At 35.9% G+C, this 230686-nt stretch carries 213 protein-coding genes, 2 pseudogenes, 1 riboswitch and 1 other annotated feature (2 of these 217 running past the window's edge); of the genes and pseudogenes, 39 read left to right on the forward strand and 176 right to left on the reverse strand.

What is annotated here, in order from left to right; genetic code table 11:
• From BCR21_RS04640 to BCR21_RS04735, 20 genes are all read right to left on the reverse strand, one after another.
• Positions 1-680, reverse strand: partial view of a WxL domain-containing protein gene (locus BCR21_RS04640; protein WP_069645324.1) — the 5' portion only. Its footprint begins 43 nt before the window's first position; only the first 680 of its 723 coding nucleotides appear in the window; it begins with the start codon at positions 678-680; the stop codon falls past the left edge of the window.
• Positions 681-800: 120 nt separating this feature from the next.
• On the reverse strand, positions 801-1535 hold the full coding sequence (locus BCR21_RS04645) for a WxL domain-containing protein (RefSeq protein ID WP_069645325.1): 735 nt from the start codon (positions 1533-1535) through the stop codon (positions 801-803).
• A gap of 15 nt (positions 1536-1550) precedes the next feature.
• Positions 1551-1907 carry a hypothetical protein gene (locus BCR21_RS04650; protein WP_069645326.1) on the reverse strand — a complete coding sequence of 119 codons (357 nt, stop codon included), beginning with the start codon at positions 1905-1907 and terminating at the stop codon, positions 1551-1553.
• Between the two features lie 12 nt (positions 1908-1919).
• On the reverse strand, positions 1920-5762 hold the full coding sequence (locus tag BCR21_RS04655) for a SpaA isopeptide-forming pilin-related protein (RefSeq protein ID WP_069645327.1): 3843 nt from the start codon (positions 5760-5762) through the stop codon (positions 1920-1922).
• A 175-nt stretch (positions 5763-5937) separates the two neighbouring features.
• Entirely contained in the window at positions 5938-6540 is a 603-nt protein-coding gene (locus tag BCR21_RS04660; RefSeq protein WP_167351764.1) for a transposase, read from the reverse strand.
• Between the two features lie 335 nt (positions 6541-6875).
• Positions 6876-7547 carry a winged helix-turn-helix domain-containing protein gene (locus BCR21_RS04665; RefSeq protein WP_069645329.1) on the reverse strand — a complete coding sequence of 224 codons (672 nt, stop codon included), beginning with the start codon at positions 7545-7547 and terminating at the stop codon, positions 6876-6878.
• Between the two features lie 954 nt (positions 7548-8501).
• Positions 8502-8630, reverse strand: a complete 129-nt coding sequence (locus BCR21_RS17255; RefSeq protein WP_010760640.1) for a hypothetical protein — start codon at positions 8628-8630, stop codon at positions 8502-8504.
• A complete protein-coding gene (gene rlmD, locus BCR21_RS04675) occupies positions 8630-10003 on the reverse strand; it encodes a 23S rRNA (uracil(1939)-C(5))-methyltransferase RlmD (RefSeq protein WP_069645330.1) in 1374 nt (457 codons plus the stop codon). Before rlmD (BCR21_RS04675) ends, BCR21_RS17255 begins: the two co-directional genes overlap by 1 nt.
• Positions 10004-10112: 109 nt before the next feature.
• Complete coding sequence (locus BCR21_RS17175) at positions 10113-10754, reverse strand: deoxynucleoside kinase (protein ID WP_069645331.1); 642 nt, start codon at positions 10752-10754, stop codon at positions 10113-10115.
• A 15-nt stretch (positions 10755-10769) separates the two neighbouring features.
• Positions 10770-11459 carry a nicotinamide riboside transporter PnuC gene (pnuC, locus tag BCR21_RS17180; protein ID WP_069645565.1) on the reverse strand — a complete coding sequence of 230 codons (690 nt, stop codon included), beginning with the start codon at positions 11457-11459 and terminating at the stop codon, positions 10770-10772.
• Between the two features lie 267 nt (positions 11460-11726).
• On the reverse strand, positions 11727-12776 hold the full coding sequence (locus tag BCR21_RS04690) for a diacylglycerol kinase (RefSeq protein ID WP_069645566.1): 1050 nt from the start codon (positions 12774-12776) through the stop codon (positions 11727-11729).
• Positions 12777-12792: 16 nt separating this feature from the next.
• On the reverse strand, positions 12793-14223 hold the full coding sequence (gene gatB, locus BCR21_RS04695; protein ID WP_069645332.1) for an Asp-tRNA(Asn)/Glu-tRNA(Gln) amidotransferase subunit GatB: 1431 nt from the start codon (positions 14221-14223) through the stop codon (positions 12793-12795).
• Positions 14223-15692 carry an Asp-tRNA(Asn)/Glu-tRNA(Gln) amidotransferase subunit GatA gene (gatA, locus tag BCR21_RS04700; protein ID WP_069645333.1) on the reverse strand — a complete coding sequence of 490 codons (1470 nt, stop codon included), beginning with the start codon at positions 15690-15692 and terminating at the stop codon, positions 14223-14225. The genes gatB and gatA overlap by 1 nt, the downstream gene beginning before the upstream one ends.
• The gene (gene gatC / locus BCR21_RS04705) at positions 15692-15997 is read right to left on the reverse strand and encodes an Asp-tRNA(Asn)/Glu-tRNA(Gln) amidotransferase subunit GatC (RefSeq protein ID WP_069645334.1); all 306 of its coding nucleotides are present in this window, start codon (positions 15995-15997) and stop codon (positions 15692-15694) included. The genes gatA and gatC overlap by 1 nt, the downstream gene beginning before the upstream one ends.
• 199 nt (positions 15998-16196) lie before the next feature.
• Positions 16197-18242, reverse strand: a complete 2046-nt coding sequence (gene ligA, locus BCR21_RS04710) for an NAD-dependent DNA ligase LigA (RefSeq protein ID WP_069645335.1) — start codon at positions 18240-18242, stop codon at positions 16197-16199.
• A 208-nt stretch (positions 18243-18450) separates the two neighbouring features.
• Positions 18451-20694, reverse strand: coding sequence for a DNA helicase PcrA (gene pcrA / locus BCR21_RS04715; protein WP_167351765.1), 2244 nt, complete (start codon positions 20692-20694; stop codon positions 18451-18453).
• 936 nt (positions 20695-21630) lie between these two features.
• Entirely contained in the window at positions 21631-23049 is a 1419-nt protein-coding gene (locus BCR21_RS04720) for a 6-phospho-beta-glucosidase (protein ID WP_069645336.1), read from the reverse strand.
• 15 nt (positions 23050-23064) lie between these two features.
• Positions 23065-24345, reverse strand: coding sequence for a PTS sugar transporter subunit IIC (locus BCR21_RS04725; protein ID WP_069645337.1), 1281 nt, complete (start codon positions 24343-24345; stop codon positions 23065-23067).
• Positions 24346-24380: 35 nt separating this feature from the next.
• Positions 24381-25403, reverse strand: a complete 1023-nt coding sequence (locus BCR21_RS04730; protein ID WP_069645338.1) for a Gfo/Idh/MocA family oxidoreductase — start codon at positions 25401-25403, stop codon at positions 24381-24383.
• Positions 25400-26740, reverse strand: coding sequence for a 6-phospho-beta-glucosidase (locus tag BCR21_RS04735; protein ID WP_069645339.1), 1341 nt, complete (start codon positions 26738-26740; stop codon positions 25400-25402). Before BCR21_RS04735 ends, BCR21_RS04730 begins: the two co-directional genes overlap by 4 nt.
• Positions 26741-26913: 173 nt before the next feature.
• Between BCR21_RS04735 and BCR21_RS04740 the strand changes: the two genes are divergently transcribed.
• On the forward strand, positions 26914-27657 hold the full coding sequence (locus BCR21_RS04740; RefSeq protein WP_069645340.1) for a MurR/RpiR family transcriptional regulator: 744 nt from the start codon (positions 26914-26916) through the stop codon (positions 27655-27657).
• A 236-nt stretch (positions 27658-27893) separates the two neighbouring features.
• Here the strand turns inward: BCR21_RS04740 and BCR21_RS17185 are convergent.
• Positions 27894-28199: pseudogene (locus BCR21_RS17185) on the reverse strand (IS3 family transposase); the annotation flags it as partial.
• A gap of 765 nt (positions 28200-28964) precedes the next feature.
• Positions 28965-30458: an alpha-amylase gene (locus tag BCR21_RS04745; protein ID WP_069645341.1), complete on the reverse strand. Its 1494-nt coding sequence runs from the start codon at positions 30456-30458 to the stop codon at positions 28965-28967.
• A gap of 185 nt (positions 30459-30643) precedes the next feature.
• Here BCR21_RS04745 and BCR21_RS04750 point away from each other — a divergent pair, with 185 nt between their 5' ends.
• From BCR21_RS04750 to BCR21_RS04765, 4 genes are all read left to right on the forward strand, one after another.
• Complete coding sequence (locus tag BCR21_RS04750; RefSeq protein WP_069645342.1) at positions 30644-31396, forward strand: DeoR/GlpR family DNA-binding transcription regulator; 753 nt, start codon at positions 30644-30646, stop codon at positions 31394-31396.
• Positions 31393-32307, forward strand: coding sequence for a 1-phosphofructokinase (gene pfkB / locus BCR21_RS04755; RefSeq protein ID WP_069645343.1), 915 nt, complete (start codon positions 31393-31395; stop codon positions 32305-32307). Before BCR21_RS04750 ends, pfkB begins: the two co-directional genes overlap by 4 nt.
• Before the next feature lie 22 nt (positions 32308-32329).
• Complete coding sequence (locus tag BCR21_RS04760; protein ID WP_069645344.1) at positions 32330-34252, forward strand: PTS fructose transporter subunit IIABC; 1923 nt, start codon at positions 32330-32332, stop codon at positions 34250-34252.
• 248 nt (positions 34253-34500) lie between these two features.
• The gene (locus tag BCR21_RS04765; RefSeq protein ID WP_069645568.1) at positions 34501-35247 is read left to right on the forward strand and encodes an SDR family NAD(P)-dependent oxidoreductase; all 747 of its coding nucleotides are present in this window, start codon (positions 34501-34503) and stop codon (positions 35245-35247) included.
• A 101-nt stretch (positions 35248-35348) separates the two neighbouring features.
• On the opposite strand, the gene BCR21_RS04770 is transcribed toward BCR21_RS04765, so the two are convergent.
• From BCR21_RS04770 to BCR21_RS04795, 6 genes are all read right to left on the reverse strand, one after another.
• Positions 35349-36680 (reverse strand): hypothetical protein, encoded by a 1332-nt coding sequence (locus BCR21_RS04770; protein ID WP_069645345.1) that lies wholly within the window; start codon positions 36678-36680, stop codon positions 35349-35351.
• A gap of 164 nt (positions 36681-36844) precedes the next feature.
• Positions 36845-38083 (reverse strand): MFS transporter, encoded by a 1239-nt coding sequence (locus tag BCR21_RS04775; RefSeq protein WP_069645346.1) that lies wholly within the window; start codon positions 38081-38083, stop codon positions 36845-36847.
• Positions 38084-38216: 133 nt separating this feature from the next.
• Positions 38217-39584: an allantoinase AllB gene (allB, locus tag BCR21_RS04780; RefSeq protein WP_069645347.1), complete on the reverse strand. Its 1368-nt coding sequence runs from the start codon at positions 39582-39584 to the stop codon at positions 38217-38219.
• 51 nt (positions 39585-39635) lie between these two features.
• Positions 39636-41096 (reverse strand): allantoin permease, encoded by a 1461-nt coding sequence (allW, locus tag BCR21_RS04785; RefSeq protein WP_069645348.1) that lies wholly within the window; start codon positions 41094-41096, stop codon positions 39636-39638.
• A 165-nt stretch (positions 41097-41261) separates the two neighbouring features.
• Positions 41262-42545 (reverse strand): MFS transporter, encoded by a 1284-nt coding sequence (locus BCR21_RS04790; protein WP_069645349.1) that lies wholly within the window; start codon positions 42543-42545, stop codon positions 41262-41264.
• 211 nt (positions 42546-42756) lie between these two features.
• Positions 42757-43965, reverse strand: a complete 1209-nt coding sequence (locus BCR21_RS04795) for a pyridoxal-phosphate-dependent aminotransferase family protein (RefSeq protein WP_069645350.1) — start codon at positions 43963-43965, stop codon at positions 42757-42759.
• 520 nt (positions 43966-44485) lie between these two features.
• Here BCR21_RS04795 and BCR21_RS04800 point away from each other — a divergent pair.
• Positions 44486-46126 carry a PucR family transcriptional regulator gene (locus tag BCR21_RS04800; protein ID WP_069645351.1) on the forward strand — a complete coding sequence of 547 codons (1641 nt, stop codon included), beginning with the start codon at positions 44486-44488 and terminating at the stop codon, positions 46124-46126.
• A gap of 57 nt (positions 46127-46183) precedes the next feature.
• On the opposite strand, the gene arcC is transcribed toward BCR21_RS04800, so the two are convergent.
• The 8 genes from arcC to allC form a co-directional block, all read right to left on the reverse strand.
• Entirely contained in the window at positions 46184-47122 is a 939-nt protein-coding gene (gene arcC, locus BCR21_RS04805; RefSeq protein WP_069645352.1) for a carbamate kinase, read from the reverse strand.
• A gap of 12 nt (positions 47123-47134) precedes the next feature.
• Entirely contained in the window at positions 47135-47983 is an 849-nt protein-coding gene (locus tag BCR21_RS04810) for an oxamate carbamoyltransferase subunit AllH family protein (protein WP_069645353.1), read from the reverse strand.
• A gap of 12 nt (positions 47984-47995) precedes the next feature.
• A complete protein-coding gene (locus BCR21_RS04815; RefSeq protein ID WP_069645354.1) occupies positions 47996-49264 on the reverse strand; it encodes a YlbE family protein in 1269 nt (422 codons plus the stop codon).
• Positions 49265-49400: 136 nt separating this feature from the next.
• Positions 49401-51158, reverse strand: coding sequence for an acyl-CoA synthetase FdrA (gene fdrA / locus BCR21_RS04820; protein WP_069645355.1), 1758 nt, complete (start codon positions 51156-51158; stop codon positions 49401-49403).
• 211 nt (positions 51159-51369) lie between these two features.
• On the reverse strand, positions 51370-52419 hold the full coding sequence (gene allD / locus BCR21_RS04825) for an ureidoglycolate dehydrogenase (protein ID WP_069645356.1): 1050 nt from the start codon (positions 52417-52419) through the stop codon (positions 51370-51372).
• 87 nt (positions 52420-52506) lie between these two features.
• Positions 52507-53574 (reverse strand): ureidoglycolate dehydrogenase, encoded by a 1068-nt coding sequence (allD, locus tag BCR21_RS04830; RefSeq protein WP_069645357.1) that lies wholly within the window; start codon positions 53572-53574, stop codon positions 52507-52509.
• Between the two features lie 20 nt (positions 53575-53594).
• On the reverse strand, positions 53595-54380 hold the full coding sequence (gene allE, locus BCR21_RS04835; RefSeq protein WP_069645358.1) for a (S)-ureidoglycine aminohydrolase: 786 nt from the start codon (positions 54378-54380) through the stop codon (positions 53595-53597).
• 21 nt (positions 54381-54401) lie between these two features.
• Positions 54402-55628 carry an allantoate deiminase gene (gene allC, locus BCR21_RS04840; RefSeq protein WP_069645359.1) on the reverse strand — a complete coding sequence of 409 codons (1227 nt, stop codon included), beginning with the start codon at positions 55626-55628 and terminating at the stop codon, positions 54402-54404.
• A 319-nt stretch (positions 55629-55947) separates the two neighbouring features.
• Here allC and BCR21_RS04845 point away from each other — a divergent pair, with 319 nt between their 5' ends.
• Positions 55948-56811 carry an alpha/beta hydrolase gene (locus tag BCR21_RS04845; RefSeq protein WP_069645360.1) on the forward strand — a complete coding sequence of 288 codons (864 nt, stop codon included), beginning with the start codon at positions 55948-55950 and terminating at the stop codon, positions 56809-56811.
• Between the two features lie 83 nt (positions 56812-56894).
• Here the strand turns inward: BCR21_RS04845 and tig are convergent, their stop codons facing one another.
• The 4 genes from tig to BCR21_RS04865 all read right to left on the reverse strand — a co-directional run bounded on the left by tig (position 56895) and on the right by BCR21_RS04865 (position 59401).
• Positions 56895-58178 carry a trigger factor gene (gene tig, locus BCR21_RS04850; protein WP_069645361.1) on the reverse strand — a complete coding sequence of 428 codons (1284 nt, stop codon included), beginning with the start codon at positions 58176-58178 and terminating at the stop codon, positions 56895-56897.
• Positions 58179-58402: 224 nt separating this feature from the next.
• Positions 58403-58588 (reverse strand): hypothetical protein, encoded by a 186-nt coding sequence (locus BCR21_RS16590; protein WP_069645362.1) that lies wholly within the window; start codon positions 58586-58588, stop codon positions 58403-58405.
• A gap of 146 nt (positions 58589-58734) precedes the next feature.
• Entirely contained in the window at positions 58735-59040 is a 306-nt protein-coding gene (locus BCR21_RS17190; protein WP_069645363.1) for a hypothetical protein, read from the reverse strand.
• 103 nt (positions 59041-59143) lie between these two features.
• Positions 59144-59401 carry an AbrB/MazE/SpoVT family DNA-binding domain-containing protein gene (locus BCR21_RS04865; protein WP_069645364.1) on the reverse strand — a complete coding sequence of 86 codons (258 nt, stop codon included), beginning with the start codon at positions 59399-59401 and terminating at the stop codon, positions 59144-59146.
• A 129-nt stretch (positions 59402-59530) separates the two neighbouring features.
• Here BCR21_RS04865 and BCR21_RS04870 point away from each other — a divergent pair, with 129 nt between their 5' ends.
• Positions 59531-60436, forward strand: coding sequence for a helix-turn-helix transcriptional regulator (locus tag BCR21_RS04870; RefSeq protein WP_069645365.1), 906 nt, complete (start codon positions 59531-59533; stop codon positions 60434-60436).
• A 67-nt stretch (positions 60437-60503) separates the two neighbouring features.
• A complete protein-coding gene (locus BCR21_RS04875; protein ID WP_069645366.1) occupies positions 60504-61049 on the forward strand; it encodes a ClbS/DfsB family four-helix bundle protein in 546 nt (181 codons plus the stop codon).
• 146 nt (positions 61050-61195) lie between these two features.
• Here BCR21_RS04875 and BCR21_RS04880 read toward each other — a convergent pair whose 3' ends face one another.
• Positions 61196-61651 carry a hypothetical protein gene (locus tag BCR21_RS04880; protein WP_069645367.1) on the reverse strand — a complete coding sequence of 152 codons (456 nt, stop codon included), beginning with the start codon at positions 61649-61651 and terminating at the stop codon, positions 61196-61198.
• 199 nt (positions 61652-61850) lie between these two features.
• Here BCR21_RS04880 and BCR21_RS04885 point away from each other — a divergent pair, with 199 nt between their 5' ends.
• From BCR21_RS04885 to BCR21_RS04900, 4 genes are all read left to right on the forward strand, one after another.
• Positions 61851-62228 (forward strand): hypothetical protein, encoded by a 378-nt coding sequence (locus tag BCR21_RS04885; protein WP_240488062.1) that lies wholly within the window; start codon positions 61851-61853, stop codon positions 62226-62228.
• Positions 62229-62346: 118 nt separating this feature from the next.
• Entirely contained in the window at positions 62347-63291 is a 945-nt protein-coding gene (locus BCR21_RS04890; protein ID WP_069645368.1) for a hypothetical protein, read from the forward strand.
• Entirely contained in the window at positions 63275-64552 is a 1278-nt protein-coding gene (locus BCR21_RS04895) for a hypothetical protein (protein ID WP_069645369.1), read from the forward strand. Before BCR21_RS04890 ends, BCR21_RS04895 begins: the two co-directional genes overlap by 17 nt.
• A gap of 15 nt (positions 64553-64567) precedes the next feature.
• Complete coding sequence (locus tag BCR21_RS04900) at positions 64568-65209, forward strand: ABC transporter ATP-binding protein (RefSeq protein ID WP_069645370.1); 642 nt, start codon at positions 64568-64570, stop codon at positions 65207-65209.
• A gap of 77 nt (positions 65210-65286) precedes the next feature.
• Here BCR21_RS04900 and BCR21_RS04905 read toward each other — a convergent pair whose 3' ends face one another.
• The 13 genes from BCR21_RS04905 to BCR21_RS04960 form a co-directional block, all read right to left on the reverse strand.
• Positions 65287-66642, reverse strand: coding sequence for an MFS transporter (locus BCR21_RS04905; RefSeq protein ID WP_069645371.1), 1356 nt, complete (start codon positions 66640-66642; stop codon positions 65287-65289).
• Between the two features lie 20 nt (positions 66643-66662).
• Positions 66663-68246 (reverse strand): alpha-L-rhamnosidase-related protein, encoded by a 1584-nt coding sequence (locus BCR21_RS04910; protein ID WP_069645372.1) that lies wholly within the window; start codon positions 68244-68246, stop codon positions 66663-66665.
• A 67-nt stretch (positions 68247-68313) separates the two neighbouring features.
• On the reverse strand, positions 68314-69609 hold the full coding sequence (locus BCR21_RS04915) for an MFS transporter (protein ID WP_069645373.1): 1296 nt from the start codon (positions 69607-69609) through the stop codon (positions 68314-68316).
• Between the two features lie 188 nt (positions 69610-69797).
• Positions 69798-70781 carry an AraC family transcriptional regulator gene (locus BCR21_RS04920; RefSeq protein WP_069645374.1) on the reverse strand — a complete coding sequence of 328 codons (984 nt, stop codon included), beginning with the start codon at positions 70779-70781 and terminating at the stop codon, positions 69798-69800.
• A gap of 3 nt (positions 70782-70784) precedes the next feature.
• The gene (locus BCR21_RS04925; protein ID WP_069645375.1) at positions 70785-71204 is read right to left on the reverse strand and encodes a GNAT family N-acetyltransferase; all 420 of its coding nucleotides are present in this window, start codon (positions 71202-71204) and stop codon (positions 70785-70787) included.
• 197 nt (positions 71205-71401) lie between these two features.
• On the reverse strand, positions 71402-72373 hold the full coding sequence (locus tag BCR21_RS04930; RefSeq protein ID WP_069645376.1) for a DUF1002 domain-containing protein: 972 nt from the start codon (positions 72371-72373) through the stop codon (positions 71402-71404).
• A gap of 225 nt (positions 72374-72598) precedes the next feature.
• Entirely contained in the window at positions 72599-73837 is a 1239-nt protein-coding gene (locus tag BCR21_RS04935) for a dicarboxylate/amino acid:cation symporter (protein WP_069645377.1), read from the reverse strand.
• Positions 73838-73854: 17 nt separating this feature from the next.
• The gene (locus BCR21_RS17260; RefSeq protein WP_205684822.1) at positions 73855-74139 is read right to left on the reverse strand and encodes an aspartate/glutamate racemase family protein; all 285 of its coding nucleotides are present in this window, start codon (positions 74137-74139) and stop codon (positions 73855-73857) included.
• A gap of 32 nt (positions 74140-74171) precedes the next feature.
• The gene (locus tag BCR21_RS17265) at positions 74172-74576 is read right to left on the reverse strand and encodes an aspartate/glutamate racemase family protein (protein ID WP_205684823.1); all 405 of its coding nucleotides are present in this window, start codon (positions 74574-74576) and stop codon (positions 74172-74174) included.
• A 14-nt stretch (positions 74577-74590) separates the two neighbouring features.
• Positions 74591-75511: an ABC transporter substrate-binding protein gene (locus BCR21_RS04945; protein ID WP_069645378.1), complete on the reverse strand. Its 921-nt coding sequence runs from the start codon at positions 75509-75511 to the stop codon at positions 74591-74593.
• Between the two features lie 666 nt (positions 75512-76177).
• Positions 76178-77905, reverse strand: a complete 1728-nt coding sequence (gene ptsP, locus BCR21_RS04950) for a phosphoenolpyruvate--protein phosphotransferase (protein WP_069645379.1) — start codon at positions 77903-77905, stop codon at positions 76178-76180.
• Complete coding sequence (locus BCR21_RS04955) at positions 77905-78171, reverse strand: phosphocarrier protein HPr (protein ID WP_010760596.1); 267 nt, start codon at positions 78169-78171, stop codon at positions 77905-77907. Before BCR21_RS04955 ends, ptsP begins: the two co-directional genes overlap by 1 nt.
• Positions 78172-78344: 173 nt before the next feature.
• Positions 78345-78536 carry a hypothetical protein gene (locus BCR21_RS04960; protein ID WP_069645380.1) on the reverse strand — a complete coding sequence of 64 codons (192 nt, stop codon included), beginning with the start codon at positions 78534-78536 and terminating at the stop codon, positions 78345-78347.
• Between the two features lie 330 nt (positions 78537-78866).
• On the opposite strand from BCR21_RS04960, the gene BCR21_RS04965 reads away from it, so the two are divergent.
• Positions 78867-81122, forward strand: a complete 2256-nt coding sequence (locus BCR21_RS04965; RefSeq protein ID WP_069645381.1) for an ATP-dependent Clp protease ATP-binding subunit — start codon at positions 78867-78869, stop codon at positions 81120-81122.
• A 203-nt stretch (positions 81123-81325) separates the two neighbouring features.
• A complete protein-coding gene (locus tag BCR21_RS04970; RefSeq protein ID WP_069645382.1) occupies positions 81326-81640 on the forward strand; it encodes a DUF1827 family protein in 315 nt (104 codons plus the stop codon).
• Between the two features lie 56 nt (positions 81641-81696).
• Here the strand turns inward: BCR21_RS04970 and BCR21_RS04975 are convergent, their stop codons facing one another.
• Both BCR21_RS04975 and BCR21_RS04980 read right to left on the reverse strand, forming a co-directional pair.
• Positions 81697-82356, reverse strand: a complete 660-nt coding sequence (locus tag BCR21_RS04975; protein ID WP_069645383.1) for a CatB-related O-acetyltransferase — start codon at positions 82354-82356, stop codon at positions 81697-81699.
• A gap of 208 nt (positions 82357-82564) precedes the next feature.
• Positions 82565-84142 carry a peptide chain release factor 3 gene (locus tag BCR21_RS04980; protein WP_069645384.1) on the reverse strand — a complete coding sequence of 526 codons (1578 nt, stop codon included), beginning with the start codon at positions 84140-84142 and terminating at the stop codon, positions 82565-82567.
• A 521-nt stretch (positions 84143-84663) separates the two neighbouring features.
• On the opposite strand from BCR21_RS04980, the gene BCR21_RS04985 reads away from it, so the two are divergent.
• Positions 84664-86154 carry a helix-turn-helix domain-containing protein gene (locus tag BCR21_RS04985; RefSeq protein WP_069645385.1) on the forward strand — a complete coding sequence of 497 codons (1491 nt, stop codon included), beginning with the start codon at positions 84664-84666 and terminating at the stop codon, positions 86152-86154.
• Between the two features lie 179 nt (positions 86155-86333).
• Here BCR21_RS04985 and BCR21_RS04990 read toward each other — a convergent pair whose 3' ends face one another.
• From BCR21_RS04990 to BCR21_RS05000, 3 genes are all read right to left on the reverse strand, one after another.
• Positions 86334-87710 carry a hemolysin family protein gene (locus BCR21_RS04990; RefSeq protein WP_069645386.1) on the reverse strand — a complete coding sequence of 459 codons (1377 nt, stop codon included), beginning with the start codon at positions 87708-87710 and terminating at the stop codon, positions 86334-86336.
• A 166-nt stretch (positions 87711-87876) separates the two neighbouring features.
• Entirely contained in the window at positions 87877-89013 is a 1137-nt protein-coding gene (locus BCR21_RS04995; RefSeq protein WP_069645387.1) for an AI-2E family transporter, read from the reverse strand.
• Positions 89014-89223: 210 nt separating this feature from the next.
• Positions 89224-89412, reverse strand: coding sequence for a hypothetical protein (locus BCR21_RS05000; RefSeq protein WP_069645388.1), 189 nt, complete (start codon positions 89410-89412; stop codon positions 89224-89226).
• Between the two features lie 146 nt (positions 89413-89558).
• On the opposite strand from BCR21_RS05000, the gene BCR21_RS05005 reads away from it, so the two are divergent.
• Entirely contained in the window at positions 89559-89996 is a 438-nt protein-coding gene (locus BCR21_RS05005; RefSeq protein WP_069645389.1) for a GNAT family N-acetyltransferase, read from the forward strand.
• A 69-nt stretch (positions 89997-90065) separates the two neighbouring features.
• On the opposite strand, the gene bph is transcribed toward BCR21_RS05005, so the two are convergent.
• The 3 genes from bph to recX all read right to left on the reverse strand — a co-directional run bounded on the left by bph (position 90066) and on the right by recX (position 92774).
• Complete coding sequence (gene bph / locus BCR21_RS05010; RefSeq protein ID WP_010773241.1) at positions 90066-90599, reverse strand: biofilm phosphatase Bph; 534 nt, start codon at positions 90597-90599, stop codon at positions 90066-90068.
• Between the two features lie 185 nt (positions 90600-90784).
• Positions 90785-91984 (reverse strand): A/G-specific adenine glycosylase, encoded by a 1200-nt coding sequence (gene mutY, locus BCR21_RS05015; protein WP_069645390.1) that lies wholly within the window; start codon positions 91982-91984, stop codon positions 90785-90787.
• Positions 91974-92774 (reverse strand): recombination regulator RecX, encoded by an 801-nt coding sequence (gene recX, locus BCR21_RS05020; RefSeq protein ID WP_069645391.1) that lies wholly within the window; start codon positions 92772-92774, stop codon positions 91974-91976. Before recX ends, mutY begins: the two co-directional genes overlap by 11 nt.
• A 137-nt stretch (positions 92775-92911) precedes the next feature.
• On the opposite strand from recX, the gene rlmD (BCR21_RS05025) reads away from it, so the two are divergent.
• The gene (gene rlmD, locus BCR21_RS05025) at positions 92912-94282 is read left to right on the forward strand and encodes a 23S rRNA (uracil(1939)-C(5))-methyltransferase RlmD (RefSeq protein WP_069645392.1); all 1371 of its coding nucleotides are present in this window, start codon (positions 92912-92914) and stop codon (positions 94280-94282) included.
• A gap of 65 nt (positions 94283-94347) precedes the next feature.
• On the opposite strand, the gene BCR21_RS05030 is transcribed toward rlmD (BCR21_RS05025), so the two are convergent.
• From BCR21_RS05030 to BCR21_RS05045, 4 genes are read right to left on the reverse strand one after another with little or no spacing between them, the layout of a single operon-like run.
• Entirely contained in the window at positions 94348-95772 is a 1425-nt protein-coding gene (locus tag BCR21_RS05030; protein WP_069645393.1) for a glycoside hydrolase family 1 protein, read from the reverse strand.
• An 18-nt stretch (positions 95773-95790) separates the two neighbouring features.
• The gene (locus BCR21_RS05035; protein WP_069645394.1) at positions 95791-96135 is read right to left on the reverse strand and encodes a PTS lactose/cellobiose transporter subunit IIA; all 345 of its coding nucleotides are present in this window, start codon (positions 96133-96135) and stop codon (positions 95791-95793) included.
• Positions 96136-96139: 4 nt separating this feature from the next.
• Entirely contained in the window at positions 96140-97393 is a 1254-nt protein-coding gene (locus BCR21_RS05040; protein ID WP_069645395.1) for a PTS sugar transporter subunit IIC, read from the reverse strand.
• Positions 97394-97415: 22 nt separating this feature from the next.
• Positions 97416-97736 (reverse strand): PTS sugar transporter subunit IIB, encoded by a 321-nt coding sequence (locus tag BCR21_RS05045; RefSeq protein WP_069645396.1) that lies wholly within the window; start codon positions 97734-97736, stop codon positions 97416-97418.
• A 201-nt stretch (positions 97737-97937) separates the two neighbouring features.
• On the opposite strand from BCR21_RS05045, the gene BCR21_RS05050 reads away from it, so the two are divergent.
• Entirely contained in the window at positions 97938-99836 is a 1899-nt protein-coding gene (locus BCR21_RS05050) for a BglG family transcription antiterminator (RefSeq protein ID WP_069645397.1), read from the forward strand.
• An 86-nt stretch (positions 99837-99922) separates the two neighbouring features.
• On the opposite strand, the gene BCR21_RS05055 is transcribed toward BCR21_RS05050, so the two are convergent.
• The 7 genes from BCR21_RS05055 to BCR21_RS05085 all read right to left on the reverse strand — a co-directional run bounded on the left by BCR21_RS05055 (position 99923) and on the right by BCR21_RS05085 (position 103744).
• Positions 99923-100165, reverse strand: a complete 243-nt coding sequence (locus tag BCR21_RS05055) for a GlsB/YeaQ/YmgE family stress response membrane protein (protein WP_010765775.1) — start codon at positions 100163-100165, stop codon at positions 99923-99925.
• Between the two features lie 126 nt (positions 100166-100291).
• Entirely contained in the window at positions 100292-100555 is a 264-nt protein-coding gene (locus BCR21_RS05060; protein ID WP_069645398.1) for a hypothetical protein, read from the reverse strand.
• A 160-nt stretch (positions 100556-100715) separates the two neighbouring features.
• Complete coding sequence (gene rplL, locus BCR21_RS05065) at positions 100716-101081, reverse strand: 50S ribosomal protein L7/L12 (protein ID WP_025872833.1); 366 nt, start codon at positions 101079-101081, stop codon at positions 100716-100718.
• 61 nt (positions 101082-101142) lie between these two features.
• Positions 101143-101643: a 50S ribosomal protein L10 gene (gene rplJ / locus BCR21_RS05070; RefSeq protein ID WP_025872835.1), complete on the reverse strand. Its 501-nt coding sequence runs from the start codon at positions 101641-101643 to the stop codon at positions 101143-101145.
• A 142-nt stretch (positions 101644-101785) separates the two neighbouring features.
• Positions 101786-101912, reverse strand: a sequence feature (ribosomal protein L10 leader region).
• Between the two features lie 65 nt (positions 101913-101977).
• Positions 101978-102667: a 50S ribosomal protein L1 gene (gene rplA / locus BCR21_RS05075; protein WP_069640995.1), complete on the reverse strand. Its 690-nt coding sequence runs from the start codon at positions 102665-102667 to the stop codon at positions 101978-101980.
• Between the two features lie 111 nt (positions 102668-102778).
• Positions 102779-103201, reverse strand: a complete 423-nt coding sequence (gene rplK, locus BCR21_RS05080) for a 50S ribosomal protein L11 (protein ID WP_069645399.1) — start codon at positions 103199-103201, stop codon at positions 102779-102781.
• Positions 103202-103435: 234 nt separating this feature from the next.
• Positions 103436-103744 (reverse strand): hypothetical protein, encoded by a 309-nt coding sequence (locus BCR21_RS05085; protein WP_069645400.1) that lies wholly within the window; start codon positions 103742-103744, stop codon positions 103436-103438.
• Between the two features lie 221 nt (positions 103745-103965).
• On the opposite strand from BCR21_RS05085, the gene sdaAB reads away from it, so the two are divergent.
• Entirely contained in the window at positions 103966-104634 is a 669-nt protein-coding gene (sdaAB, locus tag BCR21_RS05090; RefSeq protein ID WP_069645401.1) for an L-serine ammonia-lyase, iron-sulfur-dependent subunit beta, read from the forward strand.
• Positions 104635-104659: 25 nt separating this feature from the next.
• Entirely contained in the window at positions 104660-105547 is an 888-nt protein-coding gene (gene sdaAA / locus BCR21_RS05095) for an L-serine ammonia-lyase, iron-sulfur-dependent, subunit alpha (RefSeq protein ID WP_069645402.1), read from the forward strand.
• Between the two features lie 120 nt (positions 105548-105667).
• Here sdaAA and rbsK read toward each other — a convergent pair whose 3' ends face one another.
• The 9 genes from rbsK to rpmG (BCR21_RS05140) form a co-directional block, all read right to left on the reverse strand.
• Positions 105668-106567 carry a ribokinase gene (gene rbsK, locus BCR21_RS05100; protein ID WP_084013226.1) on the reverse strand — a complete coding sequence of 300 codons (900 nt, stop codon included), beginning with the start codon at positions 106565-106567 and terminating at the stop codon, positions 105668-105670.
• A 16-nt stretch (positions 106568-106583) separates the two neighbouring features.
• The gene (locus tag BCR21_RS05105; protein ID WP_069645403.1) at positions 106584-107051 is read right to left on the reverse strand and encodes a GNAT family N-acetyltransferase; all 468 of its coding nucleotides are present in this window, start codon (positions 107049-107051) and stop codon (positions 106584-106586) included.
• A gap of 42 nt (positions 107052-107093) precedes the next feature.
• Positions 107094-108467, reverse strand: a complete 1374-nt coding sequence (gene dcuC, locus BCR21_RS05110; protein ID WP_069645404.1) for a C4-dicarboxylate transporter DcuC — start codon at positions 108465-108467, stop codon at positions 107094-107096.
• A 15-nt stretch (positions 108468-108482) separates the two neighbouring features.
• Positions 108483-109403, reverse strand: coding sequence for a ribonucleoside hydrolase RihC (gene rihC, locus BCR21_RS05115; protein WP_069645405.1), 921 nt, complete (start codon positions 109401-109403; stop codon positions 108483-108485).
• A 143-nt stretch (positions 109404-109546) separates the two neighbouring features.
• Positions 109547-110563, reverse strand: a complete 1017-nt coding sequence (locus BCR21_RS05120; RefSeq protein WP_069645406.1) for a LacI family DNA-binding transcriptional regulator — start codon at positions 110561-110563, stop codon at positions 109547-109549.
• Between the two features lie 36 nt (positions 110564-110599).
• Positions 110600-111460 (reverse strand): alpha/beta fold hydrolase, encoded by an 861-nt coding sequence (locus tag BCR21_RS05125; protein ID WP_069645407.1) that lies wholly within the window; start codon positions 111458-111460, stop codon positions 110600-110602.
• An 88-nt stretch (positions 111461-111548) separates the two neighbouring features.
• Positions 111549-112094: a transcription termination/antitermination protein NusG gene (gene nusG / locus BCR21_RS05130; RefSeq protein WP_010760566.1), complete on the reverse strand. Its 546-nt coding sequence runs from the start codon at positions 112092-112094 to the stop codon at positions 111549-111551.
• 173 nt (positions 112095-112267) lie between these two features.
• The gene (secE, locus tag BCR21_RS05135) at positions 112268-112438 is read right to left on the reverse strand and encodes a preprotein translocase subunit SecE (RefSeq protein WP_069645408.1); all 171 of its coding nucleotides are present in this window, start codon (positions 112436-112438) and stop codon (positions 112268-112270) included.
• A 17-nt stretch (positions 112439-112455) separates the two neighbouring features.
• A complete protein-coding gene (gene rpmG, locus BCR21_RS05140; protein WP_010760564.1) occupies positions 112456-112608 on the reverse strand; it encodes a 50S ribosomal protein L33 in 153 nt (50 codons plus the stop codon).
• A 148-nt stretch (positions 112609-112756) separates the two neighbouring features.
• Here rpmG (BCR21_RS05140) and cbpA point away from each other — a divergent pair, with 148 nt between their 5' ends.
• Entirely contained in the window at positions 112757-113401 is a 645-nt protein-coding gene (gene cbpA, locus BCR21_RS05145) for a cyclic di-AMP binding protein CbpA (protein WP_069645409.1), read from the forward strand.
• Between the two features lie 43 nt (positions 113402-113444).
• Here cbpA and murB read toward each other — a convergent pair whose 3' ends face one another.
• Both murB and BCR21_RS05155 read right to left on the reverse strand, forming a co-directional pair.
• Positions 113445-114347: a UDP-N-acetylmuramate dehydrogenase gene (gene murB, locus BCR21_RS05150; protein WP_069645410.1), complete on the reverse strand. Its 903-nt coding sequence runs from the start codon at positions 114345-114347 to the stop codon at positions 113445-113447.
• Positions 114348-114418: 71 nt separating this feature from the next.
• Entirely contained in the window at positions 114419-115333 is a 915-nt protein-coding gene (locus BCR21_RS05155; RefSeq protein ID WP_069645411.1) for a Gfo/Idh/MocA family protein, read from the reverse strand.
• Between the two features lie 173 nt (positions 115334-115506).
• On the opposite strand from BCR21_RS05155, the gene BCR21_RS05160 reads away from it, so the two are divergent.
• Positions 115507-116265, forward strand: coding sequence for an exodeoxyribonuclease III (locus tag BCR21_RS05160; protein ID WP_069645412.1), 759 nt, complete (start codon positions 115507-115509; stop codon positions 116263-116265).
• Positions 116266-116391: 126 nt separating this feature from the next.
• Positions 116392-116925: a 3'-5' exonuclease gene (locus BCR21_RS05165; RefSeq protein ID WP_069645413.1), complete on the forward strand. Its 534-nt coding sequence runs from the start codon at positions 116392-116394 to the stop codon at positions 116923-116925.
• 45 nt (positions 116926-116970) lie between these two features.
• Here BCR21_RS05165 and BCR21_RS05170 read toward each other — a convergent pair whose 3' ends face one another.
• A complete protein-coding gene (locus tag BCR21_RS05170) occupies positions 116971-118659 on the reverse strand; it encodes an FAD-dependent oxidoreductase (protein WP_069645414.1) in 1689 nt (562 codons plus the stop codon).
• A 96-nt stretch (positions 118660-118755) separates the two neighbouring features.
• Complete coding sequence (gene ahpC, locus BCR21_RS05175) at positions 118756-119319, reverse strand: alkyl hydroperoxide reductase subunit C (RefSeq protein WP_069645415.1); 564 nt, start codon at positions 119317-119319, stop codon at positions 118756-118758.
• 299 nt (positions 119320-119618) lie between these two features.
• Here ahpC and BCR21_RS05180 point away from each other — a divergent pair, with 299 nt between their 5' ends.
• Positions 119619-120311, forward strand: coding sequence for an aspartate/glutamate racemase family protein (locus BCR21_RS05180; RefSeq protein WP_069645416.1), 693 nt, complete (start codon positions 119619-119621; stop codon positions 120309-120311).
• 101 nt (positions 120312-120412) lie between these two features.
• On the opposite strand, the gene BCR21_RS05185 is transcribed toward BCR21_RS05180, so the two are convergent.
• The 18 genes from BCR21_RS05185 to BCR21_RS05270 all read right to left on the reverse strand — a co-directional run bounded on the left by BCR21_RS05185 (position 120413) and on the right by BCR21_RS05270 (position 141028).
• Positions 120413-121258, reverse strand: a complete 846-nt coding sequence (locus tag BCR21_RS05185) for an alpha/beta hydrolase (RefSeq protein WP_084013227.1) — start codon at positions 121256-121258, stop codon at positions 120413-120415.
• Positions 121259-121341: 83 nt separating this feature from the next.
• Positions 121342-121968 (reverse strand): endonuclease III domain-containing protein, encoded by a 627-nt coding sequence (locus tag BCR21_RS05190; protein WP_069645417.1) that lies wholly within the window; start codon positions 121966-121968, stop codon positions 121342-121344.
• Positions 121969-122044: 76 nt separating this feature from the next.
• Entirely contained in the window at positions 122045-122725 is a 681-nt protein-coding gene (locus BCR21_RS05195; protein ID WP_069645418.1) for an O-methyltransferase, read from the reverse strand.
• An 87-nt stretch (positions 122726-122812) separates the two neighbouring features.
• A complete protein-coding gene (locus tag BCR21_RS05200) occupies positions 122813-123175 on the reverse strand; it encodes a DUF1048 domain-containing protein (protein WP_069645419.1) in 363 nt (120 codons plus the stop codon).
• Entirely contained in the window at positions 123165-123500 is a 336-nt protein-coding gene (locus tag BCR21_RS05205) for a PadR family transcriptional regulator (protein WP_069645420.1), read from the reverse strand. Before BCR21_RS05205 ends, BCR21_RS05200 begins: the two co-directional genes overlap by 11 nt.
• Positions 123501-123701: 201 nt before the next feature.
• A complete protein-coding gene (locus tag BCR21_RS05210) occupies positions 123702-124706 on the reverse strand; it encodes a lipoate--protein ligase (RefSeq protein WP_069645421.1) in 1005 nt (334 codons plus the stop codon).
• 13 nt (positions 124707-124719) lie between these two features.
• Positions 124720-125460, reverse strand: coding sequence for an MBL fold metallo-hydrolase (locus tag BCR21_RS05215; protein WP_069645422.1), 741 nt, complete (start codon positions 125458-125460; stop codon positions 124720-124722).
• A 175-nt stretch (positions 125461-125635) separates the two neighbouring features.
• Positions 125636-125860, reverse strand: a complete 225-nt coding sequence (locus BCR21_RS05220; RefSeq protein ID WP_069645423.1) for an LPXTG cell wall anchor domain-containing protein — start codon at positions 125858-125860, stop codon at positions 125636-125638.
• 331 nt (positions 125861-126191) lie between these two features.
• Positions 126192-126989, reverse strand: coding sequence for a DUF975 family protein (locus BCR21_RS05225; RefSeq protein ID WP_069645424.1), 798 nt, complete (start codon positions 126987-126989; stop codon positions 126192-126194).
• Positions 126990-127009: 20 nt separating this feature from the next.
• Positions 127010-128092, reverse strand: a complete 1083-nt coding sequence (locus BCR21_RS05230; RefSeq protein WP_069645425.1) for a M42 family metallopeptidase — start codon at positions 128090-128092, stop codon at positions 127010-127012.
• A gap of 897 nt (positions 128093-128989) precedes the next feature.
• A complete protein-coding gene (locus BCR21_RS05235) occupies positions 128990-133327 on the reverse strand; it encodes a SpaA isopeptide-forming pilin-related protein (protein ID WP_069645426.1) in 4338 nt (1445 codons plus the stop codon).
• A 155-nt stretch (positions 133328-133482) separates the two neighbouring features.
• Positions 133483-134754: a D-alanyl-lipoteichoic acid biosynthesis protein DltD gene (dltD, locus tag BCR21_RS05240; RefSeq protein WP_205684825.1), complete on the reverse strand. Its 1272-nt coding sequence runs from the start codon at positions 134752-134754 to the stop codon at positions 133483-133485.
• Entirely contained in the window at positions 134754-134990 is a 237-nt protein-coding gene (gene dltC / locus BCR21_RS05245; protein ID WP_069645427.1) for a D-alanine--poly(phosphoribitol) ligase subunit DltC, read from the reverse strand. The genes dltD and dltC overlap by 1 nt, the downstream gene beginning before the upstream one ends.
• A 47-nt stretch (positions 134991-135037) precedes the next feature.
• The gene (gene dltB, locus BCR21_RS05250) at positions 135038-136243 is read right to left on the reverse strand and encodes a D-alanyl-lipoteichoic acid biosynthesis protein DltB (protein WP_069645428.1); all 1206 of its coding nucleotides are present in this window, start codon (positions 136241-136243) and stop codon (positions 135038-135040) included.
• A complete protein-coding gene (dltA, locus tag BCR21_RS05255) occupies positions 136240-137757 on the reverse strand; it encodes a D-alanine--poly(phosphoribitol) ligase subunit DltA (RefSeq protein WP_069645429.1) in 1518 nt (505 codons plus the stop codon). Before dltA ends, dltB begins: the two co-directional genes overlap by 4 nt.
• Before the next feature lie 14 nt (positions 137758-137771).
• Positions 137772-137921 carry a teichoic acid D-Ala incorporation-associated protein DltX gene (locus tag BCR21_RS05260; RefSeq protein ID WP_069645430.1) on the reverse strand — a complete coding sequence of 50 codons (150 nt, stop codon included), beginning with the start codon at positions 137919-137921 and terminating at the stop codon, positions 137772-137774.
• 265 nt (positions 137922-138186) lie between these two features.
• On the reverse strand, positions 138187-140271 hold the full coding sequence (locus BCR21_RS05265; protein WP_069645431.1) for an ABC transporter permease: 2085 nt from the start codon (positions 140269-140271) through the stop codon (positions 138187-138189).
• Positions 140261-141028, reverse strand: a complete 768-nt coding sequence (locus BCR21_RS05270; RefSeq protein ID WP_069645432.1) for an ABC transporter ATP-binding protein — start codon at positions 141026-141028, stop codon at positions 140261-140263. Before BCR21_RS05270 ends, BCR21_RS05265 begins: the two co-directional genes overlap by 11 nt.
• Positions 141029-141338: 310 nt before the next feature.
• Between BCR21_RS05270 and nrdD the strand changes: the two genes are divergently transcribed.
• The 3 genes from nrdD to BCR21_RS05285 all read left to right on the forward strand — a co-directional run bounded on the left by nrdD (position 141339) and on the right by BCR21_RS05285 (position 145430).
• Positions 141339-143531: an anaerobic ribonucleoside-triphosphate reductase gene (gene nrdD / locus BCR21_RS05275; RefSeq protein ID WP_069645433.1), complete on the forward strand. Its 2193-nt coding sequence runs from the start codon at positions 141339-141341 to the stop codon at positions 143529-143531.
• Positions 143532-143856: 325 nt separating this feature from the next.
• On the forward strand, positions 143857-144459 hold the full coding sequence (gene nrdG, locus BCR21_RS05280) for an anaerobic ribonucleoside-triphosphate reductase activating protein (protein ID WP_069645434.1): 603 nt from the start codon (positions 143857-143859) through the stop codon (positions 144457-144459).
• Between the two features lie 182 nt (positions 144460-144641).
• A complete protein-coding gene (locus BCR21_RS05285) occupies positions 144642-145430 on the forward strand; it encodes an SDR family oxidoreductase (protein ID WP_069645435.1) in 789 nt (262 codons plus the stop codon).
• A 384-nt stretch (positions 145431-145814) separates the two neighbouring features.
• Here BCR21_RS05285 and BCR21_RS05290 read toward each other — a convergent pair whose 3' ends face one another.
• Positions 145815-148838, reverse strand: coding sequence for a M6 family metalloprotease domain-containing protein (locus BCR21_RS05290; RefSeq protein WP_069645436.1), 3024 nt, complete (start codon positions 148836-148838; stop codon positions 145815-145817).
• 384 nt (positions 148839-149222) lie between these two features.
• On the opposite strand from BCR21_RS05290, the pseudogene tnpA reads away from it, so the two are divergent.
• A pseudogene (gene tnpA / locus BCR21_RS05295) lies at positions 149223-149703 on the forward strand (IS200/IS605 family transposase).
• Between the two features lie 100 nt (positions 149704-149803).
• On the opposite strand, the gene BCR21_RS05300 reads toward tnpA, so the two are convergent.
• The 11 genes from BCR21_RS05300 to tmk form a co-directional block, all read right to left on the reverse strand.
• Positions 149804-151210 (reverse strand): cryptochrome/photolyase family protein, encoded by a 1407-nt coding sequence (locus BCR21_RS05300; RefSeq protein ID WP_069645438.1) that lies wholly within the window; start codon positions 151208-151210, stop codon positions 149804-149806.
• 112 nt (positions 151211-151322) lie between these two features.
• Positions 151323-152471 carry a DNA polymerase IV gene (gene dinB, locus BCR21_RS05305; protein WP_069645439.1) on the reverse strand — a complete coding sequence of 383 codons (1149 nt, stop codon included), beginning with the start codon at positions 152469-152471 and terminating at the stop codon, positions 151323-151325.
• Between the two features lie 45 nt (positions 152472-152516).
• On the reverse strand, positions 152517-153494 hold the full coding sequence (locus BCR21_RS05310; RefSeq protein WP_069645440.1) for an HD domain-containing protein: 978 nt from the start codon (positions 153492-153494) through the stop codon (positions 152517-152519).
• Between the two features lie 130 nt (positions 153495-153624).
• Complete coding sequence (locus tag BCR21_RS05315; RefSeq protein WP_069645441.1) at positions 153625-153966, reverse strand: P-II family nitrogen regulator; 342 nt, start codon at positions 153964-153966, stop codon at positions 153625-153627.
• A gap of 11 nt (positions 153967-153977) precedes the next feature.
• Entirely contained in the window at positions 153978-155195 is a 1218-nt protein-coding gene (locus BCR21_RS05320; RefSeq protein ID WP_069645442.1) for an ammonium transporter, read from the reverse strand.
• A 259-nt stretch (positions 155196-155454) separates the two neighbouring features.
• Entirely contained in the window at positions 155455-156321 is an 867-nt protein-coding gene (gene rsmI, locus BCR21_RS05325; RefSeq protein ID WP_069645443.1) for a 16S rRNA (cytidine(1402)-2'-O)-methyltransferase, read from the reverse strand.
• Positions 156322-156405: 84 nt separating this feature from the next.
• Entirely contained in the window at positions 156406-156753 is a 348-nt protein-coding gene (locus tag BCR21_RS05330) for a DNA replication initiation control protein YabA (protein WP_010773302.1), read from the reverse strand.
• Entirely contained in the window at positions 156746-157585 is an 840-nt protein-coding gene (locus BCR21_RS05335; protein ID WP_069645444.1) for a PSP1 domain-containing protein, read from the reverse strand. The genes BCR21_RS05330 and BCR21_RS05335 overlap by 8 nt, the downstream gene beginning before the upstream one ends.
• 14 nt (positions 157586-157599) lie before the next feature.
• Complete coding sequence (holB, locus tag BCR21_RS05340) at positions 157600-158550, reverse strand: DNA polymerase III subunit delta' (protein WP_069645445.1); 951 nt, start codon at positions 158548-158550, stop codon at positions 157600-157602.
• A gap of 1 nt (position 158551) precedes the next feature.
• Positions 158552-158881: a cyclic-di-AMP receptor gene (locus BCR21_RS05345; RefSeq protein ID WP_069645446.1), complete on the reverse strand. Its 330-nt coding sequence runs from the start codon at positions 158879-158881 to the stop codon at positions 158552-158554.
• Positions 158882-158895: 14 nt separating this feature from the next.
• Complete coding sequence (gene tmk / locus BCR21_RS05350) at positions 158896-159540, reverse strand: dTMP kinase (protein WP_069645447.1); 645 nt, start codon at positions 159538-159540, stop codon at positions 158896-158898.
• A gap of 193 nt (positions 159541-159733) precedes the next feature.
• On the opposite strand from tmk, the gene BCR21_RS05355 reads away from it, so the two are divergent.
• Positions 159734-160408, forward strand: a complete 675-nt coding sequence (locus tag BCR21_RS05355) for an O-methyltransferase (RefSeq protein ID WP_240488071.1) — start codon at positions 159734-159736, stop codon at positions 160406-160408.
• 171 nt (positions 160409-160579) lie between these two features.
• Here the strand turns inward: BCR21_RS05355 and recR are convergent, their stop codons facing one another.
• On the reverse strand, positions 160580-161176 hold the full coding sequence (recR, locus tag BCR21_RS05360) for a recombination mediator RecR (protein WP_069645449.1): 597 nt from the start codon (positions 161174-161176) through the stop codon (positions 160580-160582).
• Between the two features lie 512 nt (positions 161177-161688).
• Here recR and BCR21_RS17390 point away from each other — a divergent pair.
• Positions 161689-162900 (forward strand): LPXTG cell wall anchor domain-containing protein, encoded by a 1212-nt coding sequence (locus BCR21_RS17390; protein ID WP_069645450.1) that lies wholly within the window; start codon positions 161689-161691, stop codon positions 162898-162900.
• Between the two features lie 113 nt (positions 162901-163013).
• On the opposite strand, the gene BCR21_RS05370 is transcribed toward BCR21_RS17390, so the two are convergent.
• The 6 genes from BCR21_RS05370 to BCR21_RS05395 all read right to left on the reverse strand — a co-directional run bounded on the left by BCR21_RS05370 (position 163014) and on the right by BCR21_RS05395 (position 169189).
• Complete coding sequence (locus BCR21_RS05370; protein ID WP_084013228.1) at positions 163014-163838, reverse strand: PrsW family glutamic-type intramembrane protease; 825 nt, start codon at positions 163836-163838, stop codon at positions 163014-163016.
• 110 nt (positions 163839-163948) lie between these two features.
• Positions 163949-164263 carry a YbaB/EbfC family nucleoid-associated protein gene (locus BCR21_RS05375; protein ID WP_069645451.1) on the reverse strand — a complete coding sequence of 105 codons (315 nt, stop codon included), beginning with the start codon at positions 164261-164263 and terminating at the stop codon, positions 163949-163951.
• Positions 164264-164278: 15 nt separating this feature from the next.
• Entirely contained in the window at positions 164279-166033 is a 1755-nt protein-coding gene (gene dnaX, locus BCR21_RS05380) for a DNA polymerase III subunit gamma/tau (protein ID WP_069645452.1), read from the reverse strand.
• A 230-nt stretch (positions 166034-166263) separates the two neighbouring features.
• Complete coding sequence (locus BCR21_RS05385; protein WP_069645453.1) at positions 166264-167121, reverse strand: PhzF family phenazine biosynthesis protein; 858 nt, start codon at positions 167119-167121, stop codon at positions 166264-166266.
• Positions 167122-167297: 176 nt separating this feature from the next.
• The gene (locus BCR21_RS05390; protein ID WP_069645454.1) at positions 167298-167576 is read right to left on the reverse strand and encodes a YiaA/YiaB family inner membrane protein; all 279 of its coding nucleotides are present in this window, start codon (positions 167574-167576) and stop codon (positions 167298-167300) included.
• 119 nt (positions 167577-167695) lie between these two features.
• Complete coding sequence (locus BCR21_RS05395) at positions 167696-169189, reverse strand: AcpB/EbpR/MafR family transcriptional regulator (RefSeq protein WP_069645455.1); 1494 nt, start codon at positions 169187-169189, stop codon at positions 167696-167698.
• A 240-nt stretch (positions 169190-169429) separates the two neighbouring features.
• On the opposite strand from BCR21_RS05395, the gene BCR21_RS05400 reads away from it, so the two are divergent.
• Positions 169430-170446 (forward strand): immunoglobulin-like domain-containing protein, encoded by a 1017-nt coding sequence (locus BCR21_RS05400; protein WP_069645456.1) that lies wholly within the window; start codon positions 169430-169432, stop codon positions 170444-170446.
• 23 nt (positions 170447-170469) lie between these two features.
• Here the strand turns inward: BCR21_RS05400 and BCR21_RS05405 are convergent, their stop codons facing one another.
• The 4 genes from BCR21_RS05405 to BCR21_RS05420 form a co-directional block, all read right to left on the reverse strand.
• Positions 170470-171456 carry a LacI family DNA-binding transcriptional regulator gene (locus BCR21_RS05405; protein ID WP_069645457.1) on the reverse strand — a complete coding sequence of 329 codons (987 nt, stop codon included), beginning with the start codon at positions 171454-171456 and terminating at the stop codon, positions 170470-170472.
• A gap of 18 nt (positions 171457-171474) precedes the next feature.
• The gene (galT, locus tag BCR21_RS05410; RefSeq protein ID WP_069645458.1) at positions 171475-172956 is read right to left on the reverse strand and encodes a UDP-glucose--hexose-1-phosphate uridylyltransferase; all 1482 of its coding nucleotides are present in this window, start codon (positions 172954-172956) and stop codon (positions 171475-171477) included.
• Positions 172957-173008: 52 nt separating this feature from the next.
• Positions 173009-173995, reverse strand: coding sequence for a UDP-glucose 4-epimerase GalE (galE, locus tag BCR21_RS05415; RefSeq protein ID WP_069645459.1), 987 nt, complete (start codon positions 173993-173995; stop codon positions 173009-173011).
• Positions 173996-174057: 62 nt separating this feature from the next.
• Positions 174058-175218: a galactokinase gene (locus BCR21_RS05420; RefSeq protein WP_069645460.1), complete on the reverse strand. Its 1161-nt coding sequence runs from the start codon at positions 175216-175218 to the stop codon at positions 174058-174060.
• A 246-nt stretch (positions 175219-175464) separates the two neighbouring features.
• On the opposite strand from BCR21_RS05420, the gene BCR21_RS05425 reads away from it, so the two are divergent.
• Positions 175465-175632: a DUF3042 family protein gene (locus tag BCR21_RS05425; RefSeq protein ID WP_010760505.1), complete on the forward strand. Its 168-nt coding sequence runs from the start codon at positions 175465-175467 to the stop codon at positions 175630-175632.
• 158 nt (positions 175633-175790) lie between these two features.
• Here the strand turns inward: BCR21_RS05425 and BCR21_RS05430 are convergent, their stop codons facing one another.
• The 8 genes from BCR21_RS05430 to BCR21_RS05465 form a co-directional block, all read right to left on the reverse strand.
• Positions 175791-177653: an FAD/NAD(P)-binding protein gene (locus BCR21_RS05430; RefSeq protein WP_069645461.1), complete on the reverse strand. Its 1863-nt coding sequence runs from the start codon at positions 177651-177653 to the stop codon at positions 175791-175793.
• A gap of 31 nt (positions 177654-177684) precedes the next feature.
• Positions 177685-178047: a DUF488 domain-containing protein gene (locus BCR21_RS05435; protein ID WP_069645462.1), complete on the reverse strand. Its 363-nt coding sequence runs from the start codon at positions 178045-178047 to the stop codon at positions 177685-177687.
• Between the two features lie 134 nt (positions 178048-178181).
• Complete coding sequence (locus BCR21_RS05440; RefSeq protein ID WP_010760502.1) at positions 178182-178580, reverse strand: rhodanese-like domain-containing protein; 399 nt, start codon at positions 178578-178580, stop codon at positions 178182-178184.
• Positions 178581-178595: 15 nt separating this feature from the next.
• A complete protein-coding gene (locus tag BCR21_RS05445) occupies positions 178596-179567 on the reverse strand; it encodes an ROK family glucokinase (protein WP_069645463.1) in 972 nt (323 codons plus the stop codon).
• On the reverse strand, positions 179568-179786 hold the full coding sequence (locus BCR21_RS05450; RefSeq protein WP_010760500.1) for a YqgQ family protein: 219 nt from the start codon (positions 179784-179786) through the stop codon (positions 179568-179570).
• A 16-nt stretch (positions 179787-179802) separates the two neighbouring features.
• Positions 179803-180513: a rhomboid family intramembrane serine protease gene (locus tag BCR21_RS05455; RefSeq protein ID WP_069645464.1), complete on the reverse strand. Its 711-nt coding sequence runs from the start codon at positions 180511-180513 to the stop codon at positions 179803-179805.
• 9 nt (positions 180514-180522) lie between these two features.
• Positions 180523-181062, reverse strand: a complete 540-nt coding sequence (locus tag BCR21_RS05460) for a 5-formyltetrahydrofolate cyclo-ligase (protein ID WP_069645465.1) — start codon at positions 181060-181062, stop codon at positions 180523-180525.
• 103 nt (positions 181063-181165) lie between these two features.
• Positions 181166-182098 (reverse strand): alpha/beta fold hydrolase, encoded by a 933-nt coding sequence (locus BCR21_RS05465; protein WP_069645466.1) that lies wholly within the window; start codon positions 182096-182098, stop codon positions 181166-181168.
• Positions 182099-182215: 117 nt separating this feature from the next.
• Here BCR21_RS05465 and BCR21_RS05470 point away from each other — a divergent pair, with 117 nt between their 5' ends.
• Positions 182216-182752 (forward strand): shikimate kinase, encoded by a 537-nt coding sequence (locus tag BCR21_RS05470; RefSeq protein WP_069645467.1) that lies wholly within the window; start codon positions 182216-182218, stop codon positions 182750-182752.
• 167 nt (positions 182753-182919) lie between these two features.
• On the opposite strand, the gene BCR21_RS05475 is transcribed toward BCR21_RS05470, so the two are convergent.
• From BCR21_RS05475 to BCR21_RS05500, 6 genes are all read right to left on the reverse strand, one after another.
• Positions 182920-183639 (reverse strand): MIP/aquaporin family protein, encoded by a 720-nt coding sequence (locus BCR21_RS05475; protein ID WP_069645468.1) that lies wholly within the window; start codon positions 183637-183639, stop codon positions 182920-182922.
• Position 183640: 1 nt separating this feature from the next.
• Entirely contained in the window at positions 183641-185476 is a 1836-nt protein-coding gene (gene glpO, locus BCR21_RS05480; RefSeq protein WP_069645469.1) for a type 1 glycerol-3-phosphate oxidase, read from the reverse strand.
• Between the two features lie 16 nt (positions 185477-185492).
• Positions 185493-187001 (reverse strand): glycerol kinase GlpK, encoded by a 1509-nt coding sequence (gene glpK, locus BCR21_RS05485; protein WP_069645470.1) that lies wholly within the window; start codon positions 186999-187001, stop codon positions 185493-185495.
• Between the two features lie 195 nt (positions 187002-187196).
• Positions 187197-188669, reverse strand: coding sequence for a helix-turn-helix domain-containing protein (locus BCR21_RS05490; protein WP_069645471.1), 1473 nt, complete (start codon positions 188667-188669; stop codon positions 187197-187199).
• Positions 188659-189984: an FAD-dependent oxidoreductase gene (locus BCR21_RS05495; RefSeq protein WP_240488072.1), complete on the reverse strand. Its 1326-nt coding sequence runs from the start codon at positions 189982-189984 to the stop codon at positions 188659-188661. Before BCR21_RS05495 ends, BCR21_RS05490 begins: the two co-directional genes overlap by 11 nt.
• Before the next feature lie 156 nt (positions 189985-190140).
• Complete coding sequence (locus BCR21_RS05500) at positions 190141-191058, reverse strand: LCP family protein (RefSeq protein ID WP_069645473.1); 918 nt, start codon at positions 191056-191058, stop codon at positions 190141-190143.
• A gap of 196 nt (positions 191059-191254) precedes the next feature.
• A riboswitch (M-box (ykoK) riboswitch) is annotated at positions 191255-191423 on the reverse strand.
• A 266-nt stretch (positions 191424-191689) separates the two neighbouring features.
• Here BCR21_RS05500 and BCR21_RS05505 point away from each other — a divergent pair.
• Positions 191690-192187, forward strand: a complete 498-nt coding sequence (locus tag BCR21_RS05505) for a DUF4303 domain-containing protein (RefSeq protein WP_069645474.1) — start codon at positions 191690-191692, stop codon at positions 192185-192187.
• Between the two features lie 192 nt (positions 192188-192379).
• On the opposite strand, the gene BCR21_RS05510 is transcribed toward BCR21_RS05505, so the two are convergent.
• Positions 192380-192772, reverse strand: coding sequence for a DUF4809 family protein (locus BCR21_RS05510; RefSeq protein ID WP_069645475.1), 393 nt, complete (start codon positions 192770-192772; stop codon positions 192380-192382).
• A gap of 194 nt (positions 192773-192966) precedes the next feature.
• Between BCR21_RS05510 and BCR21_RS05515 the strand changes: the two genes are divergently transcribed.
• Positions 192967-193794 carry a YusW family protein gene (locus BCR21_RS05515; RefSeq protein WP_069645476.1) on the forward strand — a complete coding sequence of 276 codons (828 nt, stop codon included), beginning with the start codon at positions 192967-192969 and terminating at the stop codon, positions 193792-193794.
• A 54-nt stretch (positions 193795-193848) separates the two neighbouring features.
• On the opposite strand, the gene BCR21_RS05520 is transcribed toward BCR21_RS05515, so the two are convergent.
• The 3 genes from BCR21_RS05520 to BCR21_RS05530 all read right to left on the reverse strand — a co-directional run bounded on the left by BCR21_RS05520 (position 193849) and on the right by BCR21_RS05530 (position 197817).
• The gene (locus tag BCR21_RS05520; protein ID WP_069645477.1) at positions 193849-194898 is read right to left on the reverse strand and encodes a WxLIP family cell surface protein; all 1050 of its coding nucleotides are present in this window, start codon (positions 194896-194898) and stop codon (positions 193849-193851) included.
• A gap of 82 nt (positions 194899-194980) precedes the next feature.
• Positions 194981-195583 carry a WxL domain-containing protein gene (locus BCR21_RS05525; protein ID WP_069645478.1) on the reverse strand — a complete coding sequence of 201 codons (603 nt, stop codon included), beginning with the start codon at positions 195581-195583 and terminating at the stop codon, positions 194981-194983.
• 35 nt (positions 195584-195618) lie between these two features.
• On the reverse strand, positions 195619-197817 hold the full coding sequence (locus BCR21_RS05530; protein ID WP_069645479.1) for an adhesive domain-containing protein: 2199 nt from the start codon (positions 197815-197817) through the stop codon (positions 195619-195621).
• Positions 197818-198273: 456 nt separating this feature from the next.
• Between BCR21_RS05530 and BCR21_RS05535 the strand changes: the two genes are divergently transcribed.
• Entirely contained in the window at positions 198274-198813 is a 540-nt protein-coding gene (locus BCR21_RS05535; protein ID WP_069645480.1) for a DUF924 family protein, read from the forward strand.
• A gap of 95 nt (positions 198814-198908) precedes the next feature.
• On the opposite strand, the gene BCR21_RS05540 is transcribed toward BCR21_RS05535, so the two are convergent.
• The 10 genes from BCR21_RS05540 to BCR21_RS05585 all read right to left on the reverse strand — a co-directional run bounded on the left by BCR21_RS05540 (position 198909) and on the right by BCR21_RS05585 (position 210085).
• On the reverse strand, positions 198909-199670 hold the full coding sequence (locus BCR21_RS05540; RefSeq protein ID WP_069645481.1) for an alpha/beta fold hydrolase: 762 nt from the start codon (positions 199668-199670) through the stop codon (positions 198909-198911).
• 115 nt (positions 199671-199785) lie between these two features.
• Positions 199786-200706: a hypothetical protein gene (locus BCR21_RS05545; protein WP_069645482.1), complete on the reverse strand. Its 921-nt coding sequence runs from the start codon at positions 200704-200706 to the stop codon at positions 199786-199788.
• Between the two features lie 238 nt (positions 200707-200944).
• Positions 200945-201094, reverse strand: coding sequence for a 50S ribosomal protein L33 (rpmG, locus tag BCR21_RS05550; protein WP_002296119.1), 150 nt, complete (start codon positions 201092-201094; stop codon positions 200945-200947).
• Between the two features lie 127 nt (positions 201095-201221).
• Positions 201222-203339, reverse strand: coding sequence for a penicillin-binding transpeptidase domain-containing protein (locus BCR21_RS05555; RefSeq protein WP_069645483.1), 2118 nt, complete (start codon positions 203337-203339; stop codon positions 201222-201224).
• A 153-nt stretch (positions 203340-203492) separates the two neighbouring features.
• Positions 203493-205433 (reverse strand): threonine--tRNA ligase, encoded by a 1941-nt coding sequence (gene thrS / locus BCR21_RS05560; RefSeq protein ID WP_069645484.1) that lies wholly within the window; start codon positions 205431-205433, stop codon positions 203493-203495.
• Between the two features lie 485 nt (positions 205434-205918).
• On the reverse strand, positions 205919-206098 hold the full coding sequence (locus BCR21_RS05565) for a 2-hydroxymuconate tautomerase (protein ID WP_069645485.1): 180 nt from the start codon (positions 206096-206098) through the stop codon (positions 205919-205921).
• A gap of 59 nt (positions 206099-206157) precedes the next feature.
• A complete protein-coding gene (locus BCR21_RS05570) occupies positions 206158-206751 on the reverse strand; it encodes a class I SAM-dependent methyltransferase (protein ID WP_069645486.1) in 594 nt (197 codons plus the stop codon).
• A gap of 34 nt (positions 206752-206785) precedes the next feature.
• Complete coding sequence (locus tag BCR21_RS05575; RefSeq protein ID WP_069645487.1) at positions 206786-207280, reverse strand: NUDIX hydrolase; 495 nt, start codon at positions 207278-207280, stop codon at positions 206786-206788.
• Positions 207281-207337: 57 nt separating this feature from the next.
• Positions 207338-208810, reverse strand: coding sequence for a L,D-transpeptidase family protein (locus BCR21_RS05580; RefSeq protein WP_069645488.1), 1473 nt, complete (start codon positions 208808-208810; stop codon positions 207338-207340).
• Positions 208811-209233: 423 nt separating this feature from the next.
• A complete protein-coding gene (locus BCR21_RS05585; RefSeq protein WP_069645489.1) occupies positions 209234-210085 on the reverse strand; it encodes an aminoglycoside 6-adenylyltransferase in 852 nt (283 codons plus the stop codon).
• A 159-nt stretch (positions 210086-210244) separates the two neighbouring features.
• Between BCR21_RS05585 and BCR21_RS05590 the strand changes: the two genes are divergently transcribed.
• Entirely contained in the window at positions 210245-210826 is a 582-nt protein-coding gene (locus BCR21_RS05590; protein WP_069645490.1) for a YdcF family protein, read from the forward strand.
• Positions 210827-210876: 50 nt separating this feature from the next.
• Here the strand turns inward: BCR21_RS05590 and BCR21_RS05595 are convergent, their stop codons facing one another.
• The 13 genes from BCR21_RS05595 to BCR21_RS05655 form a co-directional block, all read right to left on the reverse strand.
• Positions 210877-211944, reverse strand: coding sequence for a WxLIP family cell surface protein (locus BCR21_RS05595; RefSeq protein ID WP_069645491.1), 1068 nt, complete (start codon positions 211942-211944; stop codon positions 210877-210879).
• A 128-nt stretch (positions 211945-212072) separates the two neighbouring features.
• Positions 212073-212810, reverse strand: coding sequence for a WxL domain-containing protein (locus tag BCR21_RS05600; RefSeq protein ID WP_069645492.1), 738 nt, complete (start codon positions 212808-212810; stop codon positions 212073-212075).
• A 62-nt stretch (positions 212811-212872) separates the two neighbouring features.
• The gene (locus BCR21_RS05605; protein ID WP_069645493.1) at positions 212873-215077 is read right to left on the reverse strand and encodes a hypothetical protein; all 2205 of its coding nucleotides are present in this window, start codon (positions 215075-215077) and stop codon (positions 212873-212875) included.
• 524 nt (positions 215078-215601) lie between these two features.
• A complete protein-coding gene (locus BCR21_RS05610; RefSeq protein ID WP_069645494.1) occupies positions 215602-216648 on the reverse strand; it encodes a type I restriction endonuclease in 1047 nt (348 codons plus the stop codon).
• A gap of 152 nt (positions 216649-216800) precedes the next feature.
• Positions 216801-217520 carry a YebC/PmpR family DNA-binding transcriptional regulator gene (locus tag BCR21_RS05615; protein ID WP_010760465.1) on the reverse strand — a complete coding sequence of 240 codons (720 nt, stop codon included), beginning with the start codon at positions 217518-217520 and terminating at the stop codon, positions 216801-216803.
• Positions 217521-217613: 93 nt separating this feature from the next.
• Positions 217614-218783 (reverse strand): nucleotidyltransferase, encoded by a 1170-nt coding sequence (locus BCR21_RS05620; RefSeq protein ID WP_069645495.1) that lies wholly within the window; start codon positions 218781-218783, stop codon positions 217614-217616.
• A gap of 126 nt (positions 218784-218909) precedes the next feature.
• The gene (locus BCR21_RS05625) at positions 218910-219647 is read right to left on the reverse strand and encodes a class I SAM-dependent DNA methyltransferase (protein ID WP_069645496.1); all 738 of its coding nucleotides are present in this window, start codon (positions 219645-219647) and stop codon (positions 218910-218912) included.
• A gap of 1 nt (position 219648) precedes the next feature.
• Entirely contained in the window at positions 219649-219987 is a 339-nt protein-coding gene (rsfS, locus tag BCR21_RS05630) for a ribosome silencing factor (RefSeq protein WP_069645497.1), read from the reverse strand.
• A 309-nt stretch (positions 219988-220296) separates the two neighbouring features.
• On the reverse strand, positions 220297-220899 hold the full coding sequence (gene yqeK, locus BCR21_RS05635; protein ID WP_069645498.1) for a bis(5'-nucleosyl)-tetraphosphatase (symmetrical) YqeK: 603 nt from the start codon (positions 220897-220899) through the stop codon (positions 220297-220299).
• Complete coding sequence (locus BCR21_RS05640) at positions 220889-221533, reverse strand: nicotinate-nucleotide adenylyltransferase (protein WP_069645499.1); 645 nt, start codon at positions 221531-221533, stop codon at positions 220889-220891. Before BCR21_RS05640 ends, yqeK begins: the two co-directional genes overlap by 11 nt.
• 18 nt (positions 221534-221551) lie before the next feature.
• Positions 221552-221863: a ribosome assembly RNA-binding protein YhbY gene (gene yhbY / locus BCR21_RS05645; protein ID WP_069645500.1), complete on the reverse strand. Its 312-nt coding sequence runs from the start codon at positions 221861-221863 to the stop codon at positions 221552-221554.
• A 31-nt stretch (positions 221864-221894) separates the two neighbouring features.
• A complete protein-coding gene (gene yqeH, locus BCR21_RS05650; RefSeq protein ID WP_069645501.1) occupies positions 221895-223010 on the reverse strand; it encodes a ribosome biogenesis GTPase YqeH in 1116 nt (371 codons plus the stop codon).
• Positions 223007-223534 (reverse strand): YqeG family HAD IIIA-type phosphatase, encoded by a 528-nt coding sequence (locus tag BCR21_RS05655; protein ID WP_069645502.1) that lies wholly within the window; start codon positions 223532-223534, stop codon positions 223007-223009. The genes yqeH and BCR21_RS05655 overlap by 4 nt, the downstream gene beginning before the upstream one ends.
• Before the next feature lie 225 nt (positions 223535-223759).
• On the opposite strand from BCR21_RS05655, the gene BCR21_RS05660 reads away from it, so the two are divergent.
• Positions 223760-224152 carry a VOC family protein gene (locus tag BCR21_RS05660; RefSeq protein ID WP_069645503.1) on the forward strand — a complete coding sequence of 131 codons (393 nt, stop codon included), beginning with the start codon at positions 223760-223762 and terminating at the stop codon, positions 224150-224152.
• Positions 224153-224211: 59 nt separating this feature from the next.
• Here the strand turns inward: BCR21_RS05660 and BCR21_RS05665 are convergent, their stop codons facing one another.
• The 8 genes in view from BCR21_RS05665 to fabD are tightly spaced (at most 26 nt apart) and all read right to left on the reverse strand, a layout consistent with a single transcriptional unit that may run on beyond the window.
• Positions 224212-224997, reverse strand: coding sequence for an acetyl-CoA carboxylase carboxyl transferase subunit alpha (locus tag BCR21_RS05665; RefSeq protein ID WP_069645504.1), 786 nt, complete (start codon positions 224995-224997; stop codon positions 224212-224214).
• 1 nt (position 224998) lies between these two features.
• Positions 224999-225865: an acetyl-CoA carboxylase, carboxyltransferase subunit beta gene (gene accD, locus BCR21_RS05670; RefSeq protein WP_069645505.1), complete on the reverse strand. Its 867-nt coding sequence runs from the start codon at positions 225863-225865 to the stop codon at positions 224999-225001.
• 14 nt (positions 225866-225879) lie between these two features.
• Positions 225880-227250, reverse strand: a complete 1371-nt coding sequence (locus BCR21_RS05675) for an acetyl-CoA carboxylase biotin carboxylase subunit (RefSeq protein WP_069645506.1) — start codon at positions 227248-227250, stop codon at positions 225880-225882.
• 7 nt (positions 227251-227257) lie between these two features.
• Positions 227258-227677 carry a 3-hydroxyacyl-ACP dehydratase FabZ gene (fabZ, locus tag BCR21_RS05680; protein WP_010760451.1) on the reverse strand — a complete coding sequence of 140 codons (420 nt, stop codon included), beginning with the start codon at positions 227675-227677 and terminating at the stop codon, positions 227258-227260.
• A 2-nt stretch (positions 227678-227679) separates the two neighbouring features.
• On the reverse strand, positions 227680-228174 hold the full coding sequence (gene accB, locus BCR21_RS05685) for an acetyl-CoA carboxylase biotin carboxyl carrier protein (RefSeq protein ID WP_069645507.1): 495 nt from the start codon (positions 228172-228174) through the stop codon (positions 227680-227682).
• Between the two features lies 1 nt (position 228175).
• Positions 228176-229411: a beta-ketoacyl-ACP synthase II gene (gene fabF / locus BCR21_RS05690; protein WP_069645508.1), complete on the reverse strand. Its 1236-nt coding sequence runs from the start codon at positions 229409-229411 to the stop codon at positions 228176-228178.
• Between the two features lie 26 nt (positions 229412-229437).
• Positions 229438-230175: a 3-oxoacyl-[acyl-carrier-protein] reductase gene (gene fabG, locus BCR21_RS05695; protein WP_069645509.1), complete on the reverse strand. Its 738-nt coding sequence runs from the start codon at positions 230173-230175 to the stop codon at positions 229438-229440.
• A gap of 3 nt (positions 230176-230178) precedes the next feature.
• Positions 230179-230686 carry the 3' portion of an ACP S-malonyltransferase gene (fabD, locus tag BCR21_RS05700; RefSeq protein ID WP_069645510.1) on the reverse strand. It continues 422 nt past the right edge of the window, so 508 of the gene's 930 nt are visible here — the last part of the coding sequence; its start codon lies beyond the right edge, outside the window — the gene reads right to left on this strand; the stop codon is at positions 230179-230181.

The following is a 230686-nucleotide window of genomic DNA, read 5'->3' on the forward strand; positions in this document are numbered from 1 at the left end:
CTAGTATTCTTGATATTCAATCCTGCAGGTATATCTAGTTGAACACCCGTATACGTATTGTTGGCAACAGATGCAGCTGAGCCAAACGAAAATTTATTGATTGAACGAGTTGTACTGCTTGTTAATGATCCTAATGTAACAGCGTTACCTGGGATTAATTGAGCAGTAGTAATTGCTGCTGTAGCTGAATCACCAGATACATTTTCGGCAACTACATCATTTAATTGCATTTGCATTCCAGAATCCATCACAGTATTTTGTCCATCTTGAGAAATGAAATTTTGTGCCTCTAAAGATAAACTCCATTGTGCCACATTATCAGAGTTACCCACCGATGCGCCTAAAGGTGAAGTAAAGGTGCCTCCCCCATTTAAATCCCATGAACGCGGAACTGCATTGTATTTTGCATCTAGACCTGTGTATGTTTGCGTACCAAATCTGAAATTCAATGCATAAATCAAGCTCAAATCACTATCACCTGCTCCTGGTTCTTCTGGTGGAACAACTGTAGTTGGTGGCACTGTCTCACCAGGAGGTTCGATTGGCCATTCTGTATTAAATGTTACATTTCCTTGTCTATTTAATGTCATTGGACTTGTGTAAGCAAATGTTGTTTGAGCTCCTAAAATAATTGCTCCAATACTTAAAAGTCCTGCCCCGATAATTTTTTTTGTATGCATTTTTTTCTCCTTTGATATGATTTATTTTTTTTAAGCATATTTTTTTCAGCCGGCTGTTAATATGCTTAATATTTATCTAAATTGTTCAATGAACAATCGATAACATTGAAAATACAATTTTTATAATGTATCTGCTAAAGTCCAAGTGATATTGGCTAAATATTTAGCATTGTCTAACTCTAATGAACCTGGAATATCAAGTTGAACACCTTTATAATTTTCTGCAGTCACATTCCCTGGCATTCCGAACATAAACGAGTTTCTTGAAGTTCCTGTAATCTCTGTATTATTATATGTTCCAATCGTTTGAGCTTGACCAGGTGTTAACGGCAACGTTTGATTTGCTACAACGGCAGATCCGCCATTTTCTGTATTATTTGTTTTATTCACATCATTCAAGGTCATTAACATTCCTGGAATTGGTTTATTTGTGCCATTTTGTGCCATAAACTGACCAGCAGTCACTTTTAAATTCCATTGTGACACATTTGAAGAATTGCGAATTTGAACAAATTGCGGACGGACAACAGATATGCCATCTACTGTTCCGGTTAATGGTTGAGCATAATATTTTGCAGCGGCTCCTGTATAATCGTGTGTACCAAAATCAAATGTTGGATAGTAAATCAAAGCTAAATCTTTATCTCCCACAACCGGCGGAACAACTGGTGGAACGATTGTTCCACCGCCTCCTTCAGTTGGTGGATCAACAATCCCACCACCGTCAGTGTCAACCTTAAGCGTTATCTGACCATCAGTAGTTGCATTCAAGGTCTGTGCCTGATTTATTTGCGCATCTAAGATAAATACACTCATGCTTACTATGCCAAATATGAGTAGCTTTCCTGCTTTCATTACTTTTTCTCCTTTTTAAATGCGTTTATTTCGTTTATTTTGATACCAAATAACACTAGTACTTAACAAAATCAGCAACCCAATAACACTCAAACCCGATTTAATGACCGTACTCATTTTCGGCAAAGATAAATCTTTCCCGCTTATTCCTGTTTGTTGTCCATGAGTTACGTTTGGTTTTCCCCCATTATTGGTCCCTCCGTCTTTAATACTGCTATCACTATCGGTTGTACCAGTTTTACCTTTAATGCGTAAAACAATGCCACCTTGAGATTCAGCATTAACAGCACTTGCATCAACTTGCTTCGCTCCTAACACTCCAAGGCTAAAAACCATGAATAATAGCGAAACAAAAAACCATCTCTTCTTCATTGATTTTCCTCCTTAAAGTGTGTCATTTAAGCTAAACAAAATCTCAGCGTTATATCCACCATTATTGATCGTTCTGGACTGTTCTGGGGTAATCTTTAAGAAAAATCCTGCATCATTAGCCCAAGTGATCATGTTATTAAATTTTGCTGGATTTGGTCCACTGTTGTACAGTTCCACAGCCTGACCTTTAATCATCTGCTGAGTGGAGCTTGCACTTGTTTGTTTAAACATTAGAACATTTGATAAGATAGATTTATCTTGGGTAAAGTCTTTGGTCACAGTAGCAGTAATTGCCCATCTCTGACGCAGATTATCTCTACGGCTATCATCAACTTGAATCCCCCAGTTTGGATCGCTTCGATTCATCTGAAGTTCTGTCTGCACAGGTACTGTAGCCGTACCAAAATCTAAATTATCTTTAACATCCCAAATGAAATCGCCGGTTGGCAACTCCTGATTCACGACATAAATCGTTAATTTTTTTGTGCTAGAATTATAGTTCAATGTTAAGCCTTCACCAGTGATTACTTGGTCTCTATTTATTGTGTAGTAAGTCCCGTTATAATAGACTCCTTGAGCAAAAACACCGAACTCGGCTGTTGGCTGTCCATTTTTCCAAGTATTATAGTCTTCATTAACTGTTTGTACTTGTTTTAACTGATAAAAATTCTGTGTAGATATCGTATTTTGGGGAAATGTGACTACACTTGGATTTATTGCGTTGACTACTGAAGAGTTACTCCAGCTGCCTCCTTTAGCTAACAGTTCAAATGGTTTGGCTCCCGTTTGAAAAGGCATTGCCTCTCCATTTTGATTGCGAACGATTACTTCCAACGAAATCGGTTCAATTCTGGGTGTAATTGACACTGGAACCTGTACATTTTTTGTATAAGTTATCCCTTCGTAAGTTGCTGTAATTTTCACTGTATAGGTAAAATTTCCGACTGTACTAGTATCTAGTTTACTCGGTGAAAGATACGAAACGTTATAACGCACAGATATAGGTGGTCCGGGAATAGCTCCTCCTCCGCTTACTACTGTAAGTGTTACCCCTCTAACCCAGCTATTCAATTCCGTTTGAGTTAATGTCGGCGTACTACCTTGTACGAATGTTTTCGTTCCATTTGGTAAACCTGTTAATTGATAAACTGCGGGTCCTGTAATTGTCACCGGTACCGTTACGTTTGTAGTATAGGTTTTCCCACCAGAAGTTGTTTGAACTCTAACTTGATAATTTTTAGTTGTTCCTGCCGCTGAAGCACTTGTATTAACTGTTGTCGGTGAAACTAATGTCACTGAATAATTAGAAGAAGCGACTGGTGACGAAGTGCTTCCTTCGTTCAAGTAAACATTTGTAACCCATGTTTTTAATTCAGCGCTACTTGGCTGAGCAGTTCCTTGTGGATAGGTTTGACTAATAGGTGAAGCACTCAACGTTAATGTTGGACTCGGAATCAATTGATTACTTAATGTGTATATCTGAGTCCCTGTTGAAGTCTCTGTTAAGACTTTTGATGACGTAATAAAAGCAGGATCATCCTGGCTAGTTGGCTGTTTATAGCCATTTGGCGCTTCTATTTCACGGAATCGAAACGCTCTATCGTTTCCTTGGCTACCCCAATATTTAATCGCATTTATATAAGAATCATTTAGGGTGATTTGACCTTGTGAATCCGTTTTCCACTGACTTGGTTCCCCACCTGCTGTAAAGTGTTTCCAAGTGTTTTGTCCCGTAAAACTTTCCAGTTGAAAGGTAGCCCCTGCCAAGGGTTTTCCACCATCACCTGTTTTATTCAAGACAATTTTAAGTGGACTAACAGCAAGTTTTTTATTAGTCAAAGAAACAGTCGTAGCTTGATTTTTTGTTATTTTAAATTCTGTTGCAAATGCTGCCGCACTTGTTGTTGACTCTGAACCCGATCCTGGAAATGCTGGTGGTTGTTCATAGCCATTTGGTGCAGTAATCTCACGGAAACGATATTTCGTATTAACTGAACTTCCCTGATTACTCAAGAGTAGGTTTAACAGTGTTTGGTCTGTAATAACGATTTGACCAGACCCATTTGTTGTATACTCAGCCGCCCAATTCTTCCAATTTCCATCTGTACCTAAGCCTTGGATAACAAATTTCGCTCCTGAAAGTGCTGCACCAGTGCTAGCATCTGTTTTATTCAACGTCAATTTCATATCAGCTGTCGGCTGAACAAAATTGATGTGTGCCGTTTTATTAATTGGATTTGTTTCCAGTTGATATCTAGAACCTTTATAGGTTATACGAACCGTATAAAGAAAATTGCCAGCAGTACTGCTATTCCAAGTATTTCCCAGTGTAATATCGTAATCATTAGGTGACAACAATTCTAACGGTTGACCATTTTGATAAATACGAACCTGATTATCATACCAGCTTTTTATCGTAGCATTACTTGGTTGGCTAGTTCCGACATTAAATGTTTGATTTGGTGTAAAATTGGTTACTAAAGTATAGGACGATTGAACGATCGCTCGTTTATTTGTTAAAGTGAAGAGCTGTTCGCCCTGAGTATTACTGGTGATTACTTTTTCAGCCGTGATAAACTGGTTTGAACCATTTGGTGTCTGATATCCGCTAGGTGCTTGTGTTTCCACAAATCGAAATGATTGATTATTACCATCTCCACCATATTGTGAAACAGCATCCAAGACTGATTGTGGTAATGTAAACTCACCATTGCTGCCTGAGACATAGTCATTTGTTACACCTGGTACTTCAAACCCATCCCAATTACCATTCGACCGTTTCGTTTGGAATTGGAAATGTGCACCCGCAAGAGCTGCACCACCTTCTCCAGTTTTTCTTAACTTGATGGTCATCGGTATTTTGGGTATTTTTTTGTTTGTCAATGTGAATAATTGTTCACCATCACTATCTTTTGAGAGCACTTTTTCAGCTGTAATAAATTGACTTGAACCATCTGGAGTCATATAGCCATCAGGTGCTTTAGTTTCAACAAAACGAAAGGCCTGATTTTCTCCGTTATTTCCTAACGCTTCCACAGCATTTAAAACTGCTTGGGGTAGTGTTAGGGTTCCATCGCTGCCTGTCACGTAGTCATTTGATTCATTCAATACATTAAATGCAGCCCATCTGCCTTGTGAATTCTTACTTTGAAACTGGAAATGAGCATTTGCAAGTGCAGCTCCACTTTCATCTGTTTTCTTAAGCTTGATAGATAATGGGTTACTTTTTTGATACACAGCCGCCATCGTAAAGGTCATTGCAGTGAATTCTAACCCTTGATAATACTCTGGTGCAACCGCTGGTATACCATTCCACATCACTTTTGCATTTCCAGAAAGGGTATCTCTTGTAAACCAAGTAAAATAAGAATAACCATTTTCAAAGGTAGTCCATTTCCATTTACCTACACCATACGTTTGGTTTAGCATTGCAGTTAGTCTACTTTGTAAGGTACTGTAGCTAGGTAGCGCTTGCCCAATTGAGTATGCTTCACTTGATGTATTGGAGACAAATGCCAGTGACCAGCCCTTTGGGACGATAGCCGGGCTGACATAAGTGTAAGCGCCTTTGTTATCAACTGTTGCCCACGTTAGATTAACTACAGGGAATCTAGGCTGTATTTGTAGTAATTCTGTGCTCTTTTGAAGAGATATGTCTGATGTCAGATTATTCAAAGTACCCTGATTTTTTATCTGTGTTTCAGCTGATTGATCAACTCTCTCATTTTCTTTTGCACTAATTTTTCCATTTGCAAGTAAAAAACTAAATAGTATTAAGAAGACCAAACCAAGTGCACCAAACAATCGTGCATTTTTTTTGAGGTGTAAGCCTTCTTGCTTTTTCTTCACATTCATTCCTCCCTCCTTTAAATCCTACTGACTTTTTAGTGTTTATTCCCCCTTCAATCATAGATTTAATCGTCTTTACTTGAGCTTCTGTAATTTTAGTCTCACAGATTCCTTTCACTATATCTTTATACCAAGTCAAAGGCTGATCCCCGGCACTCCAACGGGTATAGCAGTTTATGTATTAAACTTTTTTTAATTGTTGTGTTATACAAACTACTTGCTGTATATGAGACAAATGCATCTCTTCTTTACTCAATCTGATTAGCTGTAGTGTTCGACCATACCCTTTACATTTATAAGAAAGTTTTTCGATGAAATTTAGCCAGAAAGAATCGCATAAAAAGCGAGCTTCACCATAGTTAGGTACCACTATAAATTGATATTTTTTTACCAGTTGAGTTGTTAGTTTATGCAAGTAATCTTCTCTTTTTTGATACAATTTATTTTGTAGCCTAATGACCTTCTGCCTTTGTTTTTGATAATTTTTAGCTTGATTTAAGTTAACTTGTTTCATTGTGCAATAGTCTTTTAGTTTTTCTTGGCGTGCCATTTCATATTTCAAGCGTCTAGTATATTGATACTCAAGTTTTTCTTTGTCAATATAAACCCCATTTGATAAATAAAAGCTCCCCGATTTCGTTCGGGTGATTATTACTGAGGAATGATTTTCAACTAAATGCCTTTCTTTTTGGCAATATAAAACTGAAAGAGAATAGTTATCCATCTCTTCTCTTATGATTGAGATTCTGATTACTTTTCCTGTTATTTTTTGCGCAGGTTTCATTTTGACCAATCCAGTTTTCCTGATATAAATACAATTGTCTCGAACACTAATTTTTTTCTGGACTGGTTTGTATGAGAGCTTCTGTCTGCAGTTGTCCTCTTTGCTCAAGGTACGCCATAAACTAGACGATTCGTTAAACATTTCTTTAAGGCTTTCTTTTTGCATATGATTAGGGTATAGCTTGAAACGATAAGATCTATATATCATCGTTTCTGTCACCTCTCTAGCTTCATTTTATTATATGAATACAGCTGTTTATTGATTTTACGTTTAGTTTTCCTCTATACCTATTTGATTATGTTAAGCATAGTAAGGAAAGCAAAACTTTTTTCACATTAGCCAGGCATCATACTAAACATATAGCCTTTCCCATGGATATTTCTGATCTTTCCTGGACAAGAACCTGCTGATTCTAGCTTATCTCTTAAATGAAAAACAAGGTTAACGATTCTGTTTTTTTCTACTGCATCTATATTTCCCCAAATTCTTTTACTGATCTTGTCATAGTCAAGCGTTCGATTATTAAACTCGACAAATAGACCCATTAATTGAAATTCTAAATTTGTTAACTCTACTACTTTCCCATCTGAAAATTCAATGTTTCGATTTGCTTGATTAAGATTTATACCGCCTACTTGATGGTTATCTTTTTCAACATTGAAAAAATTGTGAATGGTCCAATAAATTTCTTCCTCTGTTTGATGTTCTATATCAACAATAATACTGGCTCCTAATTGCAACAAAAATAACCTGTTTTCCGAAGTAAGCGAATTTGATTGTACACAAATAAAACAATTTGAATTTTTACGAATAGTTAAAATCCATTGGCAAACATGGATCATATTCGTTTGTTCATTGTCTACAATCACAATACCATCAAAATCGGAAAATCGATTGTGGTTATCTGACACTTTACAAAATTTAAACTGGACATCACTTTCTTTGAAATAGTTTTGCTGCTGCGATTTAAATTCCCCAGATAATTGAATAAGACCGATTGTTGTCATGTTTTTTCTTCCCTTCTACGGTTTTATAGTATTAATTTCTTAATTAAAAATAGCTTTTGAGTGACATATTATTCCATCTTTACCTACACTAGAAAATCGATCCTAATGTTACAAGAATGATTAGATGTCTAGATGAATTTGATGAAACAGATAGTAATTTATCTATTTCATTTATAATCAAATTTAAATTTCAGTTGCATCTTTTTAATCTTGTTTGCATAATACCATGCTAAATGGAAAATAGCACATAATAGTTTAACGTTTTTTGTTTACTTTTTTAAATTTTTTTGTTATTTTATTCAAATAAGTATTTGTATTTTTCCCATTATATTCTTCTGTAAAATATATGTAATATTGGCTCTAACTTTATTATCAAACGCTTCCAACTAACCCCAAAAAATTTTAAAAAAGTTTATTCCTCAAATAAATATCGTACATATATTTATAAAAAAAGTAACACAGATTAAATTTTTTTTTTTTTATCAAAATAGAGAAAGTTCCTTGACTCTTTTGATAAAAAATTCCAGAAGTCACATACAACGTACTGTATAAGTGATTTCACGTTCATAGATTGCTATAGGCAAACAGCTAAAAAATGGAATCTTATTATGATTTTTTCTATTTTAATTTTTTTAATGTAGGAAGTGAATCTTTAGTAAAGGATGTGTATTTGGAATCTAAAATAAAATTTCAATTTAGTGTTTACATCGTAATTGATATGAATTTGAGGATAATTTGGTCAACCAATTCTCATCACCCTTCGCTTTTATGTATTTTAATTCTTTGTGAATTCATATACATTTTATGCTGACCAACTTTTTATATTACACAAATAAAAAAACAGCAGTCTCTTTAGAAAGATTCCTGCTGCTTCAACTATACTATTTTGATTTTTGGTTTGTTATCAAGTACTTTTAAGGTTTAGCCTCTTGAACGACTACATGTTCAACTTGTCTATTTATTATAAATTTTAGGACCTTTACGCATGTTTCTACGGTCATTTTTTGGCTTCTCCATTTTTTCAGAGCGGCCTCCACCTTGTTTTTTCTTGATCAATTCAAGCATTTTTTTCTTTGTATCCATTACTGCACCGCCTTTGTTAACAGAGTAACTGACTCGATATGAGTCGTTTGCGGGAAGTTATCCACTGGTTGGACTTCTTTTACTTCAAAGCCGCCTTCAACGAGTAATGCAAGATCTCGTGCCAATGTTGCTGGATTACAGCTAACATATACAATACGTTCAGGTTTTGTTTCGATCAATGTTTCTACTAAACTTGCTTCTAAGCCTTTACGTGGCGGGTCAACGATCACAACATCAGGTTTGATGTCATTTTCGATCATTCTTGGTAATGCTTCTTCCGCTAAGCCAGCTGTGAATGTTGCATTCGTAATATTGTTTAGTTTTGCATTGCTTTCAGCATTTTTCGCTGCTTCTTCGATTACTTCAACACCATAAACGTGTTTCGCATCTTTTGCTAATGTTAAACCGATTGTACCGATCCCACAATAAGCATCTACAACGATTTCTTCACCAGTCAATGCTGCGTATTCTTTCACTTTGTTATACATTACTTCTGTTTGCTGCGGATTTACTTGGTAGAATGAACGAGAAGAGATTTCAAATTTCAAATCAAAAATCGTATCGATCATTTTGTCTTCTCCATGTAAAAGAATCGTCTCATCTCCAAAAATCACGTTTGTCTTTTTAGAATTGACATTTTGCACGATGCTGACAACTTCAGGCAACGCTTCTAAAATATCAGGAATGATTTTACTTGTTGGGAATAATTTTGGTGTTCTAGTGATTAAGACTACCATCATTTCCCCAGTGTGATAACCACGACGAACGACGATATGGCGCAAGTTACCAGTATTATCTGATTCGTTGTATGGCTTGATGCTATAACGTCTCATGATATCACGGATTTTGATAACTGCCTCATCGATTTTAGGATCTTGAATATAGAAATGTTCTAATGGAATTAGATCATGACTATTTTTTCTGAAGAAACCAGTTTGCAGTTTGTCTTCGATTTTTCTTACTGGGATTTGTGCTTTATTACGGTATCCCCAAGGATTGTTCATCCCTAGTGCATCCAATACTGGAACATCTGGCAATTTCGCTACACGTTGCATCACGTTTTTCACTTGGTCTGTTTTGAAAGTTAATTGTGCACCATAAGCTAAATGCTGTAATGGACTGATCCCAACTTTAGTAAAGTTTGCATCTTTAACTGGTACACGGTCTTCGCTTGATTTTAAGATAGTCAAAACTTTTCCGTAGCCGAAACTTTTGCCGACCTTCAAGACTTTGATTTCGACTTTTTCACCTGGCAAAGCATTTTCTATAAAAAGTGGATAGCCGTCAACTTTGGCAACACCCATTCCTTCATGTGTCAGATCAATAATATCAACTTCGATTGTTTCATTTTTGTTCACTGGAAAATTATTCATAAGTCGCTCCTTCTTTAATGCGCTTCTCTCATTCTAATGAAAAAATGCTAGAAAAGCAATAGAGAGATTGTTTCTACTGTTAAAAGAAGTAAAAAATCATTCTTTCTATTTAATCGATTTCCGCTAGTTTATTTTCAATTAGCTGAACCACTTGTTTTTTTGCTTCTTTACTTTCGATAAAATCGTACTTATCCCCATCAATTTGGATTTTTGGACTCTCATTATATTCTTCAAACCATTTTTCATAACGGCTATTTAATTCTTTATAATAATCATACAAAGCTGGATCTTGTTCTACTTGCTCATAAGGTCGTCCTCGTCTTTGAATGCGTTCCAACATTTTAGGGAAGGATATTTTAATATGCACTAGTAAATCTGGACGCTTTTTATTTGCCGCAAAAGGTAGTTCTTGCAGCATATTTTCTAATAAAGAATCATACACTTTCACTTCAGTCTCATTTGCTCTTCCTAAATCAGCATTTAAATGGAACAATAAAGAATCTTCATAGATAGAGCGATCCAATACATTGTTTTCATGAGAAAGTGCTTGTTTAATACTATCAAATCGTTTATTTAAAAAATAAATTTGTAGTAAAAATGCATATTTTTTAGGATCTGCATAAAATAAGGGCAACACTTCATTATCATCAACTGATTCATAAAATGCGTCCGACCCCAAATGTTCTGAAATAATTTCTGTTAAACTAGATTTTCCTGCACCAATTGTGCCTGCTAAAACGATCACTGCCATCAAACTCCCTACCTATTAATCATTATTTTTTTTAATTTTTAACCAATGTATCATGCCATAAATAGAATTGATCGTATACATACAGTACATCACGAACAACGCATAATCGCCACCTGCATGTGTGCCTGCTCTAAACCATAACATTATAGAAAATACATTACCTAATAACCAAAAAACGAATTGCGACTGATATCTTTTGATCATCAGTAGCATTGCTGTTGCTGATACACTGAATGTGATGGCATCTAGCATTTGCTGAGCATCATTGACGAATCCTAAAATAGAATAAGCAACAACACCGATTCCCAGCCAAACGAACCCTGCATAGAGCCATTGAATACCTTTCAAGGTTTTTACCTCTGTCACATTACCAGATCCATCTTCGCTGACTTTTAACCAGGTATACAGCCCTGTAATATCCATTACAATATAAAAACTCTGAAGTAGAACTTCAGCGTATATCCGTGTTTTAAACCCGAAATATCCTATGATTAGTGCACTTATAAAACCGAATATATAATTGCTGGCTTTTCCCTGGGCAATTAAGTTCACACAGATAATACCTGATAAACCACCTACTAATGTAACCCAACTAGATGGATTAATGGTGAATGCGACTAATTGCACAAAAATCATCATAAATAAAAAGAGATAATTCTTTCTATCCCAGCTTTTAAAATCATTTATAATAAAATTGAACCCCATATCAAACAAACCTTTCATTTCTCCTATTTATCATGTTCTGCAGAGATGACGACTCATTTAATTTACCGCTGTTTCAATCACAAGTCAATGAGAATTCTTATCAAAAAATTGATTATGAGATATTTTTTATACAACATATTGTGTTTTTTAATTTCAACAATCTATATATTGTATATAAATTGTTTTTTCATTCTCCACTTAAATCTAGCAAAACAAAAAAAGAATCTAAGACAAATTTGCCTTAGACACTTTTTTTATTTTGAAAGATTAACCAATTTTCCCATTATTATCAATGTCTTCCTCAGTCAAACGTTCAACTTCTTTTACAAACTCTTTACTTGTTTCAAGATACTCATCTTCCTCTTCATCGTAATCCTCTAAGACAGAGCCCATGATCGCATTAGACGGAATTGCATCTGCATTGGCAAACATTTCAATATGTTGGTGTAAATTCGTAAATTCCATTGGTGCATCACCGCCATACTCTCCATCTAAGTTAATCATCATACGACTATCCGGTTCAAGCGTTTCAGCATGTAAATGACTTGTTTTTGTATAGATTAATCGATTATCTTCAACGTGTTTACCACCGTTGAGCATCAATGCTGCCAAGTGTAAAATTTCAAACACATTAGCAGTTTTTACGATAATCAATGAAAATTTCCCATCATCAAGCTTTGCATCAGGGGCAATTTTTTCAAAACCACCAACTGAGTTGGTCAGCCCTAAGAAAAACATTGAAGCATTGCCTTCATAAACACCCTCATCATACTCCATCCGCATTTTGACTGGTTTCACCCGAGGCAACATTTCTGCGCCTTTTGCTAAATAAGCCAAGTAACCGAAAATACTTTTAAGTTCTGACGGAACTTCATAGGTTAGCTCAGTTAAATGACCACCAGCCGCAATATTGATAAAATAACTATCTTTTGCTTTACCAATATCCATTTTGACGGTTTGATTTTTTTTGATGACTTCAGCGGCTTTAACAATATTGTCTCTAGGAATTTTTAAGGCTCTTGCGTAATCATTGGTTGTTCCAGCAGGAATGATCGCCATAGACGGTCGTTTTTCTAGAGGAGCAATGCCATTAACGACTTCATTGATCGTTCCGTCGCCGCCTGCCGCAACAATTAGGTCGAAACCCAATTCTGCAACTCGGCGTGCTTCATTCTTCGCGGAATTTTCATCTGGAGTTGTGGCAAAAGCACTTGCTTCATATCCGCATTCTTCCAAAACAGAAAGAATATCAGCTAGATTTTTTTTGACTAGCTCTTTACCTGAAGTTGGATTATAAATCACTCTTGCTTTTTTCATAATCATCTGCTGCTTTCTAGCGTTTTGCCAATTCTTCTTGTAACAATTTATTCACAATGCCTGGGTTGGCTTGGCCTTTCGTTGCTTTCATGATTTGACCCACTAAAAAGCCAACTGCACGGTCTTTGCCGTTTTTAAAATCATCTACTGATTGTTGGTTATTATCTAATACCTCATTGATGATCGGTAACAATTGTGATGGATCAGATAATTGAACTAAGCCTTTTGCTTCAACGACTTCTTTCGCATTACCACCATTTTCAATCAATTCTTTAAAGACTTTTTTAGCGATTTTAGAACTGATCGTACCATCTTCGATCAATGTGATCATTCCTGCTAAATTAGCAGGCGTTAATTTAGTATCTGGTAACTCGATTTTTTCACTATTTAAATAAGCTGAAACTTCACCCATCAACCAATTAGATACTTGTTTTGCATCTGCACCTTCATTTAATGCTGCTTCAAAGAAATCTGACATTTCTTTTGTTAATGTCAGAACCATTGCATCATATTCTGGCAAACCTAGTTCTTTGATATAACGAGCACGTCGAGATGCCGGCATTTCTGGTAAGCTGTGACGAACTTGTTCAATCCACTCATCATCGATTGCAAAACGGGGAACATCAGGTTCTGGGAAGTAACGGTAGTCACTTGAGCCTTCTTTAACACGCATCAATAATGTTTTGTTTGTTGTTTCATCAAAACGGCGTGTTTCTTGTTGGATTTCTCCACCAGATAATAACACTTTTGCTTGACGTTTTTCTTCAAAAGCAAGACCTTTTTTCACAAAACTCATTGAGTTCAAGTTTTTAAGCTCTGCTTTTGTTCCAAATTCTTCTTGACCATACGGACGTAATGAAATATTGGCATCACAACGCATTGAGCCTTCTTCCATCTTCACATCTGAAACGCCTGTAAATAAGATGATCGAACGGATTGCTTCTAAATAAGCATAAGCTTCTTCTGGCGAACGCATATCCGCTTCTGAAACGATCTCGATCAAAGGCGTACCTTGACGGTTTAAATCGACATAAGAATATCCACCATCACCATGGATATTTTTCCCAGCATCTTCTTCTAAATGCACACGTTCGATACGGATGCGTTTTGTTTTGCCTTCGACTTCAATATCGATCCAACCATCATGACCGATCGGTTGATCGAATTGAGAAATTTGGTAGGCTTTGGGATTATCTGGATAGAAATAGTTTTTACGGTCAAAATGCGTATCTTTTGAGATTTCACAATTTAACGCAAGCGCTGCTTTCATTCCAAATTCAAGTGCTTGTTTATTCATGACAGGTAATACGCCTGGGTACCCCCAGTCGATCACGTTTGTATTGCTATTCGGTTCTGCTCCAAAGTGAGCTGGTGCAGGTGAAAAGATTTTAGAATTTGTTTTTAATTCTACGTGGACCTCAAGTCCGATGACAGTTTCAAAATTCATTAGTCATTCCCCCCTAAGATCACAGGTTTTTTCGTATGGAAATCAGTTGCTTGTTCAAACGCATACGCCGCTTTATACATCGTACTTTCATCGAAAGCTTTACCAATGATTTGTAAGCCGACTGGTAACCCTTCTGAGAATCCTGCTGGTATTGACATACCTGGTAATCCAGCTAAGTTGACTGGAATCGTTAATAAATCATTCATATACATTGTAATTGGATCATTGATATTTTCACCTAAACCAAAAGCAACAGTCGGTGAAGAGGGACCAATGATGATATCATATTTTTCAAAGACATTATCAAAGTCTTGTTTGATCAAGGTTCTAACTTGGCCAGCTTTTTTAAAGTGTGCATCATAATGCCCCGCGCTTAATGAGAATGTCCCAAGCATAATACGACGTTTCACTTCTAAACCAAATCCTTCAGAACGAGAATTTACATACACATCTTCAAGATTTTTGACGTTTTCAGAACGGTAGCCATAACGAATACCATCGAAACGTTGTAAGTTTGAGCTTGCTTCAGATGAAGCAATGATATAATACACAGCCACACCATATTTAGAATGTGGTAAGCTAACTTCTTCTACAGTTGCGCCTAACGCTTTAAATGTTTCTGCCGCTTTAAGCACAGCTTCACGAACACCAGCATCAACACCTTCACCTAGATATTCTTTAGGTAAAGCGACTTTCATGCCTTTGATGTCTCCTGTTAAACCAGCGGTAAAATCAGGAACTGAAATGCCAGCAGAAGTACCATCTTTTTCATCATAGCCACTGATTGCATTTAAAGCCAACGCGTTATCTTTAACATTTCTTGTCAATGGACCAATTTGATCTAAACTAGATGAAAATGCGATCAATCCAAAACGAGAAACACGTCCATAAGTTGGTTTCATACCAACGATTCCGTTAAATGATGCAGGTTGACGAATACTGCCACCTGTATCAGTTCCTAAAGAAACAGGTACTTGACCCGCTGCTACAGCTGCGGCTGAACCACCAGAAGAACCTCCAGGAACCTTAGTATGATCCCAAGCATTTTTTGTTTTCTTGAAGTACGATGTTTCTGTACTTCCACCCATCGCAAATTCGTCCATGTTCAATTTCCCAACAGGAATCATGTCTGCTTGATAGACTTTATCCATAACGGTTGCATCATAAATAGGATTGAAGTTGTGCAACATTTTTGAAGCTGCTGTCGTTAAAATATCTTTAGTTACGATATTATCTTTGATCCCAATTGGAATACCTGCTAAAGGATTTGATTCAGTAATGCCTTTAAGATCGATTGCTTTTGCTAATTCTAAGGCTTTTTCATCAGTAATTGTAATAAATGAATCCACATCTTTTTCTGTCTCATTGATGCGGTTCAAGGTTGCATGTGTTAAATCAGTTGCAGTGATTTCTTTTGAAACAAGTAAATCATGCAATTCTGTTAATGACTTATCGTATAATTTTTCCATTATGCGCCAGCCTCCCCATTGTCGATAATTGCTGGCACTTTGATGTAGCCATTCTCTGATTCTGGTACGTTTTTCATTAACTCATTACGATCCATACCAGGCGTTGCTACGTCTTCTCTCATTACATTGATCGATTGCGCAACGTTAGAGGTAAATGGAACACCCTCTGTATCTACTTCTTCTAATAATTCCACCATGTCGATGATTTTGCCTAATTGATCAGTAAAGTCTTTTAACTCCTCATTGGAAAAAGACAGTTTGGACAATTTGGCTACATGTTTTGCTTGTTCTTCACTGATTGCCATGGATACCCTTCTTTCCTTTAGAAAAACTCACTCAAGAGTTCACTAGTTCATTTTTATACTGTTAAACGACGTTTTGCGTTAAAAAACAGCTTTTTTCTTATTCTATCATAAAATTCTAAGAATTTTTGAAAGAGATGGCAGAAAATAGCCTGAAAATGTAAAAAATAGCACCGAATATTCGATTTGCTTCATTTTTAAGCTATTCGTCTACTTCTTTTGTGTAGCTATTATCTATTGCTGTGACCATTTGCTGTTCATCCCACACCTCGACACCAAGGTCTTGTGCCTTTGTCAATTTACTCCCAGCTTCTTCACCTGCAACAACAATATCTGTTTTTTTCGAAACACTACCGGTTACTTTTCCGCCTAGATTTTCGATTTTTTCTTTTGCTTCTTCTCTATTGTAATGTGTAAGTTTTCCAGTTAAAACAACTGTTTTATCCTTGAATGGCGATTCCACAGCCTCTAATTGAGATGTGCGAATCCCTTTATACTCAAAATTCACACCAGCTTTGGTCAGTTCATCCATCAATTCGTGTACTTCTTCATTTTCAAAATAAGTCACTAAACTATCCGCGATGATCTCACCCATCGAATCTAATGCCACGACTTCTTCTTTGCTTGCTGTGCTGATTGCTCGTAGATCTCCAAAATGTTCTGCTAAAACTTTGGCTGCTTTAGAACCTACATGACGAATCCCTAACCCAAAAATCAAGCGTTCAACAGAATTATCACGACTTGCAGCAATAGCTTGATAGATATTATTGGCAGATTTTTCTTTGATTTTTTCTAACGTCATCAATTGCTCTTGTGTTAAAAAATAGAGATCAGCTACATCAGCGACTAGCTCTTTATCATACATTTGCTCTAATACGCGCGGGCCTAAACCATCGATGTTCATTGCGTTTCTAGAGACAAAATGATTTAATCCTTCTTTGATCTGAGCAGGACATTTTGGATTGATACAACGCAAAGCAACTTCTTCATCCAGATGAACTAATTCACTATTACAAACTGGACAATGGGTTGGAATTTCATAAGGTTGACTATTTTCATCCCGTTTTTCCGTCAATACTTGCGCCACTTCTGGAATAATATCGCCAGCTTTGTAAATAATCACCGTATCATTCAAACGAATATCTTTCATCGCAATGAAATCAGCGTTATGCAAACTTGCACGGCTAACAGTCGTACCTGCTACACGAACGGGCTGCATCACAGCTGTCGGCGTTACGACACCTGTACGGCCAATCGTCCATTCGATTTCTTCCACAATTGTTTGTGCTTCTTCTGGTGGAAATTTATACGCAATTGCCCAACGAGGTGCTTTGACAGTGAAACCTAATTCGTCTTGAATCGTGAATTCATTGGTCTTGATCACAATTCCATCGATTTCATAAGGTAATTCTGAGCGTTTTTCATGGTATTCTTCTATATATGCCCAAACTTCATCAATCGTTTGACATAGTTTTTTTTCAGGATTGGTTCTAAAACCAATTTCTGATAATTCATTTAGTGCATCGTACTGCGTTTGTGCCGTCATTGGTCCAAAATCAGCCACCGTGTATAAAAACGTGCTGAGATTTCTTTTGGCAACCATACTTGTATCTAATTGACGCAAACTGCCAGCTGCCGCATTTCTTGGATTCGCAAAGACATCTTGTCCTGCTTCTTCTCGTTCTTTATTCAAGTTAACAAATGATTGTTTTGGCATATAACATTCGCCGCGGACTTCAACTGAAATTGGCTTTTTCAGCTCTAAAGGAATCGATTTAACTGTTTTTAAATTTTCCGTGATATTTTCACCAACAGTTCCATCACCACGAGTTGCACCTTGAATAAATTTACCATTTTCATATTTTAACGAAATAGCTAATCCATCGATTTTTAGCTCACAGCAATAACTGACAGGTTTTCCAGCTAATTTTTGGACACGTTCATCAAAATCGTAAATATCTTCTTTACTAAAACCATCATTTAAACTATACATCTGCACTTCATGTGTGACTTTTTCAAAGCCTTGTAAAATCTTCCCACCAACTCGTTGCGTTGGTGAATCAGAAGTGATCAAATCTGGATATTCGGTTTCTATGTCTGATAATTCTTTATACAAGCGATCATACACATAGTCTTCTACGGTCGGTTTGTCAGCAACGTAATATTCATGGGAATACTGATTTAATTGAGCTCGTAGTTCTTTTGCTTTGTCTGTTGCTTCGGCTAATGTTAACGGCGCTTGTGCCATGAATAATCCCTCCTAATATTAAAAAGTGGAGCAAATCGGTTAATCCTGTAGAAAATTAGCTACTTAGCATTGAAACGTTCTTTGTTTCACTGCTAAGTTATCTATTTTCATAAGGATTGATTTATCGCTTAAAAGCGTAGTGGGCTCGTCCAGCTTTGACAGAAAAATAGGAAAATATGAGGGTGCGTTTTTTTGCCACAATCAGATTTCATATTTTTTCAATCGGAGCAAATGCTGCTAATAAGCGCTTGATGCCTTTTTCTGGGAAAGCAACATCTAATTCTAGATCCTTAGCAGTTCCGCCGACACGAACGACTGTACCTGTTCCCCACGCTTTATGTCTGACTTTATCTCCTGCTTGCCACGCCATTGATTCCCCACCACTAGCAACTTTATCCGTTATTGGCTGTTTAGTCGGCTGCGCATAAGCAGGTTTAAACACTTTAGGTTCAAAGGTTCTAGCAGGTGCTTTTGGTGATGCGATCGAACCTTGTAAATCTAATAATTCTTCATCAATTTCATCTAAGAAACGACTTGGACGATTGTATTGTGTTCTTCCATATAAAGTTCTAGAAAAAGCATTGGTGATAAATAAAATTTCCTCTGCTCGAGTAATTCCTACATAGGCTAAACGGCGCTCTTCTTCTAATTCACTTTCTTCTAACATCGCACGAGATAGTGGGAAGACTCCTTCTTCCATTCCAATCAAAAAGACAACTGGAAATTCAAGTCCTTTGGCCGCATGTAGTGTCATCAGCGTCACTTGGGATGTACTTTCTTCTAAATTATCTAGGTCCGAAACAAGCGCTAAATCATTTAGAAACACTGCTAATTTTTCATCTGGCGCATCTGCCTCTTCTTCACTTTGACGTTCATAACGTTTATCAAATTCTTGTGTAACCGTTAAAAACTCATCCAAGTTTTCTAAGCGGGCTTGAGATTCTAAATTATTTTGTCTGACTAATTCTTCACGGTAACCGCTACGTTCTAGAACTTCTTTCACTAATTCGGTAATCGTCAAATAAGGAATCATCTGTGTCAAATCTTGAATCATCATTCCAAAGCTACCTAACTCTTTACCCGCCTTACCTGAAATATTTGCTAGATCCACATTTTGTGACGCTTCTAGTAATGACCAATTATGCATCTGAGAAAAACTTCTTAATTTCTCGACAGAGCTTTTTCCGATCCCTCGTTTTGGTTCATTGACTACTCGCTCGAAACTAAGTGAGTCCATTGGATTGGAAATGATATTTAAATAACCTAAAATGTCTTTGATTTCTTTACGATCATAGAATTTGTGACCGCCGACCATCGTATAAGGAATATTGGATTTAAGCAACATTTCTTCCATTACCCGAGATTGGGCATTCGTCCGATATAAAACCGCAAAATCACCATAGATACGGTCTTTTTCACGTATTTCTTTTTGGATCTGTCCTACGATAAACTGCGTTTCATCTCGCTCGTTATCACCGCGATAATAAACGATTTTTTCTCCGTCAGTATTTTCTGTCCATAATTGCTTGTCTCGACGATTGCTATTGTTTTTGATTACATTATTGGCTGCATCTAGAATTTTTTTAGTAGAACGATAATTTTGTTCTAGCATGATTACAGAAGCATCAGGATAATCTTTTTCAAAATCTAAGATATTCTGCATATCTGCTCCACGCCAACCATAGATACTTTGATCAGCATCACCCACGACACATAAATTTTTGAAACGTGCCGCCAACATATTGACTAAAGTGTACTGAGCATGGTTGGTATCTTGGTACTCATCTACATGAATATAATGGAATTTATTTTGATAGTATGTCAATGAGTCTGGATGCTCATTAAATAAACGAATCGTATTCATGATCAAGTCATCAAAGTCCATACACTGATTATTTCTTAATTCTTTTTGATACATCTTATAGCACTTTGCGACAACTTCTTCATAAGGTGTCCCTTGTAATTCCTCGACTTTTTTTGGCGTCTGCAACTCATTTTTAGCGTTACTGATCGTGCCTAGAATCGAGCGAGGATCGTATTTCTTTATATCGATGTTGAGTTCATTCAAAATCCGTTTCATCAACGTTCGCTGTTCAGAAGTATCAATGATCGTAAAATTACGATTATAGCCGATATGATCGACATCACGACGTAAAATTCGTACGCACATTGAGTGAAATGTCGAAACCCAAACATCATTTCCGCCAACTTCTAATAATTTTCCAACTCGCTCTCTCATTTCTTTTGCGGCTTTATTGGTAAATGTGATCGCTAAAATATTCCATGGGTTGACATCTTTTTCTTCAATTAAATAGGCAATACGGTGAGTTAAAACTCTTGTCTTCCCACTACCTGCGCCCGCCATAACTAATAAAGGCCCTTCAGTATGTAGAACGGCTTCTTTTTGTCTCGGATTCATACCTTGGATCAAGGCGTTTTCTTGTGCCATCATCAACGTCCTCTCTCTTTTTCAATCTTATACATTATACCAAAAAAAACACAAAAGCTGAACAGATTGAACAAACCTTGCGTAATAACATACAAAAAAGTTTAATCGTACTTCTCACAATGGATTTTTAGATCATTATGCACAGCTAAATCCGTCAAACTAGATTATAAAAGTAAAATTCTTTAATAGCGATCAAAAATAATAATTACACAAAATAGTTAAATAATATAAGCTTGGGACTTGAATTACGTTCCGTTTCTAATTTTAAGTTTTTAAACAGTTCTTCTATCTTTAAACTATTCGAGTTCAATAACAAAAAAGTTTTTTTCGAGGAGGGACATTACAACTTGCTGAACAAGCTAGAAAAAAGATAAGCAGTTAGAATGATTAAAAACAAACTGCGCAAATAAACAATATTTAACTATCTAATAATATGTACCTACATCCATTAATTTAAGCAATAGATAGTCACTTTGTATACTGATCGACAATTAAAATGATCGGTTAATTTTTAGAAAAAGATAATTTAACGGACTAACCACATGAAATAAAAACACACTAAAAGACGAGAGATTGAAAAGAGCCAATCGAAGTGTTCTCTATCACTGATATATAAATGCTTAAGTATCTCTAGCGCAAGTTATTAGTACCAGTAGTTTAACGTCATTTTTATTCCATCAGCATTTAGTCTACGGTCAATTTATTGCTGATAGTAATTACTCTTGATTAACCCAAAAAGCACCCGTATCATTTGATATAGGTGCTTTTTACAGTATCTTTACTCAAAAATGGAAACAAAAGAGTCCCATTTTTATTAAATAATCTTATCGCAGCCAACGAAAAATAATAATATTCGTAGAACTTCAATTATCTCAATTCCACTTTGTTTGGGCTTAGTATTCATAGAATAAGGACGAGACAACATTTATTATCAGCGATCTATAAAATATTTTCTCCGTTACTCGCAATCACTTGCTGGTACCAATCAAACGATTTTTTCTTTCTACGTTCCAAGGTTCCATTTCCTTCATCATCTTTATCTACATAAATCAACCCATAACGCTTTTTCATCTCACCTGTTGTGAATGAAACAACATCAATACAGCCCCAGACAGTGTAACCAATCACTTCAACACCATCAATTTCAATTGCTTTTTTCATTTCACTAATATGTGCAGCTAGATACTCAATTCGATCATCATCTTGAATGACTTCTTCTGATAGATCATCAACCGCACCAAACCCATTTTCCACTATAAAAATCGGCAACTCGTATCTTTCATAAAGTGTATTCAGAGTGTATCTCAAGCCCACAGGATCGATAGGCCAATCCCAATCTGTTGATTTAATATACGGATTAGGTGTACTGCCAATAAAACCCGCACCTGTTGTATCTTCTTTTTGAGTACTGTCTACTGCATGAGAAACATAATAACTAATACCGATAAAGTCAACCGTTCCTTCTTTTAAGTCGCTAAGGTCTTCTTCAGTTATTTCTACATGTATTCCTTTGGCTTCCCATTCTTTCAAAATATAATTTGGATAATGACCTCGAACAGAAACATCGCCACAAATCGTACGAGAATGCATGACTCGATTCGCAACCAGCAAATCTTCTGGCCGACAACTATATGGGTAAACTGGACTCCATGCTATCATACAGCCAACTTGTAATGACGGGTAGTTTAGTTTAACAAATTTTTTGACTCTAGCGCTCGCTACTAACTCATGATGGAGCGCTTGGTACATGATTTCTTGTCTATTATCTTCTGGTTCAAATAAAAGACCTGAGTTCGTATATGGAAATAGAAATGACTTTGTATTCATTTGATTATTGATTTCATTGAATGTTAGCCAATGATTGATTTTTGCATGGTATCGGTTGATAACCGTTTTAGCATAGTGAACAAATAAATCAATCAATTTACGGTTTTTAAATCCGCCATATGCTGTAACTAAATGATATGGCATTTCAAAATGGCTAAGGGTTACTACTGGCTGAATATTATACTTCAACAATTCATCAAAAATGGTATCATAATACGCCAAACCTTTTTCGTTTGGCTCTTTTTCATCTCCATTAGGAAAAATTCGTGACCACGCAATCGACATCCGAAATGTTTTAAAACCTAGTTCAGCAAATAGTGCAATATCTTCTTTATACAAGTGATAATGATCGATACCAGAATGATTTGGATAATAGATATCCTCTTGAATTGACGACGTAATTTCTCTAGCCCTACTATGAGATCCAGCTGTTAGTACATCACAGACACTAACTCCCTTCCCATCCTGATCCCAAGCACCTTCTATTTGATGCGCTGCAACTGCTCCGCCCCAAAGAAACGTTTCTTTCATCACCAACCAACTTTCTTAGCCAATTTCGGCTACTGCTATTTTTTCTGTTTCCATCTCTTTTTGAACCTGTGTTTCTTCTTTAGCTAGTTCTTGTTTTTCACAAATTTTGAAGAATGGGTAATAGATAGCCACGCTCAGTAGTAATGATGCAACGCCCCAAATGACAGCTGGAATATTTCCTCCTGTTGCTAAGTAAGCATTCACTAAAGGTGGTGTCGTCCATGGCGGATTAAACGCAATTCGCCCAATGATATTCGTTACGGTTAAAATATAAGTCCCGATACAAAGAAGCAACGGTGTAATTATAAAGGGAATCATCATGATTGGATTCATCACAATCGGGAAACCAAAAATGATAGGTTCATTGATACAAAAAATTGCTGATGGTAATGCCATTTTCCCCAATGATTTATATGACTTACTTTTGGACATCAGCATATTGATAACCAAGCCTAATGTTGAACCGGTTCCTCCATAACATAAAAATGTAATATAAAACCCACCAACAAAAATATTGGGTAATGGCTCCCCTCTTGAGAAAGCTTCTGTATTCGCTGCAAATAATGCTAGAAAAATTGGATCTCCAATACTGCCCATTACGTTACTTCCGTGAATTCCCGCACACCATAATAACAAAATCATAAATGTGTACAGCAACATTCCTGGCAAGGTATTTAATCCTGTTGCTAATGGTGAAAACATCCATTGAACAAAGCTGTTTACATCAAATTCCAACAACACACGAATAATCCAAGCCAAACCGATAATCGCTGCTCCTGGTAATAAACTAGCAAAACTTTTAGAGACTGCAGGCGGAACACCATCTGGCATCCGAATGATTAAATTCTTTTTAATAAAGAAATTAATAATCAAGACTGTCCCAATTGCCGTAACAATTCCGGTAAATAATCCGGAAGCACCTAATGTTGCTATATCAATACTCCAATCTTTGGACGCTTGCAGCATTAAAAAGGATGACATCGCTAAAACGACTGAATTGATTGGATCAATCCCATATGTTTCAGAAAGATAATAAGCAATCCCTGCACAACCTACTAATCCCAAAATACCAAATGTAAAACCAATCGGCACCCCTAATTTGATGCCAAAACTACCTAAAAATTCAGTCCAACCACTAAATGGAAGGTTAGCAATAATCAAAAAAGCACTCCCAATGATCGTCAATGGCATTGTCACAGCGATACCATTTCGGATTCCAACCAAGAACCGATTCTCACTAACTTTTAGAACACCAGGCATAACTTTGTCTTGAAACACATCAATAAACTTGTCCATTTTACACTCTCCTAACTCTATTTTTCTATTTAAAGCTAATAACCAAACGAAGCCCCACTCATTATCTCCATTGTGACCCGAATTTCTTCTTCACTGACAATACTTGGTGCATCATGGAAAATCATTTCAACTACTCCATCATAAAAACAACCATAATCACCTGTCTCAGAAGCTATCGCTTTTTCTATCCAGTCACCATTAGCATTTTTATAGGTAATAACGCCATATTCTTTAGGAGTGTCCAAACCAAAGCCGGCTTCTCCAGGATAAATCCCTAATTTCAAATCATTTTCTTGTTGATCGGGACTATATTTTTCATAAATACCTGTCGTGCCTAACAATCTATAACGCGGACCTAATTTTGCCACAACTTGACTGGATTTCAGAATCACTTTCAATGCGCCGTAAATGAGTTGCACATCGTAGTAATCATCCACTGTACTTTCATCATTTTGAACATTTCTCAAGTCATAATAAACATTATCTGGCTTTCCAAATAAAGAAACTATTTGGTCAACAGCATGTACACCCAATCCGTAAAAACTACCATCAAGAATTGTTCCTTTACGTTCCTCTGTATTCGGTCGATAATAATCAATATGTGCTTCCAGTTCAATCAATTTTCCTATATAGTTTCTTTCAATCACTTTCTTCAAGGTTAAAAAATCACTGTCAAAGCGTCTATTTTGATAGGGTAGCACATGGACATTGCTTTCCTTTGCCAATTGAATCAACGTTTGTGTTTGCTCCATTGTTTCACAGAATGGTTTTTCTATAATTACATTCTTTTTGGCTTCTAGACAAGTTTTTGCAAGAGAAAAGTGAGATTTTGGTGGTGTACAGAGTGTAATTACAGCAACCTCTTCATCCGCTAGAACATCAGCTAAATCTGTTACTCCTGTGATATTTAGCTTGCTTAATTCTTCTAAATCTTCTTTTGATAAGGCTAAATCGCAGACATATTTCACTTGGATATTTTCTCTTAGTTTAATATATGGAAGATGGTATCTTTTAGCACTTTTTCCGTAGCCGACAATCGCCATTACTAATTTTTTCATTGAATGACCTCCTTTATTTTCAATTGAGTCAAATCAAATTGGGGTAGATACTCTTCATTTGCTATTAACATCTCATCTAAAATCTCCTTTGCTTTAGTATCAGAAGAAACTAATGGATTGATCGTCATAGCAACTAAGGCTTTTTGATAATCTCCTGTCACAGCTGCTTCACAGGCTACTTTTTCAAAAGCTTTCATTTGTTGGATCAAACCATTTAGTGCATCTGGTAATTTCCCAGTTGTTAGCGGAATTGGACCAGCTTTAGTAATCAGACAATTGACTTCAACGACATCTGATAATGCTAAATTATCAATAGCTCTCATATTTCGGGTATTGACCGTTTGAACATCCCGCTTGTCTGTGTGTAGCGATAAAATCAAATCACAAGCACATTCGCTATACCCTGCTCCGCCTCTTTGAGACAATATCCCCGGTACGTCATCAAGATCACTATCCGCATAAACTGAAAACAACTCTTTTTCCAACCTTTTTGCAACTACTGCTCGTGAGCCTTCGTTATTTGCCGCCTGTTGTTCAGCTTTTATAACCTCATCTGTTTTCCAGTAATATTGTAAATAGCTCATCGGAATTGCTTGAATTCCGGTCAGAAAATCAGCATCCCAGTTTGAAACCCCTGGATTGTCGATTTTGACTTCTCCACGAACCAGCTGATCCACAACAAAAGCTGTCACCTCTTGCCCATCTAACAAAATACGTTTAGCAAAAACCAAATGATTCAATCCTACAAACTCAGCGAAAACCCGTTTTCTATCAACTCCTAATGCATCAGCAATTGCATGCTCTATATTTAACGGACCGTTACAAATACTAATCATTTTTTCCCAGTTCGTATGATTCAATACTGCTTCTGCCAACATTCCAGCTGGATTGGCAAAATTAATCAGCCAGGCATCCGGGCATAATGCTTCCATTTCTGTACAAATATCGATCATCACAGGAATTGTCCGAAATGCATTCAATAACTCTCCGGGTCCATTTGTTTCTTGTCCCACAAAACGATATTTTAATGGTATATTTTCATCTTTTACTCTTGACGACAATTGGCCTGCTCGAATCTGCGTTAATACAAAATCAGCATCTTTTAAAGCTTCTCTTCGATTTAAAGTTGACATTAGTTTTATTGGATAGCCAGATTTATCAATGATTTTTTGACAAAGCTTTGCAATGATCTCTAATTTTTCTGCTCCCTCTTCTACATCAACCAACCATAACTCATCAATTGGCATTTCATCATATCTAGTGATAAACCCTTTAACTAATTCTGGTGTATATCCTGATCCTCCACCAATCGTTACGATTTTTAACTTCTTATCCATCCTCTGCACCTCTACGATCTAAATTTTTACTGTTATTTTCCTAGTTCATTGATGAAGTATAGCACCTGCGTTTAGTATTTATAATAGTTCTTTACAGTTTAGGTATGTAAGCGCTATAATAATAATTGTATCAAGAAAAATACACACTGTATTATCTAGAAAGGATGAATATTGTGCTATTTTTAGAAAAAACACCCGTTTTATCCCCGCTTGACTATGATATCTATAACTATATCGTTGATCATATGGACAAAGTCGTCTATATGAGAATAAGAGAGCTCGCAGAAAATACACATACAAGCGTTGCTACAATTCAACGATTTTGCACTAAATTTGAATGTGAAGGCTTTTCAGAATTCAGAATTCGCCTTCGTTTGTTTTTAAATGAAGAAAAAAAGCAGTCGGAAACGATTATGATCGATACTTCCAGCCATGTTAATTTCTTATCTCGTGTAAATGAACAGCAATTTCAGGATAAAATTAAAGAAGCGATATCCATTATTATGAATAAGGAGCTAATTCTCTTTTTAGGAGTAGGTTCGTCTAATGTCATGGCAGAATACGGTGCCTTATATTTTTCTTCTGTTTTCCAAATGGCCCTACGAATTGAAGATCCTATTACTAATCCTAGAAATTATCTATCCAAGCAATTGTTGGAAAACTCATGTGTAATTGCCCTTTCCGTTTCAGGTGAAACAAAAGAAATCATTCATTACCTCAGTAGCTATAGTTTTAAAGATACGCCTATCATTTCAATTACAAACACTGCTAATTCAACGATTGCAAAATTATCTAGCGTAAATATCCCTTACTATGTCTCAGAAGAAAGATTGTGGGAACAAGACATCACCTCACAATTACCTCCGTTATTTATTATTGAATACCTTGCAAAGTCACTGCATAACATGAAAAAATGACGTAGCAACAGTTTGCGTTATGTCCACTTAATTCAACAAAGGCAGACTCAAAAAAATGTGTCCTAGTATCACCTCCAAATCAATTATTCCAAATATGATAAAAAACTGTATAAGTAGATGATGAATCATTGTAGTGACAACGAAAAATTAGACTTTTACGGAGTGGAGAAATCCACTCCTTTTTTATGCAATTAAACAGATTGTTATGCAGTCTTTAGAAAGCTGATTGGACTAAGATAAGGGCAATCTATCATAATCTGGATAGCTTCGTCCAAGCTGGTTATTGCAGCTAATGGGTTTGGTTTTTCTGAGATTCGATAGAAGAAAATCTCACTATTATACATGTCCAAGAATGGCTCTAAGCAAAGTTTTTTCCAATGAATGATCCCTTAAGTATCTAATTCAAAATACTTGAATTCTGTGGTGTCTGTCGTAATTTTTTGATGACAAACACTCATGTAGAAGAGACGATGGATGAGATTCTTAGCGATTATGCCGACTTTTCCACGATAAAAACTATAACGACCAGATTTATTGGTCTGGATTGTTTCGGTCAAACCGTCGCATTTAACTCGAGATGAACAGAATATTCCTGATTTTATCGTCTAGGAAGGAGACCTTCTAACCAAATTTCAGGTAATTATTGATCTATTTTTGTATTTGGCTGTTTGTCTTAAGGGCATACTTTTTTGATAAATAAGGTGTTCAGCTTTTCCATTCAGATATTCTTGGGCGATTTTTAACTTGAATTCAAAATTATATTTAGCCATAAAAATACCGACCTCAAACATTAGATTTTTAGTCTAACTTTTTGGGGTCGGTTCATTATTAAACAAATAATAGCTTTTTTCATATTCAACTAAGATTTGTCTATCATACTTGATAATTGTTTTTACTCGTTTCATTTGGATATTTCCAGCAAATTAATATTATCTAAATGTGCTTGTTTGGAAATAAGCACCAACCAAATTGTTTGCCAGATTCCTATTGTTCTCTTGTATCAAATAGCCCTAGATTCTTTCTTCCAATATTGTTTTCTTCGTGGAATTCGCTCATCCTCACTCATATCAAACACATAAAGCCTCAAAATATCTTCATGAAAATTCAGTTAGTTCGTGATACCGAAAAAAATGGATGCCTCCTATATGCAGACCTACGAGAAAAACATTTAAAAAAATTTTCGTAAAGTAGTAATGAAATAAAGCCGATAAAACCACAAGAATATACATCATTAAATTTATTTTCTCTGCAGATGTCACGCTCTCTTTCGCAGCTCACGTACTCAAATAATGAACGACTTTCTTCGGCTATTCATCAATCCTCGACTCATCAATTACGTTAGTTAATTTTTCTACAATTTCTTCATTTACATAAACTGAAACTTCTCCACCATTCACTGGAAATATCCCGCCACCTGTTTCGTCCAAGGTTATTTTTGCGTCATTATTTCCCAAAATATCTACAAATGTTTTTCCAGCGTGCACTGCACTGATCGTCATTTTCTTTTCGCCAGCTTGAGCATTGGTCATTACAACTGCATAGCCTGATTCTCCTCTGTCAAAATTGCCTGTTCTGATCCAACCAACCACATTAGGGTCATCAAAATAATCCATTTCACTGCCGTAAGCTAGCTGTTCACGAATTTTTAATAGTAATTCTAAATCTTTTCCCACAGCATCCACACCTTGAGAAGGTATTCCAAATAAATCTCCCCAAAAGACAACTGGTGTCCCGGCTTTTCGCAACAAAATCAATGTGTAAGCATGCACTTTAAACCAACCATTCACCCACGACTCCAAGCTCTGTCCTTTTTGTGTATCATGATTATCAACAAACGTGACCGCCCATTCTGAGCGCTCTTTCGCCAATGTCTCTTCAAAAATATTCCGCATATCATAGCGACCATCAGAGTTTGCCGCCTCATAAAAATGATAATGCAAAGGAACATCAAATAAAGAAATCAGGGCACCAGAGCTATCGATATAATTCGTCAATTTCTCAAGTTCACCATTCCAATATTCACCAACTACAAATAAATCCTTACCTTTTTCTTTCCTTCTATTTAATAACCAATCCACAAAATAATTAAACTGAATATGTTTTACAGCATCTAAACGATAACCGTCAACATCCGTCAATTCTTGATACCACTGGCCCCACTTATTTAATTGTTCAACGGTTTCGGGATACTCCATATCTAAGTTACAGCCCATTAAATAGTCATAATTACCATTTTCATTATCAACTTCTTCCTCCCAACCTTTCCCGTCAAAGTTGAAAATCCCATGATCTTGCCTACGATCATCAAAATCAACACCAGAAAAATTTTTCCAAGTCCAACTATAATCATTATATTTATGATTTCTTCCTGGAAAAGTGAATTTCGTCCACGCTGAAATTTCCTCTTCTCCGCTAAGTGCTATGTTGCGATTATCCGATCGGTATTTTATAGCCGAAACATTTTCTTCCTCATCTGCTCCCATAAAATGGTCAAATACAATATCGCCATAAACTTCTATTCCAACCTCTTTTAACGCTTTGATACATTCCAAATACTCCTTTTTCGTCCCATATTTAGTTGGAATCGTTCCTTTTTGTTCAAATTCTCCTAAATCGTATAAATCATAGGGTGCATAACCAACATCTTCCAAACCATTTGCTCCTTTATAGGCTGGTGGAAGCCAAACACCGCTAATCCCTTTTTTATGTAATTCTTCTGCTAATCCAGTCAAGCGTTGCCAGTGCTTACCATCAGCTGGTAAATACCATTCAAATCCTTGTAATATTGTACGATTATCCATACTTATCCCTCCGATTTTCCCTATCCTCATTAAGCCAAAGAACAAACATCTTTGTCAAATGATAGAATTCTGCTCCATTAACGCTTTAGATGATCGTTTTATTTCGAAATTGATCGTTTATGACCGTTTTAGATTGCATCAGTAAATTAAATGTGCTATTATAGTCAATGAAAAGAGGTGTGAAAATGCTTACAGAAGAAAGACATCAAGCAATTTTACGTTTATTAGATCAACAATCTGTTGTTAAGTCACAAGAATTATCTATCCTTCTTAATGCTTCTGAATCAACGATACGTCGTGATTTACAAGAATTAGAGGACGCAGAATTATTAGAACGGGTTCACGGCGGTGCAAAACGAATTTTAAATTTAGGCTTTGAACAAGACATGATCGAAAAATCAGTCAAAAACACGCAAGAAAAACAAATAATCGCTTCTTTAGCCGCTCAATTTGTTCATGATGGCGACGTTATTTATCTGGATGCAGGATCAACCACTTTAGAAATGCTGCCATTTTTAGCAGGAAAAAATATCACTGTTGTTACAAATTCAGTCCATCATGCAGCGAAACTTGGTGATTTAAACATCAATACCATTATTCTTGGCGGCTCGCTAAAGCTATCAACAAAAGCAATCACTGGTTCAACAGGAATGGAGCAGCTCAGTCACTTTCGCTTCAATAAAGTTTTTATGGGCATGAATGGCGCTCATCTTGAATTTGGTTTAACAACACCAGATCCTGAAGAGGCGGCTTTAAAACGTTTGGCTATTGCACATGCAGAAGAAGCCTATGTCCTGATCGACCAAACGAAACTAAATAAAGTAACATTTACCAAAGTAACCGAACTTGATGATGTAATCATTCTCACCAATCAATGTTCACCAGAGTTACTTGAACAATTCCAGAAAAAAACAACGATCAAGGAGGCAATTCAATGATCTACACAGTGACATTAAATCCGTCAATTGACTATATCGTTCATGTAAAAGGACTTAAATTAGGCGACTTGAACCGAATGACCAACGACTTTAAGTTACCTGGCGGAAAAGGTATCAACGTTTCTAGAATCTTAAAAAGGATCCAAGCTGAATCAACAGCTCTTGGTTTTCTAGGTGGTTTTACAGGAAATTTCATTTCTGACTGGTTGAAAAAAGAACAAATTCACACGAAATTTACAACAGTTCAAGAAGATACTCGAATCAATATCAAATTAAAATCTGAATCTGAAACTGAAATCAACGGTCTAGGACCTGCTATCAGCAACGAAGAAATGCAAGAGCTGAAACAAGCATTAAGTATGATTTCAGCTGGTGATATTGTCGTTTTATCTGGGAGTACACCAGCAACACTTCGAAAAGGTTTTTATGAAGAGCTGATTCAAATCATCAAAGATAAAGAGGCTGAATTTGTCATTGATACCACGGGCAAAGATTTACTAAACGCTCTACCGCAAAAGCCTTTACTTATCAAACCAAACAACCATGAACTGGCTGAATTGTTTGATGTAGAATTTCAAACTATGAAGGATATCTTGCCATTTGGAGAACGTTTATTAGAAGACGGTGCACAACATGTGATTATTTCAATGGCAGGCGATGGCGCCTTATTATTCACTAAAGAAGGTATCTATCGTTCAAATGTGTTAAAACGACCGTTGAAAAACTCTGTTGGCGCTGGAGATTCAATGATTGCAGGATTCGTAGGAACATTTGCTAAAAATAACGATCCGATCGACGCTTTTAAATGGGGCGTTGCATGTGGCAGTGCTACTGCTTTTTCTGATGATTTAGCATCTGTTGATTTAATCAATGAACTGATTTCAGAAGTAAAAATTGAAAAAATCAAGTAACTTGAGGAAAGAGGGAAAAATAATGAACATCAAAGACTTACTAGTCAAAGACGTGATGATCATGGATTTGCAAGCAACTGATAAAAAAGGTGCAATCGATGAAATGGTCCAAAAAATGTATGATGGTGGTAGAATTTCTGATATTGAAACATATAAAGAAGGAATCTTAGCCCGTGAAGCACAAACATCAACCGGCTTAGGTGACGGAATTGCGATGCCCCATGCCAAGAACAGTGCTGTAAAAGAAGCCACTGTTTTATTTGCTAAAAGTAACAAAGGCGTTGATTATGAAGCATTAGATGGACAACCAACTTATTTATTCTTTATGATTGCGGCTCCAGAAGGCGCTAATGACACTCACTTACAAGCTTTAGCTGCCCTATCTCGCCTATTGATCGATCCAGATTTTGTAGCGAAATTAAAAGAAACAAAAACGCCAGAAGACGTTCAAAACCTGTTTCAATCTGCTGAAGAAGCCAAAGAAGCACAAGAGAAACAAGAACAATTGGAAGAAGCAGCTAAAAACACTCAAGATGCAAATCGCAAATTCGTCGTTGCCGTTACAGCTTGTCCAACCGGCATCGCTCATACTTATATGGCCGAAGATGCTTTAAAGAAAAAAGCCAAAGAAATGGGTATTGACATCAAAGTCGAAACAAATGGTTCTGAAGGAATCAAAAATCGCTTAACAGCGGAAGATATTGCGCGTGCTGATGGCGTGATCGTTGCCGCTGATAAAAAAGTTGAAATGAATCGTTTTGACGGAAAAGAATTAGTAAACCGTCCAGTGAGTGATGGGATTCGTAAAACAGAAGAATTGATTACTCTAGCAACAAGCGGTACAGCTCCAACTTTCCACAGTTCAGAATCAGATTCAAATGAAGAAGATGGATCTGCCGATGGTTCAGTTGGTTCAAGAATCTATAAAGATTTGATGAATGGTGTTTCGCACATGCTTCCATTTGTTATCGGTGGTGGGATCGCCATTGCTCTTTCCTTTATGATCGACCAATTTATCGGTGTTCCTCAAGATCAATTAAGTATGCTTGGTAATTATAATGAAGCAGCTTCTTGGTTCAATCAAATCGGTGGTGCTGCATTTGGCTTTATGTTACCCGTTTTAGCTGGATTTATCGCTTCCAGTATTGCTGACCGACCAGGTTTAATCGTAGGTTTTGCTGCTGGAGCGTTAGCCAATACAGGTGGCGCAGGTTTCCTAGGTGCTTTAGTCGGCGGGTTCTTAGCAGGATATGTCATTATTTTCTTGAAGAAACTCTTCAAAGGTTTACCTAAATCACTTGATGGTATCAAAACGATTTTATTTTATCCTGTTTTTGGTTTACTGATTACAGGTGGTTTGATGCTTTTGGTCAATGTTCCAATGAAAGTTATCAATGATGGTTTAAACAATTTCTTATTAAGTTTAGATGGAACAAATGCGGCACTTTTAGGTGCCTTGCTTGGTGGTATGATGGCGATTGACTTAGGTGGCCCAATCAACAAAGCAGCTTATGTGTTCGGTACAGCTTCGATTGCTGCAACCGTTACAGAAGGCGGCAGTATCATTATGGCATCAGTGATGGCCGGCGGGATGGTTCCTCCATTAGCTATTTTTATCGCAACATTGATCTTTAAAAATAAATTTACGAAGGACCAAAAAGATGCTGGTTTAACCAACTTAGTAATGGGCTTATCGTTTGTAACTGAGGGTGCGATTCCTTTTGCTGCAGCAGATCCATTACGTGTTATTCCAAGTTTCGTCGTCGGTTCAGCATTAGCTGGAGGTTTAGTCGGCGGTTTTGGCATTCGTCTGTTGGCTCCTCACGGTGGTATCTTCGTAGCTTTATTATTAAGCCACCCAATCTTATATCTATTGTTTATTGCAATTGGCGCAGTCGTTTCTGCTGTCATTTTAGGGATTGTGAAAAAACCAGTTGCTCAATAAACTCCATTAAATAATCTTGCCTCAAATAATGTCGATTTCGATCACATCATTTGAGGCTTTTTATTTGATTAAAAACTTATTATTTTTAGTTTATATCATTAGCTTTAATAAAATTTCTATATTAAACTTATAAATAAGTTATTTCCATTCTTTACAGGTTAAAAATTTCTTTACTAACAACGGTCCCATTTTTAGAATAATCGGAAAGGATAACTATAATGTTTTTTCATTATAGCGGTTTTTTTATTATGAATAGATTATTAGGTAAAGTAATGTTGATTACGGAAGGACAAAGTAGTATTGGTATTGCAACTGCTAAATCTGCTGCCAAAGAAGGAGCAATTGTTGTTTGTACAGGTAAGCGTTTAGATAAACTCTCAGCTGTTGTTTCAGAGATAACGCAAATTGGAGGCACTGCAATTGCTTTTCAACACGATGTAAGCTCTAGTAATAGTTGGCAAAAAGTACTTTCTGATACAATAAGTAAATATGGAAAAATCGATATTTTAGTCAACAACGCTGGTATTTCTTCTCCGAAAATACTTTTAGATTTGTCGGTGGAAGATTGGGAAAAAATTCAAGCCATCGATATAAATAGTTTTGCATATGGCTTAAATAAAGTGATTCCGCTAATGATGAAAAATGGCGGTGGATCGATTATCAATATTTCATCATTGGAAGGATTAGTAAATTTACCAGATAACAATCCTTATGTCGCAGCAAAAGATGTTTTTCGCTCACTTTCACTCGATGCTGCCTTTACATACGCAAAACACAATATTCGAGTAAACTCAATCTGTCCAGGTATTATTGATACACCTATGATCGAAACTACTTTTCCAACTATCAGACCGGCTTATAAAAAATCTGTTCAATTTCCTTATTTAGGAAAACCAGATGATATCGCAAATAGTGTTATTTATCTAGCTTGTGATGAAGCTAGTTTTGTAACGGGCGCTGAATTAGTGATTGATGGAGACAGCATTCCTATGTAGTAACAATTCTATTAGACGAGTAGTCACTTGTTCACCATCGTTTGTTTGAATTTTAAAGGGCTGTAGCATAACTCTCGGAGTTATGCTACAGCCCTTTTCTTTTAATCACTAACATCCATCGTTTGATTGATCGTTTCTAAATAACTCGAATCTAAAAATACAACACGCAAATGATTTTTCGCTTTTTTCAAGTCAAAACGTGTAGATGCTTCTTTTTGTTTTAAATTGCTAATGTTCACATCAAACAATTTATCCCATAATGCCTCTAACGGAATTTGTTTGATTGACTCTTTTGGTAGATAAAAACGCAAGACAGAGACAAAATCATCATATTTTTTATCCAAAACATCAATTTCCAAAAACTGCCGTATATAAAACTCATACGCTGACAGACCATCGTCAATGGCCATTTCTGGATTCAATACACGAAAATTCATCATTTTCTGGCTCTTCTCATCGATCCACGGAAAATAGGCTTGTGCGTTTAATATCCCCTTTGTACGGTTTACTCTATAATCTTGATGAAGCAGATCATAACTTCTAGTGACAAAATAGGTTGCGTTTTTCTTTTCAACAGGCTGGTAGTAATTATTTTGATATTGAACTGTTTGTGTAACCTCTTCAACGAAGGCATATTCAATATAAGGAGCACGTAAAACACCCGTTCCATTATTCCAAGCCAATTGATCATAGCCCATCTGATCTCTGAACAAGCGCTGATATTTTTGATTAATAGGCAAATCCCAATTAAACGGGTCTTTGAATAAGGTTACTTTGATTACTTGATTCTCCAATTCTTCTACAGACTGGACCTGTTGGACTTCTAAAAAAATCGGTTTGGGAATAATTTGACAGTACAAATTTGAATAATACATTTTCCAACAAGAAGTCAAACACAGACCTTTAAAATAAACATCATAGCCTGCCAATTGATTACAATCAACGATTACTGCTTTTTTACTATCATATCGTTTGGGTAGTTTAGTGATTTCACTTTCCGTTTCAAATGTCCTTTTTTCAATATCCTCAACATTATTATATAAATATTCATCTAATGGCCGAATATACCCGTAGATGCCATTTCTAACCATTCTGGTTTCGCAATAGTCTTCGATCATTGTTTGATGGTCTAGATAAATAGCGCCATCTAGAATCGTCCGTTCATGAAGTGTTAACTTAGAAATATGGAGTTGAAATTCTCCGCCTTGACCGTTCACCTTGATCCATAAATTCTCTTTTTCTGTAAGTTGTTGAATTTGCTGAATAATGGTTTGTAAATCAAATCGCTGTGCTTCTTCTTCACCAAAACGATAACTTTCGGGAATTGTCACAATGCGCAAAAAGCTTAACCAATCAAAAACATCCTCTTTCAATTCTTCTAAAGAAAAATCAGCCCGAGCGACTACCATATATATTTTCTCAGTTTTTTCCATTTGCTCCACCTCATTCCTTTAGATAAGTATAACGAAAATAAAGACAGACTTCATCTAATATACTTCTAGAATCGTAAAGTTGCTTTTAAACAGCAAAAAAACATCTTTTTTCTTTCGATTTAGAAAAACTGGAAAGAAGTAAGATGTCTTTTTTATATGTGCTATCAATAGACGACTTTATTTTTATCTACAATAAAACGGTTGATCAAATAAAACAAAAGTGTCCCAATTCCTATAATGAGAATCGCTAAATAAAATGCATAAAGTTTTGATCCTGTGATATCAGAAATTTTCCCAGTTAACGATGGAACGATGACTGATGCTGACATACCAAAGAAATTAAATACGCCATACATGGTTGCAACGCTGCCTCTAGGTGCTGATTCACCTAACCAAGAAATAATGATTGGTTCAACGGCTAATTTCCCAAAGAATCCGTAAGCCATAATACCAATGACTAAAATCGTTTGATTCGTTGTTGTTACTGTGATAAACAATACGCTAGCTGCTAGTATTTCAAGCAAGATAATCAATTGAACTTTTTTTCTTGGAATACCATCAGCAATCCGGCTAAAAATCAGAGCCCCAGGGATGGCGGTAAAAAATACCAATGAGGAAGCGAGTCCTACTGAGGTTCCAGAAAAACCTTTTTCTGTTTCTAAAAAATTGGGTAGCCAGGTATCGATCAAATAGTAGGTATACAAGGTTGAAAAATATAATATATACGCCGAAATCATGCGTGGTTTAAAAAGCGCTTTGATTGACATTTGTTTTTTTACATCTATTTGTGTACTGATTCCCTTTTTTGGTTTTTCTAACCGTATAAAATGTAAAAACATAACCACCGATAATAGAATCAACACAATTGTTGCAAAGATCAGGGCTTGCCAAGGCAATACGCCCGTTCCAACTAGGTAACTAGAAGAAATCAAGCCTAAGCCACTCCCTATCGCAGTTCCGCTGTTTACAATAGCAGTTGATAAGCTTCTTTTAGATACTGGCACATATTCTGCAGTCAATGAATAAGCCACTCCATAGTAGGTTCCACAACCCAGTCCAGCTAAAATACTTCCGATAAAAACAATTCCAATATTTTGTGCTAAGCCTACAATCAATGCCCCTAGACCGAATAATAAAAAGCCTGGGATCAGAATTTGTTTTTTTCCTAATTTATCTACTAAAAGTCCTGAAGGTATTTGCATGCAAACATAGCCTAAAAAATAGAAACTTGAAATATGACCAAGCTGAGCATCTGTCGCACCACCAAAATAATCACTAATAATCGGATAAATAGGTGTCAAAACGGTTCGATAAATCCAAATAACGATCCAACCAATCGTTAATATATAAATAATCTGTTTCCAGTATGGCGTATGGCCATTGAGTTTTCTTTGTTCATCCATTTTTCACGCACCCCTTTATCAGGCTAAATCACTAAATGAGTCTTTTCCTATTTTTTGTCACAAAAAGAAGGAGGATCAGACAATAAAAACAGTTATTTTCATGTCTGATTCCTCTTTTACTCTATTAACTTAGTTATTTTTTGATAAAGGCACCAACAAAATCAGTTGAAACTCCCTCTTCTTTCGTATAGATCACGTGACCTCTTAAAACAGTTTGTACAACTTGTGCACCAATTTCGCGTCCAATATAAGGACTGATTTTATTGCGATATTCTAAATCTTCGGCTTTTAATGTATAAGGTGCATTTGGTTTGATCAAAACAAAGTCAGCATCTTTGCCAATACTGATTCGACCTTTTTGATCCAAATCATAACGATCAGCAGGATTCGTGGCAATAATATCTGCAAATTGTTTCAGTGACATTCCTCTTTTTTGAACGCCTTCATCAAAAAGAACATCGACATTATTTTGCACTCCAGAAATTCCACCCCACGCTTCAAAAGCATTTTCTTTATCTTTTAAATCTGGTGTACATGGAGAATGGTCAGAAGTCACAAAATCAATTTCTCCTGATAACACTTTATCCCACATACCATTTTGATTTTCTTTATCACGAATTGGCGGTGAACATTTCACCACTGGACCGATTGCATCAAGTTCATCTGTATCAAAGTAAAGATAATGCGTACAGGTCTCACATGTTACATCAACGCCAGCTTGTCTTGCCTTCGTCACTTCTTCTACCCCTTCTGGACAGGCAATATGACAAATATGGATGCGACAGCCCGTTTCTTTGGCAAATAAGATTGCTCTTCGAATCGGTTCCACTTCAGTGAAAACTGGACGACTTGCAACATAAGCTTTTAATGTTGTTTCCCCATTTTTATAGGCAATTTCTCCTAATTTATCTGTAATTGCAGCATTTTCCGCATGAATTGCCAGAACCTTACCCGTTTTAGCAACTTGTTTCATTCCTTCGTAAAGAGAATAGTCATCGACATTCATGAAATCACCATCAATGCTGCGGTCTCCACAAGTCGCCATGAAACATTTATACGCTGCAACGCCACCATCATCTAACTCTTGAATACCACCAGTAAGATTGAAAGGTACCAAACCACCAAACGAGCCAACATCTGATTTCAATTTGCCTTTTCCAGCAGTATATTTTATTTCCAATGATTCACCATCGACGGTTGCAGGTACTTGGTTTAAAGGCATCTCCATAAATGATGTGACTCCGCCTTTAGCACATGAAGCTGTTCCAGTGATATAACCTTCCCATTGATCACGATAACCGCCTCCTGGATCAGTAATGTGCACGTGTGCATCCACCATACCTGGACTAACAACTAAACCTTCTGCATCAATAATTTTATCTGCCTCACCAAGATCATTTCCAATAGCAACAATCAATCCATCTTTTACTGCAACATCTGTCTTAACTTCTCCCGACTCCAAAATAACTAAACCATTTTTGATTACTAAATCATGTGACATTTGCTTTCCTCCTAAATTTAAAAGCTGAATGAGTTTTTCTCAAGAAGCTTATTATTTTTTATCAAAGAATTTTCTTAATACTAAATATAAAACAAAAGCAGAAACAAAACCAGAAATCCAAGAAATATCAGAAATCACTTTTAAAGCAGGAATGAAATTTCCACTTAAACAAATAACTAACGCCACAATAGTAGCAACGTAAGCAGGTTTATTCAATCCTTTGTATATATTATGACTATTGTCAGCTTTTGGATCCATATACAACTGATTCAAGTCGATTTTTTGTCTCTGAACAAAATAATAATTCGCAATCATTGTTCCCGCAACTGGTCCCAAAACTGCACCTATTGTATTCAAGAAAATAAAAATACTATCTGCATTTTCCATTAATTTCCATGGCATGATCAGAAAACTAATCACACTGGCAAGCAAAACGCCTTTTTTATAATCGACCTTTTTAGGAAATAATGCACATAACTGATATGCAGCTGGAATAATATTTCCCGTTGCATTTGTAGAAACAGTTGTTAATAAAAATACGAGCATCGCAACAATAATTGCCAATGAATTATCCCAACGATCAACAATGTTTAAAATATTCCATTCTTGGATTCCATAACGAATAGAACCACCAATTAAAATCACAACACTTGAAAAGGCAAATATTCCATAGCCAACTAAAAAGCTAGCAGTTTGACCAATCGTTTGGTCTCTAGTAGATTTCGCATTTTGAGTAAAATCTGACACGCTTGCACCAGGTGCTGCCCAGACCGCTAACACTGAATTAATGATCATGAAATAGACAAACACTGGTGAAATATTATGTGCTGCTCCTGCGACATCATAAGATAGAATCGGTCCTAAACCTCCTCCAGCTCCAATCGCCCAGATAGCCATACCACCAAATACAATATAAATTAGCGGACTTAAAATAGCAGTAAACTTATTAAGAATTTTTCCACCGCCAAAACCGATCAGCATGTTCACTGCCCAAAAAATCGTAAAGGCGATCAAGCCTGGAATAGAAATCCCCAAGATCATCGTATCTCCGCCAAGCATTAAAAATCCCGGCCAAATCTTACCAATCAAGATCAACAACGCTAATGAACCTGTATAATTCTGCAATCCAAACCAAGCGATTGCAGCGACACACCCTCTAAGAAACCCTGGTAATTTCGCACCAATATCTCCATAAGTTGAGCGTAGATGAATTGCAAAAGGTATGCCATATTTTGATCCTGCTCGACCGTTATAGGTCATAAACAACGCAACTGCCATTGCACTTATCACCAAAGCCAACATGATATTAATTGGTGAAAGTCCTAAAAACAAAAATCCTCCGACTGCCGTGTAATTGGGAATATTATGAACCGAGCCCATCCATAACGTAAAATAGTTCATTTTCCCCATCATCCTTTTGGACAAAGGTTTTGGAAGTAGATCTTCATTATAGCCACGTTCTCGATAACGTTGAAGCTCTTCTTCCGTGATTTGATAATCTTGGTTTTCCATTATTTCGCCTCCTTCTAAGCGCTTACATGTTTCTGTATTCCAAATAATATTATATATTTCTATATTACTTTTGACCAGAAAAATATGATGTGTTTAATTTCTATCAACTATATTTAGTTTCAGAAGCTAAACACATCATTATTTATTTCTTGTAATTACAACTACTTATTCAGCAGTTGCTTTCTTTTTGTTCAAGTTTGCTAATAAGAATAACGCAGTTCCAACGACTAGTAAGATAACTGAAATGTAAAAGCCCATTTCTTTTGAACCGGTCGCATCAGAGATTGAACCTGTCAATGTTGGTGCGATAACGGATGACATCATTCCGAAGAAGTTAAATACGCCAAGTGTTGTACCAATACCGACTTTAGGAGCATTTTCCCCAAGCCATGAAATAATGATCGGCTCTACAGCTAGTTTTCCTAGGAAGCCGTATAAAATCAGACCTATTAATAATAATGTTGAGTTTGTTGCTTGTACAGTCAACAATAGCATTGCTGCTGCTAAAAATTCTAAAATAACGATAAATTGTACTTTTTTGTGCATGAATTTATCAGCTAAACGGCTGAAGAACAAAGCACCTGGAATCGAAGCAAATGCTACAAGAGACGCAGAAAATCCAATCGCTGCCCCTTCAAATCCACGTTCAGTTCCCAAGAAGTTTGGTAACCAAGTAACCGTCATATAATACGCATAACAAGTAGCAAAGTATAAAATATAAGCAAATAACATTTTTGGTGAGAATAATTTTTTGATTGAAACATGTTCTTTTTCAACAACAGGCGCTTCTGGTGCAGCAGCCGCTGCTTCTGCTGCCTCTGCCGCTTCAGATTGTGCTAAAAATTCAGCATCTTCTTTATTATTACGAATAATTGCAACAAATGCCACTAACATCACAGCAATCAATGCTACAGAGATATACATCATTGTTTGCCATGGGAATTTTAATTGAACAACTAAGAAACTAGATAAAATCAAACCTAAACCTGAACCAACAGCAGATCCACTATTTACAATTGCAGTAGAGAAACTTCTTTTTTCGCGTGGAATATTTTGAGATGTTAGTGAATATGCTGATCCATAAAAAGAGCCACAACCTAGACCTGCTAAAACACTACCAACATAAATCATTTGAATATTCGTTGCTTGAGAAATCAATAAAGCGGCTAATCCAAAAACGATAAAGCCTGGAATCAATACTTTTTTCTTCCCAATTTTATCTACTAAGAAACCTGCTGGAATCTGCATTGCTACATATCCAAAGAAGTAACACGTAGAAATAAAACCTAACGCTGTATCTGTGATATTTCCACCAAGTGACTCATTAATTTGCGGGTATGCAGGTGATAAAGCTGAACGATATACCCAGATCGTTACCCAGCCAGCACATAACAAAATAACAATTTTTTTCCAATAATCCATTCCTGAACTCTTACTTTTTACATCCATATCTTTTCCTCCATATGTTATTTTTTCAAATGTGTGGTAGCCAAAATGTTTGTGCAATTTTGGTTTCAAACATTCAAACAAACAACTTCCTATTCGTTCTAATTGTAAGCGGTAGCAAACTTTCGTGCATTATAATTTTTCACAAACTTGTTAAAAAGTTTGTGCAAAACGAACAATCACTTGTTCTTTCACACAAACAATTTAATTTTTTCTATTTTTTATAGATTGCTAATGCTGCTTTCACAGCTTCACCTTTATTAATATCTGCACCATAATAATTAAGAGCTCCTTCTAATGCCGATAAAACGTGAAGAACATTAGATTTTCTACTGCTGTATCCCATATTTCCGATACGCCATACTTTTCCTTGAAGTGCACCAAAAGATGAAGCAATTTCTACACCAAACTCATCTAGCATAAGCGAACGAACTGCTTCGCCATCAATTCCTTTAGGAATCATGATCGGCGTAACGGTTGGCATTTTAGTCGTCAAATCTCCATAAAAACCTAAGCCCATCGCTTTTATACCAGCAACAATTGCTTGATCATTTTGGGCATGTCGAGCATAGACATTGTCCATGCCTTCTTTGATCATCATTCTAAGGCCTTCATGCAGTCCGTAGATCATGCTTGTCGCTTCAGTATGATGATTGATTCGCTCTTCACTCCAATAGCGCTGTAACTGGCTTAAATCAAGATAATTACTGCTGATATGATTTGCATTGCGAATATCTTTACTTAATCCTAATTCCTTTTGGTAACGACTAGTAAGAACTTTTTCCACTCGGTCATTATAAGTAATCAAAGATAAGCCTGAAGGAACACTCACACATTTTTGCGTTCCAGCAATTGCGATGTCAACTCCCCACGCATCCACTTCAAGAGGTACACCGCCATATGTTGCAACCATATCTACAACAAAGAAAATATCATTTTCTTTACAGTGTTGACCAATTTTTTCCATTGATTGCATTTGCCCATTAGCTGTTTCACCGTGGACCATGGCAACAATTTTCGGTTGAAATTTTTTGATTTCTTCAATTACTGTTTCTTGTTCAAATGGTGCATCCCATTCTTTTTCAAGATAATGAATCTCTGCTTTAGCACGTTCACATATTTCTCCTAAAAGATACGCAAACCGTCCATATACAGGAATCAACACTTTATCACCTGGTTCGATCAATGCAATCAATGCCGCTTCTAAACCAGAACGAGATGTTCCATCTACTGCAAATGCTTGCTCATTTTTTGTGCCGAAAGGAATCTTGATCATTTCTTTCACTTCATCCATAATTTGTAAAAAGGCTGGATCGAATTGACCTAAAATAGAAGCAGACATCGCTCTTAATGCTACAGGATGAGCCTCAACTGGCCCTGGTGTCATGATTGTTCTGCTTGGTACTGATATTTCTGAAAACATAACTATTTCCTCTTTTCCGTTTTAATTTCATCCTACCCTTATATTCAAAAAAGTCATTGTCACTTTTGAATAAAAAAATAGAATTTTCAGTTATTATGTACAAAACTTTCTTGAATCTGCATGCGCTATCATTTAGAATAGAGATATGCTGAGAAATACAACTACATTATGCGTTACTAATTTATCATTAAAGATTTATCACAAATAAATATTTTTACCATGTACTACCTAGCTTATCAGAAAAGAATAAATTAAGCATGTGGAAAAATACGCTATTTTCATATTTTGTATTTTTCTGTAGGAACTGGATGATCTCGCTACGCTTTTGCTTTGAAGCATATCATGAAATAGTTTTAATATTGATTGGTACGTTGTCACCATATGCTTTCTAGCATTTCAGGCTAGTATCTCAGAAAAAAGATAAAAATTGATTGCGGCAAAAACGTACCCTCAATTTTTCTTATTTTTCTGTCAAATCTGAACGAACCTGTTCTGCTTTTTAATATTAGGAGGAAATCCATTGACTACTTTAGAAGATTTATTAAAAATACCAAGATTTTCCGATCTAAAATTATTAACGAATCCTACAAAAGCCAACACAATTGTTGAAAGTATCGAAATTTCTGAAACACCTGATGTGGCCAATTTTATCCCAAAAAAGATTTTTCTTTTAACAACTGCGATGGTTTATAAAGATAATCAAAAAGAACTGATCACTTTGATCGATTCTCTAAAAGAACAAGAAGCCGCTGGAATCGGTATAAAAGTCGGACGTTTCATCGAAACCATTGATCCAGAGGTCGTCGCTTATGCCAATAAAATCGACTTTCCTGTTGTTCAAGTGTCTAGCACTCAACCTTTGGGTGCTGTATTGCACCAACTATTAAATTATTTATGGGATACTAAAACAGAACAATTAAGCTACGCCTTAGATATTCAAAAGCGCTTCTCTGATTTACTGATTCATGATGTGAGTATCGCACGATTTATCGCTGACTTTGGTAAAATGATCAATACTCCTGTGATTTTATTAAGTCCTTATCGTAAAGTAATCGCCCATTCAAAACACTTTACTCAGACTTCAAAACCGGCTGAGTATTATGTTGAACAACTTATTAATAAATACGATAATTGGAATGAAGATAGTCATGCCTCATTTATGATCAATGATCTAAATCAAGAGCCATTGCAGATTGCAGGTTTTTCAGTTACTGTGAATAGCTATTTCCCACATTATTTATTGATTTTAAATCCCCAGCAAGTTCCTTATCCGATGTCTGAGTTTGCAGTTGAACAGGCCTGTTTAGTTTTGTCATTTATGTTGTATAAAAATCAAAAAGTTCAGGAATCTCTAGACTTTCTTAAAAGTGATTTTTTAGGTCAATTAGTAGAGTATCAGCAAACACCCCATCAATCTAAACGAGATTGGCTGGATCTAGGCGCAAATTACGGCTTAAAGAAAAGTACACAGTATCAAGTCATCTACGCCGTTTGCAGTCAAACAACAACAACAGCAACGAAAATTAAATATCAACAAGAAGAAAGTGATGTGGCTTTTCAATGGCTATTAGAAACTTTGCCACCTAGAATCAAGCATATCAGTATTTTTAAAGTAAAAAACACAAACCACTTGGCCATTTTGATTCAAAGCAGAGTAGAAGACTTAGAAAGAATTTTAAGTGAATTATCTTTGGAATTATCTGAAAAACTTCCTATCACGTTGACTTTTGCTTTGGGAAATTTATATGAAACGATTGAACAAATCGCAAACTCCTTCATTGAAGCAAAAACAGCCTACGAAGAAATGTTAACAATGACTAACAATGTGCTTACTCATCACTATCATCCTAAAGGAATGAAAAGTTTATTCGAAAAAATGAGTCTGGAAGATATTCATTATTTCTGTGAATCGACGCTAAAAGAACTTGCCTATCCTGTTGAAGATTCATTTATTGAACTTCGTAAGACATTACAATGTTATTTAAGTTTTCAATGTGAAATTTCAAAAACAGCCAAAGAAATGTACTTACATCGTAATACGATTAAATACAGAATCGATCACTGTGCTAAGTTACTTGGAAAAAGTATTCAAGATCCAACTAATAGTTTGAATTTACGTTTAGCCTTAGAGTTATCAGAACGATCAAATCAGCATCAATAAATAAAATAGAAGTTGGAAGAAACACGGACCGTTTCTCTCAACTTCTATTTTTAATGTTTATCCTGTGATTCTTGTCCCTGCTCTACCTAGTAAAGCTTGATCAGCTTCTTCTAAAGAACAAATGATCGCTGTTTTTCCTTGTGCCGCAAACCCAATAGCCGCTTCCATTTTTGGTCCCATGCTACCATCAGCAAAATGACCTTCGTCCATATATTGTTGTGCTTGTTTTACAGAAATTGTTTCTAATTTTTCTTGATTTTCTTTACCGTAGTTGATATAAACATTACTTACATCTGTCAACATCATGAAGACATTTGCATCAATTTGTTCCGCTAATTTTTTACCTGTGCGGTCTTTATCGATAACTGCTTCGATTCCTTTTAACAGACCATTTTGATCACGAACGACGGGGATTCCGCCACCTCCGCCTGCAATAACGATCGTATTACGGTTTAATAAATTAACGATCGCATCTACACCGTGGATCGCTTTTGGTTGTGGAGAAGGGACAACGCGGCGGTAACCACGACCAGCATCTTCCATCATCACCCAATTCTTTTCTTGCTCCATTTGCTTCGCTTCTTCTTCTGTATAAAAAATTCCGATTGGTTTGTTTGGATTGTTGAACGCTTCATCTTCAGCTGAAACTTCGGTTTGAGTTAATAACGTAATAACGTTACTCGTCAAGCCTTTTGTCTCCAATGAATTTTTCAAGCTTTGTTCTAACATGTACCCAATAAAACCTTGTGACTCCGCATTACATACATCTAAAGGAAACGGTGGAACCACATCTTTTGCTTCTTCATTTTGTCTTAGAATATTGCCTACTTGCGGACCATTCCCGTGAGTTAAAACGATTTCATAATCGATTTCTTCTATTTTTGCAACCAGTTCCGCGCTGACTTTAACATTATCTAACTGTACCTCAAGTGTTGCTTTTTGGTTTGGTTTTAAAATTGCATTGCCTCCCAATGCAATCACGACACGATTTGCCATAAAAATCCTCCTTCATTTAGTACCTAGTGATTTGATTGTAGTTAATAAGCCTGCCAGTAAATCAACACCAGATGTGTGTCCTACCGAAATGACGCCATTAACTATTTTTTTAATTTTTTCTTCACTGCTGTTTGTCGTCAATGCTTCGATTAATTTAAGAACAGGTTCACTAAAACGCCCTGATAGTGCGCATAACAAATAATGCTTGCTGATATCTGTTGTCACAGACCGCTCTGCTAACAGTTCAGTAAGTAGTAAATTTGTTAAGATCGAACTTTCTTTATCCAATAGAAACCTTGCAGCCAGATGTCCAACAATCATGTCATCTCCTGACGGTGTTAATCCCATACCTCGACCTAAAAGAAAATTCAAACCTGATTTTTGTTGTGACTGATCTTCAGAACAAAGCGAAATAATCGCTTCTTTAAAAGGATTCATCCCTTCCAAAAACTGAGCTAAAGAATGCTGACTCCCTGTTTTTTTTGCGAGTGAGTCTGAATATGAAAATAATTTTTTTTGACTTATTTCCATTAAGTTTCTCGTTGCTGTACCTACTAACGACGAATACGGTTTCCCATGTATCAGTAATAGATGGTTTCTAGAAAAATGCAAACACTTTTGTTCCCATTTAATTTGTTCTCCAATTTCGATTGATGATAACACTTGTGAAAAATCATTGGCTTGTAAGTAAATACCATTCGGCATAAAAGGGTAGTTAGTGGTCGTCACGACCACTAACTGTTGTTTCCTCTCATCTTGAATATTAAAACTATTCTTATATTTGCTATGGACCTGCCATTTTTGTTCTTCAAAGTGATCTGCTAAAAGAAACTGATCAATAAAACAAGCATTAACAAACAATATCTTCACCTTTTATTCTGTAAAACCTAATTTTTTTGCATAGGCCAAAACTGCTTTTTCAAAGCAATCGATCGGTGGCGTTACTGTACCTGCTCCGATTTGACCTAAACCTGCTTTTTTATTTGCGATCCCTGTATTGATCACAGGAAGGATTCCTGTTTCTACAACTTTTCTCGCATCGATTCCTAAACAAATTCCTTTAAAGTCCCAAGTTGGAACTGGGAAATTAGGATTCGTGTCAATACAAATTTCTGTCATTTCATTACTTGTATTCAACGCATCATAGAAACCACCTGAACCAACGAAACGAGTTACAGCTGGCGCTGCGATCATTGCCATACCGCCAACGCCAAATGTTTCAGTGATTGCACTATCACCCATATCTGGTGCAGCATCGGCTTCACTAAAGCCTGAGAAGTATAATCCTTGAGGTGTATTAACAGGACCTGTGAACCACTCATCACCCATTCCTGCAATACGAATACCGAACTCATAACCATTTCTACACATTGCAGTTACGATCGTTCCTTCTTGAATTTGTCTTGCGCCATCCATTACAGCTTTCGCTGAAGCCATCATGATATTTAAGAAGAATTGATCTGTATCCGCTAAGAATTGAACAACTTCTTCACGTTTCGTTTGGTCGATTTCAGTTAAACCAACAATAATTGGTGCCATTTCTTTTAAGAAAGCAAGTGATGCAGCAATATTACGCTGGTGGAATTCGTCTCCCATTGCAATTGCTTTAGCAACTAATACATTGATATTTAAACCGTCTTCTTTCGTTTTCAAGGCAGCGCTTAAAACAGGTGCTAAAGTATCTCTCATCCATCTTAAACGATTGATTACTTCATCTGAATAAGCACCAAAACGTAATACTGCACCAATTCCTTCATTCATCGTACAGAAAGCACGATTACCATCTGTTTTGTTTTCAACAACTAAAACGGCCATATTCGCTGATGTGATTCCACCCATTGGTCCAACTGCATTCACATGGTGACATGGAATTAGTTTTACTTCGCCAGATTCTAGCATTTTTCTTGCTTCTTCTTCAGTTTCGCACCATTCTTCAAATAATGCAGCACCGACACAAGCCCCTTGGATCGGATCAACCATTTTATCATAAGTGATTGGAGGTCCTGCATGTAATAGGACTTTTCCATCATTTAATTCTTCAATTACTGTTTTTGCTGGGACTACATCTAATAAGAAAGGAGAACCAGCAACGATTTTTGCTGCTACCGCTTGGTTTGCTTCATCGATTGTTTTATATGACATTTTGATTTTCCTCCGTTAAAAGCTGAATGAGCTGGATCAGCTCCGACTGAAAAATAGGAAAAATAGAATGTGGTGCTTTTTACCACAATCTATTTTTATCTATTTTCTGAGGAGCTAGCTCAGTAAGCTGGATAATTTATTTAGCTAATGCTACTTTATTTAAGAACTGTAATGCTTTTTGCAATGTGATATTTCCGCCTGCAACTGGTTGCCAATCATATTGAACCACTTTACCACCATGATTGATGATTGCTTCTGAGAAACTACGTAAGCCAACATTGATAAATCCTTGATTTGTCAATAATGCTAACATTGCTTCCGTTGGTTCAATCGCAACTGGGGTCACTGCCGGTGCAGCTTCGATTGCTTTATCAGTTTGAGTCAATGGATGATCTAAAATAGCCAAGGCTAAACGAACTGCTTGTGCGTTACTATCGCAAAGGATCACACCAGCCTCTTTCATGATTGCTTCTTGCTCATGAATATTTTGCGGATCTTCGTCTGTTCCTACAATCGTACCAATCACAAATAACTCTCTACCATCAGCTGCCGCTTGGGCTTTGATTTCTTTGATTGTTGGTGCTAGTTCTTGCGCCATGTTGGCATGAGAACCATAACCTAATACAACATCTAAAAGAATGATTGCTGTTTCAGGATCTTTGCCAGCTTCTTCTAACATTTCTTTGCGTTTTGTTGGATCGATCATTGGATGAGGTTTTCCTTGCGTGTAAACATCATCTCCTAAATCAATGATTTCATGTCCCTGGTTTTGTAAGATAAAGCCTTCTGGTGCATGTTCGTCACCTGTTAATGCTAAACCTTCTTTGATCAACATTGCGGCTTCATAAGCCAGAGTTCCGCCAGAGTATAAACCTTTAACATATTTTTGCTCCGGTTTGAAAGAATGAGCAGGAACTGTTAAGGTTTCTTTCACTGCTGTGACCGCTTCTTTATTTAATAATTGAACAGCCGTTTGAGCTGCTTCTTCTAATGTATACGCACGATAAAGATTTTCTTCATGAGATGTTGGTTTTTCACCTAGGAAAATCGTTACAGCAGGTTTTGAGATACTTCTTAAAAGATTTAAGACTTCATCACGAACTTCTGGTGCAGGTGGTTTAGAAATAACAACAACCACTTCTGTATTAGGGTCTTTCTCCAATGTCATGATGCTGTCTTTTAATGTAATTCCACCAATTTCAGCTTTTAAGTCACGTCCACCAGTACCGATTGCATTCGTTACGCCGCCGCCTAATTTGTGGATAATCGTAGTGACTTCTTGAATACCTGTTCCAGAAGCACCAACAACACCGATTTTCCCTTTACGCACAGCATTTGTAAATGCTACAGGAATACCATTGATAATACCAGTACCACAGTCAGGACCCATTAAAAGAAGTCCTGCATCATGTGCTTTTTCTTTTAGACGTTTTTCATCTTCAATTGCGACATTATCACTAAAACAGAAGACATGTTTTCCTTCATCTAATGCTTTTTCAATTTCAAGTGCTGCATGTGTACCAGGAATAGAGAAAACGACTACGCCAGCATCTTTACCGAGCTCAAATGCTTTATCCCAAGTTTTTACGACCTCTTCACCTGATGTGTCGCCGCCACCTTTTGTTTGTTCTTCTAAAAATACATCGATTTCTGTTAATACTTGCTCAATTAATGAGTCATCTTCAATATCTAATACGATGACCATATCGTTTGAAGAAGCTTTTTCTAGTTCATCTGTATATAAACCACCTGTTTTGAAAATATCTTTATTGGCAGGTGTTCCCATCATAACTGAAACATTATGAACGCCATCGATGGTATTTAATTTGTTTGTTAATAACATCAATACGATAGAATCTTGATAGCTATTCGCTTTAATTATTGTATGCAGCATTGAAATTCCTCCGTTTGTTTAAAAGTGTAGTGGGCTCGTTCAGCTCTGACAGAAAATAGGAAAATATGTTTGTGACACCTTTCGTCACAGGCAGATCTTATCTTTTTTCCGAAAATCTTCAATCCTTGGAGCTTCAGCTCTTAGTAATTGATGCGATCGAAGCAGAGCATAGTGCTAGCCCACGTAGCTAGATAATTTATTTTACAGAATATTATTCTGCAAACTTATTTTTATGATCATAACGATCGTAATGAATATCATCACTTACTAAATATTCGTAGATATCATCCACGATTTCAATTCCATTTTCTTCATAATTTTTTTCACGTGCACGTCCCCGTTCTCCAGGATAATTGACTTCTGTAAAACCAGGACTAGGGCTAATTTCTTTCAGCTCATCCAACATCGTTGAGATATTCTTTTTGAACGTATCTAAACCAATGAAAAAATCTGGATTGATCACGATATGAAGCTGACCTAATTCACGACCTTTAGATAAATCATGATACATGGAAGAAACGTGTTTGCCAAATGGCACGCCTAGTAAAATACCAGATAAGATATCTACCATCATCATTAAGCCATAGCCTTTAGGTCCGGCAATCGGCAACAGCGCATTAACAGCTGTAGAATCCGTTGTAGGATTTCCCTGCGCATCTACCGCCCAAGTAGCTGGAATGGCTTCTTTTTTAGAGCGGGCATGAAGAATCTTGCCCCAGGCCTGAACCGTTGTCGCCATATCGAACGTGATGACACGCTCGTCATTACTAGGTGCAGCAAAGGCAATTGGATTTGTTCCAAAGTAAGGTTCACTTCCTCCAAATGGTACAACCATTGGGTCAGATTGGCAAACAGAAAGTGCTACCATATCTTGTTCTGCTGCTCTTTCTACATAATAAGCAAGCGCTCCGCTATGAGAGATATTGCGGACTCCAACAACAGCCACTCCATTTTTCTTTGCCATTTCAATAGCTAGATCCATTGCTTTTTCTGCTGCAACAAAACCAGAACCATTATCGCCTTCAAACATACCACAGCTAGGTGCTGTTTGATTAAACGAAAAAGTAGGATTATTCGTTATTCCACCTTTTGCTATTCTTTCTGAATAATATTCTACACGCATCGCACCATGAGAATGAATTCCTCGTGCATCTGCAAATGTCAAAACATCACTCACGATTCCTGCATGTTCTTCTGACAATCCAGCTTTTTGAATTTTGTCTTTGATTAGTTGATGTAAATCCGCTTTTTTTACTCTCATTTTAAAACGCCTCCCTTTATTTAAGTGTTTGCTAAACCCACTTACATATAATGAACAACCTTCAATTTTTCAACATTTAAGTTAGATTTATTTCTTCTCACCAAAAGCATTTGTATTTTCATAGCGATCATAGTGAAGTGTATCGCTCTTTAAATAATCATAAATATCTTCTACGATATCAATACCCTCTGCCATTGATTTTTCATAGTTGATTTGATTGATTTCACCAGGATAATAGACTTGCTCAAATCCATCTGCTGCCGGAATCTCATGTAACTCTTCCACCATACCGTTCACTGATTCTTTGAACATCTCTAAGTCTGTGAAACGTTTTGGATCGATCAAAATGTACATTTGACCAACATTACGTCCTTTGCTTATATCGTCATACATAGAAGAAACGTGTTTGCCAAATGGTAATCCTAAAAGCATGCCAGATAAGATGTCTACCATCATCATCAAGCCGTAGCCCTTTGGTCCAGCAATTGGTAATAGTCCATTGACCTTATGAGGATCAGTTGTTGGTTTGCCGTCTTTATCCACTGCCCAAGTATCTGGGATTTCTTTATTTTTAGAACGAGCATCCAAAACTTTTCCCCAAGCTTGAACCGTAGTTGCCATGTCAAAAACGACTGGCTCGTGGCCTTTTCTTGGTGCTGCAAAGGCAATTGGATTTGTACCAAAATAGTTTTCTTTTCCACCAAATGGTACAACCATCGGATCCGATTGACACATTGCAATTGCGATCAAATCATGCTGAGCTGCTTTTTTCACATAGTAAGATAGCGCTCCGCTATGGCTGATTTTGGAAATCCCGACTGCTGCAACACCCGATTTTTTTGCCATATCAATGGCATAGCCAAGTCCAACATCCGCAACAAATTGACCTGCACCATTTTTACCGTGAACGATGCCCGAACTTGGTCCAGTTTCTTCAAATTCGATTTCGGGATCAAGCGTCACGCCGCCTTTATCGATTTGTTCCGCATAATACTCTACTCTAACGGCTCCATGTGAGTGGATGCCGCATGCATCTGCAAATACCAAATGTGTCGCCACTTCATCTGCATGTTCTGGTTTTAAACCAGCAGTTGTCAATTTTTTTTCGATCAAATCATGCAATTCTTCTGGTTTCACTACAACAGTTTCATTCATCCTTAAACTTCCTCTTCAAATTAAATTTCTGGATCTCGATTGCAATCTTTTGAATAAACGTACATTAAAGGCTCATCACGTCCTACAGCGTAAGCTGCTTGTTGCACATATGAACTCATAAAGATGTAATCGCCTTTTTCGACTGGCATCCATTCGTTATCCAAGTTATACATTCCTTGTCCAGAAAGTAGGTAAGCGCCGTGTTCTTGATAATGCGTTTCAATATAACCATGACTTGCTCCTGGTTCAAATGAAAGGATGTGGAAGTTCATATCAAAACCTAAATCTTTTGGTAAAAAATCCCATAAAAGAACATCTTTCATGCCTTCATATTCAATTGGTTCCATATCATTGACATTACCGACTACTTTATGTGCTTCATAGCCTTCTAATGGTTGATAACGTTTTTTGTATAAGAAAATTTCAGTATCCGCATCTTGCCCATTTTCCAAATACATTAATGTGCTAGCAGTAAGATAAGCATATCCACCTTTTGTTAATTCATGCGTCTCCGTACCATCATTGACTTTTAAAACACCATCGATCACATAAACAAGCGTTTCAACGCCTTCTCCACCAAAACCTCGTTGGTTTTTACCATCTTTGTGCATCGTGATAATATAATCAACAAAATTCGCACCTAATTGTTTAGAACCCAAAATTGAGCAATCACAATTTTCAAAACCTGGAATTACATTATTTACTAACCCATCATGAGGAATCAATGCGTAATTATTTTTTTTGATCACGGCTCTAGATGATAATAAACCATCTAGATAACCTGTTTGATTATTTTTATAGCCCATTTTTATTTTTCCTACTTTCTTTTATTTATAAGCTAATTCGTATAATGTGCTAGCTAAAACTTTGACACCGTTGACTAAATCATCGATATCTGTTGCTTCGGCTGGATTATGGCTGATACCATTGATACTTGGTACAAAAATCATCGCTGTTGGGAAATTTGGTGCGATGATTTGAGAATCATGTCCAGCTCCACTATGCATGACTTTGTATTTCATATTTTCAGCAATAGCAGCTGTTTCGATGGCTGTTACGATCTCTTCATTCATTGGAACTGGTGCTTCGTCCATCCATAAATCGATATCGATTTCTAAACCATGTTTCGCTGCAATATCTCTCATCAATTGTTCAATTTCTTGTGTAAATGCGTGAAGCTCATCGTTATCTGTATGGCGGCAATCCATTGTAAATAACACTTCTCCTGGAACAACGTTAACTGTATTAGGTTTTGGTTCTACTTTACCAAATGTTAACACAAGAGGATCGCCAACTTCTAATGCACGATCGATGGCTTCAGAACAAATTTTAGCAAAACCATAAACGGCATCTTTACGATAGCCCATCGGAGTAGTTCCCGCATGGTTTGCTTCACCTTTTAAGACAATCGTATAACGTCTTTGTCCAGCGATATTATTTACAACACCAATTTGTAATTGTTCTTTTTCTAGTACTGTTCCTTGTTCGATGTGGATTTCTACAAACGCTTTGATATCATCTCTCGCAGCTTTATTTTCATCTCTAAAGTCAAAACCATGACGTTGCATTTCTTCAACGAATTTCAAGCCTTCAAAGTCAGCGATTTCAATAACATCTTCTTTTTTCGCTTCACCGACAAAGTTCTTACTACCCCAGAATACTGTAGGGAAACGGCTACCTTCTTCTTCTGCCATTGAGATAACTTCTAATGAACGTTTTGGTTTGCCGTGTGTTTCAAGTAAATACTGAATTGCAACATATGCTGCAATGACACCAAATTGACCATCTAAGTTTCCCCCGTTAACAACAGTATCAATGTGAGAACCAGATAAAATTGTTTCTTCTGGATGGTCAGTTCCTTCTAATCTACCAAAGAGGTTACCGATCTCATCAAATGAAGCGGTCATGCCGATTGTTTCTAATTTTTCTTTTACAGATTTTTGCGCTTCCAACCAAGAATCAGAATACAATAAACGTGTCATCCCACCGGTTGGGTCGTTGCCAATACTTGATAAGTGATCGATATTTTCTTGTAAAACTTTTTTTAAGTCCATTTGATACATCTCCCTCTTTTATTATCATAATCATTGTAAGCGGTTGCCCGTTTTCATACACTATCCACATTTCACAAATTAACTCCTATCTTTGTGCGCATTAAACATAATAGCTGGTAGTATTTGAGTTAAAATAGAAATAAGTTAGTGAAATTATTTATATTCATAGGCTAATCTTTGAAAAAAAGATAGAATAGTAGTATGACTTAAAAGAGCCAAATTCATATTTTTCTGCCAAGCTTGAAAGGAACATTGCTTGTTGATATTGAAAAGTACACAATGTTCCATTATTACCTATTTAAGATTAGGAGGACTTTTTATGATAAAACAAACATTTCTTTATAATAATCTGGATGATTTAGATTTATCCATGACCTTTTACTCAAATCAAAATGATTCTTCTACTAAAGCCACACTCATCTACTTTCATGGCGGCGGACTTCTCTATGGAACTAGAGATGATTTACCAGAAACTTATTGCGAGCTCTTAACCAAAAATGGTTATAACTTGTTGACTGTTGATTATCCATTGGCACCTGAAGTCAAACTTCCTACTATTGTCACTTGCTTAAAAGAAGCAATTGATTGGTTCTTGAAAAATTACAAAACGATTTTGGGTCTAGAAAATTCAAATTACTTCCTTTTTGGCCGTTCTGCTGGTGGTTTTCTTACCTATTTATTATCTGCCCGTCATCGTTTCGAGGAGCAAAAAGGGCTGATCAGTTTTTATGGTTATTATGATTTGACTGATCCGACTTTCAGCCAGCCTAGCGGTTATTACAATCAATTTCCTAAGATTGCACCTTTAGCTGCTCAAGGGTTGATCCAATCTAGACCTATCACTGAAGTCTCTATTAATGAGCGCTTTTCACTTTATTTATCTGGTCGCCAATTTGGTAATTGGTTGAGTTATCTAGTCAATACGCCAAGTGAAAAAGAAGATTTTAGTCTAACCGAAACAGAACTTACTGAGCTTCCGCCTACATTTCTAGCTCATAGCTCAGCTGATCAAGATGTGCCAGTTGAAGCATCACGCATTGCCAGCAATAAAATCCTAAATGTTACGTATGAAGAAGTTGAAAATCTCCCTCATGATTTTGATGGTGATATAACTAAAAGTGAAGGGCTTCAAGTTTATCAAGCTCTGATTGCATGGCTTGATAAAACATTAACCTCTACTTGATTTTAACATAATCATGCTCTTCTATATAATATAGTAAAAAAAGACATTCCGGATTACTCAGGAATGTCTTTTAAAATTGCTTTTTATTTTTCAGTTGCAGTTTCAGTAATCACTTCTACTGCACGTTTCATGCGGATATCATGTTTTAACATGTCTTCTGTTAAGACTTTTTTAACTTGATCGATCGGCATATTGTATTGTTCAGATAACTCTTTGATTTCATTGTCCATATCTTCTTGAGATACTTCAATGTTTTCAGCTTTAGCGATTTCTTCGATCACAAGATTTGTTTTCGTACGAACTTCTGCTTCTGCTTCGAATTGTTTGTGCAAGTCAGCTTCTGTTGTTCCAGTTAATTGATAGTACATATCTGGAGCGATTCCTTGACGTTGCATGTTGTTTAAGAATTCATCCATTGAACGGTGAACTTCGTCATGTACCATTACATGTGGAAGATCAACGATTTCTGCATTATCAACAGCTTGACGGATCGCAGCTTCGTCTTTTGCTTCTGTTGCAGCAGTTTCTTTCGCTTCTGTTAATTCTTTACGGTATTTTTCTTTTAATTCGTCTAATGATTCTACTGAATCGTCAACGTCTTTTGCAAATTCATCATCTAAAGTTGGTAATTCTTTTGCTTTCACTTCGTGAACTTTCACTTGGAAAACAGCTTCTTTACCAGCTAAATCTTCTGCTTGGTAATCTTCTGGGAATGTTACTTTTACTTCAACATCTTCTCCAGCTTTTTTACCAACTAATTGTTCTTCAAAGCCAGGGATGAAAGAGTTAGAACCTAATTCAAGAGAATAGTTTTCACCTTTTCCGCCTTCAAAAGCTTCTCCGTCTTTGAATCCTTCAAAGTCGATTACGACAGTATCGCCATCAACAGCTGCTTCGTCTTCTTTGATTACTAGTTCAGCTTGCGCTTCTAATTCACGTTGGATGCGTGCATCTACGTCTTCGTCTGTTACTTCACGGTCTTGTTTTTCAACTGTTAAGTTTTTGTATTCGCCTAATTTAACTTCAGGTTTTACAGTCACTTCAGCCGTCACAACCCAATCTTCACCTTTATTCATGCTTTCAACATCAATTTTAGGTTGAGCTACAGGGTCGATTCCAGCTTCTTTAACAGCTGCTTCGTATACTTCTGGTAAAACTGCGTTCAAAGCATCTTCATACAATGCTTCTTCGCCGTACATACGGTTGAATACCTGACGTGACACTTTTCCTTTACGGAATCCTGGAACGTTAAGATTTTTTTTGACTTTATCGAATGCTTGTTTCAAGCCTTTTTCAATTAGAGTTTGATCAACTGAAAAAGTTAACACACCATCATTGGTGCCTTTTTTTTCAAATTTCGCAGACATTTGTTTCCCTCCGAATAACTTAATTTTATACATGAATTTATGCTATGCATACCTTTAAATAGTACACTATAGCTTGGTAAATGTAAACATTTTAGGTGAGAAGAATGTGAAGAAAATAAAGTTTTCTGTGATCTGCTTTGAAATTTATTATTTCAGCTACATAAAATAGCTCGCTTAGTTGTTAAATTAACGAAAGAGCTTCTTTCCCTCCATTACAACCATTATTAATTAAACAACGTATCATGTAGTTTTTTAGCATAGCCATCCGTCATATTACAGACAAAATCAACTGCCATCTTCAAGCGGTAATACTCTTTATCTGATTCTGAACAACCTTCTGTTTCTCTCTTGTACAACTCTTCTGCGCTTCTAGGTAAGTTGTTGAATAATCGTTCTTCATATTTGTTCATCGGTTCTTTATCATATTTCAAGACAACAGGGACAAATTCATCTAATAGTCGATTGATAATGTTAAACCCCAGAACTTCTTGATCTAATATAGTCTTTGTCTGAAAAATGTGTTCATAAGAGAATTCTTTTAACGCATGAAAACATTTTACTTCATCACACTCTTCATTTTTTCAGCAAAATCATTTAGAAGCTTCTCTATTCCAGGTTTTTCATCAATAGTCAAGAATGGTTGCTTATCACTTTGATATCCTCCTATAGAGTCACTTACAATAGGACTTTCAGCCTCAATCTCTTGTATATCTACTATTGGCTCAGTAACATCTGCTTCCGTTTCAAGAAATATAGCAGCCTGATTCTCTTCTTGAAGGTTGCTTTCTTGTTTACCATTGCATAATAAATCTGAAAATGATCGTTGGTCACCATTTAAACTATATAATATAAAAAAGCTCACCCAGTTCAAAAACTAAATGTATTAAAAACTATACTATTTATTTTGATTGTTGAAACATTTTTTTTAACCGAGAAACAACTCCTTCTACAAGTTAAATACTTTCTCATTTCTCAACCAATTTTTTAAAGACTTGATCATACTTATTCATAAAAAAGTCTATATCATCAGACAATCTATTAGGAACATTTTCTAATTTGATCGCTAAAGATTTTTCTAATGTGACTTGTCCATCACGAATAATAAAATCTAGTCTATCACCTTCATTTAGAGACAATACTTGGATTACTTCTTTAGGCAAAGATGTGATATATATACTGCCATTCTTTCTTATTTGTTTAGATTTTCTTATTGTTTCAGTCATTTTTAGTTCCTTCCTGATCTTATTTATCAACGTTACACTCTTCCAACTTTCTCAACTTCAAAAAAATATTTTTCTCTCATGATATAATAACCTTAAATTAGATACTCTAAAACAAGAAGGTGATAAATCATGAAACTAAACAGAATGTTTGAAATCGTCTATCTTCTACTCGAAAGAAAAAAGATTACAGCCAACGAGTTAGCTAGCTATTTTGAAGTCTCAAAAAGAACGATCCTACGTGATATAGAAGCCTTGTCTATCGCAGGTATTCCAATCTATACTTCTAAAGGTAAAGGCGGAGGTATTTCACTACTTGATAATTATGTACTAAACAAAACCATTATTTCAACAGATGAACAAGATCAAATTCTCTTTGCCCTTCAAAGTTTAGCTACGACGCAGCATTTAGATTCTGCAGACATTTTATCAAAGCTACAAGCACTATTTAGAAAAACAGACACTAACTGGATTGAAGTAGATTTTTCTCGTTGGGGCAAAACCGATCCAGACAATAAAAAATTTGAATTTTTGAAAAACGCTGTTCTTTCAGAAAAAGTTATTTCTTTTACTTATGCGAACTCTTATGGATCGACGAGTTTAAAAACAGTTTACCCATTAAAATTACTCTTTAAATCTAAAGCTTGGTATCTTCAAGCCTATTGTACAATAAATCAAAATTATAGAACATATAAAATCAATAGAATGATTCATATGAAAATACTCGATGAATTTTTTTCTAGGAAAAATTTTACAGTTCCAACGCTTGAAGAAGAAACTAGCTCAGCTCTGTTGCACTTAACACTTTTATTCTCAAAAGAGAGTGCTTTTAGAGTATATGATGAGTTTAATGTAAGTGATAGTCAAAAAAACAAAGATGGATCCCTTCTTGTGGATACACAATTACCAGAAGACGATTGGTTATACTCCTTTCTCCTATCTCTAGGCGCTTCAGTTAAAGTTATTTCACCGTCACATGTGAAAAAAAAGTTACTCACTCATATTGAAGCAATGAAGAAAAATTATTTAGATATATAAGGTGACAGATAGTTGTCACCTTATATATGATACTATGAGGGTACAAACACAAAGGAGCGTGAGCACCATGTCAAGACCTACAACAAAAATAGATTTGATCACAACAGCAGACGAACAGTTTTCAACATTATGGCAACTTATTGATTCTATGGATGATAAAAAGCAGAATGCCGTATTTGTATTTAATGAAGAGTTTTTAAAAAAAAGAAAAGAAGCCCATTGGCAACGGGATCAGAATTTGCGAGATGTCTTGATCCATTTATATGAATGGCATCAGTTGCTCTTAAACTGGGTAACATCTAATCAAAAAGGAGAAGCAAAACCATTCATACCTGCTCCATATAATTGGAGAACTTATGGTAAACTCAATGAAGAGTTTATCGAAAAACACCAAAATACATCCTTAAATGAAGCAAAGCAACTCCTTAAAAATAGCCATACTGATGTTTTAAAAATGATTGAAGCTTTTACGAGTGAAGAGTTATTTGCAAAAAATACTCTTCCTTGGACTGGAACTTCTACCCTAGGAAGTTATTGTGTTTCTGCAACTTCTAGTCACTATGAATGGGCGATAAAAAAAATTAGAAAGCATATCAAATCGCCAGAAAAATAATTGTACAAAAAATATACTAGGATTAAAGGGCAGAGTCATCCGTCGATGCGTTTCCCCTTAAATCTTAGTATATTTTAAAATAACCCCATCCTGTTGTATGCTCATTTTCTTTTGATTGAAGGCACAACTTTCAAAACCTCATCTACCTAAAAAACTGCTTGATCACTCGTAAAATGAAACTTCCCCATCGTGGTATAAATAATTAACTTTGTACTAGTTGACCGCCCACCATATTGTGTTCTATGCGAACTAACCTGTGCTTTTATATTGGTAATTTGTCCTTTTTTAATAAGTATTTCTTCTTTATTTATCCAAAGCTTTATGAAACTTTGACCAGATAAAATTCTAACTCTCTTAGAAAATAATTTTTTATACAGCCTTTCAAACAACGAACTAAAAACAAACCAACTTACTAAAAAACTTATTACAAACGCAACTGGTTCGTATTCTGTATCTAAGAAACGATTTGTTGTACTACTTGTTGCAATAACGATTAACATAAAGCAACTAACTATGAAAAGAACAAACACCGTCTTTTTCACAATACTGTACTTAAAAAAATTAAAATCAGCTTCTAAAAGAAGTCTCATTCGTTTACCCATTTAAAATTCTCCTTCTTCTTATATAGTATAAAAAATTTGCGTGAAATCTAGATAAATTCAATAATGATGGCATAAATTGCTTCATCACTTAATTGAGAAAAAAGACAGAATATTCAAAAACCAGTTGACACCAAACTCTTTTTTATAATATTATTCTTGTATAAAATAAGAAAAGATGTTTTTATCGTGAAAAATTTATTTGTCGTTTGTTGTTGTTACGATTGGTCTTACTTTTATTCCTATATCTACGAATGCTGAAGAAATCGGTGGTTGGTCAGAAGAAGACGGTAACTATTTAAACCCACATGTAATCCTAACTCGTGCTGCTGTTAATCATAGAGGCAAAAGAGAAAACACAGTCATCTCCGGAAACACTGCATACAGAGCTCATGGCTGGACAACCTGGAAAGGGGTTTACCACTATACTACTGCTCGAATGGAAAAACACCGTGGCGGGACTGTTTTAACCACTTCCAATCGAAAATATGGTTGGAACGGAACTGAAGCTGCTTCACCTTGGTACAGAATTTCAAACGGTGAAGATACAGCTGCTGCAAGAACTTATTATGGAAGATAAAATTCTCATCGCTACAATTTAGATATCACCAAAAAGCTATTGATGTTAGGATAGTTATTTTCCCTAACACAATAGCTTTTACTATAATTAGTATTAACTAGTAAACGTGAGGTGGCCAATGAAAAAACAACGATTCTTAATCTCAAATTTATTGATCCTCTGCACTTATTTATTGCTTATATTTGTCAACGAATATCAAAGACAGCAGGATAAATTATTTTTTGAGAGCAATGATTTGTATTCAAAAGATCATCTATTTGTAAAAGAGACATTCCAAACAATAGTTGAAGACAAATTCAAAGCCTCAGCCGATCTTAGCGTGTTTATTCCTCTAGAAAGTAAAAATAATGACGAAGTACGAGGATACTTTTCAAAAAATTATTCTGAGCAATATTTTCCGATAAAAAATGGCTCTTTTTTCTCAACATCTAATTCTAAAGAAGCTTTAATTGGGAAAGATGTTGCTACTATTTCAGAAAATAATTGCACATATTATCAGTACAACAACGAAAAATATAAAGTTATTGGCTATTTAGGTCTTACGAACCCTAGTTTTTTAGATAATTCTGTATTAATCAACGATTCCTCTCTTTTCAGCATGCCAACCACTTACCTAGCTATTGATGGTAGAAAAATTAATACTATTTACCAAGATACATTTGGGAAAAATGATTCCTATCAAAAGAATATGGGATTAGATAGAAAAGTAAATAGTGATTATTTTTCTCCTCTTATTTATTCCCTGACACTATTTATAATAATTATGAGTACAGTTTTAATTGCTTATCTTATTTTTACTGATTTAAAAAAAGAAAATTGTATTAAGTATATCTTAGGTACATCTACATTTACAAAATATAAATCGAATTTGTTTTATTTACTGTCTACTTGCATCATTCCTGTATTTTTTTGTTTACTGATTTTACCTTTGTTTAAAATCATTTCCATTCAGTATTTCTTTATTTTCAAATTTCTTTTTATTCATCTGTTATTGATGTGTTTTAGCTTCACATGCTTCTTCATCAAAGACGAAAGGAGCAATTTAAATGGAGTTATTCTATAATTTCAAAAAAAATGGTTTTCTTATTTTATTAAAAACTACTATTCTTGCTGTCTTTTTCATGCTCATCTATCTATTTTTGTTATTTACTGTAAATATGAATCTAGAACTAAACAGTAATCTTGATGAGGCTTCCAATAAAGAACTATATACATTAACCGATACACTAACTGAACCTGATGCTTTTTATAACTTCAGGCAATCAAAAGAATTATTATCTACTGTGAAATCATTCTATGAAAAGCTAAATACAAACAAAAACATAGATTTTATTTCCTCCTTTGATCAGCCTCTACAAATAGAAAACTTTAAAGGAACAATAGAATTCAATGAAGCATATGGGACTGATACAGAGATCATTGGTAATTATATTGATCCAATGACTAAAAAAGAAGTTTTTGATGCCAAATCCTTTCAAGTCAGTAAAAATTTCTTTGATTACTATAATCTTGAAACTGAAAATGAGGCTTTATTTCCTTGGAATGACATAAACATAGATAATCATACATTACCGGTATTGTTAGGTTCAAATTATAAAAAGAGTTACAGTTTGGGTGAAACCATTAAAGGAAGTTTCTATTTAAAGCCATTTGATTTTAAAATAATTGGTTTCTTAAAGGAAAATACCTCTGTGTTTTATAAAAATGATTTGAACAAATACTTAGATGACTATATTATTGTTCCTTATCCTGAAAAATTAGGAAATGTATCTAATGAAAATAAGGAATTTGTTGGTATGCTCTATTTTGCCATGCTAAATGGAGATATCAGCGTAAAACAAAACAAAGGCCTAGACTACTTGACTAAACAGCTCTCAAGCATAGCAAAAGAAACTGGATTTTATGACTACACTTTACTTGGAGTACCAACCTTTACTCTGCAATACAATAGAATGTATGAATTAATCAATTACAATAAAACATTATTGATCTCAATATTTCTTTGTATCACAATTTGTCTTTTAGCCATCGTACATTTTCTAACGTATAGGATGTACTTACACAGACAAAGCAGATATTACCTATCCTATGCTAACGGCGAATCGATCAAACAATTAAATACTTTAATCGTATTAGATGTAACTGTTGGAAATGTTTTGTTATTCGTAATCTTCGTTATCTTTTACTTTCTATTTTCCATTCAAATTCGTCTGTTTTTCCTTAGTATAGTTGTTGGCATGTTTCTGTTTTCACTGCTGGATATTGGATTGATGAACTATTTTCTAAATAAAGATATACGCTCTAGTTTTAATGATTTCTACTGATAGGAGTTGATTTACTTGATTCAATTACAGGATATACAAAAGAAAATACCGCAAACAAATGTATTACTTTTCGATAATTTGAACTTTGCATTGAATAATCATCAGTCTGTAGCTATTCAAGGACGAAGTGGTTCTGGAAAAACAACATTATTAAAAATATTAGCTGGCTTTGATACTAGATATACTGGTCTTTATAAATTTAATGGTCTCATTGTTAGCAAAGACCCGAAAAAAAACATAAAGTTTAGAAAAGACAATATTGGTATTATCACGCAAAATTACAATTTATTGTATGATAGAAACATTCAAGCCAATATTCAACTTGGATTAACAGAAAAATCTAGAAACTCAACAAAAGAAATTAAAGAAATATTGAGTTTAGTAGGACTGTCTAAATATAGCACGAAAAAAATTTCTGAAATCTCTGGTGGGGAAGCGCAAAGAGTTGCTATAGCGAGAGCACTTATTAAAAAACCAAAAATCCTGTTGGCTGATGAACCCACTGGTGCTTTAGACGAACAAACTGAACTAGAGATTCTTGATTTGTTTAAAACTATTCAAGCTCTAGGAACCAAATTGATTATGGTTACCCATAGTGATGCTGTAGCTAATGTTTGCGACGGAAAATATGTATTAGAAAATAAGAGATTAATTTGACACTACATATCATTACGGGTTTCTGAGATTTAAAATAAAATTATGGAACATAGCAAGAACTATGTTCCATAATTTCATTATTTATTACGTTGCTCCTCCAACTCTCTTTTAATCTCCGGATAAATCCGATCCAACTGATAAAACAACATCGTCACAACTGAACAAACAATCAAAAACATTGGAATATACAAATACATCGCCTTGATCGCCACGATCGCTTGACTACTTTGAACAGTTAAGCCGGGTCGATAATTCCCCCAAGCTAAAAATGCACCAGCAATTCCACCAGCTATAGCCTGAGCGACTTTCCCTAAAAAGCCATTGATCGCTGATAACGAACCAGAAACATTCAACCCAGTTTTCCACTCACCATAATCAACTGGATCAGCCTGCATTGAAAAGTAAATACTCTCTTTCATTCCATAGCCAATCGCTGAAATGAATGCTCCCACTAAAATCACAGCATGATCTACACCTGCGATCAGCATAATCAACAAGCCAAACATTTGAACCAGAGAAGCTGAGATATACAGATTTCGTTTGCCTAAACGCTTTGCAATAATTGGAACTAAAAAATTAGCAAACATCGGCACGATTGACATGATTGTTGCAACCGTGATCGATAAACCTTGACTTTTTACAACCACCGCAAAATAATACACCAACGCACTTGTTTGAATAAAAAATCCTGTCCACATAAACAAAATATTCAACGCAAAAATCAACCACGGTTTATTTTTTCTTAATGATGAAAGAACATTTTTTAGAGAAACTTTTTCCGTTGAAACCACTGGAAGTTCTCGCACATTAAAGAAAGTGAAAAAGAACAAACCACAACCAATAATTCCAAAAATCGCCATAACCAGTCTAAAGCCGACAATTTGATTCCCATGACCTAAGCGATTTACAAGGGTTAGTGCTGTTGAGCTAACGATCGTTGCACCTAAAAATCCAAAAAACTTACGGGAAGTCGATAACGCCGTCCGCTCATTTGCATCATTGGTCAAGCTAGGTAGAATCGAAGCCATCGGCACATTCACCAACGTATACGCACACGAAAGTCCAAAGTACGTAATATAAGCATATACAAGTTTCCCTGTCGCTGAAATATTGGGAACATTAAAACACAAGAAAGCAAATAGAGCAAAAGGAATCGCACCATAAAGAAAATACGGCCTAGATTTTCCCCAGCGTGTATTAGTATGATCGATCAAATACCCGACGAGCAAATCCGTAATACCATCCGCAAATCTTGTCAGTACAAACATCAAACTAACCGATGCCGCACTTAATTCCATGATATCAGTGTAAAAAAACAATAGATACAATGAAATCATCTGCCAAATCAAATTACAAGCTAAATCAGAAACACCGTAACCGATTCGCTGACGCCATTTAGACATTGGTTTGGTCTGTTCATTTAACACATCCATTTTTTCCACTTCCTTATCAACTAGTTAAAGAGATAATCTTTAATCAAATACGCCGGCGTACAACTCCAGGCATGACAATAACTATTGATGATTGGACTACCATAAGGCGAAAAATCAGGGTCTTCTAATTTGAACGCTTCCCAAAAGGTATCCGCACCCATCTCGATCATTTTGCCCCAATAGTTTTTCATCAGTTTTTCACCATCGGTTGTAAGTCCAGCGACAAATAACGCTTCCACAATATGATGATACATATAAGGTGTAGCAATACCTGTGATTGGAAATTGCGTACGGATTGCTTCTGTCATGATTTCCTTGTTTGTTTGCTCATTCATTACTTGCGCTAAAACCATCCAAACTTGACTTGCTACATTGATTTCGTCAGTTCCTTCTACGATAAATTGTTGTTTTTTCTGATCGAATAGCTTTTCTTTAGCAAAAGTTTCCATATTTTCCAAAGCTGTTTGATAAATATTCAAGTCTTGATCGTTTGTTTGGTGCGCCAATTCAATAAATCGTTTCAGCGTATAGATAAATACAGCTTGTCCTGCGGTTGCTTTATCAAATTCATTTGACCAATCAATGAATACAGGCCACGCTTCATCTAAAACTAATCGGCCAGCTTCATCTACCTGTTTTAAAGCGAAATCGATTTGTTTTTTAGCCACTGTATAAAGATCTTCCATCACTTCTTTATCATTTGTATGTTTGACATAATCGAATAAAATCACTGCAAAGAATAAACTATAATCAAACAAAAACGTATCATCTGGAATCAAGCTAGGTGCCGTAAAGACATTTGCCGGAATCTTCCCTTCTTCTGTGGTCATTCCACCAAACAAATACAGACATCGTTTCACTAATGCTACATCATCAAAGGTTGCATAATTGGCCAAAGCTTGGAGACGTAAATCTCCAATCCAAAGGCGACGATCTCGTTTGGGTCCATCTTCAAAAACTGTTTGCATACAATCTTGTAAGGTTTTAACGGAAACATCATGGATTGCTTGTAACTGTTCATCCGCCAGTTCAATTTTCTCAACGTCATCCAATGTAACTGAACTTTCCGCAATAAATGTTGGGTTGCAAAAACTAGCTTGCCATTTTGGTGAGGTATCGATCACTTCAAGCTCAATATAGCGGCAACTGTATCGACGAGGCATTTCCAAGGTCACTGGCAATACATCAATATGCACAAACTCCTCTTGAATCCATGATTTAGACAACCAACCATCATATTCTTTCGATTCAGCCATGATTTCTGCTGGTACTTCAGCAAATTTTAAATGTAAATATAACGGTGCATCCATTGGTGAACCAATAGAATCAATATCTATCGTAAATTTTCCAACATAATGATCGCCTAGATCTAACACCAATTTTTCATCACGTTTCAATCCATATTCTGAAAGCTTACTGATTTCTCTCTCACTAGTAACCGCTTTAAATCCATTGATAAAATGATTATCCGCGACGATCTCGACGAGCCTAGTCGGTTGGATTTCTGTGTGAATCAGTTTAGGCATGTTCATTTCTGCTTTCTTAAGCAACCGTTCATTTCGATTCCAGACAACATCATCATTGATTTGAAACGTAAAAGCCATTTTTATTTCCTCCATTATCTTCTTAAAAGAGTACTCCTAACCTAGACAGTCGGGAGAGCTCTGTGAGTTATTTTTGAGTATCTTGTGCTACTTTATATTTCTTTTGTAACCGCATCATAACTATTCCTGCAATTGTTGCCAACAACACAATTCCAGCAAAACCATACATCGACGTTTGAATTCTGTCTGGTGCCACTAAAAATGGAGTCACAAAAGCGAAGAGTCCACAACACATTCTAGAAAAGCCATTGATAAACCCTTGTAATGAAGCACGCGTTTCAGCTGGAAATGATTCTTGTGTCCAAACTTTATAAATTGCTTCACCTGCCAAAGGATTCCCAAAGTTATAAAAAGCGATCGTAATTGCCAATGCGATAAAACCAGCACCGCCACCAATCATAGCCATGCCCAGCATTGCTGCAAATTGAACAAATGCGCCAATAAAGAAAGCTTTATTACGGTATTTTCCACCTGCGATCGATGCAAAAATAATTGTTGTCACAAGAGAAACCACATTTAAAATAATTCCTAAGCCAGTCGCTTGCATTTGGCTAGCTCCAGCATTTGTTAACGCATAGGTTTGGAATTGTCCCCAGGTATTTGCTAATAAATTCCAGCACACGTAGAAAATCAAAATAGCGAAAAAGAAGCCTAAATATTTATTTTTATTTTTTCCAAATAATACCGTTTTAAATGAAACTTCTTGTGAATCAGAAGTAGCAGATTTTTGTAAAGCTTGACGAGCTGCGCCTTCGTCATGAAACCGTTTGAATTTACTTGAAAAACTGCGCCATAACCATGTAATAATTGCGAAACCAAAAAGAATGCCAAATACAATTCTAGCTCCAAGTACACCTTGAATCCCCGACAAAAGAAAAGAACAAATATAAGAAATAAAAACGCCTATTTGCCAGAAAATTTGTGTCGATGAGACTAAACTTGCAGAAGTTGTTTCATCCGGTGCATCATGAGACACGACAGTCAAACTGATTGGCAAGTCGGCACCAGAAGAAAAGCCCATCACAATCACACCCGCTAATAACATCGCAAAACTGTTCGACAAAATACAAATTGCAGCTCCGATTGCATAAAAAAGGTTTAACCAGTTAAATGATCGAATCAACCCAAATCCCTTGGTGATCTGTCCTGCAAATAATGATCCGAATGCGATAGCAAACGTTAAACCACCTGAAATAATTCCGACTTGTCCTGTTGTTAAATTCAATCCCTGTTGCCAAACTGGAATGGTTGCTGATAATCCAACAATACATCCTGACCCTAACATCGAACCGATTCCAGCTGCTGTTGCTAATGGCGAGTATTCTTTCACCAACGCTGAATTTGATCCATTTTGTTTACTCATGATCGTCACGCTCCTCTACTCTTTTAACAAGTAGTCAATTGATTCAACTGATTACTTATTCTGTTAATAAATACAATTGTAAGCGTATTATCATGTTTCTACTATAGCGAAATCACACACATTTCTTTGCCAAATCACAGATATAAAAATAACCTCTAACAACTGTTAGAAGTTACTGTTCAACTAATTTAATTTTGTCCTTTATTTAATACGCTTTTTACTGTTTTCGGCGTTTGATCGGTATACTTACTGAATAATTTATACAAAGAAGGTACCGAGTCAAAGCCTATATCATGAGCGATTTCTTCTAAAGTCTTATCCGTTTCTCTCAGTAGATCTAATGCCGTTTGGTAACGCATATTATTGATTAACTTTTGGAAGGAGTAGCCTGTCTCCTTTTTTAGTTTATTACTCATATAATTAGAGTTGTAGCCAAAAAACTTCGCTAGATCCGATAATGTTAATGCAGTAAAATGACTTTCAATATAACGAAGAATCGTTAAAATTTCTTCATCTTGCTCTTGAGAATTTTCTAGACTATCTGCTTCGATCACCCGCGTCAGCTCGATCATAAGTAAAGACAATAGCAAATTGATTGAACGCATATAATAGTTTTCTTTTTGATAATATTCGAGAATCATTTTATGAACGATTTCTTGTACCTCTTTTTTCTGACCAGATCGAAAATAAATAAAGGCATTATGATCGCTATAATCATTAGAAGCGCTTAGTAAAAATTCATTGACTAGACCATTCGATTTCACCATATTGACGATTATTCCTGTTGTTATTGAATCTCCTTTTAATAAAATGTTGATCAAAATATCATCTTTCCCCAACGGATCAATTCGTTGTACGATATCTTTATCCATCAAAAGAATTTCGCCTTCTTGCAAATCAATACGTTGCTCATTGACATACTGGACACAATGACCTGAAAGCATATAATTAAATTCAACAAATTCATGGGTATGAGCAGGCATTTCAGAGTAACGATGATGCTTATTGATAAAGATATTGCCATCAGTAAAAAAATTAGCTTCCGGCATTTTAGGAATAGCTATTTCTTCAAAAGGTAGATGCTGATCGTTGACATTATGTCCTTCCAAGCGCTGTTCTTGCTCGATCTTGTTTTCCTGCCATAGTTTGATTTTTAATTCTTCAAAATTCATCACTTATCCTCTCTCTATTTTCCTGATCATTTTTTTTATCATCATTATTTCATAAGGCTCATTTGTCGGAAAAAATCCTCCCACTGTTTTAAACCCTAATTTAAGATATAAATGTTGTGAATACTCTTCACTGGAAGTTGACAGCATCAGTTCTTTAAACCCTTGAATGATCATTTCACGTTCAAGAAAATGCATTAATTCTGTCCCATATTGTTTACGTCTGAAAGGTTCCAAGATAAATAACATATCCACAAAAGGAATAGACTCCCAAAAGAAACTAAACCTAAGCCAGCCAATCAATTCGTTTTCTTCAATAATCAGAATTCTATTTTCCTCAATAGCTAAGTGTAGTCTTTCTTGAGATATGTGAGTATCATGCATCGCTAAAAAATCTAGATCCATTAATGTTGCAAAACGTATCATACTTGGTATCCCTCTTTCATACAGGTTTATAGATTTATTATACAATAAAAAGTATTTTCCATTTCTTAATTATTCATACTTACAAAAAAATGAGGCTGAAACATAACTCTACGAGTCACATCCCAGCCTCAAGGAATCCGGATAAACGATGGGAGCAGAAGCAACTCCTGTCCCAACCTCATCAAACTTTGCTTATTTTATTTTCCAGTAACAGAATCCCAAAGCCCACTAAAGAATCCTTTAATATTCTCCCAAAGTCCTTTAGATTTCTCCTGAATTTGCTCTTTCGTTTTAGACAAATCTAATTGATTCACAAAGTCTTCAAAAATGTTTTTATCCTTCATATCACTCATCAACGTCGTTAATTCTTTGACCTGATCTGTTGACATGACATCTTTGATCCCTTGACTTTGCAACGCACTTTCAACGGTTTGCTGAATGTCAGCTTGGGTTAAATTTTTACCATCGGCAGTTTTTGTTGCAAGTTCTTTTTTCGCTTGCTCTTGTGCTGCATTTAAAGCTTTATCAGAATATCCAGCTTTGTCTTTATTTTCTTCCGTGATTTTAGAGAGTACGTCCATTTCATCTTGTGCTACACCTACACGATCTCTATTGATGATTCCACCAGATTCTTCGACAATTTTATAAACACCTGCTAATGCACCAGAACCATCGATTGGTACAGCTGATGCAACAGTCAGCTTAGCATCTGAGATTCCGGCTGTTAGTGCTGCATTTTGATATTGGGCTTCTGTAATTTTCGTGATATTTTTAGGTGTCGCAATATCTACAGATATTCCAGAACCTTTTTTCTGCGTTTCCATGCGAACAGAACTGTATACCGCCCATTCTGGTGTGAAGCCACCATCAGGAATAAAACTCATCAGATCTTGTCCTGTCGTTGTGTATTGTGGTGTTTCGCCTTTAATACCTAGTTCTTTCAATGTATAGTCTTTTTGCTCTTGAGTCAGTGCATTACCTAAAGCTACTGCATTAATCTGTAATGCTTGTTCAGAGCTTTGAGTGGTTTCTGTATTGCTAGAACTTACTGAAGTACTTTCTACTGTACTACCTTGTGTCGTCGCAAATGCTGTTTTTCCATTGTATAAACCTGTAGAAATTAAAAGTACTGTCATTGCTACAGCGAGTCTTTTTTGTGTATGTTTCATAGTAACCTCCTAAAGATTTACTTGATGATTACTATACAACAATACTTTTAGTTATTCCTTAAGTATGCTCAGTTTTAAGAAAATTTTATTATCTTTACCTATTTAAAAATATGTCCGTTTTTGAGAATAAATCCATCATAAACACATTTGAACTATAGTTCGACATTAGATGCTGTTGTCCTAATTCCTTATAAACTAAATTTGGAATACTCATGATAACTCATTCTAGATAGCATTTGATTCAAAAACTTCTCTATCAAATTCATCCGATTTAATCCCAACAATAATTGATGAATAAACATTTCCCATCACATTCAGGGGTGCCCTTGTCAAAGAATAAAAATAATCTAAACCTGCAAAAATAGCTACCCCTTCAATCGGAATACCGATCATCTGAAAAACAATTGCCATAGAAACAATTCCACCACCTGGAACACCTGGATTTCCGAAAGATGCAACGACTGAAAATACTCCTAACAAAATAAGATTTTGTGTTGTAAATTGGATATCAAATATAGATGCACAAGCTACAGCAGAAACAATATTAGAGATTGGCGAACCATTTGTATTCAAGGCATTCCCCAAAGGCAAAACAAAATCAGATATTCGTTCTTTAACGCCCATTTTTTTAGGTACATCACCCAAAGATACTGGTAATGTTATAGCCGAAGAAGTTGTCGTCACAGCTATTAACATGATATTTAGGCTATTTTTAAGAAGTTTAATAATACTTAATCGGTACCTTATAGCAATATAAAGTGTATACAAAACAAAGAAAATAATATCTAATACACTCACGATTATAAGTACCTGAACAAGTGATTTCAATGCATCTACCCCACTCGTTCCAATTACACCGGCTAGCATCGCAGAAATCCCAATTGGTGCATAAATCATCACAATTGAAACGATTTTCATAATTACTTTCCTTAAGCCTAATATTAACTCATAAAGTGCATTCACACTTTCAAAACTTTCTTTCATTATATTTACAGAAATTCCAAATAATGCTGCAAAAACAATAATTTGAACGATCACACCATCTGCAAGCGCACCAACTGCATTATCTGGAATAAAATTTACAATGGTTTCTTGAATATTACCACCAGCAACCGCCCCTTTATATGCATCTGAATCTGGCGCAGTTAAGGTTAGATTAATCGGAATTAGTTTGACTGCTATAATCGATAAAATAGCCGCCAGAGAAGTACTGACAAAAAATACGCTCAATGTTTTAAGTCCAACTGTCTTTAGTTCCTTCAAAGGTAAGGAAGCCGTTGCTTCAACAATGGAGCAAAAAATTAACAGCGGTACGCACATCTTCACGGATCTCAAAAAGATATCACCTAAAAATTTTAAACTTTCAGCATTTTCCCCTATTACAAAACCTATGATCAATCCGATGATAGATCCTATAACAATTCTTGTAGATAAACTAGAGTTCTTTATTTTATTTAAAATCATTTTACCCCTACTCCTTTTCAGTCAACAAAATAGTCACTAATTTTTTGCGGTGGATAATTAAATTTACCAATCTTACTCTGCGATAGATTACACTCTACAAACAACTTAGCTAATTTTACTGATACTGAAACAGGATCTATAACTGGAACTCCTATTTCTTCACTTAATGAATCAGCATACATAGCAAATCTAGCACCACCTAATACAATTGCCTCTGCACCGTCTTCTTCGATCATTTTGATGATCGTGTTTTTTAACGATTCTTTTACAGTGTTGTTTACGTTCACATTTTCCGTATCCATCTCAATCCCTCGTACAGATGCAAGTTTTCCTTCTAAAGTAGTAAATGTGTAAGGTCTTCTTGATAAGGTATATTTTGTTTGAAAACAGTTAAAATTGAGTATTTATGCCCTAGCATAGTGGCAATAACTTGTGATCCTTCTGCAATCGATATGACTGGAATATCTAATGCTTCTTTTAAGGCAAAAAATCCAAAATTTCCAAATCCAGCTAATACAATTGCATCTGGTTTAACTTCCTCGGTATAATCCAGTAATCCCCGTACAAACGACCAAACAGATTGATAATCACCAAAAGTACAGTCTATATGCTTAGAACCTTTTGGATTCGTATATGAAATCAATTCTGTAGAGGAATCATTCAATCCTTTTTCTGCTGATTTCATTAAAACTTCCGTTAATTCTGTATTACTATTTGGATTAGCCACAATAATTTTCATTTGAATCTCCTTTTTCATAACATTAATTTATTTTTAGAATATAGATAAGGTCTACTATCAACTAACTGTTCATATGCTATTTTTTGATCCAGCACATCTCCTAGTATCAAATACTCTTGCCACCGATCAACTTCTTGACGCTCAATATTGATTGTCGGATGCCACATTCCCTCTTTGATAAACATATCAATCGTCTTAATACCATCATCTACAGAAATTGCAGGCCAATTCTGTCTAATGATCTTTCTACAAGCTTCCCCTCCATGTTCTAATAAAAAAGAAGTTCCTTTTTGAAGACCAACAGCGAATTTTTCAAATTCTACTAATTTATTTTCTACTATGCCAGGTAAACTGTAATAAACACTCCACGGTATATTGCTCCCTTTGCTAGTTAAATCACAGAAATTAAACCCTACCTGTCGATCAATCATAGAATGAGCAATATCTGGTTGGACAACAACAAAATCACCAAACCCTTTTTCAAAAAGATCACAAATCATAGAGGTTGAAAAATCATGGATAAACCGAATTTTACTTGGATCAGCACCGCCTTCTCGTGCGCTACCGACAGTCATTAAATAATGACCTGCTCCGTCGCCTCCTGAAACAAGTACTCTTTTTCCTTCTAAATTTCTCCAATCAAATCCCCCTGTTATTCTTTCTCTTGAAAGAATAACTAATGGACACTTTGATGCTATTTTTGCAACTGACGTGTACTTTTGACTATTCTGACAATAAATCATAGGCAACCACATTCCACCTAAAACAACATCTGCCTTTCTATTTTCTAAATCATCAAGCCCATTTGTCCAAGGATCAGGTAAATATGAAGAAATGTTAAGCTTTTGCTCATCAAAGAATCCTTGTTCTTCTGCAAGATACTGTGGCATGTAGTTCATTGATAATCCTGTTGCAGCAATCTTAAATGTACTCAATTTATGAACTCTCCTTTTATATTATATTTATATGCTTATAGTAATAGATACTACCAGTCATCTGTGCTCTTTTATTACAATTTTTGTATCGGCCTGTTTAAGCTGATATTTTGTAACTACAGAATCAAACACGATATTTTTCCAACTCAAATTCAAATAAGTAATTTCTTGAATTTTTGTACTTCTAGATATATTTTTCTAACTGACTATAAATTGATAGTAAGCGCTATCCAACTCTATTTCATTGAACTATTTCACATTTTATTTATTTTTTTGTTTAAAATAACTATTTATTACTAATTTTATGTAAAAAAAGATATACAATAAATATTTTTATTGTATATCTTGGAAATATCCGCGAACTGAGTGTACATACTACACACACTCTTTATTAATTTTCGAAAAGCATGTTAAAATCATCAATTACTATTGTTATTTCATTTATAATTATAATTGATTATCTGACGTTACGAATTCGAATTACAAAGTTTTAAAATAAAAGACGATAAACAAAATTAATATAACAAACTAAAAAATGTGCTAAAGATTGAATAATTACATTTTTAACAAGCATGAATTAGTAACTCAGTTCCAATATATTGATAACATAAAAAAGCTTTCATCAGTCAGAACGGATTCTGAAAGGTGAAAGCTTTTAGTAATTATCTATTTCGTATAATCTTTAACCAAGTCAATAACTTCTTCCATTGTATCGCAGTCATTCAACGCACGATCCGCAAGGTCAGCCATTTTCTTAGTATCTAGACGTTTCATCAAGCTACGAGTTTGAAGAATAGATGTGGCACTCATTGAGAACTCATCTAAGCCCATTCCTACCAATAATGGTACAGCCATTTGATCGCCACCCATTTCTCCACACATACCTGTCCATTTACCTTCAGCGTGTGAAGCATCAATAACGTTTTTGATTAAACGTAAGATTGATGGGTTATATGGTTGGTATAGGTAAGAAACGCGTTCGTTCATACGATCTGCTGCCATTGTGTATTGAATCAAATCATTTGTTCCAATACTGAAGAAATCAACTTCTTTGGCGAATTTATCTGCAATTACAGCTGCTGCAGGAATTTCGATCATGATACCAACTTGAATCGTATCAGAAACTTTTGTTCCCTCAGAAACTAATTTAGCTTTTTCTTCTTCAAAGATTTTCTTCGCTGCTCTGAATTCTTTTAACGTCGCAACCATTGGGAACATGATACGTAAGTTACCATGAACAGAAGCACGAAGTAACGCACGCATTTGTGTACGGAACATTTCATCACCACGTTCAGATAAGCTGATACGTAAAGCACGGTAACCTAAGAATGGGTTCATTTCATGCGGTAATTGAAGATATGGTAATTCTTTATCCCCACCGATATCCATTGTACGAACCACGACAGGTTTGCCGTTCATGCCTTCAAGTACTGCAGTGTAAGCTGTATATTGTTCATCTTCTGTTGGGAAATCTGGAGAATCCATGTAAAGGAATTCTGTACGATATAAACCAACAGCTTCAGCACCATTGTTGTGTACGCCTTCTAAATCTTTAGGTGTACCAATGTTTGCAGCTAACTCGATATGTTTACCGTCAGCAGTAACTGTTTCAGCATTTTTTAGTTTTTCCCATTCAACTTTAAGGTCAGCATATGCTTTTCCTTTTGCTTCAAAATCAGATTTTTCAGCGTCAGTTGGGTGGATGATGACATCGCCATCAATTCCATTAACCGCTAAGATGTCGCCTTCTTTCACTTTAGCAGTGATTTCTTTTGTTCCTACGATTGCAGGAATTTCAAGAGAGCGAGCCATAATAGCTGAATGTGATGTACGTCCGCCAATATCTGTTACGAATGCTTTCACATACGTACGGTCTAATTGAGCGGTATCACTTGGTGTTAAGTCATGGGCAACCACAACTACTTCTTCGTTAATCATTGAAGGATTAGGAAGAGTAACACCTAATAAATGAGCCAAAATACGTTTCGCAACGTCACGAATATCAGCAGCACGTTCTTGCATGTAAGCATTATCATCCATAGCTTCGAACATACCGATATACATATCTGTTACTTCTTTTAACGCAGATTCAGCATTTACTTTGTTGTCTTGAATGTTTTGTTTGATTTGACCGATCATTTCAGGATCAGATAAAACCATTAAATGAGCATCAAATACTTGAGCTTCTTCTTCACCAAGGCTTTGCGCTGCTTTTTCTCTGATTGCTTGCAACTCAGTCGTAGATTTTGCTAAAGCACCATCTAAACGGCTTTCTTCAGCAGATGTATCTTCTACAGATTTTTTGTCGAAAGATAAATCAGGTTGAACTAACAGGTAAGCTTTAGCAATAGCAACACCATCACTTGCGGCAATTCCCTTTAGCATTTCAGACATTATTCTGACAATCCTTCTTTTTGCATTGTGTCTACGATTGCTGCTAATGCGTCAGCTTCGTCAACACCGTCAACTGAGATAGTTACGTCTGAACCTTGGCCAACGCCTAAAGACATAACGCCCATGATTGATTTAAGGTTAACAGATTTACCTTTGTATTCTAAGTTAATATCTGAGTTAAATTTACTTGCAGTTTGTACTAATAATGTAGCTGGACGAGCGTGAATCCCTGTTTCTGCTACGATGTGAAATTCTTTCTTTTCCATATAAATCGGTCTCCTTCGTAAGTAAAATAATTTTTTATGTTAGGGTTTTCCTTTCTTGATACGTTTCAAACGAAACTAGAATCTGGATAATACCCTTTCAATTTTTAAGATTACCATTTTTTGTGAGTAGTTACAACACTTTTCACCTTTTTTTTATCATTTGAAATGATCAATTATTTTTCTTCCTTCATATAACGATATATAATTCGTCCATTTAATCCGGCTTCTCCGACAATTGACATCCTGTCTGGCAAATTTTTCCAAACTTCTCTAAAGGCTGTAAAATCTTTTGGTTCTATGACAAGTTCAGAAATAGTCCCTTCCTTTAAGGCATTGATTTGTTCTTCAAATAGATTTTCATTCATCAAATGATCACAGCTTTCACTTTTATTTATAGACTGAAGATATTGTATGACAAAAATAGATAATTGTCTAAATTATTCTCATTGTTCACATAAATAAAAGTGGATATTTTTATAAAAATATAATAATTTTTATTATAGACAAAAAATCATTCTAATCAATATGATTTTTTCACTTTATTTATTGATCGACCTAGAGTTCAATTGCTTGATTCTTGCTAAAAAGATGCTATAATATTGTCAAAGGTCAAAAATGGTCAGCGGACTATTTGATCTTACTCAAAGGACTTTGATATAAAATTAGTCTTATTTTGAAAGGACGTGTTTTATCCTATGATTTGTCAAAACTGTCAGCAAAATCCAGCAACGATCCACTTATACGCAAATGTTAATGGTCAAAGAAAGCAATTAGACTATTGCCAAAGTTGCTATCAAAAATTAAAAGCACAAGCAAACGATAATCAACCAACAATGTCTCAACAAGATCCATTTGGTTTTGGAAGTTTAGATGATTTATACCGCTCATTGTCTCGTCAAATGCAGGAACAACAAGGGAATCCGAATGGTCAAACTCCCCCTACTCAATTTGGTGATGGCAATGGTTTTAATGGTGGACAACCACCTAGAGGAGGTGCTGGTCAATCCGATGGTTTATTAGGAGAGTATGGTATCAACATTACTCAGGCAGCTAGAAACGGCGATGTCGATCCAGTTGTCGGACGTGATGAAGAAATCAAACGGGTGATTGAAATCTTGAATCGCCGAACGAAAAATAATCCTGTCTTGATCGGTGAACCTGGTGTTGGTAAAACAGCCGTTGTCGAAGGGTTAGCACAAAAAATCGTAGATGGCGATGTACCGCAAAAATTATTGGATAAAGAAGTCATCCGTTTAGACGTGGTTTCATTAGTCCAAGGTACTGGTATTCGAGGTCAATTTGAAGAACGTATGCAAAAATTGATCGATGAAATCAAACAAGCAGAAAATGTTATCTTATTCATTGATGAAGTCCATGAAATCGTTGGCGCTGGTGCTGCTGGTGACGGTAACATGGATGCTGGCAATATTTTAAAACCAGCGCTTGCTCGTGGTGAGCTGCAAATGGTTGGTGCTACAACGCTGAATGAGTACCGTATCATTGAAAAAGATGCTGCGTTAGAACGCCGGATGCAACCAGTTCGTGTCGATGAACCAACGGTAGATGAGACGATTGCGATTCTTAAAGGTCTGCAAAAACGTTATGAAGATTACCACCATGTAAAATACACTGATGAAGCAATCAAAGCTGCTGCAACCTTATCAAATCGTTACATTCAAGACCGTTTCTTACCTGATAAAGCAATTGATTTATTAGATGAATCTGGTTCTAAAATGAACTTGACGATTCAAATCGTTGATCCTAAGACGATTGAAAAGAAACTTGCAGATGCTGAACAACAAAAACAACAAGCTTCTGCTGAAGAAGATTTTGAAAAAGCAGCCTATTACCGTGATCAAATCAACAAATTGCAAACAATGAAAGAAAAACAAATCAGCGATGAAGAAACGCCTGTGATCGACGAAAAAAATATTGAAGCGATCGTAGAACAAAAAACTGGCATTCCTGTGGGTGATTTAAAAGAAAAAGAACAAACACAATTGAAAAACCTAGCTGTAGATTTGAAATCTCATGTTGTTGGACAAGATGATGCCGTTGATAAAGTATCCAAAGCAATTCGCCGTAATCGCGTAGGTTTAGGCAAACAAAATCGCCCAATCGGCTCCTTCCTATTCGTTGGGCCAACGGGTGTTGGTAAAACAGAATTGGCTAAGCAATTAGCTTATGAATTGTTTGGTTCAGAAGATTCAATGATTCGTTTTGATATGAGTGAATATATGGAAAAACACAGTGTGTCTAAATTGATCGGTTCACCTCCTGGTTATGTTGGTTACGATGAGGCAGGGCAATTAACTGAAAAAGTTCGTCGTAATCCTTACAGCTTGATTCTTTTGGACGAAATCGAAAAAGCACATCCTGATGTCTTGCATATGTTCTTACAGATCCTTGACGATGGTCGCCTAACAGATGCACAAGGCAGAACAGTCAGCTTCAAAGATACGATCATTATCATGACAAGTAATGCTGGAACTGGTAATGTAGAAGCAAATGTTGGCTTTGGTGCTGCGCGCGCGGGACTTACAAAATCTGTTTTGGGTCAATTAAATAATTTCTTCACACCTGAATTCTTGAACCGTTTCGATGGAATCATTGAATTCAAAGCGTTGAGCAAAGAAAACTTAATGAACATCGTTAGCTTGATGCTAGATGACGTCAATAGTTTACTTGCTCATCAAAAAATTCATATTGATGTAACAACCGATGTCAAAGAAAAATTAGTTGATTTAGGCTATGATCCTACAATGGGTGCTCGTCCATTACGTCGGACGATCCAGGAACAAATCGAAGATGGTATCGCGGAGTATTTCTTAGATCATCCTGAAGAACATCAATTGATCGCTAAACTAGACGACGATGGAAAAATTATTGTTACGGGAGAAATCACTGTAAATCCCAGTGATACCAGTGAAACAACTCCAGAAGAGGAATAAAAAGTGAAGTCAATCAGGCAAACTGATTGACTTTTTTGTGTTTTCCAAGACTAATTTCTTTTTATTTCAGCTAAAAAAATTTATAATTAAGATGCATATAAATTATATCAAATTTTGAAGAAGACTATTCCAGCTTTTTGAGTCTGTGAATACTCTATTTTTATTATTAAAGTACAATAATGAATTAAACCGAGGTGAAAAAAATGAAATTAGTCAATGTAACTAATAGCTACAAACAATTGGTCAATAAACAACTAGAAAATACCGATGCATACTTTGTGAAAGTCTATTCAGCGGGTAACACGACCGTCGTTTATTCAGAAGCTGCCCAACACGCTGAAATATTGGTTGTTAATAAAAAACGCGCTGTTCGTAAAACTGAGATCAATGAGATTCTAACCTATTTCTTGAAACGGATTCCAAAAGAAAAATATGACCGTGATCAAATTTCAATCATCGAATTAAAAGACGTTATTGAAATTTCGATTCCGACGACTTCTAGTCTCGTAGAAAATTAGCCACATACAGTTAAAAAGCCAGCTTATCACTTACATGATAAACTGGCTTTTTTTATCTAATTTAAGATGTGTTTTTTATAATAACAATATAGCTCATCAATGGAATTACTCATCAAAATATCGATAGCCGCTTCTACCTGTTCTTTCGTCCAATCGAACCATCGTAGTTCTAAAAGCATCATAATTTCGTTATCTGAGAATCTTTTTTTAATCACTCTCGCTGGATTTCCACCAACAATCGTATATGGTGGAACATCTTTTATGACCATCGAGCCTGCTGCGATCACAGCGCCTTCACCTATCGTGACTCCTGGCATAATCATCGCATTCATCCCAATCCAAGCATCACTTTTGATGACCGTATCGCCTTTTGGTTCATAGGATTTTTCCACATGGCTAGCGAAAGGATAAACAGTGATCCAATCCGGATGATGATTGTGATTGCCTCCCATTAAAATTGTCGCACCAGCTGCAATGCAAACATAATTACCAATAATCAATTTATCTAGATGCCAACCCATATCTTTTGCCGGATCAAAGGCCGCTCTTGTTAATGGATCTCCCCATAAATAACGAACACAGCCATCCTCAAAATTCTGATTGCCATAGTACCCAGAATAATAAGAAAAATCACCGACCTCTATCAATGGATTTGTCACTAACTCTTTTAAATATAAAGTATCTGACCATTTTTCAAATTTATTATTGTTCTTCATTTTTCTTCCTCGCTTCTAAGTTAGATTATGCTTTTGACTTAGAAGCTTACTACCACTGAAACATTTTTTAATAGTCTTAAACGACGACTCATATTTATCACTCCAATAATGTTGTTGATTATACTTTTTTGCGGCTTTAAAGTCAAATGATAAAAAAGCCGTTCTTATTCAATAGAAACGGCTTCACATCATTTATTTAAAGTTACTCTTACATCAAACTCTTCAGTTCAACATCAGGATATTTATCCGCAAACCAGCGCATAGCAAATTGATTTTCAAATAAGAACAAGGGCTGATCAAAACGATCTCTTGCCAAGATATTTCGACTCGAACTCATTCGTTCATCTAAATCGGCAGGATCGATCCAACGAGCGATTTTCGAGCCCATTGGTGTCATGATTACTTCTGCATTATACTCATTGAGCATACGATGCTGGAACACTTCAAACTGCAATTGTCCTACTGCTCCAAGGATATATTCTTCTGTTAAATACGTCTTATACAGCTGAATGGCACCTTCTTGAACGAGTTGATTAATCCCTTTATGGAATGATTTTTGTTTCATCACATTTTTGGCACTAACTTTCATAAATAGCTCTGGGGTAAATGAAGGTAATTCTTCGTACTGAACTTTTAATTTCCCTTCAAATAATGTATCTCCAATTTGATAATTACCCGTATCGTAGATCCCGATAATATCTCCAGCCACAGCTTCTTCGACGTTTTCTCTAGCATCAGCCATGAATTGTGTCACATTGCTTAACTTGATTTTCTTGCCAGTTCTACCAAGAGTAACATCCATTCCACGTTCAAAAGTACCTGAACAGATACGAACAAAGGCAATACGATCTCGATGAGCAGGATTCATATTCGCTTGGATTTTAAAGACAAACCCAGAAAACTCTTCTTCATAAGGACTAACTTCTTGTCCCTCTTCTGTCTTATGACTATATGGTGATGGAGCGAATTGTAAAAAGGTTTCTAACATCGTTTGTACACCAAAATTTGTTAATGCTGAACCAAAGAAAACTGGCGTTTGATCTCCACGGGCAATTTTCTCCGTGTCAAACTCGTCACCTGCTTCAACCAACAATTCAACTTCTTCTAATACCTGTTTGTACACACTATCTTTGTGCAATGGTAAATCACTTGGAATATCACCATCCACTAATGGAATAAACCGTTCGCCATTATTATTTTCAGGTCGATAGACTTCTACACGCTTGTTGTAGATATCATATAACCCTTCCAAACCTTTTCCCATACCGATCGGCCAGTTCATTGGATACGATTCTATATCTAGGACTTCTTCTAATTCTTCAAGTAACTCCAAAGGCTCGCGACCATCTCTATCCAATTTATTGATAAAGGTAAAAATCGGGATTCCACGTTTCTTGACAACTTGGAATAATTTCTTTGTTTGAGCTTCGATCCCTTTGGCACTATCGATCACCATAACAGCACTATCAACTGCCATCAATGTTCGGTACGTATCTTCTGAGAAGTCTTCGTGTCCAGGTGTGTCTAGAATATTTACACGTTTTCCATCATAGTCAAACTGCATCACCGAACTGGTCACAGAGATTCCTCTTTGTTTTTCGATTTCCATCCAGTCAGATTTTGCAAAGTTTCCTGTTTTCTTGCCTTTAACAGTTCCAGCTTGGCGGATTGCTCCTCCAAATAATAAAAGCTGCTCTGTAATCGTTGTTTTACCAGCATCCGGATGGGAAATAATGGCAAACGTGCGGCGGCTATCTACTTGTTCTTTTAAATGTGGATTATTCATTCGTTACTCCAATCTATCATTTTATTCTTGAAAAGGACTTCATTTACTTTTTATGGTTTATTTAAAGGATATCTACATCGGAAAATTCTCCCTACTCTTTATTCTTCAACTAGTGTAGTATATCATGGAATTACCCTAGTTTTCAAAGTCTTTAACTAAGTTTCAAAAAAAATCGAAGAGACCAAAACAAAACTCAATGAATTTTGTCTTGATCTCTATTAATTGGGGAAGAAATGAACTTCTTAATTTATTTGCTAAAAACTAGTTTTAGTACTAAGATTTACTTTACACTTAACTAAATTAAGTATAAAGTTAACCAACTTGATGTGCAAACATTGAAAAGTTTTAACTAAATCATTTTTTCAAATAATTCAATTGTTATTTATTCGCCTTTATTCCCTTCCATTCAAACAATTATATTGTATTCAGTATTATTAAAATGGTTTTCTGAGGCTATATTTCCCAAATTAGTTACATTTTTTTTACTCTATTAACAAATTTACTTTAAAGGAGAGAGCAAAATGCTTGAAGCAATGATGTTGGAAGACACTTCTAAACGGAAATTAACCCTATTTAAGCTATTAACTAAATTTTCTAATAAGCAACATAGTATTAATTTTTTTGAAAATAGACTGGATTATTCCTATAGTCGTGTCGTTTATCTTCTGGAATTGATCCAACAAGATCTTACTAAAATGACTGGAGAAAGTATAAAATTATTCCAATTAAATGGTGTTCATTATAAAAAAAACATTTCATATGATATGTACTATCAATTTCTGATTACGCAAAGCGTTCCTTATCAATTACTAATTTCACTTCTCTATTATCCAAATGACGATCTAACCAAATTTTGCAAAAAAAATTACCATAGCAGAACAACCGTTGTTCGTAAATCCAAATTATTAGGTAGCTACTTTAATAAATTCGGTATCAAAATGAATACCACTCAATTACGTCTTTATGGTGATGAGAGAATTATCCGCGTCACTTTTTATTCCTTGATTTGGTTAGCTTCTCAAGGTGTACATCTACCCAAAATTAAGAATAATCCAATAAATTATGATGCAATAATTAAGATGATCAGTCCATATTTCCCAGATAGTTATAGCTATTCTGCTAATAAGCAAATATCCTTAATGCTGAATATCATTTTTTTAAGAATAAAATCTGGTAATGTTTTAATAGAAAAAACAGCGATTGAACCTTACATTCCAATGAATATAGCTTATGTAAAAACTGGTTTTGGTGAGTTGATCGAAGATAAAAAAATATTAGAAGCCGAAGCTCAGTTTAGTGCCTATTTATTGATCTCTAAACCAAATTTTTTCAGAAATAACGATTATCGGCTTTCGCTATTGAATAAGTACTTAAACACTCAGACAAATACAGCAACTAAAATATTAAAGGAAGTTTGTATTTCATTTAGTGAAAAGTTTTTACCTAAAGATTTCTCTTGGGATAATGAGCCTATTTTGTTTGGTAATATAGCTAATATTATTTTTACTACAGTAATTATTGAAAAGCCATTCCCAACGTTGTTTCATTTGATCAATCATTCTCAGTACTCGAAAAATGAATACCATTATCATTTGTTGACTTATTTTAAAGCTATGTTTCAAAAAATTTCCAAGAGAAAGAACTTTAGCTGGCTCAAAGAAAGTATAAACACATTGTCAGATACACTGGCAGCACTACTAGTTCCTCTATATGAATCATTCCAAACAGATAATATTCTACGTATCGCATTGGTTGCAGAATCAAATTACTTACTCGTTCAACCTCTGGCACAGTTTATAGAAGAAATGCCTTTTGTTGAACTAATTGCTTATAAATATGGGGAGTTTTCCTCTTTTGACCTTATCGTCACTACTTCATCTTACCTAATTCCAGAGGACTGTCATTTACCATCTTTTGTTTTCCGTTTTTCTGCGGATAACGACGAACAATACATTGGTCTTTATCAAGCGATAAAAGAAATTCGTAATAAAAAAGTGATTATTCCAGAATAAAAAAAGGGTGTGAAACAAAAGTAAATGTTACTTTTGTTTCACACCTTAAATAGGAATAAGCTGAGAAAACGGAAGCAATTTCTTCTTATTGCTATAAAACACAACAAGTTACGAGTTGATGCCTTCTCGTCAAGGACTCATCGGACTGAACGCTTTTGGCCCCAACCTCTATTATTATTCTATCTTCTCGGTTCGTCATCCTCCAATTCTTTGCGGAAAAAACGACGGTATTCTTCTGGTTCTTCATCAATGACATCTTCATCATGAAAAACTACTTTTAATGCTAAGACTCTTGTTCCTTCCATTTCTTCAGAGGTCAGTGTGATATTGCCTACATCAAATGACAGCTTCTCGCCTTCATCAGGAATTGTGCCTAATGCAGTAATTAGATAGCCTGCCATGGTGTCAACATCACTCATATGCAAGTCTGTTTGGAATGCTTCATTAAATTCATCAATTAACATTCTTCCTTGAACTAAATACTCGTGTTCATTGATCTTAGCATATAAGTTTTCTACTTCATCAGTCTCATCATCGATTTCTCCAACGATTTCTTCTAATAAATCTTCTAACGTAGCCAAACCAACGACACCGCCATATTCATCTAATAAAATAGCCATTTGGTTTTGTGTTCGTTTTAATTCATATAATAGATCATCAATGAAAATCGTTTCTGGAACAAATAATGGTTCTTGTATGATATTTTTTAATTGAATTTTTTCAAAGCCTAATTTATGGGCTGCTTTTAATAAGTTTTTAGTATGAAGAACACCAACGATTTTATCTTTATCTTCGTTATAAACCGGTATTCTTGAATAGTTTTCTGATAAAACAGCATTAATATTGTCTTGAATGTCGTCTTCAATATCGATCATAAAAGCATCTGTTCTTGGAACCATTACTTCACGAGCGACTTTTGTATCTAAAGAAAAGACACCTTGAAGCATTTCTAATTCATCATTATCTAAAACACCTTCTGATTCCAACATATAACGCATTTCATCACGCGTCATTTTTGAATCAGCATCATCAAATTTCATTGGTGTAATCTTTGAAAGTAAGTCTGTTGAAGCTGATAACAACCACACAAATGGTTTTGCAATCACTCCTATGGTACGCACAAATCCAGAAGTTGCTTGAGCGACCTCTTCTGATTTATTCATTGCGATTCGTTTTGGATATAATTCACCAAAAACAATAGAAACATAGGTCAACATAGCTAAAATAATAATACTAGCAATACTTTTTGCAGCAGCTCCGCCACCAAGAACAGGTGCTAATCTTGCTGATAAAGTATCCGCTAAGGAAGCCCCAGACAAGATGTTAACTAAAGTGATACCAACTTGGATTGTTGATAAAAAGCTCGTAGGATCTTGTAAAATCTTTAATAGCTTCTTAGCTTTCGCGTCTCCTTCTTCTGCTTTTTGTTCGACACGATTCTTATTTACCGAAACAACTGCTATCTCCGCTGCAGCAAGAAACGCATTGATCAATGTTAATACGATCAATAATAAAATTTGCGCTATAAGCGACTGACTCTCGGGGTCAGCATTCATAATGTGCACTCTCTCCTCTTAAAATTATTCGAAAAACGCTGTATTTCGTTTTTCAATTTCATTTAGTAACAAACTGTTTACTAATCAACTTGATAAAAAACGTGACCACTATCAGTAGTCACGTTAAAATCCTATCACAAACAGCAATTAATTTCAATAATCGATGTCATTTTTCTTTCATCGATATTTCATTTCCTTCGCCAGTCAATACGATTTTTTCACTTCTGCTTTCCCGAATCATTCCCATGACATGAATAACGATAGTTTTAACAATCGCATAAAACGGAACACCTAAGAAGATTCCTAATAGTCCTGCGATATTTCCAGCGACCAGCAAAACAATGATAATTGTTAATGGATGTATTTGTAATGACTTTCCGATTACATTTGGGTAAATAATATTGCCATCGATTTGTTGAACGACTAAAACAACGACACAACATAATAAAGCTTTTATCGGTTCATCAAAAACAGTTACAAAAACGGCTGGAGCAAGCCCCAGATATGGTCCAAGGTAAGGAATCAGATTTGTGAAACCTGCGATGACACCGAATAAAAAGGCATAACGGACGCCAATCAACGAATAACCAATCGCTGTAAAGGTCCCTACAAACAAACATTCAATTGCTTGTCCACTTATATAATTTGCCAACGTCTTGTTGATTTTACTCAACAATTCAGCAATGCTTTCCTGACGCTTTTCTGGCAAAAAGCGCTCGATCGATGGAACCAATCGATCCCCATCTTTTAACATGTAAAACAAGATAAATGGTGCTGTAACGACAACGATCGTAGTTGAAGCCACAGTCGATACTACTGAACCCAGACTATTAGATAAGCCACTTAAAAACTGTTGAATAATCGTCCCGTAAGAAATATCCAATTTTTCTAAATAACTTGTTAAATCTACCTCTTTAAATAAAGGTAACTCGGCCATTCTATAGACCCACGCTTCCACATTACTGAAAACTGTCGGCATATTTGAAGCCAAACTAGCAAGCTGAGATGCTAACTTAGGGATAACGCTGACTAGAATCAAAATGATAGCTATTACTAATATCAGCAAAACAAGAAGAACTGCTAAAGGCCGTTTCATTTTGATTTTCATTAGTAAATTTACGATTGGATTTAAGATATAATACAAAAATCCTGCTACCAAAACCGGTGCAAACAAGGTTGAGAAGAATGTACCAATTGGCGCAAATAGAAAATTGATTTTACTAGAGACAAAAATCAAAGTTGCGATAACTAGCAATTCTGCTGACCAAAAAAATAATTTTGACTGTCTTAATTTTTCAAACAAAGATGATCCTCCTCAATCATTAAAAAATGTGCTTTTTGTTCTCTTCATGAAAAAACAATTGCTTCTTACATAGATTTTAGCATAACCTTTCTTAAATAAGATAGCAATACTTCTTTATGCCTATTTTCATTTCTACTATTTTATCAAACTTATACAAAAAATATCCGTAAAATTGAGCTACACGGATGTTTCCATAATAATTACAGCTACTTATTTTTTGAAAAAACCTTTTACTTTATCAGTCAATCCACCTGCATCAATATCAGGAATCATTCCTTTTAATTTTTCGTATTGTTCACCAAGATCATCTTGATGCTCTTCAAGGAATTGTTTGGCTTTTTCAAAGTTTCCTTCACCAATCAAATCTTTAACTTTTTGCACGATTTCATCTGTATTCATCACATACACAACCTTTCGTTTTTTGTTATTTATAATGTACACTGCTAATACTATTTTTACAAAAAATAAACAACAACTTGTATCAAAGTTCTAATGTCTGATTTTTTGTTGTATAATAAATAAAATAATTATAACAGAGGTGCCAAATGAAAATCGTCCACACTAGAGATACTATGAGTGATATCTACTTAGATGCTGTTAAAATCCGCCGTCAAGTTTTCATGCTGGAACAAGGTGTTCCTGGCGAAATTGAGATTGATAAATATGAAGCTGCTTGTATTCATTTTGTTTTATACGGTGATGAAAACGAAGCAATTGCAACTTGCCGCTTATTACCGCTTGAAGATGGGCTAATTAAATTACAACGGATGGCTGTGCAAAAAGAGTATAGAGGTAACGATCATGGTCGGTTGATTGTAGAAAGTGCTGAACAATTTTCTAAAGAACAAGGGTATAGAGCCATGACTTTAGGCGCTCAAATCACAGCTCTTGGTTTTTATGAGAGAATGGGTTATATCAAAGAAGGCGAAATGTTCTTAGATGCGAATATCGAGCATTATCAGATGAATAAACACTTTAAGTGAAAAAAGAACTGCCCCCCAACTTGATCAAGTTGGGGGGCAGTTCTTTTTTCACTTAACATCTTACATTGGCTATTTTTTCGATAGCTCTTGGTAACGTTGATACCAGATATCTACATAGGCTTCGGAGAATGGGCCTTTTTCATTATTAATCCAATCTACTAACGTCTTAACATTTTCTTTTAGAATAAAATCGATATCTTCTGGATAGTCCATAATCTTACTATGAAATTCATATTCATCCACATCCAATAAACGTTTTTCACCATCAGGAAAAACTTTGATATCCAGATCATAATCAATATACTTCAATGCTTCATCATCTAAAAGATACGGTGACGCCAAATTGCAGTAATAAGAAACCCCCTTTTCTCTAATCATCGCTATTATGTTGAACCAGTATTTTTTATGGAAATAAACTATAGCTGGTTCGCGAGTAACCCAACGACGCCCATCAGACTCTGTTACCAAAGTATGATCATTTACGCCAATCAAAGAATACTCGCTCGTTTTTAATACCATAGTATCTCGCCATGTTCGATGCAAATGCCCATCGTGTTTGTAACTTTGGATCGTTACAAATTCACCTTCTTTTGGAATTGCCATAGTCCCCCAACTTTCCCTAGTACGAAAAATCGCTTTTAAACGCTACTAACTTTTCGTTTGGGTGTTCATTACACCGATATCAACATAATTATATCATAATTTTCAACTTTGCATACTAAGGAGTTTGGTTTTGACTATTCAAAATAAGATAAATGAGAATTTTCGTTATTTTTAGAGATATTTGATTAGTTTTTACGGTTCTTTCTCGAATTACTGATGTTTTTTCGATCTTTCTCAAAAAGCTCTACCATTTTTTGCTGTGGTTTTGGAAAAACTAAATTTGAATAATCCGCTTCTTTTACCCAGCGCTGATTTTTAGCCAACTCTGATAAGCCTGTCTGACGTCCGTAAAACACAAGAATATGCCATTTTAAATGACTGAAAATATGGGTCACTTCACCTAATGTTCGCTTTTGCCAAACAACTTCCGGATACTCTTCAAAAATTTCTGATGTATCTTCTGCCACCATATTTTGTTCTTCAAAATCGAATGACATTTGCTGATCTTCTTTAGCCCAATTTTTTTGTAAAAAATCGAAGCGTTCTTTTGTTATCTCAGTAATCGGGAACAGCCACATATTCGCTAATAAGCCTGTTGAATCACGCTGACTTAATAAAAATTCCTGTTTTTTATTTTCGATGATTCCACCGATATAGTAGACATCTTTTGGTTTCATTTTTTTGGATTTAACTGGAAAATTTGTCATTGTATTATTCTTATAACTCAAACAATAAGACTGGATCGGGCATTCCTCACACTTTGGTGAGGTGGGTGTACAAATCGAAGAGCCTAGATCCATCATCGCTTGATTAAAGTCACCAGGACGATTTTGATCAATGATTTTATACATCGCTTCTTCAAACACCTTACGGCTACTGGGTTTGGCAATGTCATCACTGATTTCAAATAAACGGCTTACAACACGCATAACGTTGCCATCAATTGCAGGCTCTGGGATTTGAAACGCAATACTCCCGATTGCACCTGCCGTATAGGGCCCGATTCCTTTTAATTGGCGGATTTCTTCGATTGTTTCTGGCATCTGGCCATTAAATTCTGCCATGATCTGCTGAGCTGCAACTTTTAAATTTCTTGCTCTGGAGTAATAACCTAAACCTTCCCAAGCTTTTAATAATCGATCATCTGGGGCTTCAGCTAAATCCTTGATCGTCGGAAACCATTCCATAAAACGATAATAATAATCGATCACCGTATCAACACGAGTTTGCTGCAGCATGATTTCTGAGATCCAAATACGATATGGATCTAGATTGACTCGCCAGGGTAAATTTCGTTTTTCTTTTTCATACCAAGCTATAAATTCTTCTTGAAATGACTGAAGCTCTTCCGTACTCCAAGTCTCCCAATATTTTTCATTCTTCATTCTCTAATTCCTTTTCATCAAAATATTGCTGAATCAAATCTGAGTCAAAGCGTTTCTGGAAAAGTCCTTGTTTGACTTTCATTAAGCGTTTATAGGAATCTAATTTACGATGCTTTTCCCATAATTTATCGCCTTCTTTTCTGATCACATCTAATTCTTGGTCTTCATCTTTTTCAAAAGATAGCTCTTCTAAAGCCAAATCGATCACTTCACGATTAAACCCTTTTTGCATCAAATGCATTTGGACTTTTTGCAAGGCATCTTTGAAACTCTTTGTCCGGTAACGTCTCATGGCCTTTTCAGCCGTTGCTTTTGCTACTTCTACTTGTTCATCCATAGTATAAAAAGTTAACCCATGTTGAATGTCTTCGTCATTCAAGCCTTTTCGTTTTAGTTGTTGTTCAATCATTTTGGGTCCTTTATCACTTGTTCGCATCAAGGTACGGACATAACTTTCACTAAATATTTTATCATCTAAAAGGTTCATTTCTTCTAAGCGGATCACGATGCTTTTTCGATCTTCCGGTAAAATTTCCTTTTCTTTCAAATAATCTAAAATTTCTTTTTTCGAACGTAACTGATAGCTCAAATAATTTAAGGACATTTGCAAACCCACATCATAAGAACCAGCTTTTTTTATTTTTTCGACCATTTCATCTGATAATTCTTGTCCTTTTAACAACCGTTGTCGGACTAAAGTATCCTCAGATACACGTAATTTTTCTCCTGAAGACAGCCAGATAAGATAAAACTGACCTTTGTCTTTTGTAATTTTCGTGATTGTTTCCATCTTTCTCCGCCTTTCTAGTGAGAACATATATTCTACTATAACATATATTTGACAGAAGCTAAACTAGGCAAATTGTGCTAAAATAAGAACTATCGATATATTTGATTAATAGATCTACGGATCAAAAGGATGGAATTATGACCACACAACTATTAAAAGAAGGACAAACGATTCCTTTAAAAATAAAACGTTTAGGTATCAACGGTGAAGGCATCGGCTATTACAAAAAGACGATCGTATTCGTACCTGGTGCTTTACCAAAAGAAGATATCTCTGTAGAAATCACAAAAATAGCCCCTCGTTTTGTTGAAGGCAAATTGAAAAAAATCGTAAAAGCAGCCCCTGAACGTGTCGTGCCGCCTTGTCCAGTTTACGAAGCTTGTGGTGGCTGTCAGCTGCAACATTTAGCTTATCCGGCACAGCTACTCTTCAAAAGAGATCTATTAAAACAGTCACTAAATAAGTTCAGACCAAGAAACTATGAAAATTATCAGCTACCCAAAACAATCGGAATGAAAAATCCTTGGAATTATCGGAATAAAGCGCAATTTCAATTACGTAAAATCGAGGGAGAAGTTGAGGCTGGTCTTTATCAAGCGGATTCTCATCGTTTAGTTCCTATTGATGATTGCCTCGTTCAACAACCAGCGACAACTAAAGTCATGAACGCTTTAGTAGAGTTGTTAAACAAATATCAATTACCAATTTATAATGAACGAAAAAATAGCGGTATCTTCCGAACTTTAATGGTGCGTGTCGGTGTCAAAACAAATGAAGTCCAAGTTGTTTTCATTACGCAATCCGTAAAATTTCCACAGAAAAAAGCCTTGATCGAAGAAATCACACAACATCTTCCAGAGGTTGTTTCGATTATGCAAAACGTTCAAAATAAACGAACATCGATTGTTATGGGGGATGAAACTATTCATGTTTGGGGTAAAGAAAGTATTGAAGAGCAAATCAACGAAGTAACTTTTGATTTATCTCCTAGAGCCTTTTTCCAGCTAAATCCAGAACAAACGGAAGTTCTATATAATGAAGCCTTGAAAGCTTTAGACTTACAACCAAATGAAACAGTTGTTGACGCCTATTGTGGTGTCGGAACAATTGGTTTAAGTATTGCTAAACAAGCCAAAGAAGTTCGAGGGATGGATATCATTCCAGCAGCGATCGAAGATGCTAAGATGAACGCTGAACGCTTAGGTGTTACGAATACCCATTATGAAGTGGGGACAGCTGAAGAATTGTTGCCTAAATGGCTTCAGAGCGGTTTTAAACCTGATGCAATCATTGTTGATCCTCCTAGAACCGGATTGGATCAAAAACTGCTGAAGGCCATTTTAAAGCAACCTCCAAAGAAGATGGTTTATATATCTTGTAATGTGTCGACGCTTGCAAAAGATTTAGTTGATTTAGCTAAAGTTTTTGATGTGAAATATATGCAGTCAGTTGATATGTTTCCACAAACAGCGCGATGTGAAGTTGTTGTGAAATTGATTAAGAGATAATTTGATAAGAAAAAGATCCGACAACCAGATTTTATCTTGGTTGTTGGATCTTTTTTTAAACACTGCTATAGTACTTCTCCGTTACTAGCTATAACCTTTTTCATCCAATCATAACTATCCTTCAAATACCGTTTTTGACTCCCTTTCCCGTAATCATCTTGATCGACATAAATAAATCCATATCTTTTGCTCATTTCAGAAGAAGAACAGCTGATAATATCGATTGGTCCCCAAGCACAATAACCTCTAAGATCAACGCCATCTTTGATTGCTTCTTTCATTTGTTCGATATGGCCTTTGTAATAATCGATTCGATAATTATCATGAACTCTTCCATCTTCTTCTAACTTATCATAACAGCCGATGCCATTTTCTGTTATGTAGAGTGGACATTGATAGCGGTCATAAAAAGAATTAAGTAATGTTCTCAACCCAAGTGGATCAATCGTCCAACCCCAAGGATTTGCTGGCAGAGTTTTGTTCCGATAAGGTTCATCATGTTTTGCATCACAAATTTGCGTATAATAATAAGAAAATGACAAGAAATCTGCTGTATTTTTCAGAGCAGCTTCATCCCCTTTTGCAAATTCTAGCTTAATATCATGTTCTTCAAAATAGCGAAACGCATAACCTGGATAGTAGCCTCTCAATAATACATCAGCAAAAAAATACTGCATTTGATTGATTTTCAGCGTTGCCAAAACATCTTCTGGATCACAGGTTGCCGCATATTCTGGACCGCCACAAAGCATCATCCCTACTTCATAATTTTCATCGACTTGATGAGCATACTCAGTCGCTAAGGCCGATGCTACCATCATATGATGCACCCCTTGATATTTTGCCTCCTGCAAATTTTCTACTTTATCCTCGGCTATCCCTAAATGATTAAATGATTCATGACCGATCAAATTGATCTGGTTGATCACGATCCAATAGTTTACTTTGCCTCGGTAGCGGTCAAAAATAACTTTACAGTAACGAACAAAGAAATCCACGACTTCTCTTGAATACCAGCCTTTATAATTTAATGTAAGATTCAATGGCATCTCATAGTGAGAAAGTGTAATCATTGGTTCCATGCCATTTGCGATAATTTCATCAATCAGTTTGTCATAAAAAAGCAATCCTGCTTCGTTTGGTTCAAGATCATCGCCGTTTGGGAAAATCCGCGACCAATCGATCGAGGTTCTAAATAGTTTTAAGCCCATATCTCCTAACAATTTTAAATCCGTTGGATAGGTTTCCTTGAAATTGATTCCCCATCTCTTCGGAAAAATACCTATTTTACTACTCAAAGCTTCTTCAATGTAGCTGGTAGAAATTTCTGCGTTCGATCTTTTTTCTAATGGCAGATCCGCTCTAAACTCATTGATATCAGCAACACTTATACCTTTGCCTTCGTACTCATACGCTCCTTCGCATTGATTAGCAGCAACAGCTCCGCCCCATAAAAAATCTTTTGGAAACCCAGTTGGTACTTGATACATACTCTTGCCCTCTTTTCTTTAATTTTTTTCAAGTATTGTTAAACGATCATTGAGTTGCTTGGCTATTTTGATTAAGTGATTAGCCATATTGATTTCACTATAAATCGTCATCAATGTATCTTGCGCATGTGTGAATAACAAAGAATGCTCATGTTGTTTTGTCTCTTCGCCCATTTCACTTTGGATAGCTTGCGTTTGAATTTTATGTGCTTCAGTAATATTCGTTTTGGCAACTTTCATTTCTTCTGCAGCTGTTTCAAAATCGTTCTTTTCAGTTGCAACAAGGGCATTTTTACAATTAACTCTGGCATCTCCAGCAAATAAAATAATTTTCATCGCTTGCTCTGATAATATATCGTCCATATAATCAAGCCTCCTTTATCGTTTGATTTTCAGCTTTTGTTTCTTGGTCATCGTATGCTTTAAAAAATGGATACCAAATAGCTGTCGATATCGCAAAAATAACTAGCATCAAGATAATCCCAGTAATCGTCCCAGTCGTAAACCAAGTTGCAAATGGAAACGGACAATACCACAATTCAAACTGAACTTTAGGAATTGGTGCAAATGGAATTACCTTTGTAAAAATATAAATCACGATCGGTAAAATAATTCCTTGCAGCCACATTGGAATCATCAACAACGGATTCCACGCAACAGCACCGAAAATCACCGGCTCATTGATATTAAAAATCGATGGTACGATACATGCTTTGCCTAGTGCACTGATTTTCTTAGATCGCGCTCGCATCATCATTAAAACCAATGGCATCGTACAACCAATTCCACCAATCCATAGATAAGCTGAATATAAGGTGCTGCTGGTAACTAAATTTAACGTCTCAACAGATGCTGTACCATTTTGAACTAGTGCAATATTTTCAGCAATTGCTTTTAGCAAAACTGGCTGAACCACTGGTGTCAAAACCCAAGTAGAAATCCCCATTGAATAAAGAAAACAAATTAAAAACATCATCCCTACAAAACCTCCAGGAGATTCCATAAAGCTCGATAATGGCATAAAAATACTTAAAACAATGTTGTATAAATCCACTTTCATGATCAAAACAACGACCCAGCCAAAAATGATAATAATTCCAATCGGCAACATAGAATCAAACCAAGCTCTGACAAAATCAGGAATCACTGATTCTTCTTTAAAGAATGTAAATTTTCCTAAGGTGACCAAGACAAATCCAGCAATCAATCCGGCAACGATTGCAACAAACATCCCGCCAGCTCCCAATGCGTCATGACCAAAACCGACCACACCGTCTTTCTCAATTTGGGGTGAAATGATCATTAAGAACAAAACTAAACCACTCATCCCAGCGACAATTCTTTGCTTTCGTAATCTTTTTTTCTCCATTAAGTTAAATGGAATCAAAAATGCTACAAACAGTGAAATTTTTCCCATCGTCCAACCAAAAGGCACCCAAAAACTTGGTAATGCTGGAAAATACTCGTTCAAAATGGCCAACATCGAAAAAATCGAACCTAAGAAAATAAAAGGTAACGTCTGCATGATTGAATCTTTAATGCTAACGATCCAAGGATTATTATTCACTCTATTCATTTTAGGTGAGAAACTATTTTCCAACCAAAAGATCAACTTATTCATATTTACGTCTCCTTTTTTTACATTATTCGTCTTCTTTTAACGAACGTACCAAATGTTCAACAGCCGCATCACCATCTAACGTCGCATAATACTCTTTTTTCATCAGAATAACTTTTACCGGAAACCCATGAATAATCTCATCGATTTCATCAATGATATATTCAAGATGTGGCCCTACCATCAACGCATCGATTTCCTCAATATAGTTTTCAATTTCCGATTCACTTCTGGCTACAATACTCATGTCTAAATTTTTTACTTTAGCTGCCTTACGCATATTAGCAGCCATAAATCCACTGCTTGCACCTGATCCGCAGACTAATAATACATTTAATTCACTCATGTTTTTTCTCCTTTCTAATTTAACAATAAAAACTAAACAAGCTCACTCAGTTATTACACTCTTATCATCTACGTTTTACACATCCCTATCAAATATGATTCTTTCCTCCTCTTACTGCTTTGGCGGAAGCAACTGTACTTGATTTGCTATTTAAAACAAAGAATAATAAGAGATATAAAAACGTGGAGAGGAGCGGATATTGTGTCCTTAAATAAGAAAGAAGCGGCACTCGTAAAGCTTTTGATTCAACATCATAATTGGCTATCTTCAACTTTTCTAGCTGAAGCGTTGTCCACGTCAACAAGAACGATACGTAACTATGTAGCTCGAATCAATCAAAATGCTGATTTTGAAATGATCCAATCCTCCAGACAAGGATATAAGATCGACAGCAGTGTTCAAACCGACGAATTTGTTTCTTATACTAAACAGGAATTGAATACACCTGTCGAACGTATGAATTATTTGATGAATTTATTAATCAAACATAAAAATGTCGATTACTTTGAAGTTGCAGAAACTTTATTTGTCAGTATTCCAACTATAGAAAAAGATACTATTCGGCTACGTAAAAAAATGAATAACTATCATTTAAAAATCATTAAACATAGGCATTTTTTAAGTATGGAAGGTGACGAATCTAACTTTCGAAAGCTCACTAGTGATATGCTACAGGATGAAGCTCTACAAAGTTTTCAATCCGTCGATTACATTCAAACAGTATTCCCAGATATTCCGATTGAAACAATTCAAAAAATCGTGATCAACCATTTGAGTAGTCAACATCTCTACATAAACGGTTATGCTATTAACAGTCTATTGCTCCATATCGCTATCGCTATTAATCGTCTTCAACATCATCAACGATCTGAAGTTGATTTTATTCCTAAACTGTTTACTAACGATCAAATTGAATATCAAATTGCTACGGAGATTGGAAAAGATATCGATCAAGCTTTTACTGTAGAAATGGATCATTATGAAATCAACAATTTAACCCTTTTATTAATGACTAAAATCTCACCATCAAATGATGCTTTCTTAAAAGATTACATGGGCAATTCTGTCTATACCTTTATTTCAACGATGATGAAAACTGTTGCCGAAAAATATTTTATTACTCATATTTCAGACGAGTTGGTATTGAATTTAGCGTTGCATGTGTCGAATTTGATCTCACGAGCAAAGAATGGTAAGCAAGTTCATAATCCTTTATCTGAAGAAATCAAACAATCCTATGCTTTTATTTATGAAGTCGCTGTTTTCATTGCCAAACAGATTCAAAAACAAATCAATATTCCAATTTCAGATGATGAAATTACCTTTATTGCACTTCACATTGGCTCTTACTTTGAGGAAAAATTTGAGACAGAGAATAAATTAAGTTGTGTGATTTATACGCCTGAATATTATAATATGCACAAGCGTTTGATCTATAAAATCGGGGATACATTCAAATCTAGTTTGAATATTGTAGGAACTTTTTATCAATTAGACAGGAAAAATCTAACCGAAATGCAAGAAGCCGATTTAGTTTTATCGACTATAGAAATAAAGAAACTGGAACATATCGTTCCAATTTCACCCTTTTTATCAGGAAAAGATATAAAAAAAATCCAACAATCTATCCAACTAGTAAAGCAGGAAAAATTGTTGAAATTTTTAAAAGAAAGCGTCCAAACATACTTAACACCAGAAAGGTTTGAACGAAACATTTATCTAAACACTCCAAATCTATACATTGAACATCTAGGTGCTCAATTGATCGAAAAAAACTATATTGATGCTCATTTTATTGACTTAATCAAAGAACGAGAGAAAATGTCTGCGACCTCATTCAATAACTCAGTCGCCTTACCACATGCAATTGAAATGAGTGCTGAAAAAACGGGGATCTCTATTATTTTAAATGATCGGCCTGTAAAATGGGGGAATCACTATGTTCAAGTGATTATTATGATCGTTATAAATCAAGATGATATGAAAAAATTTCGGCAATTATTTGATTTTATGATCGATACCTTTTCAAATCAAGAGAAGTTAAATAATCTTTTAAGAGTGAAAGATTATGAAGGATTTATTGATGAATTATTTAGTTAAATATTTAAGCACAATTACTAATTGATTTACATTATAACAAAAAGCTAAGAGAATTTAATCTCCTAGCTTTTTTCTTATTGACCCATTTAGTTTTTACCAACAAAAAATGATACAACAGCAACTAAAATCACGGCACCAATAATTGATGGAAATAATGCCATACCGGCAACTTGAGGTCCCCAACTTCCTAGAAGTGATTGACCAATTGATGAGCCTACAAGACCCGCAATAATATTGAAAATCCAACCCATTGATTTCCCTTTACTTGTGATCGCTCCGGCAATTGCTCCGATAACGCCACCTACGATTAAAACCCATAACCAATGCATACATATGACCTCCCTTATAAATAGAATAAATGTTAATAATGAGTACTTAATTATGCTAACAGATTATTTATTTTCTTGCGAAAGAAATGCATCTGAAAATCAGTTTATATCATTTAATTATCATTTTTATTTCATCTCATCTGTCACCAAAATCGTTACATGATTTTTAGTACCACAATTCTCACAATCATAGTGTAGATTTATTTCATCATCCACTAAAATATCATCACAAACTAATTCAATTTCATTATCTGAAAGCGTCAATTCTCCTAAAGGAATGTTTACTCTTTGATGATCTGCTTTGTCGGTTCTCGTATTTAATAGAAATTTGCCTGTCATTTCGTTTTCGCAATCTTTACAAGTTACTGCAATGCTGATTTCTCTTTCCATCGTAAGCTCTCCCTCTTCTCTTTATCAATAGATGATTATACATCTATAATTTTATACGCCTCCGTCAAAAAATTCGATTGATATGCTCTGAACTTCATTTGGTTAAATAAAAAAGCTAGAATCCATTTGGATTCTAGCTCGAAATTCAATCTTAAAAAGATTATTTTACTGTTACTGAAGCGCCAACTTCTTCTAAAGCAGCTTTTAAAGCTTCTGCTTCATCTTTAGAAACGCCTTCTTTAACTGGTGCAGGTGCGCCATCAACTACTGCTTTAGCTTCTTTCAAGCCAAGACCAGTTGCTTCACGAACTGCTTTGATAACTTTAACTTTTTGGTCTCCAGCTGCAGTTAATTCTACAGTGAATTCAGTTTGTTCTTCGCCAGCTGCTGCTGGTCCTGCTGCTGCTGCTACAGGAGCTGCTGCAGATACGTCAAATTTTTCTTCAATAGCTTTTACTAAGTCGTTTAATTCTAAAATAGTTGCGCCTTCTAATTCTGCAACAATGTTTTCAATGTTCAATGCCATTATGGTTTCCTCCGTTTTAATAATTCATTATTTTTTAGTTTAGTTTGTTACTAAGCTGCAATTATGCAACTTCGTCTTCTTTTTCTGCCACTGCTTTGACAGCGTAAGCCACTTGTCTGACTGGCGCTTGTAATACAGATAATAGCATAGAAAGTAGTCCATCGCGACTTGGAAGTTTTGCTAAAGATGTCATTTCTTCTACTGAAGATACTTTACCTTCAATAACGCCACCTTTGATTTCCAATGCTTTTGCAGTACTTGCAAATTCGTCGATGATTTTAGCAGGTGCTACTACATCGTCGTTACTGAAAGCGACTGCTGTAGGGCCTGTAAATACTTCGTCCATACCTTCTAGTCCAGCTTTTTTAGCTGCACGTGAAAGGATAGAGTTTTTGATAACTTTCATTTCAACATTTGCATCACGCAATTGTTTACGTAAGTTAGTCACTTCTTCTACAGTTAAACCACGATAGTCAACGATGACTACAGAAGCTGCTGATTGGAACTTAGCTGTTGCTTCTTCTACTAGGGTTTCTTTTTTAGCGATTGCTGCTTCACTCATTTATTTTCACCTCCTGATTATTGATGGTTAGAGCTCAATTGTTGTGATTAAAGATAAGTACAGGCTCGCTCCGCTCGTAATGATTCTACAGTCGCTTCGCTCCTCTAGTACTGTTCAACATCAGTTTTCATAACAAACTGTGTTTCACAGCAAAAAACTCCATGCCACCGTTGACATAGAGGGACGTAATTGTATGTATCAACAATTGTCCTCGGTAGGAAATTAAGACTTGCGTCACCTACTGTCTTCGGTACAGTTAATTATTAACCTCAACTACCTTACCATGAGACAGGTAGTTGAGTCAATAATTTTTTTACTTATTCAGCTTTTCTAATTAGAAAGAAGCTTGGTCAACATGGATTCCAGGTCCAAATGTAGTTGTTACTGAAATGTTTTTGATATATTGACCTTTTGCTGCTGATGGTTTAGCTTTTAACAATACATCGTTGATTGTATTGAAGTTTTCTAGTAATTTTTCATTATCAAATGAAACTTTACCGATTGGTACGTGGATGTTTCCAGCTTTGTCAACACGGTAAGTTACTTTACCAGCTTTTACTTCGTTAACAGCTTTTGTTACGTCCATTGTTACAGTACCAGTTTTAGGGTTAGGCATAAGGCCTTTAGGACCTAAGACACGACCTAATTTACCAACTTCAGCCATCATGTCTGGAGTTGCTACAACTACGTCAAATCCAAACCATCCACCTTGGATTTTTTGAACCATATCAGCGTCACCAACATAGTCAGCACCAGCTGCTTCAGCTTCTTTAGCTTTGTCGCCTTTAGCGAAAACTAAAACGCTTTGTGTTTTACCAGTTCCGTTAGGTAATACTACTGCACCACGGATTTGTTGGTCTGCTTTTTTAGGGTCTACATTTAAACGGTAAGCAACTTCAACAGTTGCGTCGAATTTTGCAATATTTGTATCTTTAGCCAAAGCGATTGCTTCTGCTACAGGGTAAACTTTTGTTGCTTCAACTTTTTTTAATGCATCTTGCATTTTTTTGCTTTTTTTAGCCATTTTGTTTCCTCCTTGATTGTGGTTATAACGGTCGAACCTCCCACGTAATTCATATCTTTGAATATGAAATAAACTGAGAAGCTACTTCTTTGGGGTCCCTTGAATAAAAAATTATCCTACAGTGATTCCCATGCTTCTTGCAGTTCCTTCAACCATGCGCATAGCCGCTTCAACGTCTGCTGCGTTTAGGTCTGCCATTTTAAGTTCAGCGATTTCTTTCACTTGATCTTTAGAAACATTCGCTACTTTATTTTTGTTTGGCTCACCAGAACCTTTTTCGATTTTTGCAGCTTTTTTAAGTAATACTGCAGCTGGTGGTGTTTTAGTAATAAATGTAAATGAACGGTCTTCATATACAGAGATTACTACTGGAATAATCAAACCAGCTTGATCAGCTGTACGAGCGTTGAATTCTTTAGTGAATCCCATAATGTTGATACCCGCTTGACCTAGTGCTGGACCTACTGGCGGAGCTGGTGTTGCTTTACCTGCAGGAATTTGCAATTTAACTAATTTTTCTACTTTTTTTGCCACGAGACATACCTCCTTGAGTCCGTGATGTGGTTAATTGGAGATGAAGATTTCTCCTCCCACGTCATTCTTTGACGAATCAAAGAAAACCTGTATGCAAAAAATGCACACTTGACTATTATACTCTCTCTCTAATTAATTTTCAAGTGTTCTATCATGAAATAGTGTTTTTATCTAACTTTCTACAAAAAAATCCACAAGAGACTCTCTCCTGTGGATTTCTTGTTTCAAATGCTCTTATTGAATGTGACCGCTATATTTTGCATACCATTCAATAGAGTTGGGTAATTTATAATATTCTTTCCTAGTTAAAAAACCAGTTTTGTTTCCCTTCGTATGGCGTATGATAAGCGGTGGAACTCCAGCAGTATTGGTTTCATGAATTACAAATTCAGGTGTCTTATTGCCACTTGCCCAACTTGGAATTTCAATTGACTCTTCTATATCAATAATATTCCATTTGTTCGCTGCTTGTGTTGTTTCAGGCATAGCAAACAAACTCACTAATGTGGCACCTACAAATATAGTTCCAATTATTTTATCCATTTAAAATCCTCCTTATTTCTAATCCGTAATTTTATTGTAACATATTGTAAAATAAAATCCAATTAAAATTATTATTTTCCTATCCCAATATTCAAATTAGGATTACTAAATAAAATAGATATTCTAAAATATAAATAACTATCAACGTTTCTGTAGTTTCTTGTATTTAGTTGTGATAGACTCTTGTTAGTTTTAAATTAAGAAGATAGGTGAAATAAACAATGGAGAATTTACGTTATAAAAGTGTTTTTGATATCATTGGTCCAGTTATGATCGGTCCAAGTAGCTCTCATACAGCTGGTGCTGCCCGAATTGGAAAAATCGTTCGAAGTATTTTTGGTGAACAGCCTGATACTGTTGATATTTATTTATATGAATCTTTCGCAAAAACATATCGTGGTCATGGAACAGATATTGCCTTAGTAGGTGGTTTATTGGATATGGAGCCTGATGACGAGCGTCTTGCTGATTCTTTAAAGATCGCTCATGAACAAGACATGGAAGTTTTATTCGTTCCATTAAAAGAAAAAGCTGAGCATCCGAATTCAGTTAAATTACTTGTCTCTAAAGGCTATCGAAAACTTTCTGTCACAGGGATATCGATTGGTGGCGGTAATATTCAAATCTCTGAGTTAAACGGTTTTAAAATTTCTTTGACGATGGGGACCCCTACCTTTATTATCGTTCATCAAGATGTACCGGGAATGATAGCTAAGGTCACCAATCTATTGTCTGATACAAATATAAATATCGGAACAATGACAGTGACACGGGAATCCAAAGGTGAAAAAGCAATTATGATCATTGAAATCGACCACGCTGATATTGGTGATGTTACAATGAAGCTGGTACAAATCCCTCACATTTATAGTGTAAATTATTTTGATTAATCTAAATTAAAGGAGCAAACTATTTATGTTTCTATCTATAGAAGAATTAGTGAAACAAGCCGCAGAATTTCCATCGGTTGCCGAATTGATGATCGCAACTGAGATAGAAAATCACGGTCATAGCCGCGAACGAATCATCGAAACAATGGAACGTAATCTTACTGTTATGAAGCAATCAATTGAAGAAGGAGTCGATGGTGTGACCTCTGTAACAGGAATTACTGGCGGTGATGCCACTCGGCTTAATGAATATATCCAAAATGGAAACTTTTTAAGCGGAGAAACGATTTTAACGGCTGTTAGAAATGCTGTTGCTGTAAATGAAGTCAATGCCAATATGGGCTTGATTTGTGCAACACCGACCGCTGGAAGTGCCGGTGTAGTACCAGGTGTTTTGATGGCGGCGATTGAAAAATTACAGCTCACACATGAACAGCAATTAGATTTTCTATTTACTGCCGGCGCTTTTGGTCTGGTGATTGCCAATAATTCATCAATCAGTGGTGCTGAAGGCGGTTGCCAGGCAGAAATTGGATCTGCTAGTGCGATGGCCAGTGCCGCTTTAGTATGTGCTGCGGGCGGCTCAGCTGATCAAGCTGCACAAGCTATTGCAATTACTTTAAAAAACATGATGGGATTAATTTGTGATCCTGTAGCTGGCCTAGTGGAGGTTCCTTGTGTAAAGCGTAATGCCTTAGGCTCTTCACAAGCTTTTATTTCAGCTGACATGGCCTTAGCCGGTATTCGTAGTGTAATTCCACCAGATGAAGTCGTGGCTGCGATGTATCAAGTTGGCCGTCAAATGCCTCAAATTTTTAAAGAAACCGCTGAAGGTGGTTTGGCCGTTACACCGACTGCAAAACGATTAGCAAAGGAAATTTTAGATAATCAAACAGAGAAATCAAATAAATAATACATAAAGGCAGCATTCAAAATAAGGTGATTTTTAAAGCTCACTTCATTTGAATGCTGCTTTTATACTAAGCTATTTTTGTTGTATTAAATGAAAAAAACTGCTTTTGACATTATATAATTAAAATGCTTCAACTTCAGTTAACGTTGGCATTCCCGTTTGGGCGCCTAGTTTAGTAACAGAAAGGGATGCTCCTTTTCCTGAAATCTTAACTGACTCTGAAATAGGCATACCTTTTGCTAAACACGCTGCTAAAATCCCATTAAATGTGTCTCCCGCACCTGTCGTATCAACAACGGTTACTTTTTCGGCTGGAATCGTGATCACGTCATTCTCCATTGTATAAGAAATTCCATCCCCGCCACGAGTTACAATCAGCTGTGTTTTATTTGCTTTTGACCATTTCAGCATTTCTTTTTCAAACTGCTCACCATCAGTGATCGAGTGGCCTAATAAACCTTCAAATTCTGTTTCATTCGGTGTGATGATATCTACGAATGGCAGCATATCAATCACTTTTTCGTTATACGGCGCTGGATTTAAAATTGTTATTGCGCCTTTATCTTTTGCTAATGCCAAGCCTTTTTTTACTGTTTCGGTTGGAATCTCGAGTTGAGTCAATAGTACATCCTCAGCCTTGATTTTTTCGTTTAAAGCATCTTCGATGGCACTCAACAACATATTTGCTCCCGGTAAAACAACAATCGCATTGTCTTCTTTTAATTTAAAGATAGAGGCAACACCTGTAAAAATATTTTTTTCAGATGTGACTGCACTAACATCAACTTTTTCATTTTCCAGGTGCTTATAGACTTTTGAACCAAATGTATCATCACCGATTTTCCCAATCAAAGACACATCCGCTCCGATACGAGCAGCGGCAACAGCTTGATTGGCTCCTTTCCCGCCAACATAATAGTCGATGCTTTCCCCCAAAAGGGTTTCTCCTACTTTGGGCAGTCGGTCTGTTTCCATAACCATATCCATATTGATACTTCCTAAAACAATTACTTTGTTCATCGCGGACTCTCCTTACTTATATTTTCTTCAAATACTTATAGAAAGAACCCAGATGCTCTCTTTCAATTTCAGTATACTCTGAAATCTTTTCAAAACCGTGCTTTTTAAAAAAATGCTGCATTTTGAGATTGGAGTGATTTGTACTTGAATAAATATGTTTTCCATTTTTTTCTTTTGCTCTATTTATTATATCATTCAGTAAAATAGAAGCATAACCATTTGACAGATAATTTGGATCTGTTGCAATCCGTCTTACTATATATTCCTTTTCCCGTGTAATATTCAAGGTTGCAACTGCAACTATTTTATCATTATCCACTAATTTAACTAACAAATGATCTCTAATATCATTTTGAACGATTTGTTCATTTGGATAGGCCTTTGTCCATTGGTGTATATTATCTTGAATCATTTGTCTTTTTGCTGCTTCAAACAACTGATTGATTACGTTGAAATCTTTTGGCTCAGCCAAGGTTATTTCCATTTATAGTCATCTCCGAAAAATACTGATTATATCCTTCATTCATTAATACGGTAACAGGAGAATAGATAATACGACCACACAAATAATCCCTATGATTGTTGGGACACTTGTCCGTTTCAAAACTCGAACTGGACTCACACCAACTGTTGACGCTACGATCATCACAACAGCTGCAACTGGTGAAATCGTTCTTGCTAAGTTTGCGATCATTTGCATAGGTAAGGCAATCAGAATACCATCGATACCAGCTTTTGTTGCAATATCAGGAATCAATTCAATCACCGCATAAAACATTGCTAGACCGCCGCCACTTAATATTCCGAAAAGTGTAGTTGCACCACTGAAAATCAGCGTTGTCACAAGGCCAGCAGAAGCTGAAGTTTCTATAGAAGACATCATGTTATCTATGATTCCTAAGGATTGGATAGCAGTTGTGAATAATGAACCACCGACAACCAACATAACGACTTGACTAAAACCTTGACCCATACCTTTAAACATTTCTGCTGCTGAGTCTTGAATTTTTTTATATGATTTATGTCGAATCGTTTCAAATGCTACCGCCACAAAAAATGAAATAAAGGTTAAGACGAAAATATCCATTTGAATTCCCTTAACGAACATTCCTGTAATCCCAACAATCAAAATCAAAATTAATGGTAACAACGGTAACAATGCATATATTTTTGGTGTATTTGATTCTTCTTGTTTCGTTAAACCTGCATCGTCAATCGCGACAAATGCAGAATCGCCTTCTTTTTTATCACAATATTTTTGCCAGAAATAGTGTGCCACTGCCATAATCAATAATGTCGGAATTGAAATTTTAGCATGCCAAGCAACATACGTTAAAAGATCATACCCTAATGTTTGAGCGGCGATCACATTATCTGCCCCAAGTGGAGATGGCATGATCGTTGCAGTCATTGCGATTACCCCAGCAGCCGTTAGCGAAGAAATTCCCATACTAGATAACATTGGATACAAGATCGCCATCAAAATAATTGCTAAACTAGAAGCACTTGGGACTACCAAAGACATTAGATTTCCTACTAAGAAAACAAGAGGTACAAACAAGGCTTTTGATTTAATTTTTTGCAACGGTTTTACTAGAATGTTCACAGCCACCTGATTGGCACCGATTACATTCATATACCCAGAGTAACCAAATAAAATCATGATCACGATCCCTGCTGAACTGACTTGAGCGATGATTGTATCTTTAAATTTCAAAAAGATATCGAAAAAGGCTAAACCTGTTCCTTCGCCCGCAGGATAAAGAGGATGGCCTAACAAGACCGCAAACAGTAACAAAATCAATGCTCCACTAATCAAACTTAGAGCGGGATGATAATTTTTAATAATCAAATAAGCAACCAGAGCTAAGACAACTAATACTAACAATGACTCAATCATAATATGACTCCTTCTTTAATTTATTTTTTCTAAATTTAAAACAACCCATTGTTGAAACGCTGGTATATCAATATCTAAACAAACAACTGCATTCGTCGTATCATGATATTTCATTTTTAAATCAGCAACTGTAGCACCTGCTGCTGGTCCATCTAAAGCAATTTCAATAAACGTTTCTTGAACTGTGAATAATTCTGGGTCAGTTAAGTAGGCAATGGCACACACATCATGCATTTTTAACCCAGTCTGTAAACTACCGCCACGATAATGTTGGAATAAGGAGTAAAACATATTACCGACTTCACCGAATTCTTTGATTTTTTCTATTTCATTTTTAGTTAATACTGCTGTACTGGTCACATCCAAGCCAACCATCACAATTGGAACGCCTGATTGGAAAACGATTTGTGCTGCATGTGGATCGACATATGTGTTGAATTCTGCACTAGTATTCGTGTTTCCTCTCGCTAACGAACCGCCCATCATGACGATTTCTTTAATGTTTTGCTTTGTTTCTGGATACATACTGAAAAGTAATGCGATGTTTGTTAATGCTGCTATTGGAACTAAGGTGATCGGCTCTGTACTTTTAAGGATACAGTCTTTCATTGCTTCAACAGCGTGAACATCGAGCGCTTTTGCAATAGCTTCTGGAAAATCGTAGCCGTCCATCCCACTTTCACCATGAATGTCTGCCGAATCTTCAAGCTGAATCAATAAAGGTTTGTCGCAACCTTTAGCAACAGGTACTTGTTTATCAAAAAATGACACTAGTTTCAATGTATTCTCGGTTGTTTTGTGTGCGTTTACATTTCCTGCAACAGTTGTTAATAACTTAACGTCTAATTTTGGATGGTTAAGGGCGATTGATAAAGCTACTGCGTCGTCAATTCCTGGGTCTGTGTCGATGATGATCGGTCTTTTTTCTTTTAGCATAAATCCTTCCTCCTTCTTAGGTTAAGCGCATTACCTAAATGGTATAAAAAAATACTTTTTCAATGATTAAAAAAGTATTTTTAGATTAACCGCTTAACCTATCTGTTTATTATGATAGCGTTTTATTTCCGCTTAGTCAATCACTATTTTAATTTTTTGACACTTTCACCTTTAAATAGCTTGGGTTTCAAAATAATCGACTCTGTTTTTTGTTTCTTCTTGGTAAGAATATTCTTCAATAACACAACAGCTTGCTCTGTTAAAGCCGAACTATTTTGCTCTACTGTGGCTAATGAAATCCCTAGAATATCCGCCATCTCTAAACGGTCATACCCAATAATCGATAGATCTTCTGGAATCGACTTTCCACTACTCAATGCTTGTTTTAATACACCAAAAGCAACCATATCATTGGATGTGAGCACAGCTGTGGCCGCTGGAAGCGCAAAAAGTTCCTTTGCTTTTTCCATACCGTCATTAAAACGATAGCCGGTTTCAATGATGTAGTCTTCTCTTACTTTTACACCATAACTTTCTAATGCTTGTTTATACCCGTTGATACGATCGAGTGTACTTGGAACTTTAAAATCCCCTGTCATAAAGGCAATATTTTGATGCCCATTTTCCAAAAGATATTCTGTAGAAATTTTGCCACCAGCTTGGCTATCAAAATAGACTTGATTAACTCCAGTAAATGAAACCTGCCTATCAACTAAAACGAAGGGAGCATCGATCTCTTTCAAGAAACGTTCTTGCTCTTCTTTGAAGGAAAAAGACTCATTCGATAACGCAATGATCAGCCCATCAACACCACGATTCAACAACATTTGAATCAGATTTTTTTCTACAGTAAAATCGTCATTGGAATTAACAATAATCGTTAAATAGCCCAATGCTCTAAATTGTTCTTCTAATTGTTTGCAAAGCTTTGAAAAAAATGGATTTTCAATATCTGGAATAACGACGCCGATGGTTTGAGAAGCTTTCTTTGCTAGACTTTGAGCGGCAATATTTGGAACATAATTTAATTCTTTTGCGATCGTTTTTATTTCTTGCTTCTTTTTTTCAGAAATTCTTGAAGGTTTATCATTTAAAACTAAAGAAACTGCAGCTTCAGATACATTGGCCATTTTTGCAATGTCTTTCATTCTGATTTTCATGGCTCTCTCCTTTATCAATACGCTTGTTTGAATCGTTTATTTCCATAAAAAATCTGCCACAAGTTGATCTACTTCTTTATTTTCGTGTAGCTGACTATGCTGTGCTGATTTTCCATAAAAGATTTTTTCTCGTACTTCATTACCGTGTGTTTTAAACAATGAAACAACACTTAGTGCATCGGCAACAGGAACCGCTTCATCACTTAAACTGCCATCCTCTACATCTCCTGCGATGATCAAAACGCTCATGTCTTTAGAAACTTTTTCGATCCCACTAACATAGTCAGCATACCGCTCACTTTGAACCATAGGACCGTTATTGATGATGTCATCGATTGTCTCTGCGTTTGATAACTCTACAAAATTATTAAAAGGTGCTGCTATACCAACAAATTTGTTGATTTTTGGAAGGCTTGTGTCATCACCATATGTTGTGAGATAACGTAAGGAGCTCGCTCCACCCATTGAATGACCTACTAAATTAACTTGTGTTACACCATAACTATCCTTAATGTAAGTCAAACAATTCTTGATCCACTCAGCTTGATTCCATTCATTGTTTTTGTTATCTTCGAAAAGTACTTGGATACTGGGGTTATTTTCTTTACCAGTCAGCTTACCTTTTGCCTGAACTTCGCCCTCAACACTAACCGTCAAAACTAGCTCTTTTTTAGTAAGATTATTTTTCTCCATCCGTTTGATCATGCGACCAAAAGAATTATTGCCACCGCTGTATCCATGTATGAATAGTGTGGGGATCGATGATTTTAAGGTCGTTTCACTAGGCTCTGAATTCTTAGCGGCTTGATGATTTTCGGATGTTTTTTTACTCGAACAACCAGCAAAAAATAACAGGAGACAGAACGTTGCTAACAAATAACGCTTCTTATTTTTCATATTACCACCTTTTCACTCATCACTATAGTAAGAAGAGAGCAGGACAAAACTATGGTTAGTTTTGCTCCACTCTCTCATCTTCCAACTTTTATTGAATTGAATCTACTTGTTCAAAGTCTAATTCTGTACTTGTTTCACGGCCAAACATGTCGATATTAACTTTTAATTTTTGACGTTCTTCATCGACTTCTGTCACTTCACCTTCAAGACCAGAGAATGCACCTTCGATAATACGAACTGTATCGCCGAGTGCAACATCTAAATCAGATTGACGTGTGCTCATACCAATTGAGCGTAAAATGTGATTGATTTCTTCTTGTAATAATGGCGCTGGCTTGCTTCCGGCACCATGTGAACCGACAAATCCAGTAACACCCGGTGTATTACGTACTACATACCAAGAATCATCTGTCATCGTCATTTCTACTAATACATAACCCGGGAAAGTTTTATGAACGATTTCTTTTGACTTACCGTTTTTTACTTCTGTCTCTGTTTCTTCTGGAACGACTACACGGAAAATGAAATCTCCCATGCCCATGCTTTGTGCACGTGATTCAATGTTTGCTTTTACTTTGTTTTCGTAACCTGAGTATGTATGCAATACATACCAATTTTTTTCAAATGATTCCATGTTTGATTGGCCCCTTTAGTTTATTAGTTGGTTAAAATAATACATCAAGAGTAGCAAGTAAATCCTTGATACTCATTTTCTTTTTTTCATGTGAAAATAAAAAAACCTCAGTTCCCCGAAGTTTTTCCTCGCTTGTTATTATAGCACTGTTTGCAATGAAATACTAGTTTGAATTACTTAAGAATCCAACCAAAAACGGTTTGGATCGCTGTATCCATTACGAAGAATAATGCTGCAAAAATCATTGATGTTTCGATAACAACCAACGTATCTTTGCGTAATTGTTTTTTAGATGGCCAAGAAACTTGTTTCATCTCATCTTTAACACTACGTAAAAATTTCATTTGAACTCCTCCTAAATCTATTTCGTCTCTTTATGTAACGTGTATTTTTGACAGTATTTACAGAATTTTTTGATTTCTAACCGTTCTCCACGTTTTCCTTCACTGACGGCTTTAGAATAGTTTCTGGAGCCACAATCTGAACAAGCAAGTGCTGATTTTTTTGTTGCCATTGTTCAACCTCCTCTATTCACAAATTTACTCAATAACATTATCATTCTTTTAGCAAAATGTCAATGGATACTCAATAAACTATGGTTTTCTTTCAAATTATGTTATCATTAGCTTGTTAGACGAATTTAACCTACGGGGGGTCAAGATATGTTATTAAAATCCGTTGTTATCAAAAAGAAAAATCTTACAACAGTCAATGAATCTTGCACTTTGGAAGAGGCTTTGAAAATCCTTGAAGATTCAGGGTATCGTTGTGTACCGATCTTAGATGAATCGGAAAAGATTTTTAGAGGAAATATCTATAAAATGCACATCTACCGCCATAAAGCAAACGGTGGAGACATGAGTTTACCAGTGACTTATTTATTAAAAAATGCGACAAAATTTATTTTTGTGAACACATCATTCTTTAAAGTTTTCTTTACGATCAAAGAATTACCTTACATTGCTGTATTGGATGAGAATAACCATTTCTATGGAATTTTAACGCATAGTACGTTATTGAATATCCTTGCTCAATCTTGGAATATTCAACGAGGTAGTTATGTTTTAACAATTGCGACGACAGGGAAACAAGGGGATCTGGCCGCTATGACGAAAATCATTGCGAAACATAGCAGCATCGCCAGCTGTATTACACTGGATATCGGTGAGGATGAATTTATCCGCCGTACCTTGATCACTTTACCTGCAGAAACAACTGAAGAAACCTGTGCAGTGATTGTTGAGAATTTAGAGCGTAAGAATCTTAAAGTCGTTGAGATCGAAGATTTACAAGCGAATGCTGAATAAAATAATAATAAAAAAGAAGCCTCAAATTAAAAGGCTTCTTTTTTTAACGCTCTTCACCAATAATCCGGACTTCTGTCTCCAATACAACATCAAATTTTTCTTTGATCACTTGTTGGATATGTGCAATCAATTCGACATAGTCTGTCGCTGTCGCCTGATCGATATTTACGATAAAACCAGCGTGTTTTTCTGAAATTTGAGCGCCGCCCCATTTCAGACCTTGCAATCCAGCATCTTGGATCAGCTTACCTGTAAAATGCCCTTCTGGACGCTTAAAGACGCTACCGCAAGATGGATATTCTAATGGTTGTTTGGATTCTCTAAGTTCAGTCAATTCTGCCATTTGACTCTTGATTATGCTATTTTCTCCTTCTTCTAAAGAAAAAGTCGCTTCTAACACAATACAGTGCATATCTTGAATCGCACTGTGACGATAAGAAAAATCCATTTCTTCATTTGTAAAAGTTTGAATCGTTCCGTCTTCCAACAGCACATCAACACTGGTGAAAACATCTTTGATTTCTCCGCCGTAAGCCCCAGCATTCATATAAACAGCTCCGCCGATACTCCCTGGAATCCCACAAGCAAATTCAAAACCAGTCAAATCATGATCTAACGCAACATATGTCGTATCAATCAATTTTGCACCAGCTTCAACAATGATTTGTTTTTTAGAAACAGAAATTTGCTTCATATTTTCCAACATGATCACCATTCCGCGAATACCGCCATCTCGCACAATTAAATTACTGGCATTGCCTAAAACAAGCCAAGGGATTTCATGATTTTTGCAATATTCGACCAGAGTAGCCACTTCAACTTTTGATTTTGGAAAAGCTAAAACGTCTACAGGTCCACCCGTTTTTGTAAAGGTAAAGTTCATCAAAGGTTCATCAAATAGTAACGTTATATCCGTTAATTCATTCATCATTTCAATTTTATTCATCGAAAGTCGTTCCTTTCTTTCAAACATCCTATTTATTCTAGCATGCCAAAGAGAAACTTTCTAGTCTGAGTCTATAAAATATGTTCTTGGTGCTTCTGTAACATTTGGGCACATAGCTCATGACTCGTGAAAACTTTTTCTTGTTTTAACCGCGTTCCGTCATTTGTTTGAACTGCTTTGATGAATTCCTCTACCATTTGCTGGAATCCGCGTTTTTCTAGCGTTGTTGACCAATCGCCAAAGTTTTTTTGTTGCGTTCCTAGCTGGTTTTTGATGGTTAAGTCTGTTAGATTTTCTAATACTAATGTTCCTTCTGGACTTGTCAGCTGATAGGTTTCTGTATTTGCCCCAGAATAGAGATTCATTGAGGCAATTGCTGTTGTGGTTTCTGTTTCTACATGGAGCAGCGCTCTTTTTAATTGATTATTTTCCTCGATGATTTTGGTTTGGACATGTCCAATTTCGTCATCAAGTAGATAAACAAGCGTGTCAGCTACATGTAAAAACAAATCGTAGATCACAAAATTAGCCGTGGATTCGGATGCTATACGATTTTTTTGAATCAGCAACATATTTTTATTTTCAACTGCTTTTAATTCTTCAACAAATGGCGCAAAACGGCGATTAAAGCCCACCATTAAAAGAAGATTTTTTTCTGCAGCTAAGGTTTGGATTTCTTTGACTTCTGCTAAGTTTTCGCTTAATGGTTTGTCGACGAAAACATGGATGCCAGCTTCTAATAATTGTTTTACAAGTTGACCATGAACTTTAGTTGCCGCGTGGACAAAACAAGCCGATATTCCAGCTTCAATCAATTCTTCTGTAGAAGCAACCATTTCCTTGAAGCCATATTTTTCACTGATTTCTTTTCGAGTTTGTTCATTTCTGGTAGCTAAAATAAACGTTGCTTGATCTCTTAATTGAGAGTATACAGGTAAATACGCTTTTTGCGCGATATTTCCTAAGCCGATGATTCCAATTTTCATGAAAGTCCTCCTTGATTTTAAAAGCTGAACAAGCTAGTTAATACACTTATTTCTTTAAGTTTAGCATATCAGGAATTGATTTAGATGTAAAAAAATAGAATTATTTATACGGTATAGTCTTTCATAGTTGAAATCACTGACTTTCTTGTTACAATGGTAATGAGGTGAATAAAATGAAATGTATATCATGGAATGTCAACGGCATACGTGCTGTTGTTAAAAAGAACTTTATGGAAGTGTTTAACGAATTAGATGCAGACTTTTTCTGTTTACAAGAAACAAAATTACAAGAAGGTCAAATTGATTTGGAGTTGCCTGGCTATCATCAATACTGGAATTATGCTGAGAAAAAAGGTTACTCTGGCACTGCTATTTTTGCTAAAGAAGAAGCTTTAAGCGTTCGTTATGGTATGGATATTGAAGAACATGATCAAGAAGGACGTCTGATCACATTGGAATATCCTAACTACTTTATGATCACTTGTTATACACCAAATTCACAAAATGAATTGAAACGTTTAGATTACCGTATGACGTGGGAAGATGCGTTTCGTGCGTATTTAAACGAATTGAGTAAAGAAAAACCAGTAATTCTTTGTGGCGATTTAAATGTTGCCCATCAAAATATCGATTTGAAAAACTGGAAAACCAATCAGAAAAATGCTGGGTTCACACCTGAAGAACGCGAAAAGTTCACAGAGTTATTAGATAGTGGTTTTATTGATACTTACCGTTATTTCTATCCTGATCAAGAAGGCGTTTATTCTTGGTGGAGCTATCGTTTTAATGCTCGGAAAAATAATGCTGGGTGGAGAATCGATTATTTTGTCGTTTCTGATGGGTTGAAAGAAGCTTTAACTAGTGCGAAGATTCATACTGACATTACTGGAAGTGACCACTGTCCAGTTGAGGTTGACTTGACTATTGCTTAACGAGAGGCTCCTTCTCTCGTTTTTTATTTAGTTTCTGTTAATATTTTTAAATTAGGGTTACTATACGTCACTCATTTTGTTATACTACATGTATGAATTAATTTTGAACTGAAAGGGATAATGAACATGAATTTTTATTCCATAGACTTTGAAACAGCTAGTTACGCTAAACATAGCGCTTGTTCTGTCGCGCTAGTAAAAGTAGAAAATAATAAAATCGTTGATGAGTACTATTCCTTAATTAAACCGGAAACGGATTTTTTCTGGAAAAACATCCAAATCCACGGAATCAAACCAGAGGATGTAGCCGATGCACCTAAATTTCCTGATGTTTGGAAACAAATACAAACGTGTTTTAAACCAAATAGTTTAGTGGTTGCTCATAATGCCCCTTTTGATTGTGGTGTTTTAGCTGGATGCTTGGATTATTATGGTATTAATCAACCGAATTATCTTTCATTATGTACGGTGAAAACTAGTCGTAAGCTATTCCCAGAACTACCGAATCACAAGTTGAACACGATTTGTGATAATTTAAATATCCAGTTAAACAATCACCATGATGCTCTAGAAGATAGTCGCGCTTGTGCTGAAATTCTTTTGTACCAAGAGAAACATTTTGGTGTTGAACCGCTGAAAAAACTAGTTACGATAAAATAAAAAAAGCCGAATCACGAACAAAATGTTCAGTGGATTCGGCTTTTTTTATTTCTCTAAAATCTCAACGATCTCATCCATATTTTTAGAACCAAAAACAATAGCCTTATCATCAATGATCATCGCTGGGACGCTCATGATTTTCTTTTCTGTTTTCAATTCTGGGAAAACACCGATATCGATCATTTCAGCTTCAACATTATGATTGATCGACGCAATTCGCTGACACGCTGCTACAACATCTGGGCAGTAATGACAAGTCAATGAAACGAAAATCTGTACTTTTTTCTTCGGTAATTCTTTGATTTTATTAACGACTGGCTCTTCTATTGGCTGTCCAGCGCTACCTACATTATAAACAGCTAACACGATCGAGTTGACTTCATGTCCGCTTGGAATACCGCTAAATTTAATTCCTGTGTATTCACCTTGGTCATTTAAGACAACAACACTTGGTAATTTATCAATGCCATATTTCGCTTCTACATCAGAATCAGCACCTTTTTGAACGGTTTCCAACAGGATTTTATCACTTAATGATGCAAACTCTGTTAAGAAAGAATTTAATTCGAGTGATTTCTCTTCGCTACTATCCATAACTTGTAATAAGGTTACATTCTTCGTTAATTTACCGAAAATACCACCTAGCTGCTCTCTCATTGCATCAGGGAACCATGTGTTATTACCACTTGTTGCTTTAACAGGTTTCTTTTCTACTTTTGGTTGTACTTCTTTATTTTCAGCATGCTGTTTCGCTAAACGTTTTTCCATACGTTCATTGACGATTGGCAAGCCAGCTTTTGTTTTTTCTTCTGTGATGTACTTTTGTGCATTGGTTGCAGCGATTGCGCCATCTGCAACAGCGGTAACGATTTGACGTAATTCTTTGATCCGCAAATCTCCGGCTGCATAGACACCAGGAACATTGGTTTCCATATTTTCATTTGTCGGTACGTAGCCACGATCTAATTCGACTTTACCTTCAAAAATCTCAGTACTTGGTTTATTTCCTGCAAAAACAAACATCCCAAAAGTACTATCAGTTGGTGCTTCATACGTCGTCTCTTCGCCTGTTTCATTATTAACAAAAACAGCTTTACGAACAAAGTCATCGCCAGTGATTTCTTTGACTTCGGTATTGTAGACGATCTTGATATCAGGATGTTGTTTGGCTGCTTCTGCTGTTAATTTCGCACAAGTAAAATCAGGTTCACGAATGATCATTGTCACTGATTTACCATAACGAGTTAAATAAACCGCTTCTTCGGCTGCCGCATATCCGCCACCCAATACGAAAATATCTAATCCTTGGAAGAATTCACCATCACAGGTTGAACAATAAGCAATCCCACGTCCTGTAAATTCAACTTCACCTGGGAAACCGATTTTACGTGCTGACGCGCCCGTTGCAATGATCACAGCATAGGCTTGATAGGTTTTTGTAGCAGATTTGACGGTTTTGACGGTTTGGCTTAAATCAACATCAATAATTTCATCCGTTGTAAATTCAACCCCGAAATCCAGCGCTTGTAAACGCATATCTTCCATCAATTCAGGACCAGTTGTTGCACGGATTGCTGGATAGTTCACGATTTCAGATGTTGTTGTTACTTGTCCGCCAATCTTGTCTTTTTCGATGATCAATGTATCTAACATCGCACGACCTGCATATATCCCTGCTGACAAAGCAGCTGATCCGCCGCCGATTACGATCAAATCATAAATTTCTTGACTCATGTATGTTCTCCTTTTGTACGTCTCATTATTTTGATCTATAAATTTTAAGAAAGACTCCCCTAAAAAAGGAAGTCTTACAGTTATCTATTTAATGGTTTAGATTTTACCAACTAAGTCTAAACTTGGTGCAATTGTTTCTTCGCCTGGTTTCCAGTTTGCTGGACAAACTTTATCGCCATGTTCTGCTACAAATTGAGACGCTTCTAATTTACGAACTAACTCATCAGCATTACGGCCAATACCCATATCATTGATTTCGTATGATTTGATTTCGCCTTCTGGGCTAACGATAAATGTTCCACGGTATGCTTGACCTAAATCTTCATTTAAAACACCAAAGAAACGAGCAATTTTACCATTTGGATCAGCTAACATTGGGTATTTGATTTTACCGATCGTATCTGTCGCGTCCGCCCATGCTTTATGCACAAAGTGGCTATCTTCAGATACAGAGTAAACTTCACAATTCAACTCTTTTAAATGATCATAGTGATCTTGCATGTCGCCAAGTTCTGTTGGACAAACAAATGAAAAGTCAGCTGGATAGAAGAAGAAAATACTCCATTTACCTAATACGTCAGCAGTTGAAACTTTGATAAAATCTCCATCTTGATAGGCGTCACATTCAAAGTCTAATAGTTTTGTGTTGATTAAATTCATATACATATTCCTCCTAAAATTTAAAAGTTAGCCGCAAAGCTACTCCATTTTTCTACCCTCTTAGCGTATCAATTTAAAATTATTATGTCAATAGAATTATTATAGTTTAGTTATTTTATTTTTGCCATTTTCGTCTTTTCTTTGAGAAAATAGCTCTTCCATTCTCAATAACAGTAAATATTTTCAATTAAAGATCCTTTAACTAAAATTACACTGTGTAATAAATATAATGAGAAATAAGCAAGTTCTCTTTTTATTTGATATACTTAATAAAAATTATTGAGGGAGGTAAAATCAAAGTGAAAACCATCGGATTATTAGGCGGAATGAGTTGGGAAAGTTCCGCTGATTACTACAGATTGATCAATGAAACTATCAAAGCTGAATTAGGTGGATTGCATTCTGCAAAATGTATTTTATTTAGCGTTGATTTTCAAGAAATCGAAAGGTATCAATTTTCAAATCAATGGGATAAAAGTGCTGAACTTTTAGCAGAAGCTTGTCTTTCTTTAGAAAAAGTAGGTGCAGATTATATCGTTATTTGCACAAATACCATGCACAAAGTTGCAGAAGTCATTCAACAAAAAATCAGCATTCCAATTCTCCATATTGCCAAAGTGACTGCCACAGAACTAAAACATCATAAAATAAAAAAGGTCGGTTTACTAGGAACAAAATTTACAATGGAGGAACACTTTTACAAGCAAGTCATTGAAGACAATGAAATTGATGTCATCATTCCAGAACAATCAGATCGTGAACGAATCAGCAAAATCATCTACGAAGAGTTATGTTTGGGAAAAACAACTGATATCTCCAAACAATTTTATTTAGAGGTGATCAATCAACTAAGTCAACGAGGAGCCGAAGGTGTTATTTTAGGTTGTACGGAGATTGGTATGCTAATCGCTCAAAGCGATACTACTGTTCCACTTTTTGATACCACTAAAATCCATGCTGTTCAAGCAGCACTGACTTCTTTGGAAAAATAAGTAAACAGAGCCCGAAACTAAACATCAGTTTTGTTTCGGGCTCTAAATTCGAATAGACGGTGGGAGCAGAAGCAACTTCTTTGTCCAGGCTCTGTTTAATTTTACCAAAAGAAATCTTTCAATAATTGAACGACTTTCTGATTTTCAACTAGCTCACTATGACTCGTATTTTCTCCTTGAATCAGCACTTCATCATACTCAGCCACCTGATCCTGATAAATATACCTTCCAGAAAAAACACTTTGTACCGGAACCGTATTGTCTGATGCCGTATCATCAACTTCTCCAGCAATATTTAACATCTCGATAGTATCAGGGATATTTTCTAGATTCGTTAAATAGCCTTTGAGCAGATCGCTAGTTTCTTTTAGTTGTGTAAATGATGTCACAGCGTCATTATATTTTTTTGACGTATCGTTGTATGGTGTTCCTAGTGTTATCAATTTGGCTAATTTAGGATCATCATGTTGCTGAAATTCTTCCAGATACGATGTGATCACTAATCCGCCGTTGGAATGACCTAAGTAGTTATATGTTTCAAATGAGTATTTTTTTTGGATATAACTTAGAGCTAGTTGATACCATTTTCCTTGAACAGACAATGTTTTGTTGCTACTGTCTTCAAATGCAATCACAATGATAGGATGTTCAGTTGAACTGGTTAGTTTACCTTTAGAAGAAACAGCTCCATCCGTTGCTACAGTAACTTTTAACACATCCGCTTTTGAATCTAACGTTTTAATCAAGCCATTGAATCGATTGACCGTTCCATTAGTGCCTGGAACAAAAATCGTTGGCGTTTGAATTTCCACAGGTTCACTCGTTGGTGTAAATTTTTCGGCAAATGCCGTTAAGCTTTTTTGAAATAAAAGAAAGAGCATTAGAACAACACCTACAATCAAAAGTATTTTAGGAACTCTTCTTTTTATGTTTTTAGTATGATCCATGACGTTTCCCTCCTCTTATAGGGAAAGTGTACGCCTTGAAACTTAAACGAAAATTAAACACAAAATAAAGAGAACAATTTAGTTTAGGAGATTAAAAACGTTTCATCCATCTTCTTATCTTTGCCAAAATGCTTACCATGAACATCAATTGCTGCATGCCATTCTTTACATAAATCATGTGGGATTGTTTCTGTCAAATGAATAAAATCTTTCCGCATTTCTTCATAGGTCTTATATGGACCAAACCCTAAACGATTAAATAAACGAATCGCATATTGATCCGCGATAAAGACATTTCGTTCAAATATATAAAGAAGCATCGCATCTGCTGTTTCTGACCCGACACCTTTGATCGTCAACAGCTCTTTTCTAAGTTCCTCAGTTGAGTATGCACGGAATTTATCAAAATCACTACCATGAGAAACAAACCAATTGATCAATGCTTTGATATAGTTACTTTTTTGGGTGAAAAATCCTGCTGGACGAATCAGTTCCTGTAATGTTTCCAACTCGATTTTCTGAAGTCTTTCTACAGTTAAATAAGGGGCCAAATTCCCTAATGCTTTATGAGCATTTTTTTCAGTCGTTTGCTGGATCAAAATCATCGATACCCAATCTGAAAGACGATTCTCATCTTCCCACCAATATTGGAAACCATAATGGGCGACCAAGTTGTTTAACACTTGTTGCTTCTCTTCATCTGATTTCATATTTATCTACTCCTTTGTTATCACATAAAAAAACTCAGATCAAAATAATTAAATCCTGACCCAAGCCTTATCATCGTTATTCAGTTATTTCTCTTTCTTTTGTGATCATGATCACACCATCACCCAATGGCAATAAAGTCGATGTTAAATCTGGATGAGTCATGACTGTATCTAAGAATTGATTCAACTTTCTATGAATTGTTCTTTGGCTACGTGGAATTTCCTCGATTGGGTCTAAAATCGTTCCTGCTTGGAAAACATCGTCTACCATCAGCACGCCGCCAACACGTAATAAACGTAAACATTCTGGTAAAAATTCAATATATTTGGATTTCGCACTATCCATAAATATAAAGTCATAAGGACCTGTTAACGTGGGTAAAACTTCTGCAGCTTGTCCTTCTAACAATGTTACTTTGTCCGTCAATCCTAAACGTTCATACGTTACTTTCGCTTTTCTGATCATGACATCAAATCGATCGATGGTCGTGACATGTCCGTCTTCTCCAACGTATTGCGCCATCAAACTAGAAGAAAATCCAATTGCTGTTCCAATTTCTAAAATATTTTTAGGTTTGATTTGATCTAAGAAAAATTGTAAAAACACAACGGTTTCATGAGGTATGATCGGTACTCCTGCCGCGTGCGCCTCTTCTTCGATTACCCCAAGTTCACCTTGGACTTTTTTTTGTTTATTACGCATAAAATCAACAAGTTCTTGTTTTACAACTGGTCGATGCATCATTTCGTTTCGCATATTATCGCTCCTTTTCGCTTCTTTATTATACGAAGAGAAGGATATGATGTCAAAAAAATAATTTTAATTTTTTCCTACTAAATTTATCTATTCTTTGCCGATTTTTTTAGAAATTCGTTCGTTCATTTTTCTTTTTAGTTCATTAATTCTTGTTTTAGCTTGCATTTCATGTAGTGTATTTTCTGCAAAAGAACCCACATCTTCTCCAACCAATTGTAAGACCGGTATATTATTTGCAGCTCCTTCTTCAAAAAAGTCTAATAATTCCAACATCGGCGGAAGCATATCCATGCCATCACCTGCGGTAAATTCCCATAAAAATTTTTGAACTTCTTTATAGACAATTTGATAATCAGAAGGAAGCTCCTTTAAGCGTGCCATTTGTTTATTGTATTCTACCTTATCTGCATGAACTTGTTTAAAATAATTGATGACATTTTTATTTTTCATTCTTTTTTTCCTCCTTTAATCTTTCGATTTGCCCTGAAATAAAAGTCCAGCGTTGCCAAAATAATGCGAGTTCTTTTTGTCCTGCTTCATTTAAGGAATAAAATTTACGCATCGGCCCAACAGTGGATTTTTTCTTTGTAACGGTGACCAAATTCTTTTTTTCTAAACGCAAGAGAATCGTATAAACCGTTCCTTCAACGATATCTTCAAATCCGTATTCTTGTAAATTATTGGTTATTTCATAGCCATACGTTTCATGTCGCTTGATAATTTCCAGAATAACGCCTTCTAGAACGCCCTTAAGCATTTCTGTTGTTCCGTTCATACTCTTCATCACCTGTTCTTTCTTACGATACTTGATATCATATTATTTTCTTTACCTACTTAGTATTATTAAGTACAGGTATATAGTATAACTTAGTAGAGAGGATGTCAACTACTTTGTTTTACTAAGTAGTTGATTATGGAATTAAAAGAACCTGTAGTAAACTATTTTCTAGTTTTACTACAGGTTCTTTTTTCCTACTTAATAAAGCAAACCTACCAAATCGTCTTTTTCAATATTACCGAAATATTTTTTAATATCGATTTGATCAACAGCTGCCTCAATCGCTGTTTTTTCATATTTTGTGCCAGTCAAAATTTCTTCTACATCTTTGATTTCACCTAGTCCAAAGAAATCACCAAAGATTTTGATGTCTTTGATTTCTCCATCTTCTACATTCATTTGCGCATCGATGGAACCAATCGGAAAGCGTTGATGACGTTCTAAGTTAAAGGCTGGTGATTTACCATAATTCCAATCCCAATTACGATAATATTCATCTGAGATCTTGTTTATTTTCACCCAGTCTTCATCCGTTAGTTCGTATGTTTTTACTTGATCAACAGAATCGACACCAAAGATTTTCAATAAAATATCTTGACGGAACTCTTCGGTCGTCATGTCTTGTTTATCTGCTGGTAAAAATGGTTTGATATTGGTTACTCGCGAACGAACGGATTTAATGCCCTTAGATTCGATCTTATCTTTGCGAACTTTTAATGTGTTCACAACTTCATCAATATCACTGTCAAACATCAACGTGCCATGAGCAAACATTCTACCAGCGGTTGCATACATCGCATTTCCAGAAAATTTCATTCCATCAATGACTAAATCGTTACGACCTTTTAATTCTGCACCTGAAACACCTAGTTCATGCAAGGCTTGAATGATTGGTTGTGTTACTTTAGCAAAATCACGGAAAGAGTTGCCATCATCTGGCATGATAAAACTAAAATTCAAATTCCCGTGATCATGATACACTGCACCGCCACCGCTTAATCGGCGAACCACATGGATGCCATGTTCATCTACATATTCTTTGTTGATTTCTTCTATCGTATTTTGGTTACGCCCAATTATAATTGAGGGGTCATTGATATAGAATAATAGAATCGGTTCATCTAATGGTTTTTCTTTTAATAAATACGTCTCGATCGCTAAGTTAACTCTTGGGTCGTTATTTTCATTTGGTACAAAAATCACAGTTCACCACTCCTTAAATTTCGATAACTAAATTTTTCTCTGCCAGACTAACGGATACTTGATGTCCAGCTGCTTTTTCTGCTTGTTGTTTCAGCTCTTCTAATGAGCCATGTTGGGGCAAATGGGTCAGGATCAGATGTTTAACGGCTGCTGCTTTTGCGATTTCTCCTGATTCTTTAGAGGTAAAATGAGCATGATGCTTCTCATTTCCTTCAAATAAATAGGTATCCGCCAAAAAGACATCCGCATCTTTCGCAAAATCAACAAAACTTTCCAAGTAACCAGAATCCCCGGTGAAAACAAACACTTTCCCCGTTTTTTCTTCGACAAAACGCATCGCGTAACAAGGTACTGGATGAATTGTTTTCATAAATGTCACAAGAAATGGGCCTAATTTTAATGATTCTGCTTCAAAATAAGGAACGGCTTTCGACACTCCTGGCATATTCAAGGCTTCAAAGTGAATAGGATCATCTGTATGGCCATAAATAGGCAAAACAGGTGTTGGTTCCATCACTGGATATAGCTGGCGATAATACTGCAGCACGCCGAGATCTGCGATATGATCGTAATGATAATGGGACAAAATCACTGCATCTAATGTTAATGGGTCAAGATGCTCTTCTAAATTGACTAAGGTTGTGCTTCCAGCATCTAACAATAGCTTAAAACCATCTGATTCTAAAAGGTAAGAACTAGTTCCTCCTCCTTTATAAGGATAGGCACCTAAACAGCCTAGAACGGTTATTTTCAACTTTATCGACCTCCTTGATTCGTCTTCACTTAATGGTAACATAAAAAATGAAATCGTTGATGAAAACAGGTATGATTGAACAAAAAAAAACTAAAAATTAACTATTTAAGTTATCTCTTAGTCCTTGATTGTCTTTATAAATGGTTCAATTAGAATAATTGAATCAGCTATTCTGTTATTTTCTTTTTTTAACAAAGTATAAAGTACCACTTACTACTATAATTCCTGCTCCAATCAACATCAATGATTTTTTGTTACACTCACCTGCTAAAGGCAATTGGTCGTTTGTATTAGTCGGTTTTTGGCTATTTTGGGTTAGATTATTCAGGTTATATACATATGTTATTATTTGATTTATTTTCAAATATGCTTTTTGAATTTTCGGGTAATTTATGTTCATTTAGTGTTTAACTTTCTATTGCGAGCTTATAGTCTGGAATTATTGCATCATTTAAATCTCCAATATTCCCACCAATTGTTCGGGCATCAGCACCCAATGTTCCTGTCGGATTCTCATTTTTAAATAACACTAATTGAACACAATCGTTATGCGTAGCAAATAAACTCCTAAAAATTCGTTATATTTATGATTTCAATGAAAAATTGTCTTTTAAAATAGCGTGTCTTAGCCAATAAAAAAAATCTCTTTTGTTATATCTAGTTTATTAAAACCAAACAAAAGAGATTTTTTATTATAGTAATAAGTTGTTAATGATTAAAATTTTGACTTCTTATTCTACAACAACTGGTGCTCCTTTTTCTTCACGAGCTGTATCATAAAAACTTGCCACAGCAACGTCATGATAAGGAATCACCCATAATAAACCGATTCCGAATACTAAAGCTCCAATAATAAACCAACCGATAAATGAAATTTGTAGAAGTAAATATTGACCAAAACGGCCTTTCATCAAGAACAATGCATATTTAAGGGCATCTCCTACTGATAATTCTGGGTCATCAAGCTTTACCCAAACAGCAAACTGAAAAACACCACTAACAAAAATACCGACTAAAATCATTAAAAATCCGAAGATCAGTAATAATATAGCTAAAAAGATATCTCCACCCATTTCAGATTGAAATTGATCAACTGAAACAGTATTAAACATCAACCCAAAATACAGCGTCACTCCAGAAGATAGGAGAATCGGCAGCAACACAATTAGATTCAACACTAATTCAACGATGTATTGGATAAGATTGATCAGCAACATTGGAAGATAAAACTTGCCTTGAAAAATAGTTGTTAACATTCCTGGTTGAACTTTTTTACCACGTAATACTTGCAGCGCACAATAATAAGTCCCATAAGTAATAGCGAAAAAGAGAAAGTTATTTAGTAAAAATGACATAACATTACTACCTGCACTATCTTTAGGTAAATTGGCAATACCACCTACCACAGAGCCAATAATAAAGCGTATAAATACAGCTAAAAATGTAATCCAAGCCATCGTTCCCCATTGATTTTTTAGTGATATTCGAGCTTGTTCTCGATGCATTCCATTTGTTATTTGACTTTTCATCTTAATTATCTCCTCTTTGTTTAATAATTGCGAAGCTTGTCTACTGTTTCTTTATCTAATCGTTTCACTACTTCTGTCACTAATTTAACTGTGTTTAAATAATCATCTTCATGAATCATTGATGTATGCGAATGTAAATAACGAACTGGAACTGTGATTGCAAGTGACGGAACACCATTTCTAGTTAAATGCATTCTACCAGCATCAGTACCACCACCGGTGATCACCGTGTATTGGAAAGGAATATTATTTTCTTCTGCCACTTGGATCACAAAATCACGTAATTTTTTATGTGGAATCATCGACGCATCAAAAATTAGGATCTGCGGTCCCTTGCCTAATTCAGAGTCTGCTTCTTTAGGCGTCATACCAGGAGTATCCCCTGCAGTTCCAGTATCTAGTGCAAAGGCAATATCTGGATCAACTAAATGTGTACTTGTCTGTGCACCACGCAAGCCAACTTCTTCTTGGACATCGCTTCCGGCAAATAAAATATTAGGATGTCCTTCGGTCGCTAAATTTTCTAAAACTCTTAAAGATACAGCCGTACCAATACGATTATCCCAAGCCTTAGCCAACATAAACTTAGTATCGTTCATCCGGCGGTATTCAATATAAGGCGTAACCATATCACCTGGTTTAATGCCCCATTCAGCTACTTGCTTATCACTTGATGCACCAATATCGATAAACATATCTGCAACATCGTACGGTTGTTTTCTAGCTTCTGCGGTTAAAACATGAGGCGGTTTTGAACCGATCACACCATGAAATAACTCACCTTTATTTGTTTTGATTTGCACTTGCTGAGCTAACATAACTTGTCCCCACCAGCCACCAAGTGTTTGGAATTTAATGAATCCTTTTTCTGTGATTTGAGTGACCATAAAACCAACTTCATCTAAATGTCCTGAGAAGAAAACTTTCGGTCCTTCTTTATCCCCAACCCGTTTGGCGATAATACTGCCTAAACCATCATACATAATTTTATCCGCAAAAGGTTCCGCATATTTTTTGAATATCTCTCTGACTTCCCCTTCATTTCCGGGTACTCCTTTAGCATTTGTTAAGTCTATTAATAAACGTTCTTCTTTTTGATCCATTATTATTCCTCCCTAAATTTAAAAGTGTAGCGGGCTCATTTAGCTCCGACTGAAAAATAGGAAAATAGGAGGGTGGCGTTTTTTGCCACAATCAAATTTTATCTTTTTTCCGAGGAGCTAGCCCGTGAAGCTAGATAACAATAAAAGTGTAGCGGGCTCATTTAGCTCTGACTGAAAAATAGGAAAATAGGAAGGTGGCGTTTTTTGCCACAATCAGATTTTATCTTTTTTCCGAGGAGCTAGCCCGTGAAGCTAGATAACAATAAAAGTGTAGCGGGCTCGTTTAGCTCTGACTGAAAAATAGGAAAATAGGAGGGTGGCGTTTTTTGCCACAATCAGATTTTATCTTTTTTTCCGAGGAGCTAGCCCGTGAAGCTAGATAACAATAAAAGTGTAGCGGGCTCATTTAGCTCCGACTGAAAAATAGGAAAATAGGAGGGTGGCGTTTTTTGCCACAATCAAATTTTATCTTTTTTCCGAGGAGCTAGCCCGTGAAGCTAGATAACAATAAAAGTGTAGCGGGCTCGTTTAGCTCCGACTAAAAAATAGGAAAATAGGAGGGTGGCGTTTTTTTGCCACAATCAAATTTTATCTTTTTTTCCGAGGAGCTAGCCCGTGAAGTTAGATAACAATAAAAGTGTAGCAGCTCATTTAGCCCTGTCTGAAAAACAGGAAAAATTGGCTGAGATGCTTTTTGCCTCATTCTATTTTATCTTTTACCCAAGAAGCTAGTCCATAAAACTAGACAACCTACAAACTATCCATTTGACACTAATCGTATTATAACACTTCTTAACATTCTTGAAAAATTAACTATATTTAAAAAAATAAAAAATGAAAAGCAATAGAAATGCCCAACAAGGGCATTTCTATTGCTTTTTTGCCTTATCTAAAAAATTATATATTATCTATTTGTTTTTTTCTATAATAATAAATAATGTAATAACCAAGTAAGCTGACAATCAAACTAGTTCCTAGTACGCTGTACCAGTTTTCGTTTTGTTCATTTGTACTTGGTAATTTTTTCTTCATAGCTGCGGTTGCTTTTGTGGAATTATTGATTTTAGTCTTAGTCACAGATTTTTCTTTCGGTACATCAGGATCAGTGATAGGTGGTACCGTTTCTTGCTCATAAACATAGACAACTTTTTGTGATGCCTCAGTAAACATGATTTCATCTACTCCAGGTAGCTGATCCATTCTATTCCTTAATTGAGGCGCTGGTTTTTGTACTTCTTTAAAGCGGTAGCCTTTGATTTCTTTCGGCTGGATTGTTTGTTTTGTTCCCACTTTTCCTGTTAATAAGTTGTCCTCATCAATTTTGTTTCCACTTGTATCTACATGCTGGAATAGGATTTCTCCAACGATATGTTCATTTTCTACGGTTCGTTCGACAGTCAAATGCTCTGGATCGACCGTGATATCTTCTGCATAGTCTTTCAAATGGTAACCATTAGGGGCTTGTGTTTCAGTAATCGTGTACATCCCTTGCGGTACTCTTTCAAACTCTACTAACCCATTAGCATCTGTCGTCTTGCTGATTTCTTTAGTAGGATCATTTTTAGGTACGAGTGTAAATTGAGCTCCGCTTAATGCTTGCTTTGTTTCTTGATCAATTTTTTTCACACGTACCGTTCCCAACAGTAATTGGTTGACCTTAGTTCCCTTTGCCACAGCTTCTGCTTCAATCAGCTCTTTCGTCAAGGTTATAGGAACAGGTGCCGTATCTAATTCGTAACCTTTTGGTGCTCTTACTTCTGTAAATTCGTAAGCCCCAGCAGTCAGGCCAGAAACAGTGATCAAGCCTTGTTCATTTGAGCTGAAAACGTGGGCATCTTTTTTGTCATTTGACCAAGTAACCACGCTTTGTTCATCTATCTGGTAGTATTCTTTTTCGCCCTGATTATCACGGGATAAAATGAACGCAGCATCTTGTAAAGCTTTATCTTGAGGATCTACTTTTCTCAATTCTATAGTTCCAGTTGTGATGATTGGTTGGTTTTCAACAATAGTTACATAGCTTGGGTCACTTGTTTCATCATCTGATTTCGTTGATAAAAGGACGCCTTCTTGATACTCATCAGATAATTTATAGTCTGCTGGTGCTGTGATTTCTTTGATTAAATACTCGCCTTCAGCCACTGATTGGAATGCTGCATTTCCATCTTGATCAGATGTCACTTTTAACCCTAGTGATTGTTTGGTGTCTTTGTCAAACAGTTCAAATACTGCTCCTTTTAATGGTTCTTGCGTACGTGCATCAACTTTTTTCAATGGAATCTGTCCTACACCTTTTCCAGAACCAGAACCACTTGTAACTGTATGATTCACCGTTGCCCAATCCATTTTGATTGCTTTATCATTTGAAAATACAGCGCTATTAAGTATGTTTGCTGATTTTGTCGTAACGGTTTGATAATCTACAGAAACTCCTCTCGTTTCCTTTTTAAAGGTAATTTTGAAATAATTCGTGTCAAAATTTTTAAGAGACGATCCTGCTGGACTCTGATCTGCGTCGTATGTGAAAGTAATTTCGTAGTCTTCACCTAGAGTAAGAACTTTATTCGTAACCAAATCTCTGACAACAAATGCATCATTTCCTATCACAAAATTAGTGTTTTCGGCTTTTGTTGAATCACTCAGTGTGAAGCTATCCTCCAAAACTAAGTTTTTATAGGGATGGTTTTCTGGCATAATATTTGTTTTGACAGACCAACTAGCCAGTTTATTATCTACCGTAGAAACTCTACCAGTTTTGTAAGTATTGATTCCTAAAGCAACCAGTTGTTCCGCTTTAAGATCGTGTTTGTAGTCCTGTTCATCGCTAATTTTGGCTATATTTGTAAAATTAGTGTAGTAATCAGAAACAGGAGCTATACTTGGTGCTGTTTTATATCTGATTGCGACTTTTTTATTCCCAATCGAAGAAAATTCTAAATGAATGTGATTGTCTTGGATTTCCATAACAGTTGGATAACGGGCATCTCCAGGTTGGATTTTTTCTCCCGTCAGAACTACTTCCTTACCGTCTTCATTGATAATTTTATCGAGTTCAAGAATCTCAATAGAATCTTTATCCAATTTTTGAATCGACTCAATGTCATCATCTAAAATCAGATTTTTGTATTTATGTCGCTCTTCATTAATTCCAATCGTCCAAGTAAATATTCCAGCAGTGGTCGCATAGTCCACGTTTTTCTTACCGCCTCCAACTAAGAAGCTAGGAATACTAAAAGTTGCCGAAGCTTCCATTGGAATCGTGCCATTACCTGCAAGAGAGACTTTATTACTTAGTTCGTCTCCTATCTTAACATCTGTATTGTCAAACTTACTTTTATAGGTTAAAACATATTTATTGGTTGTAACGCCATTATGAACACCTAACATATCCACTGTAAAACCAGAACTTGTTTTATGAATCGTATAATCTTGTCCGACAACTAGTGGATGTTTGGTGTCATCATCCCCTTTAGCATAATAGTAAAAATCAGCAGATCCATCTACTAATTCTTTCACTCGTTCACCAAAGGCATCGATCATTTGATTGAACTGCATCCCCCAATGTTTGTTATTGACAATGATTGACCAGTCCACCGTACCATCTGCCAAATCTAGAGAATCTTCTTCCAAAATCTTAGAAATATTTGATGGTACTAAGTTGATTTTTGCTTCATCGCTTCCTAACGCATCTGAAGCTTTATTTTCTATCTCACGCGGACTAGGATTTTGAACTGCCGTTTCATAGATAAATCGATACGCCTGTGTAGATGGCTGGGTTGGATTATTAGTATAAGTGTAATCTGTTGTGTATTGGCCAAAACCACTGGTATCCCAATGACTTGTTGGAGCAAAACCGCCCTGGCTGATTAAATTGGTGCCGTAAATATATAAATAGTAGATTTTCAAATTGGAGAAGGTTAAATCATTGGCAACCTCATCTTTAAGAATATCTGTAAATTTAGTTCCTTGACTCAGTTCTGTGCTGTCTAAATTGTAATCGATCGTCCAGACAATTGTATTTGTCTTAACGTTGTACTCACCTTTTTTAGTTATATGAGGGTTGTGGTTATACTGGAAGTAAACATAACTTGAAAGTAATGTTCCATACACAGTCGCCTCAGTTCTCAGATTGTTTAGCTCTTCATTAGCAATCGACTCTTCTTTAATGACCGATTCATACGTAAGAATCACAGCTTTATTTGTTTCTTTTGCTAAAGTAACTTCTAAATTAGCACCATTTTGTTGAAGTGTATAATCCCCGCTTCCTAACAAAACAGGCTCTCCAATCAAATTACCACCCATCGAAACATTCTGTTCAAAGACTTTCACATCTCTGTTATTGATATAAGCTGATGCATCTTCATTCTGATTTGAGTCTTTTTTATTAACTGTATTTTTGACTACTATTTTTTGATTTGTCTGTATTGTTTCTCGATTGATATTGGTTTTTATTTCTGTAGAAACAACATCTGTATTGAAGTTTTTATTTTTATTCAGGCGAATGCTTCCTTCACCTGAAAGCTTAAATAAAAGCTCGTATTGTTTTTCCTGATCGTTTGCTAAAGGGAAAACAATCGTTTTAAGTAAATCACTATCATTACTGTAGGGAATAAAACTGGTTTCAATATTGATTTGATATTTTCCATTGATTACAGTTTCTGTAAAAATAATAGTAAGCTTTCCAGTAGTATCTATTGTCCAGCTTCCAACTGTCTCTAATTTTCCGGATATGTTGTTTGAAATTGCAATATCTGCTGGTAATTGATATTCATATGTCCCAGCCTGAATCGTTTGATTGTCCTTTCCAACTTGTAACGCTAAGTTTAATGGCGCTTGTCTTTGCGGACGATTTGTTGTTGTGTTGTACTCTACTCCTTTAGGATCGGTCAGCGTAACATTTGCTACTAGATTCTCTGCTTGTTGTGTTTCTGCTTGATTTGTTTTCATTAAGCTTTCAATAGAATCACTTGTTCCTGAGTGCTCAGGCACTTCTATGCTGGTAGAAGTTTCAGTTGATTCTGCGGGCTTATCTGTCGCTTTGTCTGTTGAAGACTCAATTGTAATAGCGCTTTCTGAACTTTCTGAAGAAATTTCTTTGTTCAACATCTCACTTGTTTGTCCAGTATTCAATGTTTCCTCAAATGTTAATGTTTCAGCAAAACTAAACACAGGAATCAAAGAGTTAGCAATCATTAATAGTAACACCATTACTATCCAAAATTTCTGTTTTTTCATCAATATCCTCTTTTCTTTTTATTAAAAAATATATAACTATCATTATTTTAACATATAAAGCAAATTTTTATAGTCAAAAATCACAACATTTTTTAATTAATATATGAAAATAGAAAGCATAACTATTTTAAAAACAGTTATGCTTTCCATTTTGATTACTTATTTATCTCATTTGGTTCTTTTTGTTGCCATTCTTTTGAATAAAATGACTCATCAAGTTTGTAATTTGGTGTTTTAACTGAATCACTTTCAAGAAATGGCTTGATTCTTTGATCTGCAGCTAGCCAACCTCGCCACCCTAAGTGAATCGTATCCGCCATAAAATATTGAGTGCCGCTTTCTTTAGTAAAGTCTGCAATATTATTAAAGCCTTGAGTAGTTAATTGATACTTGATCTTTTTTGCAAAGTCTTGCAACATTTCTTGAGAAAGTCCTGTAAAATCCGACCATTGCTTGTTCACTGGTGGGATAATAAATAACACTTCAGCATTGTCTTGAGCCAATTGACTTAAGACTAGCTGTAAATCTGAAAATTCAGGAGAATAGCGATAATCCAGTTTTGTTTGTGAATTTTCTAACCGTTTTAATTTCTTTTTAAGTCGTTTAGTATAAAAAGAATTCGAGATCTCAAACGAATTATTACTAGTAGCTTTCTGACCTATTTCAGCAGCTAATTGATCTAGCTCATTGACATTATAAGTATTAGGCAAGGGTTTTTCAGCTTTGGTAATTTCTTTTTCTTTGCTTACCATACCGATTTTGCCAAATAATTCATCTTCACGGGAAAACATATTGATCATTAAATCGATGTATTGCTTATCAGATGAACTTGGCAATTTCCCAGAAATGATAGCTTTTAACGCACTATCTAAACGCTTGTCTTCTTTTACTTTTGGAAAATCCATTAAACGTTTTGCTAGATACACATCGTCAGCGGTTACTTTTTTTAAATCACTGACCCATTGATAGGTTTGCAACTCAGAATAATAGGCATTGAAGTAATCATTGGTTACCCCATTTTTCACAAACCATTGTGGTGAAATAATGAATACGACTTTTTTATGAGAAAGATTTTTCCCCATTGATTGCATCATCAAAGCTTGCGTTAAAGATTGTGTACCTGGTGCTCCTAATAAAAATGGACGATAGTTACGATCATATTTTTCTGCTAAAACAGAAGGATGAAATGGACTGATACGGCTCAGCTCTGAAGAGCCAAAAAATGGAATGTATTCCTTTGAACCGATTGCTTTATTTTTTATTGCATTTCCTCTGAGCACATTGGTCGCCATAGAAGTGGAAGCTTCCGCTAAGACACGTTTGCTGTCAAGATCTATTTTAAACGGTGCAAAGAAGAACGCAACTAATAGTACCGCAGAAATCAGAATCGGTCCAAAGATTCCAAAGATTTTTTTCTTCATGCTCATTATTGTAATGCTTTCACTTGTTCGATAACTTTATTTGGAGTGTTCCATAAATCGCGGTCAAATTCTGAAACTGGTACTTGTACATCTAATTGTCCATCAATTTCAACTAATAGTTGAACCGTTGCTAGTGAATCCATCAAACCTTCTTCAAATAAATCTACGTCTCTATTTTCTTTGACTTCATCTGTACCAGCAATTTCTTCTAAAATATCTAAAATTGTTTCTTCTATATTCATGTGTAGTTCTCCTCTGTCGTACAGTTTTCAGCTGTAGGTTATTTGTTTTATTTAAAGAATAATGTATCTAAAAATCCTGAGAAAATCAAGAAGCTAAAGCAAACTGCATTAAAAGTTAAGAAAATCGCAAAAACATGTGTGAATTTGTTCGAAGGAATGTGCTCTTTATGTTTTTTCTTAAAACGTAACCAAGCATCGGTCAAACAAATCAACGCGGCATGATAAAATCCGTAAGCCAGATAATACCATGTTAGTCCGTGCCATACGCCCATCAATAAGAATAAAGCAAAATATCCTACATTTGAAGCGACGATTCTACTTTTAAATACTTTTTTCTTGATCAAGGTAAACATCAAACGCATATAGACATAATCACGGAACCAAAAAGATAGCGTCATATGCCAACGATTCCAAAATTCTTTGATATTCCAGCTCAAAAAAGGCTTGTTAAAGTTGATTGGTGTATCGTATCCCATCAAATAGCTAGTTCCGACTGCAAACAAACTATAACCAGCAAAATCAAAGAATAAATACATACTATAAATATACGTATAAGCGACTAATTCCCAAGAAAAACCGCCTGTTTTCAAAGCCATATTAGCGACAACTGGCATCAAAACTTGACCAAAATAATATCCGATAATAAATTTATATAAGAAGCCTAGGAAAAAATTATGAATTCCTTTCCCTAGAAAGTCGACATATTTTTCAGGTGCTGGTGGATTTTCTACATCTTTTTCAAAACGGCGATAACGATCGATCGGTCCAGACGAAATCGTCGGAAAGAATAACAGAAATTCAATATAACGGAAGATGTTATATTCTTTGATCGAGCCATCACGCATTTCCATGATGATCTGCACTGACTTGAAGGTCAAATAAGAAATACCAAGAAATCCTACCAATGAAGCATGTCCAGAAACAAAAGGCATTACCTTAACTAAAACTAATGGCAAAAGTGCTAAAAATACAGCCAGATAAAAGACCATACTTTCATTTTTCTTTTGGCGATAATGAAAATAAAACCAAACTAAGATCGTCTGCCAAATGACATAACCAATCAATGCCGCGCCTTGTTTCCAATCCTCACCACCAAAACTCATATATAAGAACAATAGCGTAACTAAAACCTGATACCATGACCAACGTTTACCTTTGATCAATAAAGTCAGGATCATCGGTAAAAGTGCGATCAACAAGTAAATAAAATAAATCGGATTCGCATAAGGAATCATGTGAGGAAAGTCGATCATGTTGCATTCACCTCATTCATCAGCCCTTTACGGTCGATCTTTCCATTGGCTGTCAGCGGTAATCGTTCCACATAAATGAATTTCTGAGGAATCATATACTCCATCACTGATAAGCTTAATACTTCTTTAATTGCTTTTGATAGTTTAAAATCTTTGTCAAAATCGTGAGGATTAGCGACTACAAAAGCTACTAGTTGCTGAACTTTATGATTTTGATATTTAGGTACAACTGCTGCTTGTTTTACATAAGAAACACCAGCAAGATGATGATCAATATCTTCAAGTTCGATCCGATATCCATGCAGTTTGACCTGAAAATCGATCCGTCCATCATAAATCAGCATACCCTCTTTTAATTTTCCAGCATCGCCTGTGCGATAAGCAGGTTGACCTTTATATTCAAAAAAAGCATCCGCTGTTTTTTCTGGATTATTTAGATAACCTTTAGAAACGCTTGGTCCTGCGATTACGATTTCGCCAACTTCTGCTGCTGAAATTTCCTGTCCATCATTCATGATGTAAACATTCGTATCACTTTTTACATGACCGATCGGTACACGACTGTATTCATCTAATAATTCTTGTGTGATCTCCACGCCAGAAATGGCTACTGTTGCTTCTGTCGGCCCATACGTATTAAAGACACGTGCTTTAGGAAAACGTTCCAATAATTTCTGTGCTGTTGCTTTAGGCAGCTCTTCTCCACAGAAAAGAAAAATCTTCAAACTATCAACATGTTGTCCATCAAATGTCGGTTCCATCAAACAGATATCCATAAATGAAGGTGTCGAAACCCAAACTTCTATTTCCAATGTCGGCAACACCTTAAATAATTGCTTAAAGTCATTGATAACCTCTTTACGCATTGGTGTTAAAGAACCACCTGAAGTCAACGCAGGATAGACATCCATCACTGATAAATCAAACGAATAAGGTGCTTGGGATAAAAAGCGCATGCCTTCAGTGATCCCAAAGTCTGTCAATTCCCAATTAACAAAGCTTAAAAGATTTGTATGACTAATCTGAACACCTTTGGGCACACCCGTTGTTCCAGAGGTAAAAATAATATAGTAGGTTTCTGATTCAACAACAGGTTCTAGTGATGCGTCTGCAGTCCAAGATTTAGCACTAATCTCCTGTAGTTTTTCTAATGAAATTATTTCAGCACTAGTTTCCAGCTCGGGCCAGTCCCTGACAGAAAAAATCACTGCAGGTTCTGCTACCTCTAAAATCATCTCGATTCTTTCTTTTGGTGTGTGTGCTTCGATTGGTATGTATGGGTGTCCCGCTTTTGATGCACCTAAAAAACACGCCAACATTTCAAATTCTAATTCTCCGTAAACGACTACTGGGCGAGTACGCTCTATGTTTTCTTGTAAATACGCAGCCACTGCATCAGAATTTTTTTTCAACTCTCCATAAGTATACGTTCGATTGGTTTCAATATAAACGGGGCGGTTCGGCTCCTTTATCCCCCAACGATCGATTGCTTCAATAATATTTAAAATCGTCATGAAGTCTTCCCTCCCTAAAACTCATTGTAAATAAACGAGCCACCATCAATATTTTTGTAATGATATAAATAAATCAACATTAGCAGTATCCCAAAATAAAAAAGGGTTTTTCCAATGAATTTGCCCCAATACTGTACATTAGGTTTATCAAAAAATTGTTTCATTTTATTTTATGCCTCCAAAATTACACATATTCACATTTTTGTACTGCTATTGTAATCAAAACCAACAAGAAAAGAAACTTAATTCGTGAATAAACGCTTCTTTTACACTAACAGTTTTGTCACTTGCGCATAAAAAGAAGATGGGACAAAAAATCAAAATTATTGTTCCACCCTCTTTATAGTAAAGAAAATACAAGAAAAATCATTATTTTTATCATTTTTCATATAAATATTGCATAGAATCACTTTAAAAAAATTTAAACTATTACCAATCTCTTCCATGGATAATCCGAGAATAAATCGCTGATGTTAAGAAGTAATATGCTAAATAAATCAAAATCAACATCCCGCAAGAAAGATAGGCCAACCAATAACCAGAACTTGAGATATATTTACTCAAAACATAAATCGCAAACGTTGCATGTAAGACACCAATAATCATCGGTGGAAAGAAAATAATGCTGTTTTGCTGATAGACAAGTTTGGTGATTTCTTTTTTAGGAATGCCGATTTTCTTTAACAGATCATAACTTTCTTTTTCTCGCTCAGCCTCAGAAAATTGTTGCAACATCAAAATACTGCCTGTTATGATCAGTGCTAAAATGCCTAAAAACATTGCCACATAAATAAATAATCCCATTACTCTTCTCTGATATCTTAGTTCAGTAAAACGACTAGTATAGTTTAATTGGGAATATTCCTGCTCGTCTTCTTCTGAATACTCCTGTGGATTCTTTTTTTCAGGATGTAGACTAGTTTTTGATGTATAGCCTTCCAGCCGGTTATTGTCCCACTGATACTTGTAATAAACAGGTGCGATCCAATTAGGTTTTACAGTCTCCGATAACTTGTTAGCCAAAACTTCTTCATCTTTTGCTTGTATATTAAAGGCCATGAGCGTGTATGTAATACCGGAGTTTATCGCATTAAACTGTTCATCCGATACCACAATTGTAGGAAAACTGTATCTTAATAAATCTTGACCCAAATAATCTAGCCGCACATCAGCAACATGAAGTTTAATTCCTTCTGATAAATTAATAGCAGAGCCATAACGAATAAAACCGCTTAGTATATTTTGTATACTATCTAAAATAACAACGTCTTGTTTATTTTTTAGATTGATATTTTTTAAATAAGGGTTTATTTTTTGAAATTCCCGATAATTTGAAAGTGACAATAGATTTACAGGACTAATTCTGCTTTCTTTTTCGTCCTGTCCAATTTTAAGATGAAATTGGCTACCCGTCAACTTATAATTTAATTTAACTAATGAATCAATAGTTGTATCCGTTTCCTTTTCGATTATTTGATCTATTTCCTTGAAAGTATCTTCTGCGACAATAAAATCAGTTGGTGCTGTTGAATTTACTGAATTCATCCCTAATGTATAAATAGATGCTGCTCCGCCGATCATCCCTAATGCAATTGCAATAAAAATAGTCACCGTAAATAACGTATGTCCACTTCTTTTAATATGAAGTTTGGTATTTCCTAATGCTAACATATTCAAATCTCGATAATAATTGAATTTACTCTTTCCAAATAGAAACGCAATTAAGTACATCGTGTATTTAAAAAATAGATACGTTCCCACTAAACAAGTAAACATAATTACTAAAGGAACAAGAAAAAAGCCAGAAAAACCTATGGATGTATGGGTTAAAGCTGCACCAAAACGAATGACGTTATATGACAAAAAATAGCCAATACTAATAAACACTAACCCAAGAATACCTAAACATCCTTTTAATAGTGACAATTTATTTGGGTTAGCTGTATTTTTTTCAATTGGTTTAAGTAGGTTTGTTACTTGATAACGATAAATCAGCCAACTACTTCGAAGAGAGACCGCTAGCAACATGAAAACAAATACTATACTTGTTTGAACCATAGATGGAATTGAGACAAAAAATAGACTTTCCACTTGTAAAAACATTGCTTTTGCTAAAATCATCGAAAATAGCTTAGATAAAATAATTCCTAGTAAAATCCCCGTGACTAAAGATGCTGCCCCTAAAATGAGTGTTTCAACAAAAAATAAATATGAAATCCGCCCTTTTCGCATACCGATTAAATGATATAAACCGATTTCTTTCCCTCGTTTTAATAAGAAGAAATGATTCGCCGCAAACATAAATCCTAAAATCATGACCACAACAAGAATACCGCCCAAATTCATCGCTCCGTTGATGTGGACCTCTTGCCCGACTCTATTTGCCAGTGTTCTATTGTAAGTAATCGCACTAAAGCAATAGTAAACAACTACCGCAAAGGTCATACTGACAAAGTAAACTAAATAATTGAGAAATTGGCCTTTGAAATTTTTCCATGACAAATTAAAAATCATTGGCACGGCCACCTCCACCAATCGTTGCTTGCATGTCGATTACCCGATTAAAAAATTCTTTTCTTGAACCTTGTCGAACTACTTCTGAAAAAATCACACCATCTTTAATAAACAAAATACGATTACAGTAGCTTGCAGTATAAGGATCATGCGTGACCATCATGATCGTCGCATCATCTTGTAAGTTCATATTTGTCATATATTGCAGCAACTCAGCCGCTGACTTAGAATCCAAAGATCCTGTTGGTTCATCTGCAAAAATTATTTTTGGTTTGGTGATCAACGCACGAGCTGCAGCTACTCGTTGTTTTTGTCCAACAGAAATAGCATTTGGATAAGCATTCAATATTTGGTCGATCCCCAAAACGTTGGCAACATGTACTAAACGCTCCTCCATTTCAGCTAAGGACATTCGATCAACAGTCAAAGGCAGCAAGATATTATCTTTTACAGTCAAGGTATCCATTAGGTTAAAATTTTGAAAGATAAAGCCTAACTTTTTGCGTCGGAAATCACTGATTTGATTATCTCGCATTTTTAAAATGTCTTGACCATCGATTTGAACCGTTCCGATTGTTGGTAAAGCAATTGTTGAGATAGTACTCAATAAAGTGGATTTACCTGCGCCACTTGGTCCCATGATCCCTACAAATTCCCCTTGATCAACTGAAAAGGAAATATTATTCAATACCTGTACTTTATTATTTCGATACCCATATGATTTGCTCAAATGATTTACTTCTAAAATTTTTTTCATATTTTTTCGCTCCAGTTTATTCGTTATCCCTATTCTATCAATATTTTGTGTGGCTGAACATCGTTTCCTCTTACAATTAAGTAATAATAAAAAAAAATTTAGTAATCATTTATTTTTCTAAGGGAGAATGTTGTGACAATTTCCACAAACCTTTTAGGGAGTTGTTTTCACTATTTTTTCATTTCTAATAAACACTATATGTAGTTGTAAATGTATGTGGAAAATTAAATTTCACACTATATATAGTTGAAAGATTTATTGAATTGTTTTATGATAGTGAAGGAATAAATCTATGAGGAGATGGGTAGCAATGATGGAGATTAAGCAAGCTAATAATGAAGTGAGTTCTACTGATTCAAGCTTACATACGATGAAAATCGTTAAAAGAGATGGACGATTGGTTGATTTTGATGATCGAAAAATTTATGCCGCTTTGATCAAAGCTGAACAAAAAATTCGCGGTTCTTTGGACCCGCTTGCCCATGAACGCATTCAAGAAATTGTGGAAAGAATCGATCAGGAAATTTCAGATCGTTTCGTTGAAAATGTAAAAATCTATGAAATCCAAAATATCGTCGAACATATTTTACTAGCAAGAAATGAATATGAGTTAGCAGAAGAATACATCAATTACCGTACTCGCCGTGATTTTGAGCGTAGTAAAGCTACAGATATCAACTTTACAATCGGTAAGTTGATCAATAAAGATCAATCTGTCGTGAATGAAAACGCCAATAAAGACAGTGATGTCTTCAATACACAACGAGATTTAACAGCTGGGATCGTTGGTAAATCGATTGGGCTTAAAATGTTGCCTCCTCATGTTGCTAATGCACATCAAAAAGGAGATATCCATTATCACGACTTAGACTACCATCCATATACACCAATGACAAACTGCTGTTTGATTGATTTTAAAGGTATGCTGAATAATGGATTTAAAATCGGAAATGCAGAAGTTGAAGCACCAAAGTCGATCCAAACTGCGACTGCCCAAATTTCGCAAATCATTGCAAACGTAGCGTCAAGCCAGTACGGCGGTTGTTCAGCAGACCGTGTGGATGAATTGTTAGCTCCATTTGCTGAATTAAATTATCAAAAACATTTAGCAGATGCAAAAGAATGGATCGAAGGCTCTGATCGTCAAGAAGCCTACGCTAAAAGTAAAACAAAAAAAGATATTTACGATGCGATGCAAAGTTTAGAATATGAAATCAATACCCTATTCACTTCTAATGGTCAGACCCCTTTTACTTCTTTAGGATTTGGTTTGGGTCTGAGCTGGTTTGAACGTGAAATTCAACGAGCAATTTTACAAATTCGGATCAATGGTTTAGGTAGTGAACACAGAACGGCTATTTTCCCTAAATTGATTTTCACATTAAAACGTGGTGTAAATTTAAATGAAACAGATCCAAATTACGATGTAAAACAATTGGCATTAGAATGTGCAACAAAACGGATGTACCCTGATGTCTTAAATTATGACAAGTTAGTTGATTTAACAGGCAGCTTTAAAGTACCGATGGGATGTCGTTCTTTCCTACAAGGCTGGAAAGATGAACAGGGAGAAGAAATCAATGTGGGCCGTATGAATTTAGGCGTCGTTACCTTGAACCTTCCGAGAATCGCAATGGAAGCTCAAGGTGATGTGGATAAATTCTGGACACTTTTAGGTGAGCGTCTTGAAACAATGAAAGATGCTTTAGTTTATCGTGTTGAACGTTGTAAAGAAGCAACACCTGCAAATGCTCCTATCCTTTATATGTACGGGGCTTTTGGAAAACGTTTATCTAGAAAAGAATCGGTTAATGAATTATTCAAAAATAAACGTGCGACTGTTTCGCTAGGTTATATTGGTTTATACGAAGTCGCATCTGCATTTTACGGTGGTGACTGGGAAACAAATCCTGAAGCGAAAGACTTTACGATTGAAATCTTAAAGGATTTAAAAGCTCATGCAGATGAATGGGGCAATGATTATGGGTATCACTTTAGCGTGTATTCAACTCCTAGTGAAAGTTTGACTGATCGCTTCTGTCGTTTAGATACTGAAAAATTCGGAGTGGTAGAAAATATTACGGATAAAGAATATTACACAAACAGTTTCCATTATGATGTTCGTAAAAATCCAACTCCTTTTGAAAAACTAGATTTCGAAAAAGATTATCCACAATATTGCTCTGGCGGTTTTATTCATTACTGTGAATATCCTGTTTTACAGCAAAACCCTAAAGCTTTGGAATCTGTTTGGGATTATGCTTATGATCGTGTTGGCTATCTGGGAACAAATACACCGATCGATCACTGTTACGAATGCAACTTTGAAGGTGATTTCAATCCAACACAACGCGGCTTTGAATGCCCACAATGCGGTAACCACGATCCAAAATCCTGTGATGTTGTGAAACGAACTTGCGGCTATCTAGGCAATCCCCAAGCACGGCCTATGGTTCATGGAAGACATAAAGAAATATCTTCTCGAGTAAAACATATGAAATAAAAAGCGGAACGAACCGGTTAGATCTCGAACAAATTAGGAAAATAATGTGAAGATGCTTTCTATCTTTACAGTATTTTATCTATTTGTTGAGAGATCTGGTTCGTGCAGCTAGATTAAATAAAAAGTGGAATAAGCCGTTTAGCTCTCGAATAATAAGGAAGAAAAATATAGCGATGCTTTTTATCGCGGATTTTTACTCCTTATTATTGAGAGAGCTGGCTTATGCAGCTAGATTAAATAAAAAGCAGAACGAACCAATCACCAAAAAAAACGATGTCTCCTGCACTTTTGCAGGCATCGTTTTTATTTGAAAGGATGACTAAAAATGAGAAATCCTAAACCACAAGAATGGCTAGCAGAGGAACTTAGTCAAAATTATATTGCCGATTATAAAGCATTTAACTTTGTAGATGGTGAAGGTGTCCGAAATAGCCTATATGTTAGCGGTTGTTTATTTGCTTGTGAAGGTTGTTTTAATCAAGCAGTCCAAAATTTTCGCTACGGCAAACCTTTTACCAAAGAATTAGAAGATAAAATTATTGAAGATTTATCTCACGATTATGTACAAGGACTGACCTTATTAGGCGGTGAACCCTTTTTAAATACAGAAGTTTGTTTGACTGTTGTTGATCGAGTTCATCAAGAATTTGGACAAGAAAAAGATATCTGGTCTTGGTCTGGTTATACTTTTGAAGAACTCCTGTTAGAGTCCGACGATAAACTTGAATTATTAAGAAAAATAGATATTTTAGTTGACGGACGTTTTGAGTTATCGAAAAGAAATTTGAATTTACAATTCAGAGGCAGCAGCAATCAGCGAATCATCGATGTCAAAAAATCTTTAGCTAGTGGGCAAGCTGTCATTTGGGACAAATGCCATGATGCTGAACAAGCCTATGAGCAAATAAAAAAAGGCAAATTGATTTAAAGTTTAGATCATAAATGAAACTAATATTACCTGATAAAGTAGCAGAAGAATTCTTTTGCTACTTTATCAGGTTTTCGCATTTAATTTTAATTCCCTATCGAATTATTGGCTCATCTTTTATATGTATATTACAATAAAAAATAGAATAATCTGTTATCAAATAAATTGGAGGAGCAACTATTATGACAAGAAATCAACCTTCAGCTACTAAAAAAGCCATCATCACTGGAGCCGCTTCAGGAATTGGTTATGCTACAGCTAAATTATTTATTGAACAAGGATTCATTGTTGGTTTGATTGATGCCAATCAAAATCGTTTAGAAACTATTTCTAAAGATTTTAAGCACAAAGGACATGAATGTTATTATCGAAATGTGGATGTGACGGATGAAATCAGCCTAAAAAAAGCGATTGATGCGTTGACTGACAGTCTAGAAGGTTTAGATATCTTTTTCAGTAATGCCGGAATAAATGGAACTTGGGCGCCAATTGAAACATTGACAATTGATGAATGGGATCGTACGTTGAACACAAATCTGCGTAGTACGTTTTTATGTACAAAATTTGCAATTCCACATATGAAAGAAAAGGGCGGTTCGATCATTATAACAAGCTCTATCAATGGTACTAGAATTTTTAATAATTTTGGTGCTTCAGCATATAGTGCTTCTAAAGCTGGACAAGTAGCATTTACAAAAATGGCCGCATTAGAACTCGCTCGGTATAATATTCGTGTAAATGCAATCTGTCCTGGGGCTATCGACACAGCAATCAACGAAAAGACAACTTATTCTGATGAATTAAAAGAAATTGAAATCAAAGTGGAATTCCCCGAAGGTGATCGTCCATTAAAAAATGAAACAGGAACCAGTGACCAAGTTGCTCAATCTGTTTTATTTTTAGCAACGGATGCTTCAGCTAATATTTCTGGAACTGAACTTTATGTGGATGGAGCAGAATCTTTGCTTTAATATATTAAATAGAGCAGACCAAAGCTATTTCTAGTTTTGATCTGCTCTATTTATTCTATGAAGAACTTGTCTAAAAAAATATAAAAATCTCTGAACGGACCTTACTATAACCGACAACTAGATTAGGATAGTCTTTACCTACACAAACAGCAATAGATTTTTGAAACTCTGCTGATATCTTACTTGGATCATGGATATCTTTGTTTTGCTGAATTGTAAAATATAGAATCTATTTGTAGTAATTTATCAGTTGTTCCATCGCTTATTTTTAAATCACATCTTCAAGTATCCGCAATACTCATATTGTACTCTTCATATTCAAATTACTAAAATTTGTATTTATATTAACTAATTATTTTACTTCTTTGATAACTAAAATTAAATTTATTTTTTTTCCCGTTCATACTTTCCTGGATGACTTCCGTCGTAATCCGTTAGATTATAAATCTCACTTGGTTTCTCTGTATCACTTGGTCCATGCCAATAACCCGTGTATGGTTCCATTGTTTTTCTAGGTAATTTTAGAGCGTTAGATTGTCCCGATTTAGATCTGAATACACTATCTGGTCCTAAGATTATTGTGTCTAACGCCTCCATTCTCTCAAATATACCATAGGCATTACTAATATTTCTCATATTCCAATTTGATAAATCTAATGTATCTACTTTGGTTGCTCCACTAAATGTATAGATGAAATTAGATACTCTGCTGGTATCCCACTCAGTAAGATTAAATTTAGTCAACTGAGGAGTGTTACTAAAAGTGCCTTCCAAACTAGTTACACCGCTCACGTCTATTTTCTCTAATCCTTCGATTTCTTCTAGTTCAGATAAACCAGAAAATAGATGACTTATATTATCACTTGCTTTTAATGGCTCAGTAAATTGGATTTTTTTTATTTTTTTCCCGTTTAATTTTGGTTCAATATTCTTTTTAATATTGAAATCCTTCCACGAACCCAATTTTTTTCCATCCTTAAAGAGTAATGTTTGCGTGTCTTCTTTCCATTCCCACTGAATATTAGAAAATTTTGTGAACGTTTTTTCACGTTCATACTTTCCTGGACGACTTCCGTCGTAATCCGTTAGATTATAAATCTCAGTTGGTTTCTCTGTATCACTTGGTCCATGCCAATAACCTGTGTATGGTTCCGTTGTTTTTCCAGGTAATTTTAGAGCGTTAGATTGTCCCGATTTAGATCTGAATACACTATCTGGTCCTAAGATTATTGTGTCTAACGCCTCCATTCTCTCAAATATACCATAGGCATTACTAATATTTCTCATATTCCAATTTGATAAATCTAATGTATCTACTTTGGTTGCTCCACTAAATGTATAGATGAAATTAGATACTCTGCTAGTATCCCAATCGTTAAGATTAAATTTAGTCAACTGAGGAGTGTTACTAAAAGTGCCTTCTAAACTAGTTACACCGCTCACATCTATTTTCTCTAATCCTTCGATTTCTTCTAGTTCAGATAAATTTGAGAATAGATAATCAATAGTTCTTGTAGCTCTGACTGGTTGAGTAAAAACAATCTTTTTAATTTTCTTTCCTGCTAAGATACTCTCTACCTCTGTTTTTATTTTACTCTCTATATTTGTATCTGGAAAAGTTCCTCCTTTAAATATTAATTTGTGGGTCTTCTCATTAAAAGTCCATCGAGTTGTTCCAAATACTCCTTTCAAAACGGAAGAATCTTCAAATTTTACTTTCATCGTATCACTTGGTACATCATTTACTCGTATAGCAAATTTAGGCTGCTCTTCTTCAACTATTTTGTTTGACGGCTTCGTGTCAAAATCAAATAGTTCATTAAGTCCCTGTTTGAAATAGCTATCTTTTCCACTTCCTGGTCCTTTGCTTAATGATGGGTAACCTGTTAATCCTTCATTAGCCTCTTTTAAAGTGACGATCTGTTTTCCATACTCTAAAATATTAAGGTTGTCTTTGTATTCTTCATTTACAGCATAAATAGAAATTCCTTCACTACTGTTATCGACTTTACGCCCCTCATCGAATCCATATATTTTTCTATTTTCAATTAAAAAATAGTGTTTTTCTGATGGTCTATTTTCTCCCTCTTTATATACAGGTAGTTTATATATCTTGGAATCTGGCTGATCTCCTGATTTCATAAGAATCTCTTTTTTCTCTGTAATAGTTTCTGTTGGCAATCCCAATTTCATTTTAGAATAAGCATCAAAATGTGCCGGTGTAGCGCCAGGAAAATCTTTAGGATTCTCACTGCGACGATCGCCAACTTTTCCCCAATAACCTGAAGACATTGTGCTATGGTAACCAATCCCATAGCCTTGAATAGAATTTTCAGATCCATACAAGTCTGGCAAACCTAATGAATGACCAAATTCGTGCGCAAATACGCCAATTGTAGTAGGTGTTGCTTTTAGATACCAACTACTACTTCCGCCAGATGGATTCGAGTTACGTTCTACATGTATCAGCTCTCCTGTGGCCATATATCCGTCTGAAAAAACTAAACCCTTATTAGACGTTATAGCATTATGACTTTTATGCCCCCAAATAGATTTGCCATTTCCTTTCGCATGCGTTATTTCAAATCCAGCAAAAATAAAGAGCACATGAAGCTCATTACTCGTTATTCGACCATCATGATTTTTATCATATATTGATAAATCAATATATTCTTCCGCTTTTTGCAGTGCTTTTTCCATATAAGACTGGTCAGGAAATTTAATTTGATAGTTTGTACTTGGATGTTCTTCATCTAAAGATACTTTTACAATTCCTGTTTCTTCTTTAAACTGGCTTGTTTGAGCGGGCATAATGTTGATTCTATCTTGTGTCGCCTCTTTATAATACGTTTTTAATGTTTTATCTTCTGGATTTTCTCCAAAAAATTTGTTTCTCCATTCTGAAATACTTACTGGTTCTGTGTCCGATTTGTACAGTTTTTGATTGCTAAATTCAACCATAACAACTAGAATATTTTGATCCTTGTCAAGAGAAGCTTGCTCTGATTTCATTCTGCTTCGCCGATCGTTTTCATTCGGTTGAATAGTTAATAAATAAATATCCTTTTCTTCCAATATATTTTTCGGTTTTTGATCAATTTGGTATTTTTTCCCAGTAGATTCTAATGTTGTATTGGCTGTACTTTTTTTTGCATAGTACCAATAACTATCACTTTCTTGAATCAAAACTTCAGATGTTTGACTCACAACAACATAGTGTAGAAATTCATTTCCTTTTAGCTCGCCTTTAAATGTCACACCATTTGGTTGTTCAAAGGAGATTTCTCCCAACTTCGGATCGACCACACCACCATGTGCAATCATTGGACTTAATCCTAATAATAAGAACCAGACTACACCAATAAAATAGAAATAATGAATCTCCCAACTACCTTTTTTTCTTTTCATCTTTTACCTCCTGTTATCACGTTATTTGTTATCTTTAAGTAATAAATAAACCATAAAATTTATTACTCAATATAAGTATAACAAAATTTCATTTGTTTTACATAATATACATAAAATTAATTACTATGTTAAAATATTATAACTTTTTCATTTCATTTTCTTAAAATACAATATACAAAAAAAGTGTTTTAATAGAAAATATTTCGTAATTTTGAAAAAAATAAAATCCATTTATCAAAATTGAACTTTTTTTAATTAACGACAGAAATAAACCACACGTTCTATGTGTGCGGAAACGGAAATTTTAGCGTTAAAAATCTCCTTTCGCTATACTAGCACATGGCTACCAACCAGATACTGAGCGAAAGGAGATTTTTATGTCTAATGACGATAAAAGTTTATTACATAGTTTTCACACCGAAATATAGAAGGAAAGTTATTTATGGAAAACTAAGAAAAGATATTGGAACAATTTTGAGAAGATCATGTGGAATAAAAGAATTAGAGATCATAGAGGCACATGCAATGCCGTATCATATTCATATGTTAGTAAAAAAACCACCAAAGTTAAGTGTTTCAAGTTTCATGGGCTATTTAAAGGGAAGAAGTACTGTTCTCATTCATGAAAGACATGCGAATTTGAAATACAATTATGGGAATCGAACATTTTTGGCAAAGGGATATTGTGTTAGTACTGTTGGATTGAATCAAAAGACAATCGAAAAATACATTAGAGAGCAAGGAGCGGGTGATAGAGCATAAGATAGTATAACTAAAATAGAATGCAAGGACCCGTTTAAAAAGTAAAAAAAATAAAAAGAAGACTCAGAAGCTGTTGGTGGTTTTTTTAAAAAAAGCCCCTTGAAGAGGCTTTGCGTCTAGTAACCCCTTATAAGGGTATTAAAAGCCACCCGTTCACACGGGTGGCTTTTTACTATTGATTAATTTCTCCCTTAAGAAGAAATTTATTTAAAAAATGCAAGAATCTCTGAGCGAATTTTACTATGATCAACAATAGGATCTGGATATTCTTTTCCAATCAAAACATCAATAGACTTTTGGAGCTCCATAGGCATCTTACTTGGCTCATGAATATATTTATTTGGTACAGCTTTTAATTCTGGAATAAATTGACGAATAAAATCACCTTGCGAATCAAATTTTTCACCTTGTGTGGTAGGATTGAATATCCTAAAATAAGGAACTGCATCTGTTCCGGTAGAAGCTGCCCATTGCCAGCCGCCAATGTTACTTGCAGCATCATAATCGATCAACTTTTGTTGAAAGTACTTTTCCCCCAGCTGCCAATCGATCATTAAATCTTTTGTCAAAAATGAAGCTACGATCATTCGCAAACGGTTATGCATCCAGCCAGTCTGATTGAGTTGTCTCATTCCAGCGTCTACGATTGGAAAACCAGTCTGACCATTTTTCCAACGCTCAAAAGCTTCTTGATTATAACTCCAGTGCAGTTGTCTGTATTGCTCTTTGATTTCTTGCGTTTTCTGTTTAGGATTCTCATGATAAATCATATTATAAAAATCTCGCCAGCAAAGTTCTGAAATGAAGGTTTGACGACCATCCGAATCCGGCTCAGCATTAAGCGCATACCAAACTTTACGGATCGATAGTTCGCCTGTCCTTAAAAATTTTGAAAGTTTACTTGTTTGATCCGAAAAAGGAAAATCTCGTCCTTTTTGATAATCATGTAAGTGGTTTTTTATAAATTCTTTTAGATAATTCTCAGCTATCGCCTCTCCACATTCATAATCAAAGGGCAACTCTATTTTTTCAATGATTTGGCTAAACTGTTTTTCGCCCTCACTAAATAATGGATGAGTAAGTTTGACAAACGTTCGATCAAGCCTCCTTGTTTTTTCATAGGGGCGTTTGGGCATTGTCAGCCACTTTCTAAAATAAGGAGTAAATACTTTATAGCTTTCACCATTTGGCTTTTTAATTTCCTGTACGCCATGTAAATGACTATCTTGGTACGAATGTACCTGAATTTGATTGCGCTCAAAAAAAGCAGTCATTTTTTGATCACGTTCTCTGCCAAAACCACGTTCATCTTTATTAAAATATACTGTATTCCAATCTTGATACGTCTTTTTTAATTCTATAAAATTTTCTTCCACATCTCCATATAAAAAATGGATTACTATATTATTAGCTTTAGCATGCTCAACAAAAGTAACCAAACTGCAGAAAAAAGTATCATGATTATAACTGTCTTCTAAAAATTGTGTTGGATTTAGCTGAAAAAGACAGACAAGTTCATCTGTATCTTGGCTATTCTCTATCATTTCACTAAAAGCTGTATTATCATCTAAACGAAGGTCTTTACGAAACCACATAATTGTTTTGCTCATTGAATTTTTTCCTTTCGTATTTATGAATAGTATTTAGATCGTAACATAGATACTAATTTATCACTAAAATTTACAAACCTCTGCCTGATTCAACTAAAAATTGATTACCGAGTTAGTTCCTTAACTCTTCACTCTCTTCTGTCTTTTGCTTTTCCCATAAAGGTAAAACCATATTCTCGTAGGACATTGGATCAAGATTTGTTAATGTTATTCCTAATAATCGAATCCCTTGTTCAAGTCCAAGAATTTCTTCCCAAATCAAGTTTGCTTGATAATATAGTTCTTCTTTTTTAGAAATATATTCTGGAAGCGTCTGACGTTTCGTCACCGTTGTATAATCTGCATACCGAACCTTTAAAACAACGGTTTTACCATGCTTTTGGACTCTTTCTAATGATTCCTCCACCCGTTGTGCCAGCTGTCGTAACTGAGCAGTCACTTGTGCTTCAGTCGTAAGCGGGGTGCCATATGTATGTTCTTTGCCTACTGATTTACGGTCTCTTGTTATATTTACTGGGGAATCATGAATTCCACGAACCTTTCGGTAAAGTGAATAACCCATTTTACCAAAATTACGGATCAGTTCCATCTCATCTTGTTTGTACAGATCTTCACCAGTGTATATGCCTAAATCATGCATTTTTGGGACTGTTTTTTTACCCACTCCATGAAATGCTTCGATCGGCAGTGCCTTCAAAAATGTTTCAGCATCATCTGGCATCACAACTGTTAAGCCTTTAGGTTTTTGAAAATCAGAAGCTAATTTGGCTAAAAACTTGTTATAGCTGACACCTGCTGAACAAGTTAAATGTAGTTCATTCCATATGTCATATTGAATTAATTTGGCAATCTTGATCGCTGATTTGCTATTTATTTTATTTGTTGTTACATCTAAATAAGCCTCATCGATTGAAACTGGCTCGATAATATCTGTATAGCGATGAAAAATTTCTCTAATTTGCTTAGAAATTTCAGAATATTTTTCATAATTTCCTGGTTTAAAAATAGCATCCGGGCACAATTCAAAGGCTTTTTGAGCACTCATTGCGGAATGGATTCCGAATTTTCGGGCTTCATAATTCGCGGTCGTCACAACACCTTTACCACCGGTATCACTAGGATGTCGGGCGATCACTAAAGGATGTCCGACTAGTTCTGGATGATCTCGTTCTTCTACAGAAGCGAAAAATGCGTCCATATCGATATGAATTATTTTGCGAGAAGTATCCTTCTTTAAGGGAAAACGTAGTTCACTGATCATAATCGCCCTCCTCCTTTCAAGTAGATACAGCGGATCATTTGATCCTTAATAAAATTTAAGATAAATTCCTCTTTTACTATCATCAAGCAATTTTTCAATCTTTATTTGAGCTATTTGTGACACAGTTGACACTGAAACAATTTTATCAGTTGCTTCTACTAAAGGATCAACAAATCTTATTTTTTTCTTTTGCTGAATATCGTAGTTATCATCACTAGAGCAAACAGTATATTTCGGCGGATGATCCATTTTTTTCAATAGTTGTGTGATTTCATTAGAATTACTTGATTTTAACCTTTCAAGAAATATAGAATCCGTCGTCAATAAATCATCCAAAGTAACTTCATTATGCTCAAATCCAAATCTAATTGCGTTTGCCATCCACTCATAGCTACAAATATTTCGTGGATCATAAAAAAAGTCGATTACTACTTTTCTATACTGATCTATAAACCAAATTGCCTCATCAATTGAGCTCAAAACAATCTTTTCCTTTATGATTTTGATTGAATTTAAAAATTGCTGGATTTCTTGTATTGGAACAGAAAAATAGCGGTACACTTCTCTCAATGTATAATCGATTCTATCACAGCAAAGTAAAGGTGCTTTTTGTTCTAGTAACGGCCATTTTTCATCATCCAATAAAATCTTTTCATAATCAAAACCATACTGCCTCAATAGAGTTGGAATTGCTGATTGTTCAATTAATCGTGCCTTGATCTGCTCATGATAGTCATCGGCTTCATTAGATAAAGCCAAATCGATCACATGGGAAAATGCAGTATGCGATACATCATGAAGCAACCCTGCTATTTGTTCTTCCACGGTCCCACCAAGTCGTCTAATCAACATCATAACACCAATAGAATGCTCGTATCTCGTCTCATTCCATGTTGAATTGATCAAAAATGCTGGTCCAGCCATATGAACATCCTTTAAACGCTGAATCTCTTCTGATAAAATCAATGTTGCTAGAACTTCTTCTACTTCATATGAACCATATAGAACATCCTCAACAATCATTCTTTTCTCCTTTAAAAATCCCATCATCTTTTACAAACATTATATACGAACATTTGTTCATTTACAACTGATTTTATTCAACAAAAAAAGAGCAGAACTACTTCTAGCTCTGCTCCCTCATCTATAATAATCAAATCGCTTCTGCTCCACGTTCACCTGTTCTAATTCGGATCGCTTCTTCTACATTATAAACAAAAATCTTGCCATCTCCCACTTCACCTGTCTGGCAAATAGACAAAATCAAGGAAATAACTTCTTCTACTTCTTCATCCAAAACAACAAAACTAACTTTTACTTTAGGTAATAATGTCGTAATGATTTCTTGGCCACGGACATATTCTTTTAACCCTTTTTGGTTACCAAAACCTAACACTTGGCTTACCGTCATCCCTAATGCTTCAAAATTGTCATCCATTTTCACTTTCAGTTCTTCTAATTTTTCCTGCTGAATGATTGCTTCTACATTTTTCATTGATTTTCCTCCTAAGAATCTAACCCCATAAATGTCGGATACGCTGTTTCATCATGTTCGATTCGATCTAATCCTAACGCTTCTTCTTTGGCTGAAACTCGAATCGGCATGAATAATTGAATTCCTTTGATGATGAGAAAACTAGCGGCTCCAGCAAATACGATCGTAAAAGCTATACTAGCAACTTGAGCCACAAATAATTCTGTCCCACCATAGATTAATCCAGTTTTACCGCCAATAGCAGGGTCTGCAAATATTCCAGTCATAACCCCACCAAAAATACCACCAACACCATGACAACCAAAAGCATCTAGCGCATCATCATACCCAAATTTATGTTTAACAAATGAAATAAAATAATAACAAAACGGACTAACTAACGCTCCTAGAACAAATGAACTCCAAAGGGAAACAAAACCCGCACCTGGTGTGATCGCAACTAAGCCCACGACAGCACCTGTACAGGCACCGACCACTGTAGGTTTTCCAATTGCCAACTTTTCGATCAACATCCATGAAAGCATCCCGCTTGCAGCCGCCGTATTCGTCGTAAGCATTGCGTGGATCGCCAACCCGTCGGCTGCCAACGCAGATCCAGCATTAAATCCAAACCAGCCAAACCAAAGTAGACCAGCACCTAAAACGACAAACGGAATGTTATGTGGACGATATTCTGTTTGCCGATATTCTCGACGTTGTCCTAAAACAATAGCTAATACAAGACCTGAAATCCCAGAAATAATATGAACCACATTTCCGCCTGCAAAATCAATCGACCCTATTTCTTCTAAAAAACCTCCGCCCCAAACCATATGAGCCATCGGATAATAAACGATGATCGACCAAATACCAATGAATAAAAAGATCGCAGAAAATCGCATCCGTCCAACAACGGCGCCTGTAATAATTGCTGTCGTAATCAAGGCAAACATCATTTGAAAACCAGCAAACAGGCCTTCTGGAATCGTATCGCCTTTGGTCATTGAAACATGATTAAAAAATAGCTTGTCAAAGTTTCCAACAAATAAATTTCCCTCGCTAAAAGACATTGAATAACCTAAGATGATCCAAAGAACCGAAGCTAATCCCATCACGCAAATCACCATCATCATTGTGTTGAGGATATTTTTTCTTCGTTCCAGTCCGCCGTAAAAAAATGCTAAGGCAGGTGTCATTAAAAAGACCATTGCTGAACAAATCATAATAAATGCAATATTTCCTGTTTCCATAACAAACCCCTCCAATTCAAAAATTAAGCCAACCTTCATTTTAGCTTTGTCGGTTATTTTAGCATCGTTTTTTGAATTCTCCTAGTAAAAATCCCTTGAACAAACAAAATAATTTCATTTTTCTGACAATTCGCGTTATAAAAAATAACATCTATACCAATACAACGCTTTCTTTCTATTATCTGGTTAAATAGAGTAAACCGATTACTGCAAAAAAATAAACTGACTTTTTTAATCAGCTTATTTTTCATTATCTATTTCAATCTACATGGAACTCTTTATAAACTTCTTGTTTTTTCAATCCTCGTAGCTTTGCAACTTCTTTGATTGCTTCTTTAGAAGAGCTCCCTGTATTCATCAATACATCGATATGTTCCTTGATTGAAAGCTCTAAATCTGCATTTTCTGCTACTTCCGATCCATCAGCACCTTCAACTAAAAGACAACACTCCCCTTTTAACGTGTGCTCGGCTAAATAATCTCTCAATTCCGCCAAAGTACCACGGAGATATTCTTCATGGAGTTTCGTTAATTCACGACAAATCACGGCTTTCCGCTCTTCCCCAAATACTTCTGAAAAATGCTTTATCGTTGTAGCAATTCGATGAGGTGATTCGTAAAAAATTTGCGTTGGTACTGCTGTTTTTAGCTTCTCTAAAACATCCATTTGTTCTTTTTTCTTTCTAGGTAAAAAGCCATAAAATGTAAATGGTTGCGGCGATAATCCTGAAGCAATCAATGCTGTGATTCCTGCTGTTGGACCAGGTAACGCGATCACTTTGATTCCTGCTTCAATGCACGCTTCAACTAATTCATGACCTGGATCACTAATCGAAGGCATTCCCGCATCGCTTACTTGAGCAATCAATTCGCCAGCTTCTAAACGTTCAATAAACTGTGGAATCCGTTCTTTATAATTATGCTCATGAAAACTGATTTGAGGAGTCGATACCTCAAAGTGATTCAGTAATTTTTGCGTATTTCTGGTATCTTCACTTGCAATGATCGTTGCTTCTTTTAAGATATTGATACAGCGAAAGCTCATATCTTCTAAGTTTCCGATTGGTGTCGGCACCAAATATAGCTGTCCTATGCTGGATGAATCAAAACTTTTTTGTTTTTGCATAATTACTCCTTTTCAGCGCTTAAGTTAATATAAAAGAGGCTGAGACAAATTTTGTCACAGCCCCTCCAATTGATTTGATTAAATTTATTTGTATCTTTCGCCATAAATGACATCTAAACAAAAAGCACATTCTTCATCATTTTCACGACGTGAACCGTATAAAATATTACAGACATGAAATCCTTCTTCATAAAGTTTTTCCAAATTCATTCGAGATTTAGACAACTCCTGCTTAGCTGGATCATTTGGGTCACTGGCTAATTTAGTCAATTCCTGTAAATGTTCGCGTAAGCGTTGATTTTCAATTTCAAGGGTTGTATTTTTTTCAACTAACTCGTGAAGTGCTTCCTTAATCTCTGATAATTGTCCCAAAGTTCCTTGTAGATCCGTCTCTAAAGAACTCAGACCATCGTATAAAGAACGTTTATCCATTGTGATCACCTTTTTCGGCTTGAGCTTTTTCTGTCGCTTCTTTTATTTCTTCGTAATCGTATTCTACAGCTGTTTCACGTCCAACTAAACGGACTTTGATGATACGGCTCAATAAATTCAAACCAACTACTCGGCCTTTTCCATCTGGTGTGATCACATCTTTACCATAATCAGGTAATTCTTTTTTCGCTGCTTCGTATTCATCATTTTCGTATTTTAAACAACACATCAAGCGCCCGCATAAACCAGAAATTTTTACTGGATTCAACGATAAACCTTGATCTTTTGCCATTTTGATCGATACTGGCATAAAGTCACCTAAAAAAGTCGAACAGCATAACTGTCTACCGCATGGGCCGATTCCACCTAAAATCTTAGCTTCATCTCTGACACCGATTTGACGCAATTCGATTCTCGTACGGAAAATCGCCGCTAAATCTTTGACGAGTTCACGAAAGTCGATTCGACCATCTGCTGTAAAATAAAAAACCATCTTGCTGCGGTCAAATGTATATTCAACACGAATTAATTTCATTTCTAATTCATGTGCTCGAATTTTTTCTTTGGCCACACTTAATGCAGCTTTTGCATCGTCTACGTTCTTTTGTTCCTTATCTAAATCAGTTTCTGATGCTTTATTTAAAATGGGCTTTAAATCCTCAGGTAAATCTTCCGGATCAATAGATTTTTTCGGTATCGCCACTGTGGCAAGCTGTTTAGACTGCTGTGATTCCACAAGCACTTTGTCATTATAAAAATACTCTGATTTTCCAGGAGCAAAATAATAGATATGACCTGCTTCACGGAAGCGAACTCCTACTACTTCTACCATTTTCATCCTCCTATTTATGTTTTAGGGTGAATCATTCGTATCACTAATTGCTCACAAACACTTTGAAAGCTGACATTTGCTTCCCACTTTTGGCGTGCTTTCAAAATCAGTTCAACTCGTTGTGCTTGTTGTTCTATCACACGTTTGAGCTGTTCTTCTGCTACACTTTCAGTGAGTTGTTTGCGGTAATAAGCAAGTAATAAATCAAAACTCAACGCTTGTTGATCTTTTTCTTTAAAGAGCTTGATCATCTTTTTTTGAACATAGACAAAAGCTTGTAAATCATCTTTTATCATGTAATCAAACCACTGTTGAGTTATTTCCCTAGCTTCATTAAACCATTCATCTTGAGAGATTTCAACTGCTTTGTCAAAACTATTTGTCAACTCAGCCAAAAGATTTGCTGTATTTTTATTGATGCCAGATTCTACCAAAGCATGAACCAGTTTTTCCTTAACTAAAGGTTGGAAATGAAGAACCTGACAGCGTGATTGGATCGTCGGTAAAATTTTCGCTAAAGACGTCGTCTCTAATATCGCTAAAACCTTTCCTTCCGGCTCTTCTAGAAATTTTAACAAGCTGTTCGCAGCACCTATACTCATCTTATCTGCTTGTTCGATCAAGAAGACTTTTTGAGCAGTCTCTACCCCACTTTTGCTAAATTCTGCCTTCAAGGCTCTGATTTGATCCACTTTGATCGTCTGACCATCTGGTGCGATTCGTAAGACATCTGGGTGTTCATTTTCATTGATCCGCAGACAATTATTGCACTGATTGCAAGGATTGTTTTCGGTCAGATTCGTACAGAAAATGTGTTTTGCCATCCATAAACCAAATTCTTTTTTACCAGTTCCTGTATCGCCTTCAAAAAGATAAGCATGGGCAAGACGACCATGCTCAAAACTTTTTTGAAGTTGCTGGTAAAGCAACGGTTGTTGTTCATTTAAAACGTATGCTTCATTCATTTTAATATTGATGGAATCCTTCTACTGGGAGAACAAAGACAGTTGCGCCGCCCACCTCAACCTCAACAGGATAAGGCACTTGTCCATCCATCGTAATATCTAGTGTTACAGGAGTTGACACATATTGTTTACGAGATTGGCATGTTTTTTTGATCAATTCCAATGCTTCATCCACACGATCATCATCGATCCCTACGATAAATGTACTATTTCCAGCTTTTAAAAAGCCGCCTGTTGATGAAAGTTTTGTCGCACGAATATTGGCATCAATAAGTTCATTGGCTAAACGGTTACTATCTTTATCTTGGACAATCGCTAAAATAATTTTCATATTCGGTCACCTTCCTAGTTTCTAAAATATTCTGGATAACGTTTTACGATCGCTTGAAAGGTTGCTTCCACAACATCTTCCAAACTCATTCTGGCATCAATCTTCGTAATTCTTTCTGGGTTTTCTTCTACTAGTTTTAAATACTCGTGACGAACCCGTTGATGAAACTCAAGTCCTTCAGAATCCAATCGATCGATTTGCTGTTGACGATTATTTTTGATACGGTTCAGTCCTGTATCTGAATCTACGTCTAAGTAAATCGTAAAATCAGGTACCGTCCCTTCAATCGCAAACTCATTGATCGCAGCTATTGCTTCAACGCCAATACGTCGCCCAGCACCTTGATAAGCTAATGAGCTGTCTACAAAACGATCACATAAAACAATTTTGCCTTCTTCTAATGCAGGCAAAACTTTTTCCATCAAATGCTGACGTCTAGCTGCTGCATAAAGCAATGCTTCAGTCCGCTCATCCATCTCCTGATTTCTTGGATCTAAGATGATTTGACGAATTTTCTCAGCAATGGGAATACCGCCAGGCTCTCTTGTCTTAATGATGCTTCTCTCTGCTGCCAGATCCAGTCTTGGATATAACTCATTCAATACACTTGTCTTTCCTGCGCCATCTGGCCCTTCGATCGTTATAAAAATACCTTGCACTTTACTAATCCCCTTACTTACTTTGATTCCTTCTATCTATTATACTTTATCTGCTACAATCAGTCTAATTGAATTCCTTATTATTAAAAATTTCTTGATGAATAAATAAAACTGGAATGAAAAGCCCAATAGATTTTGCCATTTGATTGAAAAGACGTATAATCGAATTAGAGATAACAACAACAAAATGGGAGTGATTTTTTTGGAAAATTTATTTGCAGCAGTTGATGCTTATTTTATTGAAAAATTAGTAGAAAACGATCCTGTCTTTGATCAAATTCTGACCAATAACCAAAAGTATAAATTACCGCCTCACGATGTATCCCCTTCTCAAGGAAAATTCCTTTATCTTCTTACAAAAATAAAAGGAGCCAAACGTATTTTAGAAATTGGTACACTTGGCGGATATAGTACACTTTGGTTTGCTAAAGCTTTAGATGATGATGGACAGATCATCTCCCTTGAATATGATAAAACCCATGCAGACGTTGCTAAAGAGAATTTAGCCCTAGCTGGTGTTTCAAATAAAACAACGATTGTTGTAGGAGCTGCTTGTGATAGTTTAGAAGAAATGATCCAAACTCAAACGGCACCATTCGATTTAATCTTTATTGATGCAGATAAAGAAAATAATTCAGTTTATTTACACTACGCACTGCAACTTTCAACACCAGGAACCATTATTATTGGTGACAACGTTGTTCGTGAAGGGACTGTTCTTGATTCAAAAAGTTCTGATAGAAGAGTTTTAGGGGTACGCTCTTTTGTCGATGATCTTTCAACTTCTAAAACCTTAACTTCAACAGCTATTGAAACAGTGGGCGTTAAGGGTTACGATGGTTTCACGATCAGTATAGTTGAAAAGTAAAAAAATGATTCAGGGAAAATTTCTCTGAATCATTTTTTCTTTACTTTTTAGGTCATCTTTGGGGCGTGGTATTGTTTCGATTTGAAGTATCGTATTCAATTCAAGATTTTAATGTCACGTTTGTTTATAACTTACTTTCAGTTATAGACTTTTTTCGTAATCTTTTCTATTCTAAAGTTCTCGTCGTCCTTCTACCGCTTTTAATAAAGTTACTTCATCTGCATACTCAATATCGCTGCCGACAGATAATCCGTGCGCTAATCTTGTCACTGTGATTCCTGCTGGTTTAATCAATCGAGAAAGATACATTGCAGTCGCTTCCCCTTCTGTGGTAGCATTTGTCGCAATGATGACTTCTTTCACTTCATCATCATGGAGACGTTGAATCAATGAAGCAATATTGATATCTTCTGGACCAGTTCCTTCCATTGGTGACAGTACACCATGAAGCACATGATAAAGACCATGGTATTCACGCATTTTTTCCATAGCCATAACATCTTTTGATTCTTCAACGACTAAAATAATACTACGGTCTCTAGTTGTATCCTGACAAATATCACAAGGATCTTCTTCTGTGATATTCCCACAAATGCTGCAAAAATGTAGATCACGTTTCACACTGATCAAGGCTTTAGCAAAAGCATTAACATCTTCTTCTTTCATATCAAGTGTATAAAAAGCCAAACGAACGGCCGTTTTTTGACCGATACCTGGTAATTTCATGTAACTTTCGACTAATTTGGCGATAGGTTCTGGGTAATGCATTTTCAACAAATCCTTTCAAACTCAAACGATTCACGATTGGTTGTAAACTATGTACTTATTAAGAATCCAATGTACATTATAGCATTTTTTCCTGATAATTAAGTATAATAATGATTTTTTCTTTACTAATAATCAGCTTTTGACTACTCAGAAAAATCTACATTCTTACAATCTGTCATATCACTTAAATATCCAAATATTATCTCTTTCACACACTTCATTACCAAATAAAAAAAACATAAATAAGGATTTCGTTCAAAAAAATTACAGATTATTTTAACTCCCTCTCCTATCCTCTGTTATTTCCATGTAACCCACCTTTATTTTAAAGGAATATCAAATACAATAGTCTTTCAAACTATATTCAAACACAATTTAACATAACAAGTATAAAATTATATAACATAATATATTTTTTTGTTTTTATCCATGAAAAGTATTGACTTTTATTCTGTGTATCGTATATTTATTATGGTTGCAAAACTAATTTTTACAAAAAAAGGAGATTTTTTATGAAAAAAAGTTTAAAGATTATGGCTGCTTTATTATTAATCAGCTCAGTTGTTGGTTCAACACCATTGGTAAATTCAGTTGTTCATGCGAAAGAATCATCAGGATATAGTGATGACAATGACGCTTTGCTCCGTGCGGGCTTACTGGCACAAGTGGATATTGCTAAGGAACGCTTGGCCGCTCCTGATTTGCACGACTTGTACACCCCAGAGTCTATCAAAAGTTTATCTGACCTATTGGCTCACGCTCAGAATGTTTTAGATAACTATATAGTAAATAGCTATCAAACTTGTACCATAGACTTGATGAATGCCACCCTAACTCCAATTACTAACGATACTGAGTCTACTTCTACGGAGTCTACTTCTACTGAATCTACTTCTACGGAGTCTACTTCTACAGAGTCTACTTCTACGGAGTCTACTTCTACGGAGTCTACTTCTACAGAGTCTACTTCTACGGAGTCTACTTCTACAGAGTCTACTTCTACGGAGTCTACTTCTACAGAGTCTACTTCTACGGAGTCTACTTCTACAGAGTCTACTTCTACGGAGTCTACTTCTACAGAGTCTACTTCTACGGAGTCTACTTCTACAGAGTCTACTTCTACGGAGTCTACTTCTACAGAGTCTACTTCTACAGAGTCTACTTCTACTGAATCTGGCTCTTCTGAAGAAGCTACACCATCTATTGAAGTAAAGGATCAAACTGTTTATGTTGGGCAAACACTAACAGAAGATATCGTTTTAAGTTGGGCTACATTTAAAAATGCTGATGGTTTAACGGTAGGATTCGAAGTAGTTGGTGAGCCTATCCAAGTTACTGCTCTCGGAAATACGCTAGTAGAACCTGGAACTCACAAAATCAGATTTTATGTAAGTAAACCCGCTCAGCAACGTAGTTCAGAAACTGTTGTTGCTGAAAAAGTAATTACTTTAAACGTTCTTCCAGAAAGTGATAACCCACTAAAACCAACTTCACCTAAGGAAGAAACTAAGGGGAAAGAAACTAAAGCTCCTAATAAGGATCTTATTTCTCAAGTAGCATCTCCAATTTCTAATACAGCTAAAAAAACGATTGATTCAGCTAAAACAACAGCTAAGCAATTACCTTCAACAGGTGAAACAAACAATGGTATGATGATTGCATCTGCTGGAGTATTATTAATTTCAGGCGCTTATATCTTTAGAAAAAAACAATTAGACAAATAATACTTCTTCGTTAACTATCGTTACTGAAGAAAACGTCTAGAATCAAAATTGCTTTATTTAACCTAGAGGGAACTCCTTCTAGGTTTTCCTATTTTTTGTACCTCTTAAAATTATTACTGATTATTGCGTAACGTATCATGATTTAATGATTTTAATTGGTTGATAATTTGGATTACAATAATAATCGTTAATGTGGTCAAAATAGCTGAGACAATCGCAATTCCATTAAGTTCAAACTCATTTATTGGTGAATTCCATAAGAAATGCAATACGATCGGAGAAATAAACCAAAGATATCCGTCTCGTCTGCTTATATTTTTATTTTTAGTTACTAGACAGATAATCCCTAATGAAAGGATTCCGGTATAAGACCAATGAGAACTGATTGAACCTGATATTCTAATGATTACTTGTGGAACAACATCTTGGATCGATTCACTCGCCGTATTTGCTACATATGAAATATCTTCCATGATCTGAAAACCTAGCCCCACACTTACACCTACGCCAAAAACTTCAGGTAATTTCTTGATTTTTAATAAATAGATAATCAACAACACACATAAAAATTTAGTTGATTCCTCCACAACAGGAGCAGTCAAGGAATCCATCCAGCTCGTGATAGACGTAGAATTTCCGAATAGGTTACTGATCAGACTTGCCCCAAACTCATTACCAAAAGCAGATAACCACCCAGGAATAAAAGCCCCACCAAAAATCGCAAGTACGATTATATAGCTCGGAATAGTAAAATAACTAGAAAATTTCTTTAATAACAAGGTACCCGGCACAATATACAAACATAATAGCAATAACGTTAAAAACAATACTAGGTAGGCACTATTGTTTAAATTTGATAAACCAATACTATCTAATTCATAACTAATACCAATAGAAGCCAGCAAAATAAATACAAATAAACTGATTTTCTTTAACATTTTTTCCTCCTCTTATTTAGATAATCATTAGTTCCTTAAATCCCATAAAAAAAGAATGGACCCAAAAATATATCATTGAGTCCATCCTATTTTAAACACTATCTTCTATACTAAAATCCAGGCATGCCTTTAGCGTATTTCCCCATTGTTGCTTCTGTTTCTTTTTCTACTTTAGCCAAGGCATCATTCACAGCCATAATCACTAAATCCTGTAGCATTTCTACATCTTCTGGATCAACAATATCTTCTTTGATCGAGATATCTTTCATTTTACGGTCACCAGTAAATGTAGCTGTCACTAACTCATTGCTTGAAGCACCTACAAACTCTCTTACATTTAATTCTGCTTGCGCTTTTTCCATATCCTTTTGCATTTTTTGGACCTGTTTCATCATTCCTTGCATATTTCCCATGCCTCGCATCATAACTATCGTCTCCTCTTAATCGTTTATTACTTCAACAAGCGCCTCACCAAACATGGCAATCGCTTCGTCTACTACTTGATTGTTCACTTCTTCTGCCGGTTCGTCCTCTGTTAGTAAATGGTTTTCTTCATTCATAACAGGTCGATCTTCATTCGGTTGCTCTCCTGGTGTTTCTTTATTTTGGCTGATAAATGACTGACGCAGTTTCGGCCAACTTTCTTTGGTAATACAAATCATATCCGGTGCATAATTATTTACCAAACGGCTTAGATTATTATGAACAGCTAACTGCATTTCCTCATCTTCCATGGCTCGACCACAGACGATCTCATACTCGAAGGCAATCACTAAGCCATTAGGACCAGCTGCAACTGGCTCACTGGCTTTCAGCATCGCTCTTTGCGTCACGGACATCATTTGCAATAAGTCATCCCAGACATTTTTGACGTTCAACAAATGATCTTTGGTCGCTTCATTCAGCACTTTATAAACAAGCTCTGTTGGGATTCGCAACGTATTTTTGCTGCTCGTTGCCCGTGTTGCTTTAACAGGTTCAGCTTCTTTAGCTGTCACACCGTTTTTCTTCAATTCGGTTAATTCTTTTTGTAGGTGTTCGATTTGTTGCTGCAACGTAGCAATCTCTTCTGTCGGAACCGGTTGAGTTTCATTCGAAATTTCTACTGGTTTTCTAACTGATTTTGCAAGCTTAACCGTTGCTACCTCAAGATAAATATTCGCATTGTTGGTAAAACGGATATCATTTTGAGTATCGCTTAGAATTTGGATCATCTGATAAATTTTCTCAGCAGCAGTTTGTTCTGCTAGTTCTTTGAAATTCTGTGTCAGATTTCCAACTTTTTCAGCTAACAAATTAGGCGCTTGTTGAAACATCAGTAAGTCACGGCAATATAATAAGAGATCTTCTAAAAAACGTCTTGCTTCTTTACCAGAACTAAGAATACTCTCTAATACTTCTAACGCTTGCTCAACATCACCTGTTACACAATTGGAGATGTATTGATCCATCATTTCATAGGTCAAACTACCTGTTACCTGCATCGCATCTGTCAGCGTAACTTTTTCATCACTAAATGAAATCGTCTGATCTAAAATACTCAAGGCATCTCGCATCCCACCTTCTGCTGCTCGGCCGATTACGTATAGAGCTTGTTCTTCAAAATCAACATCGATTTGTTTTAAAATGTAGCCTAGATGATCAACGATATCTTGTGTACCGATTCGTTTAAAATCAAAACGCTGCGTTCTTGAAATGATCGTTAACGGAATCTTATGAGGTTCTGTTGTCGCTAAAATAAAAATCACATTTTGCGGTGGTTCTTCTAAGGTTTTTAGTAATGCATTAAAAGCACCTGTAGACAACATATGTACTTCATCGATGATATACACTTTATATTCAGCTTGCGTTGGGGCGTATTTTGCTTTATCGCGGATATCACGAATCTCTTCTACCCCATTATTGCTCGCCGCATCAATTTCGATCACGTCGTTCAAACGACCTTCAGTAATCGCAATACAAGTTTCGCATTCATTACACGGTTCCCCGTCTACACTATGTTTACAGTTGATTGCTTTAGCAAAAATTTTCGCCGCACTTGTCTTCCCTGTTCCTCTTGGGCCGGTAAACAAATAGGCATGCGAGGTTTTCTTTTGTATGATCGCATTTTTTAATGTCTGCGTAATTGCTTTTTGACCAACAACGTCATCAAAACGCTGCGAACGCCAGACACGATACAAAGCTTGATAAGCCATAATTTACCCCTCCCTCGAAATTTCACTATCTTCTATTATACGTGATTTTTATGGATAAGGCATTAAAAAAAGCTAACTGATTAAAAAATCTTTCAAAAAAAAGCCCTGACTCTCGTCAAGACTCAAACTGTAGACGAAAAGGTATTGGCAAACACATCAGCATTTTTTTATCTATAGTCTAAAGTTGAAACCTTACTTTCTCATCCTTTTGATTCGGTATTTTTTTATTTTCACTTGATCTCTTCTACATCTATACACTTAGTTTCACAATAATAGCCTTTGCCGCCAACATAAACTTTTTCTATTTCATTCTTACTATCGGTTGCTAATTTAACCAATATTTCGGAAGGCGAACCTAAAGAATAACCTTGCTCAAATACATAGATTTCTTTTTGCAATGAGTGCTGTTCATGAAGGTAGCACGCTAATGCACCGTTTGAAGTTCCAGTCGCTGCTTCTTCATTGATATCGTATAGTGGCGCAAAATTTCTACATATAATTCGATCGTCTTTAAACGCATATAGATGCATCCCAACAACAGTATAATACTTGCTAATTTCTTTGATTTTTTCAAAATTAGGTTGGAGTTCATCTAATCGTATTTCGTTTTTTATAGGAATTAGAATATCTTTCAGCCCTGTGGAGACTATTTGAATCGGGTATTGGTTGTTTATATCTTTAATATCAAAACAATCGCTGAACTCGTTGGAAGACAAAATATCATAGAATATCGGTTTGTTTTGTTCCATGAATATGATGTCATCTTTTATGGTAATAGTCAGAACACCGCTGTTTGTTTCAATCGTATAACGACTCCTGAATAGTTTCTTTAAATGCTTCAATATCGTGAAAGAGCCAATTGTAGCATGACCACATAAATCCACTTCTTCTTTTGGTGTAAAATACTCAAATTTATAATCAGCACTCGCAGATTCTGATATAAATGCGGTTTCCGCGTAGCCTAGTTGTTTGGCTATTGCCATTTTTTGAGTAGTGGTCAATGGATTTTCCATCAATACTACTCCTGCTTTATTTCCACCTTTATGATCCTTGCTAAATGCACTTGCTACATAAACTGATATTGTCATAAGACACCAGCCTTTCTCACTTAATAGTAAATTGTATCATAAAAATCACTATGTATAAATGTCGTTGGAGACATGGGGCATAACGCAAAAGACAAACTATTTTTAGTATTTGATTTCTCAAAAAATAGTTTGTGTACAATAAAAGCCCTGACTCTTGTCAGGGCTTTTATTATTCATTATATATGTGTATCTGTTTCTTCTTTTTTAGATGGTCCATCCATAGCACGGAACATTTGATTGTAACGTTCTTCGTCTTCTTGATTGTCTCTGATCACTTTTGAAAGTGTAAATGATGAAGAAATCAATCCAACTGACCCCATCAAATAGTACCCTTTAACCATCAAAGGTTCTTTTAGTGTGTACAAACCAATCAACATCAATGCCACGAAAAAGGCAAATGATCCCCAACTTAGAAAGACAAATGCAGGTGTGTTTCTGTAAGCTTTCTTTTTCATAATTCTCTCCTTTAATAAATAATAATACTCTTTCAGTATATCATTACTATTTATTAAATGACACTAATTATTTTAATTTCAAAAAATAATTAGCTCAAAAGGCCGATTAACATAACAATTCAGACATTTAAATAAGCAATATCTTTTGGTAAAACCAAGCGTCTTTTATCAATATATTTTCGTAAATCAGTGATATTTTTAAAAGACGGAATATCTTCTACTATCATATTGATCTCTTCATCTACCGTTTCAACAGCGTAATTCGAAACATATAGGTCATAATTTTGATCAGCGTTACTCACCATTCGATCATAAAAATGATTCTCTTGAACGGAAAGACTAACTTTATTTCGGAAGTTTTCTTTCAATACAGAACTAAGTAGTTGAGCGTGCTCCTTCCCTAAATCACTTAAAACTAGAACAGATAATTGATGCCGCATTTCATCCGTAAGCCTACTAAGATCTTGCCAGCGAATCGCCATTTCATGAAGGATGCCATCTAAATACATCGATTTCCACGGAAACTTCATTTTAGCTTCCAATACCCCCAAAGCCTTATTGACAACCGCTGTAAATACAATAAAGTTTTGTTTGATTGCCCGGCTAGAATACAAGTAGCGATCATAGACCATAAATTTTTTATAGGGAAACATTTTGTGTTTGGCGTAAATATATTCGATCAAGCGAACGATACTTATCTTACTTTGTTCTGAAATAGAAATAGACAGAGCATCTTTTATCGTATTCACCAAATTTTCTGCTTGTTTTATAACATTCACTTTTTCTTGTTCGTTGTCCCAACCAAAATCCCACCAAAAAATAGAATAACAGAAATCCTCATACCAATTATCAGGAAGAACCACGTTCAATGGTTCGGCGATTTCTTCCACTTCTGCTTGATATTTTCTAACATCGATCGTGGTTTTTACAAAACTATTGATTGGGTCTTTTCTATTTTGAATTAAAAAACCTTGTCGTTCTCTAATAATAGTCACTGCGATTGAATAGGCTAAGTGAACGATTTGACTATCATTCAATTCTAAATCAAATTTCTTATTGATCTTGTTCGACAAGCGAAAGACCTTTTCTTTCTCTAAATGAAATGGCCATTCACGAATACCGTAAACTTCAATAAAATAGCACATAAAAAAATAGCGAATTTGCCGTTCATCTTTTCCATGCACAAAATACGGCGAACGACTCATTTGAATATTACGATCTTTTAAAGCTGAACTAATTAAATTAGACAATCGATACAAACTAGAGTTACTTAAAAATAATTTCTTTTCCCAAAAGGCTGCTGGTTGCCTAGGTTCAAAAAAAATGGATTCTAATAATGAAAAAGCATTTGATTCTTGAATGATCTCAATATAAATGTCATGGATCGAGCGGTGCGGTGAAGCTATAAGCCGAACCCCATGTTTTCTGGATGTCTCTATCGTCAGATAATCTGACCAGCGATCTTCTATGTACTGACAATCCAACATGATCGTTTTCTTTGAGCATTCAATACTCTCAGCGAGATAATCTGAGGTGACCCAGCTATTTGGCCCGTTCAATAAGTTCAACAACAATACCCTTCGATGCATAGACGGTGATAACAATCTCTCCATTTTCTCTCCTCTTTTCACTTTTTTTATATTTTCTTCAAATTTTTCCTTTAGTTAAGATTTTTTTGAAGAAATCCTTATTTACCAGTAATTATAGCATCTTCTAACCCATTTTTGAATTAATCTAAAGCGCAACTCGATTGGTTTATTCAAAAATGGGTCTTATTATAAAAATATAAAAACGCGGATTTAAAATTTATCGATAAATGGAAAATCTCACCACTATTTTTGGAGGGATTCTACATGAAAAAAAACACAATTAAACACACTATCATTATTGGTTTCATTAGTATTTTGGGTATTGCTTTATTTATCGTCGGTTACATTTTCACCGATAAACTCAGTAGAGCAAATAGCTTGGCCAGCGAACCTAAAAAAGAAAAAGTCACCTTAGTGAAAAATATTCCGACAGGCAAAGAATTAACGAAACTAGCCACTAATCCTAAGAAAAAACAAAGCAAAGAAAAATTTGTTGCCGTAAATACGACTAAGGATACGACTGCGCCAATAATCAATGTGCCCGAAGAAACTGTTGAACAAAATGCACAAGTCAATATCTATGAAAACATCACAGCCACAGATAATAAAGACGGAGATGTTACAGTAAAAGTAACGGCCGATGAAGCATTAGACACATCTGTTGTTGGCACACAAACTATTCATTTTACTGCCACTGATACTAGCGGAAATATCGGTACTGCTGATAGAACTTTTCACATCATTCCAAAGAGTGAGCCAGTCGCAGCACCTGCAGCAGCAGAACCAACCCCAGCACAACAAACGCCGGTAGAGCCTGCTCAAGCTGCACCTGTAAGTATACCTGAAACTCCAGCTGAACCAGCCAATAGTGCGATGACTATTACCATGAACGGACAAACAATTCCATATCAAAATGGCGGACAAGGTAGTGGCCAAAGTATCATCGATTCAAATCCTAGTGGTGTTGCTTCCACATGGGGAGGAGCTGCAGTTCAATCAGGAGATGATGGCCAAAACACTCATTTTATTGGTCATAATCCTGGCGCCTTCTCAACTGTTTTCTCATTAGGTGCAGGTAGCCAAATCGTCGTAACCGATGCAAATGGGACTCCTTCTACATATACAGTACGCACACTACTTCAATTGGATGATTACGGAACTGAGGTAGGGACTGGAACCAACTATTGGGATCTTACAGTCGGCACTGGTGGTGGAGAACGGATTACGTTACAAAGCTGTGTTAACGATGACATCAACTTGTTTGTGATTGCTTATAAATAGTCAAAAAGAGCATCAACGTGGAATTACTTCGTTGATGCTCTTTCTATCAATTCGGTGCCGATCGTTATTTTTCTTGCCACAGGTGCTTGTTCATGAATAATTGAAAGAACTGTTTCAATCGCTAATTCTCCCATCCATTCTGTATGGATCTTTATTGTGGTTAAAGGCGGGCTGACATATTTTGCCACACTTATATCATTAAAACCAATCACTGAAATATCGTCCGGCACCTTAAGACCAACTTCTTGGATTGCTTTTAAAGCACCCACGGCCAAAGCATCACTAGAAGCAAAAAAAGCACTTGGAAAATGGTCTGGATGCTGACTTAAAAAGGCTTTCATCACTTCATAGCCACTAGCAACAGTAAACGGAGCTTTTAAGATGAATGCTTCATTAAGCAACTTTTTTTGTGCTAAGATCTCTTTGAAAATAAGCAATCGTTTATCTTCAAGTTGGTGTCTACTTCCTCGAGTGTATTCTTCCCCGGCGATGATTCCGATTTCTTGATGGTTATGTTGCATAAGGTAGGTCAAAACACTAGTCATACTTTGCTGAAAATCAATGACTAAAGAATTATAGCCTAAATCCAGCGCATCAAAGTCCACAAATAAAAGATTGGCATTCACTTCAAATAAAGAATCAGCTTGCTCTTTGGTAAACTTCCCTAAAGCAAGAATGCCATCTACCGACTCATGATTTAGCTCTTCTAATGAACGTTTGATCAGCTCAAGACCAAGCTCTTCAGCCCTTTTCTCGATTCCTAAACGAATAGAAAGATAATAAATATCTTCTAGCTCCTCTACTTCATCATACCATTGAACCAACACGATTTTTGCCTTAACCGTTTTTGTATTTTTTTTGTGTTTCGTGTAATTTAATTCTTCTGCTGCTTCAAATACTTTTTGCTTAGTCTCGAGCCCAACTGAAAGATCTGGATCATAATTCAGCACTCTTGATACGGTCGCTGGCGAAACTCCTGCTAATTTTGCGATATCTTTGATCGTCGCCATCTTCTCACCTGCCTTCTTTTATAAACTGTCAATAAATCGTTTAAAGGCTGCTCGTCCTTCTGGCGTTCGTTTGTACACGCCAGCATCTGCTAAAACACGGGCAAAAATTTGTCCTACTTCTTTTTGAATAATTTCTTTTGCGTTTTTTTCATTAAAAGAATAGGTTTCTTTCATTTGATCCGCCCACTCTTTATGGTAATCTGCAAGCTGATTTTCCTTCGCTAAAACATACTTTTCCACTTCTTGCAGTTCATCGTTTAAACGTGGCGGCAATACCGCTAAGCCCATCACTTCGATCAAGCCAATATTTTCCTTTTTGATATGCTGCACTTCTTTATGGGGATGAAAAATTCCATCTGGGTATTCAGCAGAAATGTTGTTATCACGCAAAACTAAATCCAATTCAAACAGCTGACCTTTGCGGCGAGCGATTGGCGTGATGGTGTGATGAGACGTCCCATCTGCCGAAAAAGCTCGAATTGAAACATTCTCATCAGAATAATTATGCCATTTTTCTAAAATCAATGAGGCCGCTTCAACTAAATCTTCTGAATTTGGACTCTGCAATCGAATAACAGACATCGGCCATTTGACAATTCCTGCATTCATTAAAGGAAACTCACTCAACTCAAAATATTGTTCAATCTCTGCTTTCTCCATCGGAAAAACATGTCGGCCAGCTTGATAATGATCATGCGTTAAAATCGAACCGCCTACGATTGGTAGGTCCGCATTAGACCCCACAAAATAATGAGGCAATACTTCAATGATTCTAGTCAATCGTCGAAATGTATCTTTTGAAATAACCATCGGACGGTGTTCTTCAGACAAAATAATCGAGTGCTCATTGTAGTATGCGTATGGTGAATACTGAAACCCCCAGCTCTCTCCATCTAAGTTCATCCGAATGATTCGGTGATTCGTTCTAGCTGGATAATTAGTCCGGCCTTTGTAGCCTTCGTTTTCCATACACAGGACACATTTAGGATAATCCACTTGGTTTACTTGACGTTCAGCAGCAATTTGTTTAGGATCTTTCTCGGGTTTTGATAAATTGATCGTGATCTCAAGTTGACCGTATTCTGTTTCTGCTGGAAAAACAACATTTTTAGCAATAGCTCTAGTTTTGATATAATCATTTTCTTGACTTAATTTAAAGAAGTAATCGGTTGCGTCAGCTGGATCTTTTTCATAATGTTGCGCAAAAAGAGCATTCACCACTGAAGGTGGCGGTGTAAGAAAATCCATTAATTGCGCTTCAAAAATTTCTAAATCTGCTGCTTTCTCTTTGACAGTACCGTTTTCTACAGCTCGAGTCACTAATTCATCCAACAATTCTAAGGATGTCTTAGTCACTATGGTTGGAGAAATGGACTCTAATGTTTCTTCACCAACCATTGCAAGTACACGATTTTGTAAATAAAGACGATCCAGCTCCATCCAACCACCAGCTTGAATCGCTAACGTCACAAAATCAGTAATAGTTTGACTAATTGACACAATGTTTCCTCCTAATTTAAAAGCTGAGCAGGCTCGTTCAGTCTCGACAGAATTATTTATACCCTTTTGGATGACTCAGATGCCACTCCCATGCCGTTTTGATAATTTGTTTGATATCTGTGACTTGAGGCTGCCAGCCTAAAATCGTTTTAGCTTTTTCACTTGATGCAACTAGTTTACTAGGATCACCTAACCGGCGCGGCAATACTTTAGCTGGAATTTCTCTACCAGTAACTTCTCTAGCTGCTTCAAGCATTTCTTTGACCGAATAGCCAGTATTGCTGCCTAAATTGAAAACATTACTTTCATTCCCTTTTTGTAAATAATCTAACGCCGCAATATGAGCCGCAATCAAATCTTCGATATAAACATAGTCACGAATACATGTACCATCCGGTGTATCATAATCGTCACCATAAATGCCTAAATGTTCTCTTTGACCTAAAGCAGTTTGCAAAATAATTGGAATCAAATGCGTTTCTGGATCGTGATCTTCGCCAATAGAAGCATCTGATTTAGCACCAGCAACATTGAAATAACGAAGGGCAACATAACGCATACCATAAGCTTTGTCACACCATTTCATCATTTTTTCCATCATTAATTTACTTTCACCATATGGGTTTTCCGGATTTGTTGGCATCGTTTCTACTATCGGCATTTCTTTAGGTTCCCCGTAGGTAGCAGCTGTAGAAGAAAATACGATGTGTTTAACGCCGAATTCTTCCATTACTTCTAATACTATTTGAGTTCCATGAACGTTATTATTGAAGTATACTAATGGTTTTTCTACTGACTCACCGACAAGTGAACTTGCAGCAAAATGAATCACACCATTAATCGATTCTTTTTTGAACACATCTTGCATAAAACCTTTATCTCTAATATCCCCTAGATAAAATGTCGCTTTTTCATGAACTGACTGTTTGTGACCCGTTTGAAGATTATCAACAACGACCACCTCGTAGCCTTTATTGATTAATTGATCAACAGCATGAGAACCAATGTAGCCCGCTCCGCCTAAAACTAAAATTGACAAATTATCGCCTCCTTGTTAAATATATAAGAAATTAAAATCGTTTTTTTAATTTATTCTTTATTCTACAGCTTTCTAGCTCCATCATCAACATTTGCAATATAAAAATCTGCCGGATAGCCGATTTTTTCTTGATAGGCCTGCCCAACTTGCTTAATAAAATGATCCATCTCCGTTTCTTTGACTAAAGCAATTGCACAGCCGCCAAACCCCGCTCCTGTCATTCGGGCGCCTAACACACCAGGGAATTGCTGTGCTTCCTCTACTAATGTATCTAGTTCAATACCAGTCACTTCGTAATCCTCTTTTAAAGAAGCATGGGACGCATTCAGCAACTGACCAAAACTTGTGAGATCATTTTCAGAGAGAAATTTTTTTGCTTTGATTGTTCGTTGATTTTCAGTTACAGCGTGTTTTGCTCGTTTAATCAAGTGTTCATCAGCAATGACTTTTTTATTTTGATCAAAACATTCTTCTGTTAACTCACCCAAAGATTCGATTGGTAAAACGGTTTGCAAACGACTTAATGCCAGCTCACATTCTGCCCGGCGTTCATTATATTTTGAATCAGCTAGTTCTCTGCGTTTATTTGTATTCATAATCGCGATCGCATACTCGCCAAATTTTGCTGGCACCCATTCAAAATCAAGCGTATTTGTGTCCAATAAAATAGCATGATCTCGCTTGCCCATACCAATAGCAAACTGATCCATGATGCCCGAATTTACCCCGATAAAATGATTTTCCACACGCTTACCTGTGATCACTAAATCTAACATTTTAATTTTCAAATCAAACAGATCCGTTAAAATGACTCCAGTTAGTAATTCAATCGACGCTGAGGAAGAAAGTCCAGCTCCATTTGGAATCGTGCCATAAAAGAGAATATCCATCCCTCGATCAATTGCATAGCCCTGTTCAATCAAATAATAAATCATGCCTTTAGGATAATTCGTCCAATCATCTTCTTTTTTATACGCTAAATCTGTTAAAGAAAGTTCAATAATTCCTAATTCTGAAAAATTTTCTGAATAAAAACGAATCGTTTGATCTTCACGTTTTCTAGCAACCCCATATGTTCCGATCGTAATAGCTGCTGGGAAAACATGACCGCCATTATAATCTGTGTGTTCACCAATCAAATTGATTCTTCCAGGAGCAAAATAAATTTCTTTTGATTCTATTCCAAATACAGAATGAAATAGTTCTTTTAACTCATTTTCCACAGCTGTCACCTCTTGATTTCATTTTAGTAAATTAATTATAAAACATTTACTAAACTTTTACAATTATTTATTTAAAACGGTTACATTCATTTTATAAAAACATATCCGCTAACTTATTCGAAAAAGATTAAATCTATTTTTTTTACATAACTGAACAAGATTAATATGCTTTACTACTATCTATTGGATTTTTTTCTTACTTTAGTTCATAATAGAGGTGTCTAAATAACCGAGAGGAGAATGTATATGAAAAAATTTATTTCAGGAATGCTTGTGGGAACAGCTGTAACTTGTGCTGCTGTTGTCGGTTTTGCAGCTACTATCAAAAAAACTGTTCTTGATCCAATCGAAGAAAAAGAAGATATGATCGAGGAAAATCGTAAAAAAGCAATGCGTAAACGCATTTCTCGATAAACAGAAAAGCGGAACACGTTCGCTCAGATCATGAAAAGCAGAATGTGCTGTTTAGCTCTGACTAAAAAATAGGAAATCTTGTTCGTGACGTCTTTTGTCACGAACAAGATTTCTCTTTTTTATGCAAATTTCAAACTAAAAAAAGAAAACAACACTTATTACTTGTTGTCCTCTTTCAAAACTCTTTTTCCTTCAAAAATATTTCTAGCAATCAAATCTGCTTCCCTCAGGTTCCATGGATCTGTTCCAGGTCGTGCCGTGGCCGCTGTCAGCCAATGAATTCCTTCAGTTGGAATACCATAACAAAATAATCCACTGACAACTTCGCCTGTTTTCGACTGTATTTGATTCGTTTCTCGCTCCACAAAAAGTGCCCCCGTCTGATAAATTTCGCCAGAAGCTAACTCCAGTTGATGCAGACTCGCTATTTCATCTCTTAAAAGCTGTTGCACTAAGGGATTTAAACTAAACTGATTTGCTATTTTCGGCAATCTTGCTTCAATTAAAAAATGGGTTTTATATTTTTTAATCGGCTCTTTTGGAGAAGAACCAATAAACCAACCCGCTTCTGTTGCTATCTCCATTTCTGGGCTAAGAAGCGTCACAATTCCAGCTTTAATCAAAGCCTTCAACTCAGCAGTTCTTTCTAAAGGAGGTCCGATTGATAAAAAAGCATTCAACGGGGTAAACCAATCCCACAACCATTTTTTATACTCATCGTTGGTAAATAACTCATGATCCATCATAAAACGAACTTCATCTCGCAAGTCTTTCAAACTATCCAAAGCTGCTGCAAAAGGTCCTGAGATCGTACCTTTTTTTGCCTGTTCAAAATCCCAATGTAAATAAGTAAGGATGAACTCCTGAAAAGAATCTACTGCTCCCACGCTTTGATCTGGATGCTGAAGAGCTGACCAGTCCCAAAAATCTTTTTTTTGGATACCATATTTTTCCAAAACCGATTCGGCACCTCTTGTTCGGATAAATTCTTCATTGAAACGACTCTGATTTACTTTAGGGTAATTAGCCTCCACCAATGCCGAATAATAGGCAAATTCCACTTCTTTTTTTAAAAGCTCAAAAAATTGCTCAGCAGAAAAGCTTCCTTTTCTTTTAAACTTATTCAAACTCTTTTCTTTTAAAAAACGTGGCTGATATTCTTCTCCATACCCTTTTTGATTAGCCCCTCTAGCATGATAAGGAATGCCCCGACCAGAACTAGCAATGATTTTAGGTTCTTTTCCAGAAGGTTGATAAATCAGTTCTCCATTTTGCTCTTTAAATATACCACCACGTTCACTCGTCAGTAGGGCAAGATAATCGAAAAAGACCAATCCTAAACCTCTGATCAAAACTGGGGTATTTTCTGTGATTGCTTCAAGATAAGCATCTGCTGCATTTTTTGGTGAGGAATAAAATAAACGATGTTCGCTAGCATATGCAGCTAGCTCTTTTTCGTTTCCAATTAGTTCATTTTCTTGATGTCCTAAAGCTAAAATAACCGTATCCACTGTTGTTTCTACAGATTTGGTATATACTAGAAATTTATCTTCTTGCATTTTTACAGCACGAACAGTATCTTTAAAAAACTTTACCGAGGTTTGTTCTGTCATTCTTGTTTGCACATATTCATAAAACCATTTTTGATATAAACCATAAAAAACTCTGGAACAGTGATCATTCGGACCTAGACGTTCGCACTCTTCTAATAGTGTTGTTCTATTTTCAAAATTGTGTTTCTTGATGAAAGCTGTAGCTTCTCCTTGTGCCCATTCATATAGATTTGGTCCTTTAGCTACGGGGCCTTTTGTACTTAATGTTTCATCTGTAAATAAAGTGACATGAGAGGCAACTGAATTCATCAACAAAGATAATGGCTGATCTTCACGCCAGACTTTGCCTCCCGGCCCGAAAGAATCGAACATTGTAATTTGAATCACCTGTTCTTCTCTTGACCATTCAACAATTCGTTCTAATACGGAAAGGCCTCGAGGTCCGCCACCAACAATCGCGATTTTCATTATTTTCCCCCTTCCAATTTATTTTCTCGAATTAATTCGACTTATTTTTATCTAAAGCTTCTTTTAATACTACCGCATTATTATGTACTTCATCCTTTGCACTATAAATCAGTGTGATCACAGGATACTCTTTTATGATATTCAAGAGTTCTTGAAATGCGGTATGTGTTTCACCTGATTTTATTTCGGTTAGGTATTTTTCTTTGAATACAGAAAATTTAACGGGTTCATGATTAAACCATTTTCTAAGTTCATTACTTGGCGCTATTTCTTTCAACCATAAATCTAAGTGCTCTTTTTCCTTTGACATTCCTCTAGGCCATAAACGATCGACTAATATTCGATAACCATCATCCGGTCGTGCTTCTTCGTATGCTCTTTTGATTTGAATCATGTTGGTCACCTCATCTTTATTTTATCCTAATTAATAAAAAAAGAAACGATTTACAATTTAGATTAACAAGAAAAAGCACAGAGAAGTAGACGTTGTCCAATTTCGAACCATCGTTTCTCTCTGTGCTTTATTGATTAAGCATTTTTCTTTTTCGTCTTGCCAGTCCAGCCTTCATAGCCACCTTTTAAAATATAAAGATCTTTATAGCCATTTTTACGCAATTGATTTGCTGTACGAATACTTAATGATTTTTTTTGATCATAAATATAGACAGGTTGATCTTTACGAATTGAATTCAACGTTGTTTTGATCGTTGTATATGGCATGCTGCGCGCACCAAGAATATGACCTGCATCAAATGAGTCTTTTTCACGGACATCAATGATTTGAGCTTTTCTCATGCCTTCTTTAAATTCTTCTTCTGTGATTGTTTTGGCAGAACGTTTTGCCATGATTCTAAGATATAACTCATTGATCCCCATTGCTAATAAAATTGTTAATAAAACACCGTTGATAATCCATAAAACATTCATTCTAAAATCCCTTTCTTACTCTTTCTCTATAAAGTGTAATGCAAGTGAGGCTGCACCGATAACTCCGGCTTCATTACCTAACTCAGCAAGTTTAACTTGCGTACTGTTACGAACTTCTGGGAAAGTAAATTCTTCAAAATAAGTTTGAACACGACTACGTAAAAATTCACCAGCTGCAGAAACCCCGCCGCCAATGACCACACTAGATGGGTTTAAGGTATTTCCTACATTACCGATTGCAAGTCCTAAGAAATAACACACACGATCTACCACCATCAAAGCAAATGGATCATCTGTTTTGGCATAGTCAAAGACATCTTTACTTGAAACATCTTGACCATCATCGATCGCTTGTTTTAACTGAGAATCACCCGCATATTCTTCTGACATATGGCGAGCAACCCGAACGACACCCGTTGCACTAGAAACTGTTTCTAAACAACCGCGTTTACCACAAGTACATTCAAAACCTCCAGGATCAACCGTGACATGACCAATTTCACCAGCACAGCCGTTAATACCATGTAAGAGATTGCCGTCTGCAATAATACCGCCACCAACGCCTGTCCCAAGTGTAATGAAAACAACATCTGGATTGTTTTCCCCAGCACCTTTCCAACGTTCACCTAAAGCCGCCACGTTGGCATCATTATCTAAAACAAAAGGAATACCTGTTGCTTCTTCGATTTGTGCTTTTACATTTTGTTTTTTCGTCCAGTTAAGATTGTAAGCTCCAACTACAGTTCCTTTTTTAATATCAACACTACCTGGAGTACCCATACCGATCCCAATAAAATCTTCATGTTTCATCTCATAAAGAGAGATTCGGTGATTGATTGATTCGATGATATCCGGCACGATATGACGGCCTTCATCTAGAATATTGGTTTCAATACTCCATTTTTGCTGAACATCTCCATCTGTTGTTAAAATTGCAAACTTAATCGTTGTTCCGCCTAAATCAATCCCAATCAATTTCTTATCCATTTACTCGGTTCCTTTCTCAGTAGCTCTGCTTTCTTCAATTCGATGTTCTCGTTGCAAAACACTTCTCGCATGGAGGTATGTGTCTCTATCAATCAAGTGACCTTCGTAAATATTTTTCAATTCAATCATCATCAACTCGATATCATAAATTCTAGCACCTACATAAATGTAAATACCGAACTGTTTAAATAACTGCTGCACATCATATAGCGTTTCCATTAAATGCACTTCCTTATTATACAAGTAAACCGAATTTTTTAAAACCCAAGACTAGACAAACACCTAATAAAAATACGAAAATGATACCAGATATGATTCGTTCATGGATATTGAACTCCTCAGAACGATCTGGAACAGCTAAAGCAGAGGCTACTAAAAGCCCACCGATCAAGCCACCGATATGTCCCATGATATCCACAGAACTGCTAAATAAATTAAAAATCAAGTTGATTCCGATAAAGGTCGCATAACGTTGGACCATAAATGAGATTGCTGGATTATTTTTAAAATGACGGCCTAGAATAACAAAGGCGCCAAATAATCCAAACAATGCTGTACTAGCACCCGCCGAAATACTGGTTGGCGAACCAAACGTAAAACTAATGATATTTCCAGAAACGCCACTCAATAGATAAATAAGGAGATAACGCCAGTGACCATAAATACTTTCAACTTGTGAGCCGACATAATATAACGTCACCATATTTACAGCAAAATGCAGCCAACCGATATGCAGAAACATTGGTGTGAATAAACGCCAATATTGGTGTAAATAAAGAATCTCTCCTCGAGACATTGCGCCCCAATTAATCAAAACCTGACTATTCTCTGAGCCACCTGACAATTCCATCCCTAGAAAAACGATTGTCGTGATCCCAAGTAAAATATATGTCACTAGCGGCTGTTTTAATAGTTTTTTTATTTTCATTTGCGTTTGATAATCCATGCGTTCCTCCTAGCTGATAAATAATCGCTTTACAGATAAATCAAAAGATTCCACCTGCCAATTTTCTTGAATCTGCTCACTAAATACCAAACTGCATGTCTCGCCTTGATAATGTTGAAGGAAACGATCGTAAAACCCTCCGCCAAAGCCAATTCGAAACCCCTCATGTGTAAACACGATCCCTGGTACAACTAATAAATCGATTTTTTCAGCAGATACAACAGGTGCGTCCACTGGTTCAGCCACACCAAACGCCGTTTTTTCAAATTTAGTTTCAGTCGTCACAGAGTGAAACGTCAATTTCCGCTCACCGCCAGCTATCGGCATCAACATTTGTTTCCCTTCCAGCCAGCCTTTTTCAAGCAAAATATGCGTATTAAATTCAAAGTCTAACGGTTTAGTGATTGCGACTGTTTTAGCCTGCTTCCAATAAGGATCATTGAATAATGCTTGGCTGATTTCTAGTTCTTTTTGCTCTTTTAGTACTGGATGCTCGTGAAGCCATTTTAAGTTTGCTAAACCTAATTTTCTTAATCGTGCTTTTTCCACATGCATCCCTCCACACAATAAATCCCTTTGATTTTTAAGTTCTATATCTTTTTAACCATACATTGTAGTTTATAGAAAAAACGACTAAATAGCAAACAGATTCCTAGCCTTTTATATTAGAATCAAGTCTTTTTTGCAGCCAGTTGCCGATTGCTTTATAGACCTCATTTTTTTCATTTTCCAATAAAATTTCGTGGCGTAATTCCGCAAATAAAACAAGCGAGACATCTTTGATTCCAGCCTCATCCAATTCTTTTGCAACTTTTCTGGGACCTTTACCAAAATCTCCTACTGGATCTTGTTCCCCACTGATCACTAAAATCGGTAAATCCTGATCGATATTCTGTGCCCATCCCTCACGATTCGCTCCGTCAACTAAACGGAATAACGTATAAAAACCATTATTCGTAAAAGTAAAACCAGTTAGTGGGTCATTTTCATATCGTTTCACATTATCTTGATTTTTACTTAGCCAATTGAAACTGCCAGCCTCTGGAAACTGCTTACTAAAAGAACCAAACGCCATATGATCCAGCCATTTATTTGGTTTTTCTGGCGCCGTTAAATTTAATCCTTTCGTTAAAGACAGAGCTAAAGGTAACATTGAAGCATTTTTACCGGTTCCCATAAAAATAGCTCCGCTGATTTCAGATTTATATAATTGTAAATAATTACGTAACGCAAACGATCCCATACTATGCCCCAGCATAAAATGCGGCAGATCTGGATAATTTTCTCCAATCCATTCTTTGATCTGATTAATATCTTCCAACACAAACGTTACAGGCTCTCCTTTTCCAAAGTATCCATGTTTTGGCTGATTAGTTGCAACAGACTCACCATGGCCTAAATGATCATGACCGACTACAACAAAGCCCAAATTATTTAGATACTTAGCAAAATCATGGTAACGCTCGATATACTCCGCCATCCCATGAATAATTTGAATCGTTCCGATTGCCTCACGTTCAGGCTCCCAGCAGATAAAATGGCTCGTTGTTTTTTGATCGGCTGACAAAAAAGTATTGTGTTTCATCTTCTTACCTCTTCTCAATTGATACTATTTATTATAAAGTATTCTTAGTAAATGAAATAGTCAAATGTGCATTTTCTTTAATATTGTTTCTTTTGTGATTTTTGAAAGGAGAAGAAAATGAAAATTCAACTTATTGGAGCTTCTGGTACAGGAAAAAGCACCCTAGGACTTCATATCGCTGAAAAAGAACAAATCAAGTGGATCGATACTGACCGTTATATTTGGAAAGACGAGACCTTTTCAGAAAATTATCCAATCGATCAACGGCTAAAAATGTACGAAAATGATCGTGAAAAATTCGATCAATTTATTGTATCCGGCTCTGTATTCGCATGGAATCCTACTGGTTTTGATGACCGGGATTTATTGGTTTTTCTCACAATAGATGACAAACAACGATTCCAACGCCTAATAAAAAGAGAAGTGGAGAGAGGGGGGCAATCTTCTTTATGGTTAGACGAACATGGGAATCAAACCAATGACTTTTTAGATTGGTGTAAAACTTATTATACCGCCAAAACCCCTTCTGATATAGGGACACTTGCTGAACATAACTATCAAATCACTCATTCTAAAAGTCCTATTTTAAAACTAGACAGCAGTCAGTCACTAGATGTTTTATATCAATTGATCATGCAGAGGGTTAAACGTTAATCCATCAGAAAAAATTAGAAATACTATCCTATGAAACTGTATATCTTAAATAATAACTCTTTTTCGATTGTACAGAAAAACAATCCTCCTATAAATAAAATATAGATCTATAACAAAAAAAGAGCTGAAAGACCTCGTCTCTCAACTCTTAATCCATCAATAAAAAATCAAACCATCATCATATACACACCAGAAGCCACTACCGCACCGATAACAGGTCCAACAATAGGAACCCATGAATAGCTCCAATCAGAATCACCTTTAGTTGAAATCGGTAATAATTGATGTGCTAAACGAGGTCCAAAATCACGCGCTGGATTGATCGCATAACCTGTAGGTCCGCCTAAAGACAAACCAATCGACAAAATCAAAGCGCCCACAACTAATGGATTCAATCCATCTGTAAAGTTGTGTTGTGAAAATGAAAGTAAACCTAAAATTAAAACAAATGTTCCAATAACTTCAGTAACCATATTCGCTGGATAATTACGAATCGCAGGACCTGTAGCAAACGTCCCTAAAATCGCGCCTTGATCTTCTGTTACTTGCCAGTGAGGCAAATAGGCTAACCAAACTAAAACTGCTCCTACAATCGCTCCTAGCACTTGCGCTACAATAAACGGTACAACCAAACTCCATTCAAAACTTCCAGTCATCGCCATCGCAATCGTTACCGCAGGATTTAAATGAGCGGGGCCCATATATCCTGCAACATAGACCGCAATGGTCACAGCCATTGCCCATCCAAATGTAATCACGATCCAACCAGAGGCAGCCGCCTTACTTTTCTTTAGATTAACTCCTGCACATACGCCGTCTCCTAAAAGAATCAAAATCATTGTCCCTAAAAACTCACTGAAAATCTGTGTCATATTTGAAGTATCCATCTTACTTCGTCCCTTCTTTCAATATACTCAAGTCAGATTCTGCGATCAATTGATTTAGCTCGTTTGTATAACGTTCTACTTGGTTTTCAGACCAATTATAATAATGACTCATTTCAGAAATCACACCTTGTTTCACTTCATCTAGTGTATCTCTCATGAAAAGTAAGTGGTTCGTTCTACGCACAAGATAGTCGGCTGGTGTCAGTACCATCTCATTATCTAAAGCATAGTGCAGTGCCAATGTTTCAGCTAAACTTAACCCCTTAACAGGTTCCGTTGTAGCGATTTTTTCAAATAGTTCTGTTACATTTGAACCATATAAATGAGCTAGATATTCTGCCTCTTCTTGAGTCAGCCCTTTTTCCACCCCACGTTTTGCAAGAGCATTTAGTTCTTCTTCTACTTCCGCTGCATTCAGATCTCCCCCTGATACAGGATAAGTTTTAGAGTCGATCAATTGAAACTCGCAACTAAATTCTTCTTTCAAAATACGCTGAATCTCTTTCAAGGCACCTTCCGCCATTTTACGATAATCAGTTATTTTACCTCCTGACAATGTCATTAAGCCATCATCTGAACGCTCCAACAGACTACCACGAGAAACAGCAGATGGATTCTCCTTACTTTCAGCCAATGAATCTTCTAAATGATTCAAGACATTTTCTACATCAAAACGTGTTGCTTTTTTGTTCCGGTATTGATCAACAATGTCGATTACTTGATCGAAACTTTCATCAGATACTTTGCCATTATTACCACCGTTATAATCAGAGCCGCCATTTTCTGAAATCAATGGTCTAAGACCAGCCCAACTTGCTTCAATGTCATCAATCGTCACATTTGCTTTAGGGTAATGACTATTCACGATTTCTAACAGATAATCGACATCTTCTTGTGTAACAGTCGGATGTTCATAATCGCCAGTATAATCCGTATCTGTCGTTCCAAAATACGTTTTTTTCTCTCTTGGAACCACGAATACCATCCGTCCATCATGTTTTCCTGTATCAAAATAAGTAGGTTGCGGTACATATAATTTACTGCTGTCCACAACTAAATGAACCCCTTTTGTCGGACGCATTTGCGGCACTAAATTTTCTTTTGAATCTAACCCTCGAACCTTATCTGACCAAGGTCCAGTCGTGTTGATGACGATTTTAGCTTGGATATCAAACTGTTCACCTGTCAATAAATCTTCTGCTTTTACACCAATGATTTTGCCTTGATCATTTTGGATGAAGCCCACAGCTTTGACCTTACTGACCATCAAGCCGCCATCAGATGCGGCACGTTTGATATTTTCAATTACGAGGCGAGCATCATTATTTCTAAAATCTAAATAAACGCCACCCCCTTGTAATCCTTCACTTTTTAATTGTGGTTCTCTTTCCAATACTTCCTCTTTTGTCAGTGTATAATTTTCATATTTTGTACCGATCACATTCGCCAAACGATCATACAAATCCATCGCTACTTTGACCGAAAACATATTAAACGTTGCTTTTGGTTCATCATAAATCGGTAAAAGCATTGGGTCTGGTTTGGGAATGTGAGGCGCAATTGCTTGGACAACGGCGCGCTCTTGAACTGTATCGGCAACCACTTCTACATCAAAATTTTTCAAATATCGAATCCCGCCATGAACTAACTTGGTTGACCGAGAAGACGTGCCCTCTGCAAAATCCTGCATTTCGATCAGACCAGTTTTCATGCCAGCTGCACTTGCTTGTATGGCAACACCTGCACCGGTAATTCCGCCGCCAATGATCAATAAATCTAATTCTTCAGACTTCATCTTTTTAATAGATGCTTGTCTGGTTTTAATTGAAAATGACATACCACTCACTTCTTCCTTATTTTGATTTATGTTTGAACATTTGTGTTGCAGCGACCGCTTGTTGCCATCCTTCATATAAATCGTCTCGTTCTTCAGCTGACATTTTCGCATCAAACATTTGTCCCTCTTCATAGAATTCTTTTAACTCATCCAAATCTTTCCAAAAACCAACTGCTAAACCTGCTAAAAAGGCTGCACCTAAAGCTGTGGTTTCTAAATTTTGAGCTTTTTGAACAGAAGTATTTAAAATGTCTGCTTGGAATTGCATCAATAAATCGTTATTCGCGGCTCCTCCATCTACTTTTAAGATAGGAATATCGATACCAGTATCTTTTTGCATTGTATCGATAATGTCTCGCACTTGATAAGCAACTGATTGCAATGTAGCTTTTACAAAATCTTCTCTCGTGGTTCCTCTCGTTAAACCAAAAACAGCTCCTCTTGCATCAGAATCCCAATACGGTGCACCAAGTCCTGTAAAAGCTGGCACAACATAGACTTCATTTTTATTATGTGATTCGTTAGCTACGGCTTCAGATTCTGCAGCCGTTTGAATCATCTTCAATCCATCACGCAACCATTGAATAGCTGAACCTGCTACAAAAATACTTCCCTCTAATGCATAATAAACTTTACCATTGATTCCATAACCAATTGTTGTTAGTAAATTATTATCAGAAAGCTGTGGTTTTTCGCCTGTGTTCATCACAATAAATGAACCTGTTCCGTACGTATTTTTAACCATTCCTGGTTCAAAAGCCATTTGTCCAAACAACGCTGCTTGTTGGTCACCCGCCATACCTGAGATCGGAATTTCACTACCATAGAAATGATAGTTCTTCGTCAACCCATAAACTTCTGAATTCGATGTCGCTTTCGGCAGCATTACGCGTGGGATATTTAAAATATCTAAAATATCTTGATCCCAGTCTAAATCATGAATATTAAAGAGCATCGTACGACTTGCATTGGAATAATCCGTTACATGGGTTTCTCCACCAGTTAATTTCCAAACTAGCCAAGAATCGATCGTTCCAAATAATAACTCTCCTTTTTCAGCTCGCTCTTGTGCTCCTTCAACATGATCTAAAATCCAACGAATCTTTGTTGCTGAAAAATAAGCATCTACGATCAATCCTGTTTTTTCATGAATCATCTCGCCATGCCCATCTTCTTTTAATTGATCGGCAATTGGTGAAGATTGACGAGATTGCCAAACAATCGCATTATAGATTGGCAATCCTGTTTGCTTGTCCCAAACGACTGTTGTTTCACGTTGATTGGTGATACCGATCCCAGCAATATCTGAAGGTTTCACACTTGACTCAATCAAAGCACCTGCGATGACAGATTGAACAGAGTTCCAAATTTCATTTGCATTGTGCTCTACCCAACCTGCCTTAGGAAAAATTTGTGTAAACTCTTTTTGTGAACTACCAATGTTATTGCCTTTTTTATCAAAAATAATTGCTCTTGAACTGGTTGTTCCTTGATCGATCGCCATGATGTATTTTTGTTCTGTCATTAGAATTTACTCCCTTTCGTGAAAACGCTTTATATTTGATATATTTATAATAATCGGAAACTGTTTCATAAAAACGTCAACTTTTTTTTAATTTCAAAAATAAATGAAAGTTTTTCAACAAAGCCTTGTTCTATCAATAAAAAAAGGCCAAAAATAAAATAGCAAATCATTTTACCTTTGGCCTTTTTATTCAATTCATCCTTTCGTATGTAGCGCTCGGATTTTCATCCTGATTTGATTGATATCATAAGTTGATCCAAGTTCCGATAATACATAAACCTCTTTTGCAGAACGATAGGTATTCGGCTTCATAACATTTGTAATCAACAAATCATACGTTCTTTTTGAATCAAATGGTTCGATCGTTAACCCATTCAAATTTTTTAAGCTCAAGACTAAAACCTGAGTCATTACTTCCTTATACAAATGATCCATCTTTAAATCAATCCCAATCCGAGTTTCACCAACGATTTCAAAATCAATAATCGCCAACACACTAAGATATTTCACCAATGACCATTCATACAAACTATTGCCTGTCTCATAAATTTTACCAAAGCATTCTAAACTTTTATCTAAAAGAATCCGAGAAAAATCAGCCAGCTGATGACTGGAAAGTGTCTGTTCTTTTTGCCAAATATTCTCCCGATCAAACAATTCCAGCTCTCCTTTGAAAAAATACAGCCGACTATGGATCTGAGAAAAATAATAAAAGATCTTTTTTTCTAATTCTGGGAAAAACTTTTGCGGACGATAATATAAAATCACATGCTCTAAAACAAACGTGTCTGCAAGTGATATTGGCGTCCTTCTACCACGAATCAAACTATACTCAGCAAAATCTGATTCTGCCAAAACAGACATACTCGTTAGAAAAATAAAATGTAGTAAACTCTCTTCTTCATCGATTTCAAGTGGATATCGACTAAAAAAACGTAAAACAAAGGAACGTAATGTTTTAAAAAAAGGATCTTGTTCATACCCCATACTTTTACTGTATAATTCTTTAAATATTTTTGGTTGAACCACGATTCTTTTCTTACTGATCGTCAACCATAAACTGATTTTCAACCTGCTATGTTCCTCAAACGAAAGGGACAGTGCTTTTTCCAAGGCCTCAATGATCCTAGAATTTTGAACCGTTAGTGTTTTTTCTTGATGTTTCTCATACGGAGTTAAAAACCAATAAATTTGAAAATAAAAATAACGAATTTGGAGCTCTTCACCTTTTAATTGACCGTTACCAATTTTAAGATCAAACTCTTTTAATAACAGATTTAGCTCTTTGATTTTCCGAAATAAAGAAGACTCACTGATCATAAATTTAGTGGTCAGCTGAGCAATACTAAATTCCCGATACTGAAATAAGTAATCTATCAACTGAAATTTGATTGACCCTCGAACATACTCTTCCAAAACTTTACTGATCGAAAACTGATCTGACATATGAATTGCCACCCATTGTCCATCATAAAATAACGTACAATCTTTTTCATAAGGCTTCAAGTAATACCCTAATTCCTTTAAATCACTTTCAAAGGAAGCCTTTGAAACTCCTAAATAATCAAGTAACTCTTGGTCTGCGATACGACCACCTGCCAAGATCACCTTCTTTAAAATACCAATCTCTCTCGCTTCTTTTTTATCCAATAATTCTTCAATTTTCATCCGCTTCACTCCACAAACCTTCAAAACCTAGCTGGTTCGTGATATCGATCACGTTTGAATAATAAGGATGATACAAAAAATCTTTTTGGTAAAGCTCTTCAAGTGTTTGACCCATTTGGATCCCAAGCGCTAGTGTATTGATTTTCTCTAGGATATCTGCTTTTGAAACTAATTGTGCACCTAAAATTTTATGACTTTCTTTTTCGAAAATAATTTTTCCACAAATTTTTTCACAACCTGAAAATAAAGAACTTCTCTGCTGAACGTGGGAAACCGCAATCGGCTGCCCATGAAATAATCCTTCTGCTTCTGTCAGTCCAGTACTGGCTACATAATAATCGACAAGTTTAGTCCCAATCGTGCGAATCGAGCCGACAAATGGTGTGGTTGCTTCTACAAGATTTTGAGCCACAACTAACCCCGTTCTAACCGCATTATTCACTAATGGGATATAAAATGATTCCTGAGACAAGCTATAAGGCACTTGAATGCAGTCACCAATCGCAAAAACGTCCGCTTGAGATGTTTGCAAATACTCATTCACAAAGACGGTCTGATCCGTATGAGTCCTGATATGTTCATCCAAATAACCAAGATCTGGACGGACATTCATCCCAAATATAGCACTATCACATACTAATTCGGATTTCTTCGTTTCAATCAGTAGGCCTTCATCTGTATCGGTTACTTTTTCAACGGTTTCATCAAAATGAAACACGACACCTCGAGACACCATTTCAGCTTGTACTGGACGAATCATCTCTTCATCGAAATACTTGAATAACAAATAATCCATACGTTCAAAAAGGTGTACTTCTTTGCCTTTTTTTAACAACGTATCTGCTGCTTCTCCGCCAATTTGACCGCCGCCGATCACTGCTACTTTGTCACTATTTTCCAAACGTTCAATAGCTTTTAGAACACCAGGCAAAAATTTATATTTTAAAACCTTTTCCGAATCACTACCAAGAATTTTGTTGGACCATTGACTAGAGCCAGTTGCTAAAATCAATTTATCAAATGACATAAAAAACTCAGTTTCTTGCTTTTCATATTTGATGATATGCTGTGTTGAATCCATACTGACTACTCTTGCATTTAACAACAAAGAGATATCGTTATCTATTAATTGTTCTTCTGAAATAAACTGAGCGGTTTCGATAGGATCGATCGTTTTATTAAAATACAGATTGATTCCGCCAGGCAAATAACCAATCGTTTGTTGCTTCTCGATTAAATGAATTTCAGCTTGGGGATGTTTTTTTCTGATAGCCAAAGCAGCTGATACTCCAGCAAAAGAAGCGCCAATAATCACTACTTTCAAAATAAACCCTTCCTTCTAAATAAAAAAACGCTTTCTTAAAGAATAGCATACGCTAGCTCCTAACGCATAGAAATAAGCTAGTTTGTTTTCATTTTTCACTAAAAAATCCGTTTACTCTCATACAAGAGAGTAAACGGATCAATTACGTTATTTCTTATCTTTCATAAAGTTTTGAATCGCTTCAGCATTCTTTTGTTCATCAAGTTCGATCACACTTCCAGAATCTGTATAATCATTAAAGCTCCATGAGCCTTCTACTGGAACAGACAATGATTTTAACGGCTTCACTTTTCCAGTAAGAAAATCTTTTGCTAAATCAACTAGTAAGCTCGTTGGCACATTTGTATCGATTTTTCCGACCATTTTTCCTGCAACTTGTGGTAATTCCCAAATTGGAATCAAATCTTTAGACTGCTCTACTAAAGCGTCCATCACCTGCTGCTGACGTCTGATCCGTCCAAAATCGCCTTCTTCATCCATTCTAAAGCGGGCATACTGCAATAAACTATTTCCATGCAATGTTTGCTTCCCCTTGAAGATATCCACACCGTCTAAATTAATATCTTTTTCAGCATCGATCGTAACTCCTTTTGGATAAAGTTCATCAATAATGGCACTAAATTCTTTAAAATCCAGGACAACATAATAATTGATTGGTAAATCAAAATTCGTTTTCAACACATCTTTTGTCATTTGTGCGCCGCCATAGGCATATGCTGCATTTATCTTATCTTGGCTACCATCAGGAAATGTTACGTAGCTGTCCCGCATGATCGAAATCAATTTAGGCTGTTTCGTTTTCCCATCATAATGAGCCACCATAAGCGTATCTGAACGCCCTTGATCCTCATCATCGTCTCTGGAGTCATTTCCAACGATCATGACCGTTAATTCCTTCTCACTTGTTTGTTCGTCGCCAGTAAAATTTTGGTTTTTATTAGGAAGTTTTGATTCACTCTTTTCCTTTGCCGTTTGGAATGAAACCGCCGCATAGCAGCCTACACTCACGACTACAAGGAGAATCGATAACAAGCTAATCGTAACTATTTTTACAGATTTTTTCATTATTTATTCCTTTCTAAACATAAAAGTTAAATGGGTTTGTTTGGCCTTAAAGTAAACCATAGTGTATCACATGAAACCTAATAGCTCTAATTTTTGCTTGACTAAAAGAAAAATCCCTCACCAAGAATACTCAGCGAAGGGATTAGATTATAGGTGTTTAAATGTATGACACTCGCCATTTATTTATAACTTACCTTACTCTTCTCTTCGTTGAGTTTTAGCACTATATAACGTAAAAAGCATTGCTTTTAGCTACTTTGAAAAACGCCTTAATTCGACGAATTTTGTCCTACCCGTACCTGTCTTTCGACATTTCTGAGCAGTAGCTTATGTTTATATAGGAGCCTCACCTAACAAGTATTTAATTCATTTTAAACTATAAGCGTATCGAATCACAAAGTCAAATTAAATTTTATCTAAACTATTCAAACCCAGAACTATCTTACTAAAATAAACCGACTTTTCACTTGTTCTTACAATAAAAGCACTCTCATAGTAACAAACTATTCAAATAAAAAATCTTTATATTTTCTTAAAAGATTGCTATTCCATATAAAAAAACAACTTTAGATAGACATTCCTCCTTTTATCTGTTTCAATGTTTAAAAGACAGAACACTTGGAGGATATAAATGGAACACTTTTTAGAAAAACAACAAGAGTACTTTTTCAATTTTTTAACTGATAGCATCGATAACTTTTTATTAGATCACTCTGATGAAACATTTTACGCCTTTGCTTTAGACTGCAATATTCATGAAGAAGGTGAAATCAACCTGTGCTTTAATACAGTAGAACTATGGCAAGAAACAACAAGTTATTATACGAATAAAGGCTACACTAAAATACAATTAGACGAGATGAAATACGCTTCTCGTGATTGGGATGAAAATCAGCGAGTTGCCTCTATCCATTTATTTGATGATTGGGTGGAAGATGAACAAGATATTGAGATGGTTCTAGAATGGCTTTGCCAACAAATGATCCTCTTAACGGACAGTGAAACATTCGAACGAATTCCAAAAACAGAAGATTTCAAGCTATTGGTTTACGATCATGACGAAAGTCCTTCTGATTCACAAGAAAGATTTGAAAAAATAGGAATGTCAGAAATTTTTCAAATAGAATAACATAAAAATGAGGCCGAGACAAAAGTTTTTAGCTCCGAGAAATAAGAGGGAATTCACAGAAATTGCTCTTCAAATTTTTGTGAATTTCAGCTTTTTTCTCGGAGCTGCTTTTTCTCGCCGCTTATTCAGTTTTAGAGCGCACATCAAAACTGATTTTTAGTTTTGTCCCACCCTCATTTTTTATATAATCGACTATAAACTAAATGCTAATTCTTCCACTTTAAAAAGAGTGACTAAGATCTGATTGACAGTTTCCACTAATTTTTTCTCATCCATCATTTGATCCCTTGTTTCAATTTTTGCAGTCTCAATTGAATAAGTCAGAAAATCATATTCTTCTTTAAGTGTAATTTGATGATCATCTTTTTTATATAAAGTAAAATCATCAATAACATCCATCTGATATTCTCGTTTATATCCATTTTTTAAAGCAATCGCTGTGACCAAAGAATTTACTGTCAAATTTTCTAAAGGAATAACTTGTTCGTCTATCGTCAATGTATAGTTTTCATCTTCAATAATTCCGCAAGCATTACAGCCTCCATCTAACAAGTTCACCGTTTTACTAATTATCGCTTTTTTCATTATTACAGATCCTTTCTTACGCTTTAATCTATTTCTTCACATATTATATCAAAAACGAAGACACAATGAAGTAACTAATTTATTTCCAACATTATGAGAAATCACTCATATATATTTACTTTATATTTCTTTTAGATAATAATATAGACATCTACTATTCATAAAATAGTAGTAAAAAAGAGGAGGTATTTTTTATGAAATTTTTTAAAGGTATGATGGTTGCAGGATTAGCAATCAGTTTCTGTTCTACTAGTTTGACAGTGGTATCAAACTCAGCAGAAGCAGCAACAGTGGTGGAGTCAAATTACAATAAGACAGTTACTTTATTCAATAAAGCGGATATCTTAGCGTACACAGGTCTTTCATTAACAAGCTCAACTGTATCATCTGTTTACAACGAACTTGTTAAAGCAAGTACATGGGAAGTTGCTGGTTATTCTTCATCAGAAGCCGCTGTGATTGCAAGAGATTTCAGCAAAAATTATTACAAATCAGTAAGTTTGTTACAAAAAATGACGTACCAAAATGATCTACATCTTAAAGTTATCTTGATTACTAAAGGGTTTGCAAAAGCAGAATTTGGCTTACAATCTTACTATGTTTCAGAAACCCCTGTTACTCCAGAAAAACCGCAAGAGCCTGAAAAACCTGTTGCTCCTGAGACACCTGAAGTTCCAGAAACACCAGAAACACCCGTTGCCCCTGAACAATCTGATTTAAAAAAATTAGAAGTTCAAGTGACTTACACTACTGGACAACAAATTCAATTGCAATACCAAGTAAATACTAATGGCACAATCAAAGCACAATACCAAGATAAATCTAATAAAGTTCAATTACAAGGCAGTGCTGCTGAAGTAAAAATCGAAGGCATCATTGCTGGCTTAGACCTTAAAAATGCCAGTGAAAAAGAAATCACTTCACACTTTTTGACTAAACTTGGTAAGGGGACAAGCTACAAACAATTCCAATATCAAGGTCAATTTAATGATAATACACAAGTTAAATTTAAACTAAAATAAGCAATCTTAAAAAAATCTCCACTTTCTACTCATGTAGAAAGCGGAGATTTTTATTTATTCAACTCTTTTTTTCCTTCGCCACAAAATATACGTCTGAATCAACACCAATAAAACCAACAAAATAATCACTAAAATCAACCACATCGGAACTTTACTTACAACCTTCGTTTCTTTATTTTCTTCATTGATTATCTTCGCTTGCTCTCTTGTAATCTCAAACTCATTCTCAAATTCCCATTTCTTCCCCTCTTGATTGATCAATGTTTTACTGATATATTTCCCAGGCAGCAATTGTCTTTTGATCGGCACGGGAAAATCCATCACAGAATCCGGCGCCATTTCAAGCGTTTCTTTTTCCAATTTGATCAAAGGAGTCTCTTCCCTTTTTTTTCGAATCGCAAACTTCAGATCCATTTTCTTTGAAATCGCTGCGTTTTTATTGCGAATCGAATGAATCACTGACATTTTTTTCCCTTGTTTGGATTTTGCTACTTTTACTGTATCCATTTCATAATCAGGTAGAACCGACGCATCCGTCTCATTCAAGACAACACCTACCACATAATGAAAGCGCTGCTGTATGGTCACATCTTTACTTTTGGTTTCACTTTCAGGTGAATTTTTAGTAAAACGCAGTCCACCTACAATAACACCATCATATCTTTCCTTTGGCATCTTCAAATGAAAACGAGCAATTTTAGTTTCATATGGTTGCAGGGAAATAGTCGTTTCTAGAACCTTGATCAGAGATTCAAAAGGATAAGCCAACGCTTTGTCTTTGATACCTTTTACTGTATAGTCAATCATTCCCTCTTCCGTTGTCGTTGCATTTATCGCATTGACTGAAACGGAAATAGGTGCGTCTTCTGGATTCACTAATTTAACTTGTAATTCTTGCTCCTCTTCCGGCAGCATTTTTAAATCAAAATAGGATTTATTGATATCGACTTGATTCTGTGGGATGACTGCTTGTACATAGAAACTGTTTGTTTCTTTACTTTTTTCTTGCGCAAAAACAGCTTTTGTATTCAATAAACTAACTAAAAAAATAAGTCCGATAGAAAATAATATATGAAACATCTTTGACCTAGAACAACCGCTCATCTAAATCGCTCCTTTAATTTAATCAGAAAAAAGAGTGGAATAAAATGATGCTCATCCCACTCTTTTAGATCACCCGTTGATTCTATGGCGCATCTGCCAATGTCCAATCGATCGTAGAGGTATGTTTACCCAACGTTGCCATTGCGGCTGGCACATCAAGTGTCACGCCCGTGTTTTCAGCATCCGGCCAAGTGAATGTCCATGTTCCAGCACCGGCTCCTGCTGCGGCAGTTGCAAATGGTGTCGCAGTTGCAGCTCCGCTCGTTAATTTGACTGTATTAACTGGTGTTGGTGCCTCTGCATCACTGTTCGTTCCTGCTTGTGTGTTTTTAAAATTCAAGCTGGCATTCGGTAAAGAAGCTGTAGCGGAACTATCTTTGAACCCATTTAATTTTCCGCTAAGTTTCCAACCTGCATTCGTTCCTCTGGCATCTGAAACAACAACATTGATCGCACTAGGATTGGTTGGAATGTATGAAGCATCATTCACTGAAATCGTTTGTGACGCATAGCTGATCGTAGAAACAGCTTCTAATGTTAAAGCGCCTGGTGTAAAAGTGACATCCAAATCAGTTGCCTTATTAATATCAGCAGCTGAAGCAGATTGCCCTAAAAATAATGTACCAAAAACAACCGATAATAATAAAATTTTGGAACTAGTAATAAATAACGTTGAACTCTTCATTTTATACACCCTTTCTTTTTTGGTAATACTTATATTTATTTGGCACCGACAGAAACAATGATTCTACCGCTTGCAGCTGTTTCAGTACCAAGTGTTGCCGCTGTATTAAAGGTAATCGATGTACCTGCTACTAATTGACGACCAGAAATATCTAGTGAAAATGTGCCGTCTGCATTAACTGGTACTTCTTCATAAACATTTCCTGGAAACCTCACTCTAACTTTAAACTGAGTTCCTTCTGGAGGATTCGTGATTTTAACCGATCCTTTGATTATTATATCGCCAACAAAAATTGGTGCTACAACTGGTGCAGGAACAACATAACCTTCTAAAGACGGGATCTTACCAACTGCGAAAACCACACTGTCACTTTCTTTTCCTCTCAACGATTGAGCATGTTCAGCAATGGTTACTAATCTTAGTGGATTGCCTTCTTTTAAGTTTTTATCAGCTATAGGAATCGAAAAAGTGCCATCATTTTCAATCGCTACTTTTCTAACAGAACCATCAGAAAATTGAACTTGCATAAATAATTTAGTTCCTACTGGAACATTCGTTAACGCAATAGACCCTGTAATAACCTTACTGCCTTCATTTACAGTTTTGAACTGAGGTTTTGGAACTTGATAGTTTTTTAATGGATCAACAATCACTTGTTTGACTTCAGGTTCACTGACATTTGTTCTCGTACCATCACTCGCTTCAACGATTACGTTCAATAAATCATTGCCTTGAGGTTGATACTTACCAAATGGAATCGTAAAGCCGCCATCTTCATTGATTGAAGCCGTTAAATAAGTACCATCAGGTAAAGCCACTTTAGCTTTAAAACTCACACCTTCTGGAATAGGCTGAGTTAGCTCAACACTACCACTAAGGCTAGCTGCACCTTCTAAAACATCATTAACCACTGGTTTTGTAACTACATAGTGTAAAAAGGGATCGGCTATTACGTATTTGATTGTTGGCTCACTAACTTTCGTGTACTTCTCTACATTGGCTTCGATCACTATTTTTAACTGGTCATTGCCTTGAGGCTTGTACTCACCAAAGGGAATTGCAAACGTCCCATCCTTATTGACCGTTTCAGATAACGTTGTTCCATTAGGCAATTCGACTTTCGCTTTAAATGTCACACCTTCTGGCACTGGCTGTGTAATCGCTACATTTCCATCAAGACGCGTCACACCTTCTAAAATATCCTCAACAACAGGTTTTGCAACTGAATAATTCACTAAAGGATCTTCTTCTACTTTATCGAAATATAAATTGATTGCATCCCCGTTTGCATGAATCGTATTCAGTAATTCTAAATCAATGACTGGTTTATTGACCGCCATTGCAGTCACTTTTGCTTTTTCAGCGGTTATATCAGAAACCTTCGTCGAAAAATTAAAATCAACATCGCCAAGTACATTAGCCTGTAATGCTTGAGTTAACACATCAGATGTTCCATTAGCAATTTTTCCTACAAGATCAAGCAAACCATTAACAGCTGGTTTTAATAGATCAAGAACAGGATTCAATATAGCCAGAAGCCCCGTAAATTTTAGTCCCGCAACTGCTTCTTTTAGTGGATTAAACAACTTTGCATAGGTTGTGCGAACGTATTGTCCTAATCCATCCGTGAAATCGACCATCACATACTTACCGTCTGGTGATAATTTCCCTTCAACAGTGGCTTGATAACTACCTAAATCTTGAAGAGAGTTAAGCCCTTCAAAAGCCTTTTCCAGCGAATCAAGTTGTAATCCCAATGGTTTCGCTAATCCAAGTAGTCTTGTTACAAGCCCGCCTACTTTTAAAACCAAATCCTTGACCACCGGAACATCTCCCGGCACGATTGGAAGTAACTTAGCACTGGCATTGATCAAAATAGGTCCATCAATTTTCCCACGTAATTCTTCAGGAATCGTAAAAACAATAACCTTTGGTGATACTAAACCGACATCTGCAACGGCGGTTCCTTTAAATGAAAGATCTAAATCATATGTAGAATCTGCATTTTTTTCCAACTTAACGCCATCACTGATGACGGTCCCATTGTTGGAAGACAACTGTGTCCCTTTTAAAATACTGACATCTGCTAAATCCGCAGCATTTGCCGACTCAGCAGCATTCGCTTCATACTGACTATTGTCCCCAAACAGTACCGGCGAACTTGGGATCACAGCAGCTGATAATAGAACTGTAGTGCCCACTAGCGTAATGATAGAACGATAACTCTTTTTCATGATTGCCTCCTTTTGTTTCTAGATCCACCTGCATAGCTAAATACTTAATGCATGATTTCATTGTCAAGAATACTATCTATATAATTTTATTTCAAATAATTAGATTGTAATTCTTGTTTAAAAATATATGTAAATGGTTAAAATTACACGACGTTTTTATACGCTTAAAACATTATGAAAAACGTTTGTTTTTTATTCCAAAATTTCAGTATCATTCTACTGATTTTTATTTAGAAATCCCTGTATTTTTTTCAGATATACAAACTATAAACAATCATTTCAACTTTATTTATAGGCTAGAAACGTAACTTTTCAAACAAATAAAATAACAATCATTTTCTATATAAAAATTTCATCATTTTAGATTATTTATAGAAAAGATATCTAAAGCTTAGCTTGTCTATCCTATGTTAAAATAGAAATAAGATAAATTACTTAAAAACTGGAGGTCGCACTATGGACTATCAAGAAATACTTACGTTTTGGTTTAAGGAATGCCAACCTAGCCATTGGTTCAAAAAGGATCTTGCTTTTGATGCTCTTATTAAAGAGAGATTCTCAACGATCCATGCCCAAGTAGCTCAAGGTGAAAAATCAATTTGGCGGAAAACCATTGAAGGTCGTTTAGCTGAAATTATTGTATTGGATCAATTTTCTCGGAACTTATTTAGAGACGATGCGCAATCTTTTTCATATGACGGCATGGCATTGATATTAACACAAGAAGCGATGGCTACTGGGGATTTGGACCAATTGACCACTCAACAAAGGGCATTTTTATTTATGCCATTGATGCATTCTGAGTCTTTAATTATTCATGAAGATGCATTAAAATGTTTTGCTGAAAAAGGGATGGAGCACAATCTTGAGTTTGAACTTAAACACTATGATATTTTAGTTCGATTTGGTCGTTATCCACATCGTAACAAGCTATTAGGTAGACGCTCAACAGCTGAAGAAATAGCCTTTTTAAAAGAGCCAGGATCTTCATTTTAAGAATCAAAAAAAGGTCTAAGACATAACTCTTCGAGTTATATCTCAGACCTTTAAAATTCAGATAGACATTTTTCCCAACTTCATTTTTAATAGCTTTATTTAACCAATTCTTTCTCAAAAAACTCTGCCACAACATCCATCATTGCACCTTTGACTAAGTGCCCTTCACTCTCGCCTGTCATAAACATGCTATTCTCAGCATAAGGTTTCCCCTCGATCATTTGATAAAAATTCGCCATATCTTCATAAGGAATTTTAGGATCTTGTGTCCCATGCCAAAATAAAACCGGACGCTGGGCCAACTTTTCAGGCACTTTCGAAAGATCATAATTGGCTACCCAGCTAAGTAATAAGGGTAAATCATTCGGGACAAAAAAGTCCATTTCAGCTGATCGTTCCATCACTCGCTCAATATATCGCTGTGGTGCTGGTGTTCCCATCATGCAAGCTGCCGTTTGGATTTCTGGGTGTTGAGTCAATAATGCACATGTCGTGATGCCTCCCATTGAAACTCCGCCAACCCCAATTTTTCCATCTTCAATCAACTCTTGCTTCTCAAAATGACGCACCAATTGAGCAAATTCAATGATATTATATTGAATACTCGACCAAAATGTCACTGAAGGAATCGGTGATATCGGTCCCGTTTTCCGTTCACCATGGTTCATTGCATCAGGCAAAATCACCCGTATTCCTTTTTTCGCTAATTTCCTGGCTTGCGTCAGTGATAATTCCTTTGCTGACTGCCAGCCATGATAATAAATAACTAAGGGTAACGTGCTATTTTTAGCTTCTTCTGAAACAACTTCCAGAACTGGAATTTTTTTTATGTACCGATGTCTAATACTGATCTTCATGTTATTCACTCCTAAAAAAGCAGTTCTTCTTCATTTAAGTATACACCTTAAACTAAAATCCACTGCGGTTTTAGCTTTAGCCATTAGAATTGATTAAAAAAAACAAAACGTGTAGTTATCTATTTCGTTTCAACATTCTTCTCTTTTTTCGTCTTTTTAAAAGAACTCTTAGACGTAGTAAGGTTAGCAGTATTACGATTACACCTAAAATTCGTATAAAAATAATTAAAAGTACTCCTAAACGATTCTTCTCAATTTTGACCACTTTATAACTTTCTTCAATTGCCTTCAAATCGTCTGGTTTAATAGGATAAATTGTGCTCCCTTGTTTTACAATATCAGTTGCATCTGCATAATTTCCTAATCCATCACTTGCTCGAAGGTACATTTCTCCTTCAGTACCATCTCGATTTAAATCGATGCTAAATGAGCCATTTTTATCCACAGAACTTTCTTGATAATGGTATTCATCATTATCGGTGTAGAAAAGTTCGATTTGAAAAGTATTCTTTGATGCTGGCATTTTAATTTCACCAGTTATCGTTTTATTTTCTTTATTAAAATTCACCTCTGAAAAAAACGTCGTTGGCTTGTCACTACTAACCAAATATGGAACATTTTTATAATGATAAATGACTCCTTCTTCAGAAGTAAAACATAAATCCGTTGAATAGATGCCTATTTTATCTGTTTTGACTGGATTCTTTTCATAGTACATATCTTTTATCTTGATCTTGTCACGATAAAAAATTGTTTCTATAAATCCACCATACTCATTCGTTGGGCCATTCAACACAAAATTTGCAAACCGTATGTAAGGACTATTTTTAAAAGGAAACGCTAAATAGACCCCTTCTTTTTTCTTTTCAGTCCTAGTTGTTTTTCCATTTAAAATTTGCTTACGAGCATACTGATACGACAATTCATTTAAATCATCGAAACTTGACTCCACAGCAGATTCCCCAAGATCTTCTCCATAGCAAATAATAGGTAAAAATAAAAACAACAGGCTAACCACTAACACCACTTTTTTCATAAAAAACTCCTTCAACAACCTTGTAACGTATTCATACCCAAAAGATATCTTATAGACATCACTTTTTAATTTTTCTTAACCATTAGCTATTAAATAACTATAGTCATCTTTTTTAAAGTATAAAGAAAGTTTGCTAGAAAGAAAAGTTTATTTTTCATTTTTATATCAATTTTACTATAAAGTAACAAAAACTCTGAATCCATGTAAGACATAGGACTCAGAGTTTCGAGTTAAAACCTTATTTTGTTTCACGGTGTAAAGTAACTTTTCTTTCACGTGGGCAATATTTTTGCTTTTCCAAACGATCAGGATTGTTACGTTTATTTTTGCTTGTTAGGTAGTTACGTTCTTTACAAGAAGTACATTCTAAAGTAATGTTTACGCGCATGTGTTTTCCCTCCTATATCTAATTTCGAATTTCTAAGATATTTCTTAGCCTCAAATATCATATCATGTTTGTCCATGAATTTCTACCCTTTTTATGAAATTTGTAAAGGAAAACTACTTTACAAATATTATTGAGCTTTGTATTCAGCATAGGCATTAACGATTGCTGTAACCATTGATTGGTTTGGTCTAGTACTTTCACTGGTTAAGTGAGGCAATACGACACTCACAGCGATCTCAGGGTCATTATAAGGTGCATAAGCTACTACGTTACTGTTAACTGTAACGTGCTCCCCTACATTGGTTTCGGCAGTACCCGTTTTAGCGGCAATATCAAGTGCTGCACCTTGCATATATTTTCCTGTCGTAAAGACGCCATTTCCGTGTACAACATCATAAAACCCATTTTGAATGATTTGCATTTGTTCTGTACTGATATCCACTTTATTCAATTCTTTCGGTTTTAATTCCTCTTTTAAATCACCAAGTGAACCATCTGACTTGTTATCATAAATTCCTTCAACCACATGTGGCGCAAAACGAGTACCACCATTCGCTACAGTTGAAGCATATTGTGCCAGCTGCATTGCTGTATAGGTATCATACTGACCGAAAGATAAATCGAGTAAATGTCCTGGCATTGGCGCTGCATCTGAATCAAAAGCTTTATTTGAAAGTCCAGTTTCCTCACCAGGTAAATCAATTCCTGTTGAAACACCCATACCATACTCACCAAATGTTTTACGCAAAACATTAAACAAGGTTGGATCTCCCGTTTGATATGGCAACTGCATATTGTATTGATAGTCAGTCTTCATCATTTTTAATACTAACTTCATCATATATGCATTGGATGAATACTCTAATGCTTGTTCGGCGCTAAGTGGAATTTGATTTCCTGGAATTTTATTAAAAACAGACGATTTCTGCTCACTTCCAAAAATTTGTAAAGGCTCATCTATCAACACATCATTACCAGTAATCACGCCTTGTTCATATCCTGCTGATATCGTGGCTCCTTTTACTACCGAACCAGGTTCAAAAGCTTTATTGATCGTAGCTAGTGGGTTAGATGTCAACTCATTTGTAGCTGGATCACGATCTAACGCAACCATTGCCATCACCGCACCTGTTTTAGGATTCATGACAACAACGTAGGCACCATCTGAATAAGCGGCATTTCCTGTTGCCAATAATTGTTGATACTGATCTCGAACAACTTCTTCGATTTTCGCTTGAAAAGCCATATCGATCGTTAATTTTAGATTCTCACCTTTTTTACCTTCTGATACAGGTGTTTGGGTAACAATTTTCCCTTTACTGTCTAACGTTACTTCTGAGATTGCTTTATGTCCTTGAAGAATGTCTTCGTATTGTTTCTCTAAGTAACTAGTCCCAACACGATCATTTAGTTCATAGCCTTTAGCAATATATTCATCGGCTTCTTCTGCTGGTAAACCAGCTTTTTGAGAAGATACTTTCCCTAGAAGACTCCTAAGATCTGTATCACTCGGATAATCTCGATCCCAGTCCATTCCAGTAGAAACTCCAGCGATTTCTGAAGTATTTTCACCAATTATTGCGATTTCATCCTGAGTGACCCCTTCATTTTTGATAAACGCTGTATTAAGCTCTCCAACTGAGTTCATTCGTTTAAAAATTGTAGCAGCTTGTAACGTATGCCCATCAAAATTGATTTCTTCTGGTGTTACTTTTTCCACGGTTTTAACATACAACGTTCCTTCATCTGTGATCTTATTGCCTTTTTCGTCAACTTTGTCTGCATCAGTCAACCGTTTTTGAGCAGCTTTTAGATTTTCAGGGGTCGCTAACCAAAAATCTTTTTTATCTCGCTCTGTCAATTCATCTGCTGGTACATGGATCAAGTCATTGACTTTATTTGCGATCGGTACAAGGTCTTTTGTCTGAACCTTTTTACCACGTGTATAAGTAATGGCTAGATTAGCTTTGTTTCCAGCAAGTAAATTGCCTTTTGCATCATAAATCTGTCCTCTTGGTGCACTGCTTTTGATTTTTAAAGTTGAGTTCTCCTCAGCTTTTTTTGCATATTGCTGTCCTTCAGCGATTTGTAAATAACCTAATCGAACAATCAATGCAACAAACAATCCAAAAATCACAAAAAACAATAAGTTCAAGCGGAACGGTATATGTGATTTTTTACTCTTTTGTGTCATTGGTTCTTCATTCTCTTTTTTTAATTTATCTAAAAAGCTCATTTTTTTCATTTATCCTTAATCCTCCATATGAGAAAAGTCTCGCTTCTCTATTGTAACGAAAAAATGCAAAAAAAAATAGAGGGAATCCTCTTACTAAGAAAATATTTAATTTTTACTGAATAAAAATGGACAAAGCATGATCGCCTTGTCCATTTTTTTTAATTATCTTCTACTATAATTCGCTACATCAGCGACCATACTGTCGACAAAGATATTTAAATCGATGACTTCTGTTTCTTTGCTGCCATAACGGCGGATATTAACAGTTGCATCATCCATCTCTTTATCCCCAACCACGATTTGATAAGGAATTTTTTGTGTTTGAGAGGCACGGATCTTGTAACCCATTTTCTCATTACGATCATCTACTTCAATGCGTAAACCTTGTTCTTGCAGACGTTTTTTTACTTCATACGCATAATCAGAATGAGCGTCAACCGACACTGGAATAATTGTCGCTTGGATCGGTGCCAACCAAGTTGGGAAAGCGCCTTTGTACACTTCAGTTAAGTATGCAACAAAGCGTTCCATAGTCGAAACGATTCCTCTGTGGATAACCAATGGACGGTGTGTATTTTCACCATCTTCACCGACGTAAGTCAGATCAAAACGTTCTGGTAATAGTGCGTCGATTTGAATTGTAGAAAGTGTTTCTTCCATTCCTAATGCTGTTTTCACTTGAACATCAAGCTTAGGACCGTAAAAGGCTGCTTCACCTTCTGCTTCAAAATAATCGATACCCGCTTCATCTGCTGCTTCTTTGATCATTGTTTGAGATCTTTCCCACATTGCATCATCGTCAAAGTATTTCTCTTTGTTGTTAGGATCTCTTAAGCTTAAACGGAAACGATAATCTGTCACATCAAAATCAGCGTAAACTTCAACCATTAATTTCAATGTACGTAAGAATTCTTCTTTGATTTGATCTGGACGAACAAATGTATGCCCATCATTCAATGTCATTTCACGCACACGTTGTAACCCAGATAGAGCCCCAGATTTTTCATAACGGTGCATCATACCGAGTTCTGCTATTCTAATTGGTAATTCACGGTAACTGTGGATATCATTTTTATAAACCATCATATGGTGTGGACAGTTCATTGGACGAAGGACTAACATTTCACCATCTCCCATATCCATTGGTGGGAACATGTCTTCATGATAGTGATCCCAGTGTCCAGATCTCTTATAAAACTCAACGTTGGCCATGATTGGTGTATACACATGTTGATACCCTAAGCTGATTTCTTTATCTGTAATATAACGCTCGATCGTACGGCGAATTGTCGCACCTTTAGGTAACCAGAATGGTAATCCTGAACCTACATCTGGGTTAAGCATAAATAAATCAAGCTCTTTCCCTAATTTACGGTGATCACGTTCTTTCGCTTCTTCACGCATTTTGATAAATTCTTTTAAGTCTTTTTTATCGAAAAAGGCTGTTCCGTAAATACGTTGCATCATTTGATTGTTGGAATTTCCTCTCCAATACGCACCAGCTACTGATAATAATTGGAATACTTGAATACGACCAGTTGAAGGGACATGGACACCACGACATAAATCAACGAAATCACCTTGATCATATACAGTGATAACTTCATCTTCTGGAAGTTCTGAAATCAATTCAACTTTGTAAGGATCATCTGCAAATAATTCTAGCGCTTCACTCTTAGTAACAACTTTACGGACGATTGGGTTGTTTTCTTTTACGATTTTCATCATTTCTGCTTCAATCGCTGGTAAATCTTCTGCTGTTATCGGATTTTCACCATTATCAGTATCATAGTAAAAACCAGAATCAATGGCTGGACCAACACCGAATTTGATTTTTGGGAATAAACGACGTAATGCATTAGCCATTAAGTGAGCGGATGAATGACGTAAAATACCTAGTGCATCCTCATGATCTGGTGTCACAATTTCGATATTTCCATCTTCTTCGATTGGACGATCTAAATCTATTAATGTGCCATTGAATTTCCCTGCTAATGCTTTTTTAGCTAAACTGTTACTGATACTTTTAGCGATGTCTAATGTTGACGAACCAGCCTCAAATTCTTTGACTGCGCCATCTGGAAAAGTAATATTGATTGACATTTTTTGTTTCCTCCTTTAGTAAATTATGATTGAAAAAAACTTCTACTTGCTTGTAGGTGGTGATTCACTAGTATGGTAACTTCTCTCCCGTTGCTCGCCTTGTATTGTTCATCATCTACTCTGGCGAATCCAGTCGTAGTCCTTCAATTCTTAGAGTTTGATGCGATCGAAACGCAGCATAGTGATTCACAACAAAAAGTCCTAGTATCCGAATTAAATCAGATACTAGGACGAAAAGTTCGTGGTTCCACCTATTTTTAAACACAGCAAACAGCTATGTTCCTCAAGCGTGTTAACGGTACGGCCGCCTTTGTTTCAACAAAGGTTGGAAAAAGTGGTCATTCCTTGTGCAGGTCTGGAAAATTTTCAGCCAAGATTTTCCTCTCTAAAAGACTGCTTGCAAGTTCAGTTGTCTTTCTCATCAATCATTTATGAGTTAATTTAAACACTTCTTCAAATAAAAAGCAAGCATTTCTTATAAATTATTACTTTTTCCATTGACCGCCTTGCGCATAACGATCTTTTTTCATCTCGTTTACGATAACATGGATATTCTCTTGAGGAGCTCCTGTATTTCTAGATACAACTTTTGTGATTTCTTTGACCATGTTTGTCAGTTGCTCTTCACTTCGTCCTTCAATTAATTCAACGTGAATAAATGGCATACTTTTTCCTCCGTTCATTTTTTTTATACTTCAATGATACCACTGTTTAAACAATCTATTTATTTTTCAGCATTCAAAATAAACATAGACGCATCTTGGTTCATAAATATATTCTGACCGTGATAAAAAGTTCGGCTAGAGATCGATTTAAATCCGATTTTTTCAAGTTGTGTTTTTAACTCAAGCTGAGAAAAGCCATTATGAACTTTCTCATGATTGATGTTTTCATTTTTATCAAAATCGACAACTAAAATATGTCCTTTTGGATTTAATGCTTGATATAATGACTTCAAAATATCCAGTGTATCAGGAACATGTAAGAGAACTAAAGAAACAATGATCAGGTCAGCTTTTATATTCAGCGTATCTTCGTTAGAAAAACTCCCCACTACTGTTTTTACATTTATTCGATTCATTTGCGCGATTTTTTGGTCAACAACGTGGATCATTTCTTTAGATGGATCGACAAATAGCATTTCCTCAAATTCATCTGAAATTTGTAGACCAATCAATCCTGTACCACAGCCATAATCTAGTCCAGTTTTACCTGTTGTATCACCTAATTCTGTCTGGATTCCTTTTGTGATAATACTTGCCAACTCTAATTGTTTTGGTGAATCGTAGTGTTGTGCAATTCGGTCAAAAATATTCATGGGCCTTCCCCTTTTCTTCATAGTACTTCTTACCTTAATCTGTTATTTTTTGCTGCAGCTTTTTACAAACTTCATAGTCAAAAGGGGTGAATTTCCCCTCTAATCTATATTTTTTTATCTCATTAAAGTGCATAAATCTAGTTGCTATAACTTCTTCTTCTTGAAGTACTAGCCTAGACAGCTTAACCTCTTTAATTATCAAATAGCTATCTATTAGTAAATGTAACGGCGCATATACAGTTGTGCCAATAAATTCGAGTTCAGATACTTCTACAGCAATGCCTATTTCTTCATGCAATTCTCGAATAGCTGCTACTTCACTTTTTTCATTCGATTCAACTGCTCCCCCTGGAATTTCCCAATATAGCCCCATTTGCTTTTTAGGATGTCTCTGTGTAACTAAAAATTCTCTATTATGATTTAATATGACAATACATGCTGCTAATTGAAATTCATCTTCTAAGAGTGCTTCTCCACGTTGAATTATTTTTCCAGTTTTCATATGATTTACATCATAAATATCAAGCATTTTTCTCACTCTTTTCTTATTAAAAAAGAAGCCCTAATGGACTTCTTTTACTTATTTTTAAGCTGGTTCACCATAATCAACTGGTTTATCGAATTCTCCAGGTGCATCATCATAGATATGTCCATAAACGATTACCGGCATTCCTGCATAAGCGCCATTGAAAATTTGAGCAACTGCAGCTCCTGGTGTATTGATACAACCATTACTACCAAAGTTTGTTTTGTAGGCTTCTTTGTTTCCGAAATATTCTGCTTTATAATCTGCATCATGAATTCCAATTTGTGTCACCACACCGCCGAAACTCTTCAACGGCATCCAATATTTTACTGGTACGCTGTATTTTGATCCATCAAGCATTTCACCTTCTAATTTTGTATCTGTATCTTTATACAAAATGGTATGGAAGCCAGGAACGGTTGCAGTTCCTTTATTATAGCGGCCAGTGATTACGTCTGTTTCAACGACCTTTACGCCATCTTTAAAGAAGTACATTTTTTGATCGTTTAGATCGATTTCTACATAATCCTTATCAACTGTCGATGATTGATTTACATCCCCATCAATTGGCACTGTAACAGCTTCAGTATCTTTGTCGCTATTGATTGCTTGAACGATCAAATCTCTTGTTTGCGGCATATTGATATCCCAACCATAACTGCCATTGTTTTTATATTTTGTTGTTACACCATGAACATTTTTAAAAATGATCGGTTTGAAAATAGAACCATATTTTTGATTTGTTTGCTCTACCCAAGCGTAGACTTTATTTGGATCAACATTTCCACTTTCATCAATAAATGATTGGATTTCTTCCTTAGTAAGAGGTAACTTTTCGCCATTGATGTCAAGCGTGATCGCTTTATTTTCTTTTTTCGATAATACCGTTAGTTTTTCTTGCAGGCCTTTGTCATCTTTGGTAACTGCTGGTTTGTGATAAAACTCTTTTACATCATAGACATAATTGCCTTTATTGGCGTCAACATCCTTTAATACTTGATTCATCAAAGCTTCTTTATCGACAGCCGTCCCAACTTGTTCTGGTACGATTTGATAATTACCATCAACTTTTTCGATTCGAGCATCTTGACTTGGCGTTCCTTGTTCAAAAGTAAGCTCGTTTAATTTGTTTTTCAATTCTGTTTTATAATCTTCATTGATTGGTAATTTGATTGAACGATCCCCAATATTTTGTTTTAAATACTCTTCTGTGATTTCATATTTTTCAGGTAATTCAATTTTTTCTTCTTTGTCATTCACTTTGATCACAACAGATTCAGCTTTATTCAGTTCTTCTAGTTTCTTTTTCGCATCTTTTGCGTTCAATAAACTGATATCAACACCATTTGCCTTCGCAGTGATAAAGAAGTGTGATTGGAAATAGGCAAGCCCGCCAGTAAATACTAATGCTAAACAAATCAGCAAACCGACTACTGGGACTAACCATTTCTTCTTTTTATTATTTGAGTGATTATTATTTTTAGGTGCCCTTGTGTTTTTTTCTGAGCGGCTAACTGCTTCTTCGTTTTCCATTGAGCTATCTTCCTTTTTTTATGATTTATATGCTTACTTTGATTCAATGCTTTTCCTGTTTCAGAAATAAAATAAAAGGAAGTACGTCTCCCTCTGATTGTCTTAAAATTTTTCTATTCATTCTTATTGATAATTTTATTTTAAAGCTAGTTTAGTTAACTTTCCCTCAATCTTCAATTAATTTGCTTACATATGAGAAAAAATTCATGTTTTTTATGTATAAATGCTAAATTCTACTTTTTTCTGATAAACAGGAAGTAACACCCATCAAAATTCGATACAGTGCACTTATCATTCTACCACACATAAGGGAGAGGAAAAAAGACTATTTGACAATATCTTTGCTGAAATTCTAATTTATTTACAATAAACTTAAAATTCCGCCCCAATCCTCGCTCGGTTTCTCTAAAAGATCTACTCAAATTAATGACTATCATTAAAATTCATTGTATATTTCATGACTTTTTCAGCCGTTTTTCGATCATAAACCAAACCGTTTTTTTGTGAAAAGTTCCAAGCATAATCATCAAACTGCTTTTGTAATGTGATTAATGCAGACCAAGCTAAAGAAATACTAGAAACATCCATCGTTTTTAAGACCGCTTCATATTGTTCATTTGTCAAATAATCAGGCAAGTATTTGTAATTTTTCCCTACACTGAAATGGTAGTCGTGATCTGCTCCAACTTGCCAAGAAAGTAAGCGTAAAAGTTCTTTTCGACAGTTTTCATTTAAATGATCTGCCGCATAAAACAGTTCATTACGACATAATCCTTTGACAACATACGTGCTGACCCACCAGAATTCATTACAACAATCTAAAAATTCTGCCTGACTAGGACGTTTCACCCAATAATCTTGATCTGTAGCTTCCGTTAATTTAGGTAACAATTGCTCTTTATCCAATAAAATCTCAGCTAAACGATCTCCTTCATTCCAAGTATTCGCCTGCTCTTTTGGGCAAAGAGTCAAATCGATTCGATTGCCATCTTCAAATAACATTAAATAAGTAAATCTTCCGTTTCTTGTTGGCGGAAACAACACCATATCTTCTGGTGTCTGCATAATTAAACGAGGTCCAAATCGATCGATCCACGACTGGTCTTTGACAAATGCGTCTAAAGATTCCACAATATAAACAATATCATAATCCTGAAATGAATCTTTTGGTACTTGTTTATTTGTCCGTGAACCGTTCATCCCGACAGCTAGTACCTTAGGATCGTTTTTGGCTGTATCTAAAATCAAGCGAAACATTTCTTCTTCGGTTCTCATAGTACCCCTCCACTTTTTCGTCTTACCTAGAGTATAAGACAAGTTCGTCTGCTATGTTATACTTTCTCTTAAAAACGTTAAAAAAACTTTAAAAAAAGAAACCACAAGTACTATTCAATTTGTTTATCTACTACACTAGATAGGAAAGGTTGTGGTGTTATGAAATGGGTGAAACGAATTATGTTGATTATTATAGGGGTAGGAATTATTTATGCAGGTCTCGTTCTTTTTCTAATCTTAAGCGGAACAAAAGATCAGCCAACAGCAGCACCTGATACTGTACTTATTTTAGGGGCACAAGTAAAAGGCACTTCAAAAGACAATGCCTATCCAAGCACAGTTTTAAAAGAAAGACTAGATGCAGCAATTCCATATTTAAAAGAGCATCCAACTGCGACAGCAATCGTTTGCGGGGGGAAAGGATCTGATGAACCTGATAGCGAAGCCAATGTGATGGCGGAATATTTAAGAGTTCACGGGATTTCACAAAAACAAATCTTGACTGAAGACACCTCTACCCGCACCAAAGAAAATATTCAAAATGCCCAAGAAAAACAAGCGCTAGGAAATACAGTGATTGTTACAAGTGACTTTCATATGTACCGCTCAAAGTTATTAGCAAAACGGCTGGGGATTTCTGAAATCAGCGGACTTCCGGCAGTTTCTAAGTCTTCTGCTAGATTTAAAACATATGTTAGGGAGATCGTTGCTCTAGGGTATGGTTTGCTTTTTGATCATTGAGTTTAAATAAGATTTTTGTTCAAATTTGTTGCCCCCTAGATAAATCTTCCTTATTCAGGTTTATCTAGGGTCTTTTTTAGATCTTCATATTTTTTCTGCTCTTTTTTCATTTTTTGGTTAAAATAATAAGTGATCCCTAAAATTACTACTAGAATCACTGCTCCTATCCCAACAACAACCGTCCACGGAAATTGATTTTTCTGATCAGGAGGTAAATTGGTAGCAGTTGCATTGTATTTTTTTGCCTCTTTTTCTTTTATTTCGAATTTTCTTTCCCAAGTCCAATCTTTATGCCCATCATTTGCTTTGATCTTAACGGTATAATTTCCCGCAACAAATGGTTGGTTATTTAAATCGATTTTGTAATTAAAATTCGTGTTTGGCGCCATCGTTAAGGATTCTTGATGGTTTTCATAACGAGGTTTTGTCTCATCTTCAAAGTAAAGTTTAGCATCCACTTGTAGTTTTTTGATCATTGCAGCTTTTTTATCTTGAATATTCATAATAACTGCATTATTGCCATTTAATTGTGTCGCTTTGACTTCATTTAACGCTAATTCTGGCTTGACTTCCTTGTCTGTCTCGCTTAGCAATACTCCCACAACATAAGAAAAACGATTACCAACTGCTAAAGCGCCTTCACTTTTTGATTCTTTCGCTTCTTTTTGCTCAAAATAAAGACCTCCTAAAACATAGCCATCAAAAGAATCTTTTGGAAGTTTTATAACGCATCCAACGATTTTATTTGATTTTTTTGGCAGAATGATCTCTTTAGGGATCGAAGCAATTTCACTAAATGTAAATGTTGCTGACGCATCCTTTTTTGTATCGTTATAAGAATAATCAACAACACCGTTATCATTTGTGATCGCGGCATTTGCTGAAGCATAAACGGTAATATCTTTGTCTGTATCATTTGTTAGCTCTACGTTAAGTGTCTGAGTCTCACCTGGCACTACTCTTAAATCAAAATAACTGATTTCTTTACTGCGCTGGTTCTCTGGCAAAATTGCTTTAACACTGAAATCGATTTCACTAGCATGGCCGACTGATCCGATAGTGAATGAGAACAATAAAAAAATAATAGCAAATAAAAACGTCGATAACTTCTTATTCATAGTTAAGGCTCCTTTATAATAACTTATAATTATACTGAAAAGAACACTATTCATAAAAGCAGGTTCTTTTCAGTATATTAACTATATAATCACGTTATGCTAAATCCTAAAATCAGATAACTTATCTATTACAGTGGACTATCATTCAATGTCCAAGTCAGTGTCGTCTTATATTGATCATTTGCAACTTTTGTTGTTGCATTAGGCACGGTCAATTTTACCCCTTGCGCTGCTCCGGCTCCTGATCCAAATGCTAGTGTCCAAGTTCCCATCCCTGTAGAAAGTGCCGCCGTAGCCACGGGAGAAGAAGCTGCACCGGTAGGATCTAGTGCTACAGGAACCGTTATCGGTGCTAGCGCGATCAATTCAGTAGAGTTTGGAGTTGCAGCCACTAAACTCATTTGAGCATTCGTCAACACAGCAGGTGTGCTATCAGCTGTTTGAAATTGACCATTTTGCTTAACAGTAAGTTTCCAGCCAAGATTCAAGCCACGTTTATCCGTTACTTGAACATAGTTAGGAACACTGATCAAAGTAGAAAGTGAATTTTGAACTTGATCCAGCTGAGCATAATACGTTGCATCTGCGGTTTGAATCACTTTAGTACCAAAATGAAAATTAGATACATAATCCAAACTCAATGGTCCTCCAGTTCCCGGTTGATGCGGGTCACCTGGGTTAGGAGTAACGGGCGAAGTAGGATCTGTTGGATTAACGGGTGGTGTTATAGTTGTATCTTGAGAGAAACTAATATCTGCATTTGACGTTAAAGCCCCCACATTAACTGCTTCTCCAACTGCTCCTCCAAAATAACCAAACGAAATAAGTACAGCAACTGTAGACAAAGAACCTATGATCTTTTTCATGTTAACTTCCTTCTTTCCATTTTTATTTTAACTTCTTATTTTTTTAAGAAGCAAAACCCAGATTATAAAGGAGCGTCTGATAATATCCATTGTAGTTGTGCGGTATACGATTCATTTACATTAATATTTACACTAGGAGTAAGATTTAAAAACACACCATTTTGCTGATTCCAAGAAATAACGACATTATTATTATTAGGAGAAGTGTACGCATACGCTTCTGAAGCAATGGCCGTTATTGGCTTATCTTGACCATTTTTTCGATAAACAAATGCTTGATTGATTGTTTTGTTTGTTGTTGTGGATTTCATTGGCAAATTTTCTCTAACAAGCAAGTGCCATTGACTTTTTGCTACTCGACCGTCTGCTACAATCAACGAAGTATCTACTATACTTGGACTATACGTCGTTGTTTTGGTCGGCACAGGTATACTTTTAAACGAAATTTGTTGGGGAGATTGAACAAAGCGTAACGTGCCATCGCCTACTGAGATCGAATTTGCATTGTTTTGTGGCGTAATAGCTGTGTTGCCACCATCTGCTCCGCCAACAACACTAGAAAAAGGCAACGATTGTCCGGTCATATTTTGAGCGACCACTCCTGTATACTGCAGTTTAAAACTCGTATTCGGTTGCGTAAAATTATTTATAGGAAGAGTATTTTGATAATACCAATACTGCATATTTAAATTAGAGTCTGTTAAAAGCTGCGTTCCTAAGACTGGTGTCTGTACACCTGTATTTGAGGTTCTAGTCAACGTTACTGGACTTAGTTGTGTTATTCCATTTGGAACATACGCTTTTAACAGCTGCTGACTCCAAGTTGAGGGCTGATTAGTCAACGTTGTTGTTAGCGTATAACGAATTGTTTGTCCTGTAACAACCGAAGAACCTACTTCCCAATTACCTTGTGCATTCAGTCTTTCAATCGTCTGTACAACTGAAATTGCTGGTGTTAAATAGGGAATCGTTTGATTGTAACTTGTGCTCCTCACTAAAACCAAACCAGTTCGGTTACTTAATCCTTGAACCGATAAACTGACCGTTTCTCCACCATTAAACATCGGCAAATTGGAAAACTGAAAACTACCATTTGCATTTAGTGGCGTAGTATATATCGTTCCTGCATTTATTTGTAGGGCTACTTGGTAAGTTCCTGCAATTGTTTGTGCGGCAGTCCCCGAAAGTTGAGTAGATCCAGGCGTTGCTAGGCTAGATGTTACTGGTTGGATTGGCCAACTCACAGCTTGTGTAGCAGAAGATGGGCTTTGAATATAATTACTTGTTGTCTTTGATTGCGCAATAATAAGTGCTGAAACACTATCACCATATTGCAATGCTGAAGCTAAAACTGTGCTGAAATTTCCAGATGCATCCACCGGTATACTACTAATTATTATCGGAGCAGATGTTCCGTCAGAACGCGTAATAGTCAATTGAACAGTATAAGTATAAGCACTATTTTGAGTTTGTTGGATTTTACCGCTCACAGTCGATTGTAAATTTAGCAGTGGGCTATTTAAAATAGGTGCTGTGACATTAGGAACACCTGTCCCTATCGACATTGAGGGCAATGCAATAACACCTGACTGTGAAACATTTCCTAAGACTAAATTTATAATATTCAAGCCATCCGTTGATGACCCAAAAACACCTTTGATAGGATAGTTCAAACCATTGCTTGCAGGGGGAATCGTGATACCTTTTTGGTACAAAGCTGCTACGTCAAAACTAAAATTAACTGCCCAACGGCTAAGGCCTAACAGGCTTACAGTGTTAGTAGGAAATGTGACATATACTGAATTATAAGTACTACTATACGCCAAAGAAAATCCATGTGTAGTATCGTGAATATCATAAGATCTACTGCCAACGAGTGCAGCTGGAAGCGTAGCTGTTCCTGTAAGTAGTGATAAAAAACTCTGTTGCTTTGCTGTACTGCCATTGATCTGATTCGCTATTTCAGCGGGTAACTGAAGCATGATTATAGGTTGTCCACCTAAGGATAGATCTAGTGTAGGTGTATAAGTATACGTCATTGTGATAATTGATTGTCCAGTACTGCCAGTTGCGTAAGTTCCGCTAAGGGCACCTGACCCCACAGTAACCAAACGTTCTTGAGCATCTCTTATCATCTCAGGTTGTTCATCACCCATCACAACTTGTTCATTCACTATTTCATCTTCTGCAAAAACGTGATACCCATCGATCTGTAACACGCACAACATCAATCCTACTAAAAATAGAAATAACCATTTACGTTTCACACTGAGGCCCCCCATTGACTAGCGATTATTTAGTAGATTCAGCATTCAATACTGTCAAATAATAAAAAAATATAATTAAAAAAATATTCCATTCGAAAAAAAGGAACAAAAATTCTTTCGTTATATTGATAATATACTGCGGATATAATAAAGTAAAATATTTACGATTGTTGTTTTATAGTGAATCATTTAAAAATAGTGAGCAATAAAACCTAAATTACTTCTCTGTTGAAAGTTATATATATAAATGATTTATTTTCTTGTTAATAACTAAATTCTCAAATATTTCGTTATAATTCGAAATATTTGAGAATTTAACCCAAAAATGCTATTATATTATTGTTCTTAGTTTTTTCATATTGTGTTTCCCTTCATATAGTGTGTGTATGAAGGGTTTTTTGTATTCATAGATAAGAAGAAGAGCAAGTTCTAACTCAAAAAAGTTAGAACTTGCTCTTCAAAATAAGGGTCAAGCTATTCATTCCTATTTTTTATAAAAAGATGCTAAGTGTTCAGGTATAATTTTAGAAACCTTCAACGATTTTAATTATCTCTTTTGAATGATTTGTAATATCAATTGGGCTGTTTATTTCAAAAATGGACCTACTTGAATTATTTAGCTCAATTTTCATTCCTGAACCAGACGTAAAGAATCTTAATACCCATTTTCTAATATTGTCGTCAATTAATACATTAAAATAGCTTTTATTGTCCCTATAAAAAATTCTATCTAAAACTACTGTATCTTTGAGGATAAGCTTAACTATAGTATAAGCCTCCAACTCCTCTGGTGTAGTAACTATATCATCGGAAACATCTTCCTGAATTACCTCTTCTTCTTTAACCGAAACAGAAGTATTAAGAGCTGCACTCAATTTATCATTAACTTTCTCATTAATAAATTGATTTAACCCTTTTTTTATTAGAGGTTTAAACTTATCTAGAGTTGCCTTTGTTTTTACTCCGCCATAAATTTCACCAACAAAGTATTTTACAAATTCTTCAGAAGGTTCATTTAATTGAGCATTTAAAAATGACTTCAATTTATTTAAATATTTTAATTCAGAGGCACTATTAGTTATTTTATCAATATCAAAATTGTCTTTATGAAATTTCGCAATTTCAGGTATCTGACTATCTTTTAAATTCGTAATATCAATTGTCAAAAATGGTGAAGAATCCATCTTATTTGGTTCTTCTAAATCAGTAAAGAACTTATATATTTCTCCATTTGTGAGTATACCAAATTTGGATGTTGTTGTTCCAAAATATCTAAATAATTGTGAGTCATGTTTCGTTAGTGGTTCAGTGATAGATTTAGCTTCAATCAAGATAGTCGGCACACTATCTATTACAATCGCATAGTCAACCTTCTCACCTTTTTTTATGCCTACATCAGCTGTAAATTCTGGTACAAATTCAATTGGATTGAAAATATCATAACCTAAGATTTGAAAAAAAGGCATTATAAGTGAAGTCTTTGTAGCTTCTTCAGTTCCTATATTATCCTTTAACTTTACAACTCTTTTGCCGATAGCTTTTAGGTCATCTTTGAATTTTTCTAATTCCACTTCTCATTACCCCACTTCTTGATATAGTATTTTTACAATAATATTATATCATATCGGTATCTCCTAATCTATGACACTTTCATTTGAAATGGTTACACTCGTTTTTTGAAAATCAAAAAAGAACCCTTAATAAAATAAGGATTCTCTCTTTCTTATTCTCCTAAATCAACGTTATGATAAACCTTTTGAACATCATCAAGGTCTTCTAAAACATCGATCATTCGTTCGAATTGTTCTAAATCTTCTCCAGTTAATTCTACATCATTTTGTGCAATCATTTCTAGTTCTGCTACTGAAAATTCTTCGATCCCTTTTTCTTTTAGCACTTCTTGCACCGCATGTAAATCTTCTGGCTCTGTATAGACAATGATTTGCCCTTCTTCTTCTGTAACATCACGAACATCGATGTCTTTTTCCATCAAATATTCAAGAATTTCATCAGCATCATCGCCTGCAAATCCAATCACACCTGTATGATCGAACATATAAGCTACAGCTCCGCTGACACCCATATTTCCACCATTTTTACCAAATGCCGCACGAACATCTGAAGCTGTACGGTTTACGTTATTTGTCAAAGCATCAACGATGACCATTGAACCATTTGGCCCAAATCCTTCATAACGTAATTCAGAGTACTGCTCATCTCCAGATCCTTTAGCTTTTTCGATTGCTCGATCGATGATATGTTTTGGAACATTATATGTTTTTGCGCGCTCGATAACAAACCGTAATTTCTGATTTGCTTGAGGGTCAGGATCACCCGATTTCGCTGCTACGTAAATCTCAATTCCGAATTTTGCATAAACTCGGCTGTTATTTGCGTCTTTGGCAGCTTTTTTCTCTTTAATATTTGCCCACTTACGACCCATATTCTCACTTCGCTTTCATTCATTATTATTTTCGATTGTAGTGCCTTTCTTATTATACTTGGCAAACGGACTTTTGTTAAGTGTTTTTTGCTTTTAAGAGAGACGAATTGGAAAACGACCGAAGCTTTGTTCTGTAACACGGTGATTGCCTAATTGATAAAGCTGATTACTCCGGATATCTAAGGCTAATTGAGAATTTAAACTCTTGGCCATTTTTGTAATTAGAGGCAATGCTAGATTCTTCTTTTCTTCTCGCAAAAAACGTTGGCCTTGCTCCGTGAAACCGAGAACTTGCAAATGACTTTGATTCCAAGATTTTTCTATTTCCTGTTGTTTCACATTATTTAAAATGTAAGTCGCCAGTCGTTGCAAGCGCGTCCAGGTATAGCGTTTTGTTTTTGCCTGTTCCATAAAAGTTTGAAAAGAATCAGAAGTCTTAGCTGCTTCTTGTAGACGATATTCGATGCCTTCTTTCATTTGGTAAATCCCTTTTAATTCAGTGATCGAGCTGCTGATCAACTTATATTTTAATAAAGGCCAATAATCTTCCCAAGAAACGGTAGCTGAATTCGCCAAATCGATTACTACTTGCGCTGGCAGTACTTGTTTGATTTGATCTAATTGCTCTGAAAATACAGCTTTCCTGATTGCAGTGGCGCTAGCAAACTCTTGATATATGTTGGTATCATGATAGCCTGCTTGTTCTCGTTTTAAAGGATACAACCTCATCGGCTTTTCATAAGCGGCATTTTCTTTTGCATAACTTAACCCTAAAATATGATTAGGCGAAGAAAAATCTAACCCGCTATTTGGATAAAGCTTACGAAAAACTTCTGTCATCTGCTGTGGATAACTCATACCATTGTTTTTGATTTGTTGATAGGCTTGATCGATTTCTGTTTGGTTCTTATTTACAAAATCCCCAAACAGTTCATAATCCATCTCTATCTGATTATCGGTACCAAAGCATAGTGCATCACATTGTAAAGCCTGAAGTAGCTTGATTCCACCTGCCGCAAAATAATCTGCTGATTGCACAGCATAAGCAAACGGTAATTCAACAACTAGATCGACACCATGATTCAATGCTTCTTTGGCTCGTGTCCATTTATCGATAATCGCAGGTTCCCCTCGTTGCAAGAAATTCCCACTCATCACAGCAATCACAACCTCTGCACCACTCATTTTGCGTGCCATCTTTGCATGGTACAGATGTCCATTATGAAAAGGATTGTATTCCACAATAATACCGCAACTTTTCATCTTTATTCTCCTTCATCCAGATCATTTCTATTAGAACTCCATCATACCATTTTTATTTTATTACTGAAACAAAAGAAAAATGAGCAGGCAAAACTTTAAAAAGTTCTGCTCCGCTCATTTTTTAAACTATTTTTTACAAACAAAAAACCAGCGTTTGCTTTCTTCTGTTGGTGCGTCATCCGTAAAATCCGCATAGACAGAAACATCTATAAAACCAGCACTTTCTAGCATCATCAAATAGTTTTCCATTGTGTAAGTACGTTCTTGATGTAGTTCATCTTGACGGATAAACACTTCGTCACTTTCATGCTCTTTTACAAAGAACGTTAGAAAATGTTCAATACTATGCTCTTTTTCACCAGGATAACTATCCCATAAAAAGGCAAATTCTTCTGTTTGGTAATGGTAACTGTATTCAGGAAACACTTTGTCTACTTGATAAACAGAATGGACGTCAAAAATAAAGACGCCTTCTTCTTCTAATGCTTGATAGACATCATCAAATACTTGTTGGACTTCCTGACGATTGGCCATATAGCACAGCGAATCGGAAAAACAAGTAATCGCATGATATTGCCCCATTTCAGATAAATCCATCATGTTACCCTGGACAAATTGAACATGAACCTCTTCTTCCGCCGCACGTTTACTAGCCATCATCAACATTTCCTCTGACAAATCTAAGGCAGTAACAGTGAAGCCAGCTTTAGCAAAATTCACAGCTAAAGCGCCAGTACCGCAAGCCATTTCTAAAACATCCATTTTACCTTCTGGTAAGTGACGCTTAGAAAACTCTAGCCACTGATCGTAAAGACTATCATCCATTACTTCATCGTAAACAAAAGCAAATGTTTCATATGCCATATTACTCGACCCAAGCGTGAAGATCGACCATTGGTGCATCTGACCAAAGTTTTTCTAAATTGTAAAAGCCACGTTCTGCTGATTGGAATACATGAACAATAATATCACCTAAATCGATTAACACCCATTTACCGCCATCTTTTCCTTCGATACGTTTTACTTCTACATCTGCTTCTTCTTCTTTTTCAATAATTTCTTCCACAATGGCATTGATTTGACGTTCACTTGTAGCTTGGCAAATCATAAAATAATCTGCTAAAAGTGATATCTCCTGCACATCTAAAGCAACAATTTCCTCTGCTCGTTTTGAATCAGCTGCTTTTACAGCGATTTCTAAAATCTGTTGACTATCTATGATGGTTTCCTCCCATAATTTAATTAAATTTTTTGATTTTTTCTAACTTAGAGCTAAATACTTTGCTCAGCTTTTCCTTAATCTAGCTTCTTGAACTAACACCTCGGAAAAAAGATGAATTCTATTAGTGACAAAAATCGCCACGAACAGTATTCCCTATTTTTCTATCGATGCTGAACGAGTTCAATCAGCTTTTCCTTGATCCAGCCTCTCAAAGCAGCTCTTGAGGAAATTAGACAATCTTCACATGGAACAAGAAACGTTCCACATTCAGATTCCTAAATTTCTAAAGAGCTACACGCTTTGCTCAGCTTTTCCCACAACCCAATAATTATATGTCTCAATTGTTTTGGGATAAATTTTTTGTTCTTGTTCAATAAGATGCAGTAATGTATGCTTTGTTTCATATGCAACAGCTTCATCCAAATCAACCAAAGCTACTTTCCGTGCTTCTTTTACGCCAGGAAAATTGCGCCCTATTTCAATATAATCAGCAACATAAATGATTTTATCAAGTAGACTCATTTTAGCAGCACCTGTCGTATGCAAACGAATCGCTTCTAAAATCTCTTCATCCTCTATGCCTAGTTCCCTTTGAACCATACTGGCACCAACAAGACCATGCCAAATTGCATTACCATAATTTAGTAAATCCTGATCATAGCCGTCTCGTTTGATAATCAATTCAAACTCTTCATCAGGACGTTCTTTGGCGTAATCGTGAGTCAATGCTGCAATACTTGCCTTTTCTTTGGAAGCACCGTATTTAGCCGCTAAAGCTACAGCCATTTCTTCCACACCTAAAACATGTTGAAAGCGCCGTTCACTCATATGCATCTGGACTTCCTGCATCAATTCTTCGCGTTTAAACGCCGTATATTTTCCGCTAAAATCCATCTACATACAGCCCCTTCTCTTCTATATAGTGTATCACACTATTAGGCAATAAGTAGCGCGTAGAACAACCATTTTTGATTTTTTCCCGAATCAACGTTGAACTAATATCCATTTGGGGAACATCCACCCAAATAATCGGATAGGGTGAAACAGTTCCATAATGTGGACGACGGATACCTACAAAATTAGTCAGTGTCATCAATTCATCGATTTTATGCCACTTTGGTAAATATTCTACCATGTCTCCGCCAATGATAAAATAGTAATCTGTATCTGGATTGTTTTGTGTTAAAGCTTTCATCGTGTCATAGGTATAACTTTTTCCCTTACGAAACAACTCGATGGGTTCAACAGCTAAATTAGGATTATCAGCAATTGCAAGTTCCAACATTGCTAAACGGTGTTTACTATCGATCGTCTTTTTTTCATCTACATGAGGCGGTAAATAAGTAGGCATCAAATAGACTTTGTCCAACCCAAGCTGTTGTTGCACTTGGTCAGCCATCACTAAATGAGCCAAATGAACTGGATTAAAATTCCCGCCTAAAATTCCTACCTGTTTACGCTTTTGAAAAAGCTTTGCTTCTTCCACAATTACTTCTGCTTTTAATGCTGCATTCGTATTTGTCCCCATTTTTCTTACCTCCAAGTTTTAAATTACTTTAACTTCTTTAGAGATTTTTTGATATTTTTCATTAGATGATGGTTTAAATAAAACTAATACACGACCAATGATTTGAACGATATCGCAATGAATATCTGCCTTTAATGCTTCTGCTACATCTTCAGCAATCTCATCGGTATTTTGTAGTAATGTGACTTTGATCAATTCACGTTTTTCCAAAGCTTCATTAATTTGTACCACCATCGCAGAATTCAAGCCGCCTTTACCAATTTGAAAAATCGGTTGTAAATGGTGCGCTTGACTACGTAAAAAACGCTTTTGTTTTCCTCTTAAATTCACTAATTTTCCTTCTCTCTGTTCTCACTTATGATTAAATCAACGCTTTTCTTCTTAAAACATCTACGCCTTTAGGAGCCCAGCCAGCAACTACACACGGTTCTGTCACCGTGATCCACCCAAGTCCGGCAAATACGATATCTGTTTTTTCTTTGATCGAAAATTCAAAACGAACCAAATCAGGAAAATCTGCGACTTCATCTAGACGCGGCGGTTGTAATAATCCACCAACATGTTTTTCAGAAAAAGCATCTGCTGTCGCTGATTTAGTACGATGAATCGATAAATCATTTGATACATAGGCAATAAATGAACTACGTTCCCCTTGAACAAAATCAAAACGAGCTAAGCCACCTAAAAATAGCGTCTGTTCAGCATTCAACTGATATACTTTTGGTTTGATTTCTTTTTGTGGCGCAATGATTTTTAAATCTTTTTTACCTAGGTAATGCGCCATTTGATGACGATGAATGATCCCTGGTGTGTCGATCAAGAAATGTCCATCATCCAAAGGTATTTCAATTTTATCTAATGTCGTTCCTGGAAATTGCGACGTTGTGATAACATTTTGAACGCCAGCAGTCTGCTTAATGATTTGATTGATCAACGTTGATTTCCCAACATTTGTCACACCAACCACATAAACATCCTTACCGTCACGATATTTTTCGATCGTTTCAAGCAAGTTTTCCATTTCATGAGGTTTCTTGGCACTAGTCAGTAAAACATCAACGGGACGTAAGCCTTCTTCATGCGCTCGCTCTCTCATCCATTGAATCATTTTAGGTTTCTTTAATGATTTTGGGAGAATATCGACTTTGTTTCCTACCATCAATACTGGATTATCCCCAATAAAACGATGTAGTCCCGGAATCAATGAACCGTTAAAATCAAAAATATCAACAACGTTCACGATCAAAGCGTCTTCTTTACCCAGCTCATTTAATAAACGTAAAAAATCATCATCTGTCAAATGAACATCTTGAATGTCGTTGTAATGTCTTAAACGAAAACAGCGTTGGCAATAAACTTCCCCTGTCTCCATCCCCTTCTCAAAAGCAGCCTTTGGCGTATAGCCTAGTTTATCTGGCTGATCTGTTTGAATGATTGCACCACAACCGATGCAATGGATTGCTTCTTGCTCGCTCATTCTAGTCCGCCTTTCCATATCATATCTGGATGTTTCTTCGCTAAATGTTTCATGATTTTTCGTTCAAAGAATCGATTGATTCTTGTATTCCATCCATCCGTGTCAACTATAGGACGAACTAAAATATTTCTGATTCCAGCAGCATTAGCTCCTCGAATATCAGTCATGATCTGGTCACCGACCATTACTAACTCTTCTGGTTTCATATTTAATTTTTTCTCTGCTTCTCTGAATCCTCTTGTCGAGGGTTTCAACGCTCTAGATACATATTCTAGATCAAATTTCTCAACTGCGCGTTTTATGCGGCTGGATTTATTATTTGAAACGACCACAACTGGAATTCCGGCATTTTTCATTTCCAGAATCCATGTCAGTAATTCTTCGGTCCCGTCTGGATTATCCCAAGCAATCAAGGTATTGTCCAAATCGGTCAATACGGCTTTGACCCCTAATTTTTTTAATTGGTTCGGTGTGATTTTATAAATCGCATCAACCATCCAAGTTGGTTTGAATTTTGAAAACATAGTAACTCCTCTCATCTTCACGATGAACTTTTTCATAGTGAAAGGAGTACTAAGCTAGCACTCCTCCAATTTGTATTATACTGCATTTCCCTAAAAATTTCTATAAATGCTTATCATAAGTTTTCATAAGATTCAATGACGAGCAAATGGCAGAGCAAACATGATTTTGTCTCTTTAACAATTTTTGTGATAAACTTTTTTAAACCAATGAAAAGAGGAAACCTAATGACCGTTAAAATAGAAAAAGCATCCCTCAATCTTTTTGTACCTGACACAGAAAAAGCAATGACACTTTATGAAAAAATATTCGATGCAAAGAAAATAGAATTAACTACTACAGACACAATGAAATCCGGTCGTTTCAGTATTGGAGAAAGCCTCTTCGCTTTAGCCGATGAACAACCAGAAAATGGTGGTAAATCACCTTTGACCTTAAAAGGTACGCCCCTTTGTATCCAATTGATTTGTAATAATGTAGAAGAACTTGTCGAAAAAACGTTAGCTGCAGGCTGTATTTTAGAAATGCCTATTACCGTTGTGCCAAATAAATTTAAAGTGGCAAATATCAAAGATCCTTTTGGTTTTGTTTGGTCAATTTCAGAAGTTTATGCTAATTAATGATGATACAAAAAAAATGGAGCAGGCCCAATAAGCTTGCTCCATTTTTATATGGTTGTTTAATATTTACGAAAACGCTGATAACGATTTTCCAACAGCACATCTGTTTCTAATTGAGATAGTTCAGAAAACTTACTAATAAGTGCTTTTTGAATCATTCGATTGATTTTCGGTTGTTCCAATACTTCACCGTTCATTTCTTCTGGAATCACTCGATCAATAATCGTTAATTCTTTTAATTCTGTCGCAGTGATTTTCATTAATTCTGCTGCTTCTTTAGCCCGACTACCGTCTTTCCATAAAATCGAAGCAAAACCTTCTGGTGAAAGTACTGCATAAATCGTATGTTCCAACATCCAAACTTCATCAGCTAATGCAAGAGCTAATGCGCCGCCGCTTCCGCCCTCACCAATAATAATGGCAATGATCGGCACGCTTAAATCAGACATCTCTATCAAATTTCTAGCAATTGCCTCACCTTCACCACGTTCTTCTGCCTCAATACCGCAATATGCTCCTGCTGTATTGATAAACGTAACAACTGGACGGCCAAATTTTTCTGCCTGCTTCATCAAACGTAACGCTTTACGATAACCTTCTGGATGAGGTGCCCCAAAATTTCGTTCGATATTTTCAGGTAAGTTACGTCCTTTTTGAATCCCGACTACCGTCACAGGTTTGTCTTCTAACGTTGCAACACCACCAACTACGGCTAAATCTTCTCCAAAGTAACGATCCCCATGAAATTCCATAAAATCATCAAAAATTGCAGCAATATATTCTAATGTTGTATAACGATCCTGTGCACGAGCTAAGGTGACAATATCATTGGCAGTTTTTTCCATGCTATTTCCACCCTTTCATCGTATGAATCTTTATTAATTTACTCAATGCTTCCCGCAATTGATTTCTTGGAACAATCTTATCGACAAATCCGTGATCCAGTAGAAATTCTGCTTTTTGAAAATCATCCGGTAACTCTTGACGGATCGTCTGCTCAATCACTCGACGGCCAGCAAACCCAATCAAACTTTGCGGCTCGGCTATTATAACATCACCATCCATCGCAAAGCTAGCTGTAACGCCACCTGTTGTGGGATCAGTTAGCACTGTGATATAAAGTAATCCTGCATTGCTATGCCGTTTAAGCGCACCAGAAATTTTAGCCATTTGCATTAGAGAAAAAATCCCTTCCTGCATTCTTGCTCCACCTGAGGCAGTAAAAATAATCACCGGTAAATGCTGTTCCGTTGCTCGTTCAAACAGACGAGTAATTTTCTCACCCACAACGGTTCCCATGCTTCCCATAATAAAATTAGCATCCATCACACCGATACCGATCTCTTGATCATCTATTTTAGCTTTCCCAGTTAAAACGGCTTCATGTAATTCTGTTTTTTCTTGCATCTTGGCGATTTTATCCAAATAGTCTGGAAAATCTAAGGGGTCTTTCGTAACTAAATCTGTATCCCACTCTTCAAAACTCTTCTCATCTACCGTCAATGCAAGTCGTTCCCAAGCACCAATTCTAAAGCTATAACCGCAATAAGGGCAGACTTTTTCTGCCCCCATATCTTTTGTATATAGCGTACGTTTGCAACAAGGACATTTCGCCCACATGTTATCTGGAACTGCAGGTTTTTTTACAGAAGATTGGTCGCCCGCGCGATTCGGATTGATTCGAATGTAGTTTTTCTTTTTAAATAAAGCCATACACCTGCTCCTTTTTAATTATCGCTTTCTGGTTTCCAATTTGGTAAAAATGTTTCTTGTAAAAAACTCGTATCATAATCGCCAGCTAACACATTTTTATGGGTAATCAAATCTAGCTGAAATTCTGAATTTGTGATAATACCATCTGTTACGATTTCGTTTAGCGCCCGCTGCATTTTCATCAACGCATCCATTCGATCATTGCCATGGACAATTACTTTAGCGATCATCGAATCATAAAAAGGTGGAATCGTATATCCTGAATACATGGCACTATCTACCCTTAATCCCATTCCTCCGCTTGGAAGCAACAAGTTTTTGATTTTTCCAGGAGAAGGAGCAAAATTAAAAGCAGGATTTTCAGCATTGATTCGGCATTCGATTGCATGGCCTGTGATCGTAATATCTTCTTGTGTGTATGGTAATTCTTCACCAGAAGCCACTTTCAACTGTGCTTTAACAAGATCGATTCCGGTAACCATTTCTGTAACAGGATGTTCAACTTGGATTCGAGTATTCATTTCCATAAAATAAACTTCACCCGATTTATCCATCAAAAATTCAATCGTTCCAGCATTTTCATAATGAACAGCTTCAGCTGCACGTACGGCCGTTTCACCTATTAACTGACGTTTCTCAGGAGAAATCGCGATCGATGGCGATTCTTCAAGAACTTTTTGATTATTTCTTTGTAAAGAACAATCACGTTCCCCTAAATGGATTACATGCCCATATTGATCACCTAAAATTTGAACTTCAATATGACGGGCTGGATAAATAATTTTTTCTAAGTACATATCATCATTGCCAAAAGCCGCTTTTGCTTCTTGCTGTGCTGAGGTAAAATGTTGAGGTAGTTCTTCTTTGCTCATTACTTTTCGGATCCCTTTACCACCACCACCAGCTGCTGCTTTCAACATAACTGGGTAACCGATATTATCGGCGATCGTTAAAGCTTCTTCAACAGAACTGATCACACCAGTACTTCCAGGAATAACTGGAACGTTGGCTTTTTGCATCAATTCACGTGCATTGATTTTATTCCCCATCGCATCAATTGTTGCTGCTTTTGGACCAATAAATGTAATATTGCATTCTTCACACATTGCTGCAAATTGACTGTTTTCAGATAAAAATCCAAAACCAGGATGGATTGCTTCAGCATTGGTCACGATCGCTGCACTTAGTACACTCTGTACATTTAAATATGAATCAGCCGCTTTCGCTGGCCCAATACAAATAGCCTCATCTGCAAGCTGTGTGTGTAATGCTTCTTTATCTGCTTCGGAGTATACCGCAACGGTCTGCACACCTAATTCACGACATGCTCGAATGATCCGAACTGCGATTTCTCCTCTATTTGCAATTAAAACTTTTGAAAACATAGCTCACCTATCCAATCATAAAGGTCAATTCTGCTTCCGCTACTTTTTTCCCGTTCACAGTCGCAGTTCCTTTGCCGATGCCGGCTATTGATTTTACTTTCATAATTTCTACTTCTAACATCAACGTATCACCTGGAACAACTTTTTGTCTAAATTTGGCTTTATCAATACCGCCAAAATAGGCTGTCTTGCCTTTAAAATCAGGCATAGACAATAATGCTACAGCTCCTGCTTGAGCAAGCGCTTCAAGAATCAAAACACCTGGCATAACAGGCTCTCCTGGAAAATGACCTTGAAAAAAAGGTTCATTGATCGTAACATTTTTCTTCGCGATAACTTTTTCACCCACAACGATTTCTTCGACCGTATCCAATAGTAAAAACGGATAACGATGAGGGATAATTTCTTTAATTTCTTGAATATTCATCATTACACTCCTTTAGATACACGGAAAAGTGGTTGATTAAATTCAACAACATCTTCATTTTGTATCAAGACTTCCGTAATTACACCATCAACTGTTGCCGTAATCTCATTCATAAGTTTCATCGCTTCAACTATACAAACGACATCCCCTTTTTTCACCGAATCCCCAACTTGTTTGAAGTTTTCTTTATCAGGTGCCGGTTTTAAATACACAATACCCACGATTGGCGAGATGATTTCTTCTGTGTTTTCTGGTTTTGTCTCAGATTTTACAGTTTCATTAACTGTTTCTTTTACTTCGGTCGTTTGACTCGTAATTTCAGTTGTGCCTTGGTGCGTATTTCTCTCAGCTACTTCTTTTACTTCACCTGACGATGTTTTTTGTGTCACTTTATTTTTATTCATGTAAAGTCCAAACGAACCTTCTTTAAGATCAAATTCAGTTAATGTCGATTCATCAAACTGCGTCAATAATTCTTTTACTTCATTGATATTCATCTTAATCCTCCCAACGTTTTAAACAAAGTACAGCATTATGACCACCAAAGCCGAAAGAATTTGTTAATGCATAATCAAATTTATGTTTTTGGCTTTTATTTGTGACAATATTAATTTCGATGGCCTCATCAAGTTGATCAATATTGATAGTTGGTGGAATAAATTGGTGCTGTAATGCATTCAATGTTGCAATTGCTTCAATCCCGCCAGTAGCACCTAACGCATGACCAGTCATACTTTTCGTGCTACTGACACGAACATTTTTAGACGCTTCTCCTAATGCTGTTTGGATCGCTTTAGTCTCTGCAACATCATTTGAAGGTGTACTAGTTCCATGAGCATTGATATAACCAACTTTGGCAGAATCAATAGCTGCTTCTTCAATTGCTAATTTCATCGCCTTAGCCGCACCGCTTCCATCTGGTCTCGGTGAAGTCATATGATACGCATCACAGTTTGACCCATATCCAACGATTTCACCTAAAATTTTAGCTCCTCTTTTTTGAGCATGTTCCAAAGATTCTAGAACTAAAATCCCAGCTCCCTCACCCATTACAAATCCACTGCGGTCTTTGTCAAAAGGAATCGATCCTCTATTTGGATTTTCCTCGGAAGTAACAGCTGTTAATGAAGCAAAACCTGCAATCCCGATTTCTGTAATTGAGGCCTCAGTTCCTCCCGCTAGTATCACATCTGAATATCCATGTTTGATATTTCTAAAAGCTTCACCAATCGAATTATTCGCCGTAGCACAAGCAGTGACTGTTGCCGTACAAGTTCCTCTTGCTCCAACACGTAAAGCAATATTACCTGCCGCCATATTGCCAATTGCCATTGGTATAAATAAAGGCGCTACCCTTTTAGGACCTTTTTCACGCATTCGAGTCACTTGATCTTGAATCGTTTGAAGTCCTCCGATACCAGAACCTACCATAACACCAAAACGGTCAACATCTATTTCTTCGATATCTAGTTTACTCATTTCCATCGCTTCTAAAGACGCATAGATACCAAATAAGGAAAATAAATCCATCCGTTTAGCATCTTTTTTTGCAAAGTACTTATCAAAAGGAAAATCTTTTACTTCTGCTGCTAACGTAATACCTGTTTCGCTAGCATCAAATTTAGTAATAGGACCAATCCCGTTTTCTCCTCTTTGTAAACTTTCTAAAAAGGCTTCTGCATCATTTCCGATTGGAGATGCTACACCATAACCTGTAATAACTACGCGATTCATTCAACCGCTCCTTTCAAGCTTGTTCATTAGCCATGCATGACTAAACCACCATCTACATTCAAGACTTGTCCTGTGATATAAGGACTTTTCGCTAAAAAGATAGCCGTATTGGCTACATCTTCCACTTGCCCAAATGATTGCAATGGAATTTGCTGACTCATTTGTTCTTTGACTTTATCAGATAAAACCTCAGTCATTTCAGTTTCGATAAAACCTGGTGCGATAGCATTGCAAGTAATTCCTCGTGCAGCAACTTCTCTCGCAACAGACTTAGTTAAGCCAATCACTCCAGCCTTACTTGCCGCATAGTTAGCTTGACCGATATTCCCCATCAAACCGACAACACTGGACATGTTAATGATACTTCCACTGCGCTGTTTCATCATCTTTTTAATTGCATGTTGTGTCATGTTGAATGTCCCAGTTAGATTGATTTGAATGCAACTAGTAAAATCTTCTTCTGACATTCTCAATAATAACTTATCATTCGTGATTCCTGCATTATTAATTAAAATATCGATTGAACCTAAACCATCAATTGCGGCTTGGATCATTTCCCCTGCTGATTCAAAACTGCCGATATCTCCAGAAATACCGATACATTTAACACCAAAAGATTCTACTTCTGCTATTAATTCAGTACTTATTTCTCCGCGCCCATTAAGCACAACATTAGCTCCTTCTTTCGCAAAAGCTAAAGCAACAGCTTTACCAATTCCTCGTGTGCTTCCTGTAACAAACACGTTTTTTCCTTTAAGTTCCATTCGTTACCTCCCGTTTAAAAGAGCTTCAGTTTCAGATAGTGTTTTTTCATCTTCAACACGAGCTGTTTTCATTTCTTTATCGATCTTCTTAATAAAACCAGTCAATGTTTTACCTGGTCCAACTTCTATAATTACATCAACATTCATTTTTTTGATTGTTTCGATACTATCAGCAAAACGAACAGCAGACATTACTTGTTTTTCTAATAATTCTTTTATTTCTGTTTGCTCCATTACTTGTGCTGTAGTATTACTGATCACAGGAATCGTCATTTCTGCAAAATTTATTTTCTCTAGTTCAGTCGCTAGTTTTTCAGAAGCTGGCTTTAATAATGCGGTATGAAAAGGACCACTTACTTTTAAAGGAATCATCCGCTTCACACCTGCTTCTGTTAACAATTCCACCGCTTTATCAACTGCAGGCGTTTCTCCGCCAATCACGATTTGCTGAGGTGTATTATAATTTGCAGGAGAAACGATACCACTCCCACTTGCCTCTTGGCAACATTTT

Origin of the sequence: Enterococcus ureasiticus (assembly GCF_001730285.1) — a bacterium.
Classification (GTDB): Bacteria; Bacillota; Bacilli; order Lactobacillales; family Enterococcaceae; genus Enterococcus_L; species Enterococcus_L ureasiticus.

Coding starts and splice junctions, on each gene's coding strand:
- BCR21_RS04645 (WP_069645325.1), bottom strand. CDS start 1,535: ATGAAAGCAGGAAAGCTACTCATATTTGGCATAGTAAGCATGAGTGTA.
- BCR21_RS04650 (WP_069645326.1), bottom strand. CDS start 1,907: ATGAAGAAGAGATGGTTTTTTGTTTCGCTATTATTCATGGTTTTTAGC.
- BCR21_RS04655 (WP_069645327.1), bottom strand. CDS start 5,762: ATGAATGTGAAGAAAAAGCAAGAAGGCTTACACCTCAAAAAAAATGCA.
- BCR21_RS04660 (WP_167351764.1), bottom strand. CDS start 6,540: ATGAAACCTGCGCAAAAAATAACAGGAAAAGTAATCAGAATCTCAATC.
- BCR21_RS04665 (WP_069645329.1), bottom strand. CDS start 7,547: ATGACAACAATCGGTCTTATTCAATTATCTGGGGAATTTAAATCGCAG.
- BCR21_RS17255 (WP_010760640.1), bottom strand. CDS start 8,630: ATGGATACAAAGAAAAAAATGCTTGAATTGATCAAGAAAAAACAAGGT.
- rlmD (WP_069645330.1), bottom strand. CDS start 10,003: ATGAATAATTTTCCAGTGAACAAAAATGAAACAATCGAAGTTGATATT.
- BCR21_RS17175 (WP_069645331.1), bottom strand. CDS start 10,754: ATGGCAGTGATCGTTTTAGCAGGCACAATTGGTGCAGGAAAATCTAGT.
- pnuC (WP_069645565.1), bottom strand. CDS start 11,459: ATGGGGTTCAATTTTATTATAAATGATTTTAAAAGCTGGGATAGAAAG.
- BCR21_RS04690 (WP_069645566.1), bottom strand. CDS start 12,776: ATGAAAAAAGCAAGAGTGATTTATAATCCAACTTCAGGTAAAGAGCTA.
- gatB (WP_069645332.1), bottom strand. CDS start 14,223: ATGAATTTTGAAACTGTCATCGGACTTGAGGTCCACGTAGAATTAAAA.
- gatA (WP_069645333.1), bottom strand. CDS start 15,692: ATGGAAAAATTATACGATAAGTCATTAACAGAATTGCATGATTTACTT.
- gatC (WP_069645334.1), bottom strand. CDS start 15,997: ATGGCAATCAGTGAAGAACAAGCAAAACATGTAGCCAAATTGTCCAAA.
- ligA (WP_069645335.1), bottom strand. CDS start 18,242: ATGGCACAAGCGCCGTTAACATTAGCCGAAGCAACAGACAAAGCAAAA.
- pcrA (WP_167351765.1), bottom strand. CDS start 20,694: ATGATGGCACAAGAAAACGCCTTGATCCAAGGTATGAATCCGAGACAA.
- BCR21_RS04720 (WP_069645336.1), bottom strand. CDS start 23,049: ATGAAAGAAACGTTTCTTTGGGGCGGAGCAGTTGCAGCGCATCAAATA.
- BCR21_RS04725 (WP_069645337.1), bottom strand. CDS start 24,345: ATGGACAAGTTTATTGATGTGTTTCAAGACAAAGTTATGCCTGGTGTT.
- BCR21_RS04730 (WP_069645338.1), bottom strand. CDS start 25,403: ATGAAAAAATTAGTAATGGCGATTGTCGGCTACGGAAAAAGTGCTAAA.
- BCR21_RS04735 (WP_069645339.1), bottom strand. CDS start 26,740: ATGGATAAGAAGTTAAAAATCGTAACGATTGGTGGAGGATCAGGATAT.
- BCR21_RS04745 (WP_069645341.1), bottom strand. CDS start 30,458: ATGGATAATCGTACAATATTACAAGGATTTGAATGGTATTTACCAGCT.
- BCR21_RS04750 (WP_069645342.1), top strand. CDS start 30,644: ATGCTTACAGAAGAAAGACATCAAGCAATTTTACGTTTATTAGATCAA.
- pfkB (WP_069645343.1), top strand. CDS start 31,393: ATGATCTACACAGTGACATTAAATCCGTCAATTGACTATATCGTTCAT.
- BCR21_RS04760 (WP_069645344.1), top strand. CDS start 32,330: ATGAACATCAAAGACTTACTAGTCAAAGACGTGATGATCATGGATTTG.
- BCR21_RS04765 (WP_069645568.1), top strand. CDS start 34,501: ATGAATAGATTATTAGGTAAAGTAATGTTGATTACGGAAGGACAAAGT.
- BCR21_RS04770 (WP_069645345.1), bottom strand. CDS start 36,680: ATGGAAAAAACTGAGAAAATATATATGGTAGTCGCTCGGGCTGATTTT.
- BCR21_RS04775 (WP_069645346.1), bottom strand. CDS start 38,083: ATGGATGAACAAAGAAAACTCAATGGCCATACGCCATACTGGAAACAG.
- allB (WP_069645347.1), bottom strand. CDS start 39,584: ATGTCACATGATTTAGTAATCAAAAATGGTTTAGTTATTTTGGAGTCG.
- allW (WP_069645348.1), bottom strand. CDS start 41,096: ATGGAAAACCAAGATTATCAAATCACGGAAGAAGAGCTTCAACGTTAT.
- BCR21_RS04790 (WP_069645349.1), bottom strand. CDS start 42,545: ATGGATGTAAAAAGTAAGAGTTCAGGAATGGATTATTGGAAAAAAATT.
- BCR21_RS04795 (WP_069645350.1), bottom strand. CDS start 43,965: ATGTTTTCAGAAATATCAGTACCAAGCAGAACAATCATGACACCAGGG.
- arcC (WP_069645352.1), bottom strand. CDS start 47,122: ATGGCAAATCGTGTCGTGATTGCATTGGGAGGCAATGCAATTTTAAAA.
- BCR21_RS04815 (WP_069645354.1), bottom strand. CDS start 49,264: ATGTCATATAAAACAATCGATGAAGCAAACCAAGCGGTAGCAGCAAAA.
- fdrA (WP_069645355.1), bottom strand. CDS start 51,158: ATGCTGCATACAATAATTAAAGCGAATAGCTATCAAGATTCTATCGTA.
- allD (WP_069645356.1), bottom strand. CDS start 52,419: ATGAGAGTAAAAAAAGCGGATTTACATCAACTAATCAAAGACAAAATT.
- allD (WP_069645357.1), bottom strand. CDS start 53,574: ATGAATGAAACTGTTGTAGTGAAACCAGAAGAATTGCATGATTTGATC.
- allE (WP_069645358.1), bottom strand. CDS start 54,380: ATGGGCTATAAAAATAATCAAACAGGTTATCTAGATGGTTTATTATCA.
- allC (WP_069645359.1), bottom strand. CDS start 55,628: ATGGACTTAAAAAAAGTTTTACAAGAAAATATCGATCACTTATCAAGT.
- BCR21_RS04845 (WP_069645360.1), top strand. CDS start 55,948: ATGATAAAACAAACATTTCTTTATAATAATCTGGATGATTTAGATTTA.
- tig (WP_069645361.1), bottom strand. CDS start 58,178: ATGTCTGCGAAATTTGAAAAAAAAGGCACCAATGATGGTGTGTTAACT.
- BCR21_RS16590 (WP_069645362.1), bottom strand. CDS start 58,588: ATGAACAAATATGAAGAACGATTATTCAACAACTTACCTAGAAGCGCA.
- BCR21_RS04865 (WP_069645364.1), bottom strand. CDS start 59,401: ATGACTGAAACAATAAGAAAATCTAAACAAATAAGAAAGAATGGCAGT.
- BCR21_RS04870 (WP_069645365.1), top strand. CDS start 59,531: ATGAAACTAAACAGAATGTTTGAAATCGTCTATCTTCTACTCGAAAGA.
- BCR21_RS04875 (WP_069645366.1), top strand. CDS start 60,504: ATGTCAAGACCTACAACAAAAATAGATTTGATCACAACAGCAGACGAA.
- BCR21_RS04880 (WP_069645367.1), bottom strand. CDS start 61,651: ATGGGTAAACGAATGAGACTTCTTTTAGAAGCTGATTTTAATTTTTTT.
- BCR21_RS04890 (WP_069645368.1), top strand. CDS start 62,347: ATGAAAAAACAACGATTCTTAATCTCAAATTTATTGATCCTCTGCACT.
- BCR21_RS04895 (WP_069645369.1), top strand. CDS start 63,275: ATGGAGTTATTCTATAATTTCAAAAAAAATGGTTTTCTTATTTTATTA.
- BCR21_RS04905 (WP_069645371.1), bottom strand. CDS start 66,642: ATGGATGTGTTAAATGAACAGACCAAACCAATGTCTAAATGGCGTCAG.
- BCR21_RS04910 (WP_069645372.1), bottom strand. CDS start 68,246: ATGGCTTTTACGTTTCAAATCAATGATGATGTTGTCTGGAATCGAAAT.
- BCR21_RS04915 (WP_069645373.1), bottom strand. CDS start 69,609: ATGAGTAAACAAAATGGATCAAATTCAGCGTTGGTGAAAGAATACTCG.
- BCR21_RS04920 (WP_069645374.1), bottom strand. CDS start 70,781: ATGAATTTTGAAGAATTAAAAATCAAACTATGGCAGGAAAACAAGATC.
- BCR21_RS04925 (WP_069645375.1), bottom strand. CDS start 71,204: ATGATACGTTTTGCAACATTAATGGATCTAGATTTTTTAGCGATGCAT.
- BCR21_RS04930 (WP_069645376.1), bottom strand. CDS start 72,373: ATGAAACATACACAAAAAAGACTCGCTGTAGCAATGACAGTACTTTTA.
- BCR21_RS04935 (WP_069645377.1), bottom strand. CDS start 73,837: ATGATTTTAAATAAAATAAAGAACTCTAGTTTATCTACAAGAATTGTT.
- BCR21_RS17260 (WP_205684822.1), bottom strand. CDS start 74,139: ATGGATACGGAAAATGTGAACGTAAACAACACTGTAAAAGAATCGTTA.
- BCR21_RS17265 (WP_205684823.1), bottom strand. CDS start 74,576: ATGAAAATTATTGTGGCTAATCCAAATAGTAATACAGAATTAACGGAA.
- ptsP (WP_069645379.1), bottom strand. CDS start 77,905: ATGTCTGAAATGCTAAAGGGAATTGCCGCAAGTGATGGTGTTGCTATT.
- BCR21_RS04955 (WP_010760596.1), bottom strand. CDS start 78,171: ATGGAAAAGAAAGAATTTCACATCGTAGCAGAAACAGGGATTCACGCT.
- BCR21_RS04960 (WP_069645380.1), bottom strand. CDS start 78,536: ATGAATGAAAATCTATTTGAAGAACAAATCAATGCCTTAAAGGAAGGG.
- BCR21_RS04965 (WP_069645381.1), top strand. CDS start 78,867: ATGATTTGTCAAAACTGTCAGCAAAATCCAGCAACGATCCACTTATAC.
- BCR21_RS04970 (WP_069645382.1), top strand. CDS start 81,326: ATGAAATTAGTCAATGTAACTAATAGCTACAAACAATTGGTCAATAAA.
- BCR21_RS04975 (WP_069645383.1), bottom strand. CDS start 82,356: ATGAAGAACAATAATAAATTTGAAAAATGGTCAGATACTTTATATTTA.
- BCR21_RS04980 (WP_069645384.1), bottom strand. CDS start 84,142: ATGAATAATCCACATTTAAAAGAACAAGTAGATAGCCGCCGCACGTTT.
- BCR21_RS04985 (WP_069645385.1), top strand. CDS start 84,664: ATGCTTGAAGCAATGATGTTGGAAGACACTTCTAAACGGAAATTAACC.
- BCR21_RS04990 (WP_069645386.1), bottom strand. CDS start 87,710: ATGAATGCTGACCCCGAGAGTCAGTCGCTTATAGCGCAAATTTTATTA.
- BCR21_RS05000 (WP_069645388.1), bottom strand. CDS start 89,412: ATGAATACAGATGAAATCGTGCAAAAAGTTAAAGATTTGATTGGTGAA.
- BCR21_RS05005 (WP_069645389.1), top strand. CDS start 89,559: ATGAAAATCGTCCACACTAGAGATACTATGAGTGATATCTACTTAGAT.
- bph (WP_010773241.1), bottom strand. CDS start 90,599: ATGGCAATTCCAAAAGAAGGTGAATTTGTAACGATCCAAAGTTACAAA.
- mutY (WP_069645390.1), bottom strand. CDS start 91,984: ATGAAGAATGAAAAATATTGGGAGACTTGGAGTACGGAAGAGCTTCAG.
- recX (WP_069645391.1), bottom strand. CDS start 92,774: ATGGAAACAATCACGAAAATTACAAAAGACAAAGGTCAGTTTTATCTT.
- rlmD (WP_069645392.1), top strand. CDS start 92,912: ATGACCACACAACTATTAAAAGAAGGACAAACGATTCCTTTAAAAATA.
- BCR21_RS05030 (WP_069645393.1), bottom strand. CDS start 95,772: ATGTATCAAGTACCAACTGGGTTTCCAAAAGATTTTTTATGGGGCGGA.
- BCR21_RS05035 (WP_069645394.1), bottom strand. CDS start 96,135: ATGGACGATATATTATCAGAGCAAGCGATGAAAATTATTTTATTTGCT.
- BCR21_RS05040 (WP_069645395.1), bottom strand. CDS start 97,393: ATGAATAAGTTGATCTTTTGGTTGGAAAATAGTTTCTCACCTAAAATG.
- BCR21_RS05045 (WP_069645396.1), bottom strand. CDS start 97,736: ATGAGTGAATTAAATGTATTATTAGTCTGCGGATCAGGTGCAAGCAGT.
- BCR21_RS05055 (WP_010765775.1), bottom strand. CDS start 100,165: ATGCATTGGTTATGGGTTTTAATCGTAGGTGGCGTTATCGGAGCAATT.
- BCR21_RS05060 (WP_069645398.1), bottom strand. CDS start 100,555: ATGGAAAGAGAAATCAGCATTGCAGTAACTTGTAAAGATTGCGAAAAC.
- rplL (WP_025872833.1), bottom strand. CDS start 101,081: ATGGCATTGAACATTGAAAACATTGTTGCAGAATTAGAAGGCGCAACT.
- rplJ (WP_025872835.1), bottom strand. CDS start 101,643: ATGAGTGAAGCAGCAATCGCTAAAAAAGAAACCCTAGTAGAAGAAGCA.
- rplA (WP_069640995.1), bottom strand. CDS start 102,667: ATGGCTAAAAAAAGCAAAAAAATGCAAGATGCATTAAAAAAAGTTGAA.
- BCR21_RS05085 (WP_069645400.1), bottom strand. CDS start 103,744: ATGGATAAAATAATTGGAACTATATTTGTAGGTGCCACATTAGTGAGT.
- sdaAB (WP_069645401.1), top strand. CDS start 103,966: ATGGAGAATTTACGTTATAAAAGTGTTTTTGATATCATTGGTCCAGTT.
- sdaAA (WP_069645402.1), top strand. CDS start 104,660: ATGTTTCTATCTATAGAAGAATTAGTGAAACAAGCCGCAGAATTTCCA.
- rbsK (WP_084013226.1), bottom strand. CDS start 106,567: ATGAACAAAGTAATTGTTTTAGGAAGTATCAATATGGATATGGTTATG.
- BCR21_RS05105 (WP_069645403.1), bottom strand. CDS start 107,051: ATGGAAATAACCTTGGCTGAGCCAAAAGATTTCAACGTAATCAATCAG.
- dcuC (WP_069645404.1), bottom strand. CDS start 108,467: ATGATTGAGTCATTGTTAGTATTAGTTGTCTTAGCTCTGGTTGCTTAT.
- rihC (WP_069645405.1), bottom strand. CDS start 109,403: ATGCTAAAAGAAAAAAGACCGATCATCATCGACACAGACCCAGGAATT.
- BCR21_RS05120 (WP_069645406.1), bottom strand. CDS start 110,563: ATGAAAATCAGAATGAAAGACATTGCAAAAATGGCCAATGTATCTGAA.
- BCR21_RS05125 (WP_069645407.1), bottom strand. CDS start 111,460: ATGAAAAATAAGAAGCGTTATTTGTTAGCAACGTTCTGTCTCCTGTTA.
- nusG (WP_010760566.1), bottom strand. CDS start 112,094: ATGGAATCATTTGAAAAAAATTGGTATGTATTGCATACATACTCAGGT.
- secE (WP_069645408.1), bottom strand. CDS start 112,438: ATGAAATTTTTACGTAGTGTTAAAGATGAGATGAAACAAGTTTCTTGG.
- rpmG (WP_010760564.1), bottom strand. CDS start 112,608: ATGGCAACAAAAAAATCAGCACTTGCTTGTTCAGATTGTGGCTCCAGA.
- cbpA (WP_069645409.1), top strand. CDS start 112,757: ATGTTATTAAAATCCGTTGTTATCAAAAAGAAAAATCTTACAACAGTC.
- murB (WP_069645410.1), bottom strand. CDS start 114,347: ATGAATAAAATTGAAATGATGAATGAATTAACGGATATAACGTTACTA.
- BCR21_RS05155 (WP_069645411.1), bottom strand. CDS start 115,333: ATGAAAATTGGAATCATCGGCTTAGGAAATATCGCGCAAAAAGCGTAT.
- BCR21_RS05160 (WP_069645412.1), top strand. CDS start 115,507: ATGAAATGTATATCATGGAATGTCAACGGCATACGTGCTGTTGTTAAA.
- BCR21_RS05165 (WP_069645413.1), top strand. CDS start 116,392: ATGAATTTTTATTCCATAGACTTTGAAACAGCTAGTTACGCTAAACAT.
- BCR21_RS05170 (WP_069645414.1), bottom strand. CDS start 118,659: ATGAGTCAAGAAATTTATGATTTGATCGTAATCGGCGGCGGATCAGCT.
- ahpC (WP_069645415.1), bottom strand. CDS start 119,319: ATGAATTTAATCAACACAAAACTATTAGACTTTGAATGTGACGCCTAT.
- BCR21_RS05185 (WP_084013227.1), bottom strand. CDS start 121,258: ATGGATCATACTAAAAACATAAAAAGAAGAGTTCCTAAAATACTTTTG.
- BCR21_RS05190 (WP_069645417.1), bottom strand. CDS start 121,968: ATGAAATCAGATGAAGAGAAGCAACAAGTGTTAAACAACTTGGTCGCC.
- BCR21_RS05195 (WP_069645418.1), bottom strand. CDS start 122,725: ATGCGAAACGAAATGATGCATCGACCAGTTGTAAAACAAGAACTTGTT.
- BCR21_RS05200 (WP_069645419.1), bottom strand. CDS start 123,175: ATGAAAAATAAAAATGTCATCAATTATTTTAAACAAGTTCATGCAGAT.
- BCR21_RS05205 (WP_069645420.1), bottom strand. CDS start 123,500: ATGAACGGAACAACAGAAATGCTTAAGGGCGTTCTAGAAGGCGTTATT.
- BCR21_RS05220 (WP_069645423.1), bottom strand. CDS start 125,860: ATGAACATAAATTACCCGAAAATTCAAAAAGCATATTTGAAAATAAAT.
- BCR21_RS05225 (WP_069645424.1), bottom strand. CDS start 126,989: ATGAAAAGTCAAATAACAAATGGAATGCATCGAGAACAAGCTCGAATA.
- BCR21_RS05230 (WP_069645425.1), bottom strand. CDS start 128,092: ATGGATCAAAAAGAAGAACGTTTATTAATAGACTTAACAAATGCTAAA.
- BCR21_RS05235 (WP_069645426.1), bottom strand. CDS start 133,327: ATGAAAAAACAGAAATTTTGGATAGTAATGGTGTTACTATTAATGATT.
- dltD (WP_205684825.1), bottom strand. CDS start 134,754: ATGAGCATGAAGAAAAAAATCTTTGGAATCTTTGGACCGATTCTGATT.
- dltC (WP_069645427.1), bottom strand. CDS start 134,990: ATGAATATAGAAGAAACAATTTTAGATATTTTAGAAGAAATTGCTGGT.
- dltB (WP_069645428.1), bottom strand. CDS start 136,243: ATGATCGACTTTCCTCACATGATTCCTTATGCGAATCCGATTTATTTT.
- dltA (WP_069645429.1), bottom strand. CDS start 137,757: ATGACGATTTTAAATATTATTGAAGCAATCGATCGTTGGGGGATAAAG.
- BCR21_RS05260 (WP_069645430.1), bottom strand. CDS start 137,921: ATGAAACAATTTTTTGATAAACCTAATGTACAGTATTGGGGCAAATTC.
- BCR21_RS05265 (WP_069645431.1), bottom strand. CDS start 140,271: ATGATTTTTAATTTGTCATGGAAAAATTTCAAAGGCCAATTTCTCAAT.
- BCR21_RS05270 (WP_069645432.1), bottom strand. CDS start 141,028: ATGAAAAAAATTTTAGAAGTAAATCATTTGAGCAAATCATATGGGTAT.
- nrdD (WP_069645433.1), top strand. CDS start 141,339: ATGATGGAGATTAAGCAAGCTAATAATGAAGTGAGTTCTACTGATTCA.
- nrdG (WP_069645434.1), top strand. CDS start 143,857: ATGAGAAATCCTAAACCACAAGAATGGCTAGCAGAGGAACTTAGTCAA.
- BCR21_RS05285 (WP_069645435.1), top strand. CDS start 144,642: ATGACAAGAAATCAACCTTCAGCTACTAAAAAAGCCATCATCACTGGA.
- BCR21_RS05290 (WP_069645436.1), bottom strand. CDS start 148,838: ATGAAAAGAAAAAAAGGTAGTTGGGAGATTCATTATTTCTATTTTATT.
- BCR21_RS05300 (WP_069645438.1), bottom strand. CDS start 151,210: ATGAGCAAAACAATTATGTGGTTTCGTAAAGACCTTCGTTTAGATGAT.
- dinB (WP_069645439.1), bottom strand. CDS start 152,471: ATGATCAGTGAACTACGTTTTCCCTTAAAGAAGGATACTTCTCGCAAA.
- BCR21_RS05310 (WP_069645440.1), bottom strand. CDS start 153,494: ATGATTGTTGAGGATGTTCTATATGGTTCATATGAAGTAGAAGAAGTT.
- BCR21_RS05315 (WP_069645441.1), bottom strand. CDS start 153,966: ATGAAAAATGTAGAAGCAATCATTCAGCAGGAAAAATTAGAAGAACTG.
- BCR21_RS05320 (WP_069645442.1), bottom strand. CDS start 155,195: ATGGAAACAGGAAATATTGCATTTATTATGATTTGTTCAGCAATGGTC.
- rsmI (WP_069645443.1), bottom strand. CDS start 156,321: ATGCAAAAACAAAAAAGTTTTGATTCATCCAGCATAGGACAGCTATAT.
- BCR21_RS05330 (WP_010773302.1), bottom strand. CDS start 156,753: ATGGATAAACGTTCTTTATACGATGGTCTGAGTTCTTTAGAGACGGAT.
- BCR21_RS05335 (WP_069645444.1), bottom strand. CDS start 157,585: ATGGTAGAAGTAGTAGGAGTTCGCTTCCGTGAAGCAGGTCATATCTAT.
- holB (WP_069645445.1), bottom strand. CDS start 158,550: ATGAATGAAGCATACGTTTTAAATGAACAACAACCGTTGCTTTACCAG.
- BCR21_RS05345 (WP_069645446.1), bottom strand. CDS start 158,881: ATGAAAATTATTTTAGCGATTGTCCAAGATAAAGATAGTAACCGTTTA.
- recR (WP_069645449.1), bottom strand. CDS start 161,176: ATGCATTACCCAGAACCTATCGCCAAATTAGTCGAAAGTTACATGAAA.
- BCR21_RS17390 (WP_069645450.1), top strand. CDS start 161,689: ATGAAAAAAAGTTTAAAGATTATGGCTGCTTTATTATTAATCAGCTCA.
- BCR21_RS05370 (WP_084013228.1), bottom strand. CDS start 163,838: ATGTTAAAGAAAATCAGTTTATTTGTATTTATTTTGCTGGCTTCTATT.
- BCR21_RS05375 (WP_069645451.1), bottom strand. CDS start 164,263: ATGATGCGAGGCATGGGAAATATGCAAGGAATGATGAAACAGGTCCAA.
- dnaX (WP_069645452.1), bottom strand. CDS start 166,033: ATGGCTTATCAAGCTTTGTATCGTGTCTGGCGTTCGCAGCGTTTTGAT.
- BCR21_RS05385 (WP_069645453.1), bottom strand. CDS start 167,121: ATGACAATATCAGTTTATGTAGCAAGTGCATTTAGCAAGGATCATAAA.
- BCR21_RS05390 (WP_069645454.1), bottom strand. CDS start 167,576: ATGAAAAAGAAAGCTTACAGAAACACACCTGCATTTGTCTTTCTAAGT.
- BCR21_RS05395 (WP_069645455.1), bottom strand. CDS start 169,189: ATGGAGAGATTGTTATCACCGTCTATGCATCGAAGGGTATTGTTGTTG.
- BCR21_RS05400 (WP_069645456.1), top strand. CDS start 169,430: ATGAAAAAAAACACAATTAAACACACTATCATTATTGGTTTCATTAGT.
- BCR21_RS05405 (WP_069645457.1), bottom strand. CDS start 171,456: ATGGCGACGATCAAAGATATCGCAAAATTAGCAGGAGTTTCGCCAGCG.
- BCR21_RS05425 (WP_010760505.1), top strand. CDS start 175,465: ATGAAAAAATTTATTTCAGGAATGCTTGTGGGAACAGCTGTAACTTGT.
- BCR21_RS05430 (WP_069645461.1), bottom strand. CDS start 177,653: ATGAAAATCGCGATTGTTGGTGGCGGACCTCGAGGCCTTTCCGTATTA.
- BCR21_RS05435 (WP_069645462.1), bottom strand. CDS start 178,047: ATGATTCAAATCAAAAGAGCATACGAAGAAGCACGACCGGATGATGGT.
- BCR21_RS05440 (WP_010760502.1), bottom strand. CDS start 178,580: ATGAATGTTTTATGGATTATCAACGGTGTTTTATTAACAATTTTATTA.
- BCR21_RS05445 (WP_069645463.1), bottom strand. CDS start 179,567: ATGGATAAGAAATTGATTGGGATTGATTTAGGCGGAACAACGATTAAG.
- BCR21_RS05450 (WP_010760500.1), bottom strand. CDS start 179,786: ATGGAAACGCTATATGATGTGCAGCAGTTATTTAAACAGTTCGGTATT.
- BCR21_RS05455 (WP_069645464.1), bottom strand. CDS start 180,513: ATGGATTATCAAACGCAAATGAAAATAAAAAAACTATTAAAACAGCCG.
- BCR21_RS05465 (WP_069645466.1), bottom strand. CDS start 182,098: ATGAAACACAATACTTTTTTGTCAGCCGATCAAAAAACAACGAGCCAT.
- BCR21_RS05470 (WP_069645467.1), top strand. CDS start 182,216: ATGAAAATTCAACTTATTGGAGCTTCTGGTACAGGAAAAAGCACCCTA.
- BCR21_RS05475 (WP_069645468.1), bottom strand. CDS start 183,639: ATGGATACTTCAAATATGACACAGATTTTCAGTGAGTTTTTAGGGACA.
- glpO (WP_069645469.1), bottom strand. CDS start 185,476: ATGTCATTTTCAATTAAAACCAGACAAGCATCTATTAAAAAGATGAAG.
- glpK (WP_069645470.1), bottom strand. CDS start 187,001: ATGACAGAACAAAAATACATCATGGCGATCGATCAAGGAACAACCAGT.
- BCR21_RS05490 (WP_069645471.1), bottom strand. CDS start 188,669: ATGAAAATTGAAGAATTATTGGATAAAAAAGAAGCGAGAGAGATTGGT.
- BCR21_RS05500 (WP_069645473.1), bottom strand. CDS start 191,058: ATGAAAAAATCTGTAAAAATAGTTACGATTAGCTTGTTATCGATTCTC.
- BCR21_RS05505 (WP_069645474.1), top strand. CDS start 191,690: ATGGAACACTTTTTAGAAAAACAACAAGAGTACTTTTTCAATTTTTTA.
- BCR21_RS05510 (WP_069645475.1), bottom strand. CDS start 192,772: ATGAAAAAAGCGATAATTAGTAAAACGGTGAACTTGTTAGATGGAGGC.
- BCR21_RS05515 (WP_069645476.1), top strand. CDS start 192,967: ATGAAATTTTTTAAAGGTATGATGGTTGCAGGATTAGCAATCAGTTTC.
- BCR21_RS05520 (WP_069645477.1), bottom strand. CDS start 194,898: ATGAGCGGTTGTTCTAGGTCAAAGATGTTTCATATATTATTTTCTATC.
- BCR21_RS05525 (WP_069645478.1), bottom strand. CDS start 195,583: ATGAAGAGTTCAACGTTATTTATTACTAGTTCCAAAATTTTATTATTA.
- BCR21_RS05530 (WP_069645479.1), bottom strand. CDS start 197,817: ATGAAAAAGAGTTATCGTTCTATCATTACGCTAGTGGGCACTACAGTT.
- BCR21_RS05535 (WP_069645480.1), top strand. CDS start 198,274: ATGGACTATCAAGAAATACTTACGTTTTGGTTTAAGGAATGCCAACCT.
- BCR21_RS05540 (WP_069645481.1), bottom strand. CDS start 199,670: ATGAAGATCAGTATTAGACATCGGTACATAAAAAAAATTCCAGTTCTG.
- BCR21_RS05545 (WP_069645482.1), bottom strand. CDS start 200,706: ATGAAAAAAGTGGTGTTAGTGGTTAGCCTGTTGTTTTTATTTTTACCT.
- rpmG (WP_002296119.1), bottom strand. CDS start 201,094: ATGCGCGTAAACATTACTTTAGAATGTACTTCTTGTAAAGAACGTAAC.
- BCR21_RS05555 (WP_069645483.1), bottom strand. CDS start 203,339: ATGAAAAAAATGAGCTTTTTAGATAAATTAAAAAAAGAGAATGAAGAA.
- thrS (WP_069645484.1), bottom strand. CDS start 205,433: ATGTCAATCAATATTACTTTTCCAGATGGCGCAGTCAAAGAATTTGAG.
- BCR21_RS05565 (WP_069645485.1), bottom strand. CDS start 206,098: ATGCCATTTATTCACGTTGAATTAATTGAAGGACGAAGTGAAGAGCAA.
- BCR21_RS05570 (WP_069645486.1), bottom strand. CDS start 206,751: ATGAATATTTTTGACCGAATTGCACAACACTACGATTCACCAAAACAA.
- BCR21_RS05575 (WP_069645487.1), bottom strand. CDS start 207,280: ATGCTTGATATTTATGATGTAAATCATATGAAAACTGGAAAAATAATT.
- BCR21_RS05580 (WP_069645488.1), bottom strand. CDS start 208,810: ATGGAAAACGAAGAAGCAGTTAGCCGCTCAGAAAAAAACACAAGGGCA.
- BCR21_RS05585 (WP_069645489.1), bottom strand. CDS start 210,085: ATGAGAACCGAAGAAGAAATGTTTCGCTTGATTTTAGATACAGCCAAA.
- BCR21_RS05590 (WP_069645490.1), top strand. CDS start 210,245: ATGAAATGGGTGAAACGAATTATGTTGATTATTATAGGGGTAGGAATT.
- BCR21_RS05595 (WP_069645491.1), bottom strand. CDS start 211,944: ATGAATAAGAAGTTATCGACGTTTTTATTTGCTATTATTTTTTTATTG.
- BCR21_RS05600 (WP_069645492.1), bottom strand. CDS start 212,810: ATGAAAAAGATCATAGGTTCTTTGTCTACAGTTGCTGTACTTATTTCG.
- BCR21_RS05615 (WP_010760465.1), bottom strand. CDS start 217,520: ATGGGTCGTAAGTGGGCAAATATTAAAGAGAAAAAAGCTGCCAAAGAC.
- BCR21_RS05620 (WP_069645495.1), bottom strand. CDS start 218,783: ATGAAAAGTTGCGGTATTATTGTGGAATACAATCCTTTTCATAATGGA.
- BCR21_RS05625 (WP_069645496.1), bottom strand. CDS start 219,647: ATGGCATATGAAACATTTGCTTTTGTTTACGATGAAGTAATGGATGAT.
- yqeK (WP_069645498.1), bottom strand. CDS start 220,899: ATGGATTTTAGCGGAAAATATACGGCGTTTAAACGCGAAGAATTGATG.
- BCR21_RS05640 (WP_069645499.1), bottom strand. CDS start 221,533: ATGGGGACAAATACGAATGCAGCATTAAAAGCAGAAGTAATTGTGGAA.
- yqeH (WP_069645501.1), bottom strand. CDS start 223,010: ATGAGCGAGCAAGAAGCAATCCATTGCATCGGTTGTGGTGCAATCATT.
- BCR21_RS05655 (WP_069645502.1), bottom strand. CDS start 223,534: ATGTTTTCAAAATTCAAACCAACTTGGATGGTTGATGCGATTTATAAA.
- BCR21_RS05660 (WP_069645503.1), top strand. CDS start 223,760: ATGACCGTTAAAATAGAAAAAGCATCCCTCAATCTTTTTGTACCTGAC.
- BCR21_RS05665 (WP_069645504.1), bottom strand. CDS start 224,997: ATGGAAAAAACTGCCAATGATATTGTCACCTTAGCTCGTGCACAGGAT.
- accD (WP_069645505.1), bottom strand. CDS start 225,865: ATGGCTTTATTTAAAAAGAAAAACTACATTCGAATCAATCCGAATCGC.
- BCR21_RS05675 (WP_069645506.1), bottom strand. CDS start 227,250: ATGTTTTCAAAAGTTTTAATTGCAAATAGAGGAGAAATCGCAGTTCGG.
- fabZ (WP_010760451.1), bottom strand. CDS start 227,677: ATGAATATTCAAGAAATTAAAGAAATTATCCCTCATCGTTATCCGTTT.
- accB (WP_069645507.1), bottom strand. CDS start 228,174: ATGAATATCAATGAAGTAAAAGAATTATTGACGCAGTTTGATGAATCG.
- fabF (WP_069645508.1), bottom strand. CDS start 229,411: ATGAATCGCGTAGTTATTACAGGTTATGGTGTAGCATCTCCAATCGGA.
- fabG (WP_069645509.1), bottom strand. CDS start 230,175: ATGGAACTTAAAGGAAAAAACGTGTTTGTTACAGGAAGCACACGAGGA.